The following is a 230,686-nucleotide window of genomic DNA, read 5'->3' as shown; positions in this document are numbered from 1 at the left end:
CTGATGGAGGCATTATTAAACGCGATCAAAGGGAATATCCGCCATATTATTTTCAGAGACGAACTTCTGAAAAAAATAGAAAGGCTTGGCGAGACTCAGGAAGAAGCGGAAGAACTACTTGAGATCATCATGGATACGTCTCCACTTCGTGATGCTATGCATCGATATGTGGTTCCGGATAAGATCAAAAAACAGGTCCAGAGTATTCTTCAATTAGAGGACAGGATCCGTGCTAAAAAACAGATCTTAAAAGACGAAGAGAAAGAATTCCTAACTGATATACGTTTTAAACTGAAGAAAAACAGAATGAGAATTTCTGTTAAGATCAAGATCACCAAGGACGAACTGAATTTCAGGATCCGTAACGATTCTCCGATCCATAATATGGATTTCGGCAGGATTGAAGAATCTCGTATTCGTCATAAAGAATTATTCGACCAAGGAAATTCTGCTGACTTTTTCCGCCCTGAGTTTTTGGACGAAAAAGAAAGTGCGGGATTTGGTATCGCTATGATCGACGAAGGATATTATACTATGGGTCTGAATCCTTTAGATCTTCTGACCATTACATCCGGTAGCAGAACGACTACCGTGTATATGAGATATCCTTTAACTGCACTCCGCGAAATGGCGTTTTAAGACGCTGAGTTTTTTACACAAAGCTGACTTCAGAGGATATAACGACTTAGGTCTTTATCTTCTACGATCCCTTTGAGTTTGGACTCGACTGCTTTTTGATCTATTGTTAAACTTCTTTGGTTTTCCGGTAGATCCGGGCCTTCGAAGCTAAGATCTTCTAATAGTCTTTCCATGATTGTATTTAATCTACGAGCGCCTATGTTTTCATGTTTTTCGTTCATGTCATAGGCCATCTTAGCGATCTCTTTGATACCATCCGGTGCGAACTCTATTTTGATCCCATCTGTTTCGAGTAATGCTTGGTATTGTTTTACAAGTGAAGATCTGGGAGCTGTTAAGATCTTTTCAAAATCTTCCATGGATAATTTTTCGAGTTCTACTCGGATCGGAAAACGTCCCTGTAATTCTGGGATAAGATCAGAAGGTTTAGACATATGGAATGCACCTGCTGCGATAAACAGAATATGATCTGTTACGATCGGGCCGATCTTTGTATTTACTGTTGCACCTTCTACAATCGGAAGTAAGTCTCTTTGTACTCCTTCTCTAGAGACGTCAGCCCCTGCTCTTCCTTCTCTGCTTGCGATCTTGTCGATCTCGTCTAAGAATACGATGCCCATTTCTTCTACTCGCTTTTGGGCTTCTCTTTGTAACTTGTCAGGATCTAAAAGTTTTTCAGCTTCTGCTTCTTCTAAAATTTTGAGAGCTTCTGGGATCGGTAATTTTCTCTTTTTTTGTTTTTTAGGCATTAGATCGCCCAAAACATTTTGGATATGATTGTCTAGATCTTCCATATTACCAGCACCGAATACTTGTAACATAGGAAGTCCTTGCGGACCTGCTTGTGGAATATCTATCTCTATGATTTGTTCGTTTAATTTTCCAGACTTGAGCTTCTTTCTCATAGTCTCTCTGGTTTCTAAAAATCTTTTCTCTCTTTCTTCGTCCGCTTCGTTTGTGGAGAAGCCGATAGAAGGAGGATGAGGATCTGCGATCGAAGTTTTGGCTGGAAATGGAAGTAGGATATCCAACAGAGCTTCTTCTGCTCTTTCCTTTGCTTTTGCTTCTACTTCTTTTCTGAATTCTTGTTTCACTAGGTTTAAAGAAACCATTGCAAGATCTCTGATAATACTTTCTACATCTCGTCCTACATAACCTACTTCCGTAAATTTTGTACTTTCTACTTTTAAGAAAGGTGCACCGCAAAGTTTGGAAAGTCTTCTTGCGATCTCTGTTTTCCCCACTCCAGTGGGGCCGATCATGATTATGTTTTTAGGATAAATTTCTTCTCTTAATTCCGGATCTAGTTTTCTGCGTCTAGTTCTATTTCTAAGAGCGATCGCCACTGCTTTTTTGGCGTTCTTCTGTCCTATGATATGCTCGTCTAGTTTGGAAACGATTTGTCTGGGAGTGAGTTCATCATCCCCTAATTTAGTTTCATTTGTTTGGGGAAGGAATTCGCTCATTGTCCGATTTCCTCTACAATTATATTATGATTTGTGTATATACAAATATCTGCTGCTATGTTCATGGCTTCTTTTACGATCTGAGAAGGTTCCAAGTTGGTATGATTATACAGAGCTCTTGCTGCGGAGAGTGCATAATTTCCACCAGAACCAATCGCTAAAATTCCATCATCAGGAGAGATCACGTCTCCTGTTCCGGAAACTAAAAAAGATTCGTCCTTATCAGCTACGATTAACATTGCTTCTAATCTTCTGAGAGCTCTATCAGATCTCCATTCTCTTGCAAGTTCGACCGCGGATCTGGAAAGACTTCCTCCGTATTCCTGTACTTTTTTTTCGAATAATTCGAATAATGTAAAAGCGTCGGCTGCGGAACCGGCAAAGCCGGATACAATTTTATCGGAATAAAGTTTACGAACTTTTCTTGCGGTATTCTTCATGACGGTGTTTCCGAAAGAAACTTGTCCGTCACCTGCGATTGCTACTTTTCCGCCTTTGCGAACGCAGAGTATCGTGGTTGCATGAATTTTATTTGGATTTATCGAGTCTTGCATGTGGGTGAGCCTTTCGGTAGACCTCTTTGATCTTTTCCTTACTCACGCTCAGGTAAACCTGGGTGGTGGATAGAGAGGAATGCCCCAAAAGCTCTTGGACTGCGCGGATATCTGCGCCGGCATCGAGTAAGTCCGTTGCGAACGTGTGACGGAATTTATGGGGGGTAATGGGTTTGTCCCATCCCATTCTTTTCCTTCTCTCGTTCAAAATATAACGAACCCCTCTGGTCGTCAGTTTATTTCCCTTTTGATTCAGAAAAATTTCATCAGATCTGGGACGAAATCTAGGACGCACATCTAAGTATTCATTTAGACTTTTGATGGCTTCTTTTCCTAAATATACGTATCTTTCCTTTCTTCTTTTACCAAGCACCTTTAAGATAGTATGATCCGCTGATAATTGTACTAGAGTCGCATCGACTAACTCAAAAACCCTGAGCCCCGATGAATATAAAACTTCTAAGATCGCTTTATCTCTGATATTTAGGATCTCCGACGCGTTTTCATTCTCGTATTCGTAATCTAAGATACTTTCGGTTTCTTCTATCCTGAAATTTTTAGGGACTTGTTTTCTGGTTTTAGGAAAACTAACTGAAAGTATAGGATTTCCCGGAACCAAATTATCTTTTAATAATACTTTATAGAATGTCCTAAGGCTGGAGAGTTTTCTACTTTGGGTTCTTCTATCCAAACCTTGGTTTTTAGAAAGGAACGCAAAATAAGAACGAACATCCACTGATTCTAATTGGTAGATTTCTATCTGTTCTTGTAGGCAAAATTCGAAAAATGATTTCAGGTCTAGGAGATAAGCATTGAGAGTGTTTTGGGAATAATTTTTTTCAACCCTCAGATATTCATAAAAACGAGAAGCGGCAGAATTCAGGATTTCAGAAGGAAATTGGGGAAGTTTGACCGCGTATTCGCTCACAGGTTTCTCCGGATGAAAATCCCCGGAGAAGTTACCTGTCCGGGATAGTTTATTTATCGGAGGCTTTCGAAAAAATGATCTGTCTTTCCCGGACCCAATCTTTTATTTTTTGTTTTGCCTGGTCGAATAATTCGGGTAATTTACTCATTTCTTCCTGGTTAAAATTGGATAGAACATGTCCTGCTGTGAGTGCGCTATCCCCAGGTTTTCCCACTCCGAATCTGAGCCTAAAAAAATCAGGTGAACCTAATTTTTCGGAGATGTCTTTGATCCCATTATGACCGCCATTTCCACCGCTCTGTTTGAATTTGAGTTTGGAAAATGGAAAATCTACTTCGTCATGAATGACTAAAATGTTTTCAGGAGGGATTCCGTTTTTGCGAGATAGTTCTGAGACAGCCTTGCCGGAAAGATTCATATATTCCAAAGGTTTTAGAAAATAGTAAGAAACTCCGTCCCTGTCTAGTTTTCCTTTTGCTTCTTTAGAAGACTGATTCAAGTCTATTCCCCAATCTTTGGCGATATCATCCAAGACCAGAAAGCCAATATTATGACGGTTTCTTTCATATTTTTGGCCTGGATTGCCCAGACCAACGATCATCAGTTTTAAGTTTGCCATGTAGGAAGAATTAAGTTCAGCATTTTTTCCGTAGCTAAAACCGCAGCTACTGTTTGGTCGCAGTGGATTCCCATAGTTTTGAAATTTTCTTCTTCATGATTTTCCTGTGTTTTATTCCAGGTAATCATTGTTTCCACGAGTGCATCCGTTTTTCCACCGGGAGGAATTCGGACCTCATAGTCTACGAGTCTAGGAATAGAAAGGCCGGCTTTGGAAGCTATGCTAGTCAGTGCGGACATGAATGCGTCGTAACCTCCGTCACCTTCTCCTTCTTCAGAATATTTTGTACCATGATATTCTAATTCTACAATTGCTTTCGGGCGGATCCCAATTCCTGAGTTGATCTTACATCCGGTGATCTTGATCGCTTGTACACTTGAATTTCCGGAAACGTCTGCGATGATAAATGGAAGATCTTCCGGTGTGATATTTTTATTTTGATCCCCTAGTTCGATTACCTTTTCTAAAACCTTTTTTTCGATCTCTGGAGAAAGTACAAGACCAAGTTGTTTTAGATTTTCGGAAATGCTTGCTTTTCCTGCAAGTTTACCTAGGGCATAACTTCTTTTTCTGCCGAAACGTTCCGGTAGGATTGGATTTGCGTATAAATTCCCTTTTTTATCTCCGTCTGCATGGACTCCTGCAGTTTGGGTGAATACATCTTCTCCCACTACAGGACGGTTTGCAGAGATCCTTTTTCCGCTGAATACTTCTACCAAGCGGCTTGCTTCAGAGATTGATTTTTCGTCCACATCAGTACATATTCCCACTTTATCATGGAGTGCTGTTATCACTGCTTCGAGTGGAGAGTTTCCTGCTCTTTCTCCCAGGCCATTTACACTAACGTGTAAACCTTTTGCTCCTGCTTTGACTGCGAATAAGCAGTTAGCTACGGAAAGATCGTAATCGTTATGTCCGTGGAACTCAAAATGTAGTTCCGGATGTTTTTGGGTAAGAAGTGAAATTCCTGAGAATGTTTCGTCTGGAGAAAGAACTCCCAGGGTATCAGGTAGGAAAATTTTGCCTAACGGTTCTTTAGAAAGATGAGAAACAAAATCCAAAACATATTCTTTGCTGTTTAGATAGCCATTAGACCAATCTTCTAAATAGATATTTACTTCGAGGCCGTTCTTCTTAGCGTATTGGATGGTTTCGGATACTTCTTCGAAATGTTCTTTTGGAGTTTTTTTGAGTTGTCCTTCTAAATGTTTGAGAGAACCTTTTGTGAGCAGATTTAATGTTTTAGCTCCGGAAGCAAGGATCCAGTCCACACTTTTGTGAGAATCTACGAATCCTAAGATCTCTATCCTTTTTTCCAGGCCTTCGGAAGCGGCCCAGGACATGATCCCTCTCACACTTTCTAATTCTCCCTGAGAGACTCTAGCGGATGCGATCTCTACTCTATCTACTTTCAGATTTTGTAATAGAAATTTTGCGATATTTAGTTTTTCGGAAGCGGAGAAACTTACACCTCTGGTCTGCTCCCCATCTCTGAGAGTTACATCCAGAATTTGGACTTTAGGTTTTGTGTTTCCCATTATTTTAAGTACTTTTTTAGATCTTCAGAGGATGGGCCCATGATCTCCACAAGTGTGGAACCAGGGTTATTTGCCAGGTGAAGTCCCCCATCTTCTAAAATTTTAAGAAAGGAATGCGCTCGGATATAATCGTCGGTCATTTTTTTCAAAACTCCTTCGCCTATCCCGTGTACAACTTCTACCAGGGTTTCCCCTTTCATGAATGCGGCTTGGATTTCCCGATCCAAGAGCCGATATGCCTCTTCATATCTCATTTTACGGATATAAATCGACTTGGGACCTTTCCGGTTCTGATCCGAATGTTTCCCTCTCGCCATTCTAAGACCATCCTAGGCGGACCTTTTCTCTCGAAAACAAAGAAATTGGATTTTTGCTTTCCCTTTAGAAGCCCCATGTTAGAGTTTTCCTTTCCCGAAATGTTAAAAAGGAATCCTGCAAGCTTGTGACGGAAGAAACAGAACGCAAAATTTCCAAGAATACCGAGAAACGTAGGGCCGCAATCTGCGGAGGAACTCTCGGCAGAGAAAACCGTTATTATATCCGAGGCCAGGTAGTGGATATCTCCGTCAGCGAAGAAATGACGGATCCTAAAAAATGGGACCTTCTCACCGGCTTATTCCAAGGACAAGAAAAAGAGATCACTCCATTTTTAGACTACGGACTCGAGTCAGTTCGTAAGCCTATCCTTGTCGCGGAAATTGTAGACCAGTCCGGAAAAATATTACATCGTTCTCCTGAGATCAGAGGAGATGAAAGTGGATTTTTTTTCCATGAGTTTACATTTCCTTTAAGTCCTGGAAATTATACATTTCACATTCATTTCTTAAAACCTGATTCGTACAGACAGTTTGGGAAAGACCTGGCTTATTTAAACACTCCTGGCAAACATGAGTTAGTCTCCCAAAGCCTGATCGGAATGGGGGCTTTGCGTATTTTATCCGAAGAATATACCGGGATCGTAACAACTTCTGATATTGACCAGACCTATCTCGCTACGGATATCCATTCCAATAAGGGAAAAATTTCCACATTATTCGAAACACCTGAGCAGAAATTACCTTTGCCTGGTATGCCTACATTATTCAAAGAACTAAGAGAAGCTACGACTGATTCTCCTCTTTGTTTTATTTCCGCTAGTCCCCATTTTTTCAGAAGGACCCTACTCTCCACATTCAGAACACAAGGTGTAAAAACTGAATCACTTCACTTAAAGTATTTAGAAGGTACCCTGAAAGGAATGGTGGATAAGTTTTGGGACACTCTTTCTCATCCTACTAGATTTTTGACAGAAGGCCTTTGGGGAGCAGTGGAAAGAGTTCGTAAATTTGCCGGATCTTCTTTCCAAAGTTTATTCGATCAGTTGGCGTATAAGCTTACGATCCTTCTAAGGGACAGGATATATCTTCCTACAAACTCCAAGGAAATTTTGCTTGGGGATAATACTGAAAGTGATTATCTGATCTTTATTTTGTACCAGTTCATTCTGACTGGAGCATTACAAGGTAAGGAATTGGAGGATTATCTTTATAAGCTGAACTTTTTAGGAAGAGATGCGATTACACGAGATAATGCAAAACTAATCCGAGAACTTGCAGAAGAAAATCATAGGATCCACGGACATATCAATCCCGTTCAATTGGTTCTAATCAATAAAACGGAACTCGGGCCTCCTTCCGATGAAATGAAATGGAATGTCAGAAGTGCACTTCCTACCGGTTTGGATCCTTGGAAGACGGAAGGAATTGCGCCTTATATTCCTACAGATGGCGCTTTAGGCTTTGCACTTGTAATGGTAGAAAGAGAAATTTTAGATCTTTCTTCCGTTTTAAAAATTTCGGGAGATATGGCAGGACAATGGTTCGAAGGAAAAGTGATAGATCCGAATGTTCTACTGGAGCTTGCAAAAAAATTAGAACTTCCTAAAGAAACAGAATCAATTCATAAGAAGTTTGTAAAAACCCTAAAAGAAGTTTTGGAAGCCTAGGCTTCCTTTCTTCTTTCGAAAAACTTTTTGTAGATTATAAATCCAAGAACTGCGGTCACGAAAAAGCCTGTAAAAATTTTATTATATAGAGCTAAAAATTCCAGGACCTTCTCCCAATGAGATCCTAGATAAAATCCACCGTAGATCAGTATCCCACACCAAATGGTGACTGCTAATGTGAATGCCGAGAAAAATAATAAGGGCCTCATATCCACCATTCCGGCGACTATAGAAACGAAAAATCGTATCCCTGCGGAGAATCTGGAGAAGATCACTACAACCACTCCATTTCTGGAAAACCAATCCAAGGTTTTTTGAATAGATTCTTCGTTGTACAATTCGGATTTAAATGGGAAGTTTTTATTCTTCAACCAATCCAGTAACTTATGGCCGAAAGCATACATGACCCAGGCACCTGCAAGATTTCCCACTAATGTACTTGAGACGAGTTCCCAAAAACTTAAGGCGCCTCTTGCGAGTAAAAACCCACCGAATGCGGTGACAGTATCTCCCGGCCAAGGAGGAAAAACGTTTTCAGTAAAATTGGAAAATGCGAAAAAAAACCAGACCAGGGCGCTTGGCAGACCGGATACCCAATCCAATAGAGTTTGGATATAAAAATCGAATCCGGTGAATTGCATCTAGAAAAGGATTGTCAAGGGGGAAGCGTTAGATTCAACTAAATTTCGTGGAAGGCCGTAGTTTCTCGCAAGTCCTCGGTTCGGTTCTAGTATTTTTACTGATCGGGAATGTTTCTCTTTTTTCTCAGGATACCAAATTGCCCGATTTGATGAGTCCTGATCCTGTAAAAACCAAAAAGGTCAAAGACAGACCTAAAATTTTCAGGCATAACCAACTCACTATAGTGGAAAAGCCGTATAAGGCCCCTTCTTCCATTCCTAGCAATTTTGTTCCGGATGATTCAGAGGTATTGTTTTTTACGGAATTAAAAGCGGACCGCCTCCTGGAAAATAAGGAAGCGGTTGTAGTTTTTAAAACTTCTCTTCCAAAAACTACCATGGAGAGATATTACGAATATCTGATCTCCAGTTTCGGTCATAAAATTTTACAGAGCCAAAAGTCTGAGGAGAAAAGTTTGTATTTGGTGGATGTTCTTAGGCATAAGATACTCGCAATCACCATTCATCCCGAAGAAAAAGGAAGTATCGTAAAATTATTCCAGAAAACCACGAACGGAGGATTTTGATGTCCCCCAAAGAAGGACAGGAAACCAACCGAAAACTTTTCAACTTGATCCTGGGTATATTTTGTATCGGGACAGGACTCCTGCTCTTTGTAGTTTTAAGACCTTATTTTTATTCCGCACTTGTTGCTTTGATCTTATACTTAGCCACTCGCAAACAATACAAACAGTTAAGAAGATTGGTTGGTCCTAAGTTTGAACCATTGGCACCTTGGATCATGATCGGTTCCGTTTGTATGATCGTAATTTTGCCTTCTTATTTTATGATCCGCACTCTGATCGAGGAATCTCTTTCCATTCTGTTTAAGATCAGGATCTCTCTTTCTGAAGATAAGATCATAGATACGATCATGAGCCTGAATATACTCACTGATCTATTCACGGATAATCCATTCTTCTGGGTAAAACTTCCTGAAATTTATGGAGACTTTGCTAAGAACTATATAGATATCCTGAACTTGGACAGCTTATACGCTGTTTTAAGTAATGCTTCTTCTTTTATTCTAGGTTCTATAGATCTTCCCGCCGGGATCATTATGAATCTGTTCTTCTCCCTTTTACTTTTGTTCTTCTTCTACCAAGACGGAAGAAAAATAGAAAGATTCATTTTGGACAATTTACCATTCTCCACAGAGGTAGAAGAACAAGTAGGAAGAAAGATCGCGTCTGCTGTGCAAACTGTATTTAAAGGAAATCTAATCGTTTCCATTATGCAGGGGGCTGGAGTTTATATTCTTCTTCTATTCGCAAAAATTTCCAACCCTTTCTTATATGCGAGTCTTGCAGCCTTTTTCTCTTTGATACCTGTGATTGGAACCTCAGTAGTATGGTTGCCGATCGGACTTTATTTGATGTTCATAGAGAATAATATCATCGGTGCGAGCTTATTTATGGTAATGGGCCTGACCTTGTATATCGTTTTAGAGAATGTCGTAAAACCTAAGATGTTAGATAAAAAACTTAGGATCCATCCTTTGTTGATATTTTTGTCCTTGATTGGAGGAATCCAAGAATTTGGGATCATGGGACTGGTGCTTGGACCGGTTGCTGTCACAATGGTTGTGATTCTTTGGGACTTCTGGAAATTATACAGAAAAGATTTTTTCGCCAGTTAATTTCGGATGGAAGAAACAAAAACATATTCCGTTTCGGAAATCAATTCAATCGTTAAACAACTTCTGACCGGTCCGGATATTCTTAGAAATATCTGGATCCAAGGAGAGATCTCTAATTATTCGAAGTCTCACCAAGGTCATATTTATTTTAACTTAAAAGATGCAAAGTCTCTAATCGCTTGTACTTTTTTCTCTTATAGTAATGGAAGATATAAGGGAAAACCTTTGGAAAACGGTATGGAGATCAAGGCGTTCGGTGCTATCTCTGTCTACGAACCTAGGGGCCAATACAATTTAAATATTTCTAAAATAGAAGAGCTGGGACAAGGAGACCTTCTACTACAGATAGAAGAGCTGAAAAGAAAACTTGCTGCCCAAGGTGTTTTTGATCCGGAAAGAAAAAGAAAACTTCCAACATTTCCCTGGAGGATCGGCGTTGCTACTTCTCCCACCGGAGCTGCGATCGAAGACATTATCCGTATTTCTAAACAAAGATTTCCGAATATAGATATTCTGATCTCTCCTTGTCTTGTACAAGGAGATGGGGCTCCAGATTCTATTGTTTCTGCAATCAAAGAGTTAAATGATTCTCGTTGGGATGTGGATCTGATCATTGCCGGTAGAGGTGGTGGAAGTACAGAAGACCTAATGGCATTTAACGATGAGAAAGTAGTTCTCGCATTTGCACAGAGTCGTGTTCCTATTATTTCCGCGGTCGGTCACCAGATAGATTCAGTTCTTTCTGATTTGGCGGCTGACCATTTTGCACCTACTCCTACAGCCGCGGCAGAAATGGCTGTGCCGGAAATGGAACTTATAGAATCAGGACTTGCTGAATTTGAAGTAAGGCTTAAGACTGCTTTAAAAAACCAGGCAAATAATCTGAGAGAAAAGTTTCGTATACTCACGAATAAAAAAGCATTCTTAGATCCTAGATCCATGTTGAATGATCGTATTCTACAATTGGATGAGATCAATTCCAGGATACATTTATTGGGCAAAAATTATCTAATGAGCGCCCAAAACAAATTTAGTCCTGTATCGACTGGATTGATTACTTCTTTTAAATCCCAGCTGGAAAGAAAGAAGAAGGAGTTCCAACTACTCTCCGGAAAACTGGAAGGTTTTTCTCCATTAGGGACCTTGAAAAGAGGATATTCCGTGGTAAGGAAGAAAGGAAAAAAAGTCGTTACATCTCCAGCACAATTGGAGAAAGAGGAAGAACTAGAAGTCATATTGGCGGAAGGTAGGATTCGGGTTTCTTACCAAGGTGAAATACAATGAGCAAAAAAACAGAAATCAGTTTTGAACAGGCTTTAACCGAATTGGAGCAGATCGCTGAAAATTTGGAAAGAGGACAATTGACCCTAGAAGAATCCATTAAATCTTATGAAAGAGGAATGGAACTTAGAACTCTTTGCCAATCTATCCTTGCAGAAGCGGAAGGAAAAATTGAATATCTTTCCAAATCAGGAAATGGAGAAACTCAGAAAAAAACCGCGAGTCCTAAGTCTGAAACTTCCTCCAGAGCGGCTACTCCTCCGGCAGATGATGATGAGTTGTTTTAGTAGAAATGTTTGATATAGTACCAAACAAAAATAGAGATAATTCCTAAATACGCGAATACTTCAGTAAAACGATTTTCTAAAATTTTTCTCCATACTTGTTTGCCTAGATTCCATCGGATGATAAAACCGGAAATTCCTAAAATGGAGATCGGGATTCCGAATGGATGATATTCCCAAGACTGTAAAAAATCCCCTCTAAAAAAACAGATCACTGATCTTGTTAGTCCACAACCTGGACAATCCCAGCCTGTTAAATGTTTCCACCAACAGATCGTAAACCAATGTTCCGATTCTGTGTCCAATGGTATCAGAAAGGAAATCGAAATGGTGAGGGTTAAAAAAGCGATTAAGGAAAATAAAATGGAAACCGGACCCGAACCAGGCCCGGTTTCTAATATTAGGGATTTATTAAGCTGATTTCGCAGCTGGTCCCACATATTTTGAATCAGAGAATGCTAATATTGGATATCCAATTCCGAAAATGAAAAGTACCGCATAACCTGCAGTTTTACCGAATGATTTAGCCAAATCGATAGCAACAAGAATGCTGATAATGATACCAACGCAAGGGACAAAAAATAGGATAAACCACCAACCAGGTCTTCCAACGATTTCCATTAATACATAAAGGTTATAAATCGGAATGATCCCTGCCCAACCGGGTCTGCCTGCTTTTTCGAAAATTTTCCAGAAGGAAAATAGGAATACTCCGAGGATCGCAATATAAACGATCGCGGTTATAACTAAACCGATTCCTGAACCTGAACTTTCTTCCATTCGTTTTGCTCCAAAAATAGAATCTGAGGAAGTATATTTTTAATTTCAGGAAAGCAAGAAGAAAATTTACGAAATTTTTAATTTCCTAAATAGATCGAATGGTTTAACCGAGATCACTGGACCGACAAAGTAATTGTTCCTGCGTCCGTGACGGGGATGACCAAACAACGAGTGGAACCGTTTGTAGTACTTATTCCGGAATAGGATTCGGTCCCTATATTCTCACTTCTAACTTCTACCTGACTAAAATCCGTTGGGATCAACACAGAGTTTTCTGTCCCGATCCACAAGTCGGCTTCCCCACTTGTAAAACTAACGTTAAAGGTATTTGTTGCGCCATTTCCGGTAAAAGAATAGAAATAATAGTAATAACTTGCCCCGGAGAATGTCGCGGTTCCACCTGTAACTATAGTAGGAACTGCAGAGTCTGCGCATCCTCCAGTCGGGACAGGAGTGAAACTCGCTCCATAAGCCGAGTATAATAGGCTAGCGGCAGTATCGTCCGTAGAAGTTGTATCTCCGTTATTGGAACATGCAAGTGTCAATAACAGAAATAAGGAAGGAGTGAAAGTTTTAAGGTTCAATAAAAGCCTCAAGGAAATAAGCTCTTTCTATCTTAGAACCTATTCTTCATTTTAAGTTCCAAAGACCAAACTTTTTCTTTTGAGATTTGTAGATACAAAAAGGCCCGCTTTGTAGCGGGCCTTGGTTCAATTACTGGATACTTCCGCTCCTATTTACCGCGTTCTGCCACATCGTAGTGAAGAAGTCTGCGGATCTATAGACCGGTTCCAGATCGGAACGTTTCAGTCCCTGCTGTCTCAAGTCTTCAAAGAAGTCAGGCATAAGACCTATATGGGACGCACCTTCCGTATTGAAGTCGAATGTTCTATTCCCGAATGAATATTTTCCAAGAGAAGGAGAAGCCGCAAGAGTTGCCGCTAATCTAATGGAAGAGTCAGGAGAGAATGGATATCCTACTTTGGAAGTCTCAGGCTGTGCAATGACTGAAGTTCCTCCAGGACAAGCACGAGTTCCATAACGAGGTCCAGGCATATGAGCAAATCCGTTAAAATCTGTTCCGATTGCGATCCTTCCGTCATAAGCAGGATCACCTATTAGATTTTTGAGATATTGGTAAGACTGAGCGAATGTTTGGCTAGTTCCACCGCAAGCATGTGCGATATAAGAGCTATCACTATTCTGTCTCCACTCACCTACTTCTTCCAGATTTCCTTGTCCGGTAATAAGTCCGATCATTCCACCTAAGGTGCTGATACGTTTGAGTGCGGCGCCTGTCGGGTTTGCCTCGTGACGATTTCCTTTATTCGCCATATCATACACACCAGTGTGACCGGTTACTATACCAGGATATGATTGTTGTTCAGCGAAAGTAATCGCTCCATCCAGAGATTTTGCAGACATATGGCCCACGTCGATGATCATTCCTTTTTTCATCAATTCTCTCAGGACTTTTTGTCCATAAGTGGTTAAACCTGCGGTATTACAATCCTGTCCGTAGTGTTTACAATCATACTTAGTTCCACTTCCAAGGATATTGTATAGACCTGCTCCACCGAATCCGTTGGTTTTTAAGTGGATCGGGAACACATAACGTAATCCCAGATCATACAATTCTTGTACACCTTGTGTGATCATAGAATCGTTACAGTTACTTCCTGTACAATCTACTAGATAGTCTACTTCAGCACCTAAGACTACTGCAAGTTTACCGCCGGAAATCACACTTTGTGCTTCCGCAGGAGTTTTTACGATACGGAACCAACCTTGTCCTGGACCGCCACTTTGTGAATCGATCCAAGCTTGCATATCATACACTGCTTGGGTTTGTCGACGCAAAGTGTTCATATCATTTAAGTCATAAACCGGATCGGTAGCGATCGCTATTCCTTTAATGATGTCTGGAAGTCCGTTATCTGTAGCTCCAAACATATAATCACCATTTACTGCGAGTACTACCATGGCTCTCATCCCGCCTTCATAAGCGCGTTTGATCCATTCATAATACATTGTTTGGTGAGTGTAACTATTGTTCGCAGGCCAATAAGGGAAGCCTGCATATCCTCTATTATCATGACGAGCCGTTCCTAATAAGGCTCCGATAATATCATCTTGAACGATTGCTTCTACCCTAGAGTGTCCTGCAGAATGTCCTTCGTCCGAAGTACTCGGACAGTCTGCGAGTGCAGTTGCCGCCGGTCCAAATGGAGATCCATGAAAGATTACTCCACCAAAACCTAAATTTGCCATTGGGTGAGTATGAAGATCCACATAGCCTGAAAGAGTCCCACTTCTCTTGAGAGAATCGTTAGCTCCTCGATTATAAGCTTGTGGAGCAGATTCACAACTTGAATCTGCAACATACCATTCTCCCCACATTCCTGTGGCTCCACCAGTGTTCACGCAACGATGAGGAGTTGTATATGTTTTACCTGCGATGGTAAGAGGCAATTTAGCACAGGCTTCTTCCCAACTTATTCCTACTACGTTCCATATACGGGAAGAATATTTTCTTTTGCCCGCGTAAGTACCTGAGGATTGGCAACCATCATTCTTATGAGTCCAGTTATAACCGCCACCATCATCTGTTGCAGCCCAGTTTGCTTCGCAAGAATCTTCGATTAGATCGAATTCTCCCCACATATTGAATCCGGTGTTTTTGCAACGACTTGGCTTAGTAAATACTTGGCCATTAATGGTTGCTCCCATATTGGCACAGGTCGTTTCCCAACTCTGTCCTGATGGAATCCCATAAAGGATTGCTGAATATTGACGTTTCCCAGGAAAAATTGCAGTGCAACCATCCTTCTTAAATGTTCCCCAATATGGATCGCCGAAAACGGACGTGCTCGTAGCAAAAACAGCTAGGAATACGACACCTAACGCACGACCTCGTAAAAGCCGAGTTTTCATACGTTTCTCTCCCTACTTACTGATTTATATGTTTTTTGTATTCTTCGGTTACGTTTTTCAGCTTTTGGCCGTACAGTTCTTTGCCGGCTAGGATCATTCTGCGTTTTTCGTCATCAAGGCGCTCTGGATATCTTTCTTCCATCAAGCGCAATAGTTCCAGTTGGTCTTCCTGGAGTTTTATCTGTGCTTTATAATATTCATCGATTTCTTTGCGGGTTGCTTTTCCGGAATAAATTTTTCCGTACAATGTGGCCCAACTTTCTAAAAGTTCTTCCTGTGCTTTTTTCTCTCCTGCGTCTTGGGGAGTAGCAACAGCTACCCAGTATAGATTATCAGGAGTTTCACTCTTTAATAAGGAAGCAGATACAACTGCGTTATCTTCGTTATGGGTAGAAGAAGTTCCCGAACTGATAAATCCGGAAAAGATAGAGAGCCCTTCTGAAAAAATATTTTTGGAAGAGGATTGAGCGGCTCCATCCTGGCTTCTTGTAAAAATAAAAATAAGAACAACTAGAGCAAAAGCAGAAGAAACCAGTAATGCGTTTTTCTTAGATAGCATCGGGCGAACAGTATATTACATTTCGATCCTTTATGCAAATTCTTTGTAACTATTTATTAGAAAAATATTATAAATATTCGGAAACATGCTCTAGTAATTTTTGCAAAGCAAAAGAAGAATAAAAATCGGTACTTAAGTCATAAAATTATAAACTAGAACAGGTCGTACTATGATAATTGCTTGTATTCTTGGAGATGAGTACATTCTTTTTTCTGGAATTTATGGCTTTTCTAATTCATCTTTTTGACAAAGTTTTTTCACTAGTTTTCCTAAATCGAATGATTGGACAAAAAAGGGAGTTTTTTAAAAGGGAAAGGGATAAATTTGGAAATATGCAGGCGTTACTTCGATTTCTTTTTGGGCTCAATTATCGTTTTGCACTCAGGCAGTATAGAAAGGCAAAGATACTTTCTTCCGTAAACTTTGCTCCGGTATTCACAAGGAACGCGTATCTTGAAATTCTGATCGTACTCAGGTATGTGTATCTAATCCTTCCTGTCATCATTTTACCTTTTGCATTCTATGATCTAGTCGATGCATTTTCGGATGCTAAGGACAATTCATTTGTCCTATTCGATCTGGTCTTCTATGCAGTTTTTCTTACAATGAACGTACTTTTGAATTCCGGCCGTTTGCATAGAGCGGATCTGGATCGGATCAAATTGTTTTGTAGGATCGGGGTGCTTCTTCTTTCCCTGACCGGGACTTGTATCACAGTTGTGGTATTCCCTAGACTTCCTGAGATCTCACTTTTTTCCACTGCGATGTTCAGTGTTGCGATCATGTTTAGATTTCCGGATCATACCAAGTATTTTATTTACACGATCAATTATGCAATCCTATACGGTTTTATCTATTATAGCGGGAATAGAGAGCCTGTACTTTTGCAAAACCCTCTCGTGACCTTATTTTTGATTTTAATTTTCGATCGTGTATCCTTCTTAACTTTGGCGAATACGTATCTCAAAACCCAAAGGATCATTCGTTTGAACGAAAGATTAAGGGAAGAAGATACAAATAAAAGTGATATGATCAGTATCGCGGTTCATGATCTAAAAAGTCCACTGTCTGGGATCATGAGTATTAGCACGATCCTACGAAAAAATCTGAAATCTTTTTCGGATAAGGAAAAAAAAGAGATCCTTACCGATATAGAAAGTTCTTCTAGAAAAATTTTAGGACATATCGACGATCTTGTGGGAATTGCTGCTTCCGGCTTTGAGAATATTAAAATAGATTATGATATTTTTAATATTAATTCTTATATTAAATCTACGATCCAAAACTTCGACTACCAGGCTTCTCTAAAACGTATTCAATTTCATACCCAATTCGATAAAGAAGATCTAAAGATCCGATCGGATAGAAAAGCAGTAGCTAGTATTCTAGATAATTTGGTTTCAAATGCGGTGAAATATTCTCCTCCGGGAGGTTCTATATTCATTCATTCTAAATTGATCAAAGATCAGGGTGACTTCATACAGATCCAGATCAGGGACGAAGGAAAAGGATTCACCGATGAAGATAAAAAACTTTTATTCTCCAGATTCACTAGACTCTCTGCAAAACCTACAGGCAATGAACCTTCTAGCGGTGTGGGACTTTATGCGGTTCATAGATTGGTAGAACTATTGAATGCAAAGATCAGTTTGGAAAGTAAACCTGGACAAGGAGCAACATTCACACTTCTATTTTCTAGAATGAAAATTTCAGATTGACCATTTAAGAATTTTTTATAGAACTCGCTAAGCATGGTGAGAGCTGTTCTAGTTGAGGATGATAAGCTGATGGCAAGAACCATCCAGCATTATTGTAGAGAAGCATTCGGAAAAAGCCTAGTATCTCTCAAAACATTCGATGAATTGACTCCTGCACTCTATAGTATTAAAGAAAATCCAATCGACCTTCTTCTCTTGGATATTAATCTAAAGGGGCAATCAGGTTATGAAATATTAAAACTTCCTGAAAAAGATTCATTCTATACGATCGTGATCTCTTCTGATAAACAAAATGCGGTAAGCGCATTTGATTTTGGTGTTTTGGATTTTGTGGCCAAACCATTCACTAGAGAAAGATTTATAGCAGCCATAGATCGTATGAAGTCTGCCTCCGCTTCTAAGGCGGATTCTATGCGTAAGAATAGTATTTCCTTAAAAAAAGACGGAATGATAGAAGTGATCCGTTTTCAGGATATTCTATATTTAGAGGCCTCTGGCAATTTTACTGAGATTCATCTTAAGTCAGGTCGCAAAGAACTGATACGTAAAACAATGGAATCTGTTCTAGCTGAATTGAATTCTGATTTTTTCCGTTCTCATAGATCTTTTATAATTAATCTTTCCGAAGTAAAAAAGATCCTACACGGCAAAGGAAATCATTTTAAAGTCCTTCTGGGCGATTCCGCAGAAGTTGCCTTATCTAGATCAAATTATAATACTCTAAAAGATATGTTAGGTTAAAAAAAAGCCCGCAGGGTTTGGCGGGCTTAAGAAAAATCTATTTCGTTAGATTTCTTTATTGGATGCTTGCACCTCTTGTGACCGCATTCTGCCACATAGTAGTGAAGAAGTCAGCAGAACGATAAACCGGTTCCAGATCGGAACGTTTGAGTCCTTGCTGTCTTAAATCTTCAAAGAAGTCAGGCATAAGCCCAATATGGGAAGCTCCTTCCGTATTAAAGTCGAAAGTCCTGTTCCCGAATGTATATTTTCCAAGAGAAGGAAGAGCTGAAAGAGTTGCAGCTTTTCTAATGGAAGCATCCGGAGCAAATGGATATCCTACTTTAGCAGAATCAGGTTGAGCGATTGTAGACACTCCTCCTGGACATGCACGAGTTCCATAACGAGGTCCAGGCATATGAGCGAATCCGTTAAAGTCGGTTCCGACAGAAATTCTTCCGTCATAAGCTTGGTCTCCGATCAGATTTCTAAGATACTGATAGGATTGTGCAAATGTCTGGGTGGTTCCTCCGCAAGCATGGGAGATATAAGAACCATCAGAGTTTTGTCTCCACTCTCCTACTTCATCCAGATTTCCTTGTCCTGGGATTAGTCCGATCATTCCACCGAGTGCAATGATACGTTTGAGGGCGGCACCTGTTGGGTTCGCCTCATGACGATTTCCTTTGTTCGCCATATCGTATACACCTGTGTGACCGGTAACAATACCCGGATAAGCTTGTTGTTCTGCGTAAGTCAGAGCTCCTTCCAAGGATCTTGCGGACATATGACCCACATCAATGATCATCCCTTTTTGCATTAGGGCTTTCATGATCTTAGGTCCGTAAGAAGTTAAACCTGCAACGTTACAGTCTTGTCCGTAATGTTTACAATCATACTTAGTTCCACTTCCAAGGATATTATAGAGACCTGCTCCACCGAATCCGTTGGTTTTCAAGTGAATTGGGAAGATATAACGTAAACCTGCGTCATACATTGCTTGAACACCTTGAGTGATCATAGAGTCAGTACAAGTTGTGGTTGTACAATCTACTAGGTAATCTACTTCTGCACCTAAAACCACTGCGAGTTTACCGGCAGCGATTACACTTTGTGCTTCTGAAGGAGATTTTACGATACGGAACCATCCAAGTCCCGCTCCACCACTCTTCTGATCGATCCAAGTTTGCATATCATATACAGCTTGGGTCTGACGACGTAAAGTGTTCATGTCGTTTAGATCATAAACCGGATCAGTTGCGATTGCGATACCTTTGATAATATCCGGAAGACCGTTATCAGTTGCTCCGAACATATAATCACCGTTTACAGCAAGGACAACCATAGTTCTCAAACCACCTTCGTAGGCACGTTTGATCCACTCATAATACATTGTTTGGTGAGTGTAGCTATTGTTTGCAGGCCAATAAGGGAAACTTGCGTATCCTCTATTATCATGTTTTGCTGTAGAAAGTAGAGCTCCAATAATATCGTCTTGAACGATTGCTTCTACTCTGGAGTGTCCTGCAGAGTGGCCTTCGTTAGACATACTAGGGCAATCTGCGAGTGCAGTTGCCGGTTCTCCATAAGGAGCACCGTGGAAGATCACTCCTCCGAAACCTAGGTGAGCCATTGGGTGAGTATGAAGATCCACATAACCGGAAAGAGTTCCTGTTCTTTTGAGAGAATCTTGAGCACCTCTTGCATATGCTTTTGGAGCGGACTCACAACTTGAATCTGCAACATACCATTCTCCCCACATTCCTGTGGTGCTGGTATTCACACATTTTGTTGGGGTTGTATAAGTTTTACCCGCGATAGTAATAGGCAATTGAGCACAAGCTGCTTCCCAAGTGATCCCTACTACGTTCCAAATACGGGAAGAATATTTTCTTTTGCCCGCATACGTTCCAGAGGTTTGGCAACCATCATTCTTATGAGTCCAGTTATAAGCTCCGCCATCGTCTGTAGCAGACCAGTTTGCCTCGCAAGAGTCATCGAGTACATCGAATTCTCCCCACATATTCAAACCGGTGTTCTTACAACGACTAGGCTTAGTAAATACTTGGCCGTTAATGGTTGCTCCCATATTCGCGCAGGTAGTTTCCCAGCTCTGGCCCGAAGGGATCCCGTAAAGGATTGCTGAATACTGACGTTTTCCTGGGAAAATTGACGTACAGCTATCCTTCTTGAATGTTCCCCAATAAGGATCCGCAAATACGGATGCACTTCCTGCGAAAAACATCGTACATACTACGAAGCTGAATACAGACCTTCGTACTGACCGATAATTCATAATTCTCTCCAAATCTATTTTTGGTTTATGTGTTTTTCATATTCGTCTTTTACGTTTTTTAACTTTTTAGCATATAGTTCCTTACCGGCCAGGATCATCCTTCTCGAATCGTCGTTTAAACGTTCCGGATATCGATCCTCCATGATCTTCAATAGTTCTAATTGATCTTCATGTAGTTTGATTTGAGCTGTGAAATACTCATCTATCTCTTTGCGAGTTGCTTTATTGGAGTAAATCTTTCCGTAAAGAGCTGCCCAATCTTCTCTTAGCTCATTCTGGGCTTTCATTTCCGCTGCATCTCTTGGAGTTGCTACAGCTACCCAGTATAAATTGTCAGGGGTTTCATTTCTCAAAAGAGAAGCCGGTATAAGTCCTTCTTCATCATTGGAAGAAGAGGAGTTAAGGCCCAAAAAATTAGATAAAGAAGAGAATCTTTCTGAAAAACCGCTTTTTGGCGAATGAGAATGAGCGGCCTCAGTGTCCTTGGAAGAGGATGGGATCACCAAAAGAACAAATAAGCTTAAGATAAGAATGGATATGGCAACCAGTGCTATTTTTCGCGACATACTTAGAAAGTATAAGTATTTGTACGTATGTGCAATGAGTTTGGGATGAAAGTGTATCTAGGTATGATGAATGGAAAAATTCTTATCAGACCCTTATATAAGGGAGATTTTTATATTCGACCAGTTGTTATATAAAGGGATTTTCGCAGAATGTCCTGATTTCGATTAACAATACATTTATTATGCGAAATCACCAGGAAAAAGGGCGTTTTTGGAGGAAATATCGCTCTTTTTTCAGTGGAATCTTCTATTCTTAGCGGCCTCGCGTGAAAACACATCGAACAAATCTTGGATCACGCAAAGGCGCAAAGATCGCTAAGGGATTTCGAAATAAAAGGCCGCGACAGAGATTCGTAGGGCTTTTCAGTCCGGGCTTGCCCGGATGAGCGCAGGAGCGCGAACCCGAAGAAGCGCGGTCTGAGCGTTAGCGAAGAGTCGCCCTAACCTTCATTTGCAAATAAAATACCGTTGCTTTTCACGATTAAATTTTGGATAAAATAACGGAAATTATATCAAAAAGACTAAACAAATGTAGGTCTTAGGGGTCTATTAAGAAGATCGAAAATTTACCGAAATTTGGTAAGATTGGAAGGAAAGAAAAAGATTGGCTCCCCCTGCAGGGCTCGAACCTGCGACCCAGTGATTAACAGTCACTTGCTCTACCGACTGAGCTAAAGGGGAGTGTCTGGTAGCAGAATCCAGTTTTTAGAAATGAGGCAGGCTGGCAATGAAAAATCTTCGAGACATAGGTATTTTCTGATCAGATCTAAATACAATTTTCCGGTAAAAACCGAACAGCTTTTGGAAAAAGTACTATGGGGAAATTTGAAAGCTATAGTAGCGTGACATAATCCAAAAACGCACTATATTTTGCCGGAGTTTCATAAGGAGAGCGCTATGAAGCTAAATAAACATTTCACTTCACCTGAGAAGGGATTTTCTAAGGACTTAAACTGGGTTAAGAGGAATTCTAAGATCTCTAACCCTGACGGATCCGTTGTTTTCGAAGCTAAGGACATTCTTGTTCCGGACCAATGGTCTCAAGTTGCAGTAGATATTCTTGCCCAGAAGTATTTCAGACGCAAAGGAGTGCCAAAATACTTAAAAAAAGTAGATGAAAAAGGCATTCCAGAATGGTTACAGCGCTCTGAACCAGACACTGAAAAACTTTCTTCTTTAAAAGCAGAAGATCGTTTCGGTGGAGAGGCATCTGCACAGGAAGTTTTCCATCGTTTAGCGGGTTGCTGGACGTATTGGGGATATAAATACGGTTATTTTTCAGACGAAGAAAGTGCTAAAACTTTCTACGAAGAAGTCGCTTTCATGCTGGCTTCTCAGATGTCTGCTCCCAACTCCCCTCAATGGTTCAATACTGGATTACATTGGGCGTATGGGATCGATGGTAAATCCCAAGGACATTTCTATGTGGATCCTACCAGTGCAAAATTGGTAAAATCTTCTTCCGCATACGAACATCCACAACCTCATGCATGTTTTATTCAAAGTGTAGATGATGATTTAGTAAATGAAGGTGGTATCATGGATCTTTGGGTCCGTGAGGCTCGCCTATTCAAATACGGTTCAGGAACAGGAACCAACTTCTCTAACCTGAGAGCGGAAAATGAATCCCTTTCTGGTGGAGGAAAAAGTTCCGGTTTAATGAGTTTCTTAAAGATCGGAGACCGTGCTGCTGGTGCTATTAAATCCGGTGGAACCACTCGTCGTGCAGCTAAGATGGTATGTTTGGATGTAGATCATCCGGATATCGATCGTTTCGTAGATTGGAAAGTAGAAGAAGAGAAGAAAGTAGCTTCCCTTGTAACTGGATCCATTCTGAACAACAGACATCTAAATGCGATCATGAAAGCTTGTTACGAGATGGAGGGAGAGGATCGTTTCGAACCTAAAAAGAATGCCGCTCTTAAGAAAACCATCGTAGAAGCTAAGAAAGTTTTAATTCCTGATAATTATATTAAGAGAGTAATCGATCTTGCTAGACAAGGTTATAAAGAACTCATTTTCGAAGAATTAACTACAGATTGGCAATCAGAAGCTTATAATACAGTTTCTGGACAGAATAGTAATAACTCAGTTCGTCTTCCGAATGAGTTTATGGCTGCTGTCGAACAAGATCTTCCTTGGCATTTATATAACAGAACTGAAAAGGAAAAAGCTCTCAAAGAAAAAAGAGCTGCTAAACCTGCAAAAACCATCAGAGCAAGAGATCTTTGGGATAGAATTTCTTTTGCGGCTTGGTCTTCTGCTGACCCAGGAACTCAATATCATACTACCATCAACGAATGGCATACTTGTCCTGAAGATGGAAACATCAATGCTTCCAACCCGTGTTCAGAGTATATGTTCTTGGACAATACTGCATGTAACTTGGCTTCTGCGAACTTACAGAAATTTGTCGATCCGGAAACTCTTGTTTTTGATGTAGAAAGTTTCCGTTATCTTTGCCGTCTTTGGACAATCATTCTTGAAATTTCCGTGACCATGGCTCAATTCCCTTCCAGAGAGATCGCAGAACTTTCTTATAAGTTCAGAACTCTTGGACTCGGATATGCAAACCTTGGTTCCGCATTGATGATCATGGGAATTCCTTATGATTCTAAAGAAGCAATGGCGATCACTGGTGCCATCACTTCTATCATGCATATGACTGCTTATGCTACTTCTGCAGAAATGGCGAAAGAATTAGGGCCATTCCCTGGTTATGAGAAGAACAAAAAGCATATGCTTAGAGTTCTAAGAAACCACAAGAGAGCGGCATATAATGTTCCTTCTGAAGATTACGAAGGTCTGACTATCACTCCTGTAGGAATTGATCCTGCATACTGCCCTTCTTACCTTTTGAAAGCTGCTCAAGAAGATTCTGATAATGCAGTTTCTTTGGGAGAAGCTCACGGATACAGAAACGCACAAGTTACAGTAATCGCACCAACAGGGACTATCGGTCTTGTAATGGATTGTGATACTACTGGTATTGAGCCTGATTTCGCTTTGGTGAAATTCAAAAAATTAGCGGGTGGTGGTTATTTCAAAATTATCAACCAATCCGTTCCTTTGGCTCTTCGTAAATTGGGATACTCCCCTTCTGAGATCGAATCTATCGTAAATTATTGCAAGGGACATGCTACCTTAAACGGGGCTCCTGTAATCAATACCCAAAGCCTGAAAGAAAAAGGTTTCACGAACGAGATCTTGGAAAAAGTAGAATCTTCTCTTCCTTATGCGTTCGATATCAATTTCGCATTCAATAAGTTCAATTTGGGTGAAAATTTCTTACAAAAGAACTTAGGGATCGCAAAAGAAACTTATGATTCTTTCACATTCAATTTGCTCGAACATTTAGGTTTTTCTAAAGATGAGATTAATAAAGCAAACGATTATGTTTGTGGAACGATGACCATCGAGAACGCTCCTTACTTAAAAGAGAAAGATTATCCTGTATTCGATTGCGCAAACAAATGTGGTAAATACGGAAAACGTTATCTTTCCTATGAGTCCCATATCCGCACGATGGCTGCTGCTCAGCCTTTTATCAGTGGTGCGATCTCTAAAACGATCAACCTTCCGGAAGACGCAACTATCGAAGATATCAAAAACGCATACTATATCTCTTGGAAGATGATGGTAAAAGCGAATGCACTTTATCGCGATGGATCTAAACTTTCTCAGCCTTTGAACTCTGTATTAGAACTTCTAAACGGAATAGAGTTAGAAGAACAAGAAGAGATCGTAGAAGCTGCAGTCGCTAAAGATCCTTCTCAGTTTGCGGAAAAAATCGTTTATAAGTATATCTCTCATAGACGTAAACTTCCTAATAGAAGAGCTGGTTATACTCAAAAAGCAGTAGTTGGCGGTCACAAAGTTTATTTAAGAACTGGCGAATACGAAGACGGACAACTTGGAGAGATCTTTGTGGATATGCACAAAGAGGGTGCGGCATTCAGAAGTTTGATGAATGCATTCGCGATTTCCGTATCTTTAGGCCTACAACATGGGGTTCCATTAGAAGAGTTTGTGGATGCATTCACATTCTTCAAATTCGAACCGAATGGTATCGTGACCGGAAACAAACATATCAAAATGAGTACTTCGGTAATCGATTTCATCTTCAGAGAACTTGCAATCACTTACCTGGGAAGATACGATCTTGGCCAAGTAGCTCCGGAAGATCTAAGAGGAGACGAGATCGGATCCAGAAAATCTTCTGAGTCCATCCAACCTAAGGCTCCTGTTCAACCGACAGCTTCTGCTGTAGTGGAAACTGCTCCTGCTTCCGAGCCGGAAACAATTTCTTACTCTCAGATGATGAGGACTGAAAAACCAAGTTCATCGATAGCTCTTATGGAGGAGATCAAGATAGCCAAGATCAAAGGTTATACTGGAGATTCTTGCACAGAGTGTGGATCTTTCGAGATGGTAAGAAACGGTTCTTGTTTGAAATGTATGTCCTGCGGCGCAACCACTGGATGTTCTTGATCTAAGAGCTTAAGTCGTAAGAAAGAAAAACCTCGGGTGGTGTAATGCTGTTCGAGGTTTTTTTATATCTTTATTTGAAAGCAGTTGGGATCCAAATATAAGATAACTTATTCGGAAAATTCAAATTTAGTTAAATTCGATCCTTTATAACAATAAAATTCATAACTGATCGGTTCTCTGAATCGGAAAACTTTTTCCAGAAATATTCTATCATAAGTCCGAGTCATCGATTCGTATTTTAATATCAATTGATCCGGAAGTTCTTGTGGAAAGATCGGTCTTTCAATTTCTAATCCTTCCTCCCATGAATATTCCAAAATAAAATTACTTTCCCTCCAACTGATACTTGTTTCTTGTTCTCGAATTACCCACGAAGTAGATACGGAGATATGATCCTGATCGATAATCTTATTCACCGAACTGGAAAGAAGGAATATCCCGGCTAATACCATGGACATATATCCTATCTTTTTAAAAACAAGATCACTTATATAAGGTAAAATATATTTAATTGAAAAAGAAGATATGATAGAAGCTAACGCGATTGCAATACCTATATAAATTGCCGCTTCCGAATAAAATCCTAAGGTTATATAAACTACAAGTTTGAATAAATGAAGGAATAGTTCGTTTGCCGCTCTTGTGGCGACTATCTCTTCTTTTTGAAGTCCGTAACTTAAGTAAAACCTATTGAATAATAACCCGATTGCTCCGGTGATCCCGGATACCAAGCCGGACAAAAATCCGATTACGGCTAAAATAAAATTCGGATATGGTTTCTCATTTGTTTCATGATCCGTCTTTGATTTAAAAATTTCAGGGAGATTCACTAAAAGAAAAAGAGAAACGGATAATTGTAGATATATAGGATTCAGAAATTTTATGAGCCAGGCACCTAATAAAACCGCGGGTATCGAAAAGGGAACAAACCAATAAAAGATCTTCCAATTTATATTTTTTTTAAATATTATAATCCTGGAGGCCGAATTCGAGGCTGTTCCTACCGTTAAAGCAAACGGTACAATCGAAGGGGCTAATAAACTATTTAGTATCGGAATTAGGATTAAACTAGCCCCTCCTCCACATATCGTACTAATCCAAAAAGCAAGTATCGATCCGAAGAATAGAAGGACCAGTGCAGGAGCCATTAAACGTTCAGTAAATTAAGGAGCCGGACCTGCTCCGGGTAAACCTGCTGGAGCGTTTAATCCTGGGATCTTAAATTCAGGCCTTTGGAAAGATCCTGTGATCGGGATACATTTACCACTTCCGCCTTTTTCTAAAAGATCTAATGCACCCACAATGATCTGATTTTCTGCAGCAGAAGCAAAATTTCTTTCTAACTCGAAACAGGCTCTCAGATTCAATTGAGAACTGGGGAGTGAATCTGATAGTCGAAGATTTCCATGCAGATCCAATCTTGCAACGGAGGTATCTATGATAAATTCTTCGAACTCTACCATTCCTTGGTCAATTCTGGAAGTGATGAGTATCTTATTTATGAAGAAGTTTTCTATTTTTCCTATAAAAGGAATTTCAGGAAGATTTGGAAAAGATCCGAATTTTCCTTCTGGCATTTTAAGTGAAAATGTTCCGCCGAATCTACTGGCCGGGACAGAAAGAGAATCTAACTTTAAGTGACCTTCTAATTCCCCTATATTGCCCAAAGTTTGGCCGTCATAATCGATCTCTAATTCTTGTACTTCGAAATCGCCGTTTACCTTTTTTCTTAATAAGGAAAAAAGTCCGGCCTTGATCTGAGCATCTTTGGATCTGATCTTGAATGTCTGACCCATGATTTCCATAGATTTTACGGAAACTTTTCCGAGTAGAACTGAAACTGATAACTCGTTAAAAAATACGCTGCTTGGTTGTCCGGATGATGAATTCATCAGCTGGCGGACAATGTTTTCGTAAGGGAATAATAAGATCAAAAAAAGAAGAAAGGAACTGAGCCCGCTTCCGATCAAGATGAGTTTTTGTTTGAGAGAAAATCTGGGAGTATCTTCCTCTTCTTCCTCAGGAGGTAATTCCTCCAATTCCATCGTGAGGAATTCTTCTTCCTCGTTGGAGATTAATTCTTCCTCTTCTTCTATTTCTATCTTTTTTGCGCGAGCCATCTTACTTTCCGGAAGCGACACTATAGGCCGCAATTTTCATGTTCACGTCGTAGGTATTTTTGTCTTGGTAAGGTTTATTGGTTTGGAAATATTCCACTCTTGCGTTTACCTTATTACCCTTATCTATATCATATAATACGGACATAACGTTTTCAAGAGGTACACCTCTTAAATTCACTTCGAAAACAATTACCTGGTATTTGTTTTTGTCGATTAGTTTCGCAGGAATAGGTCTCATTGTGGAAATCCTATCCTTTACTCCGTTATCCGAAAAGATCCTTTCTAATTTTGCCGCAAATGCACTTTGATCATTTTCCCCAGTATTCACATTTTCCAGAGATCTGAAAAATAAATAATCGGAGATTGTTTTATCTAACTGCGCGACTAATCCTGGAGTATTGTTTACCGTTTCAGAAAGATCCGTTCGGAGCCTATAAATTTTACGGACCACTAAGAATATAAGCAGGACCAAAATAAGTCCCGCAGCAATCACTAATAGAAGTTTTTCCCTAGGTTGTAATTTTTGCCACATAGACGATCCCTCTTAATCGTTTTCTTCGATTTTAGAGGTCACCTCCATTTTAATCACAAAGGATACTTTAAATGTTTTAAGTCCGAAATTCGGACGGTTACTATCTAATTTTACGTTTTTGAACATTGGAGAACGAGCTAATGAATCCTGTACTTTTCCGATTTCAGAGATCTCGTTTACCGCACCTTGGATAGAAACAGAACCATTATCATACGTAATACTTTGGAATAAGAATGGCTGCATTCCAGGATCAGGGAATTTTAAGGAAATCTCATGTAGAACATCCAATACACTAGGCTTGGAAAGATACTTTCTATAAAGTTCCGTTTTTCTTTCTGCACCATCTCTTAGGCTTTTCGCAAATTCTATAGGATCTCTGTTAGAAGGAACACTGGAGCCTGTGCTGGATTTCACTTTTTCAGCCAAGATTTTATTGGCGGCTGCAAGCTTTCTTTTATCAGAAATAATCCCTAAGAAAAATACTCCGATCAAAAGTACGAAAGATACTGAACTTAAAATAATATGAGGTTTAAATATGCTTATATCGAATAAGTTTTTATTAAGCCTTTTTACATAAGGAGTTTCTAAAAAATCTATTTTGGCTTTTTTAGATTGGATCAGATGATAAGCCATCCCATAGCAGGTAGCGAATCTATCAGGATCTGCACTTAAGAAATCGTATCTTCTGGCTTGGATCCCAAGGTTCTCGCCTATAAAGGATTCCAGATCTCTGACTTTACTTCCTTCTCCAGAAAGATAAATTGCTTCCGGTCTTTCAGTTTCTTCTAATGAAAGGAAACTTCTGCGAACTTCTTCGCTTAAGGATGTGAAAAATTCCTGAGAGATAACAAATGCCTTTTTAATATCCGCTATTTTGAGTTTATATTCTTTTGCGAATAAGTTTAGGCCATCTTCCGGAGAATGGAAAGGTTCGAATTGGATGCTGGTCTTTAAAGCTTCCGCTTTATCCTTAGGGATTTTTAGTGTTTTAGAAATTTCTTCAGTTAGAGTATCTCCCCCTACGGAAAGAAAACGTGTATGAGCGATCTTTCCGTCCTTGGTAACATTCAAGATGGATTTTTTGCCACCGATATCTAACTGAGCAACATTTGCGAATTGTATCTCTTTATGTAAATGTTTGGAAATAACGGAGCCCAAACATACTGAATCCACGAAGATCCCACGAAATACGAGGCTTGATTCCAGAAAAGGAGAAGCCAATGTATCAAACTCTGAATGATGAGAAGTATAAGTGATTACGTCCGATTTTTCCTGATCTATCCTCCAAACAGAACCTAGAACTTCTACAGTTTCCATAGGGAAAGGAACCCTACTTTCAATTTCGAACGGGATCACTTCCCTAACCGCTTTTTCGGTGGTTAATGGAATAGAGATCTCTCTTACAAAAAGTCTGTCTAGAGAAAGAGATAGTACGATAGCATGTTCTTCCGCAAAATAGGTATTTATAAAACGAAGTACATTTGTTTCGTACTCCTTTTCTTCCATTCTGGAGATGGGCATGGTCTCTGCTCTGAGTAGAGTCAGGTTCCCTGCCACTCTTTGGAACAGAACACCCTTTACGGAATTTGTACCGTAATCTACGGTTAAAAACTTTTCGTATAAGAACATTAATCTTCTCTATAATATAGCATCAGGTTATTGGTCAGGTCGAAAATTCCGGTGATCCTACGGACGATTTTAGGTCCTTTCATAACATCGGAACTTTTTTTACTATTATAGTTTCTTTCTACTTCCCCGACAGCGCTGATCCGAAATATTTCGCCCTTTGTTTTGATCCTTCCACCGGAAACATCAGTTCCTTCTCCTGCTAATTCTTTGTAGAGAGAAAGTCCTCCTACGGAAGGTACCTGGAATTCTGGGATGGTTTCCAGATCCTTAATTTCCTTCAGGTAGCCGCCTTTTTTGATCTTCATTTTCATAATTTGAAGAACGGACTGGCGGTTCATAAAATCGGATAGAGACATTAAAACGAAGTAAGGTGCGGCGTTCAAGTTGATTCTATCGTCGTAGTTTCTTTGGAATGGAACAAAAGCGGTCAGATTATTTGCCAGAACGAAATCGGACTCCCCGATCAGACTTTTTTCCTCGTCGGACATAAAATCTTTGGAATACTTTTGTTCGTAGTCCGGAGGTTTTTGGGAGCCGTATACTATTTTAGGATCGAAACCTTTTACGGAGGTAAGCTCGGAAAGAGAATACATGTAAGCGTTTTTGATCTTTCGTGGAGGTGTCAGTTTTTCGTAATATGAAATTTCGAAATTCCCTTGGCTATCATCGTCCAGCCAATCGATCACCGGATTAAAAAGGTCCCTCTTCATTCCCAAACGTTCCAGAAGTCTTTGGGCCATTTCCTGGTTTCTTAAATTTAATTCTTTTGTGTCCGCATTGAAGATAGAATTTAAATTAATTTTTCCATCTTCTCCTTGGATCTTATAATAGATCCATCCTCCTCCCATTGGAACTGGAGGTGGGTTCAGTCCTATCCCGGATTGGTATAATTGTTCTTCCGGGATTTTTCTGAGTGCTGCCAAGGCTCCTTGGAATCCGGCTTTGGCTAAAAGAGAAGCCTTAAAGCCTGACATTTCTCCCTGGGAAATTTTATATTCTGCCATGGATCTTTCCGCAAAGTCCAAGGTGGTAGTTAGAGCAGCTACACCGATTCCCCCGACTAGGAGCATGACGATTGCTCCTCTTCTTCTGGAGAATCTTCTACCTTTTAGACCAAGACCTGAATTCATTTCAGAAGCATCCCTGGGAACGCAAGAGTTTCAAAACGTCTTTCTTTATTTCCCATATTCGCAATGATCTCGATTCGGATAAGACGAGGGATACTTTTCCTTTGGAAGGAATCCCATTCTTCTTCCCATTCTTTTCCCGTTTTGGAAAATTTAAAGGAGAGAGATTTTACATTATCCAGTAACTCGTATTCTTGCCCGCCTACGAATGGATAACGATCTACTATTTCATCTTCTCTTCTCATTAATTTATAATAATCAGTGCCGTCTTTCTGTTTTAGATAATATTCTACTTCTCTTACTTCCGGAAGTGCGACTTCTTCCGAGTTAGGATGGACTGCTGCGAATACTATAAAATGATCCTTTGTACTTTCACCGGGATGTCTTGGTCCATCTTCCGATTTGCGTCCTTTTCTACTTACGAAGACCAGATTTTTTTCCGTTTGGAAATAGAATGCCATGGTCAATGTACTACGGATATTTTCGATAACAGAGATCGCCTTTTCTCTATCCACGCCGTCCGAACCTGAAGTTGGACGAGTGACTTTTAAGATAGTGGCGTAAGTCCCGAATACCATTCCGAGTAGAACACCGAGTAACGCTGCCACAATGGTTAATTCTATTAATGTAAATCCGGACCTTCTTCTTTTTCGAAGAAACTTGAGAGATATTGAATGTGTAGAAAATATTCCCATATCAATTCATCCTGGCCTTGTAGGTCTCGATCGTGTACTGTTCTTTTACTGGGATCCCTTGGTTATCTCTTCCGCCTGTAGGATATTCTATCGTTACATAAATATGAAATACTGCAATAAGCCCACCGGTAGCAGAACCTTGGTTATTACCTGTTCTTTTCGCGATGAGTTGGTTCATGCTGGAGTTCGCGCCGCCTAGTAGATCCTCAGGTTTTTTACCGCTATCCTTTCCTGCCATTTTCAGAAGATCTAAATTCTCTTCTTTGATGATGGTGGTAAATCTCCAGTCTTTATAACCTGGAATCTCTCCTGAACTAGTGTCCGCTTGTAGAATGGTGGCAGAATCTATCTGGGCCATTTTTATTTTTGCTAGGTGAGTTGCTTCTATTTGAAGTGCTGCGACTTTTTTAAGCCGTATCCCTTCTGAAACCACCATGAGTACGTAAAGAAGCCAACCTGCGGCAAGTGCAAACGCCAGGGTCATTTCTAAAATAGTAAAACCCTGTCTTTTTTTAAGAGGGTTTTTTCTTTTAAAACTTACTCGTGCCATATTGCTCGCTACGTTTGTATTCTTCCAATTGTTCCTTGGAAACTACAACTTCCCCGTCTTCTATTTCGGATTTTCCGCCATAACGTTTGATGATGAGAGTTCTTGTGATCTCAGGATCCGGACCTAAGTGGATATAAAAATCTTCCGCCACTGCCATGGGAGAAAATGGAATTCGGATCTTTCCGGTATTATATCTATAACCTCTTCCATCCATTACATCTACGATTGCAGAAGAGCTTGGAAGCTCCCTATCTTGGAATACTGGGACTTCTTTTAGACCGGTCTCGTCCCTTTCCATGTCTATGATCGTATAAGTTTCAGTATCCACATTCAATTGAAGATAGACTGTTCTTTGGTTGATCTTTGCCCTACGAAAGCAGAAGTTCACAACGTCATGTAATAACATCGCTTCTTCTTGGGCACCTGGTGTGAGTAAATTAACTAAAGAAGGAAGCACAAGAGCGAACATCACACCAATCAGGAATACCGCGACTCCCAATTCGATCAATGTGAAGCCGGAACGGATCCGGCCTTTCGCTCTCGGGCCCATTTGATTTATTTTTTAGCGCCGGATGCAGAAGAGAATTGAGCAGGATATTGTTCTTCTTTAGTGATATCAAAGTCCGAGTTTAAACCTTCTCCACCTTCTGCTTTATCCTGACCATAAGTAATGATCTGGATCTCACCCGCTCCATCAAATCTGAGTTTGTATGGATTTTTCCATGGATCTTTTATAGAATCTTTACTGCTTACCATCGGGATCCAAGTTTCAGGGATTTCTCCGTTAGTTGGTCTTTCAACTAATGCGTCTAAACCTTGCTCTTCGCTAGGATAACTTCCGAATTTGGAAGCATATCTTTCCAAATGTAATCTAAGTTCCTGTTTGTCTTTTTTGATCTTCATCTTTGCGGTCTCGAGGCTTACTCCACCGAAATCCACACTGACAAGAATGATAGTCATCAAAGCACCTAAAATGGCGACAACGATCGCTAATTCGATAAGAGTGAATCCTTTTCTCCGTTTTTTTCCCGTTTTCAAAGTCGGTTCTCCTATTTCTATTGTTATATACCTTGTAAATTCTGGGTCAAGCTGAACATCGGAACGATGATCGCCGCCATAATGATACCGATCGCAAAACCCATAAAAACGAGCATCAGTGGCTCGATTGCTTGGGTTGCATTTTTTAAAGCGGAATCCACTTCTTGGTCATAAATTTCCGCGAGTTTATTCAACATTTCCGGAACTCGGTCAGAAACTTCTCCGGCGGACATCATACCTATAACTAGTTGCGGCAATATCTCTGACCCAGTGAATGCAGCAGAAAGTTTCTCTCCTTCTCGAATTCTATCGCAAGCATTTCGTATTTCTTGTCCGAAAACCGAATGGTTAACGATCTGTTCTACAATTTGGAGAGAAATAATCAGCGGCACTCTGTTTGTAAGAAGGATCCCAAGGTTCCTTGCAAAATTGGAAATAAGTACTTTTTTATTGAGAGTTCGGATGATCGGGATCCTAAGAACGAACTTCTCCCATTTTTCCTTACCTTCCGGAGTGGATTTATAAAAGAAGAAGCCCACAACTCCGGCACCGATCATCGGGAAGATCAAGAACCAATATCCGGTTAGAATTCTTGAACTTCCAATCACGATCTGAGTAATTAAAGGAAGTGTAGCATTGAACTCTATGAATAGATGTTCGATCTGAGGAACAACTGTTGTAAGTAGGAATATGATTACGATCTGTAAAAGGCAAAAAATGATCCCTGGATATACAAGTGCGGTGGTGACCTTACCTTTTAACTGCAGATTTTTTTCTTCCATCTCGGCAAGACGCATGAGTGCAGTTTCATAATCACCGGTTCTTTCTCCTACTGAAACAAGAGAAGGATACTGGTTTGGAAATACGTCCGGATGTTTTTTCATCGAATCGGATAAGGAACTTCCTTCCGTAATATCCGCTTGCATTGCGATCACTACTTTGCGAAATACTTCGTGGTCTGTTTGTTCAATGATACTGGAAAGAGATTTGTCTAGAGGAATACCTGCACCTAAAAGAGTACCGAGTTGTCTGGAAAAAAGTCCGATGATCTTTTTAGGAACTCTATAAAGAAGTTTTGCTAGGAATGGAAAAAGTTCTCTGTCCTTTCTTTCAGCGTCTTCTGAAATTTGGCGAACGTAAAAACCTTTGGACTTAAGTTTCGCTCTTGCGGATTGGATATTCGGGGCATCTATAATCCCCTTCTCTTCCTTTCCTTTTTTGTTAAACGCAGTATAAGTAAAAAGTGCCATGGAAGGAAAACTTAAGTAACCCTTAGGACTTCATCCGGGGTGGTAACTCCATCCAATACTTTTCGGATACCATAATCTCTCATTGTGGCAAATCCGTTTTCTAGGGCGATATCATTGATCTTATTCGTATCCGATCCGGCTAGGATCGCATTTTTGATCGGAGTGCTAATGATCAGAAGTTCGTAAACCCCTGTCCTTCCCTTAAACCCGGTATTCATACAATGAGAACAACCTTTGCCTTTATATAAAACTCCGCCTTTTAGATCCTTTTTTGCAATTCCGATGGATTCCAATTCTTGAGGAGTCGGTTTATAAGAAATTTTACATTCTTTGCATATAGTTCTTACAAGTCGTTGGGCCATAAATCCCAATACTGTAGAAGTGATTAGATATGGTTCAATTCCCATATCCACAAGTCTCGTAGCAGCGGATGCGGCATCATTCGTGTGCAAAGTCGAGAATACTAAGTGACCTGTTAAGGAAGCTTGGATCGCGATCCTTGCAGTTTCCTCGTCTCGGATCTCCCCCACCATGATCACGTCCGGGTCTTGACGTAAAATAGCTCTCAGTCCTGTTGCAAATGTAAGTCCAATCTTCTCCTGCATTTGCATTTGGGAAACACCATCGATTTGGTATTCCACCGGGTCTTCACAGGTGATGATATTTCTTTCTTCGGTATTCAACTCCGTGAGAGCGGAGTATAATGTGGTGGATTTTCCGGATCCAGTAGGACCAGTTACTAAGATAATACCATGAGGTTCGTAAATAAGAGTACGAAGTGTTTTAACAAGATCCGGATAGAACCCCATCGTTTCGAGGGAATATTTCTGGTCAGTCTTATTCAAGAGACGCATAACGATACGTTCCCCGAACTGACAAGGAATTGTAGAAACCCGGATGTCCACATCCTTGCCCGCAAGTCTGAGTTTGATCCTACCGTCTTGGGGTAATCTGTTCTCAGCAATGTTCAGGTTGGACATGATCTTAATACGAGAAGTGATCCCCGCATGGTAAGATTTCGGAGGAGTTAGTACATTATGAAGAATACCGTCTATCCTGTAGCGGACCACTAGACTTTTTTCGTAAGGTTCTACGTGAATATCCGAAGCTCTCTCATTTACTGCCTGAGAAAGGATTACGTTCACCATCTTGATGATTGGAGCGTCGTCGGAAAGATCGATTGTCTCGTTATCGAAACCTTCTGCAAGTTCCGAGAAACTACCTTCCATTTCATTTAGAAGGTCCTTAGCTGCCGCAGAAGTAGTGTCGAACTGGGAGTGAATAAGCCTCATCACTTCCGGTTCAGGTGCGAGTATGAATTCTATTTTAAATTCTTTTAATGCAGAACGAACATCATCCATTGGGTGAAGATCCGTAGGATCAGACACCGCAATTTTAACGTTCTTCTTATTTAGTTCGAATGGAACTATTTTACTTTTTTGGATGAGTTTAAGAGGGATACGGTCGTAAACTTCTTCCATTCCCTTGAAATCCAGTTTTTCCCGGAATTCCATTTTGTATAAGCGAGCCATCGCCTTGAGAACGTCTACTTCTCCTGCGATCCCTTTTTTCTGAAGAATATGTCCTAGGGGTAAATGATTCTTTTTTTGTAGTTTGAGAGAGTCTTCTAGATCCTTGGCGGATATGACCCCGTCTTCTACGAGAATATCACCTAGAGTTTTCACTGTATTATTCTCCGCGTTCCTTGATGGTGGCTTCCTTGTTTAGAACCCTTTCCCTTTCAATTTCATATCTTTCTTGTTGTAACTTTTTCTTAACAGTCATCTTATCAGCAAGTTCACGATTATCCAAGATATGTGGAGTGATAAATACCATCAAATTGGTCTTTTTTAATTGTTCAGTAGTTCTACGGAAGATCCAACCCAGATAAGGAATATCTCCGAGTAATGGGATCTTGATCAGACGTTTTTGTTTATCGTTGGATATCAAACCCCCGATTACGATCGTCTGTCTATTATCTATAGTGATTGTGGTTTTCACTTCCCTTCTATTGAAGGTCGGGTTTCCTCCTGCAAGTGCAATGGAGGCGATGTTTTTGATCTCTTGCAAAAGATCTAAAGTGATACGATTATTCTTATTCACGTGAGGAGTGAATTTTAATTTAATACCTGTTGGACGATATTCGTAGTTATCCACCGTCACTGCGTTTGCACCACCCAAACCTGCGTTACGGCTTTGGGTTCTTACCGGAACGTCCTGTCCAACGTTGATCTCAGCTTCTTGGTTGTCCAAGGTGAGAACTTGAGGTGCGGATAATACGTTAAAATTTTCATTTCCCTGGTTTGCACTTAAGATCCCTAAGATCTGTTGTGCGCCGGCTTGGACGAAACCGAGAGAGAAACCTGATAAAGTGTTTAGGTTCGGGTTGATCCTACCGCTTGAGTTGATGATATTCCCTTCTTTAGCAAGTCCTGAGTTGAACTGGCTATAAGGTCCTTGTCCTTGGAATCTCCAGTCAATACCGAAGTCATTCGTATCAGTGGAAGAAAGTTCCACGATCAATACTTCTAATAGAACCTGCTTTCTTGCAGCATCTAAAACTCGGATAATTTTACGGATCTCATTCCATTCTGCTTCAGTCGCGGTAACGATTACAGAGTTGGACTCTTTATGAGCAACTGCTTTGATCTTTTCCACTTTAGGAGCTGGAGGAGGTGGTGCACCAGGTGCTCCACTTGGAAGAGGTTGGTCTCCTACTACCGGATTATCCAACTTGATAAGAGTAGCTGCGATCTTCTCCGCTTCATTAAATTCTAATGTATAAATATGAACATCACCCGCAGAAGCGACTGCGCCAGGTGTAGATTCATCCGGTCTTACATCTAACTCGTTTACTAAAGTAAGTAGTTTATTGATGTCAGCAGTAGATCCGGAAAGTACAATCGTATTCGTATTTCTATAAACGATAATATCTGTATTAGGAGAAGTTAATCTTTTTAAGATAGGTTCCAATTCTTCCGGTTTTACATTTTCTACCGGAATGATCTGGGTGATAATGCGGTTATCTAACGCTTCCGTTTCTGGAATCGGTTCCTTACCTACTCTAACATATGGAGATCTAGCAAGTGCGTCCTTTAATTTTACGATAGTGATCAGATCCACTTCTTCTACTATCGCGAATCCCATGGATTCCAAAACCGCCTTCATGAAAGGAAATGCGTTTTTTATAGGGATCTCTTTTTGAGAGATAATTGTGATCTTCTTACCCTTTAAACTCTCATCCAAAAGAATGTTTTTCTTTAGGATCGCGCTCATCCCTTTTAGAAAATCATTAAGTTCAGTATCTCTCCAGTTAGCATAAAAGGTTTTTTCCTTTGTATCTTCCGCAGGCGGGGTCGTATTTCTCTTAGTTCCTTTTTTGGAAGCCTGGGAGAGTAAACCTTCGTTCACCGAAAAAAGAAGTAAGAACGCGAATGCTGCGTTTCTTAAATATCTGGCTCGTAAATCTGTTTTGCGCATTTAATCTTTAATTCCGGATGATGAATTCATAGGACAATATCTTGCCCATTCTCTCTACGTCTACGGATACTTTATCGGCTGTTTTCAAGGAATTCCATATTTCCATCATTTTCACCGTATCGTTTAAGGGCATTCCGTTTACCCGTCGCACCACGTCTCCGGTCCTAGCTCCCAAAGAATAGAAAATATGATCGCTGCCTATACTGTATATTTTGTAGCCTGCGATCGTGTTATTTTCCAAATAAGGACCAAATTTTCCCTTATAAAGTTCAGCTACGTTAGCTAATTTCCTATTCACGTCCTGTCTGGACAGAATTTTACGGACCGAATCAGCGGCAGGTGGTCCTCCTGGAACATCTGCCTGAGCTCCTAATTTGGCCCTAGCCTCTCCCGGTGTTTGGCCTATTTCTACTTTGAGAGATTGGCCTCCTTTTTCCAAGACAACATGGTTGAGAAGAATGGACTTTACCTTATATCCTCCAACCGCTTCTCCCATCGCGAATTCTTCCGCGTTTTGTTTCCCTTTTTCTAAAATAGTAACTCGGGCAAAACTCCAGTGACCACTCAAGGTTCCGGTAATCCTCATTTCCTCACCTTCTCCAGTATCAGGAGGGGCGCCAGGATTTCCGTCTACTCCTGCGGGAGTTTCACCTGGAGGTGGAGCTAAACTTCCCCTAAATAAAGAACCTGTTACCATTTCCTTGGACATTTCGATCGTAATAGAATTTTCAGCGACCGGTCTTCTGGGAGCCGAAGTGGAGGAACCTGTTTGCACATTCGGGGTCAGAAAAAGTAGAAGTATCCCTCTACAAAGATATGCCAGAGAGAAGGAGAAAAATATCACGACGGGGATCAGAACATAGAATGTATGTTTTCTGAATTCGATAAAAATTGCGTTCATTGCGCCCTTCGGATATTCTCAAGAAATCAGTCTAAAAAAGCCGGACCTTAAAATATGGTCTCGGCTTTTGAAAGATGATCGGTTATTAAAGTTTTGCTACTTTGCCTGGGTCTAGGTTCGTAACAATTTTTAAGGTTTTCCTAAGTGCCACCTCAGGATTGATCCTTTTTCCGTTATAGAACACCTCGAAATGGAGATGGGAACCTGTGGCGGAGCCTGTACGACCTACGGCACCTATGACCGTGCCAGCTTTCACTTTCGTTCCCTCTTCCACTGTAATTTTAGCGCAATGCGCATACATGGTTCTATATCCGTTTGGATGATCTATGATGACTGAGTTTCCGTAACCGCCGTTAACTCCTGCAAAACTTACCACACCATCTGCGGAAGCGAGTATTGGTGCTCCTTGAGGGCCAGCCATATCTATCCCTGTATGGTAGCCTCCTCCACCTGTGTGGAATGGATCTTTTCTTTTACCGTATCTGGAAGAAAATCTAGCACCTAAAACTGGAGTGATGAATACTCTTTTATATTCTATCTTTTGGCGGGAAGCATTCCCTACTTTTACCGGAACACTTAAACTTTGTCCAACTTTTAGAACGGACCCTTTGTTTAAACCGTTTGCTTCTGAAATTTTAGCAGCAGTCGTTTTTAAGGATTTAGCGATCCTGAATAAAGTATCCTTAGGTTTTACGATATAGGATTTTATAATAAAGCCGCTTTGGCTAATAATCTTAGAAGAAACGATGGGATTGATGCTGATAAAAGAAGGAAGTTCCAGATTGGACTTATCTTTATTATAACTAAGAGAAGAATATTTGTCTTCTTCCCATTCTTCCGGGGATTGGGAGAATAATTGTTTAATCTTACGCTCTTCCTTATCAGTAAAGAAGGAAGAGTCCTTATTCGCGTAATCATTGATCGCGTTTTCGTAATTTTTAAGAGGATCGGCCGATAAAGCCGAAGCCACCATGGCGGATATAATGGGAAGGCAAAGAATCGTCCGTTTCACATATTTAATATCGGCCGCATCGGGCTGCCTTCTTGAACCTAGGGGGGAACGACGGCTACTTTTTCTTTTTATATTCCGTGAGCTCATTTGCAACGATCTTATCCAAATCCTCTATACTGATGGTCTTTTTATCTAAATCATCGTTTACCTGATAGGCAATCAACCTGCCGATAGCATGTTCCCTTTTCTGGTCTGCAGGGAAACATTTCACTTTAACCAGGGAAGGAGTCGATTCGACATAGATTCGGACCAACATTCCCTTCTTAAAAGTTTCGGTCATAGAGACTTTTGTGTCTTTTTTGAGGCTGTATATCTTATCTTGGTAATGCTCGTTGATCTCGAATAACTTCTCTTTTTTGATCAGTCTGGCACCGCACTGTATAGTAAATAGAGCCAGTAAAAAAGCGAAGAATCGCACCATTTCATGCATAACTTACTGAAGGTCCGGAAGTGATAAACTAGTTTTTAGAAAAAAAGCGCGAGGCCCGAATTTTTCCGCACCTGTCCAGGTTATGGAGACATGTAAACTGACCAAATTTCTGGGGGCTTCCCTGGAGGGAATACTTCCCTTTCCGGTATCCGTCGAAATCAATATCAAAAGAGGGATCCCAAGGTTCCTGATCACAGGACTCCCTAGTCCTTCCATCAAAGAATCTTCAGACAGGATCAGGATCGCAATAGAGAACAGCGGATTTGAATATTCTCTACAGAATATACTAGTCCATCTCGCACCTGCCGGCAGGAAAAAAGAAGGGACATACTTAGATCTTCCGATTGCAGCCGGGATTTTATATTTAACGGAACAATTACCTTCTTCTCAAAAACTAGAACGGTTTCTTTTCCTTGGAGAGTTAGGACTGGATGGTTCGGTAAAACCTCTGAAAGGAATTCTTCCAATACTTTCCGAATTACAAAATGTTGGTTTTACTGCGGCAGTGGTTCCTTTCGAAAACAGGAAAGAAGCCTCCATCCTGGAAAAATTTCCGATCTATTCCATCTCTCATCTAAAAGATTTAGTCTCCTTGGCTAAAGGAGAAATTAAGCCTGAGCCTAAGGGCGAGATAAAGATCAGATCGGAAATTCTACCCTGGAAATCCGAATCCTATAAAAGTCAATTGCCTGCAATACGAGCAGTTCAGATTGCAAGTGCCGGATTTCATCATTGTTTATTGTCTGGTCCTCCAGGCGCCGGAAAAACAATGCTCGCAAAATTAGCTCACGGATTTCTTCCTAGGATCCAAGAGAAAGAAGGAATCGAACTATTAGGGATACGTTCTTTACAGGAGAATCTTTCGAACACGGAAGTAGAAAGACCTTTTAGAAGTCCTCATCATACTACTTCCGATATCTCACTCGTCGGAGGTTCTAGCAGTTTAAGAATGGGAGAAGTTTCCCTGGCCGGAAATGGGATACTATTCTTAGATGAACTCTCTGAATTCCATTCCCGCAATTTACAAGCGTTAAGAGAACCGATGGAAGAAGGGAAAATTACGATCTCAAGGATTAGAGGTTCTATTACCTACCCCGCTTCTTTTTTGTTTATAGGGGCCACCAATCCTTGTCCTTGCGGATATTACCAAACCTTAATAAGGGAATGTAACTGCAGCGTTGCAAGTATTAGGAATTATCAATCTCCTTTTAACGGACCTTTTTTGGATCGGATCGAAATATTCTATCATATAGGTTTTTCCGGAAGTACAGATGGGGAAAAGGTTTCCATAAACTTAAAATCCATCCGAGACTCCATCCAATCAGCAGCCGACATGCAGCGCAGAAGATTATTTAGAGAAACAGGAAAACTCTACAACGGAAGATTAAGAGGAGAAGAAGTAGAAAGAATGATCCCTCTTTCCAGAGAATGTGAACAGTATTTTTGGGGAGCTGTCAACAAACAGAAGTTCAGCATTCGTAAGGTAGCTCATTTTAGAAAGGTAGCGAGAACGATTGCAGATCTGGAAGGTTCGGAGGATGTTCTTTTGAGGAATTTGGAGGAGGCCCTTGTTTTCCTGAATTCCGGATGGTCTCCGGAAAACAGGGCCGTAACCTAACTTGTTCTTTCGACGGTTTTATTTTTGTGGTTACTTTGACAGGAAATGCGAGAGTTCCATAGCGATCTTATCGATTGCGAAATCTATGTAGTTTTCGTCCTCGATCTTCTTCTTATAGTCCTCGAATTTCCGCTTCTTGATTGGAACTCCTCGTTTTCTCAGAATCACTGGGTCCGGTCCGAACGGGTCGGACCCGGCCAAGTTGCCGAGAATTTGGATGCTTTTCATAGTTACTTCCTTGTAACGATTTAAGGTCCTCATCCTTGAGAACCCGCAGACAATTCGAAAATCGACGTGTTTTTCAAATCGCTTAACGATTGTTTTAGAAGAGATGAAGATAATATTTCAGTTCCCTTTTTTCGGTAATTAGGGCCAGAGAGAAGGAGACAAAATGAGATCTAAAGGAAACGTTTCTGCTCAAATAATACTGAGCTGCCGTTTTCATTCTTCGGATCTTGACTTGCGTGAATATTTCCAAGGGGTGAATGGGAGAAGTTTTACTCCAGTACTTCACTTCCGTAAAATAAAGGACGTTTTCTTTCACACTGATTATGTCGATTTCTCCCCTTTGGATCCTAAAATTTCTTTCTAAAATCCTATGACCTTGCTCATGAAGAAGTTTTGCGGCGATATTTTCTCCTTCTTTTCCTTTTAGCACATTTCGTTTGGAGCCAGGTCCCATGAAGAGACCTGTTTTGGAAAAGAAGAATGGAGAATATTTTTTGGATCTAAAAGTATAGATCCAAAAAAAAATTAAGAGTTTGCGGTAGCTTCCTGAAGATCGAGTGCCTTTACGATAAACAGATGATTTTCTTTTACAAGATCCACTAAGACCAGATTTCTTACGAAGGTTCCATATTCATCTTTTATGATACGGATAGAAGGCCTTAAAGGTTTGTCTGCGTTTGCCGCCAGAACGATCCCAACTCTTTTATCTGAAAGTTCCACACAAGAACCCACCGGGTATAAGGAAACCTGATTCAAGAATGTGCGCACAATCTTTAAGTCAAACTTACCCACATCCATACTGATCATAGATTTGATAGCCTCGTGAGGAAGTACTCTTTGTCTATGAGGTCTGTTTGTAATTAGGGCCGAAAAATTATCCGCAATTGCGTAAATCCTAGCATTCTCTTCGATTGCGGTTGCTGCGATCTTCTGAGGATAACCTTTTCCATCAAAACGTTCATGGTGTTGTAGAGCAACGACTGCCAAACTGTTCTTAATTTTGATTCTTTGGGTCAGGACCTGATAACCTATGATCGTATGTTTTAGGATGGATTTGTATTCTTCGTCGGTGAGTTGGTCCGTTTTTTCGGAGATGGTTGCAGGAACCTTTGTCATTCCCACATCTGCCACCAAACAAGAGATTGCAAGGTCTACCATTTTAGGACGGGAGAAGTCTAAAAGTTTTCCTATGATCAAAGCATAGAATGTGGAAGTAGTGATCTGGTTATATAGATAATATCCAGGGTTATTCATCCCAAGGATTAGATAAGAAAGATTATTATGGGTCCTTACGAAGTCGGATAGCGCTTCTCCTTGTTCTCTTACCGGGCCAAAATCAAATACCTTATCGTCTGCAACTTTTCTATAAACGTCTTGGACTAATGCGAAAGTATTTTTGTATAGATTAGAAAATTGTACCTTAATGCGATTCAGGTTATCGTAGATCCCTTTCAAAGGAAGAAGGTCTTCGTCTACGATCGTGGAGATGATAAAATCCTCTAACTGGGTCTCCAATCTTTCAGGATCCACATCTATGACTAGGATATCACCATGGGTTAATACTTCGGTGATCCCGAATCTTTTCAAACGTTCCAGATCCGAATCAGTGATCGGAGTATTGGAAGTGATGAACAGATTTTCTTTGTCCAGATAAACGGGCTTTGTAAATCTCATACCCGGCTTCAATTCGGACACGTTCAATTTTTTCATTTTTTCAAATTCCCTTAATTTGCTTCCGCTTTTTGGCTGAGTACGAAAGCAAAAACACCCGCAACCGCTCTGTATAAATTTTCCGGAATTTCTTGTCCTACCGGTATCGGAGAAAGTGCCTCGGCCAAAGGAGCATCCTCCACTATAGGAACTCCGTGTCTCTTAGCCACACCCTTGATCTTTTCACCTAATAGACCTTGTCCAGTGGCTAGGATTTTTGGGCCTTTATTTTCGTTCGGTGTAAATTTTAGGGCGATTCCGAATTTCACGCAGTCCATTCCCTTCTCTGTAAAGAGGGCTTATATTGTATCCTGAGTTCCTGGAATCTAACTCCCGATTCTTCCAAGAACTGCATAAATTTTTTACGATTCCGACCTATATGCAAGTACAATTTAGAACTAGTATAAATAGCGGTTAGAACCAGGTCCGATGCATCTTCTTTTTTCCAGTGAAACCTGTAGAGACTCGGACCGTCTTCCTTGGTCTCCATAAAGAGCACAAATATACGACCCGGATCGGTTCCACCCAAATACCCTTCTGCATTTCCTCCTTCCCATTCCCACTCGAAATAAGGAGTCTCCGATTTCCATTCGAAATGAGGAAAATAGCTTTTGAGGAAGGCCAAAATGCTGTCTTCTGAAATGGGACCTTCTTCTTTATGTAGTACCTTCTCCAAAACTCCTGTGAGTCCTTTTTCCAAAGGAGAAAATATTTTGGAATCATCCGTTTCTAACGTTAGTTTCCTTTCCTGTATTTTCCATTCGGAGTTACTACCGGATAAGGTTCGGGATAAAAGTAATTGTTCTCCGGTTAGAAGACTTGTTTTAGTTTCGGCTTCTAATGTTTCACCTTTCCAGACAAGTTTTGCCTTTCCGTCTTTGGTACCTTCTTTCACCCAAACCCTAAAAAATGGAGCCTCTTTGGATTCACCTTCGAATAATTCCGGATTTTGTAATTTGGTAGAAGATCCGACTATGAATGAGATTTGATGGGATTCCGGGACTCTGTCCGTTTTTCGGACCTGAGGATTTTGGTTTTTGTCAATCGGATTGGGAGGAGGGATCGGAAACATGGAATTTTTTAGTAAAAGATCTTCTGTGGATTCTTGCCAGTCCCAGATTCCGGATTGCTTCCTCATGTCCCGCGCTTCCGTACCCTTTATGCCCCTCGAATCCATAACCTGGAAACTTGGAAGAGATCGCCTTCATAAAACGATCCCGTTTTACTTTTGCGATAATGGATGCGGCCGCGATACTTGCGATCCTGGAATCCCCTTTTTTATAATAGTAAGACTGGCGTTTTACCTCTTCCGATTCCTTGTATTTGGAAAAATTATAGTTTCCGTCTATTAAGAGCAGAAGTTTTCTTCCGGTACTTTCTATCGGAGCTTGGGAGGCCTTTCTATAACATTTCAGTATACCTTCTAATACTGCTCTGTTGATCCCGTAACGATCTATATAGGTATGAGATAAGAATGCGTGTGCAATTTTGTGGGCGGTTTCTTGGATTTCTTGGAACAAAGACTCACGTTTAGACTCTGTGAGTTTTTTAGAATCGTTTAACCCTTTTAGGATCTGACCCGCATAGATTTTTTCCAAAATATCCGGCGTGAAGGAAACCATTCCTACGGATAAAGGGCCAGCATAAGGACCTCTGCCAGCTTCATCTATTCCGCAAGGAAGAAACTCCGAAAAAAATTTCAATTCTTCGGGTTCGAAATTTGCGAGAGGCATCGGTTTTAAGGGGGAAAGTAAAAAGAAGAAGGAAGAGATTGCGGCAGAGAAGTCTGCCGCAACTAAAGATGGTTTTTATTCCGCAGCAGTGGTTTCAGCAGGAGCAGCAGCTTTTGCTTCTTCTGCTGTTTGGCGTTTTCTGTCTTCTGCAACCAGAATTTTTCCGCCTTTCAACTCGCGAATACGAGCAGATTTTCCGGAACGTTCTCTTAAGAAGAATAGTTTAGAACGACGAACCTTACCTTTACGTACTAGTTCAATTTTAGCGATACGAGGAGAATAAAGCGGGAATACTCTCTCAACACCTACATCGTAAGAGATCCTACGAACTGTGAATGATTTTCCGTTTCCGCCGTTAGAGATGGAGATCACAACTCCTTCGTAAACCTGGACCCTTTCCTTACCGGATTCTTGGATTTTATAATGGACCTTTACAGTATCCCCAACATTGAAGTTCAGGGTACGATTTGCTTCTGTAGGAAGTCCGCCTTTTAAAAGTTCTTTCATAAATTCCTCGTAATATCAGGGTCGACTTTCTTTCGATTGGCATTGCGCCAAGATTCGATCGCCGCGTGGTTTCCGCCCAAGAGAATTTCAGGAACCTTCCAGCCATTGTATTCGGAAGGTTTCGTATATTGTGGATATTCTAAAACATCCCTTTCGTTATGAGATTCTTCTTCCAGGCTCTCTCGGTCGCCTAAAAAGCCGGGCAAAAGCCTGGACACAGCATCTGTAATACAGAGGCTAGCCAAATCTCCGGCTGAAATTACATAATTTCCAAGGGACAGTTCTATGTCAACAAGATGCTCTGTTACCCTGTGATCCACTCCTTCATAATATCCTGATATAAGAGTGATTGGTTTTTGAAGCTTGGAAAGTTTCTCAGCAACGTTCTGATCGAATGGAATTCCGGAAGGAGTTGTAAGAATTACTAGTCCTCTATCTTCTCCCAAGGACTTTAAGGCCAGGTCGATCGGCTCTACTTTTAAAAGCATACCTGGACCTCCACCATATGGAGTGTCGTCTACTTTTAGATGTTTATTATTGGAGAAGTCTCTAAGATGTACTATATTAACGGAGAATACTCCCTTCTGGATTGCCTTCTCCTGTAGTCCTTCTGAAAAATACGCCTGGACTTTTGTGGGGAATAAGGTAATAAAATTAAATTTCATTCCAATCCTCAGGACTTATGACAACGATCTTTCCCTCTTCTAAGAGTACTTTTCCTACATGTTTTTCCACATAAGGAATTAAGATCTCCGAATCTTGTGTTTGAAAGACCAGGATAGAATGTGCCGGATTTTCTAGAATGTCTACCAATTCCCAACCAAGCTCTTTTCCATCTTCTGAGATAGCTTTCAGACCTTTTAGTTCGAATAGATAATATTCTTCGTTTTTGGATTTTGGAAAATGAGAACGATCTATATAGAGTTTTCCACCGGTTAAGGAAGAAGCTTCTTCCGGAGAATTGATACCTTCTAACTGTAAAAGTATCTTTCCGGATTGTATAGTGGATTTAAGGATTTTTACGGGAACAGGTTCTCTTGAGGAGAATTCTAAAATAGCTTGGAGGGGAAATTTGAGTTCCGGAACTGAACTATCCTCTGCAACCAGTCGGACTAAACCCTTCAGTCCGAAGGGTTTTCCTAAATGTCCGGTTAGGATTCGAGTCTCAGTCAATAATTTCTAAGGAGAAATTTTTTCCGGCTTTGATGGAGGCTGCGGTTAAGATCGCTCTTAAGGACTTTGCGATCCTACCATTCTTGCCGATCACTTTCCCCACATCCTTCGGGGAAACCCGGAGTTCTAGGACGGTTTGTTCGTCGCCCTCGATTTCCTTTACGGAAATCTCCTCCGGATGATCTACTAGAGAAGTAACGATATAGCGGATCAGCTCTTCCATTACTTCTTCAGAGATTGTTTATATTCCGCCCAAATCCCCTCGTGTTTAATGAGGTTCAGAACGGTTCCGGTAGGTTGAGCACCTTTGCTGAGCCAGCCTAAAATTTTGTCTTTATCCAGGACTGTTTGGCTTTTCACTTCTGCTGGGTGATAGTGTCCGAGGATATCGATAAATTTACCGTCTCTAGGGGAACGGGCATCTGCAGCCACGACCCGGTAGTGAGGGTTGTTTTTGGCTCCGGTTCTTTGTAGTCTGATCTTAACCAAAGTAAAATTCCTTCGAATAAATAAGGATGGCTCACCGCATAGGTTTGCCTAATACGCCATAATTTCCCGGAAAGCCCGGCTGTCAATATTTAATAAAAGACTTACTTTGCTAGGCCTTTTAAGCGGATCCCATTCTCGCTTGGGTCTCCCGATTTGAATAAACCGGCACCAACCACACAGATATCCACGCCGGCTTGAGAGAGTTCTTTGATATTTGTATCATTGACTCCCCCATCTACTTCCAGCTCAATCGGGTAATTGGAGATGAGTGACTTGACTTTTCTGATCTTGTCCATTCCCCCATCCACGAATTTCTGCCCGTAGAATCCAGGCTCGACGGTCATTATGAGTACTAAATCAATATAAGGTAGAAGTGTTTCTAATGCAGAAACTGGAGTCCCGGGGTTCAAAGAAACTCCCACTTTCGGTCCATTCTTCTTTATTTCCTGAGCTAAACGAATTGGGAAGCGAGTAGTTTCCGCATGGAAAGTAATGCAGTAAGGATTTAGTTCATAGTATTTCGGAACATGATCCTCGGGTTTTTCCACCATTAAGTGAACATCCAAAGGGATCTGGGTCATTGCCTTGATCTCTTTATTGACCGCTTCTCCGAAGCTGATCTGAGGCACAAAGTTTCCGTCCATCACGTCCATATGGACTAGGTCGATTCCTTCCTTTTTAAAATTAGGAACCGTATTTGCAAGTGCTGTAAGTTGGGTGGCTAAAATAGAAGCGGAGATTTTCAAAATTCGTTCTCGTAGTCTTTGGATTTTACTTTCGAACCTTTCTCGTCCAAAAGAACCAGTGTCACGTCTCCTGTTCTATAAAAGACGGTCTGGATTTTTTCTCCCTCTTGGTAAGTTGTGGGAGAGCTGATTTCCATTTGTTTTGTTTCGTCGTTTTGATCTTTTACGATTAATGAATACGTTCCGTTTTCAGGAGCCTCATATACGAAACTTTCGTATCCGCTTTCTACCCTATCTTCCGGCTCGAAATAAAATACCTTAAACTTGTATTCGTTTCCAACTTTTTGGACGGATTCGATTTTTCCGTTATCAGGACGAAATTTGGTGATCACCACTTCCGCTTTGGAGGAAATTTTTGCTCTTACCAATGCTCTTTGAGCGAACGCGTAAGAATCACCCGGTTTGAAATCTAATCCGGCTTGAGGCTCCCCTTCTTTTTTCTTGGTAGAAGGTTTAGTAACCAGTAAGAATACTTTTTCGCCAGCAGTGATATTTTTACCGGCTTCCGGGATTTGATCCACTACAGTGTCAGGTTGTTCTCCTTCTTTCACTTCAACATAGGTGATCCCACCAAGAGTTAATGAAACGTAAGTCTCTCCTGAGAGAACTTTTTCCATGGAGTTTTTAGCGGAGACTAAACTTTGCCCTTTTAGGTTAGGCATATCGATTCGGTCTAAACCGATATTGACAGTAAGAGAAACTTTGGAACCGGCTTCCACTTCTCTTCCTGGGCGAATGGATTGGTAGATAATAATTCCATCTGTTTTGTCAGGATAACGTTTGGATTCCAATCTGACTTTCAACTGGAGACGCATTAACTCGTTATGGACTTCGTTGTACGGTTTGCCTACCACATCAGGCATCACTACCATTGTGGAGCTTTTCGTACGAACGAATACAACTAAGAAGGCGGCTATGAAGAAGACTACTAAGCCGAATGCGATGAAAAAAAAGTAACCCCCGATAGGGAGATATTTAGAGCGGAGTTCTTCCTTGGTCACTCGAAACGATCCTCGTCCGAAATACGGAAACCGTTCATGAAATCTGCCACAGTCATTCTGTTTTTATTTTCCGGTTGAACGGAAAGGATTTCTAAGAAACGGCCATCTCCACACTGTAAAAGAAGGGCCTTTTTGTCCATTCGTTTCAATTTGCCTGGCTCCGTCGGTCCTTCGGAAAAATCTACAGGCCTTGTTTTCCATAAAACTAAACGTTTGCCTCTGAAACTGCAATATCCGCCCAGATCCGGACTTAAAGCACGAATTCGATTATGTACTTCGATCGCGGAAAGTTTTAGATCCAGGATTCTATCTTCTGCCTGGATTTTTGTACAATAAGTTGCTTTGGAATGATCTTGAGGACTAGCCTCGAAAGATGAAGTTCTCGGTCCTTTTAAAAGTGGGATTAGAGTTTGGATCCCTGCTTGGGTGATCTTTTCCATAAGGGATCCGGTATCATCTTCCAGATCCACATCCACTTCTTGGATACGGATAATATCTCCTTCATCCATTTTTTCTCCCAGGTATTGGATGCTGATCCCGGATCTAGTATAACCTTTCCAAAGAGAAGTTTGGACTGGAGAAGCACCTCTTAAATCGGGCAGAATAGAACCGTGCAGATTAATGGAACCGAATTTAGGATGGGAGAAAATTTCTTTTGGCAGAATAGAACCGTAAGCAAATACGACGTACAGTTCCACATCGAACTTGGATAAGTTTTGAAGAGCTTCTTCTTTTTCCTTCTTTATGGATTCATATTGGAATAAGGGAAGATTTGCTGCGAGTGCAATATCTTTCACAGGACTTGGGATTGGGGTTTTACTTCTTCCCTTAGGACGATCCGGATTCGTAACTACGAATTGTACTTGGATCTCAGGCTCTTGTAATAGCGCCTGCAGAAGTTTGGCAGAAGGTTCCGGGGTTCCAAAAAATGCGATTTTCATCAGACAAGATCCAATGGATCAAAATCCAATTCCAGGTAAACGTTTTTAGAAATTTTAAGGGGTCTGATCTCCTTTTTTAAGATCTCTCTCCATTTGTTCTGCACAGTCGTTTTGATCAGGATATGATTTCTGAAATTCGCATCTATTTTATAAAAAGGACAAGGAGCCGGACCCAAAACTACAGTGTTTGGCTCAGGCAAATATTTTTTGAGAACCTGATGAACTTCTTCGATCGTTTTGAGAGAAAGACTTTCATCTTTGGACCTGGATAGGATACGTACTAAACGAGAGAATGGTGGATAAAAAAGTTCTTCTCTCGTTTTGATCTCTGAATCATAAAATCGAATATAGTCTTGGTCTAATGCCATTCGAATAATCGGATGATCTACAGTATTTGTTTCGATCAAAACTTCTCCGGCTAGATCTGATCGCCCTGCTCTTCCTGCCACTTGAGTTAAAAGAGAAAATACTCTTTCTCCTGCTCTGAAATCGGGAAGCCCTAGGCCGATACCTGCATTCAAAACTCCGACTAGAGTGACTCGAGCTGCATCTAAACCTTTGGAAATCATCTGTGTTCCGGTGAGAATATCTATCTCTCCGTCTACCAATCTTCCGATCACATCCGTAAGAACACTTTTGTCTTGGATAGAATCTTGGTCTAAACGTTCTACTTTTGCACCTGGGAAAGTTTCCAAAAGAAATTCTTCCAGTTTTTGTGTGCCGGTTCCCATCATTATCAGTTTTTCTCCCAGTTTAGATTCTAATCTTTGGAGAGAATCCGAAAATCCGCAGAGATGACAGATAACGGTGCCTTTTTTATGATAACATAGATGAGATGTACAATTCGGGCATGGGATATAATTTTTTTCTTTTTCGGAATAGATAAGCGGGCTGTATCCTCTTCTGTTTAGAAGTAGAATGACTTGTTCCTTTTTATCCAATCTTTGCTTGATCGCAAATGTAAGTTCTGAACCGATCAGCCTTGCGTCTTTTTTGTTTTCTTCGATGCGGACCGTAGGCGGTTTAGCAGTTCCGGGTCTTTTGGTAAGTATTTGTAGTCCGATCTTTCCTGTTTTTGCTAGATGATACACCTCTAAAGAAGGAGTCGCTGATCCTAAGACTAATACTGCTTTATTCTGCCTGCATCTTTGTAATGCAACCTGTCTTGCATGGTATCTTGGTGTAGAATGTTCTTTAAAGGAACCGTCATGCTCTTCGTCTATGATGACGAGTCCTAAGTTTGTAATGGGTGCGAATACTGCAGATCTTGTTCCTACAGCAATTCTCTTTTTACCTTGTAGAAGGTCCGTATATGCTTTGAATCTTTCTGAAACTTTCAAAGCGGAATGTAATAATGCGATTTGTCCAGGAAAGACCGCTTCTAATTTGCGTATAATATGATAGGTAAGACCGATCTCGGGAACTAATAACAAAACTCCTTTATTTGAGTTTTCTAGAATATCACGGATCAAATGTAAATATACTTCCGTTTTTCCACTTCCAGTGATCCCGAATAGAAGATGGATAGAATCTTTTCCAAAATCCGATTTTATGTTTTGGTAAGCTCTTTCTTGTTCTTCGTTTAATTTAAACGGTTCGGAAGCAGTGATATTCTCGTTAAGTTTTACTTTAGAATGCCTTCTCCCGGACGGGATCATCTTATGAATACATTCTCCAAGAGAAGCAAGGTATTGTTCTTTTACCCAATACGCGAGCTCAATCTGCTCTTCGTTAATAACTGGAGTTTTGTCTATGACCCGATCCACTTGTAGAACTTCGTAGCTTGGTTCATTATGATGTAAGGATAATACGATTCCTTCTTCTTTTCTTCCTCTCAGTTTTGTTTCTACCCTCATTCCGACTTGGGTGCCTGGAGGTACCTCATAGGTGAATGTGTCTTCTAAGATAGGAAGATCGAAGGCTAGTTCTGCGTATTGGATCAAATTTTTTCTTTAATCTCCTGATGAAAGATCCCAAGTTGGGACAGGATACTTTCTTTGACTTCTATTTCTTTCTTCTTGGCTTCCTGAAATTCGGGAGAATCTGCCTTGCTGGATTTTCTTTTTTGTTCCGCCGCCAAGATCGCTTCAGGGGAACGAAGTACTACCATAGGAGTCCCAGGTTGGAACTCTAAAGTTTTTCCCATTTGTTTTAGTGCTTCTTCTTTTCCAAAATATAAAGTCGCTGCGGCACCTAGAAGTATAATTCCTTGGATCCCTTCTTCTTGGATTGTTTCTTGTACTTGGACCTTGCAGTTCTGGGATCTTCTTTTCCAATCTTCTTCGTTAGATCTGTCTTGAGAAAATAAACATCCTGGGAATTCTTGAAAATAGAACTCCTTCATCGTAAATCCGAATACTTTTTGGATCATCCTATCGAATACGTCTTCTGCTTCGTTTGTTCTGAAAATTTTCAAAGGAGAAGTTTTTACATACGATTCTTTTCCGGAGACGGTTTCACCAGTATAATGAAGTACTAATATTTTCTTTCTGCCTCTGATGATAAAATGACGAACAGCGCTGAGTCGATCGGAGCATAATTTACAGGAAAAGTTTCTATCTTCTTTTTTAGGAGGGATCCTCATTTGGACCCCTGGTACAGAAGTTTCTTTTTCCTTTTTAGATCCTATAGAAGACCAGGCCCAGGAATCTTTCCATTCCAGGTCCACATCCTGTGGATCTTTTTCTCCCTGTCTGCGTAAGATAGGGAATTCTCCGTTTTGGACTAAAAATTTAAAGTCCTGAAGAATTCCTTTTAGCTCCTGAAATATTCCAGGCTTAGTCATGGATATCCTCCGCCTGTATTCCTAAGGATTTCATTTTTCTGTATAAATGGGATCTTTCTATTCCGAGAGCCTTGGAAGTTTTGGAAACATTTCCTTCGTTTGTCTGTAATGTTTTAAGAATATATTGTTTTTCGAATTCTTCTTTTGCTTTTTTGAAGTCCCCTTTTTCCACCAGATCATTCGCTTTTACGAAACCTGTCATGGAGTCCTTCACGTCTTGGGCTCTGATAATATCACTAACAGTCATGATACAAAGTCTTTCGATCACGTTCTTAAGTTCTCTGATATTCCCCGGCCAGAAATGGTTTTCTAGAAGTGAAACTGCTTCTTTTTCTATAATTTTAGGAGTGAGATTATTTTCTGCGATTGTTTGTCTTACATAATGATCTACAAGTAATGGAATATCCGATTTGCGATCTCTTAAAGGAGGAATTACGATCGGGATCACATTCAATCTATAATAAAGATCTTCTCTGAATTTTCCCTCTTTGATTGCTTCTTCCACCGGGATATTTGTAGCGGCGATCACTCTAACATCTACGGATACTTGTTCCGTACTTCCTAATTTTTCGAATCTTTGTTCTTGTAAGATACGAAGTACTTTTGCCTGGGTGGATAAGGACATATCGCATATCTCGTCCAAAAATAAGGTGCCTCCATTGGCAGCCTCGAATTTTCCGATCCTTGTGTCAGTTGCTCCCGTAAAAGCACCTTTTACATAACCGAAAAGTTCCGATTCTATCAATTCTTCCGGAAGAGCAGCACAGTTGACCTCTACGAACGGTTGGTCTTTTCTTTTAGAATTTTTGAATATAGTTTTAGCTACTAATTCCTTTCCAGTTCCATTCTCTCCATAAATGAAAACTCTAGCGTTTGTAGCTGCCGCCTGAGCTATGGAGAATTTTACTTTTTGGATTGCGGGCGAATTTCCTAAAATTTCATCCGATTCCAGTTTGATTTCCGGAGCTTCGGATTTTTCAGAATATACGAGTGCTTCTTCTACCGCTTCTAATACTTTTGCGATGGACAACGGTTTTTCTAAAAAGTCTAATGCACCCTTTTTGGTGGCTTGTACTGCGAGTTCTATCGTCCCATGTCCCGAGATCATAACCACTGGGACTGTCGGATAAATTTTTTTGATCTCATCCAAGATGACTAATCCATCTTCTTTTCCGAGCCATACATCTAATAAAACTAAACTTGGTCTTTCTATCTTTAGATGTTTAAGGAAGTTTTTTCCGGATGAAAATTGTTCCGCTTCATAGTTCTCATCTTCCAAAATATCTTGGAGAGATTTGCGGATTTCCGGCTCATCATCTACTATGAATATTCTCATTTAAGCTACCGGAATTTCTATCCTAAATTTACATCCGCCTAATTCGGATGAGTCTACGGAGATATGACCATTATGATCGATCACAGTTTTTTGAACGATTGCAAGTCCTATCCCGGAAACATGTTCGTCCTTAGTGGAATAATAAGGTTCGAAAACCTTGGATCTGTATTCTTGGGAAATTCCGATCCCATTATCTTCTACAAGTAAAACCACTGAACGTCTCATGATCCTTTTTTCTAATACTGTAGAAATCCGGATTTTTCCTTGGGAAAATCCAGAGTCCCCTCTTTGCCTTTTCTTTTCTATGGCCTCTACTGCATTTTTGAAAAGATTGTTCATAATCCCTAAAAACAGTTTTTTGTCCAAAAAGATTTCAGGCAAATTTTTTGCGAAGTTGAGTTCTATTTGGATCCCAGGTGTGTGTTCGAAAAGTTTTGCACTTTCTAGGACCACCGGCTCCAAATGTTGGTTGATCAACCTAGGAGCTGGCATTCTAGCGAACTCCGAGAATTCATTTACCAGATGTTCTAAAATTTTTACCTGGCCGACTATGGTTTCACTTCCCTTGGTTACGATCTCTTGGAATTCTTCAGGGACTTCTGAGTTCAATTTTCTGCGTATTCTTTCGGCGGAAAGTTGGATGGGGGTCAGAGGATTTTTGATCTCGTGAGCCATTCTCTGGGCAACTTCTTTCCAGGCTGCAATCCTTTGGGTATGCATTAGTTCTTCATTTTTGGATTTTAGGTCTTTCACCATTTGGTTAAAAGATTCTACTAATGCACCAATCTCCCCTCCTTCCGTTAGTGGAAGATTGATATCCGTATCTCCTAAGGAGACCTTTTGTGTAGCGTTTGCAAGATCTATGATAGGTCTTGAAATTTTTCGTGCAAATACGAGTGAAAAGAATATGGAAAGTAAAAATGCGAATACTGTCAGTAATGTAATCGTAAGTCTGACTTCATAAGGAAGTTTTTCTTTCGTCAAATCAGCGGTGATGTAATTTTTCCTGGTATTGATAAAAGAATAAGCTTTGGATTCTTCTCCTTGAAAAACACGTTTTCCTAATATTAAAAATTTGGCAGGATCGGATGAATCTATTTTAAGCAGATAAAATCCTAAATTCTGGTTTAATGCCAATTTTTCCGAAATGTTTTCTTCTGCCCCGAGATTTGTAAATTCTTCCGGCGAGATCGTTAATTTTAAGGATCTATTTTCAAGTGTTGGTACATTATTCTCATACCATCCCACATAATAATTCGGATTAGAGATTAGATCTAATTCATTCGCACGATTCGTAAGTAAGTTCGGATTTGGATTTTGTCTTTGGACAAGGTTTCTGAATAATTTGGCCTTATCTAATAGGTTATTTTTTTCCAGATCCAATTCTTTTCTGACAAAATGATCTCCTGCTTCCAAAGCTAGGGCGATATCCAAACCGTAAAATCCTTCGAATACTCTTCCGATTACATTGGAGGTAAGCAAAAAGACTGGAAAAGAAGGAAGCATCGCTATAAACAAAAAAGAAAGAGATAGTCTATAACGAATGGAACTTTTGAGTCTTCCTGTTTCTAAATTCCTACGATTCCTATAAAAATAGGAAATGACCAGAAATAGTACGACTAAAGGAACAGTGTAATATACGTAGATCAGTATACGATCTACTATATCTATATTTTCAGAATTCCTAAAATGAATGAGCTCAGCTGCGAGAACTGATAGAAAGATCACTCCGGATAAAATTAGAAGATCTCGGAGATAATATCGATTCTCCTCCTCTATCCGGAATGGAAACCATTTCATATCGCAAAATCGCCTTCCACTAGTTTGGCCAATGCGTCCGCCGCTTCTTCTTCACCGGCACCTTCGGTTTTGATGGAAAATTCTGCACCGGGTGCTAAGGCCAACATCATGAGTCCCATGATACTTTTACCGTTCACTTCCACTCCGTCTTTGGAGACTAGAACTTCGCAGGAATATTTTGCCGCGCAATTCACAAAGACAGAGGCAGGACGCGCATGCATCCCTGCGCCGTTTTCGTTAATTTTGAGGTGGATTTCTTTCAACTTTTCCTTGCTGTAGATAAATATTTAATTTTTGGCTGAATTCCGCTGCTGCATTCTTTCCTAGCTTTTTTAATCTTTGGTTCATTGCAGCGGTTTCTACGATGATAGGAATATTTCTTCCCGGACGAACCGGAAGTTTGATCAAAGGAATATTTACTCCGAGAACTTCTTCCGTTCTGTTTTCGAGCCCTGTACGATCGAATTCTTTTTCTTCAGTCCATTCTTCCAGATGAATGATCAATTCTATCAGTTTATGATCTCGAACTGATCCAATCCCGAATATATCCTTTATATTCAAAATTCCTAATCCTCTAATCTCCATATGGTGGCGAAGAAGATCGGAACAAGTTCCTATTAGGTAACTTTCGGAAAGCCTTCGGATCTCGACCATATCGTCTGCGACTAGACGGTGTCCTCTTTCTATAAGTTCAAGAGCTGTTTCACTTTTTCCCACACCACTTTTACCGGAGAGAAGTATCCCAATCCCGAATACTTCGATTAGAACTCCGTGCCTCATGGTTCTAGGTGCGAGACTCCTATCTAAAATTTGAGAGATAAGAGTAATGAATTTATGGGTAGAAACATCCGAACCCAATAATGGAATATTCAAACGATCACAGTATTCTACAAAAATAGGAGGAGGAACATTTCCATGTGTAAATATAATACAATTTAAATGAAAATGGAAAAAGTCGGCTGCGAGTTTTTCCATATCCTCACCTTCTTTAGAAGTGATATAAGCCCATTCTCCTTTTCCAAAAATTTGGATACGATCATGGGCAAAACTTTCGTAAAAACCTGTGAGTGAAAGACCTGGTCTGTTGATCTCTGAACTATGGATCCGATTTTGGAGTCCGTTTTCTCCTGCGATCAGTTTTAAACCTAACTCAGGATGGTCTTTTAGAATATTAGATACATTGATTCCTGGAACGGACATGAGTTACCTTGCTTCCAGAGATTTTACTTTTTTTCTTTGATTAGATGGTAAAATTTTTAGTATTTTACGATACTTAGCCACAGTTCTTCTGGCGATCTCTATCCCTTTACTTTCTATTTTTTCCACTATGTCCTGATCGGAGAGAGGGTTTTCGGGATCTTCTTCTTTTACTAGATTGCGTATAATATCATGAATTGTTTTGGAGGATTCCATTCCACCTTCGGAACTTTTGGATTTTAAGCCGGAAGAGAAGAACCATTTTAATTCTAAAATTCCCCAAGAAGTTTGTACATACTTATTGGAAGTGATACGAGAAACTGTGGATTCGTGAAGATCCAATCTTTCTGCGATGTCTTTTAAAGTAAGAGGTTTTAAAAATCTCACTCCTTTGCGGAAAAATTCAGTTTGTAGTTCTATAATTGCGGAGACAACTCTATACAAGGTTTGTCTTCTTTGGTTTACGGATCGGATCAGCCATTCTGCGGAGTTCAGTTTTGTGGAGATATATTCTTTGTCAGAATCTTTAGCACCGGCTCCTTTTTTGAGCATTCCTTTGTATTCTTTATTTATTTTTAATTTAGGAAGCCACTCATCATTCAATAATATACTGAATTCGCCTTCTATCTCACGAATGATCACATCTGGAACAATATAATCCGGTTTTTGAGGAGTGTACAATGTTGCGGGAAATGGTTCCAGCTTCTTGATCTCGGCTGCCATAGCTTCGATAGATTCTACAGGGAGACCCATTTTTTTGGAAATTCCCTTATAATCTAGTTTTTCCAGATCTTTTAGATAGTTTTGGATAAGATCGTGTAGGTTTTTATCTTCCGGTTTTAGGATTTTTGCTTGGATATATAATGTTTCTTGAATGCTTCCTGCACCAATTCCAAGAGGATCTAACTGGTTTATCTGTTCTAAAACTTTTTTGATCGTTTTGGCAGAAACTCCTATTTCAGTTGCTAACTCTGTTTGGGTTTGCGAGATAAATCCTCTATCGTCCAGCATGGAGATCAGAATTTCTGCGATCTCCATTTCTTTTCCTTTTAAGGAAGAGATCCTAAGTTGCCAAAGTAAATGATCTGAAAGTGATTGTGCATTCGGAGATGATTCAATGTATTTTTGGTTTCTGTCAGAAGCATCTGTGCCTCTGTATTGAGGTTTGTCTAAACTGAAAGAATCCTGCCAACCTTGGTCGGAGTTTTTAAGAAAATCATTCTTCTCTTTTCTTTTTAGATCATCTACGGAATAGAGCTCAGGGCTTTTGCTTCTCTCTGATCCCGGTTCCTCTTCCAACATCGGATTTTCAATCAGTTCGGCGCTGATCCTATCAGCGAGTTCCAGAGTAGACAAAGGCAAAAGCTCTATCGACTGACGCAAATCCTGCGTCATGACAAGCTTTTGTGTCTGCTTCTGTACTAACTGATGGTTCAGATTCACAGCTTGAAGTCCTCTCCTAAATACATTCTCTTTGCTTCTTTATCGTTCACGAGTTCTTTAGGAGTTCCCGCGATCAAGATCCGACCACTATGCATGATATATGCTCTATCCGTAATCTTTAATGTTTCTCGAACGTTGTGGTCGGTGATTAAGATGCCTAGTCCCTTCTTCTTTAAACTATTTATAACAGTTTGAATATCTTTAACAGCTATAGGGTCAACCCCTGCGAACGGCTCGTCAAGAAGGATAAAATCCGGATTTGTGACTAAGGCTCTAGCGATTTCGCATCTTCTTCTTTCCCCGCCGGAAAGAGTAAAACCTTTTTGGTTGGCGACTCGCATAATTTGTAATTCTAACAGTAGTTCGTCTCTTCTGCGAATGATTTCCGATCTGGGAATGTTCAGAGTTTCTAAGATTGCTTCTAAGTTTTCTGCGACTGTAAGTTTTCTAAAGATAGAAGCTTCTTGTGCTAGATAACCTACTCCAAGTTTTGCTCTAGTATGCATAGGAGCTTCTGTAACGTCTTGGTCGTCTATGAATACATGACCTGAATCCGGTTTTACGAAACCGACAGACATATAGAAAGAAGTAGTTTTTCCGGCACCGTTTGGACCTAGTAGACCTACTACTTCTCCTTTGCGAACATCGAAACTGACTCCGTCTACAACCTTACGCTTATTGTATATTTTGATTAAGTTTTGGCACCGGATCCTTTGTCCCATTATGCAAGCCTAATTTCCTAAATGGACTCCTTCTGTCAGAATTGATCTTCCTTCTCTTGGATAAAAGACGATTTTTCCTGCTCTTAGGATCTTACCACTTCGATTAATCCTAGGATTTCCTTCTAAAAGTACGGATTCGTCGTTTTCAAAATAAGTGGCGTATTCACCTTGTGCCTCTGTGGACTTGGATTTGATCCAGATATTTCCTCGGATCACTGTTTCTTTTTGGTCCAAGAAACGTTCGAACTCCTGAGCGGTGATCGTGCTTGTTACCTGATCGGAATTTTTGTCTAAAAATTCCATTTTACCTTCGTCAGTCAGGTGAAGGTAGTTCTCGTTCCTGAAATAATCGAATACGTTACCCGAAAGAAGAAGATTATTTTCTCTATCATGCACTTTGATATTTTTTCTTGCTTTGATGATATGAGAATCTTTTCCTACTGATTCGATATTATCCGAAGTAATTTTCATATCCTTTCTTAGGACTGTTGCATTTCCACTGATCATAACCGTGCGGTCATTTTCTTCGTTCGGGCGGCTTTCTATTTTATCCCCTTTTAGGATGGTGAGAACAGTTTGTTTTTTCTCATTTCCTTCCGGGTCTTTTTTGGTTTCTTCGGAGGATTGGAATAATACTGTGTTTTCTTCCAAAAGTATCCTACTTTCATTTGTGTAGAAGGATAACTTTTTACCGCTCAAATATCTGTTCTTGGAAATTAGGATCGGGTTCGGATCAGTGGTGATCAGATGTTCCGATTCTTTAAAAACCGCTTCCGCGCAAAATATAGTAACTTCGGGATGATTTACGATCACTCCACCATGTAATTTAGTGATTTTCGTATTTAATTCTCTATCTATTTGTTTTGCGGAGATGATTGTCGTTTTGCCGGTTTTGTCTCGGAAACTAAGCCTTGGTCTTTCTTTGATATAGACCATTTCGGAGTATTTATCATATTCTCCTACTCCTGCTCTCATCACGGTCCCGTTTTCCTGGTCTTCTATATGTACACCGTTTTTTAAAAAAGCCTTATATGCTTCTTTTCCGAAGACCTCGATCCTGTTTGCGCCCAATTTTACTTTTTTATGCTGGATCCAAGCCCCACCTTCTAAACTGAAGATTGTGACTTTGAGGCCTTGGACTTCTCTATCCTCTTGGGTCAATGCGTTTGCTCCCCAAAAAGTTGGAAAACTTTCCTTACGTTTAGGATCTGCTTCTCCAATTCCTTGGAAACTTTTCGGATCTAATGTTTCCGCGGAAAATAAAAGAGGGGGTCTAGAATGAGATCCCAAATGAACAGGGAGAAAAAATAATAGATAGAATAGAACTAGGATACGTTTCATTTTTCTTTAGGTGAAGAAGAATTAAGTGGATTAGAACCACCCTGTGTAATGGCGCTTGGTCTTAAAATTGTGAACTTGTTCAGATCTTTGTCCGCTCTAAGACCGACTCCTCTGATATGAGTTCCATTTGCATCTATCACAACTTCCTCATTGGAGCTGAGTTCTTTTGTTTCATCGTTATAATCTAACGATTTTGCTCTAAGAGTTCTATGTTCTTCCGTTTTTAGAAGAATATTCCCTGTGAGTTTCATCAATTTAGAGATCTGATTGATCTCACCTTTTTCACCAGTGAGTTTGGACTTGAACTTTCCATTCTCATATTGGTCGAAATTAATCCCATACAGAACGTATCTTTTTTCGTCAGCGTAAAGATATGCTTCTTCCGCTTTCAGTTTCCATAATATGGTTCCGTTTCCATCATACTGATCTTTTGCAAAATTTTTGAAAGAAACAGTGGAGCCTTTTTCTTTTTCTTCTTCTACACGGGTATACTTAGCATCCGATTTTCCGCCGGAATAGAAGAAAAGAACCAGGAATAAAATTGCGAGTCCTACTCCTAGGCCCGGACCGTATTTTCTAGCGGTTTCCGGGTCTATTTTGAGTAGAGTGAGTATGCGGGAATACAAGTCTATATCGATTAGCGGTTTAGGATTTCCTGTTTTACGTAACGGTCCAAACCGACCAATTCCTTTAATAAGGATTTAATTTCAGAAAGAGGATACTGAGTAGTAGCATCTGAAAGTGCTTTTGCAGGATCAGGATGCACTTCCATAAAGATACCTTCTATTCCGAGAGCTACGGCACTTCTGGTCATACTCGGAATATATTCTCTTTGTCCTCCTGTAATATTTCCCGCTGCTCCAGGCAATTGTGCCGAATGAGTCGCATCGAATACTACTGGAATATCATAACTATGTAATATAGGAACCGTTCTTCCGTCGAACACCAAATTCCCGTAACCGAATGTGGTTCCCCTTTCGGTAACCATATACTTTTCGGAACCGGATTCTTGGATTTTAGTTTTGATATGTCTACAATCAGAAGGAGCTAAAAATTGTCCTTTTTTGACATTTACCCATTTTCCGGTTTTAGCGGATTCCGCGATCAAGTCGGTTTGTCTGCTTAAGAAAGCCGGGATCTGGTACATATCGATCACATCTGCAAGAGGACCTACTTGAGTGGTCTCGTGGATATCGGTTAGCACCGGAACATTAAATTTTTTCTTAATATGTTCTAAATGTTTGATCCCTTCCGTAAGGCCTGGACCTCTATAAGAAGTAACAGAAGAACGATTTGCTTTGTCGAAACTACTTTTGAAAACATAAGGAATGCCGAGTTCAGTGGTGATCTCTAACATCTCTGCGCAGACTTTTTCGAGTAAGTCTCGGTTTTCCATCACACAAGGACCGGCGATCAGGAAGAATGGATTCTTTCCTCCTATCTTTTTACCGCTTAAAAAGTCCCTTTCTTGGGCAGTTTTATCGCTCATTATGCCTTCCTTGCAAATTTGACCGCGGCACGGATGAATCCGGCAAATAATGGATGCGGTTTAGTAGGTTTTCCAGTGAATTCAGGATGGAACTGAACTCCTATAAACCAAGGATGTTCCGGAATTTCTACGATTTCAATCAGGTTTTCGTCTGGGGAAATGCCTGAAAGGATCATTCCTTTCTCTTCGAATCTTTGTTTGTATTTGTTAGTAAACTCGAATCTATGTCTATGTCTCTCATAGATCAGCTCTTGTTTGTATTCAGAAAAGGCCAATGTGTTCTTTTTGATCTTACATGGATAAGATCCTAAACGCATGGTTCCACCCATCTGATCAATATCCATCTGCTCTTCGATAAGAGAGATGACTGGATCCGGAGAATCAGGTCGGAACTCAGTGGAGTTTGCATCTTTTAGGCCAAGAACGTTTCTTGCATATTCAATCACCGCACATTGCATACCTAAACAAATTCCAAAAAATGGAATTCCTTTGGTTCTTGCATATTGGATCGCTGCGATCTTACCTTCTATACCTCTGTCTCCGAATCCACCTGGAACTAAAACTCCATGTGCGGATTTTAAAACATCCTTCACATTTGTTTTATCCAGTTTTTCGGGATCTACTTTGATAAATTCTACATTTGCTTCGTTTGCAATTCCACCATGAGATAAACTTTCATAAACGGAACGATATGCATCGTGAAGAGAAATATATTTTCCAACCACTGCTATTTGTACGGTTTGTTTTGCTGAGTGAAGACTTTTTATGATCTTCTCCCATTCAGTAAAATTAGATTTTCCAAGTTCTAATCCTAATGTTTTTAGAACTACTTGGTCTAATTTTTCTTCCTTATACATTTTAGGAATTTCATAGATAGAAGTACTGATATCGGAAGCGGAGATCACATTTTCTTCTTTCACGTTACAGAAGGAGGAAATTTTTCCTTTCATTTCCTTTGGCATAGGTTGGTTTACACGGCAGATCAAAATATCAGGTTGGATCCCGAGTGCCAAAAGTTCTTTTACGGAGTGTTGAGTCGGTTTTGTTTTGGCTTCCCCTGCTACTGTGATGGTAGGAACTAAAGTAACATGGATGAATAAAACTTGAGTAGGTCCGTGTTCATATCTCATCTGGCGGATTGCTTCTAAGAATGGGATGGATTCGATGTCCCCCACTGTTCCGCCGATCTCTACGATTACGAAGTCGGTTGCATTTTCTCTTGCAAGAGTATAGATCCTGTTTCGGATCTCGTTTGTGATATGAGGAACAACTTGGACTGTTCGTCCTAGATAATCCCCTTTTCTTTCTCTTTGGATAACAGTATTATAAATTTGTCCGGTAGAAACAGAATTCTTACGAGTAAACTTGGATTTGGTAAATCTTTCATAATACCCAAGATCCAGATCAGTTTCTGCGCCGTCTTCGGTTACATACACTTCGCCGTGCTGGTACGGACTCATGGTTCCCGGATCAATATTGATATAAGGATCCATTTTTTGCAGAGAAACGGAATAACCCCTACTTTCCAAAAGGCATCCAAGGGCTGCAGCGGATACACCCTTACCAAGGGAGGAACAAACACCTCCGGTCACGAAAATAAATTTAGTTTTGGACAAACCGAACTCCTACCTGCTGAACAGAGTTTTCTTCAGTCTCGGAAAATCCAACTCGGAATTTCGTAGAATTGAGAAGTAAATCTAGGGTTTTTGGCGAATACGACGGATCAGATCCGTACTGGAAAATCCGGGAACAAAGGGTAGAATTTGTACTTCTCCGCCTAATTTGCGAACAAGTGGAGTCTCAGGAAGAGCTTCCAGATCATAATCTCCCCCTTTTACGTGAATATGAGGCGCTACCTGAGAGATCAGTTCCAAAGGAGTGTCTTCCGAAAACACGCTGATATAGTCTACGAAGGAGAGACAGGAAAGAAGAAGTGCCCGATCTTCTTCCGGATTTACAGGACGTTCGGGACCTTTCAGTCTTTTGACGGAAGAATCAGAATTGATTCCAATCCAAAGAACATCTCCCAAGTCTCTTGCTTGGGAGAGATAGGTAAGATGACCCTTATGAACTAGATCGAATACTCCGTTCGTAAAAACGATCTTTTGGTTAGAACGGACCTTCTCCGAAACATTTTTAACTTCGTGAAAAGGAATAATTTTCTCTATACAAGAAGAGAAAGAAGACTTCACTGAAAACTTCCTCTTTTCTCCAGAGCTCCTAAAAGTTCTTCCAAAGAAACAGTTTCAGCACCCAGTTTTCCGACCACTACTCCTGCCGCTGCATTAGAAACGATTGCTGCTTCTAATTCTCCTAAACCTGCCGCTAAAAAAGAAGTGTAAACTGAGATCACAGTATCCCCTGCTCCGGTTACATCGAATACTTCCTTAGCCACAGTAGGGATATGATACGTTTTAGATTCGGAAGAAATATAAAGGCTCATTCCTTTTTCGCCGCGAGTGATCATCATAGAAGGAGAATTTAGATTTTCCGCGATCTTCTTGGCTGCTTCTTCTACCTCGGCGTTTGTTTCTAATTTTTTGCCGAGAGCCTTTCCTGCCTCATGATGGTTCGGGGTCATCACGGTTGCTTTTTCGTATTGGAAAAAATGTGACACCTGGGGATCTACTGTTACGATTTTTTTATGTTGGACTGCTATATCTATCGATTTGCGAATGAGACTTGCGGTCAAGGTTCCCTTATCATAATCGGAAAGGACAACTGCGTCTGCTTCTTGTATGATCTTAGAGAAACTTTCTAATAATTGTTTTTCTTCCGAATCGCTTAAAGGAAATGTTTCTTCTCTATCTATACGACAAACTTGTTGGTGACCTGCGATCACTCTTGTTTTTAGAATGGTTGGGACTTTTTCGGAACGTATAATTGTATTTTTGGAAGAGATTGTATTTTCTGTAGAAAGAAGATCATCCAGAGTTTTAGCAGCAGAGTCGTTACCCGCTCTACCAAGCACAAAGGATTGGACTCCTAAACGAGAAAGATTTTTTACAACGTTTCCCGCTCCACCCAAAGTGGTTTTTTCATTCCTCACCCAGACCACCGGAACAGGGGCTTCCGGAGAAATTCGATTCACTTCTCCGATCAGATACTCATCCAGGATGAGATCACCGATTACTATAATTTTAGTGGTTTTTAATTTAGAAGCCGCTTCCAAATATCGCTTTTTATCTAAGTAGTACAATTTTAAACCGGTCTTACAATTTGATTTGCGTTTTCACTTCAACAGGTTAGGATAAATCCTAGGTGTCAAGAACTACAATTCCGATCTTTCCTCTTCCTGAAGTCATCTTATTTCCAGGCACATTTCTTCCTCTTCATATTTTCGAGCCTAGATACAGGATGATGTTGGACTATTGTTCCGAGTCCGGCGAAGAAATGGCGATCGCTCCAATTAAGATGGAGCCAGGTAATTTAAAAAATCCTCAGCCTGAAATTGAAACTGTTTTTGGTTGGGGAGTAATCGTTCGAAAAGATCCACTTCCTGACGGAAGATCTAATATTCTACTCGAAGGCAAAGGTATCGCAAAATTAGAATCTTACGATACAATGGAACCTTTCCGGATCGGAATTGTAGAAAAATTAGAACCTGATTCCAAATATATAGAAGATAAACTATTCGTAGAGATCTTTGATCGAATCTTATATCTCACCAAACGGATTCTACTTTCGGAAGGCGCTAAAGAAGAATTGATCCTTCGAATGAATGATCTATGGTCTCATCCTTTCCCTGTCGATTTTATATCTTCTATCCTAAATTTCAATTTTAAGAAGAAGCAGGAAATCCTCTCAAGCACCGATCAGATCCTAAAAGCACAACTGCTTGTTGGCATCGTTGAGGAAATGAATCTGGGAGAATAGTCGCAGAGATTAAAAGAGGCACAGAGTTATTTTCACGCGGAGACGCAAAGCCGCGAAGTTATGGAATTTAATAAACTAAAATCTCTGAGTCTCAGCGCCTCTGCGTGCGATTATCTTGGCATCTCTGCTAAACTTTGCGCCTCAATTCACAACTTTCTTAAATACCCGCCTGGACATCACGAATCGATCGATCCACCATTTCATTCTGATCTTGTCGATCACCACTCCTCGTGTAGAAGAAGCATGAGCAAAATCCTCTCCATTTAAAACCATTCCCACATGAGTAACTTTGGATTGGTTAGGAGAAGCAGAGAAAAAGATCAGATCCCCGGATCTCATCTCATTATGAGAAACTCCTGTTCCCATTTTAGTTTGAGCACTAGAAGCACGTGATACCATTTTTTCAGGAACGCCGATACGACCATCCGTCAAAACTCTAAAAGTAAAACCGGAACAATCAGTTCCAGTTTTTGCGGCATTCGCCCATTTATAAGGAGTTCCTACCCATTCTTTCGCGACCTTTTGTAAGATTGGTGCAGATAAGGTTTCCCAACTTTCCTTTGCAGGTTTGTCCGGCTCTATGGGTTCTCCAGGTTCGGGCAAATTTGGAACTAGAGGAGGATCAGGTAAAGGTTCAATTCTTGGTCTATCGCCAATCACGATCCCACCAACCTCTTCCAAAGAAGTTTCTACAGCACGAGCGGAAGCAAATTTTTGCGGAGAGCTCTCCTTCTCGCCTTCATGCAATTTTTTTAAATTAGAAAGAAGTATATACGATGCTCCGTCCAATTTAGAATCGAGCACGGATTTAAAAACGGTTTCTGTTTTTGCAAAAGGGATACTTCTACCTTTGGCAGGAAATTGATTCAGGATTTTAGAAGCTAAACGGTTTTCAGGAAAATCAACGAGCTTACCCGCGATCAGTGCTCTTCCGCCTGCGAGTACCGAGAATCCGTCCCATTTTTTTTCCATGGCGGCTTCTACAAAGCGGTTTCGGACTTCTTCTCGGATGCCCGCTTTTTTGGTTTCTTTAAAGTATAAACCTATATAACTAAAATCCTCTTTGGAAATTTCTCTTTTGGAAACGACTGGGATTGCGTCTTCCGCCTCTTCGAATGTAAGCCCTTCTTTGACTGCGAAGTCCAGGTTTATTATAAGTTCTGCAGTTTTTTCAGGAGTCACACCTTCTAAGATCGCCCAAGGGATCACATTTTTAGTGATCTTCAGCACTTCTTTGCTTCCAGCTCTTTGTCCTAATTTTTGGAAAACGGAGTTTTTGATTAGAAGTGTTTGGGATTTGTCCCAATCGCTTTTAAGCAAATCCTCGAAAGGGTCTGCAAATATTGAAACGGAGAATAAAAGAAGAAGGTAAACTGTTAAGATCCGAACTCTCATTTTACACCATGCATCCAAGATTCTAATTTTTTACGAAAAAGGAATAAACCGATCGCAGTGATTGTAGGTAAAAAGAAGAAGATCAGGAAAAATCCTGATAAAGATTCTCTTCCTCCCATGAACCTAGTTAATTCTCCGGCAAGCACATGAGCGAAGAAGTTTGCTAAAAACCAAAATCCCATCATCATAGAAGCGACTTTTACAGGAGCCAATTTTGTAACTAAGGACAAACCTACTGGAGATAAAAACAATTCTCCGATCGTTAAAAGTAGAATAGAAAGAATGATCCAAATAGAGGAAAACTTTTCAGTAGATCCAAAAGTTACTAAGGAAAGAAGAAGGTATCCTAATCCTAAAACGATCAGTCCTAAACAGAACTTAGTCACTGTGGAAATATGCCTTCCTGATTCTTCGAATATTTTCCAGACCCAAGAAACGACTAATGCCAAACTCACTACAAAAAGTGGGTTCAAAGATTGGTAATTCGCCGCAGGAATTTCCCAACCCAAAATATTTCTGTCCACATATCTATCAATGATCAAGCTTAAAGAGGAACCGATCTGTTCATAAGAAGCCCAGAATGTGATCGTAATCGCAGAGAAAACCATAATCGCAAAAATTCTTTCTCTATTTTGTTTAGGATCTTCTATTTCCGAGTCTGACTGCCCTTGATTTCCATTCGCTAAGAATGCGTCTGGATTTACCCTTCTTCCTAAAAATCCAAAGATAATAAGACCGATTAACATTCCAACAGCTGCAATCCCGAATCCATAATGCCAACCTTTATATTCGGCAAGATTTGCACATGCCCAGGTCCCCAAGATAGCACCCAAATTGATCCCAAAATAGAATATAGTAAAACCGGAATCTTTTAGTTCAGGTTTCCCTTCTAATTCGTAAATTCTTCCTACAACAGTGGAGATACATGGTTTGAAAAAACCGTTTCCTGCGATCAAAAGTCCTAGTCCCAAATAAAAAGTCCAAAGACCATTAAACGCCAGAGAAAGATGGCCGAACATCATGAGCACTCCACCCAAAAAGATGGAACGTTTGTAACCTAAAAATCTATCTGCCAGTAAACCGCCCAAGATTGGTGTCAGATATACGAATCCATTATAAAATCCGTATATTCTACCCGCTTGCGCGTCCTGCATCAAAAGTTCTTTGGTCAAAAACAGAACAAGAAGTGCTCTCATTCCGTAAAAAGAAAATCTCTCCCACATTTCCACGAAGAAGAGAACATATAAACCTCTAGGATGGGTTATTTGCCTTTGGCTCTGGATTTCCATTCTGGTTCCGGGATTTTAGATTCAAAATTTGCGTATCTTGCAGCTACGAATAGATGATCAGAAAGTCTATTTAAGAATCTAAGATTTTCTGCAAAGATTTCATGACCTTCTTCTTTATAATGTACTAGGTCTCTTTCTAATCTTCTGGCTAAGGTTCTGGAGACATGTAAAAAAGAAGAAGCGGAAGATCCGCCAGGAAGGATAAAATTTTTCAGAGGAAGAAGTGAGTCTTGCCAAAAATCTATCTCCTTCTCCAATTCGGAAATATCTTCTTCTAGGATACAGGAAGAATCGTCTTTCTTCTTATATCCTGCAAGTTCCGATCCTAATTCAAAAAGTAAATTTTGGATCCTCTCTAATGAGTCCTTTAGTTTGGAATCCTTTGTTAGGAAAGAAATTGCGACTCCGATGCTTGAGTTTAACTCGTCTGCGGTTCCGTACAATTCTACCCTGGGATCTGATTTGGAGACCCTGGTCCCGGAAGCCAAGGATGTGGTTCCGGAATCTCCCTTTTTGGTATAAATTTTCATGATTCGGCCTGAATTTAGGGGACAGAATGCGAAAAACTTCTGAAAATTCCCGCAAGAAAAGCAGTTTTAACGGAAAAAAAGTTGCGAAATAGCTAAAGTGAATGGTAGAATGAGAGTGGATTTTCCCTCTTTTGGATTATCGTCGATTGCGACTTTAGTCTTTAGGAAAAATCGTAAAAAAAATCTCCCCACAAAAATAAGGGAGTGAAATTCGCAGTGGATATCCGGGTTGCCCGGGAGGTTCTCCCCTCCTAAAAGCCCGGCCTAATGGTTCGGACGGATCCGAACTCTAGCTACAGGGAGGTTGTTGATGATTATCAATCACAACATCAGCGCTCTTCGTGCGAATAACGTACTGAAGACGACCAATCACGAGCTGGATAAGACTACAGAAAAATTATCTACCGGTATGAGGATCAATCGTGCCGGTGATGATGCATTGGGATTTGCAGTTTCCGAAAGGATGCGCACCCAAATTCGCGGTCTTGCCCAAGCTGAAAGAAACGTAATGGATGGAGTTTCATTCATTCAGGTTACCGAAGGTAATCTGGAACAAGTGAATAATATTCTCCAAAGATTGAGAGAATTATCCATCCAAACTTCCAACGGGATTTACTCGGATGATGATCGTAAACTCGTTCAACTGGAAGTAGACCAACTCATCGAAGAAGTGGACAGGCTGGGTAAATCCGCCGAGTTCAATAAAATTCGTCCATTGAGCGGAGCCTACTCTAAGGATTCTAAAAATCCGATCCAGTTGCATGTTGGACCGAATCAAAACGAGAAGCTGGAAATTTTCGTGGATGCCATGAATGCCGGTGCTCTTCAATTGGAAACAAACGGGAAAAAGCAGACTTTGTCTACTCCCGCTTCTTCCAATGCGATGATCGGTATTTTGGATAACGCGATCCAAAAGGTGAATAAACAAAGATCCGATTTAGGAGCTTATTATAACCGTTTGGAAATTACAGCAGAAGGACTGCAGTCAAACTATATCAATATGGTTTCTGCAGAAAGCCGAGTAAGGGACGCGGATATGGCGGAACATATCGTGGACTATACCAAAAATCAGATTTTAACCAAAAGTGGTGTCGCAATGCTTGCGCAAGCAAACATGAGACCGGAACAGGTGGTAAAACTTCTGAGTGAAAGATTCGGATAAAAGGAACAGATTTTCTGAATATTCGAAGAGACCCGTCCGAGAGGACGGGTTTTTTATTAAGTGAACAGACTAATATTTAGAATTTGTCAGCTTGAGCTTTGTAAGCTACCGCTTCTTTATCTGCATGGTCCGCTAATTTTTTATACTTTTCCTTGTCTGCAGCATCTGCGGTAGCTTTTCCACCGTGAGACTGGGTAGCTAAGGATTTGTATTTATCAGCCAATTCCTTATGGTCTTTTGCTTTTTTGTTAAAATATTCTTTTGCTATCTTTTTTAGATCCGGAGTGGTTGCTTCCGCGATAAGCAGATTGTCCAGCTCGGTAAATGCAGAGATATTACCTGCCAGGATCAGGGAAAATAGAATGGTTGCTAAGGTCTTTTTCATAAAAACTCCTAATATGCGCCCGCTAATTTTGCAGGCACCAGGTCTTACAGTCAATATTAAATTGATAGAATTTATATTAACATTTAGTGAAATGCGAATTGATTTATATCGTGAAATTTAAGACTTTTTGAAAGTTCCTTTTTTTGTATCACATTCTTTTTTTGTTAAGGAGATCCAACCCTTCCCTTTGCAGGAATTCTGTCCTGAGCAGGAATTTCCGTTTGTATGGCAGTCACTTTTTCCCTTGCAGGAGTTTACCCCATGGCATTCTCCTTTCGTATTATCCGAAGCTGCATCCTGTTTTTCGGAATATACTTCTCCGGATAAAAATAGCCCGGAAAGAGCCGCTCCTATAATCAATTTTTTAGTAGTGTTGTTCATTTATTTGTTCCCTCTTGTTAAATGGATTTCGTTCTTTTTTTCTTGGTAGAAGGAAGGATCGGAAGAATATCTCCCAGTTTTCCCTCCTTCCAAAGCATGTATATAGGAGGATATACTAAAAGTTCCAGAATAAAACTGGTCACGAGTCCCCCTACCATCGGAGCCGCGATCCTTTTCATTACGTCCGAACCTGTGCTTGTGGACCACATGATAGGAAGAAGTCCCATCATCGCAGCAAGAACAGTCATAATTTTAGGTCGGATCCTATGTACAGCACCGTGGATGATCGCTTCTATCAGATCCTCCCTGTTTCTTAGCCTTCCTTTTTTCTTAGCGTCCTCGTAAGAAAGATCCAGATATAAAAGCATAAACACTCCAGTCTCTGCATCCAGTCCCATAAGTGCGATCATTCCTACCCAAACTGCGACTGAGATCTGGTAATCTAAGATGTAAAGAAGTCCAACTGCTCCAATCAAAGAGAATGGCACCGCCAGAAGTACAATGGATGTTTTGATATAAGATTTGGTATTGAAGTACAATAATAAAAATATAATGAAGATTGTCAAAGGTAGAATATACATCATTCTTTCCCGGACACGTATCATATTCTCGTATTGCCCGCTCCAAACTATTGAGTATCCAGGAGGGAGAAGAATGGACTCTGAAACCTTCTTCTTAGCCTTGTCTACAAAACCTCCGATATCCGAGGTAGAAGGATCCACATACACATAACCGGCCAAAAATCCGTTCTCATCCCGGATCATAGAAGGACCGGTTTTTGCTCCTATACTTGCAATTTCGGAAATCGGTATATGACCGAATTCTTTCGTGGGAACCAAAATGGTCTTGATCTTATCCAAAGAATCTCGTAATTCACGAGGATAGCGAACGTTTACAGAAAAACGTTCCCTTCCTTCTATCGTTTGTGTAATTGGTTCGCCACCAATTGCTGCTACTATGATCTGTTGTGCAGTCTCTACAGATATATTATATCTTGCTAATTTTTCCCTTCTTAAATTCAGATCTAGAAAATATCCACCGGCAGTTCTTTCAGCGAATACACTTCGGACGTTCTTATCTGTTTTAAGAAGGGCTTCTATTTTGATCCCGATAGATTCTATTTCTTCCAGAGAAGAACCTAAGATCTTAATTCCGATTGGGGTCCTCATTCCAGTGCTAAGCATGTCGATACGAGTTTTTATCGGCATGGTCCAAGCATTTGTGGCTCCAGGAAATTGCATTTCCTTGTTCATCTTCTCCACTAACTCATCTTTAGTCAGTCTTTCAGATACAAAAGGAAGAAATGGATATTGAAAGATCATTGGCCAATTGGAGAAGAATCTATCAGCTTTTCTCCATTCGTCTTGGGGTTTAAGAAGTATCACTGTTTCCATCATCGAGAATGGTGCCGGATCTGTAGCAGTATCGGAACGTCCTGCTTTTCCGAAAACTCGTTTCACTTCCGGAAAACTTTTCAGTCTTTTATCCATAGAGATCATTAACTTTTCCGCTTCCGCTACTGAGATCCCTGGTAATGTGGTTGGCATGTACAGAAAAGATTCCTCATAGAGTTGGGGCATAAATTCGGAACCCAAACTAAAATATACAGGAATTGTTAGGACCACCAAGGCAAATGCAGAAACTATAATCGTCTTAGGTCTATGAAGAACATAACGACAAGCAGGTTCATAAAATCTGAATAGTATCTTACTTACCGGATGTTTTTCTTCCGGATAATATTTTCCGACAAGCATTGTAGTTGCGATTTTAGAAAGAAATACATTCTTGAATTGGAAAGGTTCCATTCTGGTGAATAACATTCTGACAGCGGGATCCAAAGTGATCGCTAAGAATGCAGCTACTGCCATTGCTATATTTTTAGAATATGCTAATGGACGAAATAATCTACCCTCTTGGTCCACAAGTGTGAATATGGGAAAGAAGGCCACAGCGATCACGAGTAGTGAAAAAAATACGGAAGGCCCAACTTCTAATAGAGCTTCTAGGCGGACTGCATGATAGTCGCCGATTCTTCCTCCTGCTTCCCACTCTTCTAATTTTTTATAAGCGTTTTCTACTTCTACGATTGCCCCATCTACGAGCACTCCTATTGAGATCGCCATTCCTGCTAAAGACATGATATTCGCATTGATATCCAATAGATTCATTGGAATGAATGCTATGATCACAGAAATTGGGATCGTCAGGATCGGAATGATGGCAGAAGGAAAATGCCATAAAAAGATGAGTATCACGATCGAGACGATAATCATCTCTTCTATCAATTTGAATTTCAAATTGCTGATCGCGTGTTCGATCAGTTCGGATCTATCATAGGTGGTGATTAGTTCCGCACCAGATGGAAGATTCTTTTTTATTTCTTCCAGTTTGGTTTTTACTCTTTCGATAACGGAGAGAGCATTTTCTCCATGACGCATGACGATTGTGCCTGCGACTACGTCACCTTCTCCATCCAGATCAGCGATCCCTCGTCGAATATCCGGTCCGAATTGGACGGAAGCCACGTTTTTCAGAAGGACAGGTGTTCCGTTCGCATCCGTAGAAAGGGGGATATTTTCAATATCAGTCAAAGAAGAAAGATAACCTCTTCCTCTTACCATATATTCCGCTCCGGAAATCTCTAATAATCGTCCGCCGGTTTCCTGATTACTTTCTCGAACCTTTTGGATCACTGTTTCGAAATCCACATTATAAGATCTTAATGCGTTCGGATGAATTGTGATTTGGTACTGTTTCTTGAATCCGCCTATTCCGGCTACTTCTGAAACTCCCGGAACCGAATTTAATAAATATCGAAGATGAAAATCCTGATAAGTTCTTAAATCCACGAGAGAATTATTTCCGGTTTGGTCGATTAAAGCATATTGGTATACCCATCCAACTGCACTTGCATCTGGACCTAATTCAGTTTTTACACCCGCAGGAAGTAGAGGTTGAATCCTGGAAAGATACTCTAATACTCTGGATCTGGCCCAATAGATATCTGTTCCGTCTTGGAAGATCACATAGACATAAGAAAAACCGAAATCTGAAAATCCTCGGACTACCTTGATCTTAGGCGCACCTAAAAGAGAAGTAATGATCGGATAAGTGACCTGATCCTCCATAATATCCGGACTTCTGTCCCAGCGAGAATACACAATCACCTGAGTGTCCGAAAGATCAGGGATCGCATCCAAAGGAATAGTTTTCATGGACACATAAGATGCGACAAGTATTGCCAAGGTGACTAGCAAAACTAGAAACTTGTTTTCTGCGGAAAAACGAATGATAGATTGAATCATATTCGTTTCCTTAATGGACGTGTGAAGAGTCAGAGCCGAATCTGATCTTCGCTTCCGAATCGATCAAAAAAGTGGACTCAGTCACAACTCTTTGTTCTTCTTTCAAACCGGATAAAATTTCAACCCAAGGTTCTATATTTTTACCTGTTTGTACCGAAACCGCTTGGAATCTATCCGGGGCAGTTTGCACATACGCAATCTTTTGTTTTCCAGTGTCTAAAATCGCAGAAGTCGGAACGGATAATATTTTCGGAAGTGAAACTTCAATGATTGAATCTCCGAACATCTGAGGTTTTAAAAGTTGTCCTGGATCAGAAACCTCACTCCTCAATCTAAGTGTGCGGTTATTCTTATCCAAAATTACATCTATACTTTTGATCTTTCCGATAAATTCTTTCTCAGGATAAACATCCGTTTTGAATTTGATAGGAAGTCCAACTTTAGCCGTAGTAAAATCTGATTCATAGATCTGAGAATAGATATGCGCCCTGCCTGATTTTCCTCCTAAGATTAACTCGGACGGATCTCTTGCTCCGGAAGTCCAAACTCTAATCTGATCCGGGCTTAAACCCAATTGCCTAAGTCTTAACTGCAAATTTCGAATGATCTCTGGAGAAAGAAATTCGGAAGAACGAACTGCTTCTTTATATTCACTCAATGCAGAATACAATTCCGGATCATAAGCAACACTAGAATAAGCACTGATTTTTTTAGTCAGGTTCCTTCTGCTCACTAACTCCGTTTTGATACCGATGGATTGTTGTTTCTCAAAAGAAAGGATCAATTCCCGGGAATTTTTTTCTGAAGAAGTTTCAGATGAATGAGAAGAATGCTCTTCATTTTTTGTGAATTCTGCTGCTTGCAATGAATTGTTTTCATTCGTATGATCTTTATGCTCGGAAGGATCTTCTTTTCTAACTAAATCCATATTGCAGATAGGACAATTCCCCGGACGATCCGAAGTATAATGAGGATGCATCGGACAATAGTAGATATCCTTTTTAGAAGAACAGTCTGCTATAAAAGCTGCAACTATCAAAATGGCTAAAACTTTTCCGATCCAGCCAACGAAGGAATAAATAGAAAGATCATTTGGCTTCATGTATGATCTCTCCGCAATTTTTCATTTTGGAATCGTATGGGTTTTTGATCTCTTTGCCGGAAGCTAACCATTTTTTCTTTAGCATTGGGCAGTAAAAAACGGAAACTCCTGATTTATCATGATGACCTACAATTGATTCCAACTCTTTAGATAAACGTTCAAATAATTCTCTCTTCTTAGAAAGATCTGTAGTTTTACCTAATTCCTCTGCAATTGGGAGTGCTTTTCTAAAATTTTCAGTGTCCTTCTTGTGATCCGCGTTTTCTTTCAGATATTGGACTAACTTTTGAACATCCAAATTTCCAGATGCTTCCGAATAGATAGAAGAATGGATCTTGGCGACTTCTTTCAGAACGAATGTTTCTTTTCCTTCATGGGAGAATAGATTTACTGTAGTTAGGATGAAAATTATGAATAGATAATGGTTTTTTTTCATTGGTTTGTCCTCAATTATGTTTATCATGTTCCGGAGTTTTATTGTCCTTATAGATAAAACTCAGTAACTTTAACGTATTCAAAATAGATTCGTTTTTACGTTCTTTTAGATCTTCTAAACGAATTTTGGTGTTTAGGATCTCAGTTTGAGCAAGAAGTGTATCCTGAACGTTTACCTTTCCGGAAGTATATTGAAAGGAACCGGCTCTCGCAGATTTTTCCAGTTCAGGGATCAGTCTTTTTTCTACCAAACGGATCTGATTGGAAACACCTTTGATATAAGCGATATTTCTGTTTAGCTCGGAAAACATTTGTACTCTCGTTTTTTCAACGGAGTCCTTACCGACTTCTGCCAGATGTTCCGTTTCTCCTGTGATAGAATTCCATTTTAAAGCAGACCAAACCGGAACTCTCATATTCATTCCAAAACTGAAAAGATCTCCTCTATACTCAGTGGTGTCCATAAGCCCGTAATTCAAAGGCCCTTGGTCTAAGGCGAAAGTTTGGGATCTACGTTTCATATAAGAGAAAAAAACTTCCGTTTGAGGAGCCAGAGAATATTTGGTAAGCTTTGCCTGTTCCTTTAAACGTTTTTCTTCTTCTGCTTGCATCTTATATTCCGGAGAATCTTCGATCAATGAAGTTTGCGCGACAATCATGGCTTCTAATTCTTCATTTTTATTTTCCAGAAAAGAATCTAAATCTATGGAATATAGATCGGAGAAGCTAACCTTGTCGGAAATTTGGTAGTATTCGAGTTGAGACTTCAAGTCTTTCAACTGAGTTGTATATTCCGTTTCTTTCTCTAAAGCTTCCGTTTTTGCAACTGTAGCCTTTAATACTCCTGATAAAGTATTCTCACCATAAGAATATGAATTTTCACTAATAGACTTTTGGGCCCCAAGTAGAGTTAATATTCTCTCATTGATTGCTTTCTTTTTCTCGGAATATTTGTATTTGTTCAACCTGCTGAAAAAATCTCCTAAGATCCGATTCACCCCGGCTATATAGGCAAAGTTTGACTCTGTCTGCATTAGTTTGGAGATCCTTTTTTCAGTGCTCAATTTCCCAGGAAAGGGAAACTCTTGGGAGACAGACAATTCTATCCCGGTCATTGTGGGGGTATCCAATGCTCGATCAGAAGTGGAATACCCTCCTCGAGTAGGATAGTTTCTGAATGCCACTCCTATTTTGGGATCGGGTAATATGCCGGTTGCATCAGAATGAGATTTATGAGCCTGAGAAAGTCCAGCTAACGATTTGGATTCGGGATGTTCTTTTACCAAAACATCCAAGATATCTTCCAGGCTCTTTTTTTCCGCGTATATCGCGGATGAAAAGAATGTATAAATTAATATTAAGACAATAAGTCTCGCGTTCATATTTCCTCCTAAAGATTAAAGAAAGAAAATATGGATTAGATCAGTAATACTTGGAGAGTGCTTAAGCTAAGAGAATGTGAGGACGGAATAGGAATATAAGAATCGTCCAAAATGACGTTTTCTAATACAATCTGAGGTGAATTAAGTTCTGAGACAAATAGAAAGATCAGGACTTTATTTAATCCTAATTTTTCCCAATCCAAAAGTTTAGATAGGTCCAAAGAAGCAACACTGTTCTCTTTGGGACAACATTCATTAGAAGAGGAATCGCTCTTTTGATCTGGTTTTTCGGTTTTATGACAAGGAGGAAGTTGGGAAGTTTCCTTCTGTTTTTCGAGATAGGACATGCTTACCGGACAATTTCCGGTAAGGTTATAAACGGACACGCAAGCAATTTGGAGAAGAAACCCAATCGCTAATACGGAACCGATTGCCTTTTTAGACCCTAAGCTCATTACCTTTCTCTATCTGACTGTATTAATTAGGGAAAAGTCAAGGAAAATCTAAGGCTTCTGGAAAAATGGATTACTCAGAATGATTGCAGTCGGATAAATTATCTGCACTCTCACATATAGATCCGTCGGTTTTAATCTATAAGAGCCCTTGTTCTGATAAGAAGTATGAGAAAGAATTTCTGAATTTTGTCCAATGAAGTCTACACTGATCGGAGTATCTTCAAAATCAAAATGGATCTCATTTTCCGAATTCAGTCCTAAGGACCCTAGTTTAGGTTCTGCTAAACTTCTTTCCATCTTGCGAACACAAAGATAATTCCCTTCTTTCAAGGAGCGAAGCACTTCTCTTTCATCCAGGCTATCCGTATTTATAAGAAGGTATCTCATCAAAGATTCTCCTTCTTGTTTGTAAATTTCGGAACTTAGATCTCTCCAATTTGGAATTCCAGAGGTTCTAACTCTTAAATACTCGTCTCTTGGGAGATAATGTAGATCGTCTGATGCCATACAAAAAGAAGGATGTTTCTCACTTAATAACTTATCCCAAAATTTAGGAATATCTCCGAATGGGCTCATCACTTCTAACGCATCGTATTCTTTTAATTGAGATAAAAGTTTTATCGGAAATGATTCATTCAAAAGTGGATGATTGATCACCACAAATCCATTTTTAGATTCGATTCTATCGATCACCCATTGTAGATTTTCCGGATCAGCATAGAGAGGAAATAGATCGTAACTTGCATCTTCCAAACCTAACACACTAAAATGTCTTTTTCTGAGATTGGTTCCCCATTCAAATCCTTTGATCTGAGCAAGTTTTGGAGAATCAGGACTGGTTACCCTTTCGTAATCGGTGAAGCCTAAAATTTTATAACCATTTGCTGCATAGACTGTCTCGATCTCTTCCGGAGAATTCCTCCCGGGAGTGAACCAGGTGCGGTTCGTATGTAAATGAATTCCGGCTTTTTGGAGTTTAAGTTTGGTATTTCTTTTATATGGATTGGAATATTTTTCCCAATCCACCGAGGACCTAAAAGTATCTGCTCTGAAAATCGCCCAAGTGAACAGATTCCCGAGTAATAATGCCCCTAGAAAGATAAAAACTAAGAAAATTATCCTACTTCTTTTCATTCTATCGCTAGTACATAAAGGAGGCTTTCAACGAAAACTAGAATTCCAGGTTTGGATTATTACAACTTGTATACGATTTCGAATGTGGAATGTTTCGGATTAATCGATCTGTAACAGAGAAGGTATGAATTCTGGATGATTCTTCACTAACCCTTGGACGAACTCTATTTTAGAATGAAACCATTCCCTCTTGTATTGGTTCTTCCTGCATATAACGAAGAACTTACTATTGAAAAGACTGTCTTGGAATTTTATAAAGAGATCCCGAATGCATATTTTGTGATCGTAGATAATAATTCTAAGGATAAAACCTCAGAGATCTCCAAAAATGTTTTAGCAGAACATTCTATTTCGGGAGAAGTGCTATTCGAAGCACGACAAGGGAAAGCAAATGCAGTTCGGACTGCATTTACAAAAGTTGATGCAGAAATTTATATCATGTGTGATGCGGATACGACCTACCCTGCTTCCAAAGTTCATTCTATGATCCAAACTTTGAAGGAAAAAGATTTGGACATGCTTGTAGGAGATCGTCTGAGCGAAGGAGATTATGGAAGAGAGAATAAGAGAAGGTTTCATTCCACAGGAAATAAACTTGTTCTCACATTGATTAACTTCCTATATGGAACGAAACTTAAAGACCCAATGAGTGGTTATAGAGTATTCTCTCGTAGATTCGTAAAAAATTATCCGATCCTATCCTCCGGTTTTGAGATAGAAATAGAAATGACCTTACATGCCTTAGACAAAAGGTTTCGCCTGGAAGAGATCTCAGTTCCATATAAAGACCGACCTGCCGGAAGTTTTTCTAAATTGAATACTATCCGGGACGGATATAAGGTAGTGAAAAATATATTATGGATTTTTAAAGATTATAAGCCGATGCACTTCTTCGGATTTTTTTCGGTAGTTTCAGGCATTTTGTCTTTGGTAGCGGGAACTCCCCCAGTTATAGATTATATAGAATATAGATATGTATATCATGTTCCTTTGGCGGTGCTTGCTACCGGACTAATGTTGTTTTCCTGGATCCAAATTGCGATAGGACTCGTTTTACATACGGTTTCTAAAATCCAGAGAACCAATTTTGAATTGAGATTGATCCGATTCGGAATGGAAATGCCATCTCGAAACCAAATGATCATTCCGACTGTCCCGCAACGATCCTCAGGAAGCGAGAAAACAATCGTGAGCGGGAATATCTAAACTTTGTTGGAATTCCTACGCGGGTAAGGATCGCCCCCACCCTGAATCTTGGGTGGTGGGGAGTGGCCCGTGGGAGCGCGCACCACCTCTATATCACAAAAAAGGCAATCTCACAATCTAAATCTTACATTTAGAAAATTGGAACGGAGATTCCAGATTCCGCCAACACGTTTCCAATCAGAACTTTCATTACGTATTTACTTCGGAGAAGAATCTAAAAGTACAATTCCGTTTTCAGCGGCTACTTCTTGAAAATTTCTTTGAGGATGGGTTAATACTAACTCCAGGACGCTGTTTCGATTGCAGATAATAGAAAGTTTCTCATTGGAATCTAATAAAAATGTTTCGTCTTTAAACTTATAACTTCCCATCATATGAATTTTCTTTTCTCGATAAAACATAGGATAGAAGGAAAGGTATTTATAATATACGATCTGATTTCCGGAATTCTCCGCTTTATCATAAAGACGAAGATTTCCATCTTGCAGAAAGGAAATGATCTTAGGAGTAATCGTTGATGATAAAATTCCAACAAAGATCAACATAGAGATCCAAGTAGAAGCCAGAAAAAGATCCTTTCCTTCTTCTTTTCCATTTTTGAATTGTTGTAATCCTACAAAACCGATCAGAATTCCTAAAATAAGAGCTAATCCGGAGGAAGAATCCCAGAAATTGAAAGTAGGTAGTAATTCCTTCCCGACTCCCATAGAAGAACTGGAATATTCTGAAATCTGAGGTAGAAGTAAGAATATTAAACCCACTACTAGTCCGATCCCTAAAAATGAAAAGTTATTTGATTTTAAGATCTCTGGTTTTTCTAAAATCAAATAAGAAACAAAGAATGATAAAGGAAAATATATAGAAGAAGAATAATGAGGAAGTTTAGTCTGTACGATCGAAAAGATGAGTAGAACAATTCCTAACCAAATTAGAAAATACCGGGAGATCCTGGAAATTTTTGGATCAGTAAACATTCTCCAGTTCTTTGCTCCCGGAAATAAAAATACCGTCCAAGGGAAAAACCCTATAAACATTACGATAAAATGATAAAACCAAGGGCCTGTATGAGATTCCAAGGACTTGGTTAGCAATTTCTTCTGAAAATCGAAGAATTGAACTATAAATTCATTCCCGTATAAGAGAAAATTTGTGAGATAATAAAAACTTAATACTGCTACAGAAACGATACCAAATAAGATAAAATCAAAGATCCTGATCTTAAAATTTAGATCTAAAAGTCTGTTTGCACCAAATATGAAAAGTGGAATGGCCAAACCTAAAGGACCTTTTGTCAAAACCGCAATTCCACCAAAGAATGCGGCTGACAAGATCCAGATCGCCCTCGACCGGAAGTCCCCCTTCTCCTTTGTTTCATATAAATATAAGGAAAGAACAGAGGCTAAGATGAACGTATTAAATAAATGATCTATATAAGCAGTTCTAGAAAGTAGAAGAGGCAAAAGAGACGCTGAATATAAAAATGCCCAAACATATCCGAATTTTTTAGAATGTAAAAGTGTTCCAAATTGAACTAGGATCAAAAAAGAAAAAATCCCGCTGAAAACGGAAGGAAGTCTTGTAGAGAATTCAGAAAGTCCGAAAATTTTATAAAATAGATTAGCGAACCAAAAGAAGAATGGAGGTTTTTCACTAAACGGTTGTCCGTTGACTTGGATCCTAAAATATTCCCCAGTTTCCAGCATGGATTTGGATGCGGCACCGTAAATATTCTCATCCCAATCAATTAGAGAGAAACTTCCTAAACCAAATAGCAATAAGCATAGATATACAAGAATAATCAGGGGTAAAAACCAATTTCGCATTAACAAACGATCTTCCTTGGAAAGAATCACTTCCCCATTCCAAAAAAAGAAACAAATGCACCTCTGCATTCTAAAACTAAAGATCAGGATTGTTGTACAGTTACAAATTGGATAAAAATTCAGGCTTGGCTCGGATTTGGCGGGCCATATATAAATTTCATCTTATACAAAGAAGATAAAAAAAAGCCTAACTTTCGCTTACGAGAAGTTAGGCTTCAGAGTCGTACGGCGATTTATAATAAATATAAATCCGTGGTCCCGTCGAAAGAACCAACATTAGCTTAAAGCCAGCTCCCCTGCCGGAATACTACCTAGTCAAACCGGCAGGTTACCTATTGAATTACTTCAATAGCTGGAGCACGGTTTGCGGTTTCATGTTCGCCTGAGCGAGCATCGCAGTAGCAGCTTGAGTCAGAATTTGATATCTGGTAAAGCTGGTCATTTGCTCAGCCATATCAGTATCACGAATTCTTGATTCAGCCGCTTGGATATTCTCGTAAGCGTTCATCAAGCCCTTAGCAGCATGTTCCAGACGGTTGTAATAAGCTCCTAAGTCCGCTCTTTGTTTAGAAATTAATCTAAGAGCATCGTCAGCAAGACCAATTACGGAGTTCGCTTTTCCCGCCGTAGAAAGAGAGATGAAAGTCAGAACGGTCGGGTTTCTTAATCCCAGAGCCGCAGTGTTCATCGTTTCGATATACACTCTTTCTCTTTGGTGCATGTTAGCACCCATATGGAACCACATACTTGCGGTCGGATTCAAACGTGCGAAAGCTCCAGTAAGGAGTTTCATTTTGTTGAACTCGGCCTGAGAAGCAATCCTGTCGATCTCGTCGACCAACTGAGATACTTCTACTTGTATTTGTTGACGGTCTTCTTCGGTGTAGATACCGTTCGCAGCTTGCACAGCAAGCACGCGGATCCTTTGGACAACTTCATGGGTTTCTTGCAGATACCCTTCTGCTGTTTGGATCAAAGACATACCGTCTTCAGTGTTTTGTTCCGCCCTGCGCAAACCTCCGACCTGTGTCCTCATTTTTTCAGACACGGCCAAACCGGATGCATCATCACCTGCACGGTTGATTCTCATACCGGAAGACAACTTTTCGATGTCTTTGTTCATGCTTTCGCTATTGAACTTCAAAGTTCTGTGAGCGAAGATGGCACTGATATTGTGGTTAATAATCATTCGGTTCCTCCTTGAATCCGAATCTCTCCGAAGAGAGAATTTGATTTTCCTAGAGGTCTTCCTTGACCTCTTCCCCTTGAAAATCGGGAAGATTCTGAAATTGGAAGAGATACTTTTTTCTCCCAAAAATAGATAAAAGATCCCTTCCTTCTCAAAGTGTATATGTCGCTTTCACATCTCTGGCCTGGATTCTGAACACGAAAATGCTTGCCTCTTTCGGGAGGCGCCACAGTCTGAAAGCAGATGCTTGAAAAAATCTATCTAGCGAATCCCCGCGGTTTCTGTGCCGGAGTCAAATACGCAATTTCCTATGTGGAACAGGTCCAATCCAATTCCCAGGAACAGATCTATGTCCGCAAAGAGATCGTTCACAACCGAAGAGTTGTGGAAGATATGAAAAAAAGAGGCATCAAGTTCATTAACGAACTGGGTGAAGCACCTGACGGTTCTACAGTTGTATTCTCCGCTCATGGAGTTTCTCCGGAAGTAGTTGAAGAAGCAAAACGTAGAGGTATGAAGATCGGAGACGCTACCTGCCCTCTGGTCACTCGAGTTCACAGAAAAGCGCGTAGATATAAGGACTCTCACCAAATCATCTATATTGGCCACCAAGGACATGATGAAGCAATCGGAACCATGGGAGAAGCTCAGATGTTCCTTGTAGAATCACCTGAGGATGTCCAAAAACTGGTCGGGAAATTGGATTTAAACAAACCGATCACCTATCTTATGCAAACCACTTTATCCGTAGCGGACACCAAACTAGTGGTGGAGAAGATTGCGGAATTATTCCCAAGCGTTGAACATCCAGCCAAGGATGATATCTGCTACGCAACTACAGAAAGACAAGAAGCAGTTTCTTCCATGATGGAAGCGATAGATGCAATGATGGTAATTGGAGCAGATAATAGTTCTAATTCACTTAGGCTTCTGCAATTGGCCCAAAAATCCAAACCTTCTTCTTTCAAAGTCAGTTCCTTGGAAGAATTAAATAAAGATTATATAGCTAACTCAGAGATCAAAATTCTGGGAATCACTGCGGGTGCTTCTACTCCTCAGATACTAGTGGATGAGATCATATCTAAGCTTATACAATTCTATCCGAAAGCGGTTTTGGATCTTTTCCCTGATTCTAGGGAAGATTCAATGAGCTTCAAATTGCCTGCGAATCTTCTGATGTAGTCACTTCGACAATATAGTTATGTCTCGGATCCTATGAATTTGAGCAATTTTCCTTAGAATAAGTCATTTTTGTGGAATTTACCGCTAAAATGGTTGAATTAAGTTTATTTTCGCTTAAATTCTCTGGCCTATATGGTCGGGGAAGATCTGCGGTTCGACACAGAAATCGGACTTTTTCAAATTATCGTTTCCCAAACTTCGGACGCAATTCTCGTTACAGACGCTGTTCTAAATGAGAACGGTCCTTCTATTGTTTTCGTAAATCCGGCGTTCTGCGAGCTGACCGGATATAGAGCGGAAGAGTTAATCGGCGGCTCCCCTAAAATTTTATTCGGTAAAGAAACCGACAGAAGAATCTTACAAAATCTTAAAAATTGCCTCTTACGCGGAGACTCATACTCTTCTTCTACAATTAACTACAAAAAAGACGGAACCAAATATTATTCGGAATGGAAAGTCTCTCCAGTCAAAGACCAAGAAGGGAATATTACAAATTTATTATCTATTCAAAGAGACGTCAGCGAGAAAATAATAAGAGAAGAATTAACTGCAAAAAGACTCCGATCGGAAATGGGTCTCACCGCTGCTTCTCAAATCTTACTGAATACGACTCATGAAAGTTTTACAATAGAAAGAGCGATAGAACATTTTTTAGTTTTGGTAGAAGCAGAAAGGATCTATCTATATAAGAAGACTGCAAATCCAGATGTATTAGCATTACAAGCAGAAATCAAAAGTCCTTATTCAAGTGCTACTCTTGCAGAGACACATCCAGAAATTTCACTCTCTTCTAAATTTGCCAGATGGAAACCTTACCTACTTCGAAATGATATCATCGAGTTTCGAACCTCGGATCTTCTTGATTCTGAAAAATCTTTTTACCAAGGAAGAAGGACGGATACAATTTTTCTATTTCCGATCCGAATGTCGGGAGATTGGTTTGGATTTTTGGGAATGGAATTTTTCGAACATGAATCAGGTCCGGAGGAGCAGTTTACCTTTCGCACATTCGTAGACTTGCTTGGATTTTATTTGGAAAGAATGTCCATATTGGAAGAACTAAAGATCCATAAAGAAAATCTGGAAGAGACTGTAGTCAGAAGGACAAAGGAACTATCCGTTCAAAAAGAAAAAGCGGAAGCAGCGAGCACGGCTAAAAGTGATTTTCTTGCCAATATGAGCCATGAGCTTCGCACTCCATTGAATGCGATCATTGGACTTTCTAAATTAATCAAGATAGAAGATGAAAACTCTAACGACAAAAGATATTTGGACCTGATCCATAAATCCGGATTACATCTATTAGGTTTAATTAATGATATTTTAGAACTTTCTAAACTAAACGCAGGAAAGTCTTCCTTCTATTTTTCGGAAATGGATCTTAGGAAGGAATTAGAGCAAGTAGTCGAATTTTTAGAACCTGAGCTTATAAGAAAAAATCTACATTTAGTTTGGAATGATCCGGAAGAAATTACTTGTCTCGTCTGGGGAGATGCGAAACGAATTCGACAAATCTTTTTAAATCTGGTCAGTAACGCAGTTAAATTTACAGCGGAGCAAGGGTCCATATACCTTTCTACCAAAAAAGAAGGGAAAGATTGGGTAATCGAGATCACGGACACTGGGATCGGTATACCGGAAGCGGAACAGAAAAAAATTTTCGATGCATTCTATCAGGTTAGAAATTCCAGATCTAGAGATACGGAAGGAACAGGTCTTGGGCTTTCTATCGTTCAAAAACTTGTAGAGGCGCATGGAGGAAGTATCCGCGTCAAAAGCCAACAAGGTATCGGAACTACTTTTTATCTGAACCTTCCCAGGTTAGAACAAAGTCCCAAACAATCCAAACCTAGGAAAAATTTCGCAGGGGCTTATCCTGATAAATTGAAAAATTTCTGCTTTATACAATTAGAATTATCAAACCAGAAAAACGCAGAACTTCTTACTCATTTTTTTAAAAAACAAAACCAACCACTGCTATTTAAAGAACTCAGAAAAGATAAGAGAATTGTTCTGTTCCAAGATTCAAATTCTCCTTCAAAGACTAGGATATCAGAAATTTGGAAAACAGTATTGATCCTTCCGGAAGAGACTCAAGATTTTGAAAAAAAATATTCCAAAGAGAATTTTGACTTCGTTCTTTCTCAACCCATATCCTTGGATGAGCTCAAATTAGTATTAGAAGAATTGGCGGATCAAATCAATGACTAACTCTACAAGTTCAGTAATCAAAAATAAACAAGAGAGAAAGAGTGTTGTCAGAGATCCAATACTTATAGTCGAGGATAAGTTAGAAAATACGCTAATGCTCGAAGCTCTCTGTGATGAGTTCGGCATCCAATACCAATCCGCTTCCAATGGAGAAGAAGCATTGGAAATGGCCAAAACGAATAAATATTCGTTCTATATTGTGGATCTTATGATGCCTGTGATGGATGGCCCTACTTTTATCCAGAGATTGAAAGAATTCCAACCGGACGCAACCGTTCTTGTTCAAACTGCATTAGATTCCACGGATACCGTGATCGAGGTGATGAAACTAGGCGTATTCGATTATATAATTAAACCAATCCTACCTGACCAATTCCATAAGGCTCTAAACAAGGCTGTAGATTATCGTTTCTTAAAGGCAAGTGAGACGGCGATCATAGAAGCGGAAAGTCTTAAACTTAGGAACCAGTTGGAATGGCTGACATATAAGGAAACCAGAAGAAAAGCTGGAGACGAATCCTGGGAAAAATCCTCCATACATTCTTTGCAGACTTCATTATCTCAGGGATCAGGGATTGGGGCGATTATCAGTCTTTTGGATATGATCAAGACTGAAATGAAAGAAGATGGGGATAATTATCTAATTAATAAAAGTATGATGAACTTGGTAATTGAGAACCAGGAGATTACAAAAAACTTACTCAAAGGCCTTACCCAATTATTAGAGATCATCAATCGAAATCTTGAAAAAAAGAAGATCAAGGCTTCGGAGCTTGTTGAAAAGATTAAACACTCTACTGAATTCATTCTACCTTATTTAGAGAAGAAAAATCTTAGGCTTTCTCTTCCGGTCTTAAAAAAGGAAGTAGAGCTGGATATCGAGGTGGATCTCTTCCTTCTTGCATTAGAGGAAGTGATCTTGAACGCATACAAATACTGCGCATCCAAAACTTCTTTAGAAATATTTACTAGCATCAATCAAGGCTATTTCTGCGTCGTTGTGAAAAATATAGTAGATGAAAGGCCTTACGGAGGTGTGGACGAAAAACATGAAAGCCTTGTTCTGCAACCCTTCTTTCGTATCCATCCGCCGGTCGAAAGTGTCTCTCATTTAGAAAGATTTGGCCTTGGTTTAGGGCTTACTGCGGTGGATCAAATCTTAAGAAAACATAACGGTCTATTCTTTATTCATAATGCAAAGGATCATACGGGAGAACAGGTCCGTCTTTGTGTTATGAACGAATTATTATTACCCATTCAATGAGAATGAAAAGAAGGAGAATATGAAAAAAATCTTAATCGTGGATGATTCAGCCGTGTTCCGAAAGATACTTACCCTCCATCTTTCTCGGGCTTCTTTTTCCGTAATAGAAGCAGAAGATGGACTTCAAGGTTTGGAGAAATTGAAAGAAGGGAAAGTGGATCTGGTGGTAAGTGATATGAATATGCCGAACATGAACGGCATATCTTTTGTAAAGGCGATCAAAGAAGACTCAAACAATAAATTCGTTCCGATCATCATGCTTACAACTGAGTCGCAAGACGATCTAAAAAACGAAGGTTTAAAAGCGGGAGCTAAGGCTTGGCTAACGAAACCTTTTTCTCCGGAAGAACTTTTAAAAACGATCCAGGTTTTACTCGTGTAATCAGGAAACTTTATGTCTTTGGAAATTAAAGTATCTGAACTAGGCGAAAAGAATTCCAGACCGATCTTTCATTTGGATCTTTCCGGAGAGGCTTCTATATATTATGCCTCCGATTGGAAGTCAAAGTTACAATCACTTTTAGATAGGAATCCGATCCGGATAGAGATAGATACCTCTGCTTTGGAAAAAGTGGATTCTAGTTTCGTTCAGTCCCTGATTTTACTCAAAAAAGATTCCTTATATAAATCCTGGGATCTTGCTATTTTAAATCATCCAAATTGTTTATTAGAATTTTATGATTTGTATGGTTTGATAGGATTCTTCCAGGATCGTATCCGAATTTCTAAAAAAGATTCCTCTTCCTTTAAGTTTGCATACGGATTGGAGAAGTTGTAATGGATCTTTCAGAGATTAAAGAAGCATTTATACAGGAATCTCTGGAATTATTATCCGGAGCGGAATTGCATCTTTTGCAAATGGAAAAAGGAGAATTCAATGAAGAAGCTATTCATTCTATGTTCCGTTCCGTTCACACAGTAAAAGGGACAGCGGGCATGTTCGGCTATGAATCCATAGAGGAATGCTCCCATGAACTGGAAACACTATTAGACCTGGCCAGATCCGGAAAAACCGAATTGGATCCAGCTAAAATAGACTTTCTATTAAGAGCTATAGATCATTTAAAACGAATTGTAGAAGATCCTGTTCCTGGCCGGGATTTGGCTCCTGAATTAGAGGCTGAACAAACAAAAATTATAAAGGAGGCTCAAGGATTTACCGGTAAAGTTTCCGAAAAAAAAGAAATTAAAAATCCTGCAAGTGATCTAGTCTCAAATAAGGCGGAAAAAAAGGGAACAGTTAACTCAAATTGGCAGATCACATTTTTCCCGGGAGAAAATATATTTAAAGATGGAATGGACCCATTCTCCTTTTTGAAATATCTAAGAACGGTCGGAGAGATTCAATATTTATACGTATACAAAACTAAACTACCGGATTGGAATAATTGGGATTCAGAAAATTGTTATTTAGGTTATGAGGTACAACTTAAGTCAAGTTCGGAGAAGAAGGATCTAGAATCTGTTTTTTCTTTCGTAAAGGATTCTTCCTTTTTAAGACTTATTCCTCCAAATTCTTCGGAAGAAATATTTCATACGATCTCAAATGAAATCCCTTGTGAAAAAGAAGAATATTTTAAGGCACTGGAATTACAAGGACTTCGGTTCCAAACCCCAACTCCAGCCTATTCATCCGGAATTTCTAAAGAACAAACTTCTCCCAAGAAATCCGAAGCTGAAAAAGTACAAACGACTCAAATTGTTCCAAAACTTATCCGAATAGATTCCGCAAAGGTGGATCAACTTGTAAACCTTGTGGGAGAGTTGATCATTTCGGAAGCAAGCCTAGGTCGCTTACTTGTAGATAAGGAAGATTCAGACTTAAACGAATCTGCTGAAGTATTATCCAGACTTGTTGGAGAGATCAGAGAGACTGCAATGGCACTTAGAATGGTGCCTATAGGAGAACTTTTCGAAAAGTATAGAAGAACAGTAAGAGATATTTCCTTAGAACTTGGAAAGGAAGTGGACTTCGAAATATTGGGCGGGGAAACAGAATTAGATCGTTCAGTGATCGAAAAAATAAACGATCCTATCGTTCATATCTTAAGAAATGCGCTAGATCATGGAATAGAGCCCAGCCAAGAAAGAACAAATCTCGGAAAATCGCAAAGAGGTAAATTAAAAATACAAGCCTCTCATTCCACCGGCAGTATTTCGATTGAGATCTCTGATGATGGAAAAGGCATCAATCATGAAAAGATCAGGCAGAAGGCGATCGAAAAAGGTCTGATAGATCCTGCCCAAGTATTAAACGAACAAGAAATTTTTAATCTAATTTTCCAACCGGGATTTTCAACTGCGGAGTCAGTTACAAGCCTTTCAGGTAGAGGTGTTGGAATGGATGTCGTACTTCGCAATATAGAATCTCTTAGAGGTTCAGTGAATGTACAATCTGAATTTGGGAAAGGTTCCGTATTCTCTATCCGACTTCCTCTTACACTCGCGATCATAGATGGATTCTTAGTTAGATCCTGTGATTCTTACTTCGTAGTGCCTATGGATTGGGTAAGAGAGACAATGGAGTCGGAACTACAACTTCTACCCGAAGAAATAGCAGGTTCTATAAATCTAAGAGGAGAAGTTTTACCAATTCTGCACTTAGGAAGATTTTTAGGTCTGCCCGATCCGGATGAAGGAAGGAAGAATGTCCTCGTCTTAGAACATGACGGTAGAAATTTCGGGATTTTGGTAAATGATCTATTAGGAGAGATCCAATCGGTAATCAAACCTTTGAATGAAATTTTCAAAGGGATACAATGTATCAGCGGGACCTCCGTTTTAGGTACAGGAAAGATCGCGTTCATTCTGGACGTGCCTGGTCTTCATTCCCTATTAAAGATCCAAAGAACTAATTTAAGAGATAGGACACTCGCACGTTGAGTGACTCGATAATAAAGGAAATAATTAATTTATAGTATAGGTAAATCGTATGGGACAGGGTAAATTAAAATTAAGCGTAATTGTTTGGTCGTTATTGTTAGGAATAGTTCTGACATTCGGCTCAGCCGGCTGGAGTTATTTGTATGATCACGGATTCGAGACCGGATCTTCGGATAAAAATTTAGTCTCTTCCGATACAATATATTCGGAATTAAAGGATTATGAATCCGGGCTGTATTCTTTATTTCTACCCGGCCAAAGTAAAGAATCCATTTCTTCTAAATTAGAAGATCTGAAAACGATCCAAAACGAGATTTCATCAAATCTGAAAGAATTTTCTTCCGGTTTAAAAAATCCGGAAGATATACAACAATTCCAAAAAGATCTGGATTCTCTCCAAGAAAGTATCCTAGCCGCAAAAGGTATTTTGGGGATCCAGGCCAAGGATACGAGAGAGAATTTTCTAAATCAAGTTTCCGAGAACTCTCTACCTAAATTAGAAAAATTAAAATCCGACTGGAATAGATCCAGATCTTCACTTTCTATTCCTGTCCAGAAAGAAGTCCCAGTATATTATCATTTTCTGTTCGCTATATTTGGGACCCTTCTCTTACCTGCTCTTGTTATTTATCTAAAACCTTTCTCTTCCGGAAGTATTGTAAATACCGGTAGTTCTGATTCGGAAGAATTTATTCGGATCAAAACCGCTTTGGACAATGTGACTACGAATATCATGATGGCTGACCAAAATTTAAAGGTCACGTACATGAACAAGTCCATCCGTAAGATGTTTGGGAACGCGGAAGAGGATATTAAAAAACAACTTAGTCAATTCAGAATGGAATCTTTGATGGGCTCTAATATTGATAGTTATCATAAAAATCCTGCTCACCAAAGAGGTATCCTAAAAGAACTGAACCAAACATTCCGCTCTAATATTGAAATTGGCGGCAGAAGTTTTGATCTGATTGCTAATCCGATTTTAACGGAATCGGGTGACAGACTCGGAGCTGTAGTAGAATGGGCAGACGTAACCGAGCAAAAGAAAATGTTGGAGGTCCGACGCCAAGAGAACGAGGAGCTTACTCGTATCAAAGTTGCTTTGGATAATACCAGTACAAATATCATGATCGCTGATACTCATTTGAATATCAAATATATGAACAAAGCGATCGTGAAGATGTTTGAAATAGGTGAATCCGATATTAGAAAACAACTCACTAATTTCCATTTAAATAAATTGCTTGGGTCGAATATTGATTCTTATCACAAAAATCCTGCCCACCAAAGAGGAATACTCGGTTCTTTTACGAACACTTTTAAATCTAGTATTGAAATCGGAGGAAGAACATTCGATTTGATCGCAAATCCAATCCTTACAGACAACGGGGACAGATTGGGCGCGGTTGTAGAATGGTCCGATGTGACAGAGCAGAAAAAAGTCGCGGAAGCTCGCAAACTAGAGAATGACGAGCTCACACGTATCAAGGTGGCATTAGACAATACTTCAACTAACGTAATGATTGCTGATAACGATTTTAACATTAAGTATATGAATAAAGCCGTATATAAGATGTTCCAAAACAGCGAAGGAGATATTAGGAAACAATTGGCTTCTTTCAATCTACAAAGTTTGCTTGGAACCAATATTGATACCTTCCATAAAAATCCCGCCCACCAAAGAAATTTGGTAGGTAATCTGAATTCAACCTACGAGTCTTCGATCGTGATCAGTGGAAGAACATTTAATCTGATCGCGAACCCTATCTTGAGTTCTGACGGACAAAGGTTAGGAGCGGTTGTGGAATGGTCCGATGTAACTGCTGAACTTGCGGTTCAAAAAGAGATCGAAGAGATTGTAGGTGCCGCAGCAAAAGGAGATTTCAAAACTCGCGTAAGATTGGAAGGAAAAGACGGCTTCTTTAGAAGTTTAGGAGAAGGTATTAACTCATTCTTACAAGTCAGTGAAACCGGATTAAACGAAGTAGTAGACGCCCTAGAAAGGTTAGCGAACGGGGATCTTACTTCTAAAATTGAGAATGAATACTTCGGGACATTCGGAAAACTGAAAGAGTATGGAAATACAACGGTAGATAAACTGAACGAGATCATGGGTGATATAGTAATGAAAGCAGGAAGCCTCGTCGGCTCTGCTGGAGAAGTTTCTTCCACCGCTAATTCGCTTAGTCAGGGTGCCTCAGAACAAGCTGCTTCCGTAGAACAAACTACTTCTTCATTGGAAGAAATGACTGCTTCCATTGATCAAAACGCTAGTAATTCCAAGCAGACGGAACAAATAGCAAGTCAATCTTCTAAGGATGCGGAAGATGGTGGTAAGTCTGTGACCGAGACTGTGTCAGCGATGAAACAAATCGCAGAAAAAATTTCAATCATAGAAGATATTGCGTACCAAACGAATCTACTCGCCTTAAACGCCGCGATCGAAGCCGCAAGAGCGGGAGAACATGGAAGAGGATTCGCAGTAGTAGCTTCTGAGGTTAGAAAGTTAGCAGAAAGAAGCCAAAAATCCGCTAATGAGATCTCGGGTCTTGCCGTATCCTCCGTTGCAATCGCAGAAAAAGCAGGAAAACTCATTAATGAGATTGTTCCGAATATTAGAAAAACTGCAGATTTGGTGCAGGAAATTACGGCTTCCAGTGAAGAACAGGCATCCGGTGTAGTTGAGATCAATAAAGCAATGGGACAGTTAGATCAGGTTTCTCAACAAAATGCTTCTGCTTCCGAAGAGTTAGCTGCGATCGCTGAAGAGATGAATAGCCAAGCCGAATCTCTAAGAGAATCAGTGCTATTCTTCAGATTGAGCAAAGAATCTCAGGGAAGAGAAACTACCGGGAACGGATCCAAAAGTTTAGCGGCTGTACGGACTGTAAGTATTCCAGACAAACCTAAGTTTGAAAAATACTGAGGTTTATACATGAGCACTTTCGAAGACAACCAGTATTTGACCTTTAAGATCGGAGAGGAGACTTTCGGAATAGGACTTCTGAATGTAAAAGAGATCTTAGAATACACTCATGTAACTACTGTCCCAATGATGCCTTCTTTTATTCCGGGGGTAATCAATCTAAGAGGGAATGTGGTCCCGGTCTTGGATGTATGCGATAAGTTTTTCAGAAAGAAACATTCTCCTGATAAAAGAACATGTATCGTGATAGTAGAAGTTCCCGAATCAGTAAACGGTGCCAGGATGGATATCGGTCTCATCGTAGAATCCGTATACGAAGTATTAGGTATACCTTCTTCTGAAATTGAACCTCCTCCTACATTCGGCTCCAGGATACGTGTGGATTTTTTGGCAGGTATGGCAAGGCAAGCGAGCGGATTTATTCTTTTGCTCAATCTTCTTCGTTTATTGACTGTAGAAGAATTGACCGCTTTAGAAGAAACCAAAGAAGAAGCGGTTAATGCAGTCTCCGCCGGTTAAGAATGGAACCCGAAATCGTTAAGGATATTTTTCTCCAACCTGGAGGTTTCTATTGGGGTGAAAATGGTACAAGGATCCGCACATTATTAGGCTCTTGTGTTGCATTATGTTTTTGGCATCCTTATTCCAAGGTAGGAGGAATGGCTCATATCATGCTGCCTAAACGGCCTTCTCATATTCCGGAACCTCATCCGAAGTATGCAGATGATGCATTGGAATCTTTTCTAAAACACTTCCAAAAATTGGGAGAAAGACCTGGCAGATTCGTATGCAAAATTTTCGGCGGTGCGTCCATGTTTTCTCCGGAAGAAGATAAACTGGAAGAAGTGAAAAAGATCGTAGAGATAGGTGAAAAAAACGTCGAATCCGTTCTTGATCTAGTTCGTAAGGCGAATATAGACCTAACAGCTTCCAATACCGGAGGTAAATCCCATCGAAAAATATATTTCTCTCTTTGGGACGGGGAAGTGTATATGGAAAACCCTAAAAATTAGTATAACATGATATACGTATATATTATAGACGATTCTGCAGTAGTCAGATCCGTACTAAAACAAGTTCTGGAAATGAATTCCGATATCAAGGTGATCGGATCATCTCCTGATCCAGTTTTTGCATTAGAAAAATTAGGAAAGTCTGAACGATGGCCTGATGTAATCGTTCTGGATATAGAAATGCCAAGAATGGACGGGATCAGCTTTTTGAAAAAGATCATGCATACTCACCCTACTCCGGTTTTAATTTGTTCCTCTCTCGCGGAAGAATCTTCTGAAACGGCTTGGGTGGCATTAAAAGAAGGAGCAGTAGGAATTGTAACTAAGCCGAAGATAGGCTTGAAAGATTTTTTAGAAGATTCGGCGGTTTATTTAGGAGAATGTATTCGTTCTGCATCCATTTCTAAATTGAAACATCAAATTTCTGCTCCTTCTCCCAAAACAAACGGACTTGATTTTACAAAAATTGCAACTACTGATCGGATCATAGCCATCGGGACCTCTACCGGCGGAACGATTGCATTGGAAGACATACTTACATCCCTTCCCGCAAATAGCCCTGGTATTGTGATCGTACAACATATGCCTGAAAAATTTACGGAAGCATTTGCAAATCGTTTAGATAAGATATGTAAGATCACCGTAAAGGAAGCAAAAGACGGGGATCGGATCCAAGAAGGGATCGCGCTCATCGCTCCCGGTAATAAACATATGGAAGTGGTAGGGAGTGGAGCTCAATTTATAGTAAGGATCACCGACGGACCACTCGTAAATCGTCATAGACCTTCCGTGGATGTATTATTTCATTCCGTTGCAAAACATGTGGGACGGAATGCAAAAGCCTTTTTACTTACAGGAATGGGATCCGATGGAGCAGCAGGACTTTTAGAGATCCGACAAGCAGGCGGAAGAACAATCGCTCAAGATGAGGCAAGTTCTGTCGTATTTGGAATGCCGAGAGAAGCGATAGAGAGAGGGGCTGCGGAAAAAATACTTTCCTTAGTAGATGTTCCTTCCGAGATTCTCGCCGGTTAAATCACCAACGAGAATCTTTGAAGTTTAACTTAAAGTAGAGAGAAAGTTACCTTATTCTTTCTATCCTGTATCTCTTCCGGAGTTTCGATCTTAACGACCTCGTCCGGAACGATCTTGAAGATAGTTTGTCCTTTTTGAATGATCTTTCCATCACTGTCTTGTAATACTACATTCTTGATAGTTCCGGAGAATGGAGCAGTGATCTTATTGAACATCTTCATTACTTCTACGATGAATAAAGGTTGGCCAGCTTTGAAATGTTCCCCTTCTTGCACCATTGGAGGAAGATCAGGAGCTTCTTTGGAATAGAACATTCCACCCATTGGAGAAACAATCTCGTCTGAACTTGCTTTAGGAGCAGGTGCCAAAAATTTGATGAACGCGTCTCTTGTATCCGCCTTCTTAAATTCTTCAGGGATTACCGGCTCTAAGTTTTCATCCACGCCTAATTTATAGAAACCGGATTTATTCCCAAGGTTTGGAATAATTTTAAGTAATTCTAATCCGATTTGGAATCCTTTGTGAGAGGAAATCGCATTTGTCCAAACCGAAGTTTCTACACCAGCAGGAGCCTTACCTGCAAATACTGAGTCCCAGTCTGCAGAATCCGCTTTTTTGCCGGTTAGTTTTTCTAGTTCTTTATAAAATGCTAATGCAGATTGTAAAACTTGTTGGTCATGGTCCCAGATCTGTTCGGAAGGAGATTGGTGTAATTCACCTTCCATATGCAGATAATAGTAAAGATCGGAAAGAATATGGATTGGATTTCGGACCCAAACCACCTGATCCTTTTCGATTTTCCAGGAAACATTCTCATGATAACCTAAAAATCCCGCTAAAACGTGAGCATCTGCAAGTAATTCACCAAGAGGTCTTGTGATAAGAGTTAATTTGCGAGAAAGAATCTTCTTCCCTTCTGCAGGAGCGTTAGAAAGAGTTTTTGTCCAAGCAACTTCCAGATCTATATCCTTGCCTAAACTTTCCAAAGCACCCACTGCTGCTAGGTAAGAGATCATAAATGCTGTAGAAGGTTTGAATAAAGGATCTTTTCCTAAAATCCAATGGATCAGACCGTAATGAACAAGCAAATTGGTCTGTAGATCCTGACCTCTAAGCTCAGTCTTTCTGAGTATGTTTCCTAATTTACGAAGATTATCTTCTCTGCTAGTTCCATAAGTAATCAAAAGAGCAATGTTAGAGTCGTAAGCACCAGCTACTTTATAATGTACGAATAAACCAGTATCAGGGTTTCTAACTGAAATTCCTTGATCATCTCTGATCTCTTCCGGTAAAGGTTTGGACCAGCCTAAAATGACCCCGCCTGCGTGAGGTTGGATCGCTTTATTTGTAGCATTGATACGAACTTCTGCGCCGGAAATATTTCTGACTACACGTTCTGGTTTAGGCAGTCTTTTTCCATGAAGGGCAAGAAGTGCCATTGCCTCGATCAAGCTATCCACGATAAAAAATTCGGATTTGTTCTCAGGATTGATGAACTTCAAAGAGTATACCATCTCTGTAACTCTATGTTCCACCTGGATCCTTGTGTTCATCTCCATAAAGAAGTGGTTGGTCCCTTCTACAATTAACTCGAAAGTGGAAACACTATTGAGTGCGACTGCTTCTCCGAATCTTTCGGATTGCTCTTCCATTTCTTTCAGGACCTGAAGATCCGCTTTCATGATCTCCGCTTTTTTAGGAGATGTTTTTTCCAGAACAGCAATCTCGTTTTGTAGAAGCTCTTGAGTAAGAGAGATTTCCAGAAGTTTTTGTTCGTGCATCTGAACGGAACAGTCCCTTCCGCCTAAAGCCAAACACCATTCTCCGTTACCGATCAACTGGATCTCATTGTGTCTGGTTTTTTCGATGTTTAATTCTATCAAAAAGTTTCTGTTAGAACCTGGAGCTGTTACTTTAGATTCTGATAATATTTCTTGAACTGCAGTTTTTACTTCTTCCGGTTTGGAAACTACCCTTTGGCCTTTTCCACCACCACCGCCCACGTATTTGAAACGAATACGATTGCTTGGGTATTTTTTCCAGATCTCTGCAGTTTCAATTTCTGCCTGAGCTTGTAATTCAGGAATAGTTACTAATTCTACGATCTTTTCGTAACCGGCATATAATAATGCCTCTGCGTTTTCTTCTATAGAGATGGAAGAATTATAAGTGTAGTTTAATCCTTTCTCTTTAGCCAGAGCAACTAACGCTTTTTCGTCTTTTGCTTTTTTAAGAAGACAAGTTGCAGATATCGTATCTACACCCGGGGTTACGGAAACGTTCAGTTTACGAGCAAGCTTTTTTGCCTCGTCTTTAGAACCCGCTTGGTGAGCCACATGAGAAGAAGGTCCCATGAATGTAATTCCGCTCTCTTCGATTGCCTCGATGAATTCGGAATCTTCTGCCATAAATCCGTAACCGGCAAAGATATGAGTGTATCCATTATCTTTTGCGATTTGGATGATTTGTTTGATCCTTGCAGCTTTTTCTTCCGCACCTGCTCCCATATAATCTGGAACTCTGTGGATATTAGAAGGAAACCTAAAATCTCTAAGCTCCGGAGCGAGTGCCATTGGATAAACGACCGAATCTTTTTCTGAAAGTAAGATACCGTATTCTCTGATCCCGATCTCGTCGAAAATTTCCATTGCCTCTTTTCGAACTGGTCCCCGGCAAACGATCAGACATTTGATCGTCTCTAAGGAGAAAGAATGGATCCAAGGAGAAGTAGATTCACGAAATGTAATGCGCCGATTTTGGTAGTCGATCATCTGTGTTTACTCGAATTCCCTTTGAGGTCCGGACATCGGTCCAGGTTTGTAGTGTCGGATTAAATAATCTAAATTTTTGAATAGGATGTTTCTGGTGGTTCCCGGAAGAACAATCCTGGAAACAGATCCTAAAGATAATGCTTCTTTAGGGTTCATCAGTTCTTTCTCGTATTTTTGAGAGAGAAGTTGAAGTTTTTTATCCCTGGTCGCAGCGGCATCTTTTTCAGATGCACCATTTTTTAGATTTTCCTTATATTCTTTTTGGATGGCAGTGATCTCGTCTTTGTAAACGTAATCCTTACCTGCAGGTCCCATTACTGCAATCCTTGCAGTAGGAAGTGCAAATACCATGTCCGCGCCCGTATGGTAAGAGTTAAAACTTGCGTAAGCTCCACCGAATGCGTTTCTGATGATAAGAGTTAATCTTGGAGTGCGGATATCGATGATCGAATCTAAAAGTTTTCTTCCTTCTAAAACGATACCGTTTTGTTCCTGCTCTTTTCCTGGTAAAAATCCTGTGGTATCTTCTAAGAATACTAAAGGAATATTATACACGTTACAGAAGCGGATAAATCTTGTACCTTTTCTTGCCGCACCGATATCTATCTGACCGGAAGAAACTGCTGAGTTATTCGCTACGAAACCAACCACATGTCCACCCAATCTACCGAATGCGGTGACTAAGTTTCTAGATCTTTGAGGTTGGATCTCGAAATACTGTCCATGATCACAAATATTCTGAATATATAATGTGATATCGAATGGAGTATTCATCCCTGTTGGAGAATTGAATGTCTTTTTGAATAAGATCTCTTCTTCATAAATAAATCTGTCAGTAGGATCAGAAGTCGGATGGAAAGGTGCAGCACTTGAACTATTATCAGGAAGATAAGATAGAAGTCTGAGTGCCGTTCTTAAAGCTCCTAACTCGTCATTAGTGACTAAATCAACTACTCCGCTTTGTCCGTGGACTTTTGGTCCTCCCAGATCATCAGCGCTGATGTCTTCACCTAAAACCGATTTAACAACTCCAGGTCCCGTCAGACCAAAGAATGTATTCTCCGGTTGGATCATGAAGGAACCTTGTCTTGGAAGATAAGCTCCACCACCCGCGTTAAATCCAAACATTAACATTAAGCTTGGAACAACACCGCTGATCTTTCTGAGCGCAGTGAATGCTTCGGAATATCCGTCCAGACCACCCACTCCAGCAGGAACATATGCACCTGCTGAGTCGTTCATTCCGATTAGAGGAATACCATGTTCACCCGCCATGTATATGAGTCTTGCGAGTTTGTTTCCGTTAGTAGCGTCCATGGACCCAGCTCTGAGAGTGAAGTCATGTCCGTAGATTGCTACGTCCCTTCCGTTGATATTTAAAATACCTGTGATTAAGGAAGCCCCATCTAAATTTTTTCCCCAGTTTTGGTAGAGAATATTGGGTTCTGAATTGGTAAGGACTTTGATCCTTTCCCAAACAGTCATTCTTCCTTTAGAATGTTGTACTAGGATCCGATCCGTTCCACCTCCTTGCAGAGGTTTCTCCAATAACTCTTTGCCCATTGCATTGGCATCGTCGTAAATACTGGAAACGGGTTGGGATTCCGATGGATCAGAAGATTGAAACGGATTATTTATAGAGTACGCTTGTTCCGACATACGGTACACAGTTTTTAAAGAAAGGCCAGGGAGGAAAGCCAAAAACCGCGGTTCGGTAGAAGGATTTATTGGAGGCTAGAATCTACCGTATCGTAAATTTTAAAAAGTGAATCCATATCAATGATCTCGAAAACCTTACGAACTGCCGGTCTTAAAGCCGCAAGTTTGAGTTGGATCTCTCTTTCCTTACAAACTCTTAAGGAACCAACGATGACTCTTAAACCTGCGGAAGAAACGAACTCCACATTGGACATATCTAAGACGATATTGGGCTCTGTGGCTTTACGGATATGATCCATGAACGCCTGTTCGATCCTATGGGTATTATGAACGTCCATATTCCCGATAAGGTGGATCACTCTAGAGTTCCCTTTTATTTCTACCGTCAGTTCCATTTTGCCCTCATAGTTCAGCGGAAAAATTTCTGGAGGGTGAGTATGTTTCTTCCCTCTTCCATTTTATAATCCACCACATCCATTAATGTCTCTATCAGATACACACCGAATCCGCCTTTTCTTTTTCCGGTGAGGTTTTCCTCTATGGACGGGTCTTTCACATTCGTTCTGTCGAATCCTTTTCCGGAATCAGTCAGGACGATCGTGATAGAATCTTCAGTGAACCTAATTTTACAATCGAATTTCGGATTTCTGAGCAGAGTATCCTTATAACCGTGCATTACGATATTCGTAGCCGCCTCATCCCCCGCCAAAAGAATATCGTCTCTTAAAAAATCAGGCAAATTCCTAACTTTGATCGCATCATAAATAAATTCTCGGAAGATAGGGATTTGACCGGTATTCGCGTCGAAAGTCCTGAAAAATTGGAAATCATTATTGTACTTCAATAGAAGCACAGTGAAATCGTCGAAAGGTTCTTTTCCGGAGGAGAAGGAACGAATTGTGGCGTATAATTCTTCTACAATTTTTTGGGCGGGAAGATGTCTTCTGGATTGGATCTCTTCGATCATTCTTTCCAGACCGAATTCGTTTCCTTGGGCGTCTTTTTCTTCTACCGCTCCGTCCGTATAGAGAACAAAAATATCTCCCGGCTTGACCGTAAAATTTCCACCCTTGTATTTTGCAGTCGGGATCACACCTAAAGGAGGTCCTTGTCCTTTTAATAATTCGTAAGAACCATCTTCTTTGATCCAGACCTGATCATTATGACCTGCGGATGCATATTCTATCGTAAACATAGAAGGATTATAATGAATGAAAAATGCAGTAACGAACATTCCGAAATGAGAATCTTCGAAAATTAACTCATTTCCTTGTCTTAAAATTTCTTCCGGACTTAGATCATGATTTCTAGCAAGAGTTCTTATGATAGAAGAGCTCATCGCCATAAAAAGAGCCGCAGGCAAACTTTTTCCGGAAACATCTGCGATTAGAAATGAATACTGACCATCACTGTATTGGTAATAATCATAAAAATCTCCGGACACATCTTTTGCCGGAACAGAAAGGATACCTAGATCAAAATTGGAATGAAATACTTTTTCGGAAGGAAGAATATTCTGTTGGATCTTCCGGGTAATTTCCATTTCTTGTTGGATCGCTTTTTTCTCCAACATCTCATTTCTCAAACGGAAAGCTTCAAATCCCTTTGTAAACTGGGAAGCCATGGTCTGTAATAATCGGAAATCCGAATCCTGATAAGAAAGTTTATCCTTTCTATCTGCAACAGTCAAGGCCCCGTAAGGTTCTCCACTGGACAAGAATAACGGAACAATAATATAAGAACCTTTTAGGTATCTTCTGTCCAACTCATGAGGGAACGGTTGGTCCAAAATATCCCTTTTTAAGACAGGAAGACCTTCTTTTATACTAGATAAGACCTGAGTCCCGGAAATTTCCTCTTCTAAAACCCTATCTATCTTTTCCGATTTTCCGTCATAATAGGCGCAGTTGATAAAATTTTCTTTAGAAAGACTGTATAAGAAAATGCCTGCAACACTCGCATCCAACTCTCTGATAATCAATCGGATGGATTTTCGGACCAAACCTAACCTGTTTGTAGAAAGACTAACCGCTTGGGATAGATCGAATAAGGACTCTAACTCTGAGACTTTTTTACGAAGATCCTTGTTTGCGTTCTCTAAGTTTTGAAGAAGCCCTGTCTTTTGGATGGCTAACGCAGAAGTTCCTGAAAAGCTTAGGAAAAGTTCAAGATCTTCTCCTGTAAACTTTTCTCTATCTACAGTATTGATCGCTTCAATTACACCGATAACTTCGTCGTTTGCAACTAAAGGAGCAGCCATAATATTTCGAGTAGTGAATTGAGAGGCCTTATCCACTTCTTTATAAACCCGATCATCATTTTGGGCATCATTGATGATCATAGGTTTACGTTCTCGGACAACTAATCCTGCCACACCTTTTCCGACAGGAACCTGCATCTTAGTAACAGCTTCACTTTTTTCGCCAAGAACCGTATGGAAGTATAGATATTCCTTGGATTCATCCAAAAGAAGAACACTACATGCTTCCGTTCTAAATACGGTCTTAGAAGAAAGCATGATTGCTTCTAATAACTGAGAAAGATCTAAAGAAGAATTAATAAGTCCGGAAACACGGATCACTTCAGTAAGCAAAAAGTCGAAACGTTCCGATTGTCTTTTTGCCTGCGCAGCTTCTAATACTAACTGAGTGGTAGCGAGTAAAGAAAGAGTTACTAAGGAAGCATCCCCGGATACATGAGATTCTTTTAATAATCTCCCGACTGTTTTGCAGGTGGTACGAAGAAGTTCAAAATCAGTTTTAGAAAAACGATCTGCAGTCGTCTTACCTTGCAAAACTAAAACCGCATAACTTGCTCGATTTGCTTTTAAACTAGAATCCAGATCATCCACTTTTAATCGAACTACTAAAAGTGGATAACTGCTAGGTGATTTTGCCCAAGGAGGTGTTTTACCTCTTTCTAAAAGTAGATCTTTTCCGGATTGTGAGAATGCCCAGTGAGCAGCTTCGATCAGTTCTTTTTCATTACGACCCGAGATTTGTCGTATATTTGCGGACTCTGTTGTGGAAAATATGCCGCCTAGATCTGCATGAGTGAGTGCAATCGCCTCTCTCAGAAAACTATCAAAGATAGAGGAGACCCCTAAACCTTCTTCTAGAAAGAAGGAACCGTCACTTCGACTTCTAAGTAGGGTCTCCTGTTTTTTTATCTGGGTCAAGGTCGGAAAATTAGGATTGGAATTTAAGGGATTCTTCCCTTAATCTTTTATTAGCGTGTTCAAGTTCTTTGATACGATTCATTGCGGAAATTAATTCGTCTCTGGATAAGTTAGTTACGATTGAAGTTGCGTCGAAAGCTTCTTTAACATCTTTTAATTCTTGTCCGGAGTATTGAATGATTGTTTCGTACATACGAATGATCTCATCCGCATTTTCCAACTCCTGCTCGTTCAATCTCAAAACTTTTTCATAACCTTTGATGATATCGTTTTGGATTTTTATTTTTTTCTGTAGTTCCTCGACGGAATCGCTCATCCGATTGCTCCTAATAATATCTATTGACAGCATGCCCAAGGAGACCAATTTGGAATCGAAGGGGATGTAGCTCAGTTGGGAGAGCATTTGAATGGCATTCAAAAGGTCGGGGGTTCGATTCCCCTCGTCTCCACCACTCTCAGCCGAACCTAATAGATAGTTTCCTTTCCTAATCACTGTCAAGACTAATGCGAGAGAATCATTGGACTTTTACCAGCCGGGGAAATCCCAAAAAAGACGAGGTGCTTTGGCTCCGGGACCCCTTACATTCTTTCGACCGATCCTTTAGCCCGGAACTTTCTTCCGAATATTATCTAACCGTGGCAGAAGGTCCTGAAAAATTCTCAGGATTTTCAAATATCGAAATCCTGGATTTTCTTCAGAAAAGAAAGAAGAAACAAATTCTAATTGCGGAAGGATTTTCAGCGAGACTGATCTGGCCACTTCTGACCCAACCTAACGACAAAATACTTTCTGCATTTCTGATTTTCCCTAACCCTTTGCCTGTGTCCGGATATTCTGCTTCACTTTTGGAAAAAACGGATTGGTTTTTACGGAATTTAACCCAAATCCCTAAGTTCTTTTTTGACCCATTCGGTTTAGAAAAGCTTTGGAACGGATTGGAAAAGGAAGATCTATACTCCCAACAGGCGAAATGTGCTGTTGGTATCCTTCTTCCTAGAACAGTTGGACCCTTGGAAACCCAAGCGGAAATATTACAAAACATTTCCGTCGGAACTTCGGTATTTAGATGGGAAGCTCAAAATCCAAGATTTTCAGAACCGACCACTGGAATGCTGTCTAAAATCCTAGAACCATTCTTAAAATCTGGTGGGCAAAAACCGGTGAAGGATAGCTCTAGGACAAGGTTCTGAAAAATGTCAGTACGTAAAATTCTCAAAATCGGCGATCCACTTCTAAGAAAGACCAGCGACGATGTTCATCCGGACGAGCTGGGGACCAAAGAGTTCAAAAAGTTGATCCGGGACATGTTCGATACAATGAGACATGCAGATGGAGTTGGCCTTGCGGCTCCTCAGATCGGTATCATGAAGAAGATCGTGGTAGTAGGTTCCGATCCCGAAGATGACAGTCCCTCCAGAGTTCCGGAAAGGATACTGATCAATCCAGTTATCAAACCAATTACTGAATCAGTAGACGGTAACTGGGAAGGTTGTCTTTCCGTTCCCGGCATGAGAGGTTATGTAGAAAGACCTAATAAGATCCAAATGAGTTGGATGGATGAAAAAGGAAGTACCCACGACGAAACCATCGAGGGATATTCCGCAATCGTATACCAACATGAATGCGATCACCTACACGGAGTTTTGTACGTAGATAGATTAAAGAGTACAAAAATGTTCGGGTTCAATGACTCCATGGAACTAAGCGGTCCTATCCTGGACTAAAAAACTTCTCCCCTAACCTTTAAGCAGAATACACCTATGAAAAGTATCATCGAATATTTCCTCTCGAAAAGTATCTTCGTAAATTTACTCACTGTTCTAATCATTCTTGCAGGAAGTTTTCTTGCAGTTAAGATGAACAGAGAAGCCTTCCCGAATATCAACTTCGATATAGTTTCTATCTCCACTTTATATCTGGGTGCTTCTCCCCAAGAGGTAGAAAAGTTAGTCACTAACCCACTTGAAAAAGCGATCAAAGAAGTAGATGGGATCAAAGAATATAGATCCGCTTCTATCGAAGGTAGATCCGGAATAGTAATCACTTTAGATCCTGACACGAAGGATACCCAAAAGGTGGTGGATGATATTAAATCCGCCATAGACAGGGTAGAAGATCTTCCAGAAGAAGTCGAAGATCCAATTGTAACAGAGATCACAACCGCAAGGACTCCGGTGATCGAGGTTTCTATCACATTAAAGGATGATGATGGATCAGTAGAGGCAGAGAAAAAGTTACGTGCTCAGGCAAAAATAGTAGAGCAAGCACTTTTGGATATTTCAGGAGTTGCTAAGGTTTCTCGTAGAGGTTGGAGAGAGACCGAGATGCAAGTGGATATTCTTCCGAATAGTTTATTCGGTTTTTATCTCACAGGCCAAGATGTAATAGGTGCATTAAGGAATCGTAACGTAAACGTTCCCGGTGGAAATATCACCGGTCTGGATAAGGAGATTATCCTTAGGACCATCGGAGAATTTGATACCCCTGAAGAGATCTCCAAAGTACATGTTAGAGGAAATGAGATCGGAAATGCGATCCGTATCCAGGATATTGCAAGAGTTACAGAAGGTTTAAGAGAAGCCGATTATATTGAAAATGTAAACGGAACTAAAACCGTTGCTCTTACCGTTCTAAAAAGACAAAGTGCAGATGCCATCAAGGTAGTGGACAATGTAAAGTCCACTGTAGAAAAATTCCGTAAGGGATCTCCTGAATTCCAATACGCATTCGTAAATGATCTTTCTAAGTATATCCGACGTAGGTTAAACGTATTAATCTCAAACGCAGCATTCGGGATGATCTTAGTTACCGGATCTCTATTCTTCTTTTTAGGATGGAGAGTAGCCCTTATGACGGCACTCGGAATACCGGTTTCTTTCGGGGCTACATTCTTCATTATGGATCAATTTGGTCTGACCTTAAATTTGATCTCAATGTTTGGACTAGTCTTGGTCGTAGGTATCCTGGTGGATGATGCGATCATTATATGCGAGAACGTATATAGATATATAGAAGAAGGACTTCCACCTTACGAGGCTACTCTAAAAGGAACCTTAGAAGTGGTTTCTCCAGTGACTGCGACTGTTACTACAACAATTGCTGCATTCGCTCCCCTACTATTCATGCCGGGAATTTTCGGTAAGTTCGTATTTAGTATTCCACTTGTTGTGATCATAGCACTTTGCGCCTCGCTCGCGGAAGCATTCTTTATTCTTCCAAACCACTTATACGATATCAATAAGGGTGGAGTAAAAGCAGGCGAGATCAAAGAAGAATCAGGATGGTTCTCTAAATTCAGAAATACCAAATATGTTCCTGCACTTCGATTTGCATTGAACAATCCTTGGAAAATGACAATCGGGATTGTTGCCTTATTAATCGCGAGTTTTATCATACAGTTTCTATTCTCCAAATTTAAATTATTCCCAGGTTCTGTAGATCAATTCTACGTAAAGGTTACTGCGAAAACCGGTGCCAGCTTAAATGAAACCTATCGTTATTTAGAGGTGATCGAAAAAGAGATCGCAAAAGTTCCTCAAGAAGATCTGGAGAATTATGCGACTCGAGTGGGGATCATCCAAGCCAATCCGAATGATCCTTTCACCAAAAGAGGAAAACATTACGGAATGGTAATGGCTTATTTAACTGCGGAAGAGAATCGTAAAAAATGCCACAAAACGGACGATATCATACAAAAACTCAGGAGAAAAACTCTTTGGTTACTCAATGAAACTTCTCGCAAAATTGAAGAAGAGAAGATCCAGAAAGAGGCGGAAGTAACCAAAAATCCTTGTGATATTCCTGAGCCTACGGTGATCCCGGAAGAATTCGAATCTCTTAGAGGAAAACTAATCGCTTTAGAATATGAAAAAGTATCCGGAGGACCTCCAGTAGGAAAACCGGTAGCGATCGAGATAAGAGGAGATAATTACGATACTCTTCTTAAAATTGCGGCAGAATACAAAGGTGTATTAGAAAGAGTAAGAGGAGTCACTGATATCGCAGATGACTTCAACGAAGGAAAAGATGAGGTTCGGATCCGAGTAAGCGAATCACTTGCATCCACTGCCGGGGTTTCCGTATTCAGAGTTGCCCAAGCAATCAATACCGCTTTCCAAGGAACTGTTGCTACAAAGATCAAAAGAACGGACGAAGAAGTAGAAGTAAAAGTACGCTTTCCGGAATCCTATAGAAAGTCTGTGGATAGTTTGAATCATGTATATGTTTCAAATTCTATCGGAAAAATGATCCCAGTTTCCCGCTTGGTAACTATGCAAAGACTTCCGGGTGTTTCCAATATCAATCACTTGGATGGAAAAAGACTGATCACCGTCACTGCAAACTTAGCCGGCGGAAAACAAGCAAACTCAAGTGAAGCAAATGCGTTCGCGAAAAAAATAGCCGAAGAAGAAAAGATCATAGATAAATATCCGGGTTATATTGTCCGTTTCGGTGGAGAGAACAAGGATACGGAAGAATCTATGGGATCTTTAGGGTTTCTATTCTTAATGGCCCTACTCATCATGTACATCATCATCGCTTCCCAATTCGGATCCTTGATGCAACCTCTCGTGATAGGAAGTGCCATCCCCTTCTCCTTTATTGGAGTGATCTTAGCATTCGTAAGTCATGGAGAATCTTTCGGATTTTTAGCAATGCTTGGAATTGTAGGTCTTGCGGGAGTTGTAGTAAACGACTCTATCGTACTTGTGGACTTTGCGAATACCTTGCGTAGAGAAAATCCGAATAAGAATATTAAGGATATCCTGATAGATACAGGAAATTTAAGACTTAGAGCCGTGACCTTGACAACTGTAACCACGGTTTTAGGACTCTTGCCTACAGCATACGGTATCGGAGGTTATGATCCATTCTTAGTTCCGATGGCATTGGCATTCGGTTGGGGACTTGCATTTGCAAGTATCATCACACTTCTCATGGTGCCGGTCTTCTATCTTCACCTTTATAATTTCCAGAATTGGTTCTCATCGAAAAGGAAACAGTTTCAGGCATGGTTAGATCGGATTTTTGATAAGAAAAAAGGATCACATAGAGGAGCTGTCTACTTTCCAAGCCGAGAATTTTCCAGTGAGCCTGAACAGATTTCAACGAATAATAAAGGGAAAAAGAAGAAGTAAGATAAATACGAAGAGCGGGATTCGTCAATCCTGCTTTTCGTTCAATACTTCCGGAACAGTTGTAAATTTATAACCTTTGTTTAACATCGCCTGGATAAAATCAGGAAGAATATAGATCAATTTTTCGGATTGTCTAGGCGAACCTAAGTGCATCAAAATAATTGCACCGTTCATTCCATTTTTGTCGGCAGCTTCCCAGCGATACAAAAAGTCCAACATTTCTTCTTTGGTTTTATAATGAGGATTTTGTACTAGTTTTGTTTTTCCGGTCCCAGGATCTTTTTTGGTAATGTACTTTTTATATACGAAGTCAGGTACATCCAAAGAACCTACCGTATTATTACTCCAGAAAATATGATTTTCATAACCCTGGGTAGCATATACATCCAAAATGATCTGGTCTACTGCACCATAAGGTAATCTATAATATTTAGTAAGAGTAAGTCCTGTGATGGTCTTAAATTTATCCTCAACGGAAGTTAGCTCTTCCAGAAGAAGATTAAAATCCGGGATCTCATCAGCAACATAGCTAAGTAATGCTCTTTTTCTGAGAGAAGGTTCTTTTAAACTTCTAGGTAAATTGAAATGGCTCCAGGTATGATTTCCAAAAACTACTCTTCCATCTAATGCAGCTAATTTTTTGAGATAGACCAGGTTGGTTTTGGAGAATAAAGATCCTCCTTTTTTAGCTGGATTCTCATTGGAAACGAATAGGGTAACCTTAATCGGGAACCGCATCATAAATTCATAAAGTATTTGTAGATCTTCCCCGGTTCCTAAATCAAAAGTGAGAGAGATTTCCTTAAAATTAGGATTTCCCCTGCTTATATTTTTACCTGTTCCCGGTTTAGGAATGATTGCTTGTAGAGAACCTAAGTTCTTATTAACTTCTTCACTTAGATCGCCGTCAGGAACATCATCCAAAATCGATGACTTGAAACGAAGGACTTCCTCTTCTCTTTGTTGTTCTTCTAATCTTAAACTTGTAATGTCTTCGGAAAGAACGGAGATGACTTCATTTTGTTTTTGGACAGTGTTTTGGAGAGAATCCAATCTTCTTGCCAAAGCAAAAACAGTGGTGATGCTCAAAATCAGGAAAAAGAAAACGGAGGAACCGATCCGGATCTGACGAAATTTTTTTTCCAGGACTTCGGATTCTACTTCGTTGTCCTGGATTTCTTTGATCGTCTTGGAAAGTACTGTGGATTCTTCTTCGCTGAGCATGTTCTGATTTCGGTCAACTGACCAGACGGATGAATTTTCCTTTTTTGCCTTGGCGAATCAAGTATTCTGCGTTTTTATTCACAGTAAATTTTTCATCCGAAAGTTTCTCTTCGTCGACATAAATCCCCCCGGACTTGATTAACCTTCTCGCTTCGGAGGTAGAAGGAACGAATCCCAGTTTGGCGAGCACCCAGATCAGTTGAGGAGTTTCGGATTCTTGGAAAAATTCGGGACCTAATTTTGTTTCCGGAATATTCTCCGGGATAGCCCTTGCTTTCGGATTATGGACCTTATTCCATTCTTCAATCGCCTCCGAATTCGCATCGGAAGAAGAGAACTGGTCCATTATTAATTTCGCAAGTTCTGTTTTAACTTCTTTAGGATGTAATTCTCCGGATTGGATCCCTTTTTTGCGTTCTCCGACTGATTCCATAGGAAGATCCGTAAGCAATTCGAAATAATTCCACATCAGATCGTCTGAAATGGACATTAATTTTCCGAACATGTCTATCGGCTCTTCCGTAATTCCTACATAATTTCCGAGAGACTTGGACATTTTTTTGACCCCGTCCAGACCGACGAGAAGAGGAAGAGTGATCACACATTGTGCTTCTTTTCCGTATTCTCTTTGTAATTCTCTTCCTACTAGAAGATTGAATTTTTGGTCAGTTCCACCAAGTTCTACGTCCGCCTCCATTTCTACGGAGTCGTAACCTTGCACAAGTGGATAGAGAAACTCGATAAGAGAGATTGGTTGTCCGCCTTTATATCTTTTGCTGAAATCATCTCTCTCCAAGATCTGCGCTACGCTGTATTTGGAAGTGAGAACCAAAACATCCTCGAAATTCATCCCGGAACACCAACGGGAATTATAAACAATCTTGGTCTTTTCCTTATCCAAAACCTTGAAAACTTGGCTTTGGTAGGTTTCCGAGTTTTTCAGAACTTCTTCTTTAGAGAGTCTTTTTCTGGTTTCTGATTTTCCTGTAGGATCTCCGATCATAGCCGTAAAATCCCCTAAAAGGAAATTCACCTCATGCCCCAGATCCTGGAAATGCCTCAATTTTCTAAGTAAAACGAAATGCCCCAGATGAAGATCCGGAGCTGTAGGGTCGAAACCAGCTTTGATTTTTAAGGACTTTTTTTTGGTAAGTTTGGAGGTAAGTTCCTCTTCGCTGATGAGATCGACTGTCCCGCGTCGTATCAATTCGATTTGTTTTTTAGGTTCCATTTGGCTCTTTTATTGCAATTTCACCCACCGAAATCAGCCTGTAAAGCAGGAAGACCTTGTACATGCAAAAACACGATCGCAAAAGCCGGTTTGAAAAATTAAAAGAAGAACAATTCGACCTATTGATTTTGGGGGGTGGAGCCACCGGAGCCGGAGCAGCCCTGGACGCGAGCCTTCGAGGACTCAAAGTTGCACTTTTAGAAAAATCAGATTTTGCTTCCGGAACTTCTTCTCGTTCCACAAAACTAATACACGGTGGGGTTCGCTACCTCGCTCAATTCCATTTCAAACTGATACACGAGGCGCTCACCGAAAGACAAAGACTTTTGGAAAACGCGCCTCACCTGGTCAAACCACTTCCATTCATTCTTCCCACATACAAATTGTATGAAAAACCGTATTACAGTATTGGAATGACTATGTACGATATCCTGGCTTGGAAAGGAAATCTTCCTTCTCACAAAAGAGTTTCCAAGGAAGAAGTAGAAAAAGATTTTCCAGCTCTCCAAACCAAGGGCCTAACGGGCGGGATCTTATATTACGATTCTCAGTTCAATGACGCAAGACTGAATGTAAACCTGGCACGTGCTGCATCCAAAGAAGGCGCTTTGGTACTAAATCAAACCGAACTTCTATCTTTCCAGAAGAAGGACGGCAAAATTGTAGGTGGAAAAGTAAAAGATCTCCTAAGTGGAGAAACCTATAACGTAAAAGCAAAAACCGTAGTGAACGCGACCGGACCTTGGGTGGACGATATTCGACTAAAAGACGATCCAAGAACCTATCGTGTACTTTCTCCTAGCCAAGGGATTCACTTAGTTTTCAAAAAGGAAACCATTTCTTGTAATACTGCACTCATCATTCCTAAAACAAAAGACGGACGTGTAGTATTTATTATCCCTTGGGAAGATCATGTAATCCTAGGAACGACTGACACACCTATCCATGAAGTCAGCCAAGATCCACTCCCGTTAGAATCGGAGGTGGAATTCCTACTACAAACGGGTTCCGACTATTTAGCTAAACCTCTACAAAGAAAAGATATCATTTCAGTCTTCTCCGGGATCAGACCTCTTATCTCGCCGGAAGGAAACCAAGATACAAAAAGTATCTCTAGGGAAGAAGTGATCCTAGTTTCCCCTTCAGGGCTTATCACCATGGGTGGAGGAAAATGGTCTACTTACAGAAAAATGTCCGAGGACCTGATCGATAGAGTTTTAAAAGAAGCTTCCCTAGAAGAATTCGGATCTAGCAGAACTGCAAAATATGCTTTCCCTGGAAAAGTGGGATATTCCGAAAACTTATACAAAGAAATCCAGAAAATGTATAAGGTCAGCGAGACTTCCGCAAAACGTCTTCAAAACTTTTATGGTGGAGAAGTTTTCATCATCCTTGGTAAAAAACCGACTCCTCTCTTAAAGGGTGTGGAATATTTCCAAGAAGAAGTGGAATGGTTCGCAAAAGAGGAATTTGCACTCACAGTCACGGACGTTCTTGCCAGAAGATTCAGGATCCAATTCTTAGATCTGAAACTTTCGACAAAACTCGCAACACCTGTTTCACGGATTTTAGCTAAACAACTCGGTTGGAAAGAAGCGCAAAGAAAGGAAAAAGAATCCGAAGCAATCGAACTGATCGAGTCACTTCGATCCACCTACGACGGTAAATAAGGCGCAGAGTTTAGAGAGAACGCTGAGATTTTGCACGCGGAGCCGCAAAGTCGCAGAGAAGTTAATTAAAGTTACCCCTCTGTGTCTCCGCGCCTCTGCGTGGGACAATTCTTTGCGACTCTTTATACCTCAGCGTCTCTTAATCGATATAGTCTCTCAGTTTTTTAGAACGAGATGGGTGTCTTAGTCTTCGAAGTGCCTTTGCTTCGATCTGACGGATCCTTTCTCTGGTTACCTTGAACTGATAACCGACCTCTTCCAAGGTTTGAGGATAACCATCATCCAAACCGAAACGCATACGGATCACTTTCTGTTCCCTTGCAGGAAGAGTATGAAGGACCTGTCTGATCTGTTCTGCCAAGATACTGGAAGCAGCAGAGTTCACCGGAGATTCCACATCCTTGTCCTCGATAAAGTCTCCGAGTTCAGAATCTTCTTCGGAACCGACTGGGATCTCTAGAGAGATTGGCTCTCTAGCAACGTTCTTAACTGCTTTTACTTTTTGAACAGGCCAGCCTAAACGTTCTGCAATTTCTTCATTGGAAGGATCTCGACCAAATTCTTGAACAAACAAACGAGTTTCACGAATTACCTTATTCACTTGTTCAATCATGTGAACCGGAACACGGATCGTTCTTGCTTGGTCTGAAATAGCACGGGTAATCGCCTGGCGGATCCACCAAGTAGCATAAGTGGAGAATTTATATCCCTTCTTATACTCGAATTTATCTACTGCTTTGATTAGACCGATATTTCCTTCTTGGATCAAATCGAAGAAATGCATTCCTCGGTTTGCATAACGTTTCGCGATGGAAACCACAAGTCTTAGGTTTGCTTTTACAAGTTCCTTTTTGGCCTGAGCGATCTCTCTTTCACCTTTGATGATCTTTTCGCCCCAGTCTTTGATTTCTTGGACAGAAGAACCGGCTTCTTGTTCCATGCGGCGAAGTTTACGCTCGTTGTTACGGATATCCTTGATAACTTCGCGAACCTCGTCGATAGAGACTCCCATCATCTTTTCGATATCTTCTAACTTTTCATTCTTCTCGATGAAACGGTTAAACGCTTTGATATCTTTTACGTCGTAACCGTATTGAGCTTTGATCTTTAAGAAATGACGATCGATCTCCTTGATCCTGAAGACCATGGATTTGATCTTTTGGGAAATTTTCTGGATCTCTTTCTGAGAAACTCCAAGTTCCCTTACAGCTGTATCAATGATACCTTTCGAAATATCGATTTTCTCTTTGAACTCTTTGTATTTTTTAGAGTTCTCGGAATATTTGCGGATCCTGGATTGAGCTTCTTGTAAAACTTTTTCTTGTTCTTGGATAACGGAGATGTTTTTGAAGAAAAGTTCTTCTAACTTCTTCGCTTCTTCCGCGTTCATCGCGTACATCTTGTCTACTCGAACAAGATCATACACCTTAGTCTTTTTACTACGGATCTTAGGAAGAAGTTTGATGAAGTTCGCTCTAAGGATAGAAGAACCTAAGATTGTCTCTTCTATGATCTTCTCACCCTTCTCTATCTTTTTAGCGAGAAATACTTCCGTTTCTCCGGAGATCAAATTTACTTTTCCGATCTCTTTTAAATACAAACGGATCGGGTCTTCGGAACCGCCTGCAGAAGATGCTGTTTCCTTCTTTTTGCGAGCAGGTTTTACCGGAAGAGCCGGATCATCTTTAGGCAGGATAGAAGTAGCCGGCTCTAAAGATTTTCTAGTATATTCTTCTACGATCTCTATTCCCATCTCATGAAGAAGTGTGAATACATCGTCAATCTTCTCTGAGTTTAAGATCTTATCCGGAAGTATCTCGTTGATCTCGTCATAGGAAATTTCGCTATTTGCTTTTCCTATCGCGATGATCTTCTGCACTTCCGGCATGCTTTGTAGATTTTCCATTCTGCGGTCCCCTATCTATCTTACGCCCGAGTTTTCATTACGGATAAATTCCAATAATTTTGCTTTCTCGGTCTTATAATATGCCAGTTTAGTAAAATGTTCGGGATCATCCATAGGTGAACCCGAATCCAACTCTTCCATTCTCTTATCGATCACGAAAAGTTTCTGTTGATTTAGTAATCCTTTGAACACCTTCACGGAATCCTCGGGACTCATATCCGCTTCTGAGATCAGAAAAGGAGCTATAAATTCCTTAAATTCGTTTGGGATCTCCGATGAAATAACGGAAGCAGGAGAAACTTCTTCTTCGCTTGCGTATCTCGTATATATAAAGTCCCATAAAAACGCACTTTTAGAGTCCAAGAATTCCAACCCGGATAATTCTTCGGAAAAACGGAATAAATGATTAGCCTTCACGAGTAAGGCAATGATCTCTCTTTCACATTTTTCGGCAGGATTCGGGCCTGATACACGTTTGGCGGATTTATCCTTATTATTATCGGATTTAGGGTTGGCAAACTTGGCTCCTCCACCCTTATAATCTCGCAAAACTGCATCCATACTGATCCCGAGCCTTCTTGCTCCAAGACCCAGAAAAAACTCCTTATCTGAGTCCCGATTGAACCCTTTCAGGAATTGATACAGATTGTCCAATGCCCTTCTTTTCTTTTCCGGAAGAGCGCGAGAATCCGCTTTATCCAGAAGTTCTTCAACCACAAAGGAAGAAGCTGGGATTTGGTTTTCCAAAAGTTTATGCAATTCTTGGCGGTTCAATTCCTTAGAAAGATCGAAAGGATCCTTTCCTTCCGGTAATAGTATAACAAAACAATCCAGTCCTTCTTTCAGGCAAAGTTCCGCAGCATGCAACGCACCTTTTCTACCTGCAGAATCCCCGTCCAAAACCAGGAGGAATTTGTCGGAAAATTTCTTCATGGTCCGGATATGATTTTCAGTCACAGCGGTTCCCATACACGCAACAGTGTTTTCTAAGCCCTTATCTACGAGACCGATCACATCCAAATATCCCTCCACTAAAATTGAGGTTCTGGATTTTTGGATGGATTCTTTTGCCTGGTGAAGATGATAAAACGTTCTTCCTTTATCAAATATGGAAGAAGCAGGACTGTTCACATATTTAGACTCTTTTCCCGGGCCTAAAATTCTTCCTGAAAATGCGATTACTCTGCCAGAAAGATCGAAAACAGGGAACATGATCCGATCCCTGAAAAAATCATAAGGTTCTTTACCTTTTTCGGATTCACGGATTAGGCCTACTTCCAAAGCAGCCCTGATCTCTTCTTTTGTATTAAAAACTTTTCCGGCTAAATGATTAAATCCACCTGGGGCATATCCAAGTTGGAATGATTTTTGGATCTCTTCTCCAAGATCTCGAGAATTCAAATATTCCCTTGCTGCCAAACCTTGCGGTCCTCGCAAATTTTCTTGGAAGAATAGAAGTGCCTTCTTATTTACTTTATAAAGAAGTTCAGTTCTTTCTACTTCTTCTTTTGCTTTTTCCTGGATTGGAATGCCGGAATACTCGGAAAGGATTTCTTTAGCTCTTTGGAAATCCACTCTTTCGTAACTCATTACGAATTGGAATAGATCTCCCGATGCCTTACATCCGAAACAATGATAGAATTGTTTATCTACGGAGACATTAAAAGAAGGAGATTTTTCTTGGTGGAATGGACATAGGCCCACCATGTTTCTCCCTCTTTTTTGTAAGGGTACAAATCGACTGATAAAACTTTCGATGGGAACTTCCCTACGAATACGGTCGATAAATTCCCTTTGGAACTGCAAGGTTAGCCTGCTTAGGAAAGTTTAGATTTTACGATCGCAGAAACCTTTGATCCGTCTATGTTCGCGCCTTTAAACTCAGCCATAACTTTTCCCATAACCTTTCCTATGTCTTTGGGTCCGGAAGCTCCGAGTTCTATGACGAATTTTTCTACAGCGGCGATGATTTGATCTTCAGGCACATCAGGTGGAAGATATGATTTTAAGACTTCAGCCTCACCCTTTTCTTTTTCCGCGAGATCATTACGATTTGCTTTTTCGTACATCTGGATTGCATCAGTACGTTTTACATACCCACGTTTAATCAATACGATGACTTGTTCATCGCTCAATTCCTGGGCTCCGTTTTTCGTAAGCTCGTATTGGATATCAGCCTTGAGTAGGCGTAAGGTGGAGAGAAGAGGCTCCTGTTTTGCTTTCATGGCCTCTTTCAGGTCGGTATTAATTTTTAATTGCAGGGACATGCCCGTTCCCCTATCTCTTAGGAACCTAAGACCGGGGATTAACCGCGGTCTTTACGGGAGAAGAGACGTTTTTTCTTTTCTAATTTGCGTTTTGCGGATTCTAGAGCCTTTTTCTTTTTGATACTAGGCTTTTCGTAGAATTCACGTCTTTTGATCTCGCTCATGATTCCGGCGTTAGCGCAATCTCTCTTAAAACGTTTGAGAGCGGATTCGATGGACTCGCCTTCCTTTACAATGATTCCTACCATTCGGTGGAGTTCTCCTGTTTGGATTGTTTTAGGACCGGATAAACAATATCGCAAAAAAACGATACCGACCACTGAAAAGAACAGAGGTCCGGAGTCTGGGGACAAAGTACCCCGTATTTACTAATTTCTGTTGACCGGGTTGGAAGTCAAGGTCATTTGGCCGATTTTCAGGCTCAAAACCTAGAAAACCCCAAAATGACCTTACATGGTCAAAATGGAGGTCCAGTTATACCCGTATAAACCAAGTATGACTCCGATTCCCACTCCGTAAATCAAATGCCCGAAAACGTGAGCAGCTGCTACGCTGATCCCTGCTTCTCTAAATTGTTCCATTGGGTGATTTCTCGCTACCAATACAACCAGAAGGAAACCTACCAAATATCCATGGAAGAATCCTACCGCCCCTCCTGTCACAATAGAAGCGATCAAAATATGGGGAGCCAGGCTGATCAGGAAAGCATATGGAAATGCAAAAATAAGCCCAACGATAATATGAGTGATTATCCCTGGAACCAGGGCCCTACTCATATCCTTTGTGAAAAAACTCCCTACGGCACGGATCATATCTGCATTTACAGATCCTGCATAGTGAATGGACCACATGGAAAGAGACATACAAATGGTTCCGACAAAACCGGCCACGAAGACCAATCCTATTGCTTCCATAATTCCTCCCGCTCGCGGAGAAGAATTGTAATCTAGAAAATTAGGTCGGACAAGAACTAAAGATCGGTTTAAGCTGCAAAAAAATCCGCTTTTTGGATGGAAGAAATTTCAATTTCCGCTTCTATTCCGAAATCACCGTTTTTAATCACCACGTCGCCGTTCATTTTTCTATTTTTATCCAGCTCGATCACGGTTCCATCTTTTAGGGTTAGGATGATATCTATTCCACGGTAATTAATATAACGTTCCAAGGTTGCCTTAAATTGTTTCGCCCTGTCTTTCATCTTCTCCCCCAATACGTTTCAATTTACGGTACAACCGTTCATTTTCAAGAGAGAGTTTTTTTTTTAGAAATGGGCTTTCAGAAGTTTTTCGTAAACAGGCTGGAATGAATCTAAAGGTTCAGTGAATTCGAGAAATTTAATCTCATAGTCGATGATGAGATGGTTCACCTGGAAAATGACTTCATCGAATCTACTTTTTACGATATCTAATCTACAATCAGGACAGAATGTTAAGAAGGACCTGGAATTTAAAACGTACAATTTATCGTAAGGGCGAAGATGGGCTTGGATGACCGATTTTAATTCTTCTAAAATTTCCCCTGACTTTTGTTCTCCCAATAATTTGAAATACTGGGAAAGATCCTGGAAATAAAAATGGGTCAAAACCATTTCAGTGCTAAGTGAATTTTTAACATCACGTAAGAACTGGTTCGTAAATTCTTCGAACACATCCGGGATAGGCTGCTTCTGATTCGCTGTTTCCATCTCTTATAGAGATATCGACCGGATACCCATCTAAAAACCAACTTTTTCAGGCTTGTCAACCTGCCCAGGAGCGATTTTATATCCGGTAGAGCTAAAAAGCAAAAAGGAGAAACCGCCGTGAGCGCCCACCCTACCCAATTAATGAGTCTTTCCCAATATTTGATCGAGGAACAACTCAAACTTCCCCAAGCAACAGGGGATTTTACTGCACTCATGAGCCATCTCGTATACGCTGCCAAAGTTGTTTCTAGAGAAGTACGAAAAGCGGGTCTTTTAGAAAATATCTTAGGGGCAACGGACCAAACGAATGTCCAGGGCGAAACAGTCATGAAACTGGACGAATACGCGGACAAAATTTTTACTCATACTCTCACCCGTTGCGGACACTTATGTGTGATGGGAAGCGAAGAACAGGAAGATATCATCACAATCCCAACAGGATACAAGATTGGTAAATATACTATCGCTATAGATCCTTTGGATGGTTCTTCCAATATTGATGCTAACGTTTCCATCGGTACTATTTTTTCAGTTCATTTGAGAATTTCTCCTCAAGGAACTCCTGGAACCAAAGAAGATCTTTTGCAAAAAGGATCTAAACAAAGAGCAGCTGGATATATCGTTTACGGATCTTCTACTATGCTTGTTCTTTGTGTTGGAAAAGGAGTCTCGGGTTTTACATTAGATCCTTCTTGCGGAGAATTTATACTTTCACATCCGGAAATGAAAATGCCCGAGTCAGGTGGGATCTATTCCATTAACGAAGGTAACTATGACTATTGGTCGGATGAAGTGAAAAATTATATCCGAAACATTAAGTCAATCGAAGGCGGACGTAAACCTCAATCCTTACGTTATATCGGTTCTCTTGTAGCGGACTTCCACAGAAACCTTTTGAAAGGCGGGATCTTCCTATATCCGAACGATACAAAATCCTCTAAATATCCGAAAGGAAAATTGAGACTTTTATATGAAGTAGCTCCTATGGCTCTGATCGCAGAACAAGCGGGTGGAATGGCAGTTACTGTAGAAGGAAAAAGGATCCTGGACTTAGAACCGGAAGAACTACACGAAAGAACAACCTTCGTTGTAGGTTCCAAAAAAGAAGTGGAACATTTCCTTACCTTTATAAAAAAATAATATACTTTTGCAAGTAGAAGGTCCTTAACCAGCCGACCTTCTACTTTTCTTATTCCTCTCCTCTCTCGAATTCTCACTGAAAAACCTTACAAAAATAAGCGCTTAAATCCTACTTATATTTTCAGCCATCTCTTACTTTATATCAAGAAGACTTACATCTCGTTTTTCATTCTTCTTATATATTATGTTTTAATAATAAATAAAAATATCATAATTTCATTTTAGCGCTTGCTACAATAATTTGGGCAGATAAATCTGTAGGCACTGAAATAGAAACAGGGTATTTTGAAAGATGAATATAGTGAAAAATTGGATCAAACCGTCTGTCGCTGTGGTTTTAACCGCAGGATATTTAGCGAGTTGTTCCCCAAATCAATCCAACTTAAGCGGTTTATTAGGCTTTTTAGCAGGCTCAGGCACTTCTAAACAAATAGAAGAAACAGGTCCTGGAGCTCTTAAAATTGCAGGCTCAGGCGATTTATATACAGAACCTTCGTTTGGTAAGGCTCTTTCCTCCTCCAGCAAAGAAGCGATTACACCTTTTCCTGCGGGTATCCCGGTTCCGGATTCTAAGACCGGTCATTATGCTTGTACCACTACTAAGTGGGGAGCTTCCGAGATAAGAAGTCTTGTTGACAGAGCAATTCTGAACCAAGGCTCCGAGGTAATTTATCCGGGCGCAGTATTACAAGGTAAGTTTTTGGAAGCGGGAGGTTATACTCCAGTTACCATTCCAAGAGCAGGCGGTAAAATTTTCCTAACCGGTTTAAAACTTTCTCCGAATGCGGTTTACTCCAAGGAATTACCTCAGGTAAGCGCATCCAATATCCAACAAGGGATCCACGATATTCTATCCACAGATGTGGTAGGAACTGCAGCGGACGCTTCTTTTAGCGTTGAGCAAGTTTATAACGAAAATCATCTATTATTCAATCTTGGATTGGATGCTCGTTTCTCCGATGTTGGCCTGAAAGTAAGCTTAGGAATCGACAATCTGGGTAAAAAGAACTATATCTTGATGAAGTTCACTCAGAAGTTTTATGACGTAAACTTCGAAGATCCTACACTTTCCACATCGGTTTTCAGAGACGGAGCTAATTTCCAAGATCCTGAAGGACAGATCGAGGCAAATAATCCTCCATTATATGTTTCTAAAGTATCTTACGGAAGAGCGGTTTATTTCCTTTTGGAATCAGAATATACTGCACTCCAAGTTAAAACAGCATTAGAAGTTGCTTGGGATCCTGGAATTCTTTCCGCAGTTTCTCCAGTTCCTCCGATCGGCGGAGAAGTTTCAGTAACTCACGAGCAGATCTTAGACAGGACCAGAATTTCTTACTTCGTAAGAGGTGGAAATGCAGGTCTGGCTCTGGCTCCAATTAGCGCTGCCGACTCGGCTAGTCCAGGAAGTATGTACCAAGCGATCCGAAATTTCTTAGCAAATCCTGAAGCTGCAAATTATTCGGCTGCTAACCCTGGAGTTCCAATCGCTTATACTTTAAATTATCTGAAAGACAGATCTGTTGCTAAGATGAGTTATACTACAGTGTATGACCAAAGAGATTGTGAGGCGACTTATTCTGAAAATCCTCAGGTATTCACTGCAAAACTAGGGAAAGTGGATGATAAAGTCCGTTTCCTAATGGACGGACAAGAGTTCTTCTCAACAAATCCGGAAGCGGATGTTTATACTGGACCTGAGATCAATCTGAACAATGCAATGAGCGTTGGTTCGGAGCATGAATTCACCGTGGAGTTATATAACACGAATTGTTTCGGAACCGCTTTGGATCTAGAACTAAAGTTGAACGGAACAGTATTAAGGACCCGTAATCTAAGCAGAAGTATAAGTACCTGTGGAAAGCAGCTAACTTATAAATACAAATTGAATAAGATTACCGGCGCTTGGTCCATTATAGAAGAGAACGAAACAGCAGAAATGTAATCACTATTAACCGATCTTTCAGGCTTCTTCTCTATCAGGGAAGAAGCCTTTTCTTTTTAATGAGAATGGTTTTTGTGAAATTCCCACGCGCTAGTTACTATATCTTCTATCTTTGCAAATTTAGGATCCCAGCCTAAAATCTTTTTGGCTTTAGTATTATCTGCGATCAATTTAGCAGGATCCCCTTCTCTTCTAGGGCCGATCTTGTAAGGAATTTGAACTCCGGAGACCTTCTCCACAGTTTTAATAATTTCTAAAATAGAAAATCCCTGTCCTGTCCCTAAATTAAAGAAGTCCGAAACTCCACCTTTTTTCAGATATTCTAATCCGAGATGATGAGCCTGAGCTAGATCCATCACATGGATATAATCTCTAACTGCCGTACCGTCCGGGGTAGCATAATCATTTCCATTTACTGTAAGTGAATTTCTTCTTCCTAATGCTTTTTCGATCACTATAGGAAGTAGATGGGTTTCAGGATCATGTTCTTCCCCTATGTCCAGATCGGAACCGGAAGCATTAAAATAACGAAGTGCTACAAATTTTAGATCGTATGCGTGAGAATAGTCCGTTAAAATTTTTTCGATCATCAGTTTGGATTGGCCATACGGATTGATCGGATCTTGGGGAGTCGTTTCCAGAATCGGGACTTCAGTAACGGCACCATAAGTAGCGCAAGTAGAAGAGAATATGAAGTAGTTGATCCCGTGATTTTTCATCGCTTCCAAAAGTTGGAGAGTTCCCATCACATTATTTATATAATATTTTTGGGGGTCCGTAACTGATTCTCCCACATATGCGAGTGCTGCAAAATGAATGACTGCTTCGAATTCGTGTTCTGAAAATACACGATCCAGATCCGCTTTATTTAATAGATCTCCTTTGAAAAACTTCCCCCATTTAACTGCTTTCTCGTGACCGTTAGAAAGATTATCGAATACAACAGTTTCCACACCTAATTTATGGAGATATTTATTCATATGGGAGCCGATATATCCGGCTCCACCGGTGATCAGGATTTTTTTCATAAAGCTTTTACATGTATTTCAGGAGGATCGAAATTGTAAAAGGGAATTTGAGGATTTATTAAGTATCATCCCCCTTCTTATAGGAAGAGCTAGTTAAAGATTCTTTTAGACTTATAAAGTCAGAGAGAATGAAGATGATCGTAATAAAGGATAAAATCGCTTCGAAAATTACTAAGATCTCAGCTTCAGTACTTTCCGGGACAATTTTGATAATCCCAATATTCGTGAAGATCATTAAGCTAAAATATAAAAATTTAAAAAATAGAGAAGAATCCCCTAAATTTTGAGGAATTCCTGAAAAAGAACTCATATCCGTTTTATAAATACAAAGATAATCGAAACCGAAGGATAAAACGATTACGCTGATATTGAATGCTATAAACACCAGAAATTCATAGTATTTCAAATCTAATCCCGAAAATTCAGAGATCCTTCGGAAACCTTTTATAAAGAAGTAACAAGATTTAAAACCTGCAAGAATCAATATAAGATATTTAATCTCCAAGCCTGAAAATTCGATCTCATCCAAATAGATCAGAAGTATTCCTAAAGATAGAATGAGTATATATTCTATCGATGTTTTGAATATAGTTTTAATAATATAACGATCAATTTTCATGCTAACTTCAACTTCCGAGATTACTGATATTTATCATTACGTTAGAACGGAACAACGCCTGTCCAATCATTGACAAAGACTTAAAATAGAAGAATATTTTTAACAGAGATACAGTCAATAGGTGTTCGTTATGAAATTTATAAATTCAAATTTTGGGGACAGAGCGATCAGGGTAATACTCGGGACTTCTTTGATTACCTGGGCATTTTATATAGAAGATTTATATAAGCTGGCAATATTTGCGGTCGGCTTCGTGATACTTGCAACTGGGATCGTAGGTTGGTGCCCGATTTATACTTTATTTGGCTGGAATACGCGTACTCATTCTAAAAAATCTTAAACGGATTGGGTATTAGAAAGATATTGCCAGGTAGATCGGCTCTATACTAATTATATCCCATGCCCCCCGCCAAGGAGATTGTTTATAAAGGTTTAAGTTTTCAAGAAGCCTCAGAACTTCTCCATAAGTTTGGGCCAAACGAATCCAAACTTAAGAAAACATCTTTTTGGAAGACTACCCTCTCCATTCTTTCAGAGCCAATGCTCTCTTTATTATTGGCCTGCGGATTTATCTATGCGTTATTAGGAGATTTAGAGGAAGCGATCACTCTTTCCATTGCGGTGATCGCAGTTATTTCTCTCACAATCTTTCAAAAGAATAAGTCTGAAAAAGCTTTAGAATCTCTTAGAAAACTTTCTCCCTTAAGAGCAAAGGTGATCCGAGCTGGAAAAAAGATTGAGATAGATTCTGCGTTCATCGTGCCTGGAGATCTAGTTTTTTTATCAGAAGGAGATAAGGTCCCCGCTGATGGATACCTAATAGATGGATTAAATTTGCATTCAGACGAGTCTCTATTAACTGGAGAATCCATCCCTGTTCTGAAAGAAGAGACAGATCCAAACAATTTAGGACCTTATTCAGAATTTCAAAAAATCTATTCCGGAACAAAGATAGTCTCAGGAGAAGGTATTTTCAAAGTACTATTCACCGGGGACTCCACTTCTATTGGGTCGATCGGAAAAGAAATGGGAGAAATTTCGGAGTCCGAAAGTCCTCTCCAAAAAGAAGCCAAAAAATTCACTATGTTCTTCTTTTTAGGAGCCTTAGTCGTTTCCGTTTTTCTAATCTATGGCCTTGGGATACGAAATGGAAATTGGATGCAGTCCGTTTTGGCAGCGCTTACATTCTTAATGGCAGTATTGCCGGAAGAAATACCTGTCGTTCTAAGTATTTTCTTTTCTTTAGGAGCTTGGAGAATTTCAAAAAGTGGAGTTTTAACAAGAAAACTGAACTCCATCGAATCGTTAGGAGCGGCAACAGTATTATGCGTGGATAAAACAGGAACCTTAACTGAAAACCAAATGAAAGTGAAAGGTTTAGTTTCTTCCGAAAAGAATAGTTTATTTGAATTTAAAACTCAGGATATTGCAGAAGAATTCCATTTACTCTTAGAATTCTCTATCCTTGCTTCTAAAAAAGATCCTTTCGATCCAATGGAAAAAGCAATCCGTGAATTAGGCATCAATCTTCTATATGATACGGAACATCTTCATGCAGACTGGACATTAGAAAAAGAGTATCCGCTTTCTCCCAAATTACTCGCGCTCAGTTACGCATGGAATTCAGAAGAATCTGGAACATTTGTAATCGGCACCAAAGGTGCGCCGGAAGCTATTTTTGACTTATGCCATTTTTCAGAAGAAAGAACCATTGAATGGGAAAAGATAACCGAAACCTATTCTTTACAAGGATACAGGGCAATCGGAGTAGCAAGGTCCAAGATCGTAAATTCTTCTCTTCCTGAAAACCAACACGATCTAGAATTTGAATTTTTAGGGCTGATCTTATTAGAAGACCCAATCAGAGAATCTGTGCCTTCTTCCGTTTCGGAATGTATACAAGCAGGGATCAGGGTTATTATCATCACGGGGGACCATGCAGGGACTGCAAAAGCGGTAGCTTCTAAGATTGGATTAGAAGGTTATCAAGAAAGTATAACCGGAGATGAGTTGGAAAAACTCACGAGTGATGAATTGGATTCTAAATTAGATACGGTAGGTATTTTTTCCAGGATCAAACCGGCACAGAAATTAAAGATAGTAAGAGCATTCCAAAAAAAAGGAGAAATAGTCGCAATGACAGGAGATGGAGTGAATGACGCTCTCGCACTGCAAGCGGCTCATATTGGGATCTCCATGGGAAAAAGAGGAACGGATGTAGCAAGAGAAGCATCCGATCTTGTACTACTCGATGATAATTTTTCCTCTATTGTGAAGTCTGTATTTTTAGGAAGAAGGATCTATGAGAATATACAAAAGAGTGTTTCTTATATTTTATCCGTTCATATCCCGATTATAGGAATGTCCTTGCTTCCCGCTTTTACCGGTGATCCTATTTTTTTCTTTCCTGCGCATATCCTACTCTTGGAATTGATTATAGATCCGACCTGCTCCATTGTTTTTGAATCATTGGATTTAGAAAAAGGAGATCGTTATTCCAGTCCAAGGCGAAAAAATTCTAGTCTAATCAGTCTTTCCCGATTTATTTTATCTTTTTCTCAAGGTGCAGGAGTTCTAGCATTATTACTAGTCTCTTATTTCTGGTTAAAACAAGAAGGTCATAACGAAAACCAAATCAGATCCTTTGGCTTTATCTTTCTAGTCGTATCCAATTTTAGTTTAATGCTGACGAATTTGACTCATCAAGGTGGATTTATATCCATTCTTAGATCCTTGCATTCCAATGTTTTCTGGATCTTCTTTTTGGCGGCTTCGGCGCTGATCTTAAGTTTCCAATTCGAATTCAGTCTTAGGTTATTCGGATTCGAAAAAATACCTTCGGATTGGATATTCTTTTCTATTGGATTAGGGTTGATCTCCGGTCTTATTTGGGAAATCAGAAAGATACGTTTTTTTGCTTGAGAATTCACAAAAGAATATAGAATCTACTGTAAGAATCCTCTCATGAACGTTGAGACATTTTTACCAAGTAAAAATTTGCAACCGTATGTTCGCCAATTCTTGATCATTGAAAGCGAAGACGGAATGCAGAACAAAATTCTGCCTGGATCTTCTCTGGTCATTTCATTTAGGATCTCCGGGAAAATTGCTCATAAGGAGAAAGACCAAGAGAATATTCTTCCTATGTCCGGGATCACTGGACTTAGACGTATTCCTAGATTGATCGAATATTCTAAAAATGCATCTACTTTATTAGTAATCTTTGAAGAAGGTGGAGCTGCAAATTTTATTAAGGAACCACTTCATAATTTATTCGAATTGAATCTGTCCTTGGACAATTTGATCTCATCCAAAAAAATCTCGGAAACAGAAGAGAAACTTTTCTTAACAAAAACGAATCTTGAAAAAATTTCCATAGTGGAGAAATTCCTGATCTCGGAATGGGTCGGATCTAAAAACGACAATTTAATCTTAGATTCGATACGAAAGATCAGAAAATCCAAAGGAAATCTAAAAATAGCGGATTTACTGAAAGGAATGCCTATTAGTAGGGATTCTTATGAAAAAAGATTTAGAGAAATAATCGGAACAAGCCCCAAACAATTTTCCGTCCTAGTTAGAATGAGAAACTTTATAGATTCGTATTCTTCTCAGATCAGTTTAACGGAATCGGCTCAGAATGCCGGATACTTTGACCAGGCTCATTTTATCAGAGACTTCAAAACTTTCACAGACGCAACGCCGAAACAGTTTTTTAAACTTTCCACACCTTACTGGTAAAATCCTGAATTTTTACAATTTTTGATCTTTCGGATAGAGTATTCTATTTCTAAGAGGAGAGCAAAAATGCAAAAAGTACTGATCGATACATTCATCGTTCCTAAAAAATCCGAGTTAGAATTTTTCAATCGTGTCAAGGTGAATCGGAACTTCATTAAAAACCTTCCAGGCTTTATACAAGACTCATCGTATATCCGTGAGAAAAGTTCAAACGAGATCCAATTTGTAACTGTAGCAAGTTGGGAAAATGAAGAAGCAATTTCTAATGCAAAAAAGGAAGTACAAGCATCCTATCAAAAAGAAGGTTTTGATATGCCGGGAATGTTAGAAAGACTTGGGATATCTATTGAACGAGGGATTTTTGACGTATCGAAAAGTTAAGAGGGATGATTTCGAAGAAGGGAGAATTCCTCCCTTCTTCTTAACCAACTTAGTTAGTAATTTTATTTTTAATAGCCGGTACAGTTTGCAAATAAGCAAATATAGCAGCTAAATCTTCCTCAGTCATTCCTGCATACATAGTCCAAGGCATAATCGTTTGGAATTCACCCTCTTTTATGGAATGAGGTTTGTATTTAGGAAGTTCCATTTCCTTAAATCTTTTAACAAACTGAGCCTCAGTCCAATTACCAAGTCCTGTTTCTTTATCCGGGGTAAGATTTGCGGAAATAATTTTAGTTCCGTTTCCTAGAGGGAATTCAAATCCTCCGGCAAGTTCCATTCCAGCAATAGGTTTTCCTTTATCCTGTTTTGTATGACATTCAGTACAAGCGGCAGCAACGAATAGATATTTTCCGTAAGAAACCTTATCATTCTTATCCGGAAGTTTCCCGAATTTTGCAGGACTAGGTATTGTTCTTAAGATCAGGTTAAACGGAAAATCAGGTTTAGAAATAGGATTTTTCTTTTCAATCGGCTCTAAACTTCTTAAGTAAGAAATGATAGAAATTAGATCTTCTTTGTCCATTTGCCCATACGCAGGGTGAGGCATAACCGGAAATAACGCATTTCCTTCCTTATTGATCCCGCTAGAAATCGCTCTTAAAATTTCTCCATCAGTCCATTTACCCAAGGCACTTGGAGTAATATTCGGTGCAACGAAAGAGCCAGGAAATCCAAGCTTTTGATCAAAAACTTCTCCACCTTCTCCCAATGTCTTAGGGATTAACGGTCCGGAATATTTAGACCATTCACGAATGGAATGGCAATCCATACATGCAGATACATGGTTGGCGAGATATTTTCCTCTTTGTATACGTTCTGGATTGTTTCCTACAGAAATTTCCGGAGCAGGTTCTGCATTTGGAAATTTAAAATATAAAAATCCAATCACCGATACCGGTAAAAGGATGATTAACACTCCAATAAGCTTCAAAATTCTTTTCATTCACAGTTCCTTTTTATTTTTCAATCAATCAGACAGATTTATGATACTGTTATGATTACTTTACCAGCTGCGTGGCCTTGTTCAACGTATTGGATAGCTTGCGGGACTTCTTCCAATTTGTATCGTTTATCAATTACCGATTTGATCTTACCTGATTCCATGAGTTGGGATAAAAAAATAAGATCTTTTTGATTCGGCTCGGAAGAAGCAGCAATAATCTTTTGAGTACCTCTTAGAGAGATGAAAGGCCCCAAAAGTAAAGCTTGGAATAATTGAGCAGTGCCTCCTCCAGCCATGACATATCTTCCTTTCGGATTTAAAGCACTCTTATATTCTGAAAGAGAACGGTATCCATTCACGCCAACTATTAGGTCGTATTTTTTTCCGTTTTGGATAAAGTCTTCCTTGGTATAGTCGATTACCTGATCGGCTCCGAGTGATTTTGACTGTTCCATTTTAGAAGTGCTACAGACCGCTGTAACGTCTGCCCCGAAATACTTTGCAAGCTGTATCGCGAATGTTCCAACACCTCCGGATGCTCCGTTTATCAGAACTTTTTGCCCCGCTTCTATCTTACCGAAATCTCTTAAAGAATGTAAAGCGGTCATTCCAGCCAGAGGTAAAGCAACTATATCATCGAAAGATATATTAGAAGGTTTTAAAACGAATTCATCTTCTTTGCCACATTTGTATTCAGCGAACGCGCCAAACCCGCTTGCAAAAACATCTCCGAACACTTCGACACCAGGACGGAACTTAGTTACATTCTGTCCGACCGCTTCTACAATTCCGGCAACATCTGCGCCTAATATCGAAAATTTTTTAGGTTTGAAAAGACCGGCGTAAAAGCGAACCAAGAAAGGATCCGCCTTCATCATACGCCAATCGGCAGCATTCACGGAAGCAGTTTTGACTCTTACGAGGACTTCATTTTCCTTAGGTGTAGGTTTTTGAACTTCTTTATATTGAAGTACATCAGAAGATCCATACTTCTCGTATATTATTGCTTTCATTTGTATATCTATACCGGGAATCTACTGATTCGGACACAATCTATAGAAAGAAATTGATAAGGTAGTCTACCTCTTCTTGACTTCGCCTTTAAGTTCTTCTTTTACAGTATCTCTAGTCGTATTGGATTTATTTTCCAATTTAATAGTATAATGGATCTGATACTTTGTAACCACCGGCTTCTCTTCGGAATGTTCCATGGACCAACGGGTCACATCATTCTGGATAATTTTTGCCAGGTTATTAATCCTCGGAACTCTGGTGTTAAAACGAATCGTTTCAACGGCTCCGGTATTTCCATTCAGGATCACTAAGATGATCCCATCATCATTAAAATTGATCCTATTATATTTTACTAATTCTTCGCTGATCAGTGCGTCTCCGCCCTTATCCACTTTTCTGCGAATATACTTAGAACCTCTGATCTGTCGGACCTGATAAGACTCACTTGTAATATGTACCCTGAAATATTCAGAACTGTCTTTAGACTGACTTTGGAAAGAGATAGGATCAGTAGTACTGATCTTCACTTCTCTACCTTCTTCGTCTATGATATCCTCGCTGTCTCCTGCCGGATTAGGAAGGACTTCTCCTTTAGGAGTTTCCGGGGTATGGGAAGTCGGTCCTCCGGAGCTGATACAAGAAATGAATGATAAACAATATAAAACCGCAAAACCGGCTAAAAAAGTTCGGAAAACCGAAACGCGAAACATTGGCCTCTCCTATCCAAGGAAATTTATTATTTTATGCGAAATATTCCAACTATACCAAATATTGCAAGAATAGTGTGGCAAGCCCCAAGAAACAGAAGAAGCCAAAGGTATCCGTTGTCATCGTAACAAAAATGGAAGATGCGATCGCTGGATCTATTTTTAAAAGTTTTAGACCCATAGGAACGCAGGCACCCACCAAAGCAGCAACGATCAAATTCGCAAGCATAGCTAAAAATATAACAAATCCGAGAACAGGTTTACCGAAGAAAAAATAAACCGCGAGCCCGGTAATTGAGCCGATCGTGATCCCGTTTATTAATCCGATCAGACTTTCCTTTCGGAAAGCAGTCGTCCAGTTGGAAACACTTAGGTCCCCTGTGGCTATATTTCGGACTACCACAGTAATAGATTGTGTTCCTGCATTTCCACCCATACCGGCTACTATAGGCATCAGAGCCGCCAGGAAAACCAAGGACTGGATCGTATCTTCGAAAAAGGATACCATGGTGGAAGCAAGGGTTGCAGTTCCCAAATTAAATACCAGCCATACCAGCCTTCTTCGGATCGAGTCCCAGATAGAAGTGTTTAATCTCTCTTCTTCCGAAACCCCTGCCATCCTCAAAATGTCTTCGGAAGCTTCTTCCTGAACGATATCCAAAATATCGTCTACGGTGATCCTGCCGATGATCCGGTCCAGATCGTCTACCACCGCAGCGGAAACTAAGTCGTATTTTCGGAATATACGGGCCACTTCTTCCTGGTCCGTATCATAATGAATGGAGAATGCTTCTTCCTTTACGAGCCTACTTGCCTTTTGGTTGAGAGGTGCGAGGAATAGGTCCTTTAGTCTGATAAATCCTTTTAGATGATTCTCAGCGTCAGTTACATAGAGAAGATAGATATCTTCCGTCTCTTTAGCGACCCTTCTTAATTTGATAATCGCTTTTCTGACTGTGTCTGTTTCGTAAGCGGAAGCGAACTCAGTCGTCATCAAACGACCTGCAGTATATTCCCTAAAATTCAGTTGTTTTCGGATCTGAGAAGAATCTTCCCGATCCAAGGAATTCAGAATTTCCTCCGCCTTATCCTTTGGGATCTCGGAGATCAGATTTGTAACATCATCCGGCTCCAGATTTTCGACGATAGGAGAGATCTCCTTCATATTCAGACGGGAGATCAAATCCGCCTGTAAATCCTCATCGAACTCGACTAAGATCTCAGACTGCTGTTCAGAATCACAAAGTTTAAATACGTAAAATGCGTCGTCTATATCCAGTTTTTCCAGGACTTCGGCGATATCGGCTGGGTGATTGGAAGAAGTAAAACTGAGTAGGAACTTATTGTCCTTTTGTTCTACCTTTTCTAGGAAGGAATCCATCCAATCCGCAGAATGTGGATTTGCCTTCAGGGAAGAAGTTTCCTTAGTGCTATTTGTTTCGTCCATGCGGCGTCCCTCCCCCTATGACAGAATCCTGATGGAATTTATCGGTTCAATGAATTTACTGATTTTTGGTACAAGAGTTTTTCATTTGACTGGGGGCTTGCAGCCTTAGAATAGAACCTAGTTTTCCCTATCTGACTATGAAACCTTTTTTTTTCCGACTTACTCCCGTTCTTCTAATCCTATTTTCTTTGCCGATATTTTCGGACGCTTTTTATTTCCCTTGGGAATACAATAAACTCTATAATGAGAATGCGACTCTCAGAATTGAGTTAGACTCTCTCAGACTCCGTTACAGGAACGAGACTGAAAACGCTAAAAAAGAAAAACTCAGCCTCGATGCCAGGATCCAAAATTTAGAAGAACAACTCTCAGGCGAAAAATCCTTCCGGGAAAAGGACAGGGAACTTGCCGCAGAACTGATCCGTGCACTTGAAAATCAGATCGCACTTCTAAAAGCAAAAAGTGGAAATAAAGAAAAAGAACTGATCGAAGAAAACGAAAAGCAGTCCAAAAAATACCAGGACCTGATCTCGGAATTAAAGTCCGAGTTAGAAAAAGAAAGACTAGGCTGTATCCGCAGAATGGATGAACTCAAAAGAGAATATGAGTCCAAAATTGCAAGTTTGGAAGCAAGGATCAAAGAATTAGAAGATAGTCTTTCCAAACTCAAAAATCTAAACGAGGACCAAAAAAGGGAATTAAATCGTTTAGCAGAACAGGCAAACGAACTGGAATCTAAACTTTCCGGTGAGATCGCTAAAGGGCAGATCCGAGTAAAACGTTTTCATAATAGACTAGTCATCAATATAGATGATCAAATCTCTTTCGATTCCGGCTCCGCGGATTTGAAAAAACAGATCTTCCCAGCTTTAGACAAGATCAAAGAAATTTTGGTAAAATATCCTGGCAACCTGATCATTGTAGAAGGCCATACGGATAATATTCCGATACGTACTAAAAAGTTTAACGATAACTGGCAATTGTCTACCGAGAGAGCTCTTTCCGTAGTTCGTTTCTTGTTAGAGAGTAAAAACTTAGATGCGAGAAACTTCTCCGTAGCAGGTTATGGGGAACATCAGCCAATCGTTTCTAACGATACTCCTGAAAATCGTTCCTTGAACAGAAGAGTAGATATCGTTCTGGAACCACAAAGTGGTAAGGGTCACTAAGGCTCCCCTCAACTTTGAAAAAAGATACTAATTCATCCTCTAATTTAGAACCTTTTGCGAGACAGGCAATTCTTCGTCCCAAAAGAAAGGATACATTACGCAGTTTACTTTTTGCATTCTTTCTTTCCATAGGGATCTTTTCCTGGGAGATATTCGGTTCCACTCAAAGTAAAAGTTTGGCACTTCTTGCAGACGCAGGACATGTAATCTCGGATTCATTTGCGTTTTTATTAAGTATATTTGCAGTTTTGGTCTCTGACAAAAAACCGAATACAAAAATGAATTTCGGCTTCTTCAGGGTAGAAGTTTTTGCAGCATTTTTAAATTCGATCCTGATATCCGGAATTTCGATTTTTATTATATACGAAGCGGTCCAAAGATTCCGCCACCAGGAAGAAATTGTTACTGAATCCATGTTGGTTTTCAGTTTGGGAACTATCGGATTAAATCTGATCTCTGTTTGGCTTTTAAAAAGAATTTCATCAGACAATATCAATCTAAGAACTGCCTACCTTCATGTATTGAATGACCTATTCGGCACAATAGCGGTTTTAGTAGGCGCAATTCTAATTCGTTTATTTGCTTGGACATGGATTGATCCACTTCTCAGTTTGGTTCTTTCTATTTTTATTTTAAGAGCTGCAGCCGTAATCTTAAAAGAAAGTTTGATGATCCTGTTAGAATCTTCTCCAACTTTTGACGAATGGGATCATTTAAAAAAGGACCTTTTACATATCAAAGGAGTGGATTCACTTCTTTCCGCTCATACCTGGACCTTAACGAAAGGGATCCATGCTTGTGCGTTTAGGGTCCAAATCACTAAAGAATCTGATTCTAAAAAGATCTTAAAAGAAGCTTACGAACTTTTGAGAGGAGAATGGAAATTCGAACAGATCTATCTGCAATTAGAAGACCCTTCTATCACTCATACGATTGATGGGATTATCGCTAAAACTCTACACGATATCGATTCTGAAGAATGGGGACATCATCACCATACTCACGATCATCCTGCTCACCATCATCATTAGAGGTTTCCGAATTTTCTCCAGCTTTTGGACTGTTTAAGCCTGTTCTTAATATAAACAGGACTTCTGGCAGGATGGATTGTGCAGAATAATCCTAGATCAGGATATTCCTTTTTATAATCGAAGTTCGGAATAGATTCTAAAATAGAGATACATTCATCCAGGATTGCCTCGTATCCGTAAGGATGGTCTTCTTCTATTTTATAAGTTGGATCCTTGTCTTTTTTGTCGGAAATCTCTAAACATTTTCCATATAGAAGTCCACTTAAGTCCCAAAGTTTTCCTAAAACGGAAAATCTTTCTCTGGATTCACTTCCTTGGCTTAAGTCGGATACAATTTTACGAATGGCTCCACAGAATAGAACCGCAGCTGATAACATTTCAGAAAGATGGATATCGGCGCCTAATTTTGTATAATCTTCTATAAAATGATAATGAGACGGTATTTTGAAATTTTCACCGGTGATCTTACAATGAGTCGCTTCTCTGGCAACATCCAGATAGACTTCCTCGATCTTTAAACCAGGGAAATCTCGTGGAATAAAAAAGACTCCGAAACGATTCTGCTCCTCTTCCTTGGCAACGACCAGATAACCTTCCGCGTCGGCTCCGTTGGTCACGAATCCTTTATGAAAATTTAATTCTATTTCTCCGCTGGAAAGAACTTTTGCGGTAGATTTTAGATTGGTGAGTTTTCCCATCCAGCCCGGCTCACTCACTCCCAGTCCTAAGATCCCAAGACCACTTACTAATCTATCTTGTAGTTCGGATGCCAATTTCTTGGATTCCGGGTTGGTAGAAGCTCCTGCTTCGGAGCCAATTACTAATTTTAGGATCTTTCCGGCGACATTTGTCTGCGCCATCAATCCTACCCCTACTCCAATACCATGAGGGAAAGAAGGAATTAATATTAACTTTTCGTGAAATGCTCGGAAACCACCATCCTTTAGAGCATTCAGTAAGCCTGCCTTTGCAATATCAGGCAAGGAAGACTTATAAACGGATCTAAATTCTCCCGGAGGAAAGGAAGAAAGTTTTTCTCTTAATTCTTTCATCATTGGAGGATGTTAACCCGCCTTCTTCCCTGGATTTCCTAAAACTTTTTTCAGATATTGACCTGTAAAAGATTCTTTGACCTTTGCAATCTCTGTTGGAGTTCCTTCAGCGATAATTTTTCCGCCTCCTTCTCCTCCTTCCGGTCCTAAATCTATGATCCAATCCGCTTGTTTGATTACATCCAGATTATGCTCGATGACTATCATAGAATTTCCACGGTCCACAAGCATATGCAAAACAGTCATCAAATGTCTAACGTCCTCAAAATGAAGTCCTGTGGTAGGTTCATCCAGGATGTATAATGTTTTTCCTGTAGGTCTTTTGGATAATTCAGTGGCAAGTTTGATCCTTTGGGCTTCTCCACCTGAGAATGTTGTGGCGGGTTGTCCCAATTTGATATAACCAAGCCCTACTTCGCCTAAGGTTTCCAGTTTTCTCTTTAATGCAGGAATATTCTCGAAAAATGGAACTGAATCTTCTACGGTCATTTCCAGGATCTCGTAGATATTCTTACCTTTATAACGAACTTCTAATGTTTCTTGGTTATAACGTTTTCCTTTACAAACATCGCAGGTTACATACACATCAGGAAGGAAGTGCATCTCTATTTTTAAGATACCGTCTCCCTCGCAGGTTTCGCATCTTCCTCCGCTTACATTAAAACTAAATCTTCCGGGAGAATAACCTCTGAGTTTAGATTCTTCTAACTGAGCGAACATATCACGTACTACAGTGAAAAGTCCTGTATAAGTTGCAGGATTGGATCTAGGAGTCCTACCGATCGGGGATTGATCTATATTGATGATCTTATCAATTTCTTCGAGGCCTGTGATCTTCTCATGTTTTCCCCATACGGTTCTCATTTTCATTACTTTATGAGCCGCCGCATTGTATAAGATATCGTTGATGAGAGTAGATTTTCCCGAACCGGAAACACCTGTCACTACGATCAGTTTTCCAAGAGGGATCTCTACACTTACGTTTTTAAGATTATTCTCTTTGGCGTTTACGATCTTAAGTTTTTTTCCGTTTCCTGGTCGTACATTTTTAGGAACCGGAATAAATTCTTTTCCGGATAAAAACTTACCTGTAAGTGAGTTTTTGTTTTTAGAAACTTCTTCAGGAGTTCCGGAACAAACAATCGTTCCACCATGAACACCTGCTCCCGGTCCCATATCGATCAACCAGTCAGCTTCTTCCATGGTTTCCTGGTCATGTTCTACTACCAAAACAGTATTTCCTAGGTCTCTCAGCTCTTTAAGAGTATTGACGAGCTTAGTATTATCTCTTTGGTGAAGACCAATAGAAGGTTCATCTAATATATATAATACACCTTGAAGCCTAGATCCGATCTGAGTAGCAAGTCTGATCCTTTGAGCTTCTCCACCGGAAAGAGTTCCGGCAGCACGCTCTAAACTTAAGTATCCAACACCAACATCATTCAAGAATGTAAGTCTTTGTTGGATTTCTTTTAAGATAGGTCTCGCGATTACTTCTTCACTTCCCTTAGGTTTCATTGATTTTACGAAATCTAAACCTTTCTCGACGCTAAAAGCGGAGAATTTATCAATTGTTAAACCGTTTACTTCCACATGAAGGCTTACAGGTCTCAGTCGTTTTCCTTCGCAGGCAGGACAATGGTGGTTGGTCATATATCCTTCCAGTTGCTGACGTCTTGCCTCGGAACCTTCTTTATATCTTCTTTTTAAATTAGGGATCACACCTTCGAATTCCCTACTGAATTCATAATGTGATTTTTCATTTCTGAAATCGTAATCTATTTTGAGATTTTTATCTCCATAAAGGATGGTATCCCTTACTTTTTTAGGAAGATCCTTCCAAGGAATATTATAATCGAACTTAAGCTTTTTAGCCAAAGAGTGAACGGTTGTTAAAAACCAATAACTATTACTCTTCGCGCCCGCCCATGCTTCTATACAACCTTCGACCAGAGAAAGTTCTGAATCCGTAATTAAAAGATCCTCATCGAATTCTAAAAGGCTTCCTAGTCCATCGCAGGTTTCGCAGGCTCCGAACGGAGAGTTAAATGAAAATAACCTAGGAGAAAGTTCAGGTAAAGATTCTTCCGGGTGATTAGGGCAGGAAAGTTTTTGGGAGAATGTATGGTCCTTCTTCCCATCGTCCATGAGAAGAATTCCCTCCGATTGTTTAAGAGCAGTCTCGACAGAGTCGGTCAAACGAGAACGGATCCCGTCTTTAATCACAAGACGATCCACCACTATCTCGATCGTTGCCTTAAAACTTTTTTTAAGGACAATCTCTTCGTCTAAAGTTTTGATCTCACCGTTCAGACGAATTCTATTAAATCCGTCTTTTCTGATCTTCTCCAGAACATCTTTATGCTCTCCCTTCTTACCGGAAACGATCGGCGCTAAAATTTGGATCTTGGTTCCATCCGGAAAATTTAGGATCCTTTCTGTGATTTGATCGATGGAGAGAGATTGGATCGGAGTTCCACAAATAGGACAATGAGGTTTCCCCACCCTCGCGTAAAGAAGACGAAGATAATCATAGATCTCAGTCACAGTTCCTACAGTGGATCTTGGGTTACGATGTGTGGTTTTCTGTTCTATAGAAATTGCGGGAGAAAGTCCTTCGATCAGATCCAGATCAGGTTTTTCCATCTGGCCCAAAAATTGTCTAGCATAAGCGGAAAGACTTTCTACATATCTTCTCTGTCCTTCTGCATAGATCGTATCGAAAGCAAGAGAAGATTTACCTGAACCGGAAAGTCCAGTGATCACCACGAGTTTATCCCGTGGAATATCCACATTGATATTTTTAAGATTATGCTCCCGAGCTCCTCGGATGCGGATATGATCCAAACGAATAACCCTCTCTTAGGTTTCAGATAAATTCTGGAAAGCCAGGCTGAAAAGCGGTTTTCCTTCCGTAATTTTACGTTTTCCGGAATAAATGTCCGTTTTACTTTGGTCGCCAAAAGGAATTTCCAATGTTTAGAATTCTGTTCTCTCTTGTATTTTTACCGATCCGGATTTTGTTCCAAGGATTTAGGATCTTGTCCTGGATCATCCGCAAAGGAGATCATTTCTATTTGGAAATTCCTTCTTCCTTCTCCTTTGATAAAAAATCTTTTTTCGTCAAACTATTGGTTCCTAAAGAAGAAGCTCCCTTCTTGGTAGATTTTTTATTGGGATTAAAGGCCTTAACTAAAGTCCCAGGTTTGAAAAAAGTTTCTTTCCATATTTCCAATCCTGAATACGGATTTGGAGAAGTTTGGAATATTTGCGAAGCAATCCAAACATTGAATGAAAAAGGAATTGAAACTTCCGGTTTTTGTTTAGGTGGAGGAACCAAAGCATTACTATTACTTTCTCAGTGCAACTACAGATACTCCTCTTCTGCATCTGAATTTTTCCCTATACTTCCTTCTGCGGAGCCTTACTTTTTTGGAGGCGCTGCTAAAAAGTTCGGTGTGGGTGTAGAAGCGTATGCAAGTGGTGCATTCAAATCATTCGGAGAAACTTTCCAAAGAACATCCTTCTCCGCTCCAGCTCGAAAAAATTTAGAAGCTTTACTCACAGATTATAAAGAGTTACTTTCTAAAGGTTTTAAAAAGTCTTCAAACTTAGATCTGAAAGTTTTAGAAGAACCGATTATCAGTTCTGAAAAATTAAAAAAGATCGGATTTATCACTGACTTTGTGGAAGAAGACGAGTTTGAAGAAAACTATCTATTCGAAAATTATAAAAAAGAAACGGAAACGGATAAACCTAAATATAGAAAACTAAGCCCTAAAGGTTTCAGATTATATCATAAAAAATCCAATTTTTCATTTATCTCCAAATCCGTTCCAATCGTTGCAGTTCTCCCTGTCCAAGGAAATATTCTTCCAGATTTAGGAAGAGAAGAAGATTTCAGATCCAGACAGGTTTCCTTTAGATATTACCAAGAAATTTTTAAAGATTTAAAAGAAGATCCAAAAGTCGCAGCGGTTGTTTTAGAAATGAATTCTCCAGGTGGAAGCGCACTTGTTTCGGAACTTCTATACAGAGAGATCAAAAAACTTGCGAAAGAAAAACCTGTTATCACATACGTATTGAATGTAGCCGCTTCAGGAGGTTATTATCTCTCCTGCGCCACCCAAAAAATCCATGGAACACCGTATTCAATCGTTGGTTCCATCGGTGCAGTGATGATGAGATTCGAATTGAAGAAGCTCTATGATAAATTCGGGGTCCAAAAAGAAAGGATCGGATTTTATCCAAATAGGGATATTCTTTCCGAATACGGAAAACTTTCACCTAAGTCGGAGCAGTTCTTAAGAAAAGAAGTATTAAGATCCAGGGACTTATTCTATAACCGCGTAATTGAATCTAGGAAAACCAGTTTCCAAGAATTAGAAAAACATTACGGAGAAGGTCGTATCTTCTCCGGAGAAACATTCCGTAAATCAGGATTTTTAGATTCCTGTGATTCATTCTTGGATATATTACAGGATTTGAAACAAGAACTAAAATCCAAAAAAATAGATGTACGTTATCTTCCGGGAACTTATAGCTGGAAGGATCTAGTCCAGGACTTAAAACCCGGAATGCAGTTATCCAAGTTTTCTTTCTTTTCTAAGTTAAATGCAGAGAAGAAGCAAAATCCAATGGAGATACTACATCTCTCCGAAATTGCTCAGGAACTATCTAATATATAATGCTATTCTTGAGCCTTTAATATTCTGTTCAAGAGTGCTTCTTTACCGAGTGAGTTTGCAGGTGGGAAACAGTAAATTTTAGAAATCCCTAATCGATCACAATCTCTAAAGAAGGAGTATAAATTTTTCATATACTCGGAGTTATTACGAAGATCCAGAGCAAATTTCCAGCCTCTCGTTAGGCTTATTCCTATGGCAGCCGATTCTCTGTCTGGAGTTTGGTTTTCTGTGAAGACCACCTTTGCCTTAGGTGAATAATGTTTATATTTTACTCCAGGACTCGAAGGAGTTTCTCCTTCTTTTAAGTCACTATAGTTTTCTAGATCAGGAACATGTTTTTGTAATTCTTCCCAACCAAAATAACCGGGGCGAAGAAGTTTAGGTGGAGAAATTGAAAAATCAACAACGGTAGATTCTAAACCTATTTCAGGTTCAGGACCTTTTAAGATCAGATCCACGTATCCATCAAACTCAGAAATAGCATCATCTAATCTTGTGATAGATGGTTGTCCTGAAAGATTTGCAGAAGGAGCAGAAACCGGACCTCCGAAATAAGAAAGCATTTCTAAAGTTTTCGGATTAGAAGGGACTCTTACTGCAATCGTAGTCAGCCCGGTAGAAAAAACGGATTTATCAACCTTCTTCAATACCAAACTTAAAGGACCTGGCATACATTGCCTGATCAGGATCCTTGCACCTTCAGGAACCTCTCCAATATCCGGAATAAGAGCCGGATTCCCTAAATGTACAATTAAAGGATTATCTGCGGGACGGTTTTTAATTTTATAAATTTCTAAACAAGAGGAAAGATTCCGAGCGTCCGCACCAAGACCATAAACAGTCTCGGTAGGAAATAGAACAATCCCTCCCTCTTTCAGAACTTTTGCTGCGAGAGAAGGATCTTCTGTGATGATTGTAACTTTATTTTTTGACAAGATCCTGTGTATTCTTGGCTTCTTCCTGACCTTCTTCCGGAGGAGCCTGTTTTACATCAGGATTCGGACTCTCAGGCAGTTTTTTAGCCTTTGGAACAGGTGGAAGTTTATTAGTCACAAGTAATTCCAAATAATCATTGATACCTGGATCATTATCGGATAATAACTGCCAGAAAGAGAATCCACCAATATCATAAGATCTTAATAGAGTCATTTTCTCTTCGAAAGCTTTTCTGTTCATGAAAAAAGCAACACGATCACAACCTTCCGACTTATACCAGATACTTGGATCCTCATAAGTTTTACCTTGGTGAACCCAGCTAAACTTGGAAAGATTTGTCCACGAATCCGAGTTCTTATTATCCGCTAAAACTTGGGTGATATTAGTAGGTTGTTTGGTCACACCTAATTGTTGGCGTTTTAATGCGTCCGACCAATATACAGCCTTGATCTTCGCATTACAATTTAGCGCCCAATCATATCCGTAAGTTGGGATTGCCATATACAATTTTTTAGCAGGAACTCTTTCTTTTGCGTAAGTGATAATATTTCTGATCCAAACGTTTGGAGCCTGAGGTCCAGGTCCTGGGTTTCTATACTTACGAGGATGAAGTTCGTAAGCCATCACCTTCACACGGTCTGCATGTTTTGCTAAGAATGCGTAATCGTGGGTCATTGGACCTCTCCAATTCTCAGCAAAATCCATATTAATTTTTTCTTTTAAACCCTTACATGCTTTTAGGCCGGTTTTTTTAGCGGCAGTTTTAGGGTGAACGGCTACAGAAAGAAGTTTGCCACGTTTGTGGATTTCTTTCGAAAGAATAACGATGAATTCTTCGAACTTCTCTTTTTTCTCGCAGCTCATTCCTTCATAATCAATATCAATACCGTCGAAACCGTAAGTATCTACTTCGTATAGAATATTCTGGATATGTTTGTCTCTGATATCATTACGTCCGTTCAGACCGATATTCTCTGAGATCTTCTCATTCTTATTTTCCCAGCGGAAAATGGTAGGAATGATCTTTACTCTTGGATTTAAAGACCTAAGTTCTGCAACACGTGCGTGTTTTTGAGCAGATCCCCAAAGAGAATAAAGATCTCCGTTATTAGTCTCTCTTCCTTTAAATCCATAGATAAATGGATGAATCTCATTATATAGATGAACTGTACGTTTCATCGCCTCATAATCTGAGAACCAAGTAGAAGCTCTAAAAGCAGGATCTTCTTCTATTTCAGACTGGAAAGAACTTACAGTATTGGAAGTTCCATCTGACTCGGAAGAAGTATTGTTGGAATTCCACCATTTCTTCCAAGATTCCCAGGCCCCCTCTGTAGGAGCCAGATCTGATTTGAGAGTAGTATTTTGGAATGCTACTTGTTCTGTTCCGGTTTGGGTAGAAGCAGTTTTAGGATCTGCCTTTAGGGCTTGGAGTCCTAGATAAAAAGAAATTCCGGAAAGCAAAAACCAAGTCAGGCTCACTAGGCTTGTTTGCCAGAGAGGCTGCTTTTTAGCTTGGTATGGGACGGGGCGGATCAAGTCCTCTGGGGTGTAAGGTTCATCGTTTGGATTCATTTGAGCTCTATATATTTATCGAATCGCGGGGGCCAAAAGTAAAGCACCGACTGTCTTCCAGTGATTTATAGTTGGTCTGTCTGTCAAACGTTTGTGGGAATCCTATCTGTTCTTTGATTGACAGAGACTTAATTCGCAAGATTTTTCCTCAGATGCAGTTTCACCGGCCATTCAAACTATTTTTCGTTTTAGGTTCCATCTTCATAACCTTCTTATTAATGGCAGAGGTGACTGGCTCTAAATGGTTCCAAGTAACGATCGGAAGTAAGGCCTTAACCATGACCTTAGGTGTAATTCCATTTCCGATCACATTTATCGTAACGGACCTTTTGAATGAGTATTATGGAAGAAGAGGTGTTAGATACCTAACCCTAGTTGGGATGGTAATGATCGTTTTGGCATTCTTCCTTCTTCAATTGGATATGGCTATTCCTGCGGCAGGAAATTCGCCTGTAGATGATCATTCCTTTCAGGTGGTATTCTTTAATACAGGGCAAGTGATCACAGGCTCTATCGTGGCTTACCTAATCGGACAGCTTGTGGACATCCAAGTCTTCCATTTGATCCGGAAGAAGACCAAAAACAAACTTCTTTGGCTTAGAGCCACCGGTTCGACAATTTTCTCACAACTGCTGGATTCTTATGTCGTTATCTTTGTTGCCTATTGGGGAACTTACGATTTCCAAACACTGAACTCAATCTCGTACACGAACTTCTTCTATAAGATCTTTATTGCGATCGGGATCACTCCTTTGATCTACCTCGCCCATTACTGGATCGAAAAGTATCTAGGAGAAGATGCTCATAAAATGGCAGAGGCAGCTCTCAAAGAAGGAAAAGAAGAGGTCCAACCTTATCCGGGTTGAAGTTTCGCACAAAGATCACTGAGAAATATAAAGAATTTAAGGTAAAAAGCCCAAGACCTTCTACCCTTAGCGGCTTCGCGTGAAAATAACAATAAGGAAAGATTTGGGAATCACGCAAAGGCGCAAAGACCGCTAAGGATTTCGCTACCAATGCAGCCAGATCCGGTTTTTCCAAGGATCTAAATACGAAGAATATTTATCTGTCTCAGATTCTTTCTGAAAACCGAAGCTTAACAGTCGAGTTTCGAAAGCTGGGACCTTCTCCTTTCGGATCTTCCAGACTAGGGTTCCGGGAGTTACGGGACATTCCTCTGTTTCTTTACTAAAGATCACTCTTTGGTTTTCGGAAAAGAGAAGTTCTGCATGGCCAAGGCTTGCGACCAGAACTTCTCCGCTGAAAAGATCCGAGTAAAGCCTTGCTGCTTCCGAGCAATCTTCTGATTTTAAGCTAGCGCCAAAGAAACTAAGAGAGTCCCTGTCCATAATCCGGTCTAATCTCCGAAAGGCCAAAACCGCTTATTTATTAGGTTTACGGCCCGATTCAGACTATAATTTTGGAGTTAGGGAAGTTTTCCAAGCATATGAACTCAAATTTGGATTTTGTTCGGATTTTCGATACCACTCTCCGAGACGGAGAACAATGCCCAGGCGCGGCAATGAGCGAGAATGAGAAGATAGAGATCGCACTCCAACTCGCTAAAATGAATGTGGATGTGATCGAAGCAGGTTTCCCGGTTTCTTCCCCAGTACAATTCCAGGCAGTCCAAAGAATTTCCAGAGAGGTCGAAGGTCCAATCATTGCGGCACTTGCAAGAGCGGTTCGTCCAGACTTAGAAGCAGCTGCAAAAGCAATCATTCCCGCTAAAAAAAGAAGAATTCATACTTTTATCGCATCCTCTCCCATTCATATGAAATTCAAACTAGGTAAGGATCCTGCAGAGGTTTTAAAAATGGCTGTGGAAGCAGTCAAGATCTGTAGAGACCATGTGGATGATGTCGAATTTTCTCCGGAAGACGCAACTCGTTCCGAACCAGAATTTTTAAGAGAACTTTGTGAAGCAGTAATCGAAGCCGGTGCAACCACAATCAATATCCCAGACACTGTAGGATATACAACACCATACGAATATGGTGAATTATTTAAATTCCTGATCCAAAATGTAAAAGGAAGTGAGAAGGCAATCTTCTCCGCGCATTGCCATAATGATCTAGGGCTTGCTACTTCTAATAGCCTTGCTGCTATTTTAAACGGAGCAAGACAAGTAGAATGTACTGTAAACGGTATCGGAGAAAGAGCCGGTAACACAGCGATGGAAGAAGTGGTAATGGCACTTCGTACACGTAAGGATAAATTCGGAATACAAACCAAGATCCAAACGGAAGAAATTGCAAAAGCTTCTTATCTAGTAAAAACAATCACCGGAATGGTGGTACAGCCGAACAAAGCAGTTGTAGGTGCTAACGCATTTGCTCATGAGTCCGGGATCCACCAAGATGGTGTTTTGAAAAATAGGGAAACCTACGAGATCATGACTCCAGAAAGTGTCGGGATCCAATCCAATAGAATGGTACTTGGAAGACATAGCGGAAGAGCAGGATTTAAAGACAGGATTGTTCGTTTAGGATTCAGCCCTCATCCGGAAGAATTAGAAGCCGCTTACCAAAGATTTTTAGAGATCGCGGATCGTAAAAAGGAAATTTTCGACGAAGATATTCGTGCATTATTCGCCGATGAATCCAGAAAATCTTCCAACGATAAATATGTATTAGAAAGTTTTCATGTAACTACAGGTACTAAAAGTACCCCTACCGCAAGTATTCGACTTTCTATCGAAGGAAATACCAAAGAAGAATCCGCAACCGGGGATGGTCCAGTAGATTCTATCTTCAAAGCGATCCAGAAGGCTACTATAAGCGGTGATGTGGAACTCATTAAGCTTGTAATCTCTCCAGTAACAGAAGGACAGGATGCTTTGGCAGAAGCTTCCGTTACTTTAGAAAAACATGGAGAAAGAGTCGTAGGAAAAGCAAGCTCCACTGATATTATTGAGGCTTGTTCTCAAGCGTATATCTCCGCTTTAAATCGTTTCTCTATGAATTAAAATTTTTGCCGAATCATGTTCGGTATCTATTTTCAAAATTCCCAGAAAAACCGTTGCCTTTTCTAAAATCAGGTAAAATCCTTTCTTAGTAGAACGAGTGTTCTACTCAAATAAAAAGAAAGGTGAACTGTGTGTCTTCTTTAGATATTTCCCCAATCTTTCGCCCGATAGAAATCGGAGCCGAAACTATTCCTAATCGTATTATCATGGGATCCATGCACTTGGGTTTGGAAGGAATGCCCGAAACTGCAGATAGAATGGCCGCATTCTATGGTAAAAGATTTGAAGGAGGAGTTGGTCTCATTACCACCGGAGGAATTTCGGTTAACGCGGAAGGAAAAGGTTCCAATATATTTTTCGATTTCCAGAAAGAAGAAGATTGTGTAGAACTCGAAAAAGTTGCCTCAGTTCTTAAACCGATGGGAATTTTCTGCGCACAATTATTCCATGCGGGAAGATATGCCTACCACAGAGAACTTGTAGGACCTTCTGCGCTACGCGCACCTATCAATCGATTTATACCAAAAGAACTTTCTACTGAAGATGCTTGGAGAACCATTCGTGAATTTGGATCTTCCGCATTACGTGCGAAACAAGTAGGTTTCAGAGCGGTAGAAGTTATGGCTTCGGAAGGATATTTGGTGAACCAATTCTTTTCGGAAGTGACTAACAAAAGATCCGATGAATTCGGAGGTTCTCCTGAAAATCGCAGAAGATTTGCGATAGAAACAATGAAAGAAGTCCGCAAACAAGTAGGGCCAGGTTTTCCAGTCATTGTAAGAATGTCTGGGATCGATTTGATCCCGGGTAATCCAACCTTCGAGGAAGTAATCTCACTTGCAACTGAATTGAAAGAAGCAGGAGCGGATGCACTCAATATTGGGATTGGTTGGCACGAGTCTCGAATTCCTACAATCTCTCAGTTGGTTCCAAGAGGAGCTTGGGCAAAGATTGCAGGAAAAATAAAGTCCTCTGTTCCAGGAATTCCGATCATCGCTTCCAATAGGATCAATATGCCGGAGACAATCATCCAAGTATTGAATGCTGGAGAAGCTGATATAGTGAGCATGGCAAGACCATTCTTAGCGGATGCGGAAATCGTTAATAAGATCAAAGAAAACCAGACAGAAAGAGTGAATACTTGTGTAGCCTGTAACCAAGCTTGTTTGGACCATACTTTCAAAGAAGAAATGGTTTCTTGTTTGGTAAATCCTTCTGCAAATAGAGAGTTGGATTGGAAATCTCTTCCTCAAGCCAAAAAACAAAGAGTGGTAGTTGTCGGTTCCGGGCCAGGCGGAATGGAATCTGCAAGAGTTGCCGCTTTACGTGGACATGAAGTAATACTATTAGAAGCTTCCGGAAAATTAGGTGGCCAATTGAATCTTGCCGCCGCCATCCCGGGTAAATTCGAATTTTTTGAAACAATCCGTTATTTCAAAAACGAACTTCCTCGTTTAAAAGTGGATATTCGTCTGAATACAAAAGCGGATCTGAAACTATTGGATGATCTAAAACCGGATGCTGTAATTTTTGCAACTGGTGTTCTTCCTAGAAACCTGAACCTCCCTGGTTTAGACAAAAAACCACATGCAAGTTATGTTGAGTTCCTAAATGGAACATTCAAACCAGGTTCCAAAGTTGCTATCATTGGAGGCGGAGGGATCGGTGTGGATGTGGCACATAAACTTACTGAAGAGAAGGACCCGGATATTCCTACCTACTTCGAAAAGTACAATGTGAATTCTTATACACAGGCAGTAATCCAACCGGAAACCGCTCCTAGAAAAGTTTCCATCCTCAGAAGAAATGGAAAAGTAGGAGCAGGTCTTGGAGCTACAACCTCTTGGGCGCTTCTGCAAGAGTTACAATCCAAAGGTGTGGATTTCCTTTCTTCTCTTACCTATAAAGAAGTAACCGATAAAGGTCTTGTGATTGAGACCAAAAAAGAAGGAGCAAAGACATTAGAATGCGATTCTATTATTCTTTGCGCGGGACAAACAAGTGATACTTCTTTGTATGAGGTTTTTAGCAAGGAAAGAACTGGTATTCCTTCCTATCTGATCGGTGGGGCAAAAGATGCTTCCGGAATAGACGCTAAACGCGCTATGTTGGAAGGTTATCTGGCTGCTTCGAAGATCGGAACAGAACAAAACTAAAAAAGTACAAGCAATCTAATAGATTTCATACCCGTTTCTCCGGAGGCAGGTATGAAATCAAAATTAGGAATCTGCATATTTTCCATTCTACTCAGTATTGGAACGAATACATTTTTTCATTCTTTGGAATACAGAGAATGGATTTATTCAAATTTATTTTCTTCCAGTAAACAAAAGGATCCATGTAAATCATTTGTCTTCCTGGAACAAGATTGGGAAGTTTCCGAACTTTCCGGCAAGAAGATCGGAACCTTTTCATTACCTAGGAACTTTTCGGACTTAGATCATTCTGGTCTTCTGATTTCTAAATCGATCCATTTCTCTGAACTTCCGGATTGTGAACTTTCGCTTTTCCTAGGAAAAACATCAGAAGGCGCAAAATTATTTTGGAATGGTGTTCTTCTTTCGGAAAGATCAGAAGCAAACAAACAATTTAAATTTAGCTACGATAAGAAGAAGATTTCTAATTCTATTCCGATAGAGTATGATCATAAGATCGAAATTTTAGTTTCAGAATATTTCGAAAATGAATTAGGGATCTTAGAAGGTATCCCGAGTATAGGAAATTCGAAATATATTTTACAAAAACATTATAAATTCCAGATCTATTATCTGATCCTGATCTCTACATTCCTATTATTAGGGATCTATTTAGTCTTTCTTTCCCTACAAGAAAGACAATTAGAATCTCATTTTTATTTTGGGACATTTCTTATATTATTCTTTCTGTTTTCATTTTTCGGCTCGGAATGGAAATATGAATTGGATTTGGATTTTCTATTTTGTAAGAAGGCGGAGTATATTTCGCTTAGCTTTCTATTTCCATTTTTCACATTCTTCTTTTCAAAATTTTGTAGAGATAAACATCATCCTTTTGAATTTCCCCTATTCTTATGGGCCGGATTTGTGTCCTTCCTGTTTATCCAATCTTCCAGTCCTTTAGAATTGGATACATTAAATCGAACTCTTCTGCAACCTTCTTGGATTGTATATCTTTGGGTATTATTCAAATGCCTTAAGGCCAGATCATCCGAACATGATGGTGCTGGATTTTTAGGATCGATCTGTTTTTTAGTATTTTCTATCCTTTTGGATATTATATCCGCTCGCGCATGGATTGTATTTCCAAGAAGTTCTGAATATTCCGTTTTAGGATTTATACTATTCTGCTCTTTTAGGATCTCAGGCAGATTTGTAGAAATGAAAAATCGGCTCAAAAGTTGGAATGAAAAACTACAAGAAGAAGTAACTCTAAAAACGAAAGAACTTACAGAAAGTTTCACAAATGTCCGCAGCCTAAAGGAAAAGCAGGACGGGGATTATTTCTTAATGAGCGTTCTACAGTCTTGTTTTCAAAATAAGATCCGGAGTGTAGGAGATTTCAAAATCGAGACCTTGGTTTCCCAATTCAAAAAATTCGAATTTAATTCCAAACCGGGAGAGATTGGAGGAGATATTATATGTATAGAAGAGATCCGGATCGGGGGAAGAAAATTCCTAGCCATTCTAAACGTGGATGCAATGGGGAAATCTCTACAAGGGGCGACAGGTGCACTACTCTCCTCTTCCATGTTTAAGTCTCATATCGATTCTTCCGCTTCCGGATTTTATACTCCAGAGACATGGATTGTTTCCTTATACAGAAAGATCCATGGGTTATTCCAGAGTTTTGATGGAAATCTGTTTGCAACCGGTATCTTAGCGGTTTTGGATCCGGAAAATTCTTGTATCTTCTTTTTGAATGCAGGGCATCCCACTTCTATTCTTCTGAGAAACAATATTTCGGGATTTATAGAGAATGAAATTTCTTACAAGATGGGAATTCCAATCTTAAAAGAAATCCCAAAAGTACAATGCATTTCTCTAAAGGAAAATGATTCGATTATTTTCGGTTCGGATGGAAGAGAAGATCTTAGATCCAGAACAAAAACCGGAGAGATCCATTCATTCTCGGAACTATTCTTATTAGAAGTTTCGAATACGAAAGCAGATCTTGTTCTACTAAAGAATAGAATGTCCGAATATGGAGATTATATAGACGATCTAAGTTTAGTAAGCATCTTCAGAAAAGTAAATCCTCAAAAGAAATCCAGGGATCTATGGAGAGAAACTTCTAAAAGAAAAAATCTACAAAAAGGTATTCTTATATGGAAGAAGGGAGATAAAAAAATTGCATGTTCCTTTTTCTCCAAACTAAGTGCAGATGATCCTAAAGACAAGGATTTGGCTTATATCACAGCTTGGGCATTTTGGAAAACTGGAGAGTTGGAGAAGGCCAAAACATATTCCGAAAAACTGTTGTATAGAGATCCTAAAAATCATCAAAATCTTATATTATTAGCAAAAATTTATTTTCAACTAGGAATATCGGATGTTATACTTTTAGGCTTATTAGAGGATACCAGGTCCGACGTGCAAAGAATGTTCCGTCCAACAGATTATTTTAAAAAGGTTTCATAAAACATTCTGTAAACATCGCTAAACTAAGGTCCGTTTTGTGACTCAGAAATGCCAAAACTATTCTTTCCCGTTGACTTTTTGCGGGTATGTTTCTTAATGGAAACCACATTTTCCTCTGGTTTCTAGAGGAGTTATCCAAAATGAAAGTATACTCAGCCGACAGAGTGCCGAACTCAGCAGATTATAATTTATATGTAACCGAAGGAAGTGCCAAAACCAGGCTCAGTTTATTCGAGCCTAGTCTTCCTGGGTATTCCGAATTAGCTGAAAATGATAAAGTTCTAAAGTCTTTGGCATATACAGTTCTTCTAAACTACACCCAAGATAGAGAATTCGCTCTTAGGAATACAAATCGATTCCTGAATTTTCTAAGTGATATTGTTCATAGGGATTCATGGTTCTTCCTAGCCAATCGAGTTGAACAGTTTATTAAAGATGTAGAGAATTTCGGAGTCGAAATTTCCTACGACTTTTGACTTAGCCTCAAAAATCTGATTGTCCTAGGATCTTCCAAGAATATACTAACTTAAATCACGTGCCGGAACTTCCCTCCCTTACCCGTCAAGGGGCCTTTACCCGGTTGGAGCAATAAATGAACCCAAGAGTAGTGACTTTTCACTATAAATTAACAGATAAAGAAGGAAACGAAATCGATTCTTCTCAAGGAAGCCATCCTCTTTCTTATCTGGAAGGAACCGGACAGATCATTGCCGGTCTAGAAGACGAAATCAAAGGTATGAATGCAGGGGATAAAAAAGTAATCTCCGTTAATGCTGATAAAGCTTATGGCCAAAAAAACCCTGAATTAGTTTTCGATGTGCCTAAAAGCCAATTCCCGGAAGGGGAAGAATTGAGTGTCGGAATGATGTTCCAAACCGACGAGCCGGATACCGTTTATACGATTACTGATATCAAGGGAGAATCTGTGATCGTGGACGGAAACCATCCTTTAGCCGGGGTGGATCTGATTTTCGATGTTCAAATCGTAAATATCAGAACGGCGACCGACGAGGAAGTGAGTCATGGACATGTTCACGGTGAGGGGGGACATCACCACCACTAATCTCAATAATGGCGTCCTTAGAGTCACTTAACGAAAAACAAAAGGAAGCTATCGAGACCCTAAACGGCCCGGTTTTAGTGATCGCCGGTGCCGGTACGGGAAAAACAAAAACAATCGTCCACAGACTTTCCAAATTAGTCGAATCCGGCATCCCCGCCGAAAACATCCTACTTCTAACATTTACACGCAAAGCTTCCAAAGAAATGCTCTCCAGAGCAGTATCACTCTTGGACAAACGATGCGCTCGAGTTCATGGAGGAACATTCCATTCTTTCGGAAGTCATATTCTCAGAAAATACGCTCCCGTTCTAGGGTTCTCCTCTCAGTTCTCCATTTTAGACGAATCAGATACTTCCGATATATTCCAACTTTTAAGAACGGAAGGAGAATATGTAAAACAGAAGTCCAGGTTCCCTTCTAACGATACATTGATCTCACTCCATTCTTCTATTATCAATCGTGGAAAATCTTTAGAAGAATTATTAGAAGCGGAATATCCCAAGTTTTTGGACCAAGAATCCGCTATTCGTAAAATTTTCCAAGAGTACACCGATTATAAAAAACAAAGATCTCTATTAGATTATGATGATCTATTGACCTATACAAGAGATCTTCTCAACAAAAATGAAACAGTCCGAAAAAAGGTCTCGGAACAATATAAATATATCATGGTGGATGAATTCCAGGATACGAACCAAATCCAAGCTCATATAGCATGCCTACTCGCGTTAGATCATGAAAACATTTTAGTCGTGGGAGATGATGCCCAAAGTGTGTATTCCTTCCGAGGAGCGGATGTAAATGGAATATTCAATTTTCCGAAATTATTTCCAAAAACAAAAACGATCTATCTGGAAAGAAATTACAGAAGTACTCCATCTATCCTAAATCTTGCGAATGTGGTGCTGGCTAATTTTAGGGAAAAATACGAAAAGTACCTATATACTAAAAACGAAGATTTCCAAAAGCCAGCACTCGTCGGTTATGCAGACGAATTAGAAGAAGCAGAAGGGATTGCCGATCTAATCTTAGAAAGAAGAGAAGATGGTGTTCCTCTAAAGGATATTGCCGTTCTATTTAGATCCGGATGGAATTCGAACCAATTGGAATTAGTTCTTTCCCAGAGAAATATACCATTCTTAAAATTCGGCGGAAAAAAATTCGTAGAAAGTGCACATGCAAAGGATTATCTTTCTCTTCTGAAAATTAAGGAGAATAAGACGGATTCCGTTTCTTGGCTGAGAGTTTTGTTACTTCTTCCCGGGATTGGAGCCGCAAAAGCAAGGTCCATTTTGACTGATTTGGAAAAATCCGGCGGAAATTTAGAAAGGATCGTTTCTGAGTCCAAAGGTGCCACTGCTTCTCATTTAAAAGAATTAAATCATCTAATCAACGATCCGGAAAAGGATTTAAAAAAACTTTTAGGAAACTTCATAGACTACTACTCTCCTCTACTGGAAAAAAGATATGATGATTTCAAAAGAAGATTAGAAGATCTGAATGCATTCTTGACACTTTCCCAAAAGTACGAAACCTTACATGAGTTTTTAGTGGATATGAGTTTAGAAGGGCCTAACCGCAGTTTGGACAAAATTTCTCCGGACGAAGAAGATGAGAGATTGGTTTTGTCCACAGTTCATTCTTCCAAAGGTTTAGAATTTGATACCGTTATTTTATTGAATGTATCAGAAGGTTCTTTTCCTTCCGGAAGAGGAGAAAAAAACTTAGAGGAAGAAAGAAGGCTTTTTTATGTAGGGATCACAAGAGCCAAAAAAAAATTGGTCCTCACTTATCCTCAAATCTCCCAACAAAAAAATTCACAATACTTCAATCGAGTTTCTAGATTTATAGAAGAAATCAGAGAACCGGAAAAAGTATTGGATAAAAGTTTTATCGATAAAAAAGAAGATATTACAGGTCCTCCTTCTTCTTCCCAAAATCCTCAAAATCAGAACGATTCAGATGCTAGAAAAAGAATTAGAGAGTTTTTCGGTTCCTGATCCTATTCCAGCTAGGAACTGGGAAGAATATCTGATTTCCATTTGGGATTCATTGAAAATCAGGTCCAGGCGTTTTAAAGAAAGCCAGGTACGTTCCGTTGAACTGAAATTTTATCCTTATAGGAACGGAAACCATTCCATCTCCTTTCATAACGGGATCCTATCCGCAAAATTTCACACATCCTTAATGGGTGCGAGAGAAGAAATTATCTTCTCCTTTATTTCATTACTCATTTCTAAATTATTGGGACTCAAACCTAAACAGGCTTGGAAAGAAGAAGTTGCCGAATTCCTAAACTCTATTCCCGAGTCAGGATCCGCAAATTTTAAAAAGTTAAAAGAAAACGGAGTCACTTACGATCTAAAGGTAATTTTGGAAGAAATTTCATCTTCCTATTTTTCTAAAATGGATGCAAAACTTCTATCCATCGGCTGGGCTGATCGCCTTGGAAAAAGAAGATTGGGTAGTTACGAAAAACGGAATATGAATATACGTATCAGTCCCATCCTGGACCATAAAGAGGTTCCACTTTACGTCCTGGAACATGTGGTACATCACGAAATTTTACATCATATTTTACCTAGCAGGGTCAAAAACGGCCATAACTCCATCCATAGTCCTGAATTTAAACGTAAGGAAAAAGAATACGTTAGATACAGAGAAGCCATAAATTGGTTGAAAATGGAATATCCTAAGTTTCTAATAAAACACCAAAAAGAAATCGGCCTTAGGCTTAGATCAGAATTTTACGGATAAACTTCATGCATCCGAACCATTTCGAAACAGTATACATTCGCAAAAATATAATCGAAGAAGAACTTTCTAAACTTCTAAAAGAATTTTCCGGTTTAAACTATAAATCTTTAAACGACTATGATAAGGGTGTTTATGACGGATACACCCAAGCAGTTACTGAAGTACTTAGAAAATTACAAAGCAAAAGATAAGATAGATACGCAGTCTCAAAATCCGAGATCATTTCGCTTTAGTTCCGGGCCTTCCGTTTATTCCGCATTTTCTATCACTCATTGCTTTTTGTCATTCTCTACAAATAATGATTTTCTTTTTTGAAATTTGTCTTATGACTCGGATATGGTTTCCGGAAGGAAAATATTCTTCTCTATTGGTTTTCTCTTTTTCACGAGTACGATGTTGTATTCTTCTCCGTACGTTTATAACGATTTTTCCGGATGGTCGCAGACTAATCCTTTAACTCCGGACTATTCTAACTATTCCCCCAGATTTTATAGTCAGGAGACTTCTACTTTAAATACTGCCGAACCGAAAGATCTGCAAAAAGAAAAGGAACGTGTAGAATTGCGTCGTTCTATGTTAGATTGGCATCAGGGTTTAGGTCTTTTAACTTGGGGATTTTGGTTGGCGACCAATTTAGTTGGAGAACAGGCTCTCTCTAATCTAAAAAGGGAATATGAACCTTATGCGAATTTTTTGCTCATCTCCGATCCGCAAAAAAATTTACTTTTATATACCGCACTCATGAAATCTTCTCCATGGGATTCAGAATCTTCCGGGAGTATGCATTCTGCTTTGGCTGGGACAACTTTTACTTTGTATGCAATCACTGCAGGCCTCGCATTCTTCTCCCCTTCTAAAAGTTTAGAAAGAGAACCCGGGCTTAACACAATATTCACTCATAAGGCAATGATCTGGATCCATTTACCTGCAATGCTCGCACTCCCATTTATAGGAGAAAGGATTTCCAAGGAAGGTCCGAGTGCTGCGAATGAAATGAGAGCAGTCGGCTGGGCAGGTTTCGGAGCATTTAGTGTTTCTATCGCAGTTTTTTATTTTTAAGGAGTAATTAAGTGTCTTACCTTTTACGTTTTTTGATTTTGTTCTTATTCAGTGTTTCTTCCGTCTTTTCGGAAGAATTAAAACTACAAGAATCTAATATCAATTTTATAGCAATCCACCCATTCAAAACAGTGAATGGAAAATGTTTCGGAACTACCGTTAGTCCTATGACATTAACTCAAGGTGCAAACGGTTTGCAAATCCCTAAACTTATAAAAATTGAGATCCCTATTTCACAGATCAAATCCGGGGATGAGAATAGAGACGAACATATCATCGAATCTTTAGGATATCCAACGATTTCAAATATCAGTTTTATAAGTACATCCGTCATAGCAAAAGAAAATGAATGGACGATCACCGGAAACCTGACAGTTAAAGGAAAAACGAAAACTATTAAATCTGTGGCGACCATTCAGAAAGAAGGACAAGAAACCGTTCTTTCCGGAAAATTCCAAGTTCTAATGAGTGATTTTGATGTAGAAAGACCTAGTTTACTATTTGCTACCGCAAAGGACGAGGTCACTATAGAATATAAGTTTGTTTTAAAACCCTAGTTATCTCTTTCCCAGAAGTTCTCGGATTCCGTTTTCTAATCCATCTACACTTAAAAAAAACATTGGAAATACTTTTTTGAGTTCGTAGATGGTAGGAGCATCCCAATATCTTTTCGGTTCTGGATTCATCCAAATTGTATCCGCAAAATGGGACTTGATCCTTTTAAAACTGTCCAATCCTGATTCAGGATGTTCAGGCAGTTTAGATTCCTGTCTAAACCTGGAATGATAAAAACCGTAAGCAGGGTCCAAAAGTTCATATGGAGCCATGTATGCATCTCCCACTATGATTAGTTTGGTATCATCCTTATGTTTTCTAAATAAATTTTTTAGAGGAATAGGATATCTTAAATCACCTTTAGGATACACAGAATCATAAACGGAATTATGAAAATAATAATGTCCGAATTCTTTAAAATGATTCATCTGGTGGGCGGCAGAAAAAAGTTTACTCACTCTTTCCGCATAAGGAGTCATACTTCCGCCGGTATCCATTAAAAGTAATACTTTGATCCCATTTTTTCTAGTACGATCAAATATTAACTCAGGATCTCCCGCATTCCTACAAGTTGCATCCACAGTTTTAGGAAGATGAAATTCAGGGATCCCTTCCTTTCTTAGGTTCCTAAGTTTTTTAAGCGCAATCTTGATCTGTCGAACATCCAATTGTTCGTCAGTTCTATAGTCCTTATACTTTCTTTCCATTGCCTGGAAAATAGCGGACTTTCCGCCTCCTTCTCCGCCTATGCGGACTCCGCCCGGATTTACTCCAGAATGCCCGAAAGGAGAACTTCCTCCAGTTCCGATCCACTTATTCCCGCCATGATGTTCCCCTTTTTGGTTTTGGAGCCTGTCCAAAAACTCTTTCCAGAGTTCTTCCGGAGGGATCATTCCAGGTGGAAGTTTATTGGGATTTTCGAATATATTAGAAAGCCAATCCATCATTTCCTTACGGAAAGATTCTTTAAGAACTCCTCTTTCTCCGAATAGTTCGGTGAATACAAGATCGAATGCATCGTAATATTTTACGTCTTTAACTAGACAGAGTCTCGAAACTCTATAAAATTCGTTTAAAGAAAGAAATGTTTTGTCTTTAGTCAGGGCATCGGTTGCTTTTAGAAAATCCAGCAACTCCACTGTAGAGATTGGAACTCCGGATGATTTCAGTCTGTAGAAAAAAGGAAAAAACAAGTTCCTTATCTGAACAATTTCAGATCCTCTTCATTCTTTACAAGGGCACCTATATAAGGAATTCTTCCATCTTCCGGAAGTTTTGCTCCCATATGGATTAGAATTTGGATCCAATCCAGTAGTTCGCTAGTGCCCGGCTTTTTTTTCATATCATCCATGGTACGGATCACATAGAAGGACTCGAGCGCCCTTTTCAAAAGAGAAGATTCAATCTTAGGAAAATGAGAAGATACTATATCCGCCATAAAAGCAGGTTCAGGAAAATCAATATAATGAAAAATACATCTTCTTAAAAATGCTGCGGGAAGTTCTTTTTCGTTATTGGAAGTGATCAAAGTTAAAGGTCTATTGATCGCTTTTATCTTACGACCGGTTTCCTGGATCACAAATTCCATTCTGTCCAATTCTAAAAGTAAATCGTTTGGGAATTCAATATCAGCCTTATCAATTTCATCAATCAATACTACGGAAGGTTCTGTAGCCGAGAATGCTTCTCCAAGGGCGCCCAATCGGATATAATTTTCGATATTACGGACCTTCTCCTTATCTTCCGTAAATCTGGAATCGTTTAGCCTGGAAACTGCATCATAAAAATATAATCCTTCTTTTGCAAGAGAGGTGGATTTTACATGCCATGAATAAAGCTTTTTTTTGGTTTTGAACGATAGATAATCCGCTAAAAGTGATTTTCCAGTGCCTGGCTCTCCCTTTAATAATAAGGGTCTTGCAGTGATCTCGGCGACTTGGACAGCTTCCTCTAATTCTTTAGAAAGTAAGTATGTTTCGGGCTTGTTTCTTTCTTCCGACATGATCAACCTGCTACGTGAATTTCCGAGATCAAAATATCAGGGACCTTGATCGAAGAATAACTGTCGGAATATTCATTGGAAATCCCTTGGATTTTATGAAGTAGATCGAAATAATTTGTGTTCATTGTGATACGATCCACAGCATGTTCCGGTTTTCCATTTTTATAATAGATCCCTTGGACCCCTATAGAAATTTCTCCGGAAACAGCGCTACAACCTGCCCCACCTTCCAATTTGGTTACCAAAATACAATGTGAATCGGATGCTAATAGTTCATCTCTGGTCTTATCTCCCAGTGGGACGATCATATTAGAAAAGGAAGTACCTGCTCTTCCCGAATAGGAACGAACACCGTGACCAGTCGGTAGTACATTGTCCTTTTTGGCAGATTCTAAATTGTACAGATACGACTTGAGAATTCCATTCTCCAAAACCTTGGTCCGTGCCGATGTAGGAATTCCTTCCGCATCTACCAAACGAGATCCAGGATAATCCGGAGTATGAGCTTCACAATAAATACTTAATTTAGGTGATGCTACTTCATTTCCAAGTTTCCCGACTAAACGAGAAGATCCTTTTTGGACTGCATCCGCAAAATAGGGAGAAGAGAACATTCCGAAAATCTGAGGACTGATACGATTTCCTAAAACGATCGTATATACCCCACTCGGAAGTGGTTTCGCTCCTAATAGCTCCGTTCCTCTATAAGCAGCTTCCTTTGCGATATAAGATGGGTCGAATTGGGAAATATCTCTACCGGAGCGGTAATAACTTCCCATCTTCTTTATATCACCTTCTGCGACGACAAGACCTGTTCCTAAATAAGCGACATTGGATTCTTTTTTAACAAATACACCTTTCGAGTTTGCGATCAAACTTTGGGTGGAACTTTTTCCCACACCTACATGCGGAACGTTCTCCACTCTTTTATCCGATTCCCAAGAAGCATGGTCTAGTGCTAAACCTTGCTCTCTCATCCATGCAAAATTTAATTTTTCTAATGCAGGATTATAATGTTTTAGATCCACCTCCGCCAATGGTTTTGGTCCGGGAAGTTCCATATCCAGAGGATCTGTGATCTCAGTCTGGTCCATTGCATCTCTTACCATTTGGGAAAGAGCTTCTTTACTAAAACGTTCGCTATAAGAATATCCTGGGCGGGAATTATTCAAAACACGGATACCAACTCCTCTGGAGCGGGAGGTTTCCGTAGAAACAATTCGTCCTTTAAAAACTTCTATCCCGATATCTTCCGAGTCAGTAGCGATCAGATCGAAGGAATCAATTCCATAACGTTTTCCTTCTTCTAGTACGAATCCGGCTGCTTGTTCCAAATCCATTATCTTCCCCCTACTAGGATCTCATCCACTTTGAGCGAAGGTTGTCCTACGGTTACAGGGATTGAACCGGAAGAAGCACCGCAGGTTCCAGCGGCCAATTCTAGATCTTTTCCTACCATTGAAATTTTAGGAAGAATTTCGTGGCCCTTGCCTATCAGAGTGGCTCCTCTTACAGGCTCTGATATCTTTCCATTTCGGATCACGTAACCTTCTTCAACTGCGAAATTGAATTCTCCTGTGGCTGGGTTTACTGAACCGCCACCCATTCTTTTTGCATAAAGTCCGAAATCTACGGACGCAAACATCTCGTCCAAGGAATCTTTTCCTGCTTCAATATAAGTATTTCTCATTCTGGAAACTGGAGCGTATTGGTAAGATTCTCTTCTTCCACTTCCGGTTCTTGGGGATCCTGTTTCCATGGATCCTATCCTATCAGCAAGATAGGCTTTTAAAATTCCGTTTTCTATCAGAAGTGTTTTTTGTGTAGGCATTCCCTCATCGTCTATTTTCAAGGAACCGTATTGTTCTTCTATTGTTCCATCATCATAAGCTGTAAGGCATGATTGTGCGATTGGCTCTCCTAGTTTTCCTACAAAAGGAGAAGATTTTTTGCGGATAGCCTCAGTCTCCAAAGGATGACCACATGCTTCATGGAAAATTACTCCACCAAAACCGTTGCCCATTACCACAGGCATTTTTTTACCTTCTATATAACCTGCATCCAACATGAAAAGAGCTCTTTCGCCTGCTTTTCTTGCGATATCTTCTACAGCTAATCCTTCGAAAAATTCGAATCCCTTTAGAGCGCCAGGAGATTCACTTGCTACGAACCTTTCGCCCTTATTTTCTGCGGTTACAGAAAGGAAAAATCTACTTCTAACTCTTAGATCTTCTACCCAAAGTCCTTCCGAGTTTGCGATCAGAACATTCGTAACTATATCGGAAGCGCTGACTCCCACTTGTATAATCTTAGAAGAAACTTTTCTAGCGACCGTATCCGCAGTTTGTAGGAGTTCCAACCTTCTGAACGGAGGAACTTTTCTAGGGTCATGTATATTTTTAGAAAAAGAATATTTGGAAACATCTCCGGGAAGAGTAAATGTTCCTGAGCCATTACCTGCCTCTCCTCGAGAATCAGCGAGTAAATGAATTAAAGAAAGTAAATGTTGTTGGTCATCATTACTTGTATAAGCATACAAAACATCCGTCCCATATACCAATCTGATCCCGATCCCATAATCAGTTGCCGCAAGTGATTGTTCTATCTTTTGGTCTCTGAGTGAAATGGAAGAATTTCTGGATTCTTCTTCATAAATTTCCACAAAGTCCGCTTTTCTTTTTTTACCTGCATCGATCAGGGTTTCTATATTGGATTGATTCATAACCTTTTACTTTAGACAGAAAATTTTTGATAATAACGGACAGGAAAAAGGATCACTCAAATTTAGGGAATGGAATACCGACCGGTGCTGAGGCTAAACCCTCCAACGCTAGTCGAATATACTCAGGTCCTTTGATATCCTCATATCTAGGAACAAGGTGAAAATGCATATGAGCTACTTTTTCTGCGACCAATACCGTATAAATTTTAGGAGGAGAAAACTTATTATGGATCCAATCGGTTGCGAATTGGAGCGTCTCTCCTAAATCCTTGAATTCTTTAGTGTCCCAGTCCGAATATTTTTCTCTATGGGAAATTGGTTCTATATATAGATAACCTGGGATTTTTTTATCTTCAGGCGCATGACGGATGATAAAAGAAGAATTTTGGTGAATTAGTCCTGGGATCTTTGCCCCGCGCAGTACCGAACAAATTGGGCAATCTGGAGAAACGACTAAGGTTTTATGGGCCATTACACCCCGCTGCCCTGGGAAAGATAGGATTTGTATTTTTCATACACTCTAAAGATATAATCCTTATCCGAACAAAAACGAATGATACATCTATAGAAATGATATCTTTCCAGATCCTTTCTTTCTCCGTTCTCATCCACCTTATGTTCTTTTAAAAGAGACTTTAACATTCCTAAAAATAAGGACCTTTCCTTTTGGTTATATCCTTCCTGGGAATAACGCACACCCTCTAGAATATTTACAAACTTTTCGGCGGATGTTTGGAATGAATCCGGAGAAGATAGGAATTCCGACTTCTCCTCAGGCGAAAAAGTAGAGAGATAATCATGGAATAATGTGAGTTGTATCGCCTCTACCAAGGACTGGGTTCTGGCCTTCGTTTCGGTATAAAAAGGAGTTTGGATGCTATATTCCACAAAGTCTTGCCAGGAAGATTTGGTGGTTTGTATTTTATGTAGTTCTAACAGGCTCATATATTTTTAAAGCTTTTCAGTTTGGGGTTTTCGATTATGGTTTGAGTATTACAGGATAAAAGCCGCCTATGTCAAAGGTTTTCCGATTCTTCTTTTTGCTTTTCTTTCTCTCCTATCCCTTAAGCCTTACTGCTTCCGAAAAGTCCCCGGAGGAGTTATTAAATTCGTTTTTAGAATGGTCCGGACATCCGATTTTAGCGGAAGAAAGGATAGTTCGTAATATATCTGCTGAATATATTATTGAGTTAAAAAAAGACTCTGAACAAAGTTTGGAATTATTTCTAAAAAGCGATCTAAAACCTGACAGAAGACAAAACCAAAAGCAGGGTCTAGATAAACTTAGAAAAGATCTAGAAAGCCTGGAAAGATTCGAAGGAGTACAGATCAAATTTTCAGGAAAAGAATGGGAGACCCTATTTTATAATAAGGGAGATTTCCCGGATTCTTATTACGAATTCGAGGCCGGTCCGGTTTCCATCAGATACATATTTCGTAATCTAATATACCGCCCTTTACCTAAATGGGGAGAATTAAAACTACAAGGAAGCTTTCTACTCTTCTCCGAATCAGGAGCGTTGTTATTGTACAAAACAACCCCAGATTTTCCAATCAAGGATCTGGACATTAGAGAAGTCCGTACATTCTTCGAAGAAAATAAAAAGCATACCGGAAATGTGAAAAACTTCTCCGAAAACAAAACGGAACTATTTTATTTTCCTAATCATAATCTGGCTCCCTTCTATATATTACTTCTCTCTAAAATACTTTTGGTGTTTTCCTCTTTCATTATATTTATATTATATGCGGGAAGGTTCTGGAGATTCCTTATAGAACAAACTCGCAGAAGCCATAAGGCGGAAGTCTCGTTTTTAGCGGATAAGACTAAGACGGATAAGGGATTTTTGTCCGATTAGGCCTTGTTTTTCCGGGCTCATTTTACTACAATCATATTTACTATACAAATATTTGCACTTTTTTCACCCCTCTCCTAATTTTTTGGGTGACATAAGAGTGATTTCGTCAGAAACTTTTCCCAGGGAATCCGAAGGTTTTTTAGATCCGACCTGGAATTTGTCCGGGACTAAGAGTATCCTTCGTATTAGAAAAGATTGGATTCCCATTAAAAAAGTACACGCAGTTTTATCTGAGGGGGACCGGGTCTTGGCAAGAGAAGGAGCTAAAGAGTCCATGAAAAAGCAAAAAGAAGAAGCACAGGGTTTGGACGATTCCAAGCGCCAGGCAATTGATCAGGCAATGACCCAAATCGAAAAACAATTCGGTAAGGGCTCCATTATGCGTTTAGGAGCTGCATCTGCAAGTGTAGTTGCACCAGTAATCCCAACTGGATCCTTAGATTTGGATATCGCCCTCGGTATCGGTGGTTATCCATTGGGAAGGATCGTAGAGATCTATGGCCCAGAGTCCTCTGGTAAAACCACCCTAACCCTTTCTGCAATTGCTGAGTGCCAAAAGAAAGGTGGAGTAGCTGCATTTATCGATGCAGAGCACGCCCTAGACCCTGCCTATGCAAAAAAGTTAGGAGTCAATCTTGAGGAACTATTAGTTTCTCAGCCGGACAACGGAGAAGAAGCATTAGAAATTTGTGAATCTTTAGTCCGAAGTAATGCAATCGATATCGTGGTTGTGGATTCAGTTGCAGCCTTAGTTCCTAAGGCAGAGATCGAAGGAGATATGGGAGATTCTCATATGGGTCTGCAAGCAAGACTTATGTCCCAAGCACTTCGTAAACTGACTGGAACCATTTCTAAATCCAAAACGGTTGTTGTATTCATCAACCAGATCCGTATGAAGATCGGTGTGATGTTCGGATCTCCTGAAACGACTACTGGTGGAAACGCATTAAAGTTTTATAGTACAGTTCGTTTGGACATTCGCAAGATAGAAACCTTAAAAGAAAAGGAAGAAGCCACTGGGAACAGGGTACGTGTAAAAGTTGTAAAAAACAAAATGGCACCACCTTTCCGTCAGGCGGAATTCGACATAATCTTTAACACAGGAATTAGTCGAGAAAGTTCTCTCGTTGACTTGGCTGTAAAACACGACATTATTAGCAAATCCGGGGCCTGGTATTCCTATAATACGGAAAAGATAGGCCAAGGAAAAGAAGCCGCTAAAGAATACCTGAAATCAAATCCAGAGATCGCATTCCAAATAGAAAATATGGTAAGAGATCTAAACGGATTACCTCCTTTAGCACCACCTGACGGCAAACTACCACCTGCTCAGCCGTCAGAAGAAGTCCAAAAAGCAGCAGGCTAATATTACTACTGGCTTTCTTTTTAGAAACCATTGACCGCCGGATGAGAACTCATCCGGCGTTTTTTTATTCCAAGCCGAGTCCCGATTTTTAGGATTGTTTCAAACGCTAGTCAAAAGGAAGACCAATGTCAGAGATCAGCATCATCGGAGCAGGCGGATTTACAGGGAAAGAGTTATTAGGACTACTCGCCCGCCATCCAAAATATAAAGCGGTGCATGTTACTAGCGATAAACTTGCAGGCAAATCTCTTTCCGAAGTTTTTCCTGATTTGGTCTCTCCTAAAGATCTTGTTTTTAAAAAACACGAGGACGAAGTTCCAAAAGGTTCACTCGTAGTTCTTGCAGTTCCGAACGATGCCGCTTTAGAGTTAGCTCCTAAGTTCTTGGATAAAGGTCATAAAGTGATCGATCTTTCCGGAGTATATCGTCTTCATAACCAAGAAAAATTTGAAACTAATTATAAATTAAAACATACTAGCTTTTCTCTAACGGCAAAAGCGGTATTCGGTATTCCGGAAATTTTCAGAGAGAAACTGAAAGGTGCCGACTTTGTTTCTAATCCAGGCTGCTTCTCCACTTCAGTGATCCTGGCCTTATACTATTTAGGAAATCTCAGAAAAGAAATCAAACCAAGAATAGTAGCCGATTGTAAATCAGGGATTAGTGGTGCCGGTGGAAGAGTAGAAGACGGTGGATTTTCCTTCAATGGTGTGTATGAAAATTTCAGAGCCTATAAAATTTTAAGCCACCAGCATGAGCCTGAGATCCAAGAGTATTGTTTTGCAGGATCCGGGTTATCCGAACCTGAAGTTTTATTTGTACCTCATTTACTTCCAGTATATAGAGGGATCTTATCCACGATCTATCTGGAAGCAAATTCTGAAAATTTACCTTTTTTCGAAACTCTAACTGAAAATTCTAAATCGGAACCATTCATTCGGATCAGAAAAACTCCGGAAGAGATTGATTTGGCAAAAGTGCAACATACAAACTTCTTAGATATTAGCCTGAGACAAAGAGGAAAGAATATCACAATTGTTTCCGCTCTGGATAATCTAATGAAGGGAGCTGCAAGTCAGGCATTACAAAACATAAATTTAATGTTGAACGAGCCGGAAACCCTGGGCTTACTTTCCTAATTCCTATGGAAAAAAGAAGTATCTATCATCTTGTCAGGGACTCTTGTATCCATTACAAGGATAGACCTTTCCAATGGATCTGGGATGAAAAATTAAAATCATTCTCCGGGATCTCCTATTCCGAATGGTTTTTGAATCTGGAAAATCTTTCCGGGTTTTTCAGACAGAAAAATCTCGTAAAAGGTGATAAGGTAGGCTTATTCTGTGATAATAGGACAGAATGGGCATTATGCTCCTTCTCCGTAATGTGTTCAGGCGGGGCGGATGTCCCAAGAGGATGTGATGCAAGTGAAGATGAGATATTTTATATCTTAGATCACACAGAATCCAAGATCACATTTATAGAAAAAGAACAAGTCCTGGTTAAACTGGGAAATATCCTAAACAGATTAAAACATCTAGAAACCGTAATACTTATAGAGTCTGAAGAAAACTTTGCCTCTTTGGCAAAATTAAAAGCGGCTTATCCTAAAATCGAATTTATAGATCTGGAAACCGCAGTCGCTCAAGGAAGAGCCTGGGTTGAAAAGAAGGGAAAATCACTTCTTCATTCGATCGGCGAATCTTTAACCGAAAATGATATTGCAACGATCATTTATACTTCAGGGACCACTGGAGTTCCAAAAGGTGTAGTATTAAAACATAGATCCTTTACCTGGACGATCGACCAGTTGCAACAATTTGTACCTGCAAATTATTCTGATAGAGTCGTGGTGTTCCTTCCTCCTTGGCATATTGCAGAAAGGATTTTAGAAACGGCGCTTCTTTCTTGGGGTGCCTCACTCGCCTGCTCCAATGTTTCTCAGCTGACTCGCGATTTCGAGATCATCAAACCTACGGTTCTTGTTTCTGTCCCAAGAGTTTGGGAAGCATTGTATCGTAGGATTTGGGACAAGGTTTCTAAATCTTCTCCCGCTAAACTTGTTATTTTTAAAACTGCAGTCCGGATCGCAGAAACTTATAATTCTCTTTTAGATACTGTCACTGGAAATTATTCGGAAACAGAAGAATCGAATAAAGAGGAGAAGTTAACCGACACAGTAGTTTCTACCCTACTTCTTCCCATATTTTATTCTTTGAATATTTTGGCTCAGAAGGTGCTTTCACCTGTGAGGGCTCTATTCGGTGGGCAACTTAGATATGCATTCTGTGGTGCAGGAGCGATGCCTCCTAAGATCCAATTTTTTTTCCGTTCCATGGGAGTTCCCATTATAGAAACTTATGGAATGACTGAGACTACAGGAATGGGAGCCTTAGGGAGTTTTCCAATTCCAAAAACCGGATCAATAGGTCCCGTGTTTCCCGGGGCACATATCAAGTTAGTAAATGAGCAGAATGTTGTAGTTTCCAAACCTGGAGACAAAGGGATCGCTTGGCATAAGGGTCCTCATGTAACCGCAGGTTATTATAAAAATGCGGAACTCACCCAATCCAATTTTTCGGATGGATGGTTTAATTCGGGAGACTTATTCGTTTGGACCAAAACGGGTGAATTAAAATTTGCAGGTAGAGCAAAGGATACGATCGTTCTTTCTTCCGGAGAGAATGTGGAGCCTGAACCTATAGAAGGGAAAATTTTAGAAACCGGTTGGGTGCTGACAGCGGTGGTGATAGGCCAGGACCAAAAGTTTTTGGCGGTTTTAATCGTTCCGGATTTTGCAAAAATCAGAGATCATTTTTCTTCCCAAGGAATTCGTCTTTCTAATGATAATTCCGCCCTTGCCCAAGATCAAAAAGTACTGAAATTTTACAAAGATCTGCTCAAGACTACTATCTCGGAAAAGAACGGTTTTAAAAATTTCGAAAAAATCGGCGAGTTTCGCCTTTTAGACAAAGAGTTCGAAAAAGGAAAAGAACTCACCGAAACCATGAAAGTGAAAAGAAATAAGGTTGCAGAACTCCATGCGCATCTGATAAAAACGATCTTTCTTTAATCAGATGAGCGACCTTAAAATCCAGGACATCCTTTTCTGCGCGGCTTTCGCGGGAGAAATCGACAAACTCAAATCGGATCCTCGGATCCATACCTTCGAAGCAGGCATCGGAGAATTAGAAGCCGCAATCAATCTCCAAAAATATCTTTCAGATCCTTCTAACTGGAAACCTAAGGCGATTTTTGGGATAGGTTCCGCAGGAGTTTATAACTGGATCCCCAGAAAGGATTGGGAAGGCAAATTCGGAATTTCCAAAGTATTCGCAAACTACCAAATCGCATTTTTGGACAAAAAGATCAGACTTCCGGAAAGTATGACTTTCAGATATGAATTCCCCGACTTACAATTCCCATTCGATGGAAACGATTTTATTGAGTCGGCTACCAACGGAACAGGCTCGGTTACCTTGGAAGACCTAAGTCCTCGTGCTTTAGAAAGGATTAAGGGAGAAAGTTTGGGCTTCGAAAATATGGAAGCATTCGGTCTTGCAAAAGTATGCAATCTATTTAATATTCCTTTCGGGACAATATTTGCACTTACGAACAAAGTAGGACCGAAAGGAAGTGAAGAATGGAAACTTTCCTGGAGAAAACATTCAGACAGGCTCCAGGAAAAAATCTTAAGTTATCTTTGACTATTTTTCTGCAGGGAAAAATAGTTTTCGGATATCGCCAATTGCAGCTTCCGTTTCCAATTCCCCTTTCTTAATGATTTCCTTATATTTTCCGAAATCGGTAAATGCAAATTCTTCAATATGCAAATTGATAAAAAGATCCATTTTTTCTTTTCTCAATTTTGTGATCTCTCTTCCTTCTAACGTAATCGCTCTCGCCATAATTTTTAGAATTGGAGGGTAAGTAATATCTTCCCAAAGATTTTTGAAAAATGATTTTCCTGTTACCTTTCTGTCTTCTAAAAGTCTAACGATCCCCTCGTCTCTCAATGGAGAAACGTTTACAGATAAGATCACATCTGCACCTTTTCTTCTGATCAAGTTTTCCGGGACATTATTGATCACTCCACCATCTATCAAAAGATGATCTCCTTTAAATACTGGAGGGAACATACCAGGCAAACTCATCGCAGCAGCAAGAGCTTCCCAAACGGGGCCTTGGTCCATTACATATTCTTGTCCGCTATGAAGATCCACTGCAGAAGTCGCAAATGGGATTTTTAAATCTTCTATCAATTGAGTACCGAATGCATCCTTTAACATTCGGAGCATTCTTTTTCCTTTGAAGAAGGAAATAAGTGGAATGGTTGGATCGAATGGTTTTTCTATCCCCCCGAAAAACTTACCGATCATTTTGAAGATCGAATCAGTGCTCTCTCCTCTTGCATAAAGCGCTCCGATAACAGCTCCAAAGGAAGAACCGCTTACAAAATCAAAACGGATCCCTTCCCTTTCTAAAACTTTCAAAAGTCCTACGTGAGCAAGAGCTCTTGCTCCTCCTCCACCAAGCGCAAGTCCTCTGGTCCTCGACACCAAATATCTTGCAAAAGTTTCTCCTTTATAAAATACTTTTTGGTTTGCGGACTCTTCATGTTTTCTTAATCCGTTTTCGGATACAATGATCCGTGAAGTCCTTCCGGAAAAATTTCTGATCCTTGGTTCCCAATAACCTAAGATCTCATTTTTCTGCTTTAGATTTCTTTCCGGCTTTTCTTCCCAGAAAACGATCTGATCACATTGTTGAACAAGTTTATCCAACTCAGGTTGGATCTCCGGATTTTTAAAATATAGATGTAGTATAGAGGATTTCTTTCTCAATTGAGCGATTGTTCTTATCATCTCAGATACTGATTTCCCTTTGAAAGTATCCATTCTTAAAAGAGAAACATGACCCTCGTGTGACTTCCTACCATTGTCCACAATCGATTCCAAATGTACTTTAAAATCTTCTACTTCTTCTATAGGGATATGGCATACAAGTCTTCTGGGAGAATGTATTTGGCTGGAAGAATCTTCCATCACCTCTCTCATTCTCATGCCCATGAGCCTCATCAAATTTTGAGAAAGTACTCTTTCTTTAGCGGCTAATTTTAGGAAATATTCTCCGTCCAAAACATATAACTGTGTATCCAGGATTGCGGTTGCAGAACCGGTATGAGCTGTTCTTGTAAGAACGCTATTCTCCGCGAATACGTCACCTTCTCCCAAGTAACGAACAGTTTTGCCCGCTTCTCCCAAGGTCATCATTACTTCTCCGTGTCGGATTATGTAAAGTTCCTTGGAGATCTCTCCCTTATAATAAATGACCGTGTGATTATGAACGTGTCGTTCTTCTATATGACCATAAAGTAAGACTAGTAATTTTCTCGGGAGACCCTTGAACAAGGGGATAGACGCTAAAAATTGCAACGCTTCCGGAGGTACTATTTTTTTCATGCGGGCAAAATCCTAACCTGGGAAATTTATTTTGTAAAGCGGAACTAGATCGTAACTCTGGTATTAGCCGACGGACCGACAATAGGAAATCCTCTTGATTTTTGGTCTATCGCGTAAATTCTAGCTCCGATGAAGTTAGAATCGGCCAAAGTGGTTGAGATATTCAAAAATTCCGTCACGGACTGGCATAAAGAGGAAGTACTTTCTCCCAATCCATTCCCTCAATCTTCCCTCGAGTTCCTATTTTACCAAAAAAACCAGATAGATACTATCCAATGGCATGTGGAAGACGAAATCAGAAGGCCGGATCTACCAGATAAGGATCTGGTCCAGTTCAAAAGAAAAATAGACGCTTTGAACCAGGAAAGGACTGACCTAGTAGAACAGATAGACGATCAGATCTCAGCAATGTACAAGTCCGTAGAAAGAAAGCCGAATGCCAGAATGAACTCTGAAACCCCGGCTTGGCTGATTGACAGGATGAGTATCCTGGAACTCAAAATTTATCATATGAAAGAACAAACGGAAAGAAAGGATGTAAGCCCCGATCATATCATTACCTGCCAAAACAAGCTGAATGTTTTGTTGGAGCAAAGGACCGATCTTTCCAAATGTCTGGATGAACTTCTGGACGATTTATCTAAAGGAGATAAATTCTATAAGGTGTATAGGCAGATGAAAATGTATAACGACAAAAATCTGAACCCATCCTTATATACAAAACAAGCATGAATCTTTTGGTGCTAAGATTCTCAGCGATGGGAGATGTTGCCTTGATGGCTCCGGCTTTGATTGCCGTAGCCGCCAAGTATACGAATATACAACTAACCGTCGTAACCAGAGGGAACTATGCTCCCTTCTTTTATAATATCCCGAACGTTCATGTGATCGGGATCAATCTCAAAAAGTATAAAGGCCTCTCCGGATTATATCGTTTATTCAAAGAATTGAATAAATTAGGCCCTTATGAAAAGATCGTGGACCTTCACTCCAGCGTTAGATCCCGTTTTATCAGTTTTTTCTTTTGGATCAGAGGAGTTTCCGTTTTTAGGATTATTAAAGGAAGACGGGAAAAAATGCGCCAGATACGCAAGACGCGAAAAGTTTTGCGTAAACTTCCTCACACTGTAGATAGATATCTTAAAGTTTTTGAAAAAGCGGGATTTCCTGCAACTGTACGCAAAGGTCCTTGGATCAATGTGGATCCCGAATCCAAAATTTACGCTAAAGACTTCCTTCTTGCCAGAAAGATAGATAAGAAGGAAGGGCTCTGGGTGGGTTATGCACCTTTTGCTGGCCATAAGCTAAAAGAATGGCCTATGGAAAAAAGCCTAGAATTACTCAAACTATTAAAAGAAGAATTTCCAAATATTAGAATATTCTTATTCGGTTCCTCCCAGGAAGCAGTCCAGATGGAAGAATGGAGAAATGGGGACCAGTCCATGACAATCGTTTCCGGTGGTAAACTTGGAATACGAGGTGAATTAGGTATCATGGAAAGAATGGATGTAATCATCGGAATGGATTCTTCCAATATTCATATTGCAGCACTTCTGAAACGTCCCGTGATCGCTCTATTCGGAACCACTCACCCACTTTCCGGATTTGCACCTTTTGGTCAGGAAGATACTGGAGTTTTGCAGATAGACGATCTGCCTTGCAGGCCATGTAGTATTTACGGAAATACTACATGTTATCGAAAAGACTTTGCCTGTATGGAAAGAATTACTCCGGAAGACGTGATCAAACGGATCAACGTCATCAAGAATATTAATACACTTTTTTGATCAGCCCATGATCCCGAAAGGATCCAAAGAGAAGATCGTATTCAATATAGATCTTTTCTTTTTCTTATTCTTTTGGTCAGCGACCGATTTATAAACTTCTTCCATTCTATCCACACATGCTTTCATTTCATGGCTTTGTGAAATTTTTAAGGATTCCTTGGAGAAGGAAGCATACATAGTAGGATCTTCTAAAATTCGAACCGTTTTCTCCGCAATATCCCTTACATCGAATGGTTTCGCGATAAATCCATTCACTCCGTCATGAATCAATTCCGGGATCGCAAATGAATCCACACCCACTGCAGGAAGACCGCAGGCCACGGATTCTAAAATTACAAGTCCTTGGGTTTCCATGGTAGAAGCAGTCAAGAATAGATCGTAATTCGGATAGTGATTTGGTAGTTCCGCTCTATCTATAAAGCCTGTAAATGTAATTGCTTGGTCTATACCTAATTTTTGGGCTTGGACCTTCAGAGAGGCCAAAGCGGGTCCATCTCCTATGATTGTTAGAGTGGCAGATGGGATCTTCTCTATAATCAGTTTGAAAGAGTTTATGATCACATCACAATTTTTCTCGTAGGAGATCCTACCAACATGCAGAAGTTTAGGACTCTCTGAAAGAGTTTTAGGACTCCCTTTAAATTGAGAAAGATCCAATCCGTTAGAGATAACTGCCACAGGCTTTTTTAATCCGAACTCTTCTAATTGTTTTTTGATCAGGTGAGAAGGAGAAATAATCAGGTCGCATCGGTCGTATAAATTATTCGTAATTTTCAGAATGATCTTTTTACGAATATTGAACTTATCGAATTTTTCGAACTTCACCAAGTCCTTTATCTTGATCTTCTTATTCAACTTTCCAATTCTCATGAAAAGTTTATCCAGCTTAAGAAGGCGATAAAAGGAAAGATACATGTCCTGCTCGGACATCAATGTATGATAAGTTCCTATACTTGGAATCCCGTATTTTTCAGTAGCATTGATCCCATAGACTCCCATAAGCCCCGGAGTGTGGATATGCACCAGATCGGGCTGGAATTCCTTGATCGCTCTTTTGATCTTAGAAGGAGAAGGTAAAACAACTTTGATATCAGGGTAACTAGGCAGGTATCCGCTTCTGAATCTTTCCAAACGGATATGATCTCCCATCGTATCGAAATCACCTTCTCCATAACGTGGACAACAAATCAAAAATTCATGTCCTCTTTCGGCGAGTGCTTCCGCAAAATTTCTCATTGAAATAGCGACCCCGTCTATTTTGGGTAAAAAGGTGTCCGAAAAATAAAGAATCTTCATCTAGGTTCCTAATGCGGAACCAATCTCCTCCATAATATGGATTTTACCACTCCATTACAGAAATCTATGTGAAAAATAATCGAATTTACAAAGAATAGATCGGTGAGATTATTTCCAGAATCCAGATGAAAGAGTTTTTGAAAAAGGCGCATCTATTCTGTTTACTCGCAACCATTCCTTCGATCGGAATTTCGGTCAGTCTCAGCCAGGGATTTCTGGTGCTTTCCTTTTTTTTCGGAATAGCAGACCAATTAAAATCAGGAAATTGGAAGGAGATCCTACCGAATCATCCTGTTTCTAAAATTGCTATTTCTCTTTTCCTATGGTACGGGATCGTTTTTTTGATCCATCTCGTTTTCGATAATTCCAGTGGATACGCAAAGGCAGCTTGGAATGGAGAATTAAAAGACTTCTTCCTATTTTTTGGATTACTCTCTGTAGGATTTACTAGAAAGGAAGATTTGCCTAAAATATATAAAGCACTCTTCTGGCTTTTTTTACTCCTGGTATTTACAGGAGTTGCAGGAGGTTTCACTCCTGTCCGGCTTTCCAGACTTATTAGTGATCTTTACAAAACGTCCAGTAGTTATAGATTTACACATCCGTTAGGTTCTATTTCTTCCATACCTCTTTATATCTCCATAGGTCTGATGAATACCCATTTGACCTTCGGAGGATTACTACAATTTTTCTCCGCTTTTGCAGTATTCGGATTTCTTAGAACTCTAATCCAAGGGGATAAAAAGAAGATACTATTCGCGGGAATTCTTCTATTTTTATACTGCTTAGTATTCTTATTAAACCAAGCAAGATCCAGTATGATCGGAGCTGGCGTGAGTATCTTTTTTGCAGGTGTTCATTTATTCTTTATCAGAAAAGAATTTTCAAAATCCTTTTTGATCAAAGGAGCCTCCCTCTTCTTAGGACTCTTATTCTTGATCGGGATAGTGCTTACATTTAGTCCTGCAGGAAAGAAGGTGATCGGGCCACTTTTCGGAAAAGAAAAACATACGGACTCAGGAAGAACATTCATCTGGGATTCAAGTTTTCCACTCATCCAAGAGCATCCGATCATTGGAGCGGGCCCTGGAAATTATAATAAAGAGATCGAAAAGATAAGAATCGAACATTCAGAAACATATTCCGAACTCTCCTATTTTTACGAAGTCACACAAAGAGGACATGCTCATAACGATTATTTCCATTTGGCTTCCGTATTCGGTATCCCTGCTGCATTGATCTATTTGGCATTAGGAGGAATTCTAATCGCTTATCTGTTCCAATCCAAACAGGATTTTCAAAAACTAGTATTCTTTTACGGACTGATCGGGTTTTTTGTATCCGGATTATTCCAGTGTTATTTCCAGGATGATGAAGTGGTCATTCTTTTCTGGATTTTATTAGGACTTTTCGTAAAAGGAGAAATACTAATCTCAGAGAGAGATAACGCATAAGTTTTTCCTTCTTTGGTTAGGAAGTCCTTGCTCCGAAAAAAAAGCAGAATCTGATTTAGAATATTGATACGAAAGACCCAAACCTTCCTTATAATTATAAACTGAAAATAATATCTGCTCCGGCCAGCTCAGATTATAATTAATAGCTTTATAACAGAAATATAAACCGAAATCCTCATATTCAACTAAGACAACACCGGAATTCGAACTTACACTTTCCGAAAGATAATATACACCATCTTCTAATAAAACTCCTAGTTTCCGAGGAAGTTTTCCTCTTTCTAAGATCCATACATGTTGTGGTAATTTTTCAGAGATAAGTTCGAAAAGCTCAGATTCATTCGGAAAAATCCAAACTCCTGCTGATCCTAAAAAATAATCCGGTCTCAAAAACCGAGAAGGTTTTAAAATCGAAGAATAAAATTCTTCCATCAAATCCGATTTAGGAAGAAAAAATCCGGTCTTTCCATTTATGAGGAATGACTGAATTCCTAAATTTTCCGTTCCATCTTTTGGAAATTCATTTTTACCTCCAAAATTGCGAGAGCTAATGGAGATATAATCGGTTATAGATTTACAAGATTCATCTTTCCACCTGTATAAATTATTCCAACGAAACCAAAGAAATCCGATCTCTAAATACAAATCTGCTGGTTGTGTTCCAGATCTGCAAATCTGATCAGTCACTGGGTCCAATATATAATTAGAATCAATCGATAATTCTGCGGCCGCTGTTTCTACACGTTTGGATTTACTTCGTATATTCTCCCATTCTTGCTTAAATTCTTTTGCGATCCGAGTATCTTTCATGGCGATCAGAATTTCCCTGTTAGAATCCCTTGCGCTTAAAGAATAATTATAAGATCCGGTTAAAACTTCCAAATCATCTAAGATCATAGTTTTGTGATGTAGAAGTCCCCCTTTTCCGATCGTAGGATCATCTAAGATATCCTCATTCCCATCCTCCATGATCTCAATTCCTGGAATTCCCGATAAAATTTTCCCTTCCGGATCCACAGGTCGATTATAGATCCCGCTAATCGATCCGTGATTGGTCCGAGTAAATGCTGAACTTAAAATCGGATCATAATGATCGAAGATCAAATATCGAATGGAATGACGAGAAGAAAGAATAGAATCAAAAAGTCTAGTTTGGATTAAAGATCCCTCCTGAGGAGAATTCCAAAATTCTAATCCGGCAATTTTTAGAACAGGGAATGGATAATCTTCCTTTAGAAAAGAATAAAAATTTTCCCATTCCTTTCTATTCAGTTTAAATTCTAAATACCCATTATGATCCTGCTCCAAACCGTAATAAGTAAAATTTCCTGTTCCAATAAATACCAATGACTGATCAGAAACCAAAACCTTGGTATGCTGTAGGCCTGTCCCTTTCCAATATTTCAAAAAAGGTAGAATAGAAATTGGATATGATTTCCCCCATTCTCCCATCAGCTCCAAACGAACTCCTCTTCTATCTGCTTGGATGAGTTCTGATTCTATTTCAGGATCGGAGAAGGAATAGATATGCATATAGATGGATTCTTTAGTTTCTCGGATGATTCGTAAGATTTCATCCCTTACAATTCTCTTTTTGCCGATCGGAACGAATCTACCTGGATAAGAAAAAAACACCTTGGGATATAATTCATCTTCCCAGAAAACGGAAACTTCTTCTTCGGTTCTTTCGCAATTGCAAAAACAAAGGAGTGCAAATAAGAATGAAAACTTCTTCATTTCCAAACTCCTACTATACGGAAAAGCATGTACCATTGTTTAAGTCCGGTTGTATCGTCCGACTCAAAACCTCCTAAATCCAATTCGATCTTGGAAGAATCATCATCCAAAGGAGACCAGGAAATGTTTACACCCGCCTCTCTCAGGAATTTGTTTTGTATATTCTTGGAAGAAATTGTCCAAAGACCGGAGGAAGAATTTTCCTCCCTCAAAAATCCTATATATGTAAAATGTATTCCTGGTGAAATTCCAAAGAACTTTCCTTCCGCTTTCCAGCCGAATAAGTTTGCAGGTCTTTTGCCTGGAAAATTAGTCTCTTCTCTTTCTAATCCTTTGTCTGTGATCCAAGTAGAAGGATAAAATCCCCAGACCTGTTGTAAGATAGGATTTGAAATGGGAGAAGCGCCCATTCCTACAAAACCAAGTTCTAAAATTTCACCCTGAGAAGATCTTTTCTCTCGATCAGGCAGAAAACCAAAGATGGAAATTTTTCCGAATGTATTATAAAATCCTAAATCAAATCGGAGAGCTTCTCCACTAATCGGAATAGATCTTTCAGCACGAGAGGGATGATATCCTGTTATATCAATCCCTCTAGAAAGGAAAAAATCCCCGGAAACATAAAAATACTTCCAGAGAAATCCAAGTCCGACTCTCCATTCAACTAGATAGTCTCTATCTCCATCTATCGTTTCCGATTTAGATTCTTTTGTATCAGAACCGAATCTTCCCCAATTTCCCAAAGAAAGATAACGCACTCTAAATCTATATACAAAACGATCTTCTTTATTTCCTGTTAAGCTGATCCCGGCTCTATATCTGGATCGGGAAGAAAATACCGTATCCTCTTTAGAGACCAATTCTTCTCTTGCTTGTTTCGGAAGAAATGATTCTCTTCCCTGCAATTTCAACCATTGGTTTTCTATTAAGGGAAATCCTCTGTATAGATCCAAAAAATCGAATCTGATCTTGATACGATCCAATTCGGTTTCTGCAAATAATCCTTCTACTCCGTCTTTCCAAGAAGACCAGGCAGGAAATTCTTCAAAATCTGATTTTCTTCCTGCTCCCCATAAAATTCCTTTATAAAGAATTCCGAAGTATGAATTCTTTCCGGGCAAAAATACCACTCCTGAAGTTGGAGTGGTGATCAATATCCATTCTAAGTTTGTTTGGAATTTATCTTTATACTTTTCAAATTTAAAACCAAGGATCGCAGGAGAAGATAAGGCTGCGATACGAGAATTTTGATTTTCTTCTGCGATCCTTCCTTGGGTCCTAAATAAGATCCATTGAAAATAGATCTCCAAAGAAGGATTTGGAATTTCTTCTGAAGATATGAGTTGGGCATACAAAAATAAAAATAAGAAGAAGATTCTTTTCATGATCCACCTTCTTATTCCGAAATTCCAGGATGAGCATCGGTCAAAGGACAGCTTGGATCACGATAAGGTTTACCTAGATAAGAACTTGCAGACCAAATCCTCCCGGCGGATTCCAGTTTAGAATATGCCGATTTTCGAATCTTGTTTCGAGTATCGTTTACTCCTGGACCTGAAGAACTGTATGCGAATTCATCCCAAAGCTCTCCAGTATAAGGATCATAAATTTTAAGAATATTTGATCCGGAAGAAGGTAAGCTGAAACTTGTATCCTTCCAAAACTCTGTTTGAGGAAAACAGGTCGACTTTCCGGAAGAAAGCAAACTTAAACCTTCTTTCTCTAAAGGTAGCAGAATAGAAACTATAGTTCCATTCCCTTGGATGATCTCTAAAAATATAGATTCTGGAGAGTTTTCAGTAATAGATATAAATTCCAAAAATCTATCTTTTGAGATTGGATCCGCGCTTTGGTAAGAACCCATCCAAGAAACTTCCGAAAACCCCGCCTTGCTTACTAGTTGTGATCTTTGACAAAATTTTCGAGCAGCTGAAGTCCTTGGATTTTCCCTTGCTATAGTTGATTGTGAGAAAACGAACTGTGATTCGTTGTTTAAGTATGGATCGGCTGAATAGGGGTGAAGAAAGGCCTGTCCATTTTGAAAACAAACACTCACAGTTTCTCCATTCGTTTTTTGGAGAATTATACGAGTTGGAATTCCTTTAGAAGTCCTGAAGATCCCATCCCAGAGAACCTTCTCCTTTCCTTTCGAATTCGATATGGAAACAAGATCGTTCGTAGTAACTGACTTAAAAACCGAAAAGGAATAGGAAGGTTTTCCCAGCAGAAAAGGAAGATTTCCAATGCTGAGTATTTCTCCTTCCGAAATTTTCTGATTGATCCGGAGGGGAAATAGATTTTTTCCCCAGCTAATTTTTAAGGAAGAAGGATCACAAATTGACCTTCCTTTATAGATCAGATCTAAATATTTCCAATCTTCTTTTAGAATACCCTTATGTAATAACCCGCTCGGATTTAATTCTTCTAATTCAAAATCATTTGGATCGCAGTCAGTCTTATTCTCGGCGCCAGAGATTTGATTCTCTCCGGGATCCATACAGAACTTTGAAATCGTTTCGCAAATAGAAAATGAATTTCCTTTCCAGGAATAATATGTTTCTCCGAATAGATATCCCGTTCCTGGAAGATTGAACTCAAAAGACCGATCTCCCTTGCGAAGCAAAATTTTTCCGACCTTCTTTAAATCTCCCCATTTGATTCCGGAAAGAGATATATTTTCTAGAGAGGCGGAATCTTCCGCATAAATTCGAGTCTCCCGGCCGGAAATAAAACCTGTTGTTTGAGGAAGTAATACATTGTTTCCGAATAGGCTAAATTCCAATCCTTCTTCACAAATTGGAAAAGTGTTTGGATTATAGATCTCAATCCATCTTCCTAAATTGGAATTTGTTTCTCCGAAAATTTCAGTAATGATCGGAACGGAAGAAATGCAGTTTTCTAATCCAATTCGATTCTTAACTCGGATCGAATTTTGGATCTCTTGTTCTAAACTTGATGATTTAAATGAAAATCCAAGATAAACCTCAGATTCTCCCAAAGGAGAAAGAACCAAAACTGAAGTTCCATTCGAAAATGTGAATATACTAAAATTTTTAAAATGATTTTTAAGATTAAAATTGGTTCTATCCCAAACCTCGGTTCCGGCATTTAAGGATTTTAGCTTTCTATCTCCTATGAGTGAAAATTTAGGACCTTCTACTTTTTTTCTTATCCCGGAAAATGGATAGGTCCCTATTTTATACTCGGAGTCATCCGAAAGTGTAGAAGTAAATTCGGGAATTATCGAACCTTCTCTCCAGGCGGAAAGAGCCTGCGCAAATTCGGAAATTCCGGTACTATCAATACAGATCCGGATCCTAAAATTGGGATCTTCTCCAGAGATAAAACAAGTATGACCATTCTCTTGGACCAGGTCTGAAATGAGTCTAGGATCTCCCGCACGAATTGGATCGTATTGGAATTGAACAGATCTTTCCGTATCTTCCCAAACTAACTCGGGTGTAGTGTCCTGCTTACAGGAAGCCGAAATGAAAAAGATGATTAAGACGAAAGCAAGTAGTATTGTTTGCATTTTTCCCTCTAGAGCTACCTGTCTGGGGAAAAACTTCTTACTTGCGATTTTTAGGAATTAGAGTTGGAATTTTCCGGAATTATGATTCCGCCGGTCTCACTGCTTTGGTTTGCAGAAGTATGAAAATAATTATAAATTTTTTCTGCGAGCGCTTCTCCAATGCCTGGGACTTTCATTAGTTCTGCAATATTTGCATCTTCTATTTTTTTTTGGCCTGAGAACGATTGTAGCAATAGTTTACTTCTTTTTAAACCGATATCAGGAACTTCTCGGATCAAACCGGTTAAAGCTTCGCGATTTCTTCTGGAACGATGGTGTTCTACTCCGAATCTATGCGCCTCATCTCTAAGATGCCGAAGTAATCTCATCCCGGGAGAGTTCATATCAAAACTATAAGGAGAACTTTCTCCGGGGAAATAGATCTCTTCTCTTTTTTTAGCAAGTCCTACCATAGGCAGATTTGCCGCGCCTGCTTCTACCGCGGCCTCGCAAGCTCTTCCAAGCTGTGTAGGACCTCCGTCGATCACGATTAGATCAGGCATTACACCGTCTTCATTGATAATCCTTTGTAATCTTCTGGAAATCACCTCATGCATCATTCCAGGATCATTAATCCCTTCATAACCTCTGATATTATACTTTCTATAACCTTGTTTGAATGGTTTTCCTTCTACGAACATCACACCGCTCGCCACCGGAAAAGATCCTTGGAAATGAGAAATATCGTAACATTCCATGATATGAGGAGGTTCCTTAAGTTGGAACATATCTTGGATCTCTTTTAAAGCGACTGTTTGGTCTTTATAATGAGTAGCGAGAAGCCTTTCCGTAAGTCCAAGTTCCGCGTTTTTTTCCGCAATCTTCAGGAGAGACTTCTTTTCTCCTGCTTTGGGAAATCTTAATTTAGGTCGAAACCCAGTTTTTTCCTGTAGGAAGTCCAACACCGTCTCCCCTTCTTCTTTTAAACCGAAGGGAACTACTATACTAGCAGGGATCATACCCGCTCCCATATAATAATCCCGGAAGAAGGAGGATAATATTTCCTCTTCTGTAGAATTCTGCACACCTTGTAGAGGGAAAGATTTTTTATTATCGAGAAGCCCGCCCCGAACTTCCATAAGAACCACTTGTCCCTCATCTTCCTTACGAGCAAATGCGATCACATCTTCGTCACCGCCATCCATACTCACCACAGTTTGTTTCTGTCGGAAGATCTGAAGTCTTCCTAACATATCTCTGTATCTGGCGGCGATCTCAAATTCCATTTTACCGGAATACTCGTCCATACGTTTGGTGAGTTCGTTTGCCAGGACTTCTTTTTTGCCTTCTAAAAACTGAATGATCTGATTTACGATAACCGCATATTCATCTTCTGGAACTGTTCCTTGGCAAGGACCCAGACATCTTCCCATTTGGAAATTCAAACAAGGACGTTTAGGTTTAGGAAGTGGAAGTTTCTGTCTAACTTTTCGAATTGGGAAAATTCGGAGTATCACATCTAAAATTTCACGAGTGGTCCTAACATCTGTAAAAGGACCGAAATATCTGTCCCCATTATCCTTTATTTTACGCGTGATAAACACCATCGGATAAGGTTCCGAAAGGGAAACACAGATATATGGATATTTTTTATCGTCCTTTAAACGTACATTATATCTAGGATTATGTTTTTTGATCAGAGTTGCTTCTAAAATTAAAGCTTCTTTTTCATTGGAAGTTGCAAACCAATCCAGATCAAAAATTTCTCTCTGAAGATATCTAGTCTTAAGGTCCGTTTGTTTTTCTTTTAAATAGTTACGGATCCGTTTATCTAAATTTTTCGCCTTGCCGACATAGATCACCTCTCCTTCTGAATTCTTCCAGAGATAACATCCAGGAGAACCGGTCAGGTTTTTGAGTTTTTCTACAATCAGAGTATGATTGATCACTTCAGGCATGGTTTAATATTCTTCGCTCCAATCTTCAGACGAGGTTTTTCTTTTTAGACCTGCCAAAGTTTTGGAAGCGGCCTTCCTTTTGGCTTTTCTGGCCTTATCCGCCTTGGCCTTTCTGATCTTTGCAAGTTTAGGATCTTCTATCTTAGAAGCTTCAAAAATTTCGGCCTCTATTTTATCACATAGAAGAATTCTCGCCTTATATCTGTTTAAACCTTGGGTGCGATGAATGGAACATTTAATTTCGAGGCCAGTCTTTTTATAAAACAATCGGACAGCAGTCGAAACCTTGTTTACGTTTTGACCGCCCTTGCCTCCACTTCTTACAAAAGTTTCTTCCAAATCGGATTCTTTGATCCCAAGCTTTCGCATTCTGGAAAGAAGAAGGTTCGCTTTTTCCGGAGAGACCGGGAATAGAACGGCCATTTTATCTTTTTAAAAATTCTTCCGGATCAAATTGATTGAAATAAGGGAATGGTTTTCCGGAATCATCCAAACATACATAGGTTACCCTACAATCTATGATCTCCCTAATTTCTTTTTTCTTCTGATTTTTTGCAATGGCGGCACTTCGGATGGTGATAGAACTTTTTCCTACTTTCTCTATTTTAGAAAAAATTTGAATGATCTCACCAAGTAATCCTGGGCTTTTGAAGATAACATTATCCATTGTCACTGTAACAAGATTAGAATATCCAATTTTTTCAATGACGAACATTGCACAACCTTCGTCAATCCATGCAAGCATTTGTCCTCCAAATAGGAAACCATGTTGGTTTAAGTCTCTAGACATGACTATATGTTGAGTGCTTAATTCCATTCCTTGGATTTTTTCATCTAAAAATACTTCTGAGTTCATTTTGACCTCTTTAATCTTTTGGTGAAGTGGAAGAAGGACATTCTTTTCTGAGAATACATGTTTCGCAGAATGTTTTATGCGCCTTACAATATTTTCTTCCTAAAAATATAAAATACAAGGACAGATCCATCCAGTATTCAGGTTGAATATTTTGCATCAGATCCCTTTCCACTTTTACAGGATCTGTTTGTTTAGTAAGACCTAATTTTTTAGAGATTCTTTTAACATGAGTATCTACCACGAATCCTTCGGATATATGATGGATCTCATTTAATACAACGTTTGCCGTTTTTCTTCCTATACCCGGAAGTTTGATCAGCTCTTTGATACTCTTTGGCAATTTGCCATCGTATTCATTTAGAAGAAGGTTCGCAAAACCGGAAACTGACTTTGCTTTATTCTTATAAAAACCTGTAGAATAAATTAACTTTTCTATCTTCTTTAAAGGTGCAGAAGCAAGAGATTCCAATGTTGGAAGCTCTTTGAAAAGAATAGGAGTAACCTGGTTGACTCTTTCGTCAGTACACTGAGCGGAAAGAATTACCGAGATCGCAAATTCGTAGTCTTTGGAATATTGGAGAGGAGAATTTACGTCCCCGAATTCCTTCCTGAGAAGGAAGTAAATTCGAGAAACATATACCTGGGACGGGGAAAAAGAAGGACTAGATTGCCTTTTTTTGGATTCCGACGTGCTTTTTGGGCGCAAGTGCTTTTAGTGATTCGCCGTTATCTTTGATCGCAGCTTTGATCCCTTTCTTTTTAAGGGTTCTTAAAGCACGAGTAGAGATACGAACGGTTACCCAACGATTCTCATCTTCTAAGAAGATACGTTTTTTGATTAGGTTGATTTTCCAGGTTCTACGGGTTTTAAGGTGCGAGTGGGAAACATTGTTTCCTGAAATCGTTCCTTTCCCTGTCACAACACATTTTCTGGCCATACTGCGACCATAGTTTTCGCACTGGTAGTTATGTCAAGGAATCCAAAAAGATTCGGGAAAAATCCTAAAATTTCTCCCTTTTTAAAGCTTAATCCGAATCTAATGGGACCTTCTTCTTTAATGTTTCTAGGACATCTTCAGGAGTATCACAATACGTGATCAGGTCCAAATCCTCAGGATCGATAAGTCCGTATTCTTTCATATTTTCTAAATGGAATATATCATTCCAGAACTTTGTCCCATACAAGATCACAGGGATTTTGCGGTTGTTTCTGCCTGTTTGGATCAGGGTCAAGGTCTCGAATAACTCATCCACAGTTCCGAACCCACCAGGGAAAGCTACTACCCCCATAGACAATCTCAAAAACCAAAGTTTTCTCATGAAAAAATAATGAAATTCAACACTCACTTCCGGATCCACATAAGGATTCACGAATTGTTCAAAAGGAAGTCTGATATTCAGACCGAGGCTTGGACCACCTGCTTCTTTGGCTCCTCGGTTGGCGGCCTCCATAATACCAGGTCCACCGCCCGTGCAGACGGCCATTCTTCTCGTATCTTTTGAAATTTCTTTTCCCCAAGAAGTGATGAGACTTGCGGTTTTTCTGGCGGCCTCATAATAAACGGACATCTCTTTTTGTTTTTGGAATAATTTCTTTTCTGATTCGGAGAGATCTTTGGTTTCTTTCTCTCTACATTCTTCCGGACTTAAAATCCGAGCGGATCCGAATAAACAAATAGTATCCTGGATCTTTCCTTCTCTAAAAAGGGATTGAGGATAATCAATCTCCGCAAGGACCCTTAGATGGAACGCATCTATGGATTTTAAAAACTCTTCATGTTCTAAGGACGTTCTTCCCATATTTCTTTCCTTTTTTTAGGGGAAGTTAGGCTTGCCTTTCCCAACTCTATCTACTAACCTATCTCCAAGAATGATCGGACTAAGAAGTTTAAAAGAAAAAATTTTCTCCTGGTTTCGGTCTTTATTTTTCCACCTTACCATCAAATGGGAAGCGGGAAAGATCAGACTCCAAAAAAGACTGGATCCTTACGTTACATCAGAGTCTCATTCTAATAATTTTCGCAATTTAAACGGAAAGGAATCCGCCACGACCGAAGACTGGTCCCAGAACCTGCCTCCCTTCTCCTTTACCGAAACGGAAACCGAGGAAATTTTTCCAAACGCAAAAAGAAAATTCCACAGGATCCGAAAACATAAGGTTTCTCTTTGGTCCTTATTCTTTTTTCTTCCTTGGAAAACCAAAATCCAAGAATCAGAACCTTCTTTCAGAGCATTTCATCCTGGAGAAAATTTATTCCAAAAAGAGCCAAAGAAGAAGGTCCGCAAAAACGAAAATTTCCATCTACGGAACAAACCATATTTTTGGGAAGTTTGGTTTCCTCAAACAAGCACTCTTACACTTTCTCCATTCGTAATTTGGGAGACCTCGGTTCCTTCTGATCTGTTCCAAGATTGTTTGCCTGAATCCGTTCTTCCAGTGGGAGAACCTGGAAAATGGAAAGTACGTATCCAATCCATGAGAGTTCTTTCCCACCAAATAGGAAATTTATACGAGGATACTTATCCAAGTCCAAATAGAGTATATAGAACGGAAGTCTGGGTTTATGGACATACGAAAGAACAAGAGATAGATCCGGAACGACCTATGCTATTTCCTCTTGGAGTTTGGATCTCGCCTGACCTATTAAAAGAAGAAGATCCCAGACTCAGACAGGGATTATCTTTCCGAACCGGCGAGACTTATTGGAAAATCCAAGGAGAAAACTTAAAAATCGGGATCAGAGGTTTAGAATGGACTTGGAAACCTGCCAAAGAAAATTCCAATTTCGAAAGTATATTAGAAAGCCCTCATGTATTTTTAGGAAAATCCTATTTTACATTGGAGTCTGAAACTTTTATTAGGGATAGACAAATCGCTTATTTATTCAAAAGAGCGATTAGTTCCGATCCTAAATTGCTCCAACGTGCAAGGCCTAAACGAAATCTTTCTTCTGTTTCTCCGAATCCTAACCGGATATAACCTTCCGTTTCAAAATCAGCGGAAGGTAAAACAAATACCCCTGCTTTTTCATATAGAAAATCTGCGAATTTTTTAGAATCCAAACCTGATTGCAATTTTGCGAAACCGACCACCCCACCTCTCGGTTCTTTAAAACTTGTAATACCTGGGAGTTCGCCTTCGACTGCATGGGCGAAGGTTTGTATATTTCCGCGCAATGTTTCCATTATCTTACTTTGCAGTGTTTTACGATTCTGCAAAAGTTTTAAGGTTAGAAATTCAGAAATGGGAGAAACAGTATGAGTCAGATAATCCTTCATGGATCTTGCTTGTCCGATCCATTCCTTAGGACCGATCAACCAACCGATTCTAAGTCCCATCACGCCGAAACATTTTGTGATAGAACCGGTAGAGACTGAATTTTCACAAAGTCCAAAACCGCTCCAACCTAAGTCCTCTTCTTCTGAAAGAAATCTATAATGTTCATCGAATAAGATCCAGTTCGGAAAATTTGCAGAAAGTTTTTGGAGTTCTTTTTTATCTTCTTCTTCGGCGATGATTCCGGTTGGATTATGAGGATGATTGAATACGATTAGCTGAGGAGAATTTTGAAATAGTTTGTTTAGATTCTCTTTTCCAAATCCTAATTCTTTACCTTCTAATCTTGGCAGAAGGTCTACTTTTTGTAAATTGGCACCTAGAGATCTCGGAACTTCATACAATGCTTGGAATGCCGGCCAGAATAAGGAGGTAATATCTCCTTTTTGCAAAAGTAAATGAAATGCGATGAATAGAGCTTCTCCCGTTCCGGTAGTTACCAGGACCTGATCGGGAGAAACATTCGTATAAAGTTTTGAAATTTCTTCCCTTAGGTCTTTTCTTCCTGAGTTGGGAGAATCCGCCAAGGAAAGTTTTCCGAGCTCCCTTAAATCTAAATTTAGATATTCTGCAAGCTGGTCCAGGTCCAGATTCCTGATTCCACTTTCTCCCAGATTGCAGGGAGCTTCCGTCCTAAATTTTTCCAGACGATCTTCTATGAAAAATTCTCTTAAACCCATGCCCGGATCATGGTTTAATCATTCAGGAAAGAAGCAATGCAAAAGCTCCGAAAAAGGAGAGTAAAAATAGACCGAGTAATATCCAACCAAGACCGCTTAGGAAAAATTTCAGGTCCTTAAGAGCAAATAAGATCTGCTCCGGGTCCTTCTCTTCTAAGACCAAGGATTTACGGAAAGAAAGTGAAGCCCCATAACCCAAAATCCCCAAGATAAAAAATAAAACCGCAGACACAGCTTGGATTACAATCTTCCCAGGGGTCTCTTTCAAAAAGGCACCGAAGGTTAAAATTCCGGAAAGTAAAAATAGAAGGAAGGAAATATTCCTCAATACCGCTCTAAGTGAGTCCAGTTCCCTATGTTGTTCTCGGGAAATTTCATTAGATTCCATACTTATAGAATCGGCGAAAAAACGTCTTGAACCAGGAAGAACTAGATTTTTTATTCCAAGTATAGGGTGAACTAGAGAAATATATGAGCACAGAATCCCACATAGAATCCTGGACCAAATCCCCGTTTTCCCCCCAGGTACAAAAAGAAGCGAAAGACATCCTGGAAAGATACAAAAAGGGAGAAACCGGCCTAGAGATCGAAGCTTTTACAGTACCCTTAGAATTCGGGACCGGAGGAATGAGGGGAAGAATAGGAAACGGCATCGGTAGAATGAATGAATTCACCGTCGGAAAAGCTGCCCTAGGTTTTTCCAGATACCTGGTCCAAAAATCCAAAAAACCGATCTTGGTAATCGCTTACGATTCCAGAAGAAGGTCCAGAGAATTTGCAGAGGTCACCGCAGGTGTGGCCGCATCATTCGGTATCAAGGTAATCTTGTTTTCTGAAGTAGCTCCTACTCCTTTACTCTCTTATGCAGTTCGTTATTATAAGGCAACTGGTGGTGTTGTCCTAACCGCATCTCATAACCCACCTGAGTACAATGGATTCAAGGCTTATCTTTCTAAAGGAGAACAACTCGCTCCCCCTGATGATAAAAAGATCATCTCCTTGATCGACAAGGTGCAAGATTGGAATGAGATCCCATTTCTTTCTTCTAAGGATACAAAATATAAGAAGTTGGTGCAGAAGGCAGGAGAAGATTGTTTCTCTTCTTATCTAAAAGCACTTAAAAAATCCGGGATCGTATCTTCTAAGGTTACTCCTAAAGAAAGATCCCAAACCAAATTAGTATATTCTCCACTCCATGGAACCGGCGGAAAATATATGAAGAAGCTACTACAAGACTTCGGATATAAAAACGTTACTCTGGTTCCCGAACAAAAAGATCCTGATGGAGAATTTCCTACAGTCAAATTCCCGAATCCGGAAGAGCCCGAAGCTCTGGAAATGAGTAGGAAACTTTCCGAAAAAATAGGAGCTCATGCATTTATTGCAACTGACCCTGATGCGGACAGACTTGGAATTGGGGTCAAAAATCCGAAAGGTGGATACGCACTTCTAAACGGAAATCAGATCGGTTCCATTTTAGCTGCGTACTTAGCGGAGAAGGTTGGATCTAAACCTAAAAAAGGTAAAAAACCTGTTCTTGTAAAAACTGTAGTAACCACTGATTTGCAAGCGGAGATCGCAAAGAAAAACAAGATCGCCCTTAAGAATGTTCTAACAGGTTTCAAGTTTATCGCAGAAGTAATGGGAAAATTGGATAAAAGTAAAACCCAGTATTTCCTATTCGGAGGGGAAGAATCCTACGGGTATCTTCCAGTAGATTTTGTAAGAGATAAGGACAGTTTATCTTCCGCACTTTTACTCATGGAAGTCCTTTCCGAAAAAAAAGACCTTCTATCTTATATGGATGATGTCTATCTAAAGTATGGATTGTATCAGGAAAGTCTAAAGTCTTTGACCTTAGAGGGACTTGCGGGTAAAAAGAAAATCCAGGATTCACTCCAGTCTTTGAGAGATAACGATCTGATCGGAAAATCCATTGGCAAAAGAAAGGTTACCGGCTTTTTAGATTTTAAGAACAAGATCGCAAAAGGAAGCGCTTCTAAATCCGCGTTTTCTGGTCTTCCTTCTTCCGATGTGATCCAGTTAGAGTTAGAAGATCAGGCAAAGCTGACCATCCGTCCCTCTGGGACTGAACCTAAGATCAAAATATATTCTTCTTTCAAAAGTAGGACTTCTCCTAAGACCAAAACTGAGATCCCAAAACTCACTGAAAGTTTATTAGAAGAATTGAAAGAAACAGAGTCCTTATTTTTACAATTGGCGGGTTTATCATGAACGAAACTGCATCAGATTTTCAAACTACAAAAGAACTTACAGACAAGTATCTTCTAGACTTATTCAATCGTTACCCTGTAGCATTCCGTTACGGAGTGAACGAATTATTATTCGATCAAAACAATAAACAGTACATAGACTTTTTGGCGGGTGTTGCTGTTACAAATCTGGGTCATAGCGATCCTGATATTATTGAAGCCATCCGTAACCAAATAGACAAACTGATGCATACTTCCAATTGGTTCTATTCGGAAGAAGCGTCTCGTTTGGCAGAACTTCTTATCCTGAATACCTTTCCTGGAAAAGTATTCTTATGTAATTCCGGAACCGAAGCGATTGAGGCTGCGTTTAAACTTGCGAGAGCATACGCAGAACAAAAGCAGATCCATGATCCGATTATCATTTCTCTCCAAAAAAGTTTTCATGGAAGGTCCGTTTCCGGAATCAGCTTAACCGGTCAGAAAAAACTTCATACAGGTTTCGGAAAACTTCTGGATGGGATCGAATTCGTTACTCCAAACAACGAAGAAGAACTTGTAGAAGCTTTCGAAAGATTTGCAGGAAGAGTCGTAGCATTCATTGCGGAACCGATCTTAGGAGAAAGCGGGATCATTCCACTATCTCATGGATACATGAACCTAGTCAGAGAATTGACCTTGGAAAACGAGGCACTTCTTATCTTAGATGAGATCCAAACCGGTTTCGGAAGAACAGGGACCATGTTTGCATTCGAAACTTACGGATTTTCTCCTGATGTAATGGCTCTAGCAAAAGGACTTGGCTCTGGATTTCCAATCGGAGCATTAGTAGTTGCTGAAAAATACGAAAAAGTTTTAGCAAAAGGAACTCATGGAACAACTTACGGTGGAAATCATTTGGCTGCTGCAATTGCGTATGAAACGATACGGATCATTCAAACTAGAGACGTTCTTGCAAACGTTAACTCTTGCGCAGAGATCGCATTCAGTCGTTTGAATCAAATGAAACAAAAGAATAAGATCATAAAAGAGATCAGAGGAAAGGGTCTTCATATCGGAGTGGAATTGACCGTTCCATCAAGACCTATCGCAGAACTCTGTTTGGAAAAAGGACTGATCGTAAATGCAACAGGAGACACTGTAATTCGTATCATGCCTCCACTTACTATCTCAACACAATATTTGAATGAAGGATTGGATATTCTTGAATCCGTCCTAGACGCACAGAAATAAAAAGGAAAACAACAGCTCTATGAAAAAAGTAGCCGTATTAGCAGGGGACGGAATCGGCCCCGAGGTCATGAAAGTGGCCCTCTCCGTTCTTAAAAAAGCGCTCGGCTCCAAAGCCTCTGACTTCCAATTTACGGAAGCTCTTGTAGGAGGAATTGCCATCGATAAAACCGGAGGACCTCTTCCTCCGGAAACATTAAAACTTTGTGAAGAATCAGATGCTATCCTATTCGGATCTGTTGGAGGTCCCAAGTGGGAATCTCTTCCTCCAGAAAAACAACCGGAAAGAGGTGCACTTCTTCCTTTGCGTAAACATTTTGATCTATTCGCAAATTTACGACCTGCGATCATCTATCCTGAACTTAGAAATGCTTCTCCTATCAAACCTGAAATTATCGGAGAAGGTTTGGATATACTGATTCTAAGAGAATTAACCTCCGGGATCTATTTTGGTCAGCCAAAAGGTAGAGAAGGAAACGGAGCGGAAGAATTCGCTTATGACACAATGAGATATTCTCGCAGAGAGATCGAAAGAGCAGCAAGAGTTGCCTTCGAAGCGGCGAGAAAAAGAAATAATAAGGTCACAAGCATCGATAAGGCGAACGTATTAACCACTTCCGTTTTCTGGAAAGAAGTGGTGATAGATCTGCACAAAAGAGAATTTTCCGACGTCCAATTATCCCATCTTTACGTGGACAATGCGGCGATGCAGTTGATCGTAAATCCGAAACAATTCGACGTGATCCTTTGCGAGAATATGTTCGGGGATATTCTTTCCGACGAGGCCTCTATCATTACAGGTTCCATCGGGATGCTTCCTTCTGCTTCCCTTTCAGAATCCGGTTTCGGTTTATATGAACCTTCCGGCGGATCCGCTCCGGATATCGCAGGCAAAGGAATTGCAAACCCGATCGCCCAAATTTTGAGTGCCGCACTACTTTTACGTTATTCTTTCTCTATGGAAGAAGAAGCACAAAAGATAGAAACTGCGGTCCGTAAAGTGATTTCCGCAGGAAAACGTACCAGAGATATCGCCGAGAAAGGCGCCGAAATTTTGGGAACGGAAGAAATCGGAATAGAAATTGAGAAGGTTTTATAAAGCCTGGAATTGATTCGATGCTTGGAAATTTCATATTTTTACGTATATAAATACTGAAAGTATGAAACTTTCTGGAAATTTCTTGAATTAACGGGGACGGTGACTGGATGAAAGGCGGAGTAGCTCCATCAGGAAGACCTTATCAGGTAATCATTGCGGAAAATTCTAAATTCCAAGCCAAACAATTGGCTCAGATCCTGGAATCCGAAGGTTACGAAGTGGTCGGTTTTGCGGAATCGGGCAAAGAGCTCCTAAACATGTACAAGGACAACCGAAAGGTGGATCTGATTACATTAGACCTTCACCTCCCTGTGATAGACGGTTTTGCTGCCTTTCACGAAATGAAAGAAATGGGAGTTCTTCCTAGAGTTATCGTGATCACCGACGAAAACACTCCTGCAGTCATCAAGTCTCTCACGGACGACGGCATCATGGACTATCTAGTAAAACCTATCAAAAGAGAGAAGGTTTTAGAAAAAGCAAACGCTACCGTTCGCAAAACGATCAAGATCTGATCTTAAATTTTCTAATTTAGTATCTTATTCCAACCAGATACAATTTAAGTTCCTACCTGTATCTCCCCTTCTATGACTGAAAAATTTAGAATTGGGAGACATGGTACAAACACCTGCAGTTTCCAAAAAAGGTTGGATCCCTAGACTTTTAATCCTGTGAACTAAGAAGGTTTTTTGTTCCAACAGAAACTTTCCTGGCTCTTCTAATGTTTTGAGAGAGTTCGGAACTTCTTTTCTAAAAAGAGAAGCTACATCTTCCCCAACTTCGTAATGTTTGCCGGTCGCATAAGGTCCTAAATAAAAATGAACTAGTTCTGGATCTACTCCGTATCTTTTTTGCACATGTGCTAATGTCTTTTCTGTAATACCTGCAAGAGTTCCCTTCCACCCTGAGTGGATCACACCCACAAGAGCAGGTCTTCCTGTCCAAAAGAAAATCGGCATACAATCCGCGGTTTTTACGACTAGGATCTTTTTAGGTTCAGTAGTGAATAAAGCATCCCCTATCGGAATTTCGGAGCCAGGAGATCCGTTTGCTTCCAGGATAGTAGTTCCATGTTCCTGGCTCATAAAAAATACTTCGGCGCCAGCAACTCCGGAGGCTTGCAGAACCCTTTCTCGGATAAAATTAGGATCGTTCGGATCTCCGGAAGCTTCTTTGTTTCCCAGTATCAAAAGCCTGAGGCTTCTTTTGTCTTCTAGAAAAAATCTATGATCGATCATACTTGACTTGGGGAAGTCCTGGTCTTGTATAGAAAAGAGAGGAAATATTTCGAGCCAGAAACGGAATCGAAAAACAGTCCCGGTAAAAAAATCCCATGTCCCAAACCCCTAAAGTAAAAATCTGCGGAATACGAAAAGTAGACGATCTGAAAGTCTGCGTGGAAGAAGGAGCCGACCTGATCGGGATCAATTTTGTTTCTTCCAGCCCAAGACTTGTTTCACCAAAAGAAGCCGAAATCCTTATCACCTACTTGTATACTTCTGTTCCTTCTTTTTTACGCCCGAAAATCGTATTCCTTTTTTATAAATCTTCAACCCAATATATAGAAACACTTCTAAAAAATTTGCAACACGACTATGTCCAATACGTTAGCGACGACTCTTTGGCTCCGGGGGAAACTTCTCCACTCTATCAAACCAAGGATTCTAGGATAATTTCCTACCGTGTTAAAGGAAATGTGAATGATGACTCCTTACATTTCCTAACTTCAGATTTATTGATATTAGATAGTTATAAATCGGACGCGGGAGGAGGAACTGGGGAAAGTTTTCCTTGGGACCAAGTCTCCGAAGTTCGTAGACCTTATCTACTCGCAGGCGGCTTAACTCCGGAGAATGTTGCAAAGGCACTTTCTCAAACGAAGGCCTACGGAGTGGATGTGGCAAGCGGTGTGGAATCTTCTCCAGGAAATAAAGACCAGGAACTCATTCGGAATTTTATCAGAAATGCAAAACAATTCTCTTACAATGGAAACTAATTCTCCTGATCTGACGGAAGCTTTGGATACTCCTATGATGAGGCAGTATCTAGAGATCAAGGCCAAGTTCCCCGATTCCATTCTATTCTTTAGAATGGGAGATTTTTATGAGATGTTTTTGGAAGATGCAAAAATTGCCTCGGCAATCTTAGACATCGCACTTACTAAAAGACAAAACTCAGTTCCAATGTGTGGGATCCCATTTCATAGTAAGGACGGATATATTTCCAGACTACTAACTGCCGGAAAAAAAATCGCAGTTTGCGAACAGTCCAGACCGGAAGACGGAAATACAAAATTGATGACCAGGGATGTGGTGAGGATCATCACTCCCGGAACGGTAATCGAAGAACATTTACTTTCCGGTTTCCAAAACAATTATCTATGTGTATTGGTTCCTAAAGCCGCTTTAATCTTCGTAGGAATGGCAGATGTTTCTACTGGAGAAGTTTTACATTTTGCAGTTCCTATCTCCAGGACCCATGTATTAGAATCAGAATTTGTAAAATTTAAACCGAGCGAGATTTGTGTATTCTCCCAAGATTTAGAAAGGATCAGGACCTGGCAGAATTTCGGAGAAAGAGAATTAACCGTTTTGGATGCGACTAAAATCGGATCAGAAAATTCTAATGATCCATTCCAAACGGTAACAAGAACATTAGAATATTATATTAGAGAAAATTACAGGGACGGGACTCTTACCTTAAGAGAACCTCGTATCTTACAAACTGGTTCTTATTTGGAGATGGATAGAGAAACCATCTTAAACCTGGAACTGATCGAAAATGAAAAAGAGGACAAGGGTCATACCCTATTTTCAGTCCTGAATTTTTGTAGCACTGCCAAAGGAAAAAGAGTTCTAAAACAAAGGATCTTATTTCCGGAAACAGATCCTGCCATCCTAAAATCCAGATGGGAAAAACAGGATATCATCAAAAAGATCCCACTTGCCCATTTAACTCAGGCTCTCAAAGACCTGGGAGATCTGGAAAGGATCCTGGGCAGATTTAGAGGAAACAAAGCCTATCCTAGAGATTTTAAAACCATTCTTTCTTCCATCCAAACCTTGGATTCTCTTATTGCTCTACTTTCTCCACTTGGATATCCTATTTCTAAACCGGACAAATTGGATCAGCTTAAGGATTATATTGAAGGAAGGATCCATACGGAAGAACTTCCCGTTATATTAGGAAACGGTAAATTTCTGAAAGACGGTTTTGATAAAAACCTGGATCGAGCCAGAGAAGCCGGATCCAAAGGTGCAGATTGGATCTTAGAATTAGAAACGGAAGAAAAAAAGAAAACTGGTCTTTCTACTCTCAAGATCAAATACAATAAGATCGTTGGTTATTTTATAGAGATTTCCAGAGCACAAGCAGAGCAGGCTCCTAAAGAATATCTTAAAAAACAAACTCTGGTTACTTCCGAAAGATTTACCACTGCAAGACTAGAAGAAATAGAAAGAACTATTTTAGAAGCGGATGAGATCATCCAAAAAGTGGAGAAGGCAGAATTCGAAAAGATGGTCCAAGCAGTTTTGGAATACTCTTCCGAACTTCTACTTGTCTCTGAAGAATTCGGAGATTTGGACTTCCAAATCTCTCTCTTAAAAGCAGAGGAAAAATTCGGCTGGATACGCCCTGAACTAAGTGAAGATTCCAATTTGGAAATGAAATCTTCCAGGCACCCTGTTGTAGAAGCAAGTCTTCCAGTAGGAGCGAAATTCACTCCGAATGATGTAGGTTTGGATGGGAAAGAAAATTCGATCGCTATCCTAACTGGTCCGAATATGGCCGGTAAGTCCACATTCATGAGGCAGATCGCGATCAACCAGATCCTTTTCCAGATCGGTGGAAGTGTAGCCGCTGAAGCTGCAAAACTTCCTATCTTAGATAAACTATTCACTCGAATCGGAGCAGGAGATAATCTGAATGCAGGAGAGTCCACATTCTACGTGGAAATGAAAGAGACTGCGAATATTCTAAAAAACTGCACTTCTCAATCTCTACTACTTTTTGACGAAGTAGGAAGAGGAACTTCTACTTACGACGGGATGAGTATTGCTTGGGCAATCTTGGAATCTCTTTCCGAAATGTATCCAAGACCAAAAACAGTCTTTGCCACCCACTACCATGAACTCACTGAACTTTCTAGGCTGCCCGGAGTTTGGAATCTTCATATGGAAACAGTGGAGAAGGATGATAAGGTAATTTTCCTAAGGAAAGTGAAACCCGGTAAGGCTAAAAAATCCTTCGGTATCTATGTGGCTCAACTCGCAGGAGTTCCTGATTCAGTTGTAAAACGTGCTGCAGAAATTCTCACAGATATGGAATCCAGGAAAAAAGAGATACGTATCCAAACCAGGGAACCTTCTCTATTCCAAGATATGAGCGCACCTAATGGAGACAGTCAATTCTGGCAAGATTTCAAAAAAGAGATCAATGATCTTCCTATCGATTCTATGACTCCTATAGAGGCTTTAAAACTTTTGGATGATTGGAAAAAAAGAGTTAGTTCAAGAGGTTAAGAGTTTTCGTCTTAGAGCTGAAATGTTGGAGTTCCTACAACTTATTCCGCAAACAAATACAGTAAAACATCCATAGAAGCAAAATCGATCCAATTGGAAATATTAACCTTCAGACCTTCTTTCGCGTGGAAACCTATGCCGATCCCGGAAGCTTCTAACATGAGTTGATCGTTTGCTCCGTCACCCACTGCTACAATATTCTCTCTTCCTATTTTGAAACGGGACTGGAGCTCCAAAAGAGAATCTCTTTTGATATTTTTATCTACAACGGTTCCGGAAACTGTTCCTAAAAGTTTATCTTCTGCTCTATCCAGATAATTTGCACGGATCTCATCAATAGAATATTCTTGTTTAAATCTTTCTAAGATATCAGTGAATCCACCGCTGAAAACCGCGGTTTTTACATTCTTATTCTTTAATCCCTGGAATAATTCAGGAACACCATGATTCGGATGTAATTTAAAGTATAATTCATCAAATACTGAAACAGGAAGATCTTTCAAATAAGAGCATCTTTTTTGTAGAGCTTCTTGGAAGTTCAGGTTTCCTTCCATTGCTTCTTTGGTGACATGCGCTACTTCTTCATATACGCCTGCGTATCTTGCAAGTTCGTCTATAACTTCTTCTTGGATCAAAGTAGAATCCATATCGAAACAAAATAATGCACCATTATTCAAAAAGGAAGAGATCTGGATCAAATCGATCTTTCGGAATCTTTGCAACTCTTGTCTCAAATAGACCAATTCTTCTCTTGGAAGTGAATGATCAGTTTCCCAAACATCACATACAAAGTTTTTGGAAACTTCGGATCTTCTTTCTATAAAGACTGGTTGTTTGAATCTCGCTGAAAGTGCTTCGGATAATCTTTGGGGATCCGAATCGTTTTTAGGACTAAAAAATAAGATCACTTAGGTTATTTAAGGAGAGATTTAATTTTACGAAGCCAGATGATATAGGCATCTCTATTGATATGGATCGGATCTTTTTTTCCTTCAAAAGAAAGTGCCAATTCTTCTCGAATAAAAGGGGTCCCTTTCTGTCTAAACTCAGGCCAGATATCCAAAAATTGAACGTTTTGGTTTTCATTAGCGATCCGTAAAAGCCAAGCGTTTACGATAGGAGATACGGAATTCACATTTTTGCTCAAAACCGGGGGAATCCCTAGTATAAGCACCTTAGTATTTGGAAGGCTCGTCCTGATCTTTTGGATCAGAAGTCTATGGATCCCTTCTATATAATCCAAACATTTCCCGTCTCTGATATCATTTCCCCCAATTTCGAGGATAATGGTAGAAGGTTTTAAACTCAGAACTGTGGCGTCCAAACGCCCTAGGAGAAGTTCCGTCATATCCCCTGCGATCCCTCGGTTCACAGATCCAGGAAAATCTGCTTGGACCAGATCCGGTGGAATAGCCGCAATCAGGCTGTTACCTACAAAAACGATATTCGCTTTTTTTAATTTTTCGTTCTCATTGGTGTAAAGTAAAACTGCATCTTGATATAATTTTTGGTAGGATTCCCAGTTGTCAGAATCCCGGATACCAAGCTTGTCCACACATTTGAAATCAGGATTATAATAATCGTAAATTATCCTGGGTTGGAAGACGGAACAAGAGATTAGGGAAATAAGAAAAAAGCAAATCCCTAATACTTTCATTTAACAAGTCCCTCTAAAACTCTCAGTTCTCGGAATCTTTCATATGAAATCGTTTATGCCAGTCGGCAATCTGAGCCTGCAGATATTCTTCAGTATCACAAATACGAAATTCAATTGGGTTGTTGGAAACTGTATCGATCAATTTGGCTTCAATATAGCCGTTTTTTAGTTTATTGATCTCTATTTTATATTTCATCCGACAATCTCCGTTATATCCAGGATTTTCACCCCTACCAGAGTTTCAATCTATTCCGAAATTAATCTTGGAAAACCACCGAGCCTGGGAATCTTCCCATAGTCGGTCGGAAAATGCTATACGATTTTCGTTCTCAATTCAAAAAAACTATTTCAAGGATTTCCGATATTTGTAAAGTTCCGGGAAATTTTCAGGAGCGTACGGATGGTCTTTTCCTAGAGCAGATTCCCAATCTATTTCTTCTCCCATACCGGAAGAAAACTCAGGATAAAATCCAGAGTCCAAGATCATTCGAATGGTATCTGCTGCATCTGAACCTTTAACGTTCAAATACCCGCTTGCAAATAAGGAATTCGCGGCATATAAAGCCATTCCTTGTAATCCTCTCAAATGCCCTTCTCTTCCTGCTGCAATACGAACTTCTGAGTCAGGGTTCACCAAACGAAATGCAATCAGAGTTCTGAGGCAAAATTCAGGGGTTAAACTTTGAGGATTTTTAATCGCGTGCCCTGCAACTGGGATGAAAAAATTCACTGGGATAGAGATCACTTTTAGATTTTTGATCTCGTATATAACATCCGTTAGATCCCAAAGAGATTCTCCCATTCCAACGATCACACCGGAACACATTCCTACTCCTGCCTTCATCAGGTGAGTAATTGTTTCTACCCTTTGTTCGTAGGTATGTGTGTCACAGATTTCTGGATAGTGTGCCTTAGAAGTATTCAGGTTATGATTGTATCTGTCTAAACCGGCAGCTTTTAAACGTTCTGCTTTTTCTCTATCCAGCAGACCGGCGGACAAACATACTTTTAGTCCCAATTCTTTACTGATCTTTTCGATGGTGAATGCCAGCTTTTCAGTGGCTAAGGAATTAGGGCCTGTTCCAGCAGTAACCATACAGAAACGATAGGCTCCATTCTCTTTGGCTTGGACTGCGTCCTGGAAGATCTCCTCTGGAGATTTCATAGAATATTCTTGGACTCCGGAGCCTGCGTTCTTTCTTTGAGCGCAGTAACCACAATCTTCCGGGCAATGTCCGTTCTTAATATTGTCTAGAACGTGAATACGAACTGTTTTACCGAAGTATTTTTCACGGACCTTGAATGCCTTGTCCAAGGCCTCGGTCAATGGGATCTGACCGCTTAGAATTGCATGTGTTTCCTCTCGATCGATTATACTTGGCACCTCTGAAAATACTTTTTCTTCGGTGACTGGAGGAGTTTCTAGACTAAGTTTCATTCTGCCGATAGCTTCCGAGGCAGTGTTTTTCTTGGCAATCTATATTCGGTCTTAAAAACAGGCGTTCGCTAGTCTTGGATTTTGTAAGCAGCAAGACCTTCTCGGATTGCTTGGAATACCTTATCCAAAGAAGATTTAGAAATATTATATGGAGGAGTGATATATATCACATTCCCGAGTGGTCTGAGTATAACTCCTTTCTCTTGGCAGATCCTGCGAAATTCTCTTGAGAATGGATTTACATAACCCGGTTGAACCTTTCCTGTAAAAAGTTCTCCTACACCTACCGAACCTAATACTCTTGTGTTCTTGATCTTATCCGGAAATTCAGCTCTTAGTTTGGCCCAACCTTCTTCCAGATAAGATTCTAACTGTTTTACGTCAGCGAGCCTATTCTCTTCTTTATAAATTCGTAATGATGCAAGTGCAGCAGCGCAACCGGGAGGATATCCAGTCATGGTATGTCCATGATAGAACGCCTTCATAGGTTCAGAGGATAAAAACTCTTTGTAAATTTCTTCCCGAACTAAGGTCACTGCCAAGGGTAGAATTCCCGCAGTTAGTCCTTTTGCGAGAGCCACCATGTCGGGACGAATACCTGCCTTTTGGTAGGCAAAGTTTGCACCTGTTCTTCCAAAACCAGTAAATACCTCGTCCAAAAGCAGGAGCACATCATGACGTTCAGTAATCTCTCTCAGCTTAGTAAGAACGCTTGGTTTATGGAATAACATTCCACCCGCACCCGCAATCAACGGTTCCATTACCACTCCCACTACTTCTTCGGAGTGAGCGGATAAATAGGCTTCTAATTCATCCAAACAATCTTCCGCACAGGAATGTGGGGATTTAGAAACAGGACAATCATGGCAGGCAGGAGAAGGGAAATTTTTGGTCTGGAATAAAAGGCTCTGAAATACTCGATTGAATACTGAGTCTCCTCCTACACTCATTGCACCGATTGTGTCTCCATGATATGAATAGGAGAAGTTGATAAATACCTTTTTCTTTTCTCTACCTTGGTTCCTAAAATACTGAAGAGCTATCTTCAACATGATCTCTAACGCAGTGGAACCGTTGTCCGAATAGACAACTTTACGAAAATTCCAATCGGTGAATTCTAAAAGTTCATGAGCAAGTTCTAAGGCAGGAGGATGTGTAAAACCTGCAAGAAGTACATGGTCCAAAGAATCTAACTGCTTTTTGACTGCTTCTACAAGTTTTGGATGATTATGACCGTGGATACTTACCCACCAGGAGGAAATCGCATCTATATATTCTTTTCCATTTTCATCATATAAAAATTCACCCTTTGCAGATACTATCTTCAAAGGAGGATCTGAATCTAATTGGATTGTGTATGGATGCCAGATCAAGGGAAAAGTAAGTCCGGAAGGATCCTATCCGGATCGAATTCATTTACAACCTTATCTAAGAATTCCTTTCTAGACAACTTTCTTTCAGGAAGAAGAAATGTTCCCAAAAGTCCGATTTCAGCAGCTTCTATGATGGTCCTGATATTATCAGAGCGAAGCGGGTTTTCTGGACCTATAAAATAGACGCCTAAAACCTTGATTTCTCTTTTTCGAAGAGCCTCAATAGACAATAACGTATGATTGATTGTTCCAAGTTCAGTAGAAGCAACCAACACTAATGGAATTTTTGCCTGCTCTACTAGGTCTACAGTAAAATAATAACGGTTAAGAGGAACATATACACCCCCTGCACCTTCTACCAATATTTTAGCATCCTTAATACTGAATAAATGCCTGGAAAGTTCGTCAGTGTCTACAGCTGTATTTTCCATCTCAGAAGCTAAATGTGGAGAAGCAGGAAGTTCGAATGTATAATAATTTTTTAAAAAATAAGATTCATTTAATCCGGTAAGATTCATGATCTTTACTCTATCCGAATCCGTTCCTGTTTGGATTGGTTTTAAATATTTCAGCCCAAGCTCTTCTGCATACTTAGCCATCACAAGAGAGCAAAAAAATGTTTTACCAATATCGGTCCCGGTTCCGGTTACAAAGATGGACAAACTTAATTCTCCCGAACCAATTGTATGAACTTTTCCAACTCTTCTCTTTTGATCTTAGAATTGAGAGAAACTCTGATCCGAGAAATATCGACAGTTGGAGGACGGATCGCTTTGGCTTGGAATCCGTTTCGTTCTAAACGAGATGAAAGTTGCAGTGCTTCTTCTTCTGAACCCAAAAGTATCGGCACAATTTGAGTATTAGAATTTCCTGTATCTCTTCCAATCTGATGGAGAGATATTCGGAAAAATTCTGAATTATCCGCTAATCTTCTTCTTTCCTGATCCATCTGTCTTGCAAGACGGATCGCAATCCTACCCGCATGTGCGATCGCTGGAAGAGGACCAGTAGAGAACACGAAAGTTCTAGCAGAATGTAGCAAATATTTTCTGGCATCCTTAGTTGTAGAAATAACTGCACCTTCTAAGCCTAATGCCTTGCCTAAGGTAGACATTCTAAAATCTATTTCAGAAACCCTGGAGACGTTTTCTTCTAAAGAGACTCCAGCTCCTTCTTTCCCGAAAAGCCCGATTGCATGAGCCTCGTCTATATATAGAAGTGCTCCATATTTTTCTTTCAGATCTATTAATGCACCGATATCGGTTTTGTCTCCGTCCATACTAAATACGGATTCGGTGACGATCATCTTATGTTTAGTGCCTTGGTGTTTTTTTAATACATTTTCCAAGTCGTTTAGATCGGAATGTTTATAATATACTTTTTTAGCGCCGGAGAGACGGACCCCGTCCATTAGAGAAGCATGATTTTTACGATCACAAAAGATTGTATAAGAAGGATCGGCAACACAAGAAATTGTTCCTAAATTAGCGGCATATCCATTTGCGAAGAAGAGAGAATCTTCGGATTGGACCCAGTCCGAAAAATCATTCTCTAATTCTTCGAATACCGTTCTATGACCTCGAACTAAACGGCTAGCGGTAGAACCCGCGCCATAGATATCGATTCCTTCTTTTAGAGCTTGGATGATTTCAGGATGAGTAGAAAGCCCCAGATAATCATTGGAGCAGAGGTCCAGGCCGGAAGGAGGATCCAAGACTCGGATCCTCTTTTGAGATTCTAACCTGGAAAAGAAGGCAGGAAGCTCCGAAAAGAAAGGAAGTTTCGTGGATGGAGTTTCCTGCACAGGATTTCCGTAGGGATTATAACATCCCTTTTACTTCGTCTCTTTCGGATTTGAGTTCGTCATGAGTGATATTGAATTTCTCTTTTGCAAAGTCATTCAATTCCAATCCTTTAATGATCTCAACCTTAGTTCCGTCGGACTTAACAGGGTATCCGAAGATCAGTCCCTTATCCGCACCGTAAGATCCGTCAGAAGTTACAGCAACGCTGAACCAATCTCCTGCCGGTGTAGGAGTGATGATCTGGCGAACAGTATCCACAACTCCGTTAGCAGCAGATGCAGCAGAAGAAGCTCCTCTTGCTTTAATGATCTCTGCTCCACGTTGTTGAACGTTCTTAATGAAATCACCTTTTAACCAATCATGATCCTTGATCACATCAGTTGCGACTTTTCCGCCGATCTTAGCATTATAAAAGTCAGGGTATTGAGTAGAAGAGTGATTTCCCCAGATCGCAACATTGGTTACATCTTTCACTAAATTTCCAGACTTGATAGCAAGTTGGGATTTAGCACGGTTCTCATCCAGCTTGGTCATTGCAAACCAACGATCTGTAGGAACTCCTTTCGCATTGTTCATAGCGATAAGACAATTCGTATTGCAAGGGTTCCCAACTACTAGAACTCTTACATCAGAAGAAGCGTTCTTCTCGATCGCTTTTCCTTGGTTTACAAAAATCCCACCGTTAATTTTAAGAAGGTCGCTTCTTTCCATTCCTGCTTTTCTTGGAACGGAACCTACAAGTAGCGCCCAGTTGATGTCTTTAAAAGCGACATCTATATCCGCGGAAACACTTACTTTTTGCAAAAGAGGAAAGGCGCAGTCTTCCAATTCCATGATCACACCTTTAGCAGCAGGAAGAGCCGCCTCCAGTTCCAACATTTGGATCTCTACAGGAGTGTCCGCTCCGAACATTTGACCGGATGCGATCCTAAATAATAAAGAATATCCGATCTGCCCAGCGGCACCCGTAACTGCTACCTTAACTGTTTTTGCCATTTGAAACTCCTAACTTTTTATATACTAGAGCTTAGTTATTTTTCAGCTCTTCGTCGATGATCTTCGTGAAATTTTGGATCGGCATATTGCCTTCCACTAAAATACCGTTAATGAAGAAAGCAGGGGTTCCGTTTACTCCGTAACTTTGTCCTGCTTGCATATCTGCTTCGATCTCGCCTTTAATTTTGTCTTCGTCAGCGATACAACGATTGAATGCTCCCATATCTAAACCAACTTGCTGAGCCAGTTTGATTACATTCCCTTTTTCTAATTTTCTTCCGTTTTCAAAAAGAAGGCTATTGTACTGCCAGTATTTTCCCTGAGGGATCGCGCAATTTGCAGCAACGTGAGCAAACATCGCGTTTCTATGGAAGTCCATAGGAAAATCCCTAAAGACCCATTTGATCTTATCTTTATATTGTTCTCTAAGAGCCTTAGTAGTGGTTTGGCTCATCGCGCAATAAGGGCATTCAAAATCGGAAAATTCTACGATAGTAACTTTTGCATCAGCTGGTCCAAGAGTAGGATTCTCGCTAGTTTCGATAGCAACTCTTGTAGGAGGAGGAAGTTCCGGTCCGATAATCTCGGTATTATACTCTTCTCTCATTCTTCCGAAGAATGATTGTCTTTCTCTATCAGCTTGTACTGCTTTTAAATATTTTACGATCTCACCTTGGACTGCAGCTAAAGGTTTTCCTTTTAAGCCAGGCTCGTCTTTGAATTGATTGTAAGCTGCCACGACCTCGTCTTGAACAGGTTCATATCCTCTTCCAAACTTAGTAAGCTCTTCTACAGGAACTCCTTTAGCAGCCGCTTCTTTTTTCAAGATCTCTTGAGAAGCAAGTTGGGAGAACATTCTGTACATCTGCTGATTGTTTTCCTGAAGGTATTTACGGTAAGCGGACGGGTTATCTTTTTTTATATCAGAGATAGTATAGAATCCGAAAGTCCCGACTCTCATATAATGTTCAGGGATCGAAAGTTTTACGATAATAGCGATAGATATTAGAACGTAGCCTAAAAAGATCCAAGGAAGTACCTCCTTGAATTTCGGACCGAAAACACGGTCTAACAGAGTGGAAGAAGTTTCTTCAGACATAATATCCTTACCAAAGGGAGAAAAGCTCCCCTACCAGCCAATTTAGAAAGCTGAGTATGGGAGGCAAACGAATAATTCGGAGGGTTAAAAAGGAGGAAATCGATCCAAATCCACGGGAAAAAAACCGTTCAAATTCTGGCTTATATAGGAATTATTTCGAAAAAAAATTAAGCAAGCGATTGGATTTCCGATAGGAATTAATAGGAACCTGAAAACGGAGGTTTAGGTTTATGAACGTAAATGGTATACATTCGGGACAGTATCCGGTGACCTGGTCTCCGGTGCAGAGAGAAACTAAACCCGAACTAGAATCAGTCGGAGACGTATTGGATATCCAAGCTCCCGATTGGAAGGGAATCAAACTGAAAAACGAACCCAAAGGGGATGAATTGGTAATGAAACCTACCCCGGTAAGTGCAGAAGAAAGATTGAGCCAAGTGATCAGTCCGGAACAGATGAAGGATCTTTTATCAATGATCGTAAGTTCCAGATTCAGTTCTGTCTCAGAAACGAAAACCGGTCGCGGTAAAATTGATTTAAAAGGTTAATTTTGGCTTTCGAGTTAGGTCTTGTATTTTCTCCCAAGTTAGATTTAGCCTTAGGCGTCCTGACACTCATTGCAGTTTCAGGGATGGGATTCTTTTTTTATTGGGAAGTACTACGCCCATATGCGGCCAAAACACGCCCTGGCCAAATGGACCCGCCGGAAGAAGGAGACACCTTCGAAATCGTAGTTCCGGAAAGCACACGTATTTATAAATTTTCGGTAGGTCAAGTCTACGGAGACATACCTACCCTTTGCAAATCCATACAAGACGATCACTTAGTATTCATATTAAAAAAAGGGAAAGATACGGAAGATTATGATATTCTAATCAACCGTTCCGGTCCTGCAATTATGAAACCACCTCGTATGCAGCACTTTGCAAAAATGGAATCCCAAGAAAAATTAGAAAGCCATGAGATCATTGGACAAACTGCATCATTTAGGATCTCGGATAAGATCATTAAAGATCGTATGACCCAATATTTCGAGATCGGTGTTACCTCTAACTTCTTTGTGAATAAGCTTGGAAAAGAAAGGATGAGATTCGTATTCTCAGTCCAAAAGATCCATCCAGGACTTGCTACCAGATCCAGAGATAAAAAAGGACTCTACTCTTTCGGAAAAGAAAGATCTTCGGAAGAAGATTAAGAAATCTTTTTAAAAGAGATCTTTGCCCCACTCGTATCTGGAGAAAGATGAACTAGTCTGCAAGTAATTCCTGATTTTTCAGAGAATTGTTTTGTAAGTTCCGAAAATTTTTTCTCCAATCTTTTAGAGTCCTTTCTTCTCGTATAAACAAGAACAGCAGGACCACTTCCGGAAAGAGAAACACCAATGGCAGATTTTTCTATCTCTTGAACCAAAGGTAAAAGTGGAAATTCGGAATTCATTCTATATGGAGTATGGATCTTATCTTCCAAAGCTCTTTTTAGAAGTCCAGGTTCTCCTGATTCTAAAAATTCCCACCAAGTAGACATTCTACTCAAATTAAAAATAATATCAGAAACTGGATAGGTATCCGGAAGGCATTTCCTGGAATGATTTGTCGAGATCTCTAATTCGGGAATTAAAAAGAAACAATGTACATTCTTAGGGAATTTTCTTTTAAAATAATAGAGTTTATCTTCCGCAAAATAAGAGAAAACAAATCCGCCTAAATAAGCAGGAGTTGTATTATCAGGATGACCTTCCAATAAAGCGAGTTGGTACAAAAACTCCGCTTCACTCGGCAGTTTTGTCTCCGGAAAATATACACTTTGCGCGAATCTCGCAGCAGAAAATCCCGCGACCACAGCACTCGCACTAGAACCCAAACCGCCCTTTAAAGGAAGCCCCAGTTCCATGGTTACAGAATAGGGAATGGGAGAAGAAGATGATTTTGTTTGTGAAGATACAAATACTGAAAAATATGTTTTATAAGATTGTAAAACTAGATCTTCATCGTCGGTAAAAACCGGAGCAGAAGATCCTTTGATCTTCCGAGTAAACTCAGAGGATTTTCCGAATTCAAAACTGAACTCGTTATAAATTTGGAATGCCAACCCCAATAGATCGAAACCGGGACCTAAATTAGCGGAAGTTCCTGGGACCTTAATTTGGAATTTATATTTTGGAGTGCTCATGTAAGCGAGTATCCGGATTTTCTGCCATCTTTTGGGAAATTCTCCGATCGTCATTTGCTTTTCTAAAATAGAAAGAATTCTGATTTGCGCTTAGCTTCGCGAAAGAAAGAATGCTCGCGTATGCATTTTGCTTGGTCCGACGCTCTTGTTTTATTTTTCTATTTTGGGATCGTTCTTTATTCCGGTTATAAATCCGGACGTAATAGTTCAGAATCCAAGGAATTCTTCTTAGCGAACAGATCTCTTTCTTGGGTTCCACTTTCACTTTCCATTGTAGCGACGGAAACCTCTGCATTGACCTTTCTTTCCGTTCCTGGAATTGCCTACTCAGGAAATTTTACATTCTTACAGGTTGTGTTCGGATATATTTTAGGAAGAACAGTAGTTGCATTCGTTCTTATCCCACTCACCTACCACCATAATTTTCTTTCGGTTTATGAATGGGTTGGAACCAGATTCGGAAGAAAATCCCAAAAAACAATGTCTGGTCTATTTTCAGTAACTCGTGTTTTAGGAGATGGTGTCAGGCTCTATGCATCCACTCTTCCGGTTGCAATGTTATTAGAGTTGGGGCTTCCTAAAATTATACCCTATTCGTTTAGTCAATACTCGATTGGAGTTTGGACCTTAGCGATCGTCACCTTGATTACAGTTTTATATACAATGCAAGGTGGATTCAGATCGGTCGTATGGGTGGATACATTACAATATTTTGTATATGTATTCGGAGGAGTATTCGCACTCTTTCTACTCTACCAAGCAAGTCCGGAACCTTTAGCAGTCATCTCTTCTGCATGGCAAGGAAACAAACTGAAATTTCTAGAATGGGAAAATACTTCTGCGACTTATTTTATGCCTTGGGCCGTACTCGGAGGCGCATTACTTAGTTTAGGAACCCACGGCGCGGACCAAATGTTTATCCAAAGATCTCTTGCTGCCAAAAATGTAAAAGATGCACAAAAAGCTATGATCGGTTCCGGGATTGCGGTTTTCTTTCAAATGATATTATTCTTAGCGATCGGAACTTTCTTATTCTATAAGTTTAATGGGCAGACAATCGCTCAAGACAAGGTATTTTCTAAATTCTTAATTGAAGAAGTTCCAACCCCATTTTTAGGGCTTTTACTTTCCGGAATATTAGCATCTACAATGTCTACATTATCCAGTTCTATAAATTCTTTATCCTTAACTGCAAAAGCGGATTTCGGTTGGAATTTAGGAGGACAGAAACTTTCTTCCGTATTCTTCGGAATCTTACTTTTTTTCAGTTCCTTCTTCTTTTTCTCCCTTCCTGAAAATTATACAAAAGGTCTCTTGGAGTTAGGACTAAAAATCTCTTCTTTTACAGTGGGTTCTATGGTTGCTGTGTTCTTAACGGAAGTAATCCCATTCCTGAGAAAAAGAATTATTGTTTCCGATCTGGGTTTGGCCTTAGCGCTTGCAAGTTCAATCTTAGTGACTGGGATTTTCGGAACTGTGAAGAACTATAATTTTACGGTGCTTGTTCCACTTGGAATGATCTTGTTCTGGAGTTTCGCGTTAATCGCAGGGTTTATTTTCCCGAACCGGAAACGATAGAATCCATAAAAGTGGTAAGTATCTTACGAAATTCTTCCGCTTTGGTAAAATGGATATAATGATCCCCGCCTGGGATTGTTTCAAATTTCGCGTTCGGGAAATATTCTAAACATACAATCTTATCGCTTGTATGAAAATATTCGGAATCTCCACCTAGGATAAATATTACTTTTCCTAAATATTGTTTGTCCGCTCCGGAAAACTCCGCTTGGAACATATTTTTAGAACGAGAGATCGCATCCACATTCAGTTTCCAACGATATTGTCCGGATTCTGTTCTATCCAGGTTCATGAGTAAAAAATTTCGGATAAACGGATTATCGACAAACTTAGAAGTAGCAGAATCTATCTCTTGCCTATTCTTAAAAGCAGAAAGATCCGTTCTTAAAACTGCAAGTTCTCCTTCGTATTTGAATTCGTAGTCTCTTGGAGCGATATCTTGGATGATCAGATCTTCTACTTTTTCAGGATGTCTAAGGGCGAATGTCATTGCGACCAGCCCACCCATGGAATGACCGAGTATAATTACTTTTTCAAGTTTATGATCATCTATAAATTCTTTTACATCTTCTGCCATTAAACTCAGAGAATGTTCTGTAGAATGTGGAGAATCACCATGGTTTCTGAGATCAAGGCTGTACACTTTAGAATATTGGCTTAAAAAATCGGAAACGCTAACCCAGTTTTTGGAAGAGCCGAATAGTCCGTGTAAAATTAAGATAGGAGTGGTTAACTTTGCAGTTTCTTTAGGCGGATATTCTTTAAAGAAAAGTTTCACTTCTTTAAACATTCCTCTTCTATCACTCTTAGTTTAGAATAAAACTTCTTTCCATATCTTGCAGGTAGTTCCTGGACCTTAGTTCTGAAACTTTTGAGTCCTGATTCTTTAGGAAGTTTTGTATCACAGACCAAGGTTTCTCTGTCCTTGGAAAAATGAAGCAATCGTTTTTCTAAATGAGAAGAAAAGATAGGAGCATAATTCCCATTCGGTTGCAGAAGCAAATATTTTAGCCTGCGATTTTCTTCGTCTTGCAAAACACAGATCGGATCTCTTCCACATCTGATCTCTGGTGTGTATTTTACCGCTAAGTAAGCGGCAAAGTCCCCGGGTTTAGAGTTGGGATAAGCTTCTGCTACTTTCCAAAAAGTTTCGGGTCTGACTTTTAGTTTAGAACCTTCCGGTGCATTGGATAATGTATCCGACCAGTTTCCTGTTTTGGAATATACTCCAAGCTCAGTTGGATTATTCTTTAAAAGATCTTCTAACTTTTGTCTGGATTTGGACCTGTATTCAGGAGATTGTAAAACCTCCGCGTATCTTTGTAGGACCACTAACCTACGGATCTTTAGGAGCAAATACTCATTTCCTTGGAAGATAGGACCTTCTTCTATTTTTGTTAAATAGGTAAAAACGGATTCCAACTCATTCGGTCCCGAATCTTGGTATAGAAGTTTTTCGATAGCCTTTGTGATGACTGGATAACTTCCCTTACTTCCCATTTTAAATAAGGCACGGGAATCTACCCAACCGGTAAGTCCATCCTTGTCCGTGAGTAATTGGAATTTGGAGTCTGCTTCTTTTTGGTTTTCTGCGGAGAGAATTTCTCCAAAGGGAAGTTTACGTAATACTTCGGATTTTTTTTCCGGGAACAGATAGAGTTCCGTTCCCGGATCCAAAATGATATACTGCTTTTTTTCTTGAGCAGAAATGGAGAATGTACAGGTCGCGATCAGTATTAGATATACTAACCGGCGTAAATACATTCTTTTAACGGGAGAAATCCTTTACCATTTCGGAAATTCTTGCGACACCTTTTTTGATATCTTCTTCTCCCATCGCATAAGATAGACGAAGTGCATTATCATCTCCGAATGCGATTCCTGGAACTGCAGCTACTTTATACTTATCCAAAAGATGAGCGCAGAATAATTTACTCTTGCTTGTCTCCGAACTCGCAGCCTGCATTTTTTTGAAACCATCAGTCTCATAAGCTCCAGTCAGGTAAGGGAATACGTAGAATGCACCTTGAGGAACATTCACTTCCACACCTGGGATCTCATTTAAAAGTCCTACAATCAGATCCCTTCTTTTTTGGAATGCTTTAGCCATTTCAGCCACACAAGCCTGGTCTCCAGTCAGTGCAGCTTCTGCGGCAGCTTGGGAGATAGAAGAAGGATTGGAGGTAGACTGACTTTGGATCGTATCCATGTTCTGGATTATATGCAAAGGGCCAGCACCATAACCGATTCTCCAACCTGTCATGGAGTATGCTTTGGATACACCATTTGCAACGAATGTAAGTTCTTTCAGCTCGGGAGAAAGCATTGCAAGATTTGAGAATTGGAATCCGTCAAAAACGATACTCTCATAGATATCATCGCTTAAAACCATGACCCTATGTTTTAAGATCACTTCTCCAATCGCTTCTAATTCTTTTCTGGAATATGCGGACCCTGTAGGGTTAGATGGAGAGTTCAAAACCACTACCTTCGTTTTAGGTGTGATCGCTTTCTCTAATTGTGCAGGAGAAATACGGAAATTATCAGCTTTGGTTGTAGGAACAATGACCGGCTTACCTTCTGCCAGACGTACTATATCCGCATAACTTACCCAATAAGGAGCCGGGATCACAACCTCGTCTCCAGGATTTAGGGTAGCTAAGAAGAAATTATAGATAACCTGCTTTCCGCCTGTTCCTACAATGATCTGGTTTCTGGAATATTCCAGTCCATTATCTCTTTTGAATTTAGTGATGATTGCATCTCGGAGTTCCACCGTACCGGAAACGGCAGTATAACGGGTCATTCCCTTATCGATCGCTTTTTTAGCAGCCTCTTTAATATGGGCCGGTGTCTCGAAGTCAGGTTCTCCCGCTCCGAAACTTACGATGTCTTCGCCTTTCTTTTTTAGTTCTGCCGCCTTAGCGCTGATTGCTAGGGTGGGTGAAGGCTCGACTACCTCCAGCCTTCTTGCGTTCCATTCCATTTAGACCTCTTTTTTATTGTGCTCCGACTTTTTCTTCGAGGGATTCTCTGAATTGGTCTAGAGTGTATATTTCGTATTCGTAACCTTGTTCCGTAAGGAAAAGTTGTCTGTTCTGACCGAATCTTTCTTCGTTCGTATCTCTCGAGATCAAAGAATAGAAAACCGCAGTATTATCCTCACCTTTTGGTCTCAGAATTCGGCCTAAACGTTGTGCCTCTTCCTGACGTGAACCGAAAGTTCCGGAAACCTGGATTGCGATATTCGCATCCGGTAAGTCAATAGAGAAGTTTGCAACCTTACTCACTACCAGAGACTTAATCCTACCCGATCTGAACGCATCGTACAATTCCTGTCTTTCTCCCAAAGGAGTTTTTCCTGTAATTAAAGGAATTTTGAAAGTTTTAGAGATCTCTTCTAACTGATTGATGTACTGCCCGATCACAAGTAGATGAGATTCGGAGTGTTTTTTCATGATCATTCCGATCGCTTTCAGTTTCTCCGGATTTTCGGAGGCTAAACGGAACTTCTCCCTATCATCTGCGATAGAATATCTCATTCTAAGATCGTCTTCCATAGAAACACGGATCTCTTTACATTTTGCTTCCGCGATCCAGGATTTGCTTTCCAGCTCTTTCCAAGGCACATCGTACTTTTTAGGCCCGATGAGGCTGAATACATCCTCTTCCAATCCGTCTTCTCGGACTAGAGTTGCGGTCAGTCCTAATCTTCTTTTTGCCTGCAATTCGGAAGTCATTCTGAATACAGGAGCCGGAAGTAAGTGAACCTCGTCGTAAACGATAAGTCCCCAGTTATTCGCACTGAATAAATGGAAGTGAGTGAAATCTCCTCCCTTCTTCTTTCTGTGCGTGAGAATATTATAAGTAGCGATTGTGATCGGTTTGATCTCTTTCACTTCACCGGAGTATTCCCCGATATCAGATTCAGGAATATCTGTTTTGTCTAAAATTTCGTTTTTCCACTGGCGGATAGAAAGTGTGTTTGTTACAAGGATGAGAGTTTCTGCTCCCACGATCTGCATCACACCGATACCTACGATCGTTTTACCGGCACCGCAGGGAAGAACCACCACTCCGGATCCACCTTCGTTCCCACCACCAGCATGAAATACTTCCACGGAAGCTCTTTGGTAGTCTCTCATTCCGAACTTTCTACCTGATTTGGTAGTAGGTCTTAGGTTGAATCCGTATTTGTTTCCTTCGTCGTAACCAGCAAGGTCCTCGACAGGGAAACCGATCTTGATCAGAGCCTGTTTGATATGGCCTCTGAATTCTTTTTTGATATAGATCTTATCGTTCTCAGTCTTTTCTATATAAGGCTGGACCGCTCTATGATTTGAGATCTCTTGTAAAAATCCTTTTTCATTGGAGATGATACAAAGATCTCCATTCTCTTCCTTGACTAGTTTTACTTTTCCGTATCTTCCGATCTGTTCTTTGATCTCGTTGACTACGTTTTTTGGAACCGAGTATCTAGAATATTTTTCCAAACATTCTACAATCTCATCCGCACTCATTTTGATAGATGCAGCGTTCCACAAGGAAAGAGGAGAAATTCTATAAGTGTGTAGGTATTCCGGACTTTTTTCTAATTCCGCGAATTTAGCTACGACTAGCTGGCAGGCTTCGAATTCAGGATTGTCCACCTCTAAAAGCATAGTCTTATCACTTTGTACGATTAACGGTTTACTCACGGCGTGGAATCTCCCCTAAAACTTAGACTGAAAATGACCCCCTCCTTGTCAAGAAGAAAGCGATTATAAGGCCGAATCATATCGATCTCACCAAAATTCTGAATTCTCCGAAGGTTTCCGAATGACCTTTTAGCTCTTTTAAATCCAGTCCGGACAAAAGTGCGTTGCCTGGAGAACTACAAGGTTCGACTGCAATCGCAGAACGATCCGGTTTTGTATATATTTGATAATAATTTAATGGAATTTGTCCTTCTTCCGGTGGAGGACTTAAGACCGTGATAGAGTATTTTTTGGTTCCATTCTCCAAAACAACTCTAGGTTCTTTTCCAAAGAACAAATGATCTAGACTTGGGATCTTCTCCCCTTCCAAAACGGAAGAAACCGGGTTAGAAATAAAAGGTTGGATCGGAACTAAGTTCTCTCCTAATTCCAAATTTTTGTCCAACTGAAGACGAAGTTTCCAATCTCCATCATTTTTTCCTAAATTTAAATACGGATGATAACCGTAAGCAAATCTGATAGAATCAGATCTTAAATTATTAAATCTAGTCTTCACACTTAGTAGAGTCCCGGAAGAAGTCTCTTCGATTGAATATTCTTCACGGATTGCAATTCCAGAAAGTGGAGAATCCTTCCATTCTTCCGGAAAGTTTATTCTAAACTCAGCGCCCTTTTGGTTATTTTTCAATTTTAAAAGTTTTCTCTCTAGAGAATGGACGACCCCATGAACAGGAAACTGATTGGAATCTCGGATCATTTCCTTAATATTCCATTCTCTTCCGTTTAGAATGAATTCTGTAGAAGCATATCGATTCACCCAAGGGAACATTAGAAAATTACCTGATTCAAATATACTTAAGGTTTTATCATAAGGTAGGATAATCGGAAAAGTTTCCTTTGTAATTGGATGGGTCCAGTCCCAAGAAAACCATTGGGTACCGTCGGTCAAAAAACTAGAGTTCTCCGTCCGAAATTCATACATTGCGGGAAGGAGGTTGGGAAAACTAGCTGAGAGGGAAAGTAAAAAACGGATCTGAGACTTTTTTTTGGACGCCAAACAGAAAGGAAAGGAATTGAAGCGATACCCGGCCCTCTCAGAATGGGCCGGAGGCTTTATGATGAAATTCCTTTTCCACAAATCACTTCTATTTGTATTAGGGATCTTATTCTTAAGCCAATGTTTATTCCTTTCTTTTCCGAACCAAACTTCTCCTATCCCTAAGGAAAAATTAGTCACCGGTTCTTCTACAGAAAGCCCTGATAAAATATTACTCATCCCTATCGAAGGAGAGATCTCCGGACAAAAATCCTCAGGAGGACTTTTAGGCGGAGAAAAGGACAGCCTAGTCAGCAGGGTCAAAACCTATTTGTCTATGGCGGCGAGAGATCCGGAGATCAAAGGAGTAATCTTAAAAATAGATTCTCCCGGCGGATCGGTAACTGCGAGTGATCTAATCCATCATGAAATTTTAGAATTCAAAAAGAAGAAGAATGTGCCTGTCCTTTCTCTATTCATGGATACTGCAGCATCAGGTGCATATTATTTGAGTATGGCAACTGACCATATCCAAGCTCACCCTACAACAATTACAGGTTCCATTGGAGTTCTTAGATTCGGGATCAATGCGAAAGAAGCATTGGACAAACTCGGGATCAAGAGTAGCACAATTCGTTCCGGCCCAAACAAGGCCACAGGAAACCCTGTAGAAGAATTCACTCCGGAACAAAAGAAAGTTTTCCAAGATATCATCATGGAGAACTACGAAAGGTTTTTAAGTATTATCAAAAAAGGAAGACCTAAGTTAAAGGAATCCGAACTTAGAAAACTTGCCGACGGAAGAATTTATTCAGCCAATCAAGCATTGGAAACTGGACTCATTGATTCTATTGGTTATTTCGAAGATGCAGTCGTTCAAATAACGAAACTTCCCGGATATAAAGGTTCTTCTACGCTTAGTCCAAGAATTGTATTCTATTCTTATAAGGGACCTCAGCCTGAAAACTTCTACCAGATAGATAGTGATACCGGAACCGGTCCTACATTATTAGAATCTTTGCTACCGTTCCGGATCTCTCCGGATCATAAATTGCATTATCTATTCTCACCCGAATAAGGTTTTATAAAATAATTCTAAAATGCTTTTTAACTCCCTTCCCTACCTAGCTTTATTTTCGCTTACATTCCTACTGTATTGGAGCCTTCCTCAAAAAGGAAGGAAGCCTTTACTTTTAGTTTCTTCTCTTCTTTTCTATTTTTACTCTGGTGCGGCATTTTCGATCCACTTCCTACTCGTGATCGCAGTGAACTTCTATTTTTCTCTTAAACTTTGGGAGAATAAAAGAAAAGGTAAATCCACATCTAAACTTCTAACCTGGATCATAGTTCTTAATTTTGTTAACCTAGCATTCTTCAAATATTTCTATTTCTTTCTGGATTCACTGGACTTCTTTACGGGATCCTTACAATTTTCTGAATTTGGAAAAGGGATCCATATTCCTCTACCTCTCGCGATCAGCTTTTATACATTCCAATTGATCGCGTTACAAGTGGATATCCATAGAGACCATGTTCCGGAAAGGATCTCCGCATTAGATTATTTCTTATTCATTCTTTTCTTCCCTCAATTGATCGCAGGACCGATCATGAGAACCACTGACTTTCTTCCAAAACTGGACAAACCAGCGATCGATTTCAATCGAGTACAATGGGGAGTTTTTCTAATTCTTTCCGGTTTATTTAAGAAGGTAGTGATCGCGGATAATATATCTGGGATCATCTCGGGGATATACCAGCATCCGGGAGAATATAATTTTTTCAGTTTATATCTAGTAACGTTCGGGTTTGCCTGCCAGGTATATTGTGATTTCAGCGGATACACCGATATGGCAAGAGGTTCCGCATATTTACTTGGTTATGAGATCCCTGAAAACTTCAGAGGGCCTTTCCTCTCCCCAAGTTTCAGAGAATTCTGGGGACGTTGGCATGTTACCTTATCCACCTGGCTTAGAGACTATCTCTATATCCCATTAGGTGGAAGCAGAGGCGGATTCTGGAGAACCCAAGCGAATTCAATGATCACAATGACCTTGGGTGGTTTATGGCATGGAGCAAATTTCGGATATGTGCTTTGGGGTGCATATTTAGGACTGATCCTAGCAGTAGAAAGATTCTTCTCGCCGGGCGATCCTAAAAAAGAAGAAGAACCTAGAGGCTGGAAACGTTTCTGGAAAGTGGCACTGATCATACATTTATTTGCGATCTCGGGAATCTTCTTCCGAACCGCTGCTGCAGGTAAAAATTCTCTCAATTTAGCTTGGGACTATTTTACAGGTTTCTTAAATATAATAGGCGGAAAAGCACTCGTACGCTGGGAGGAATTAGCTGCATTCATTCTATTCACTTTCCTTTGGAATGCAGTTCAATATTATCCAAGTATTAGAGAAAAAATACAGATCAGATTCCGCTGGTTATTACCTTCATTCTCCATCATTATACTTTTATTAATGGGTATATTCGGGGACGGAGGCGGAGAATTTATTTACTTCCAGTTTTAATCGAATCGCCTAGGTTGCGAGCCGGACTATTACCATATTTCCGGTTTGCCTTTCTCCGGCCTTAAGCGGATTTTGGAAGTGTAGCGAGACGAAACTCGCAAATAATGTGTTTCTTTTCCGCCGATTTCCTATGAAAGGTATACTTACAGTTCTAAGAATATTCGTATTTCTTTTCGTTCTCACTGGATGTTTCCCCCCTTCTTGGATCAGAGAGCTTCCGGAAAGACCGGAGTCTTCCAGCGATATTACCTTAAAGGGAATCTATAGCAAAAAACTTCCTCCCTTCTCTCCCTTAACTTCTACATCTTATAAGGAAAACCAATCCGAAAAATTGGAATTTTCTAATTCTGAAAAATCTTTCCAAAAGTACTACTTGAGGGAGATCGAAGAAAAAGGAGAAATTCGTCGAATCCAAATAGAAGGATCCGGAAAATATGAGTCTCGTGGGAACTGGCTTCTACTCAATACACAAAAGATTAAAAAAGAAGAATCCGTTTGGAAAGACGGAAAACAAATCTCAGGTCCCGAAATAAATTTCCTGGAAACTTCTCACAAACTATTGTATCATTACGATCCTTCTAGCGACACATTAATTCCTATGATCTATGAATCCGGTTATAGAGAAAAACCTTTCGGCGTAGTGGAAGGAACAAACATACCTTATGCAGAAGATGAGTTATTTAGAATTGCTCGTAGGAATTATTCCAAGAAGGAATACCAAGGCCATGCCTATTTTAAGGTAAGATGAGAAGTTCCACTACGATCAAACAGTACATGAAAGACGCCTGGCCGGTTTTGATCGTGCTGAATCTTTCCATTTTAGGTACTTTGGGAATCGGACTTAAATTTTATACCCCTCCGGTTCGAGTTCCGATCGTTTTACTTTTAGTATGTTGTTTTACTTTATTCATTAATTTTTCTGCATTCGTTTTGTTTTTAACCGAGAAGATCTTACCAAGAGAGCAAGAATTCGGAAAAATAATCAAACGTTTCCGTAGAGGAGACAGTAGGATGCAAAACTACGTTCTTCCTCTGGATTACGTGGATGAAAATTACGAGATCCGCGGAAGATGTATGACTTATAATCCTATTGGCGGGGATTTTTATAATTTTTTAAAAGACAAAGATGGAAATTATTGGATGGGGATTGGAGATACTTCCGGTCATGGGTATGTGGCCGGACTATTCAGTCTAATGATTATGAACCAAATGAGCCATTTGGTCCATAAATTCGAAACTCCTCATGAAATCATAGACCAGATGTTGGAACATTTGGAAGAAAGGACGAATACGTTCCCGCATATACACCGTAGTCTTTATGCTACTTTTCTTTTAATGAAGGCGGATAATAAGGGAAATTTTTTACACTCGGGAATTCATCCAAGCCTAGTCTTATATAAGAGTAAGGAAGATAAAACTTACGTCGTAAGCACCGACGGAAAATTCCTTTCCACGGTAATGAATTCTCCCCTCAAAAAACCGAAACCTTCTCAAAGTTTCAAAATGGACAAAGATGATATCCTATTCTGTTTCACTGATGGACTTTTTGAACAAAAGAACAGAAGTATTGGCGGATACTATGGAGAGAATTTATACAAATTTTTAGAAACTGCTCCCAAGAAGAATATTCGCAAATTAATAGATGATCTATTTTCCGACGTTGTGAAACATACAGGCGGAAGAATACAAGACGATATGAGTCTTTTAGTGGTCAGAAAATTTTAAGAACTTAATTTACTCTTGAACAAAGAGAAATAATCGACGAATCTGTAAGAATGGACAATGAATATTGGGTTGTAAGACTTTCAGGAATCCTAGTCTGGAATGAAAGAGATATTCGTAAAATCCTAAGGGTGGTTTCAGATAGTAGCCTTGTCACAGGACTCACTGAAGAAGAGACATTGGACTTTTTACAATACGGCTTCGAAGAAGAATTAGATTCCTTAAAACAAACCTACGATTGGACCCTATTCAAAAAACAACTAGTCTCTAAACTTTCCAAAAGAGAGACAAAGGCACCGGGTCTATCCGTTTTACATCCGGATCTATTAGAAGAAGATTAATTTTTACAAGTTCCCATGATCTATTTCGAGGGAGAAAATTATCATTTTCTATTCTGTAATCCTGACTCTGTTGCAAGGGTACATTCTAAGATTTCTCCCTTTTATGATTTTCCTCTAACGGAAATTGAAGAACTTCCTTATCTATATTCCCAGGCCGCACTTATTCCTAAGTTTCTTTATGAATTAGAATATGATCGCAAGACTAGTCCAAGTTCCGCGATTAAAACCCCTCCTTATTTAAAATATACGGAAGGTTTACTGTATTCGGAGGATTCGAAATTTCCTAAGGAATCTGAGGAAGTTTTCGATGGTGTTCATTATCCAATCCGTTCGAATCCTTACCGAGTTATAGGAACTCCAATATCGAAATCCACTGCTCCCATTCTGATTACTCGAGAAAATTTACAAACACAATTGGGTAGTATCCAAACAGGAAACTTCACTCTATATAGAATGTTCCGAAAAAGGATGTTCTCCACCAAATATCTTTCCCTCAGAGATATAGTGAATCCGGAATTAAATGAAGAAGAAGTGATCAAAAAAATCGAGGAATTGTATTTTGATCCGGAAAGTAAAACCTATCTATTTCGTTTGGTAAAGATCTTATATGCTGGAACTCCTACGGAAGAACAAGGATTAGTTTCTAATCTATTCACTTACGAGATAGAATTTGCGAAATTCCTAAGAGATCGTATCTTCTCTATTGAGATACTTCCTCTAATACATGGACCATTCTTAAATTCTATTTTGAATAAATTAGATGAAAGGATCTTAAAATTTTCGATCCCAAAACTATCTCCTCCTGTTCGTAGAATGGTAGAGAAGAATGTTTCCAAAAACAAATGGAAACAGATCTTGGATGGTCCTAGTAAAAAACCGGAACCGGGGGAATCATTTCCTGAAATTGTGGAGAAAGAGATCTTCAGAAGATTCTCCAGAAGGATCTATTATGAAGAAGGAAATTTTCCAATCTATATAGATACTGCAGAAGAAGACACTTCTAAAACGGAAATCGAATTCGAAGGAATTTCAGGTGAAAAGTTCAATCTGAACAGATCGTCCAATGAGATTGAACTTTATGCTGTTACAAAGGATAAAATACTTCTTCGTATCTTGAAGTATATGGAAGTTTTAAGAATAGATATTTATCTTTCTAAAAAAGAAAGAGATCAGTATGAATTTTTTAAAATTTCCGCGGGTTATATTTTAGAAATTCCTAAGTACGATCAGGCAAAGCTGATTATTGGAGCAGGCATCAATTCCGAAAGAAAACCTTTGGAATTTAGCCTGCTTTCCTTTTCTTACTAATTAAGATTCAGAAGTCAAAATTCTTTTTACTGAATTTTTCCAGACTCGGATCTCTTTTTCTTTCAAACTGGAGCTTAGTTTAGGAGAGAATTCCTTACTAGTTTTTTGGTTCTTCTTCAGATCGTTTACGGAAGAATAAAAGCCTCTTTCTAATCCTGCAAGATATGCCGCTCCCAAAACAGTTGTGTCTAGGTTCGAAGGCCTCACTATCTTCTTCCCTAAAATATCAGCTTGGTATTGCATAAGCCAATTATTAGCGGTAGCTCCCCCATCCACTTTTAGGACTTTCAGCTTGGAACCAGTATCATTCTCCATAGCTTCCACTAGTTCATAAGATTGTAATGCGATTGATTTTAATGCGGCTCTTGTGATCTGTTCCTGGGTGGTATCTCTGGTCAAACCAAGAATTGCACCTCTTGCATTCATATCCCAATAAGGAGCGCCTAAACCGGAGAATGCAGGCACAAAAACCACCTCGTCATCCTTGGTAACGGAAGAAGCCATCTTCTCGGAAAGTTTCGATTCCTTAAAAAATCTTAGATTATCTCTTAGATACTGGATTACTGCACCACCTATAAAGATAGAACCTTCTAAACAATAGACAGTTTTTCCTTCCGGTCCGCATGCAAGAGTTGTGATCAGATTGTTTTTAGAAATTTGTAATTTGTTTCCCGTATTAAACAATAAGAAACATCCGGTTCCGTAGGTATTCTTTGCCTCTCCAGGCTCGGTACATAATTGTCCGAATAATGCGCCCTGTTGGTCTCCTACTAAAGAAGAGATTGGAATTCCGTCAGGCAATCCTTTCACTCCTTCTGTTCTTCCGAATAAACTGCTGGAATTATGAGTTTCAGGAAGAATTGCTTCCGGTATCTGTAATATTTTTAAGAGTTCCTTATCCCATTCTTTCTTTTCGATATTGAAGATAAGGGTTCTGCTCGCGTTTGTATGATCCGTTTTATGGGATTTTCCCGCAGTCAAACGATATAGAAGATAAGTGTCTATGGTTCCGAATAGAACCTTTCCTTTTTCTGCCTTTGCTCTTACACCTTTAACATTATCCAAGATCCATCTGATCTTGGTTCCGCTAAAATATGCATCCACAACTAGGCCGGTTTTTCTTCTGAATATCGGCTCTAAACCTTCTCTTTTTAATCCGGAACAAAAGTCGGAGGTCCTACGACATTGCCATACGATCGCATTATAAACAGGAGCACCAGTATCCTTATCGAATAATACTGTGGTTTCTCTTTGGTTAGTGATCCCGATTGCTACCGCTTTTTCCGGTTTCAATTTTCCATTGCGGATCGCTTTTAAAATAAGTTTTTCGGTTTTTGCCCAGATCTCTTCAGGATCATGTTCCACCCAACCCGGTTTAGGAAAATATTGTTTAAATTCGGAATATGCGCTTGAGATCACAGTCCCGGATTTATTAAAACAAAAAGTACGTATACCTGTGGTACCGGCATCTATTCCGATGATATATTCACTCATTCGATTACTCCCTGATCGATTGAATTAAAGTTTAAATTTGGATTTCCAGACCTTCTCTTGCCATGATGATCTCTAATTGGTTGTCCGGATCAAACATTTCTTTGTATTTAATCGCGCGCAGATACACTGCATCCAATTTTTCATCATCATAAGAAGGATCATGGTGAAACATTACTAATTTTTTAACATTCGCTCTTAAAGCGATGTCTGTCGCCATGGAAGCAGTGCTATGCCCCCAATCGATTTTCTGTAAGGACTCTTCGAAAGTATATTGAGTGTCGAATACTAGAACATCAGCCCCTCTGAAATAGTTCAGATAATCTTCTATATTCTCCATCTCGTCCAAATTGAATTCCGCATCCGAAGCAAAGATAAGAGCCTTGCCATCTTCTTCGAATCTATAGGAAAAACTTCCACCTGGATGGCGGACCGCTTTTGAAATAGAAGTGATAGAATCCGTTACTCTGAATGCCCTACCTTCCGGAACATGACGGAATATTTTCTCCGCTTGAAAACCGTCGAAAGGAACCGGGAAATGAGTGAATGTATGTTGGTATCTTAATCTTTCTTCTAGATTTTCTACAGAACTTACAAATTCGAATTTATTGCCTGGAGTATACAAAGGAACGAAGAATGGGATCCCTTGGATATGATCCCAATGAGTATGGGTGAAGATCCAAACCGCCTTCCCTTTTCCGGAAGCGTAGCCTTCGTGTAAGATGGAGTTTCCCAGTTCTCTTAGTCCTGTACCACCGTCTATGATAACGAGCTTATCTTCTTTGTCTCGGATCTCTATACATGTAGTATTTCCGCCGTACGTGCTCCAGTTGGAAAGCGCCAAGGAGTCTAAAAAATCCTCGATTGCCTCCGGACTTTGGAGGTCGGACGGAGATGCCAAGCTTAGTATCCTAAGAATTTTAGAACGAATCAGGTCGCCCTGAACGGGGGAAGAAATGGAGCCCCGCACTCCCCAGAATTTGATCCGCATACAGTTTTAAATATCGTCCGAAACCTTTAGTTTCGGTACAAAATCGAGCACTCAGTTTTACTGAATCAGTAGTTTTTGCGAGCGATTTCTTATTTTATTTGAAATAGATTTAGATCCCTTTTTGTTCTAAAAAAGAGTTTACCTCTTCTTTGCCACAAATTAGTCTATTGGATCGGGTTCCCTCCCGGTTTAGAAATTAATTCCGAGATTTCTTTTGGAGATCCGTTGTTTTCTTAACCCGAGGATAGTCAGAGAAATAGAGATCGGAGCCACTCATTGGAAGGTTTTCAAACAGACGTATCCCTAGAACAAGGATCTTGTGTAGTTAAGATCCAGGGCAATGTTAGCCTAAAGAACGCATTCGCGTTAAAAGAGCTCATCATTCGCCAGTTTGACGAGGGTCATAAAGATATCATCCTGGACTTCGAAGGGGATGTATACTTGGACTCTTCGGGGATCGGTGCCATCTTTAATACCCAAAAGTACGTCACAGAAAGACATGGTCATCTGAAGCTCAGAAACCTAAGTAGAGACGTAATGACTATTTTGAGGATCGCAAATCTAGACAAACATCTGGACATTATCCAATAACGAACCTTCTTCTCCCATTTTTCTAAAACCTATGTTAGAAGTCCTTAGGATCTACACGGACAGTCCTCTCCGAAATTTCACCTACCTAGTCAGAGAACCGAATTCTAAAAAAACACTTTCTATAGATCCGTATGATCCGGATCAAATCTCTCAGGTTTTGGAGAATAAGTCCTGGAACCTGGATTATATTCTAAACACTCACGAGCATAATGATCATACCTGTGGAAATGATGGACTCGTTTCTAAATATAAAGCCAAGGTTTTAGCTCATCCTGCTGGGCTCGGAAAAATCCCTCATGCTTCTCATTCTTTAGAAGAAGGAGAAAAAATTTTAGAAAGTCCTGACGGAAATTCTTATCTAAAAGTCATTTATACTCCTGGTCATACATTTGCTCATGTTTGTCTTTTGCAGATAGAAAACGGATCTCCTTTTGCAGTATTTACCGGAGATACTATCTTTAATTCAGGTGTGGGAAATTGTACCCGAGGGGGAGATCCTAAAACCCTGTATGGAACCGTTCTGAAAGAATTCAAAAATCTTCCGGGAAACGTTAGATTATACCCTGGACATGATTATCTCAAAAATAATCTAAAATTCAGCCTTTCTATTGATCCTAAAAATGAAGAAGCTGCCAAAGCATTATCCAAAGCGGAAGGTATGAAAGAAGACCAAGAATTTTGGACTACAAACTTTTCGGAAGAAAGGACATTCAATCCATTCTTCCGAATATTCGACCCAAAAGAAAATCTGGTGTCCGGAATTCGAAACAAAATGCAAAATCAGTCCTTGGCTTCGGATCCTCAAACTTTGTTTATTGCTTTAAGATCTCTCCGGGATAAATGGTAGAAGATACTAAAACATCCTCTTTTTATTTTCCCGAAATCAGTACAAACAATATCTAATATTTTGTGAATCAGAGAGAATACTCTGGTAAATTTTTGAGATTTATCTGAGCCTCTCTCTAAAAGAATTCTTTTCGTTTAGAAGTATCCCATTCTCCATTGAATTAACCGCATGAAAAAGTATGATATTTTAGTAATAGGCTCTGGAGGAGGAACAAAGCTAGTCACACCTCCTTCTAAACTTGGTTATAAGGTAGCAATTTTAGAAAAAGATCGTTTAGGAGGGACCTGTTTAAATAGAGGTTGTATTCCTTCTAAGATGCTCATCCATCCTGCGGAAATATTAGCACAAGCAAAGGATGCCTCCAAATTTCAGTTGGGAATCCCAGGTCCATTCTCCGTAGATTTTAAAACTTTGGTGGAAAGAGTTTCTGCCACAGTAGATGCGGACTCAGACAGTATTATCCCTGCTTACAAAAAAAATCCAAACATAGACTTTTATCCTCATGAAGGAAGATTCGTGGAGAATAAGGTAGTAAAAGTAAACGGAGAACTGATCACCGCAGATCGTATTTTTATAGCCGCTGGATGTAGACCTTCTATCCCGGATATCCCTGGTCTTGCAGGAACTCCTTATATGACTAGTAGAGAAGCTCTCAGAAGAACTGAACTTCCTAAAAAACTTTTGGTCATCGGTGGAGGTTATATTGGTTTAGAACTTGGATTTGCTTATTCTGCGTTCGGTTCTAAAACTACTTTTATCGTTCGAAACAGAATGCTTTCTCATGAAGACAAAGATATTATAGACGGTTTCGAAAAAGCATTTTCTAAAAGAGAAGATGTTCGTCTAGGAACAGAAGTGAAGAAGGTAGACTATAAAGACGGAATCTTCCGCTTAGAGTGCAAAAATTCTTCAGAAACATATATATTGGAAGGAGACGCATTACTTGTCGCCACAGGGATCAAACCGAATACGGATTGGTTGGACCTCCAACGGACTGGTATCCAAACGGATGAAAAAGGTTATATAAAAACAAACGAATACTTCGAAACAACTGCGGACGGAGTATATGCCCTGGGAGATATTATTGGAAAATATTTCTTCCGACATTCAGTAAACTTTGAGGGAGAGTTTCTATTTAATTCCTTATATGTGGACAAAAAAAGAACTCCGGTCGAATATCCACCGGTCCCCCATTCCGTATTCACCCATCCCCAAGTAGCAGCTGTGGGTAAAACGGAACAACAATTACAGGAAGAAGGGATCGAATATATCTCAGCAATCAATCCTTATTCCAGTAGTGCCACAGGAATGGCTAGACTATCCGAAGACCAATTCGTCAAAATATTAGTAAGTCCAAAAACCAGAAAAGTCCTAGGGGCACATATTTTGGGAGATGAGGCTTCCAACCTGATCCATCTTTTTATACTCCTGATGACCATGGGTGGGACTCTAGATGACTTGCTAAAGATGATTTATGTTCACCCCGCTTTGCCTGAAATCGCAAGAAATGCTGCCAGGAAAGCAAGAGAAATCTTAAGCTCTTCCTAAAGCCAAAAGATTGTCTAAACAGGGCTTGTTCAAAATCATAGAATTGGAGCGATTTTTCGGGAATGAACAAAGCCTTAGAGATAAAAAATTTGGTGAAGACCTATGCCGGAGGGGTGCAGGCCTTAAAAGGAATTGATCTGACTGTGGACGAAGGGGACTTTTTTGCTCTCCTAGGTCCTAACGGTGCGGGGAAGTCCACTACGATCGGCATCTTAAGTTCCCTAGTAAATAAAACTTCCGGAGAAGTGAAAATTTACGGAGCGGATATAGATACGGAACTTACATTAGCAAAATCTTATATTGGTGTAGTTCCACAAGAATTCAATTTTAATATTTTCGAACGAGTAGAACAGATAGTCGCCAACCAGGGAGGGTATTACGGTCTTTCCAGAAAGGTGGCTGTGGAAAGGACTCATAATTATTTAAGCCAACTAGGTCTCTACGAAAAAAGAAAAGAAGGTGCAGGTAGACTTTCCGGCGGAATGAAAAGAAGGCTCATGATCGCGAGAGCCCTAGTCCATAACCCGAAAGTTTTGATCTTGGATGAGCCGACCGCTGGAGTGGATATAGAGTTCAGAAGATCTCTTTGGGATTTTTTAGTTAAACTAAACGAATCAGGGATCACGATCATTCTCACCACTCATTATTTGGAAGAAGCCGAAAATCTCTGTAAGAAAATAGCAATCATAGACCAGGGAAAGATCGTAGAGAATACTTCCATGAAGGAACTTTTGGTCAAACTAGATAGCCAGACATTCGTTCTAGATCTAAAACAACCGGTATCTTCCCCGATCGATCTAAATGGATTTCATTTAAATAAATTGGATGACCTAACATTAGAAGTGGATATAGGTAAAAATAATTCGTTAAACGAATTATTCCGACTATTAGATAAGAGCGGGATCCAAATTTCCAGTATGAGAAACAAGTCCAATCGATTGGAGGAATTATTTTTGAAACTAGTGGAGAAAAAACTATGAACTTCCAAGAAAAATTAAACGCATTCTCCACAATCGTTCGAAAAGAAACGGTTCGTATCCTAAGGATTTGGATCCAAACACTGATCCCTCCAGGCATTACAATTTCATTATACTTTCTGATCTTCGGAAAATTAGTAGGATCTCAGATCGGAGATGTAGGAGGACATACCTATATCCAATTTATAGTCCCTGGACTCGTGATGATGTCCGTGATTCTGAACGCTTATAATAATGTGGTATCTTCCTTTTTTGGAGCAAAATTCGGAAAGAATATAGAAGAATTGTTAGTTTCCCCTACTCCTGCTTATCTTATCGTGCTTGGATATTCCATCGGCGGAGTGATCCGAGGAGTTTTAGTAGGTTTTATAGTTACGCTGGTGTCCCTATTCTTCACTGAAATAAAATTATATGATACAGGGATCGTAATCATCACTGTAGCGCTTTCGGCTTTGATGTTCTCTATGGGAGGATTTTTGAATGCACTTTACGCTAAAAAATTCGACGATGTTACAATCATTCCTACATTCATACTAACACCTCTTACTTACTTGGGTGGAATATTCTATTCTATCAAAATGCTTCCGGATGCGTGGCAAATCGTGTCCAAGTTTAATCCTATTTTATATATGGTGAACGCTTTCCGTTACGGGTTTTTGGGAGTAAGTGATATTGATCCTTTAGAGGCGATCGGACTTTTAGTGGTGGGGACAATTTTTCTATATTCATTATCCGTATTTTTACTCAGCCGTGGTTATGGAACAAGGACCTAAAATGCAAGATATGTTTATAGAAATGGAAAGACTCCTGAGAAATGGACTTTCTCCATCGGAGTTGAAGATCGAGGATTTTTCGGAACAACATGCAGGACATTCCGGAAACCCCAGCCGAAAAAAAAGAGGGACCCATATCCGAATCTTTATCACAAGCCCTGAATTCCAGGGGAAATCACTTTTAGAACAACACCGTTCCGTTTACCAGATTATGGATCCATTCCTAAAAGAATGGGGTGTCCATGCACTGGAATTAAAGACATCTATCCCTTAGAAAAAAGATTGTCCGGGAAGAGATTCTAAAAAGTGCTGATACTATAAAGAAGAGTCTAAGATATAACAGATGACTGTCCAAGAAATTCAGGAAAAAATCCAAGCAGGACTTCCAGGCTCGGAAGTAGAGATCCAAGATCCGTACAACGACGGAGTACATATCAAAGCGATCGTAAAATTTTCCGGATTTGCCGGAAAGTCCATTGTGGAACAACACAGAATGGTGTACGCAACATTAAAGGATGAACTTAAGGCTGAAGTCCATGCTTTAGGACTGGAAACCAAGGTATAATTAACAGATAGGAATAAATATCATGGATAAAGAATTACAAGATAAGATACAAGGATTGATCGGTTCTAAAAAAATATTTCTGTTTATGAAGGGAACCCCTGACGCTCCAATGTGCGGTTTTTCTGCAGGAGTGACCAATGTTCTCAGAAGTTTAGGTGCAGATTATAACTCTTTTAATGTTCTTTCCGACATGAATGTCAGAGAAGGGATTAAGGAATTTGCTAACTGGCCAACCATTCCTCAGTTATACATCGACGGAGAATTCGTTGGTGGTCATGACATCGTTGTAGAAATGGCAAGAAGCGGAGAACTTCAAAAAAAGATCGGTGCTTAATATGATGAAACTCTTCCAATACGATACTTGTCCTTATTGCGCTTTTGTTCGTGGTCATTTTTCTGAAATGGGCCTGAAAGAAGGTAAGGATTACCAATTGGTAGAGGCCAGCAGAGGAACCCCAGGTAGAGAGGAGGTCCTACGTTTAGGAGGACTCTCTCAAGTTCCTTTTCTGGTAGATGGCGATATCAAAATGTATGAGTCCAGAGATATCGTGGACTATGTAAAAAGTAAGATCCAAAAATTAGGAACTGTAACCTAATACATCCAAAATTTTCTCCCCTACCTTTCTATTCTTTCCCGAATAGGGATAATTATGAATATATAATACAGGATTGAAGTTTAACTCTAAGATCCTGTAATCTCCAGCGGATTCCAAATCTTTTACTATAATATCTACACCACAAATTTTCGCTTCTACAGCTTTTGCAGCTTGGACTGCTAACTTTTTATAAGAAGGATCTGCAATATCTGTTACATCAACAGAATCACCACCCGTACTGATATTTGAGTTTTTACGAACAAAAACTTTTTCGCCAGCGCCAGGGATGAATTCTGGAGATTTTCGAGATTCTTTTAAAACACTTAATTCAGTATCATCTAATCTGATCTTTTCCAGAGGAGTCACATGACCAACGCCCCTTCTTGGATCTGAATTCTTTTCTTCTATTAGTTCTCTGATGGTCTTTTTGCCATCGCCAATTACATTCGCAGGAATACGATTACATACAGCGACACATTCGTCGCCGATAACCAAAAATCTATATTCGTTTCCTTCTGCGAATTCCTCAACAATTGCTGTTTCTGAAAATCCAAGTGCAATTTCTAGAGCCTTCTTTTTTTCTTCATTGGAAGAAGAAGTTGGAAGTATACTAATTCCAATCCCGAAATTAGTAGTAACAGGTTTTACCACCATCTTTCTGTCCGAGTTTTTATTTAGGAATTCAAGTCCAGAATTTAGATCGGAAACTGCAGTTCCTCTCGGAACCAATATATTCGATTCCTCTAAAATACGTTTGGTAATGGTTTTGTTTTCCATCACGAGGAAAGTCATATAAGAATCCAATTCCGTTTTGGAGGCTTCTTTTACGAGTCGAGTGATCCCTTTACCTGAAAGTCGGATAAAATGGCTCGGACGATCTAAAACTTCTACTTCTAAACCTCGATTAAGCGCGTCTCGAATCACAATTTGAGTAGAAATTTCCAGGTCCTCGAATCCTTTTAAGATGAATTCGATAGGATCTAATTTTTGCCCAGCTTCCAGTTTATATTTCAATGGTTGCAGATCCTTGCGGTTGCGTTCTTTTTCACTTTTTCGGATTCTTCTATTTTAACTTTTTCTGCAAGGGACTTTTGGACTTCTTTGACAAACATAGCAAATTTACCTGGTGTAAGTTCCATCTGGGATTGGTTTCTATAATTTTCTTTAGCCAAATGAATTCCCAAATCTCTGAATTCCCAGCCTTCGTTGACGATACGATCCATTAGTTTCCCAGAAGGAGTACATTTTGGATCTTCCCAACGTTTATTCATTATATTTAATATTTCTTGGTAAAATCTTTTTCCAGTATGACGATCCAATTCTTCTGCAATAGGTAAAAGGCTTTGAGTGAATTCTTTTCCTCTCGTTAAAAAATCTTGCTCTTCTCCGTCATCGGCTAAAACTTTCAAGCCTGGCTTTCTTCCTTCCCAGATAATTCGTTTAGTATTTTCCCTAATTCTAAGTTTTTCCTTTTGCTCTATAGATTTACTCTCTTTTAAGAGACCATCCAAAAGAACCATTTGTATATAACCCAGACTCGGCTTATGAATTCCAGTAGGAGATTCAGGTTGAAGATCCAAACAACGTATTTCGATGTATTGGATTCCCCTACTTTGGAGAGCATCCAAAGGTCTTTCATCATTTTTAGGGATTTGTTTAGGTCGGATCGGAGAATAGAATTCGTTTTCTATCTGCAGATAGTGATCATTTAGCTGGTTTGGAATTCCACCATATGGTTGGTATTTTGCATAAGGAGTGCTAACTGCATAACACATTCCCTCTATATATTCCTTTAAGGAATTATAATTGATAGGAAGCTCATCTTGCACTTTGCTCGTATACCCTATCTCACTCATTCTTAAAGAAGTTGCATAAGGAGCGTAGTAAGTATGATTCTTATGTTTAACAAAAGGGAAATCACTAGGAACAGGCAAGAAAGTCTCGTCAAAAACTGGAGTCGCTCCAGTTAAGTAGAGAATTTCAGGGACCCTTCTCATAAAATTACGAGTAACGGATAGATATAATTCCGAAATTTCTTCTTTGGTGAATGAATGTATTTCTTTTCCCAAAAATTGTTTTAAGAATAAATTCGAAAAAGAGAAGTTATAATGCACACCTGAAATGGTCTGCATCCTTCTTCCATAACGAAGACCAAGTCCATTACGATAGACTGTTTTCCATTCACCAGAAAATGAATCACCGTACTGTCCAAGAGGAATATCTTTATCTTCTTTGGGAAGAATAGGAGGCATACTAAAAGGCCAGATCCATTCTTCTTTCAAATGCCTGGAAGTGAATATATGAAGATCTTGTAATTCTCTAACGATTGCTTCAATTCTAGGTCTTGGATTTGTAGCAAATTCAAGTTGAGGTTCCGAAAAATCAGTCTTGATAAAATGATTTGTAAGACTGGAACCTAAGGATTCCGGATGAGGAGTAGTAGCAATTTTTCCATCGAAAAATATACGCATACTTTCCTTTTCCAAACCGTGTTTTGCTTTTACAGCGTGACGTAGATTTGGAAATACCGGAGTTTTGGCGGATCGATTCATTTTATATTCCTAATTCTTTTTTTAATATTATTCCCCCAAAGGGATCCCGTCTCCCCGTGGGTCAGCCGCACCATACAATGTACCATTCTCTCTTTTAACACAGAATAATTTTGCCATATTATTACCTAGTCTTACTTCGTGTTTTTTCGCCTTTAATTGATTGAAAGTGGCCGTATCAGTCGCTGGACCTTCAATAGAAAGTGCATCAGGAAAAAATTGATGATGGATCCTTCCCCTCGCTACAGATTCATATAAAGTAAGATTTAAGTCTAGGGTAAACAGTATAGATTGTAAAACTGCATTTACTATATAAGAGCCGCCTGGGGCACCTGTGACCAAAAATGTTTCCCCATTTTTTAGAACGATTGTAGGAGACATGGAACTCAAAGGAGTTTTTCCGGGCTGGATGGAATTTGCTTCAGCCCCGATAAGACCGTATACGTTAGGCTCACCTGGAGAACGACTGAAATCATCCATCGTATCATTCAGAACGAAACCGTATCCTTCCAAAACGACAGCCGCACCGAATCTATAATTGATAGAATGTGTGGTAGAAACCGCATTTCCTTCCGCATCCACAACTGAAATATGAGTGGTCTGAGGAGATTCAGCTCTTAAATTCAATCTACTTAAGTAAGTTGAGCTAGGTGTCGCCTTTCCAGCATTGAAATCGGAAATTTTTTCTTTTGCATAGTCGGAAGATATCAAAGTTTCCACAGGAATTTTAGTAAATCCAGGATCCCCGCCAAGGACCGCACGATCAGAATATCCTCTTCTCATAACTTCTGCCAAGAAATGATAATAATCACTTTGGGAAAAATCGAACATAGAATGAAGTTCTTTTGTTTCTAACATCTTTAACATTGTAAAAAGATGAACCCCGGAAGAAGGAGGAAACATAGTTCTAATATTATAATTTCTGTAATTGATCTCTAAAGGTTTTTCTTCTCTTACCCTATAGTTTTTCAGATCGCTAAAATGAATTTGCCCGCCATTTGTAGAAACTTCTTCTGCGAGAACCTTAGCAATTACTCCTGTATAAAAATCCTTATCTCCCGTTTCGGAGATGATCTTAAGAGTTTTTGCCAGATCTTTTTGGACAAATATCTCACCAGACTCAGGGATTTTTCCTCCTGGCACAAAAATCTTTTTCATCCCAGGGCTCATATCCTGTTCTGATTCTTGGATTGCTTCTGAAAGATCCGGGTATACTACAAATCCTTCTTCTGCCAATCGGATCGCAGGAGCCAAAACCTCTTTTAAAGGAAGTTTTCCGAATTTTTTATGGATTTGTACAAGACCCGCCACCATTCCAGGAACTCCTACGGATTTATATCCGAGCAAGGATTCTTCCTTGGGACGTCCCTTATACATATTACGGCTTGCTAATAAAGGTGCTCTTTCCCTGAAATCGAAAGCATACGACTTTCCCGACTT

Annotated in this window: 215 protein-coding genes and 2 tRNA genes (2 of these 217 cut by a window edge); 81 read left to right on the top strand and 136 right to left on the bottom strand. The window is 39.9% G+C overall.

The genetic code is table 11. The annotated features are described in order from the left end of the window. Positions 1–639, top strand: the 3' portion of a protein-coding gene (locus EHO58_RS17805; protein WP_086448665.1) for a hypothetical protein. The gene continues 195 nt to the left of window position 1, outside the view; 639 of the gene's 834 nt are visible here — the last part of the coding sequence; its start codon lies off the left edge, out of view; the stop codon is at positions 637–639. A 29-nt stretch (positions 640–668) separates the two neighbouring features. Here EHO58_RS17805 and hslU read toward each other — a convergent pair whose 3' ends face one another. From hslU to EHO58_RS17775, 6 genes are read right to left on the bottom strand one after another with little or no spacing between them, the layout of a single operon-like run. Further along, positions 669–2,105, bottom strand: coding sequence for an ATP-dependent protease ATPase subunit HslU (gene hslU / locus EHO58_RS17800; RefSeq protein WP_135680807.1), 1,437 nt, complete (start codon positions 2,103–2,105; stop codon positions 669–671). Further along, a complete protein-coding gene (gene hslV, locus EHO58_RS17795) occupies positions 2,102–2,659 on the bottom strand; it encodes an ATP-dependent protease subunit HslV (RefSeq protein ID WP_423789952.1) in 558 nt (185 codons plus the stop codon). The genes hslU and hslV overlap by 4 nt, the downstream gene beginning before the upstream one ends. Continuing rightward, entirely contained in the window at positions 2,634–3,587 is a 954-nt protein-coding gene (locus EHO58_RS17790; RefSeq protein WP_100724028.1) for a tyrosine recombinase XerC, read from the bottom strand. The genes hslV and EHO58_RS17790 overlap by 26 nt, the downstream gene beginning before the upstream one ends. A gap of 49 nt (positions 3,588–3,636) precedes the next feature. Further along, a complete protein-coding gene (pth, locus tag EHO58_RS17785) occupies positions 3,637–4,206 on the bottom strand; it encodes an aminoacyl-tRNA hydrolase (protein ID WP_135680806.1) in 570 nt (189 codons plus the stop codon). Beyond that, entirely contained in the window at positions 4,194–5,744 is a 1,551-nt protein-coding gene (gene cimA, locus EHO58_RS17780) for a (R)-citramalate synthase CimA (protein WP_135680805.1), read from the bottom strand. Before cimA ends, pth begins: the two co-directional genes overlap by 13 nt. Beyond that, positions 5,744–6,061, bottom strand: coding sequence for a Smr/MutS family protein (locus EHO58_RS17775; protein WP_135680804.1), 318 nt, complete (start codon positions 6,059–6,061; stop codon positions 5,744–5,746). Before EHO58_RS17775 ends, cimA begins: the two co-directional genes overlap by 1 nt. Before the next feature lie 125 nt (positions 6,062–6,186). On the opposite strand from EHO58_RS17775, the gene EHO58_RS17770 reads away from it, so the two are divergent. Further along, on the top strand, positions 6,187–7,728 hold the full coding sequence (locus tag EHO58_RS17770) for a phosphatase domain-containing protein (protein WP_135680803.1): 1,542 nt from the start codon (positions 6,187–6,189) through the stop codon (positions 7,726–7,728). Here EHO58_RS17770 and EHO58_RS17765 read toward each other — a convergent pair. Next, entirely contained in the window at positions 7,725–8,369 is a 645-nt protein-coding gene (locus EHO58_RS17765; protein WP_135680802.1) for a DedA family protein, read from the bottom strand. The two genes, EHO58_RS17770 and EHO58_RS17765, sit on opposite strands and share 4 nt — an antisense overlap. A 137-nt stretch (positions 8,370–8,506) precedes the next feature. Here EHO58_RS17765 and EHO58_RS17760 point away from each other — a divergent pair, with 137 nt between their 5' ends. The 4 genes from EHO58_RS17760 to EHO58_RS17745 are packed head-to-tail and all read left to right on the top strand — an operon-like array spanning position 8,507 to position 11,615. Continuing rightward, a complete protein-coding gene (locus EHO58_RS17760; RefSeq protein WP_244241218.1) occupies positions 8,507–8,935 on the top strand; it encodes a hypothetical protein in 429 nt (142 codons plus the stop codon). Further along, positions 8,935–10,047, top strand: coding sequence for an AI-2E family transporter (locus EHO58_RS17755; RefSeq protein WP_135627504.1), 1,113 nt, complete (start codon positions 8,935–8,937; stop codon positions 10,045–10,047). The genes EHO58_RS17760 and EHO58_RS17755 overlap by 1 nt, the downstream gene beginning before the upstream one ends. 6 nt (positions 10,048–10,053) lie before the next feature. Next, complete coding sequence (gene xseA, locus EHO58_RS17750) at positions 10,054–11,331, top strand: exodeoxyribonuclease VII large subunit (protein WP_135680801.1); 1,278 nt, start codon at positions 10,054–10,056, stop codon at positions 11,329–11,331. After that, positions 11,328–11,615, top strand: coding sequence for an exodeoxyribonuclease VII small subunit (locus EHO58_RS17745; protein WP_135680800.1), 288 nt, complete (start codon positions 11,328–11,330; stop codon positions 11,613–11,615). Before xseA ends, EHO58_RS17745 begins: the two co-directional genes overlap by 4 nt. On the opposite strand, the gene EHO58_RS17740 is transcribed toward EHO58_RS17745, so the two are convergent. From EHO58_RS17740 to EHO58_RS17720, 5 genes are all read right to left on the bottom strand, one after another. Next, the gene (locus EHO58_RS17740) at positions 11,612–12,052 is read right to left on the bottom strand and encodes a DUF2752 domain-containing protein (RefSeq protein ID WP_135680799.1); all 441 of its coding nucleotides are present in this window, start codon (positions 12,050–12,052) and stop codon (positions 11,612–11,614) included. The genes EHO58_RS17745 and EHO58_RS17740 overlap by 4 nt on opposite strands. Further along, positions 12,024–12,392 (bottom strand): DUF5684 domain-containing protein, encoded by a 369-nt coding sequence (locus tag EHO58_RS17735; RefSeq protein WP_100724017.1) that lies wholly within the window; start codon positions 12,390–12,392, stop codon positions 12,024–12,026. Before EHO58_RS17735 ends, EHO58_RS17740 begins: the two co-directional genes overlap by 29 nt. Before the next feature lie 113 nt (positions 12,393–12,505). Beyond that, positions 12,506–12,976, bottom strand: a complete 471-nt coding sequence (locus EHO58_RS17730) for a hypothetical protein (RefSeq protein ID WP_244241217.1) — start codon at positions 12,974–12,976, stop codon at positions 12,506–12,508. 130 nt (positions 12,977–13,106) lie between these two features. Next, positions 13,107–15,326: a membrane dipeptidase gene (locus EHO58_RS17725; RefSeq protein ID WP_135680798.1), complete on the bottom strand. Its 2,220-nt coding sequence runs from the start codon at positions 15,324–15,326 to the stop codon at positions 13,107–13,109. A gap of 16 nt (positions 15,327–15,342) precedes the next feature. Continuing rightward, positions 15,343–15,885: a hypothetical protein gene (locus EHO58_RS17720; protein WP_135680797.1), complete on the bottom strand. Its 543-nt coding sequence runs from the start codon at positions 15,883–15,885 to the stop codon at positions 15,343–15,345. A gap of 332 nt (positions 15,886–16,217) precedes the next feature. Here EHO58_RS17720 and EHO58_RS17715 point away from each other — a divergent pair, with 332 nt between their 5' ends. Next, positions 16,218–17,603, top strand: coding sequence for a sensor histidine kinase (locus EHO58_RS17715; RefSeq protein ID WP_244241216.1), 1,386 nt, complete (start codon positions 16,218–16,220; stop codon positions 17,601–17,603). Between the two features lie 33 nt (positions 17,604–17,636). Next, positions 17,637–18,344 carry a LytR/AlgR family response regulator transcription factor gene (locus tag EHO58_RS17710; protein ID WP_100711685.1) on the top strand — a complete coding sequence of 236 codons (708 nt, stop codon included), beginning with the start codon at positions 17,637–17,639 and terminating at the stop codon, positions 18,342–18,344. A 55-nt stretch (positions 18,345–18,399) separates the two neighbouring features. Here EHO58_RS17710 and EHO58_RS17705 read toward each other — a convergent pair whose 3' ends face one another. From EHO58_RS17705 to EHO58_RS17695, 3 genes are all read right to left on the bottom strand, one after another. Further along, complete coding sequence (locus tag EHO58_RS17705; RefSeq protein ID WP_135680795.1) at positions 18,400–20,619, bottom strand: membrane dipeptidase; 2,220 nt, start codon at positions 20,617–20,619, stop codon at positions 18,400–18,402. A gap of 14 nt (positions 20,620–20,633) precedes the next feature. Continuing rightward, the gene (locus EHO58_RS17700) at positions 20,634–21,185 is read right to left on the bottom strand and encodes a hypothetical protein (RefSeq protein WP_135627495.1); all 552 of its coding nucleotides are present in this window, start codon (positions 21,183–21,185) and stop codon (positions 20,634–20,636) included. A gap of 605 nt (positions 21,186–21,790) precedes the next feature. After that, positions 21,791–21,866: transfer RNA gene (locus tag EHO58_RS17695), tRNA-Asn, on the bottom strand. A 216-nt stretch (positions 21,867–22,082) separates the two neighbouring features. Between EHO58_RS17695 and EHO58_RS17690 the strand changes: the two genes are divergently transcribed. Then, positions 22,083–25,676, top strand: coding sequence for a vitamin B12-dependent ribonucleotide reductase (locus tag EHO58_RS17690; RefSeq protein ID WP_135680794.1), 3,594 nt, complete (start codon positions 22,083–22,085; stop codon positions 25,674–25,676). 107 nt (positions 25,677–25,783) lie between these two features. On the opposite strand, the gene EHO58_RS17685 is transcribed toward EHO58_RS17690, so the two are convergent. The 15 genes from EHO58_RS17685 to EHO58_RS17615 form a co-directional block, all read right to left on the bottom strand. Further along, entirely contained in the window at positions 25,784–26,824 is a 1,041-nt protein-coding gene (locus EHO58_RS17685; protein WP_135680793.1) for a sulfite exporter TauE/SafE family protein, read from the bottom strand. A 15-nt stretch (positions 26,825–26,839) separates the two neighbouring features. After that, positions 26,840–27,796: a type II secretion system protein GspN gene (gene gspN, locus EHO58_RS17680; protein WP_135626702.1), complete on the bottom strand. Its 957-nt coding sequence runs from the start codon at positions 27,794–27,796 to the stop codon at positions 26,840–26,842. 1 nt (position 27,797) lies between these two features. Continuing rightward, entirely contained in the window at positions 27,798–28,328 is a 531-nt protein-coding gene (locus EHO58_RS17675) for a hypothetical protein (protein WP_135626701.1), read from the bottom strand. 12 nt (positions 28,329–28,340) lie between these two features. Beyond that, the gene (pilM, locus tag EHO58_RS17670) at positions 28,341–29,957 is read right to left on the bottom strand and encodes a pilus assembly protein PilM (protein WP_135626700.1); all 1,617 of its coding nucleotides are present in this window, start codon (positions 29,955–29,957) and stop codon (positions 28,341–28,343) included. Further along, positions 29,957–31,087, bottom strand: a complete 1,131-nt coding sequence (locus tag EHO58_RS17665) for a type II secretion system minor pseudopilin (RefSeq protein ID WP_100711677.1) — start codon at positions 31,085–31,087, stop codon at positions 29,957–29,959. Before EHO58_RS17665 ends, pilM begins: the two co-directional genes overlap by 1 nt. Further along, positions 31,084–31,779: a type II secretion system protein GspJ gene (locus tag EHO58_RS17660; RefSeq protein ID WP_135680792.1), complete on the bottom strand. Its 696-nt coding sequence runs from the start codon at positions 31,777–31,779 to the stop codon at positions 31,084–31,086. Before EHO58_RS17660 ends, EHO58_RS17665 begins: the two co-directional genes overlap by 4 nt. A gap of 1 nt (position 31,780) precedes the next feature. Next, entirely contained in the window at positions 31,781–32,329 is a 549-nt protein-coding gene (locus EHO58_RS17655) for a prepilin-type cleavage/methylation domain-containing protein (protein WP_135680791.1), read from the bottom strand. Continuing rightward, positions 32,310–32,879, bottom strand: coding sequence for a type II secretion system protein (locus EHO58_RS17650; RefSeq protein ID WP_135626696.1), 570 nt, complete (start codon positions 32,877–32,879; stop codon positions 32,310–32,312). The genes EHO58_RS17655 and EHO58_RS17650 overlap by 20 nt, the downstream gene beginning before the upstream one ends. A 5-nt stretch (positions 32,880–32,884) precedes the next feature. After that, complete coding sequence (locus EHO58_RS17645; protein WP_135680790.1) at positions 32,885–33,367, bottom strand: type II secretion system protein GspG; 483 nt, start codon at positions 33,365–33,367, stop codon at positions 32,885–32,887. A 23-nt stretch (positions 33,368–33,390) separates the two neighbouring features. After that, complete coding sequence (locus EHO58_RS17640) at positions 33,391–34,617, bottom strand: type II secretion system F family protein (protein WP_135626694.1); 1,227 nt, start codon at positions 34,615–34,617, stop codon at positions 33,391–33,393. 11 nt (positions 34,618–34,628) lie between these two features. Further along, entirely contained in the window at positions 34,629–36,302 is a 1,674-nt protein-coding gene (gene gspE, locus EHO58_RS17635) for a type II secretion system ATPase GspE (RefSeq protein WP_100723997.1), read from the bottom strand. A 4-nt stretch (positions 36,303–36,306) separates the two neighbouring features. Beyond that, positions 36,307–38,097 carry a type II secretion system secretin GspD gene (gene gspD, locus EHO58_RS17630; protein ID WP_135680789.1) on the bottom strand — a complete coding sequence of 597 codons (1,791 nt, stop codon included), beginning with the start codon at positions 38,095–38,097 and terminating at the stop codon, positions 36,307–36,309. Between the two features lie 7 nt (positions 38,098–38,104). Further along, positions 38,105–38,998: a general secretion pathway protein GspC gene (locus tag EHO58_RS17625; RefSeq protein ID WP_135626692.1), complete on the bottom strand. Its 894-nt coding sequence runs from the start codon at positions 38,996–38,998 to the stop codon at positions 38,105–38,107. 85 nt (positions 38,999–39,083) lie between these two features. Then, positions 39,084–40,097: a M23 family metallopeptidase gene (locus EHO58_RS17620; protein WP_423789948.1), complete on the bottom strand. Its 1,014-nt coding sequence runs from the start codon at positions 40,095–40,097 to the stop codon at positions 39,084–39,086. Further along, the gene (locus EHO58_RS17615) at positions 40,066–40,440 is read right to left on the bottom strand and encodes a type II secretion system-associated lipoprotein (RefSeq protein ID WP_135626691.1); all 375 of its coding nucleotides are present in this window, start codon (positions 40,438–40,440) and stop codon (positions 40,066–40,068) included. Before EHO58_RS17615 ends, EHO58_RS17620 begins: the two co-directional genes overlap by 32 nt. Positions 40,441–40,522: 82 nt before the next feature. On the opposite strand from EHO58_RS17615, the gene EHO58_RS17610 reads away from it, so the two are divergent. Next, on the top strand, positions 40,523–42,058 hold the full coding sequence (locus EHO58_RS17610) for a YifB family Mg chelatase-like AAA ATPase (RefSeq protein ID WP_135680788.1): 1,536 nt from the start codon (positions 40,523–40,525) through the stop codon (positions 42,056–42,058). A gap of 30 nt (positions 42,059–42,088) precedes the next feature. Here the strand turns inward: EHO58_RS17610 and EHO58_RS17605 are convergent, their stop codons facing one another. The 28 genes from EHO58_RS17605 to rfaE1 all read right to left on the bottom strand — a co-directional run bounded on the left by EHO58_RS17605 (position 42,089) and on the right by rfaE1 (position 65,898). Then, entirely contained in the window at positions 42,089–42,286 is a 198-nt protein-coding gene (locus EHO58_RS17605) for a hypothetical protein (protein ID WP_008590301.1), read from the bottom strand. 94 nt (positions 42,287–42,380) lie between these two features. After that, on the bottom strand, positions 42,381–42,740 hold the full coding sequence (locus EHO58_RS17600) for a YraN family protein (protein ID WP_135680787.1): 360 nt from the start codon (positions 42,738–42,740) through the stop codon (positions 42,381–42,383). Positions 42,741–42,811: 71 nt separating this feature from the next. Further along, a complete protein-coding gene (locus tag EHO58_RS17595) occupies positions 42,812–43,996 on the bottom strand; it encodes an HD-GYP domain-containing protein (protein ID WP_135626688.1) in 1,185 nt (394 codons plus the stop codon). A 14-nt stretch (positions 43,997–44,010) separates the two neighbouring features. Continuing rightward, positions 44,011–44,274 (bottom strand): EscU/YscU/HrcU family type III secretion system export apparatus switch protein, encoded by a 264-nt coding sequence (locus tag EHO58_RS17590; RefSeq protein ID WP_208728843.1) that lies wholly within the window; start codon positions 44,272–44,274, stop codon positions 44,011–44,013. Beyond that, the gene (locus tag EHO58_RS17585; protein ID WP_135626687.1) at positions 44,262–45,068 is read right to left on the bottom strand and encodes a hypothetical protein; all 807 of its coding nucleotides are present in this window, start codon (positions 45,066–45,068) and stop codon (positions 44,262–44,264) included. Before EHO58_RS17585 ends, EHO58_RS17590 begins: the two co-directional genes overlap by 13 nt. Beyond that, on the bottom strand, positions 45,037–45,729 hold the full coding sequence (locus tag EHO58_RS17580) for a ribonuclease HII (protein WP_135626686.1): 693 nt from the start codon (positions 45,727–45,729) through the stop codon (positions 45,037–45,039). The genes EHO58_RS17585 and EHO58_RS17580 overlap by 32 nt, the downstream gene beginning before the upstream one ends. 75 nt (positions 45,730–45,804) lie before the next feature. After that, complete coding sequence (gene rplS, locus EHO58_RS17575; RefSeq protein ID WP_135680786.1) at positions 45,805–46,236, bottom strand: 50S ribosomal protein L19; 432 nt, start codon at positions 46,234–46,236, stop codon at positions 45,805–45,807. After that, positions 46,233–46,901: a tRNA (guanosine(37)-N1)-methyltransferase TrmD gene (gene trmD, locus EHO58_RS17570; protein ID WP_135626685.1), complete on the bottom strand. Its 669-nt coding sequence runs from the start codon at positions 46,899–46,901 to the stop codon at positions 46,233–46,235. Before trmD ends, rplS begins: the two co-directional genes overlap by 4 nt. Continuing rightward, entirely contained in the window at positions 46,891–47,409 is a 519-nt protein-coding gene (gene rimM / locus EHO58_RS17565; RefSeq protein WP_135626684.1) for a ribosome maturation factor RimM, read from the bottom strand. Before rimM ends, trmD begins: the two co-directional genes overlap by 11 nt. Then, entirely contained in the window at positions 47,402–47,632 is a 231-nt protein-coding gene (locus EHO58_RS17560) for a KH domain-containing protein (protein WP_008591501.1), read from the bottom strand. Before EHO58_RS17560 ends, rimM begins: the two co-directional genes overlap by 8 nt. Next, complete coding sequence (rpsP, locus tag EHO58_RS17555; protein ID WP_135626683.1) at positions 47,632–47,898, bottom strand: 30S ribosomal protein S16; 267 nt, start codon at positions 47,896–47,898, stop codon at positions 47,632–47,634. Before rpsP ends, EHO58_RS17560 begins: the two co-directional genes overlap by 1 nt. Before the next feature lie 101 nt (positions 47,899–47,999). Next, a complete protein-coding gene (gene rpe / locus EHO58_RS17550) occupies positions 48,000–48,644 on the bottom strand; it encodes a ribulose-phosphate 3-epimerase (RefSeq protein ID WP_135680785.1) in 645 nt (214 codons plus the stop codon). Continuing rightward, positions 48,641–49,645, bottom strand: a complete 1,005-nt coding sequence (locus EHO58_RS17545; RefSeq protein WP_135626682.1) for a PASTA domain-containing protein — start codon at positions 49,643–49,645, stop codon at positions 48,641–48,643. Before EHO58_RS17545 ends, rpe begins: the two co-directional genes overlap by 4 nt. Continuing rightward, positions 49,642–50,586 carry a methionyl-tRNA formyltransferase gene (fmt, locus tag EHO58_RS17540; protein ID WP_135680784.1) on the bottom strand — a complete coding sequence of 315 codons (945 nt, stop codon included), beginning with the start codon at positions 50,584–50,586 and terminating at the stop codon, positions 49,642–49,644. Before fmt ends, EHO58_RS17545 begins: the two co-directional genes overlap by 4 nt. Next, positions 50,586–52,529: a replication restart helicase PriA gene (priA, locus tag EHO58_RS17535; protein ID WP_135680783.1), complete on the bottom strand. Its 1,944-nt coding sequence runs from the start codon at positions 52,527–52,529 to the stop codon at positions 50,586–50,588. The genes fmt and priA overlap by 1 nt, the downstream gene beginning before the upstream one ends. Continuing rightward, the gene (locus EHO58_RS17530; RefSeq protein ID WP_135680782.1) at positions 52,526–53,371 is read right to left on the bottom strand and encodes a hypothetical protein; all 846 of its coding nucleotides are present in this window, start codon (positions 53,369–53,371) and stop codon (positions 52,526–52,528) included. The genes priA and EHO58_RS17530 overlap by 4 nt, the downstream gene beginning before the upstream one ends. Beyond that, positions 53,364–54,707, bottom strand: a complete 1,344-nt coding sequence (locus EHO58_RS17525) for a sigma-54-dependent transcriptional regulator (protein ID WP_135626678.1) — start codon at positions 54,705–54,707, stop codon at positions 53,364–53,366. Before EHO58_RS17525 ends, EHO58_RS17530 begins: the two co-directional genes overlap by 8 nt. Further along, positions 54,708–56,486: an LIC_11548 family sensor histidine kinase gene (locus EHO58_RS17520; RefSeq protein WP_208728855.1), complete on the bottom strand. Its 1,779-nt coding sequence runs from the start codon at positions 56,484–56,486 to the stop codon at positions 54,708–54,710. Positions 56,487–56,503: 17 nt separating this feature from the next. After that, positions 56,504–56,770 carry an HPr family phosphocarrier protein gene (locus EHO58_RS17515; RefSeq protein WP_208728842.1) on the bottom strand — a complete coding sequence of 89 codons (267 nt, stop codon included), beginning with the start codon at positions 56,768–56,770 and terminating at the stop codon, positions 56,504–56,506. Further along, entirely contained in the window at positions 56,745–57,707 is a 963-nt protein-coding gene (hprK, locus tag EHO58_RS17510; protein ID WP_086448715.1) for an HPr(Ser) kinase/phosphatase, read from the bottom strand. Before hprK ends, EHO58_RS17515 begins: the two co-directional genes overlap by 26 nt. 3 nt (positions 57,708–57,710) lie before the next feature. After that, on the bottom strand, positions 57,711–59,147 hold the full coding sequence (gene rpoN / locus EHO58_RS17505) for an RNA polymerase factor sigma-54 (protein WP_135626676.1): 1,437 nt from the start codon (positions 59,145–59,147) through the stop codon (positions 57,711–57,713). Continuing rightward, entirely contained in the window at positions 59,144–59,869 is a 726-nt protein-coding gene (gene lptB, locus EHO58_RS17500; RefSeq protein ID WP_100723976.1) for an LPS export ABC transporter ATP-binding protein, read from the bottom strand. The genes rpoN and lptB overlap by 4 nt, the downstream gene beginning before the upstream one ends. Positions 59,870–59,878: 9 nt before the next feature. Then, positions 59,879–61,210 (bottom strand): LptA/OstA family protein, encoded by a 1,332-nt coding sequence (locus tag EHO58_RS17495; RefSeq protein ID WP_135680780.1) that lies wholly within the window; start codon positions 61,208–61,210, stop codon positions 59,879–59,881. Further along, positions 61,207–61,806: an LPS export ABC transporter periplasmic protein LptC gene (gene lptC / locus EHO58_RS17490; RefSeq protein WP_425269045.1), complete on the bottom strand. Its 600-nt coding sequence runs from the start codon at positions 61,804–61,806 to the stop codon at positions 61,207–61,209. The genes EHO58_RS17495 and lptC overlap by 4 nt, the downstream gene beginning before the upstream one ends. Before the next feature lie 41 nt (positions 61,807–61,847). Beyond that, entirely contained in the window at positions 61,848–62,699 is an 852-nt protein-coding gene (kdsA, locus tag EHO58_RS17485; protein WP_135626673.1) for a 3-deoxy-8-phosphooctulonate synthase, read from the bottom strand. Then, positions 62,699–64,315, bottom strand: a complete 1,617-nt coding sequence (locus EHO58_RS17480; protein ID WP_135626672.1) for a CTP synthase — start codon at positions 64,313–64,315, stop codon at positions 62,699–62,701. The genes kdsA and EHO58_RS17480 overlap by 1 nt, the downstream gene beginning before the upstream one ends. Before the next feature lie 81 nt (positions 64,316–64,396). After that, a complete protein-coding gene (gene rfaE2 / locus EHO58_RS17475; RefSeq protein WP_135680779.1) occupies positions 64,397–64,891 on the bottom strand; it encodes a D-glycero-beta-D-manno-heptose 1-phosphate adenylyltransferase in 495 nt (164 codons plus the stop codon). Further along, positions 64,888–65,898 carry a D-glycero-beta-D-manno-heptose-7-phosphate kinase gene (gene rfaE1, locus EHO58_RS17470; RefSeq protein ID WP_167483231.1) on the bottom strand — a complete coding sequence of 337 codons (1,011 nt, stop codon included), beginning with the start codon at positions 65,896–65,898 and terminating at the stop codon, positions 64,888–64,890. The genes rfaE2 and rfaE1 overlap by 4 nt, the downstream gene beginning before the upstream one ends. A gap of 62 nt (positions 65,899–65,960) precedes the next feature. On the opposite strand from rfaE1, the gene EHO58_RS17465 reads away from it, so the two are divergent. After that, positions 65,961–66,575 (top strand): LON peptidase substrate-binding domain-containing protein, encoded by a 615-nt coding sequence (locus EHO58_RS17465; protein ID WP_135680778.1) that lies wholly within the window; start codon positions 65,961–65,963, stop codon positions 66,573–66,575. Between the two features lie 141 nt (positions 66,576–66,716). Here EHO58_RS17465 and EHO58_RS17460 read toward each other — a convergent pair whose 3' ends face one another. Genes EHO58_RS17460 through EHO58_RS17450 form a run of 3 tightly spaced genes read right to left on the bottom strand, consistent with a single transcriptional unit; the run spans position 66,717 to position 69,789 of the window. Beyond that, a complete protein-coding gene (locus EHO58_RS17460; RefSeq protein WP_135680777.1) occupies positions 66,717–67,970 on the bottom strand; it encodes a C40 family peptidase in 1,254 nt (417 codons plus the stop codon). Further along, positions 67,967–69,259, bottom strand: a complete 1,293-nt coding sequence (locus EHO58_RS17455; RefSeq protein ID WP_135680776.1) for a peptide MFS transporter — start codon at positions 69,257–69,259, stop codon at positions 67,967–67,969. The genes EHO58_RS17460 and EHO58_RS17455 overlap by 4 nt, the downstream gene beginning before the upstream one ends. Continuing rightward, a complete protein-coding gene (locus EHO58_RS17450) occupies positions 69,232–69,789 on the bottom strand; it encodes a cob(I)yrinic acid a,c-diamide adenosyltransferase (RefSeq protein ID WP_135680775.1) in 558 nt (185 codons plus the stop codon). Before EHO58_RS17450 ends, EHO58_RS17455 begins: the two co-directional genes overlap by 28 nt. A gap of 310 nt (positions 69,790–70,099) precedes the next feature. On the opposite strand from EHO58_RS17450, the gene EHO58_RS17445 reads away from it, so the two are divergent. After that, a complete protein-coding gene (locus tag EHO58_RS17445; protein ID WP_135626666.1) occupies positions 70,100–70,951 on the top strand; it encodes a flagellin N-terminal helical domain-containing protein in 852 nt (283 codons plus the stop codon). 76 nt (positions 70,952–71,027) lie between these two features. Here the strand turns inward: EHO58_RS17445 and EHO58_RS17440 are convergent, their stop codons facing one another. The 8 genes from EHO58_RS17440 to EHO58_RS17405 form a co-directional block, all read right to left on the bottom strand. Beyond that, positions 71,028–71,336 (bottom strand): hypothetical protein, encoded by a 309-nt coding sequence (locus EHO58_RS17440; protein WP_135626665.1) that lies wholly within the window; start codon positions 71,334–71,336, stop codon positions 71,028–71,030. A gap of 117 nt (positions 71,337–71,453) precedes the next feature. Next, positions 71,454–71,717, bottom strand: a complete 264-nt coding sequence (gene bufA2 / locus EHO58_RS17435; protein WP_135626664.1) for a BufA2 family periplasmic bufferin-type metallophore — start codon at positions 71,715–71,717, stop codon at positions 71,454–71,456. 17 nt (positions 71,718–71,734) lie between these two features. After that, positions 71,735–75,022 carry an efflux RND transporter permease subunit gene (locus tag EHO58_RS17430; RefSeq protein WP_135680774.1) on the bottom strand — a complete coding sequence of 1,096 codons (3,288 nt, stop codon included), beginning with the start codon at positions 75,020–75,022 and terminating at the stop codon, positions 71,735–71,737. A gap of 10 nt (positions 75,023–75,032) precedes the next feature. After that, positions 75,033–76,124, bottom strand: coding sequence for a heavy metal-binding domain-containing protein (locus tag EHO58_RS17425; RefSeq protein WP_135680773.1), 1,092 nt, complete (start codon positions 76,122–76,124; stop codon positions 75,033–75,035). Next, positions 76,111–76,560 carry an LIC13259/LIC11441 family protein gene (locus tag EHO58_RS17420; RefSeq protein WP_135680772.1) on the bottom strand — a complete coding sequence of 150 codons (450 nt, stop codon included), beginning with the start codon at positions 76,558–76,560 and terminating at the stop codon, positions 76,111–76,113. The genes EHO58_RS17425 and EHO58_RS17420 overlap by 14 nt, the downstream gene beginning before the upstream one ends. A gap of 10 nt (positions 76,561–76,570) precedes the next feature. After that, a complete protein-coding gene (locus EHO58_RS17415) occupies positions 76,571–77,941 on the bottom strand; it encodes a TolC family protein (protein ID WP_135680771.1) in 1,371 nt (456 codons plus the stop codon). A gap of 35 nt (positions 77,942–77,976) precedes the next feature. Then, positions 77,977–78,396: a hypothetical protein gene (locus EHO58_RS17410; protein WP_135680770.1), complete on the bottom strand. Its 420-nt coding sequence runs from the start codon at positions 78,394–78,396 to the stop codon at positions 77,977–77,979. A 48-nt stretch (positions 78,397–78,444) separates the two neighbouring features. Next, positions 78,445–79,530, bottom strand: a complete 1,086-nt coding sequence (locus tag EHO58_RS17405) for a PHP domain-containing protein (RefSeq protein ID WP_135680769.1) — start codon at positions 79,528–79,530, stop codon at positions 78,445–78,447. A gap of 174 nt (positions 79,531–79,704) precedes the next feature. On the opposite strand from EHO58_RS17405, the gene EHO58_RS17400 reads away from it, so the two are divergent. After that, entirely contained in the window at positions 79,705–80,736 is a 1,032-nt protein-coding gene (locus tag EHO58_RS17400; RefSeq protein WP_135680768.1) for a glycosyltransferase family 2 protein, read from the top strand. Positions 80,737–80,933: 197 nt separating this feature from the next. Here the strand turns inward: EHO58_RS17400 and EHO58_RS17395 are convergent, their stop codons facing one another. After that, positions 80,934–82,559, bottom strand: coding sequence for an ArnT family glycosyltransferase (locus EHO58_RS17395; protein ID WP_135680767.1), 1,626 nt, complete (start codon positions 82,557–82,559; stop codon positions 80,934–80,936). A gap of 340 nt (positions 82,560–82,899) precedes the next feature. Continuing rightward, positions 82,900–83,748, bottom strand: coding sequence for a flagellin N-terminal helical domain-containing protein (locus EHO58_RS17390; RefSeq protein ID WP_010515586.1), 849 nt, complete (start codon positions 83,746–83,748; stop codon positions 82,900–82,902). A gap of 243 nt (positions 83,749–83,991) precedes the next feature. On the opposite strand from EHO58_RS17390, the gene ispH reads away from it, so the two are divergent. The 10 genes from ispH to EHO58_RS17340 all read left to right on the top strand — a co-directional run bounded on the left by ispH (position 83,992) and on the right by EHO58_RS17340 (position 96,262). Continuing rightward, positions 83,992–84,930 (top strand): 4-hydroxy-3-methylbut-2-enyl diphosphate reductase, encoded by a 939-nt coding sequence (gene ispH / locus EHO58_RS17385; protein WP_135626656.1) that lies wholly within the window; start codon positions 83,992–83,994, stop codon positions 84,928–84,930. Between the two features lie 132 nt (positions 84,931–85,062). After that, positions 85,063–87,141 carry a PAS domain-containing sensor histidine kinase gene (locus EHO58_RS17380; protein ID WP_135680766.1) on the top strand — a complete coding sequence of 693 codons (2,079 nt, stop codon included), beginning with the start codon at positions 85,063–85,065 and terminating at the stop codon, positions 87,139–87,141. Then, entirely contained in the window at positions 87,134–88,405 is a 1,272-nt protein-coding gene (locus EHO58_RS17375) for an ATP-binding response regulator (RefSeq protein ID WP_135680765.1), read from the top strand. The genes EHO58_RS17380 and EHO58_RS17375 overlap by 8 nt, the downstream gene beginning before the upstream one ends. A gap of 19 nt (positions 88,406–88,424) precedes the next feature. Then, positions 88,425–88,787, top strand: coding sequence for a response regulator (locus tag EHO58_RS17370; RefSeq protein WP_135680764.1), 363 nt, complete (start codon positions 88,425–88,427; stop codon positions 88,785–88,787). A 12-nt stretch (positions 88,788–88,799) separates the two neighbouring features. Next, entirely contained in the window at positions 88,800–89,183 is a 384-nt protein-coding gene (locus EHO58_RS17365) for an STAS domain-containing protein (protein ID WP_135680763.1), read from the top strand. Further along, complete coding sequence (locus EHO58_RS17360) at positions 89,183–91,288, top strand: chemotaxis protein CheA (RefSeq protein WP_135680762.1); 2,106 nt, start codon at positions 89,183–89,185, stop codon at positions 91,286–91,288. Before EHO58_RS17365 ends, EHO58_RS17360 begins: the two co-directional genes overlap by 1 nt. 49 nt (positions 91,289–91,337) lie before the next feature. Then, positions 91,338–94,214 (top strand): methyl-accepting chemotaxis protein, encoded by a 2,877-nt coding sequence (locus EHO58_RS17355; RefSeq protein WP_244241213.1) that lies wholly within the window; start codon positions 91,338–91,340, stop codon positions 94,212–94,214. Positions 94,215–94,223: 9 nt separating this feature from the next. Further along, positions 94,224–94,733: a chemotaxis protein CheW gene (locus EHO58_RS17350; RefSeq protein WP_135626650.1), complete on the top strand. Its 510-nt coding sequence runs from the start codon at positions 94,224–94,226 to the stop codon at positions 94,731–94,733. A 2-nt stretch (positions 94,734–94,735) separates the two neighbouring features. Continuing rightward, positions 94,736–95,227 carry a chemotaxis protein CheD gene (locus EHO58_RS17345; protein ID WP_135626649.1) on the top strand — a complete coding sequence of 164 codons (492 nt, stop codon included), beginning with the start codon at positions 94,736–94,738 and terminating at the stop codon, positions 95,225–95,227. 6 nt (positions 95,228–95,233) lie between these two features. After that, positions 95,234–96,262 (top strand): protein-glutamate methylesterase/protein-glutamine glutaminase, encoded by a 1,029-nt coding sequence (locus tag EHO58_RS17340; protein ID WP_135680761.1) that lies wholly within the window; start codon positions 95,234–95,236, stop codon positions 96,260–96,262. A 29-nt stretch (positions 96,263–96,291) separates the two neighbouring features. Here the strand turns inward: EHO58_RS17340 and EHO58_RS17335 are convergent, their stop codons facing one another. The 5 genes from EHO58_RS17335 to EHO58_RS17315 form a co-directional block, all read right to left on the bottom strand. Beyond that, the gene (locus tag EHO58_RS17335) at positions 96,292–99,033 is read right to left on the bottom strand and encodes an ATP-binding protein (RefSeq protein WP_135626645.1); all 2,742 of its coding nucleotides are present in this window, start codon (positions 99,031–99,033) and stop codon (positions 96,292–96,294) included. Between the two features lie 6 nt (positions 99,034–99,039). Beyond that, positions 99,040–100,692 (bottom strand): acyl-CoA carboxylase subunit beta, encoded by a 1,653-nt coding sequence (locus EHO58_RS17330; RefSeq protein WP_135626644.1) that lies wholly within the window; start codon positions 100,690–100,692, stop codon positions 99,040–99,042. Between the two features lie 65 nt (positions 100,693–100,757). Beyond that, complete coding sequence (locus EHO58_RS17325; RefSeq protein ID WP_086448750.1) at positions 100,758–101,087, bottom strand: STAS domain-containing protein; 330 nt, start codon at positions 101,085–101,087, stop codon at positions 100,758–100,760. A gap of 14 nt (positions 101,088–101,101) precedes the next feature. Continuing rightward, positions 101,102–103,783 (bottom strand): SpoIIE family protein phosphatase, encoded by a 2,682-nt coding sequence (locus EHO58_RS17320; RefSeq protein ID WP_425269463.1) that lies wholly within the window; start codon positions 103,781–103,783, stop codon positions 101,102–101,104. 97 nt (positions 103,784–103,880) lie between these two features. Beyond that, on the bottom strand, positions 103,881–104,186 hold the full coding sequence (locus EHO58_RS17315; protein ID WP_086448752.1) for a hypothetical protein: 306 nt from the start codon (positions 104,184–104,186) through the stop codon (positions 103,881–103,883). A gap of 60 nt (positions 104,187–104,246) precedes the next feature. On the opposite strand from EHO58_RS17315, the gene EHO58_RS17310 reads away from it, so the two are divergent. From EHO58_RS17310 to EHO58_RS17295, 4 genes are all read left to right on the top strand, one after another. Further along, positions 104,247–104,322, top strand: a tRNA-Ala gene (locus EHO58_RS17310). A gap of 52 nt (positions 104,323–104,374) precedes the next feature. Further along, complete coding sequence (locus EHO58_RS17305; RefSeq protein ID WP_135680759.1) at positions 104,375–105,061, top strand: hypothetical protein; 687 nt, start codon at positions 104,375–104,377, stop codon at positions 105,059–105,061. 3 nt (positions 105,062–105,064) lie between these two features. Then, entirely contained in the window at positions 105,065–105,595 is a 531-nt protein-coding gene (gene def, locus EHO58_RS17300) for a peptide deformylase (protein WP_135680758.1), read from the top strand. A 36-nt stretch (positions 105,596–105,631) separates the two neighbouring features. After that, positions 105,632–109,009, top strand: coding sequence for an efflux RND transporter permease subunit (locus EHO58_RS17295; RefSeq protein WP_135680757.1), 3,378 nt, complete (start codon positions 105,632–105,634; stop codon positions 109,007–109,009). 24 nt (positions 109,010–109,033) lie between these two features. Here the strand turns inward: EHO58_RS17295 and EHO58_RS17290 are convergent, their stop codons facing one another. Together EHO58_RS17290 and tyrS are read right to left on the bottom strand one after the other, a co-directional pair. Then, positions 109,034–110,233 carry a polysaccharide deacetylase family protein gene (locus EHO58_RS17290; RefSeq protein WP_135680756.1) on the bottom strand — a complete coding sequence of 400 codons (1,200 nt, stop codon included), beginning with the start codon at positions 110,231–110,233 and terminating at the stop codon, positions 109,034–109,036. A gap of 13 nt (positions 110,234–110,246) precedes the next feature. Further along, entirely contained in the window at positions 110,247–111,464 is a 1,218-nt protein-coding gene (gene tyrS, locus EHO58_RS17285) for a tyrosine--tRNA ligase (protein ID WP_135680755.1), read from the bottom strand. Between the two features lie 62 nt (positions 111,465–111,526). Here tyrS and EHO58_RS17280 point away from each other — a divergent pair, with 62 nt between their 5' ends. Continuing rightward, positions 111,527–113,134: a glycerol-3-phosphate dehydrogenase/oxidase gene (locus tag EHO58_RS17280; RefSeq protein WP_135680754.1), complete on the top strand. Its 1,608-nt coding sequence runs from the start codon at positions 111,527–111,529 to the stop codon at positions 113,132–113,134. Positions 113,135–113,273: 139 nt separating this feature from the next. Here EHO58_RS17280 and rpoD read toward each other — a convergent pair whose 3' ends face one another. The 7 genes from rpoD to EHO58_RS17245 all read right to left on the bottom strand — a co-directional run bounded on the left by rpoD (position 113,274) and on the right by EHO58_RS17245 (position 118,991). Further along, entirely contained in the window at positions 113,274–115,040 is a 1,767-nt protein-coding gene (gene rpoD, locus EHO58_RS17275) for an RNA polymerase sigma factor RpoD (protein WP_008589554.1), read from the bottom strand. 15 nt (positions 115,041–115,055) lie between these two features. Continuing rightward, complete coding sequence (dnaG, locus tag EHO58_RS17270; RefSeq protein WP_135680753.1) at positions 115,056–116,846, bottom strand: DNA primase; 1,791 nt, start codon at positions 116,844–116,846, stop codon at positions 115,056–115,058. An 11-nt stretch (positions 116,847–116,857) separates the two neighbouring features. Beyond that, positions 116,858–117,307, bottom strand: a complete 450-nt coding sequence (locus EHO58_RS17265) for a GatB/YqeY domain-containing protein (RefSeq protein ID WP_100723936.1) — start codon at positions 117,305–117,307, stop codon at positions 116,858–116,860. 38 nt (positions 117,308–117,345) lie between these two features. After that, the gene (gene rpsU, locus EHO58_RS17260) at positions 117,346–117,555 is read right to left on the bottom strand and encodes a 30S ribosomal protein S21 (protein ID WP_008591132.1); all 210 of its coding nucleotides are present in this window, start codon (positions 117,553–117,555) and stop codon (positions 117,346–117,348) included. 201 nt (positions 117,556–117,756) lie between these two features. Further along, entirely contained in the window at positions 117,757–118,221 is a 465-nt protein-coding gene (locus tag EHO58_RS17255) for a hypothetical protein (RefSeq protein ID WP_135626635.1), read from the bottom strand. Between the two features lie 68 nt (positions 118,222–118,289). After that, positions 118,290–118,505 (bottom strand): hypothetical protein, encoded by a 216-nt coding sequence (locus tag EHO58_RS17250; RefSeq protein WP_086449339.1) that lies wholly within the window; start codon positions 118,503–118,505, stop codon positions 118,290–118,292. 63 nt (positions 118,506–118,568) lie between these two features. After that, the gene (locus tag EHO58_RS17245; RefSeq protein WP_100705895.1) at positions 118,569–118,991 is read right to left on the bottom strand and encodes a hypothetical protein; all 423 of its coding nucleotides are present in this window, start codon (positions 118,989–118,991) and stop codon (positions 118,569–118,571) included. A 117-nt stretch (positions 118,992–119,108) separates the two neighbouring features. On the opposite strand from EHO58_RS17245, the gene fbp reads away from it, so the two are divergent. Both fbp and EHO58_RS17235 read left to right on the top strand, forming a co-directional pair. Beyond that, entirely contained in the window at positions 119,109–120,131 is a 1,023-nt protein-coding gene (gene fbp / locus EHO58_RS17240) for a class 1 fructose-bisphosphatase (protein ID WP_135626634.1), read from the top strand. Between the two features lie 292 nt (positions 120,132–120,423). After that, entirely contained in the window at positions 120,424–122,076 is a 1,653-nt protein-coding gene (locus tag EHO58_RS17235; RefSeq protein WP_135680752.1) for a thiol-activated cytolysin family protein, read from the top strand. A gap of 56 nt (positions 122,077–122,132) precedes the next feature. Here the strand turns inward: EHO58_RS17235 and galE are convergent, their stop codons facing one another. Then, positions 122,133–123,104, bottom strand: a complete 972-nt coding sequence (gene galE / locus EHO58_RS17230) for a UDP-glucose 4-epimerase GalE (protein WP_135680751.1) — start codon at positions 123,102–123,104, stop codon at positions 122,133–122,135. A 58-nt stretch (positions 123,105–123,162) separates the two neighbouring features. Further along, complete coding sequence (locus tag EHO58_RS17225; RefSeq protein ID WP_135680750.1) at positions 123,163–123,723, bottom strand: ion transporter; 561 nt, start codon at positions 123,721–123,723, stop codon at positions 123,163–123,165. A gap of 130 nt (positions 123,724–123,853) precedes the next feature. On the opposite strand from EHO58_RS17225, the gene EHO58_RS17220 reads away from it, so the two are divergent. The 4 genes from EHO58_RS17220 to EHO58_RS17205 all read left to right on the top strand — a co-directional run bounded on the left by EHO58_RS17220 (position 123,854) and on the right by EHO58_RS17205 (position 127,845). Next, complete coding sequence (locus EHO58_RS17220) at positions 123,854–124,063, top strand: YgaP family membrane protein (protein WP_135680749.1); 210 nt, start codon at positions 123,854–123,856, stop codon at positions 124,061–124,063. Positions 124,064–124,122: 59 nt separating this feature from the next. Next, positions 124,123–126,645: a cation-translocating P-type ATPase gene (locus tag EHO58_RS17215; RefSeq protein ID WP_135680748.1), complete on the top strand. Its 2,523-nt coding sequence runs from the start codon at positions 124,123–124,125 to the stop codon at positions 126,643–126,645. Between the two features lie 42 nt (positions 126,646–126,687). After that, positions 126,688–127,464 (top strand): helix-turn-helix domain-containing protein, encoded by a 777-nt coding sequence (locus tag EHO58_RS17210; protein WP_135680747.1) that lies wholly within the window; start codon positions 126,688–126,690, stop codon positions 127,462–127,464. Positions 127,465–127,530: 66 nt separating this feature from the next. Further along, on the top strand, positions 127,531–127,845 hold the full coding sequence (locus EHO58_RS17205) for an antibiotic biosynthesis monooxygenase (protein ID WP_135680746.1): 315 nt from the start codon (positions 127,531–127,533) through the stop codon (positions 127,843–127,845). A 49-nt stretch (positions 127,846–127,894) separates the two neighbouring features. Here EHO58_RS17205 and EHO58_RS17200 read toward each other — a convergent pair whose 3' ends face one another. The 4 genes from EHO58_RS17200 to mgtE all read right to left on the bottom strand — a co-directional run bounded on the left by EHO58_RS17200 (position 127,895) and on the right by mgtE (position 132,019). Further along, positions 127,895–128,851, bottom strand: a complete 957-nt coding sequence (locus tag EHO58_RS17200) for a cytochrome c (protein WP_135680745.1) — start codon at positions 128,849–128,851, stop codon at positions 127,895–127,897. Positions 128,852–128,889: 38 nt separating this feature from the next. After that, on the bottom strand, positions 128,890–129,864 hold the full coding sequence (locus EHO58_RS17195) for an NAD(P)-dependent alcohol dehydrogenase (protein ID WP_135680744.1): 975 nt from the start codon (positions 129,862–129,864) through the stop codon (positions 128,890–128,892). 66 nt (positions 129,865–129,930) lie between these two features. Further along, positions 129,931–130,575: an LA_2219 family laminin/E-cadherin/plasminogen-binding protein gene (locus EHO58_RS17190; protein WP_135680743.1), complete on the bottom strand. Its 645-nt coding sequence runs from the start codon at positions 130,573–130,575 to the stop codon at positions 129,931–129,933. A gap of 49 nt (positions 130,576–130,624) precedes the next feature. After that, positions 130,625–132,019: a magnesium transporter gene (gene mgtE, locus EHO58_RS17185; RefSeq protein WP_135626623.1), complete on the bottom strand. Its 1,395-nt coding sequence runs from the start codon at positions 132,017–132,019 to the stop codon at positions 130,625–130,627. A gap of 137 nt (positions 132,020–132,156) precedes the next feature. Between mgtE and EHO58_RS17180 the strand changes: the two genes are divergently transcribed. Continuing rightward, positions 132,157–133,188, top strand: a complete 1,032-nt coding sequence (locus tag EHO58_RS17180) for an OmpA/MotB family protein (RefSeq protein ID WP_135626622.1) — start codon at positions 132,157–132,159, stop codon at positions 133,186–133,188. A gap of 14 nt (positions 133,189–133,202) precedes the next feature. Further along, on the top strand, positions 133,203–134,219 hold the full coding sequence (locus tag EHO58_RS17175) for a cation diffusion facilitator family transporter (RefSeq protein WP_135680742.1): 1,017 nt from the start codon (positions 133,203–133,205) through the stop codon (positions 134,217–134,219). On the opposite strand, the gene EHO58_RS17170 is transcribed toward EHO58_RS17175, so the two are convergent. After that, the gene (locus EHO58_RS17170) at positions 134,216–135,274 is read right to left on the bottom strand and encodes an acyl-CoA dehydrogenase family protein (RefSeq protein WP_135680741.1); all 1,059 of its coding nucleotides are present in this window, start codon (positions 135,272–135,274) and stop codon (positions 134,216–134,218) included. The genes EHO58_RS17175 and EHO58_RS17170 overlap by 4 nt on opposite strands. Before the next feature lie 9 nt (positions 135,275–135,283). Continuing rightward, positions 135,284–138,118 (bottom strand): excinuclease ABC subunit UvrA, encoded by a 2,835-nt coding sequence (gene uvrA / locus EHO58_RS17165; protein ID WP_135680740.1) that lies wholly within the window; start codon positions 138,116–138,118, stop codon positions 135,284–135,286. 128 nt (positions 138,119–138,246) lie between these two features. Here uvrA and EHO58_RS17160 point away from each other — a divergent pair, with 128 nt between their 5' ends. Beyond that, on the top strand, positions 138,247–139,959 hold the full coding sequence (locus EHO58_RS17160; RefSeq protein WP_135680739.1) for a S49 family peptidase: 1,713 nt from the start codon (positions 138,247–138,249) through the stop codon (positions 139,957–139,959). A gap of 2 nt (positions 139,960–139,961) precedes the next feature. On the opposite strand, the gene EHO58_RS17155 is transcribed toward EHO58_RS17160, so the two are convergent. Both EHO58_RS17155 and EHO58_RS17150 read right to left on the bottom strand, forming a co-directional pair. Beyond that, positions 139,962–140,894 carry an L-threonylcarbamoyladenylate synthase gene (locus EHO58_RS17155; RefSeq protein ID WP_135680738.1) on the bottom strand — a complete coding sequence of 311 codons (933 nt, stop codon included), beginning with the start codon at positions 140,892–140,894 and terminating at the stop codon, positions 139,962–139,964. Next, the gene (locus tag EHO58_RS17150; protein WP_135680737.1) at positions 140,881–142,470 is read right to left on the bottom strand and encodes a glycosyl hydrolase family 18 protein; all 1,590 of its coding nucleotides are present in this window, start codon (positions 142,468–142,470) and stop codon (positions 140,881–140,883) included. Before EHO58_RS17150 ends, EHO58_RS17155 begins: the two co-directional genes overlap by 14 nt. Before the next feature lie 152 nt (positions 142,471–142,622). On the opposite strand from EHO58_RS17150, the gene EHO58_RS17145 reads away from it, so the two are divergent. Next, positions 142,623–143,336, top strand: coding sequence for a queuosine precursor transporter (locus EHO58_RS17145; protein WP_135626615.1), 714 nt, complete (start codon positions 142,623–142,625; stop codon positions 143,334–143,336). A gap of 144 nt (positions 143,337–143,480) precedes the next feature. On the opposite strand, the gene EHO58_RS17140 is transcribed toward EHO58_RS17145, so the two are convergent. Then, positions 143,481–143,819: a hypothetical protein gene (locus EHO58_RS17140; RefSeq protein WP_135680736.1), complete on the bottom strand. Its 339-nt coding sequence runs from the start codon at positions 143,817–143,819 to the stop codon at positions 143,481–143,483. 98 nt (positions 143,820–143,917) lie between these two features. On the opposite strand from EHO58_RS17140, the gene EHO58_RS17135 reads away from it, so the two are divergent. From EHO58_RS17135 to EHO58_RS17090, 10 genes are all read left to right on the top strand, one after another. Further along, positions 143,918–145,438, top strand: coding sequence for a 2-isopropylmalate synthase (locus EHO58_RS17135; protein ID WP_135680735.1), 1,521 nt, complete (start codon positions 143,918–143,920; stop codon positions 145,436–145,438). A gap of 131 nt (positions 145,439–145,569) precedes the next feature. Further along, positions 145,570–147,594 carry an oxidoreductase gene (locus EHO58_RS17130; RefSeq protein WP_135680734.1) on the top strand — a complete coding sequence of 675 codons (2,025 nt, stop codon included), beginning with the start codon at positions 145,570–145,572 and terminating at the stop codon, positions 147,592–147,594. A gap of 51 nt (positions 147,595–147,645) precedes the next feature. Beyond that, positions 147,646–150,054, top strand: a complete 2,409-nt coding sequence (locus tag EHO58_RS17125; protein ID WP_135680733.1) for a PP2C family protein-serine/threonine phosphatase — start codon at positions 147,646–147,648, stop codon at positions 150,052–150,054. 140 nt (positions 150,055–150,194) lie between these two features. Further along, entirely contained in the window at positions 150,195–150,530 is a 336-nt protein-coding gene (locus EHO58_RS17120; RefSeq protein ID WP_135680732.1) for an LIC14007 family protein, read from the top strand. A 116-nt stretch (positions 150,531–150,646) separates the two neighbouring features. Then, positions 150,647–151,117 (top strand): FKBP-type peptidyl-prolyl cis-trans isomerase, encoded by a 471-nt coding sequence (locus EHO58_RS17115; protein ID WP_100723911.1) that lies wholly within the window; start codon positions 150,647–150,649, stop codon positions 151,115–151,117. 8 nt (positions 151,118–151,125) lie between these two features. Continuing rightward, a complete protein-coding gene (locus EHO58_RS17110; protein ID WP_135680731.1) occupies positions 151,126–153,117 on the top strand; it encodes an ATP-dependent helicase in 1,992 nt (663 codons plus the stop codon). Further along, complete coding sequence (locus tag EHO58_RS17105) at positions 153,080–153,874, top strand: SprT-like domain-containing protein (RefSeq protein ID WP_135680730.1); 795 nt, start codon at positions 153,080–153,082, stop codon at positions 153,872–153,874. The genes EHO58_RS17110 and EHO58_RS17105 overlap by 38 nt, the downstream gene beginning before the upstream one ends. A 5-nt stretch (positions 153,875–153,879) precedes the next feature. Further along, a complete protein-coding gene (locus EHO58_RS17100; RefSeq protein WP_135626608.1) occupies positions 153,880–154,065 on the top strand; it encodes a hypothetical protein in 186 nt (61 codons plus the stop codon). A gap of 202 nt (positions 154,066–154,267) precedes the next feature. Next, positions 154,268–154,933, top strand: a complete 666-nt coding sequence (locus EHO58_RS17095; RefSeq protein ID WP_244241212.1) for a hypothetical protein — start codon at positions 154,268–154,270, stop codon at positions 154,931–154,933. An 11-nt stretch (positions 154,934–154,944) separates the two neighbouring features. Further along, positions 154,945–155,490: a YceI family protein gene (locus tag EHO58_RS17090; protein WP_135680728.1), complete on the top strand. Its 546-nt coding sequence runs from the start codon at positions 154,945–154,947 to the stop codon at positions 155,488–155,490. Here the strand turns inward: EHO58_RS17090 and EHO58_RS17085 are convergent, their stop codons facing one another. From EHO58_RS17085 to EHO58_RS17060, 6 genes are read right to left on the bottom strand one after another with little or no spacing between them, the layout of a single operon-like run. After that, entirely contained in the window at positions 155,491–156,681 is a 1,191-nt protein-coding gene (locus EHO58_RS17085; RefSeq protein ID WP_135626605.1) for a VWA containing CoxE family protein, read from the bottom strand. 5 nt (positions 156,682–156,686) lie between these two features. Further along, positions 156,687–157,490, bottom strand: coding sequence for an AAA family ATPase (locus EHO58_RS17080; RefSeq protein ID WP_135626604.1), 804 nt, complete (start codon positions 157,488–157,490; stop codon positions 156,687–156,689). Positions 157,491–157,492: 2 nt separating this feature from the next. Beyond that, positions 157,493–158,830, bottom strand: coding sequence for a TldD/PmbA family protein (locus EHO58_RS17075; RefSeq protein WP_135680727.1), 1,338 nt, complete (start codon positions 158,828–158,830; stop codon positions 157,493–157,495). Beyond that, positions 158,830–160,212 (bottom strand): TldD/PmbA family protein, encoded by a 1,383-nt coding sequence (locus EHO58_RS17070; RefSeq protein WP_135680726.1) that lies wholly within the window; start codon positions 160,210–160,212, stop codon positions 158,830–158,832. The genes EHO58_RS17075 and EHO58_RS17070 overlap by 1 nt, the downstream gene beginning before the upstream one ends. A 52-nt stretch (positions 160,213–160,264) precedes the next feature. Then, on the bottom strand, positions 160,265–160,684 hold the full coding sequence (locus tag EHO58_RS17065) for an HIT family protein (RefSeq protein ID WP_135680725.1): 420 nt from the start codon (positions 160,682–160,684) through the stop codon (positions 160,265–160,267). Continuing rightward, the gene (locus EHO58_RS17060; RefSeq protein WP_135680724.1) at positions 160,684–161,157 is read right to left on the bottom strand and encodes a hypothetical protein; all 474 of its coding nucleotides are present in this window, start codon (positions 161,155–161,157) and stop codon (positions 160,684–160,686) included. The genes EHO58_RS17065 and EHO58_RS17060 overlap by 1 nt, the downstream gene beginning before the upstream one ends. 68 nt (positions 161,158–161,225) lie before the next feature. Between EHO58_RS17060 and EHO58_RS17055 the strand changes: the two genes are divergently transcribed. The 5 genes from EHO58_RS17055 (at position 161,226) to EHO58_RS17035 (ending at position 167,144) form a co-directional block, all read left to right on the top strand. Next, positions 161,226–162,071 (top strand): hypothetical protein, encoded by an 846-nt coding sequence (locus tag EHO58_RS17055; RefSeq protein ID WP_135680723.1) that lies wholly within the window; start codon positions 161,226–161,228, stop codon positions 162,069–162,071. Between the two features lie 274 nt (positions 162,072–162,345). Beyond that, complete coding sequence (gene recA, locus EHO58_RS17050) at positions 162,346–163,437, top strand: recombinase RecA (RefSeq protein WP_208728841.1); 1,092 nt, start codon at positions 162,346–162,348, stop codon at positions 163,435–163,437. 125 nt (positions 163,438–163,562) lie between these two features. Next, on the top strand, positions 163,563–164,576 hold the full coding sequence (gene argC, locus EHO58_RS17045) for an N-acetyl-gamma-glutamyl-phosphate reductase (protein WP_135680721.1): 1,014 nt from the start codon (positions 163,563–163,565) through the stop codon (positions 164,574–164,576). A 5-nt stretch (positions 164,577–164,581) separates the two neighbouring features. Further along, entirely contained in the window at positions 164,582–166,510 is a 1,929-nt protein-coding gene (locus EHO58_RS17040) for an AMP-binding protein (protein WP_135680720.1), read from the top strand. A 4-nt stretch (positions 166,511–166,514) separates the two neighbouring features. Continuing rightward, positions 166,515–167,144, top strand: a complete 630-nt coding sequence (locus EHO58_RS17035) for a phosphorylase (RefSeq protein WP_135680719.1) — start codon at positions 166,515–166,517, stop codon at positions 167,142–167,144. Here EHO58_RS17035 and EHO58_RS17030 read toward each other — a convergent pair whose 3' ends face one another. Then, entirely contained in the window at positions 167,145–168,899 is a 1,755-nt protein-coding gene (locus EHO58_RS17030; protein ID WP_135626595.1) for a patatin-like phospholipase family protein, read from the bottom strand. 129 nt (positions 168,900–169,028) lie between these two features. Here EHO58_RS17030 and EHO58_RS17025 point away from each other — a divergent pair, with 129 nt between their 5' ends. Together EHO58_RS17025 and EHO58_RS17020 are read left to right on the top strand one after the other, a co-directional pair. Next, positions 169,029–169,631 (top strand): DUF4254 domain-containing protein, encoded by a 603-nt coding sequence (locus EHO58_RS17025; RefSeq protein ID WP_135680718.1) that lies wholly within the window; start codon positions 169,029–169,031, stop codon positions 169,629–169,631. Further along, complete coding sequence (locus EHO58_RS17020; protein WP_135626593.1) at positions 169,628–170,686, top strand: glycosyltransferase family 9 protein; 1,059 nt, start codon at positions 169,628–169,630, stop codon at positions 170,684–170,686. Before EHO58_RS17025 ends, EHO58_RS17020 begins: the two co-directional genes overlap by 4 nt. Here the strand turns inward: EHO58_RS17020 and EHO58_RS17015 are convergent, their stop codons facing one another. Beyond that, a complete protein-coding gene (locus EHO58_RS17015) occupies positions 170,687–171,982 on the bottom strand; it encodes a glycosyltransferase (protein ID WP_135680717.1) in 1,296 nt (431 codons plus the stop codon). A gap of 125 nt (positions 171,983–172,107) precedes the next feature. On the opposite strand from EHO58_RS17015, the gene EHO58_RS17010 reads away from it, so the two are divergent. Further along, the gene (locus tag EHO58_RS17010; protein ID WP_135680716.1) at positions 172,108–173,436 is read left to right on the top strand and encodes an O-antigen ligase family protein; all 1,329 of its coding nucleotides are present in this window, start codon (positions 172,108–172,110) and stop codon (positions 173,434–173,436) included. Here the strand turns inward: EHO58_RS17010 and EHO58_RS17005 are convergent. The 9 genes from EHO58_RS17005 to EHO58_RS16965 form a co-directional block, all read right to left on the bottom strand. Then, positions 173,416–175,173: a phospholipase D-like domain-containing protein gene (locus EHO58_RS17005; protein WP_135680715.1), complete on the bottom strand. Its 1,758-nt coding sequence runs from the start codon at positions 175,171–175,173 to the stop codon at positions 173,416–173,418. The genes EHO58_RS17010 and EHO58_RS17005 overlap by 21 nt on opposite strands. Next, positions 175,170–176,558, bottom strand: a complete 1,389-nt coding sequence (locus tag EHO58_RS17000; protein WP_135680714.1) for an LA_2168 family protein — start codon at positions 176,556–176,558, stop codon at positions 175,170–175,172. The genes EHO58_RS17005 and EHO58_RS17000 overlap by 4 nt, the downstream gene beginning before the upstream one ends. Before the next feature lie 11 nt (positions 176,559–176,569). Next, positions 176,570–178,705: an LIC11755 family lipoprotein gene (locus EHO58_RS16995; protein ID WP_135680713.1), complete on the bottom strand. Its 2,136-nt coding sequence runs from the start codon at positions 178,703–178,705 to the stop codon at positions 176,570–176,572. A gap of 50 nt (positions 178,706–178,755) precedes the next feature. After that, entirely contained in the window at positions 178,756–180,642 is a 1,887-nt protein-coding gene (gene uvrC, locus EHO58_RS16990; protein ID WP_135626587.1) for an excinuclease ABC subunit UvrC, read from the bottom strand. Positions 180,643–180,645: 3 nt separating this feature from the next. After that, positions 180,646–181,065, bottom strand: coding sequence for a peptide chain release factor family protein (locus tag EHO58_RS16985; RefSeq protein WP_135680712.1), 420 nt, complete (start codon positions 181,063–181,065; stop codon positions 180,646–180,648). A gap of 1 nt (position 181,066) precedes the next feature. Beyond that, entirely contained in the window at positions 181,067–181,498 is a 432-nt protein-coding gene (locus tag EHO58_RS16980; protein ID WP_135680711.1) for an acyl-CoA thioesterase, read from the bottom strand. Between the two features lie 10 nt (positions 181,499–181,508). After that, on the bottom strand, positions 181,509–182,204 hold the full coding sequence (locus tag EHO58_RS16975; RefSeq protein WP_135680710.1) for an endonuclease III domain-containing protein: 696 nt from the start codon (positions 182,202–182,204) through the stop codon (positions 181,509–181,511). Next, a complete protein-coding gene (gene rpmB / locus EHO58_RS16970) occupies positions 182,161–182,436 on the bottom strand; it encodes a 50S ribosomal protein L28 (protein WP_135626584.1) in 276 nt (91 codons plus the stop codon). The genes EHO58_RS16975 and rpmB overlap by 44 nt, the downstream gene beginning before the upstream one ends. Positions 182,437–182,524: 88 nt before the next feature. Next, on the bottom strand, positions 182,525–183,298 hold the full coding sequence (locus EHO58_RS16965) for an LOG family protein (RefSeq protein ID WP_135680709.1): 774 nt from the start codon (positions 183,296–183,298) through the stop codon (positions 182,525–182,527). A 31-nt stretch (positions 183,299–183,329) separates the two neighbouring features. On the opposite strand from EHO58_RS16965, the gene EHO58_RS16960 reads away from it, so the two are divergent. Continuing rightward, positions 183,330–184,478 (top strand): hypothetical protein, encoded by a 1,149-nt coding sequence (locus EHO58_RS16960; protein ID WP_135680708.1) that lies wholly within the window; start codon positions 183,330–183,332, stop codon positions 184,476–184,478. On the opposite strand, the gene EHO58_RS16955 is transcribed toward EHO58_RS16960, so the two are convergent. Further along, a complete protein-coding gene (locus EHO58_RS16955) occupies positions 184,376–185,515 on the bottom strand; it encodes an aminotransferase class I/II-fold pyridoxal phosphate-dependent enzyme (protein WP_135680707.1) in 1,140 nt (379 codons plus the stop codon). The genes EHO58_RS16960 and EHO58_RS16955 overlap by 103 nt on opposite strands. Before the next feature lie 22 nt (positions 185,516–185,537). After that, a complete protein-coding gene (locus tag EHO58_RS16950; protein ID WP_135626580.1) occupies positions 185,538–185,903 on the bottom strand; it encodes a hypothetical protein in 366 nt (121 codons plus the stop codon). 83 nt (positions 185,904–185,986) lie between these two features. Here EHO58_RS16950 and EHO58_RS16945 point away from each other — a divergent pair, with 83 nt between their 5' ends. The 4 genes from EHO58_RS16945 to EHO58_RS16930 all read left to right on the top strand — a co-directional run bounded on the left by EHO58_RS16945 (position 185,987) and on the right by EHO58_RS16930 (position 190,572). Next, positions 185,987–187,750, top strand: coding sequence for a phospho-sugar mutase (locus EHO58_RS16945; protein ID WP_135626579.1), 1,764 nt, complete (start codon positions 185,987–185,989; stop codon positions 187,748–187,750). After that, the gene (locus tag EHO58_RS16940) at positions 187,747–188,961 is read left to right on the top strand and encodes an aspartate aminotransferase family protein (RefSeq protein ID WP_135680706.1); all 1,215 of its coding nucleotides are present in this window, start codon (positions 187,747–187,749) and stop codon (positions 188,959–188,961) included. Before EHO58_RS16945 ends, EHO58_RS16940 begins: the two co-directional genes overlap by 4 nt. Before the next feature lie 19 nt (positions 188,962–188,980). Beyond that, a complete protein-coding gene (leuB, locus tag EHO58_RS16935) occupies positions 188,981–190,057 on the top strand; it encodes a 3-isopropylmalate dehydrogenase (RefSeq protein WP_135626577.1) in 1,077 nt (358 codons plus the stop codon). A 107-nt stretch (positions 190,058–190,164) separates the two neighbouring features. Further along, entirely contained in the window at positions 190,165–190,572 is a 408-nt protein-coding gene (locus tag EHO58_RS16930; protein ID WP_100710094.1) for a response regulator, read from the top strand. Positions 190,573–190,596: 24 nt separating this feature from the next. Here the strand turns inward: EHO58_RS16930 and EHO58_RS16925 are convergent, their stop codons facing one another. Next, complete coding sequence (locus EHO58_RS16925) at positions 190,597–191,295, bottom strand: purine nucleoside phosphorylase YfiH/LACC1 family protein (RefSeq protein WP_135680705.1); 699 nt, start codon at positions 191,293–191,295, stop codon at positions 190,597–190,599. Between the two features lie 95 nt (positions 191,296–191,390). On the opposite strand from EHO58_RS16925, the gene EHO58_RS16920 reads away from it, so the two are divergent. Then, positions 191,391–192,053, top strand: a complete 663-nt coding sequence (locus tag EHO58_RS16920; RefSeq protein ID WP_135680704.1) for a phosphoribosylanthranilate isomerase — start codon at positions 191,391–191,393, stop codon at positions 192,051–192,053. Beyond that, complete coding sequence (gene mutS / locus EHO58_RS16915; RefSeq protein WP_135680703.1) at positions 192,022–194,580, top strand: DNA mismatch repair protein MutS; 2,559 nt, start codon at positions 192,022–192,024, stop codon at positions 194,578–194,580. The genes EHO58_RS16920 and mutS overlap by 32 nt, the downstream gene beginning before the upstream one ends. Positions 194,581–194,621: 41 nt before the next feature. Here the strand turns inward: mutS and serB are convergent, their stop codons facing one another. The 9 genes from serB to EHO58_RS16875 all read right to left on the bottom strand — a co-directional run bounded on the left by serB (position 194,622) and on the right by EHO58_RS16875 (position 202,948). Beyond that, positions 194,622–195,488, bottom strand: a complete 867-nt coding sequence (gene serB, locus EHO58_RS16910) for a phosphoserine phosphatase SerB (RefSeq protein WP_135680702.1) — start codon at positions 195,486–195,488, stop codon at positions 194,622–194,624. A gap of 5 nt (positions 195,489–195,493) precedes the next feature. Further along, complete coding sequence (locus tag EHO58_RS16905) at positions 195,494–196,237, bottom strand: GDSL-type esterase/lipase family protein (RefSeq protein WP_135680701.1); 744 nt, start codon at positions 196,235–196,237, stop codon at positions 195,494–195,496. A 22-nt stretch (positions 196,238–196,259) separates the two neighbouring features. Beyond that, positions 196,260–196,433: a hypothetical protein gene (locus EHO58_RS19595; protein WP_165780245.1), complete on the bottom strand. Its 174-nt coding sequence runs from the start codon at positions 196,431–196,433 to the stop codon at positions 196,260–196,262. A 147-nt stretch (positions 196,434–196,580) separates the two neighbouring features. Next, a complete protein-coding gene (gene bioB / locus EHO58_RS16900) occupies positions 196,581–197,675 on the bottom strand; it encodes a biotin synthase BioB (protein ID WP_135626571.1) in 1,095 nt (364 codons plus the stop codon). A 68-nt stretch (positions 197,676–197,743) separates the two neighbouring features. Continuing rightward, a complete protein-coding gene (gene bioA, locus EHO58_RS16895; protein ID WP_135680700.1) occupies positions 197,744–199,048 on the bottom strand; it encodes an adenosylmethionine--8-amino-7-oxononanoate transaminase in 1,305 nt (434 codons plus the stop codon). Continuing rightward, complete coding sequence (bioD, locus tag EHO58_RS16890) at positions 199,045–199,710, bottom strand: dethiobiotin synthase (protein WP_135680699.1); 666 nt, start codon at positions 199,708–199,710, stop codon at positions 199,045–199,047. Before bioD ends, bioA begins: the two co-directional genes overlap by 4 nt. 2 nt (positions 199,711–199,712) lie before the next feature. Then, positions 199,713–200,852, bottom strand: coding sequence for an aminotransferase class I/II-fold pyridoxal phosphate-dependent enzyme (locus EHO58_RS16885; protein WP_135680698.1), 1,140 nt, complete (start codon positions 200,850–200,852; stop codon positions 199,713–199,715). A gap of 16 nt (positions 200,853–200,868) precedes the next feature. Then, entirely contained in the window at positions 200,869–201,849 is a 981-nt protein-coding gene (locus EHO58_RS16880; protein WP_135680697.1) for a malate dehydrogenase, read from the bottom strand. Between the two features lie 31 nt (positions 201,850–201,880). After that, positions 201,881–202,948 carry a DsbA family protein gene (locus tag EHO58_RS16875; RefSeq protein ID WP_135680696.1) on the bottom strand — a complete coding sequence of 356 codons (1,068 nt, stop codon included), beginning with the start codon at positions 202,946–202,948 and terminating at the stop codon, positions 201,881–201,883. A gap of 230 nt (positions 202,949–203,178) precedes the next feature. Here EHO58_RS16875 and EHO58_RS16870 point away from each other — a divergent pair, with 230 nt between their 5' ends. Both EHO58_RS16870 and EHO58_RS16865 read left to right on the top strand, forming a co-directional pair. Further along, entirely contained in the window at positions 203,179–203,496 is a 318-nt protein-coding gene (locus EHO58_RS16870; protein ID WP_135680695.1) for a hypothetical protein, read from the top strand. A 2-nt stretch (positions 203,497–203,498) separates the two neighbouring features. Further along, positions 203,499–204,143, top strand: coding sequence for a hypothetical protein (locus EHO58_RS16865; protein ID WP_135680694.1), 645 nt, complete (start codon positions 203,499–203,501; stop codon positions 204,141–204,143). Here EHO58_RS16865 and thrB read toward each other — a convergent pair. After that, the gene (gene thrB / locus EHO58_RS16860) at positions 204,140–205,117 is read right to left on the bottom strand and encodes a homoserine kinase (RefSeq protein WP_135680693.1); all 978 of its coding nucleotides are present in this window, start codon (positions 205,115–205,117) and stop codon (positions 204,140–204,142) included. The genes EHO58_RS16865 and thrB overlap by 4 nt on opposite strands. Before the next feature lie 120 nt (positions 205,118–205,237). Here thrB and EHO58_RS16855 point away from each other — a divergent pair, with 120 nt between their 5' ends. Then, positions 205,238–206,695 (top strand): sodium:solute symporter family transporter, encoded by a 1,458-nt coding sequence (locus EHO58_RS16855; RefSeq protein ID WP_135680692.1) that lies wholly within the window; start codon positions 205,238–205,240, stop codon positions 206,693–206,695. On the opposite strand, the gene EHO58_RS16850 is transcribed toward EHO58_RS16855, so the two are convergent. From EHO58_RS16850 to EHO58_RS16830, 5 genes are all read right to left on the bottom strand, one after another. Further along, positions 206,670–207,485, bottom strand: a complete 816-nt coding sequence (locus tag EHO58_RS16850; RefSeq protein WP_135680691.1) for an alpha/beta fold hydrolase — start codon at positions 207,483–207,485, stop codon at positions 206,670–206,672. The two genes, EHO58_RS16855 and EHO58_RS16850, sit on opposite strands and share 26 nt — an antisense overlap. Further along, the gene (locus tag EHO58_RS16845; protein ID WP_135680690.1) at positions 207,470–208,459 is read right to left on the bottom strand and encodes an SH3 domain-containing protein; all 990 of its coding nucleotides are present in this window, start codon (positions 208,457–208,459) and stop codon (positions 207,470–207,472) included. Before EHO58_RS16845 ends, EHO58_RS16850 begins: the two co-directional genes overlap by 16 nt. 4 nt (positions 208,460–208,463) lie before the next feature. After that, positions 208,464–209,681 carry a pyridoxal phosphate-dependent aminotransferase gene (locus tag EHO58_RS16840; protein WP_135680689.1) on the bottom strand — a complete coding sequence of 406 codons (1,218 nt, stop codon included), beginning with the start codon at positions 209,679–209,681 and terminating at the stop codon, positions 208,464–208,466. A 13-nt stretch (positions 209,682–209,694) separates the two neighbouring features. Beyond that, positions 209,695–211,392 (bottom strand): DNA repair helicase XPB, encoded by a 1,698-nt coding sequence (locus EHO58_RS16835; protein WP_135626559.1) that lies wholly within the window; start codon positions 211,390–211,392, stop codon positions 209,695–209,697. 76 nt (positions 211,393–211,468) lie between these two features. Beyond that, positions 211,469–212,341: an aldose epimerase family protein gene (locus tag EHO58_RS16830; RefSeq protein ID WP_135626558.1), complete on the bottom strand. Its 873-nt coding sequence runs from the start codon at positions 212,339–212,341 to the stop codon at positions 211,469–211,471. 166 nt (positions 212,342–212,507) lie between these two features. Here EHO58_RS16830 and sppA point away from each other — a divergent pair, with 166 nt between their 5' ends. The 6 genes from sppA (at position 212,508) to EHO58_RS16800 (ending at position 218,318) form a co-directional block, all read left to right on the top strand. Further along, complete coding sequence (gene sppA, locus EHO58_RS16825) at positions 212,508–213,506, top strand: signal peptide peptidase SppA (RefSeq protein WP_244241211.1); 999 nt, start codon at positions 212,508–212,510, stop codon at positions 213,504–213,506. 22 nt (positions 213,507–213,528) lie between these two features. Continuing rightward, complete coding sequence (locus tag EHO58_RS16820; RefSeq protein ID WP_135680688.1) at positions 213,529–214,947, top strand: MBOAT family O-acyltransferase; 1,419 nt, start codon at positions 213,529–213,531, stop codon at positions 214,945–214,947. Positions 214,948–215,077: 130 nt separating this feature from the next. Continuing rightward, positions 215,078–215,695, top strand: a complete 618-nt coding sequence (locus EHO58_RS16815; RefSeq protein WP_135680687.1) for a hypothetical protein — start codon at positions 215,078–215,080, stop codon at positions 215,693–215,695. Next, positions 215,692–216,672, top strand: coding sequence for a PP2C family protein-serine/threonine phosphatase (locus tag EHO58_RS16810; RefSeq protein WP_135680686.1), 981 nt, complete (start codon positions 215,692–215,694; stop codon positions 216,670–216,672). Before EHO58_RS16815 ends, EHO58_RS16810 begins: the two co-directional genes overlap by 4 nt. A gap of 50 nt (positions 216,673–216,722) precedes the next feature. Next, positions 216,723–217,010, top strand: coding sequence for a hypothetical protein (locus tag EHO58_RS16805; protein ID WP_135680685.1), 288 nt, complete (start codon positions 216,723–216,725; stop codon positions 217,008–217,010). Positions 217,011–217,025: 15 nt separating this feature from the next. Then, positions 217,026–218,318, top strand: coding sequence for a hypothetical protein (locus EHO58_RS16800; protein ID WP_135680684.1), 1,293 nt, complete (start codon positions 217,026–217,028; stop codon positions 218,316–218,318). On the opposite strand, the gene glpK is transcribed toward EHO58_RS16800, so the two are convergent. Further along, complete coding sequence (gene glpK, locus EHO58_RS16795; protein WP_135680683.1) at positions 218,319–219,812, bottom strand: glycerol kinase GlpK; 1,494 nt, start codon at positions 219,810–219,812, stop codon at positions 218,319–218,321. It abuts the gene before it with no gap. 31 nt (positions 219,813–219,843) lie between these two features. Further along, positions 219,844–220,800 (bottom strand): MBL fold metallo-hydrolase, encoded by a 957-nt coding sequence (locus EHO58_RS16790; protein WP_086448855.1) that lies wholly within the window; start codon positions 220,798–220,800, stop codon positions 219,844–219,846. Positions 220,801–221,076: 276 nt separating this feature from the next. Between EHO58_RS16790 and EHO58_RS16785 the strand changes: the two genes are divergently transcribed. The 9 genes from EHO58_RS16785 to EHO58_RS16745 all read left to right on the top strand — a co-directional run bounded on the left by EHO58_RS16785 (position 221,077) and on the right by EHO58_RS16745 (position 226,697). Further along, positions 221,077–221,391, top strand: a complete 315-nt coding sequence (locus tag EHO58_RS16785) for an STAS domain-containing protein (protein ID WP_020768055.1) — start codon at positions 221,077–221,079, stop codon at positions 221,389–221,391. Between the two features lie 31 nt (positions 221,392–221,422). Continuing rightward, positions 221,423–222,238 (top strand): hydroxyacylglutathione hydrolase, encoded by an 816-nt coding sequence (locus EHO58_RS16780; RefSeq protein ID WP_135680682.1) that lies wholly within the window; start codon positions 221,423–221,425, stop codon positions 222,236–222,238. Positions 222,239–222,406: 168 nt separating this feature from the next. Beyond that, on the top strand, positions 222,407–223,786 hold the full coding sequence (locus EHO58_RS16775) for a dihydrolipoyl dehydrogenase (RefSeq protein WP_135680681.1): 1,380 nt from the start codon (positions 222,407–222,409) through the stop codon (positions 223,784–223,786). Positions 223,787–223,848: 62 nt separating this feature from the next. Continuing rightward, positions 223,849–224,766, top strand: coding sequence for an ABC transporter ATP-binding protein (locus EHO58_RS16770; RefSeq protein WP_135626549.1), 918 nt, complete (start codon positions 223,849–223,851; stop codon positions 224,764–224,766). Then, on the top strand, positions 224,763–225,536 hold the full coding sequence (locus EHO58_RS16765; RefSeq protein WP_135680680.1) for an ABC transporter permease: 774 nt from the start codon (positions 224,763–224,765) through the stop codon (positions 225,534–225,536). Before EHO58_RS16770 ends, EHO58_RS16765 begins: the two co-directional genes overlap by 4 nt. A gap of 1 nt (position 225,537) precedes the next feature. Next, positions 225,538–225,810 (top strand): BolA family protein, encoded by a 273-nt coding sequence (locus EHO58_RS16760; protein ID WP_135626547.1) that lies wholly within the window; start codon positions 225,538–225,540, stop codon positions 225,808–225,810. 69 nt (positions 225,811–225,879) lie between these two features. Further along, positions 225,880–226,101: a BolA/IbaG family iron-sulfur metabolism protein gene (locus EHO58_RS16755; RefSeq protein WP_135626546.1), complete on the top strand. Its 222-nt coding sequence runs from the start codon at positions 225,880–225,882 to the stop codon at positions 226,099–226,101. Between the two features lie 22 nt (positions 226,102–226,123). Next, a complete protein-coding gene (grxD, locus tag EHO58_RS16750; protein WP_135680679.1) occupies positions 226,124–226,435 on the top strand; it encodes a Grx4 family monothiol glutaredoxin in 312 nt (103 codons plus the stop codon). A gap of 1 nt (position 226,436) precedes the next feature. Next, positions 226,437–226,697 (top strand): glutathione S-transferase N-terminal domain-containing protein, encoded by a 261-nt coding sequence (locus EHO58_RS16745; protein WP_135680678.1) that lies wholly within the window; start codon positions 226,437–226,439, stop codon positions 226,695–226,697. Here the strand turns inward: EHO58_RS16745 and gshAB are convergent. The 3 genes in view from gshAB to ggt are tightly spaced (at most 27 nt apart) and all read right to left on the bottom strand, a layout consistent with a single transcriptional unit that may run on beyond the window. Next, positions 226,680–227,720 carry a bifunctional glutamate--cysteine ligase GshA/glutathione synthetase GshB gene (gene gshAB, locus EHO58_RS16740; protein WP_167483235.1) on the bottom strand — a complete coding sequence of 347 codons (1,041 nt, stop codon included), beginning with the start codon at positions 227,718–227,720 and terminating at the stop codon, positions 226,680–226,682. The genes EHO58_RS16745 and gshAB overlap by 18 nt on opposite strands. Continuing rightward, the gene (gene gshA, locus EHO58_RS16735) at positions 227,708–229,249 is read right to left on the bottom strand and encodes a glutamate--cysteine ligase (RefSeq protein ID WP_135680676.1); all 1,542 of its coding nucleotides are present in this window, start codon (positions 229,247–229,249) and stop codon (positions 227,708–227,710) included. Before gshA ends, gshAB begins: the two co-directional genes overlap by 13 nt. A 27-nt stretch (positions 229,250–229,276) precedes the next feature. After that, on the bottom strand, positions 229,277–230,686 hold the 3' portion of the coding sequence (gene ggt / locus EHO58_RS16730; protein ID WP_135680675.1) for a gamma-glutamyltransferase. 354 nt of this gene lie beyond the right edge of the window; 1,410 of the gene's 1,764 nt are visible here — the last part of the coding sequence; its start codon lies beyond the right edge, outside the window — the gene reads right to left on this strand; its stop codon occupies positions 229,277–229,279.

Origin of the sequence: Leptospira selangorensis (assembly GCF_004769405.1) — a bacterium.
Classification (GTDB): Bacteria; Spirochaetota; Leptospiria; order Leptospirales; family Leptospiraceae; genus Leptospira_B; species Leptospira_B selangorensis.
This window is presented reverse-complemented; position numbering and strand designations above follow the sequence as displayed.

Coding starts and splice junctions, on each gene's coding strand:
- EHO58_RS17410 (WP_135680770.1), bottom strand. CDS start 78,396: ATGAGCTTAGGGTCTAAAAAGGCAATCGGTTCCGTATTAGCGATTGGG.
- EHO58_RS16840 (WP_135680689.1), bottom strand. CDS start 209,681: ATGGAATGGAACGCAAGAAGGCTGGAGGTAGTCGAGCCTTCACCCACC.
- EHO58_RS16790 (WP_086448855.1), bottom strand. CDS start 220,800: ATGCGGATCAAATTCTGGGGAGTGCGGGGCTCCATTTCTTCCCCCGTT.
- EHO58_RS16820 (WP_135680688.1), top strand. CDS start 213,529: ATGCTTTTTAACTCCCTTCCCTACCTAGCTTTATTTTCGCTTACATTC.
- glpK (WP_135680683.1), bottom strand. CDS start 219,812: ATGAGTGAATATATCATCGGAATAGATGCCGGTACCACAGGTATACGT.
- EHO58_RS17705 (WP_135680795.1), bottom strand. CDS start 20,619: ATGAATTATCGGTCAGTACGAAGGTCTGTATTCAGCTTCGTAGTATGT.
- EHO58_RS17400 (WP_135680768.1), top strand. CDS start 79,705: ATGAAACCATTCCCTCTTGTATTGGTTCTTCCTGCATATAACGAAGAA.
- EHO58_RS17395 (WP_135680767.1), bottom strand. CDS start 82,559: ATGCGAAATTGGTTTTTACCCCTGATTATTCTTGTATATCTATGCTTA.
- EHO58_RS17190 (WP_135680743.1), bottom strand. CDS start 130,575: ATGTTTCGCGTTTCGGTTTTCCGAACTTTTTTAGCCGGTTTTGCGGTT.
- EHO58_RS16870 (WP_135680695.1), top strand. CDS start 203,179: ATGAACGTAAATGGTATACATTCGGGACAGTATCCGGTGACCTGGTCT.
- EHO58_RS16955 (WP_135680707.1), bottom strand. CDS start 185,515: ATGGGTTTAAGAGAATTTTTCATAGAAGATCGTCTGGAAAAATTTAGG.
- EHO58_RS17200 (WP_135680745.1), bottom strand. CDS start 128,851: ATGAAAAGAATTTTGAAGCTTATTGGAGTGTTAATCATCCTTTTACCG.
- EHO58_RS16855 (WP_135680692.1), top strand. CDS start 205,238: ATGCATTTTGCTTGGTCCGACGCTCTTGTTTTATTTTTCTATTTTGGG.
- EHO58_RS17735 (WP_100724017.1), bottom strand. CDS start 12,392: ATGGAAGAAAGTTCAGGTTCAGGAATCGGTTTAGTTATAACCGCGATC.
- bioB (WP_135626571.1), bottom strand. CDS start 197,675: ATGAAACTTAGTCTAGAAACTCCTCCAGTCACCGAAGAAAAAGTATTT.
- rpmB (WP_135626584.1), bottom strand. CDS start 182,436: ATGGCCAGAAAATGTGTTGTGACAGGGAAAGGAACGATTTCAGGAAAC.
- EHO58_RS17615 (WP_135626691.1), bottom strand. CDS start 40,440: ATGCATGAAATGGTGCGATTCTTCGCTTTTTTACTGGCTCTATTTACT.
- tyrS (WP_135680755.1), bottom strand. CDS start 111,464: ATGGAACCTAAAAAACAAATCGAATTGATACGACGCGGGACAGTCGAT.
- rpoD (WP_008589554.1), bottom strand. CDS start 115,040: ATGGAAAATCTACAAAGCATGCCGGAAGTGCAGAAGATCATCGCGATA.
- EHO58_RS17160 (WP_135680739.1), top strand. CDS start 138,247: ATGTTTAGAATTCTGTTCTCTCTTGTATTTTTACCGATCCGGATTTTG.
- EHO58_RS17000 (WP_135680714.1), bottom strand. CDS start 176,558: ATGAAAAGAATCTTCTTCTTATTTTTATTTTTGTATGCCCAACTCATA.
- EHO58_RS17370 (WP_135680764.1), top strand. CDS start 88,425: ATGAAAAAAATCTTAATCGTGGATGATTCAGCCGTGTTCCGAAAGATA.
- EHO58_RS17425 (WP_135680773.1), bottom strand. CDS start 76,124: ATGAAGCCAAATGATCTTTCTATTTATTCCTTCGTTGGCTGGATCGGA.
- EHO58_RS17740 (WP_135680799.1), bottom strand. CDS start 12,052: ATGTGGGACCAGCTGCGAAATCAGCTTAATAAATCCCTAATATTAGAA.
- hprK (WP_086448715.1), bottom strand. CDS start 57,707: ATGTCCGTTCCAGGAATCAATGTATCTAATATTCTAAAAGACCATCCT.
- EHO58_RS17675 (WP_135626701.1), bottom strand. CDS start 28,328: ATGTGGCAAAAATTACAACCTAGGGAAAAACTTCTATTAGTGATTGCT.
- EHO58_RS17430 (WP_135680774.1), bottom strand. CDS start 75,022: ATGATTCAATCTATCATTCGTTTTTCCGCAGAAAACAAGTTTCTAGTT.
- EHO58_RS17280 (WP_135680754.1), top strand. CDS start 111,527: ATGCAAAAACACGATCGCAAAAGCCGGTTTGAAAAATTAAAAGAAGAA.
- EHO58_RS16965 (WP_135680709.1), bottom strand. CDS start 183,298: ATGGGAAGAACGTCCTTAGAACATGAAGAGTTTTTAAAATCCATAGAT.
- EHO58_RS17080 (WP_135626604.1), bottom strand. CDS start 157,490: ATGTCGGAAGAAAGAAACAAGCCCGAAACATACTTACTTTCTAAAGAA.
- EHO58_RS17360 (WP_135680762.1), top strand. CDS start 89,183: ATGGATCTTTCAGAGATTAAAGAAGCATTTATACAGGAATCTCTGGAA.
- EHO58_RS16985 (WP_135680712.1), bottom strand. CDS start 181,065: ATGGCCGTTCTATTCCCGGTCTCTCCGGAAAAAGCGAACCTTCTTCTT.
- EHO58_RS17420 (WP_135680772.1), bottom strand. CDS start 76,560: ATGAAAAAAAACCATTATCTATTCATAATTTTCATCCTAACTACAGTA.
- EHO58_RS16815 (WP_135680687.1), top strand. CDS start 215,078: ATGAAAGGTATACTTACAGTTCTAAGAATATTCGTATTTCTTTTCGTT.
- EHO58_RS16810 (WP_135680686.1), top strand. CDS start 215,692: ATGAGAAGTTCCACTACGATCAAACAGTACATGAAAGACGCCTGGCCG.
- EHO58_RS17375 (WP_135680765.1), top strand. CDS start 87,134: ATGACTAACTCTACAAGTTCAGTAATCAAAAATAAACAAGAGAGAAAG.
- EHO58_RS17220 (WP_135680749.1), top strand. CDS start 123,854: ATGAAATTTATAAATTCAAATTTTGGGGACAGAGCGATCAGGGTAATA.
- rplS (WP_135680786.1), bottom strand. CDS start 46,236: ATGAAAGAACTTTTAAAAGGCGGACTTCCTACAGAAGCAAATCGTACC.
- EHO58_RS16775 (WP_135680681.1), top strand. CDS start 222,407: ATGAAAAAGTATGATATTTTAGTAATAGGCTCTGGAGGAGGAACAAAG.
- EHO58_RS16925 (WP_135680705.1), bottom strand. CDS start 191,295: ATGATCGATCATAGATTTTTTCTAGAAGACAAAAGAAGCCTCAGGCTT.
- EHO58_RS17195 (WP_135680744.1), bottom strand. CDS start 129,864: ATGAAAGCAATAATATACGAGAAGTATGGATCTTCTGATGTACTTCAA.
- EHO58_RS17690 (WP_135680794.1), top strand. CDS start 22,083: ATGAAGCTAAATAAACATTTCACTTCACCTGAGAAGGGATTTTCTAAG.
- EHO58_RS17095 (WP_244241212.1), top strand. CDS start 154,268: ATGTTGTATTCTTCTCCGTACGTTTATAACGATTTTTCCGGATGGTCG.
- hslV (WP_423789952.1), bottom strand. CDS start 2,659: ATGCAAGACTCGATAAATCCAAATAAAATTCATGCAACCACGATACTC.
- EHO58_RS17580 (WP_135626686.1), bottom strand. CDS start 45,729: ATGCCTCTCGCAAATTTCGAACCCGAAGAATTGAAATTTTTTTCGGAG.
- EHO58_RS17005 (WP_135680715.1), bottom strand. CDS start 175,173: ATGAAGAAGTTTTCATTCTTATTTGCACTCCTTTGTTTTTGCAATTGC.
- EHO58_RS17065 (WP_135680725.1), bottom strand. CDS start 160,684: ATGGCCCATAAAACCTTAGTCGTTTCTCCAGATTGCCCAATTTGTTCG.
- EHO58_RS17665 (WP_100711677.1), bottom strand. CDS start 31,087: ATGAATTCAGGTCTTGGTCTAAAAGGTAGAAGATTCTCCAGAAGAAGA.
- EHO58_RS17120 (WP_135680732.1), top strand. CDS start 150,195: ATGAAAGTATACTCAGCCGACAGAGTGCCGAACTCAGCAGATTATAAT.
- EHO58_RS17015 (WP_135680717.1), bottom strand. CDS start 171,982: ATGAAGATTCTTTATTTTTCGGACACCTTTTTACCCAAAATAGACGGG.
- mutS (WP_135680703.1), top strand. CDS start 192,022: ATGCAAAACAATTCTCTTACAATGGAAACTAATTCTCCTGATCTGACG.
- EHO58_RS16905 (WP_135680701.1), bottom strand. CDS start 196,237: ATGAAAGTATTAGGGATTTGCTTTTTTCTTATTTCCCTAATCTCTTGT.
- EHO58_RS17380 (WP_135680766.1), top strand. CDS start 85,063: ATGGTCGGGGAAGATCTGCGGTTCGACACAGAAATCGGACTTTTTCAA.
- EHO58_RS17725 (WP_135680798.1), bottom strand. CDS start 15,326: ATGAAAACTCGGCTTTTACGAGGTCGTGCGTTAGGTGTCGTATTCCTA.
- EHO58_RS17600 (WP_135680787.1), bottom strand. CDS start 42,740: ATGGGACCTGGCTCCAAACGAAATGTGCTAAAAGGAAAAGAAGGAGAA.
- uvrC (WP_135626587.1), bottom strand. CDS start 180,642: ATGCCTGAAGTGATCAATCATACTCTGATTGTAGAAAAACTCAAAAAC.
- EHO58_RS17495 (WP_135680780.1), bottom strand. CDS start 61,210: ATGAAACGTATCCTAGTTCTATTCTATCTATTATTTTTTCTCCCTGTT.
- EHO58_RS17325 (WP_086448750.1), bottom strand. CDS start 101,087: ATGGAACTGACGGTAGAAATAAAAGGGAACTCTAGAGTGATCCACCTT.
- EHO58_RS17150 (WP_135680737.1), bottom strand. CDS start 142,470: ATGAATCCAAACGATGAACCTTACACCCCAGAGGACTTGATCCGCCCC.
- pilM (WP_135626700.1), bottom strand. CDS start 29,957: ATGTTCTTATACGAAAAGTTTTTAACCGTAGATTACGGTACAAATTCC.
- EHO58_RS17710 (WP_100711685.1), top strand. CDS start 17,637: ATGGTGAGAGCTGTTCTAGTTGAGGATGATAAGCTGATGGCAAGAACC.
- EHO58_RS17255 (WP_135626635.1), bottom strand. CDS start 118,221: ATGGAAGCAATAGGATTGGTCTTCGTGGCCGGTTTTGTCGGAACCATT.
- EHO58_RS17025 (WP_135680718.1), top strand. CDS start 169,029: ATGAAGTTAGAATCGGCCAAAGTGGTTGAGATATTCAAAAATTCCGTC.
- fmt (WP_135680784.1), bottom strand. CDS start 50,586: ATGAAAATCGCATTTTTTGGAACCCCGGAACCTTCTGCCAAACTTCTG.
- EHO58_RS17225 (WP_135680750.1), bottom strand. CDS start 123,723: ATGAAAATTGATCGTTATATTATTAAAACTATATTCAAAACATCGATA.
- EHO58_RS17070 (WP_135680726.1), bottom strand. CDS start 160,212: ATGAATCAATCCAATATAGAAACCCTGATCGATGCAGGTAAAAAAAGA.
- EHO58_RS17350 (WP_135626650.1), top strand. CDS start 94,224: ATGAGCACTTTCGAAGACAACCAGTATTTGACCTTTAAGATCGGAGAG.
- EHO58_RS17245 (WP_100705895.1), bottom strand. CDS start 118,991: ATGGAAACAGCGAATCAGAAGCAGCCTATCCCGGATGTGTTCGAAGAA.
- EHO58_RS16745 (WP_135680678.1), top strand. CDS start 226,437: ATGATGAAACTCTTCCAATACGATACTTGTCCTTATTGCGCTTTTGTT.
- EHO58_RS17620 (WP_423789948.1), bottom strand. CDS start 40,097: ATGAGCTCACGGAATATAAAAAGAAAAAGTAGCCGTCGTTCCCCCCTA.
- EHO58_RS16805 (WP_135680685.1), top strand. CDS start 216,723: ATGGACAATGAATATTGGGTTGTAAGACTTTCAGGAATCCTAGTCTGG.
- EHO58_RS17330 (WP_135626644.1), bottom strand. CDS start 100,692: ATGTCGGAACAAGCGTACTCTATAAATAATCCGTTTCAATCTTCTGAT.
- EHO58_RS17035 (WP_135680719.1), top strand. CDS start 166,515: ATGAGCGACCTTAAAATCCAGGACATCCTTTTCTGCGCGGCTTTCGCG.
- EHO58_RS17655 (WP_135680791.1), bottom strand. CDS start 32,329: ATGGCACGAGTAAGTTTTAAAAGAAAAAACCCTCTTAAAAAAAGACAG.
- galE (WP_135680751.1), bottom strand. CDS start 123,104: ATGAAAAAAATCCTGATCACCGGTGGAGCCGGATATATCGGCTCCCAT.
- argC (WP_135680721.1), top strand. CDS start 163,563: ATGTCAGAGATCAGCATCATCGGAGCAGGCGGATTTACAGGGAAAGAG.
- EHO58_RS17125 (WP_135680733.1), top strand. CDS start 147,646: ATGAAATCAAAATTAGGAATCTGCATATTTTCCATTCTACTCAGTATT.
- kdsA (WP_135626673.1), bottom strand. CDS start 62,699: ATGAGCGATAAAACTGCCCAAGAAAGGGACTTTTTAAGCGGTAAAAAG.
- EHO58_RS17530 (WP_135680782.1), bottom strand. CDS start 53,371: ATGACTAAGCCTGGAATATTTCAGGAGCTAAAAGGAATTCTTCAGGAC.
- EHO58_RS17765 (WP_135680802.1), bottom strand. CDS start 8,369: ATGCAATTCACCGGATTCGATTTTTATATCCAAACTCTATTGGATTGG.
- EHO58_RS17450 (WP_135680775.1), bottom strand. CDS start 69,789: ATGAAAATTTATACCAAAAAGGGAGATTCCGGAACCACATCCTTGGCT.
- EHO58_RS17685 (WP_135680793.1), bottom strand. CDS start 26,824: ATGGCTCCTGCACTGGTCCTTCTATTCTTCGGATCGATACTTGCTTTT.
- recA (WP_208728841.1), top strand. CDS start 162,346: ATGAAAAAGCAAAAAGAAGAAGCACAGGGTTTGGACGATTCCAAGCGC.
- EHO58_RS16950 (WP_135626580.1), bottom strand. CDS start 185,903: ATGGAATCTAATGAAATTTCCCGAGAACAACATAGGGAACTGGACTCA.
- EHO58_RS17650 (WP_135626696.1), bottom strand. CDS start 32,879: ATGGGCCCGAGAGCGAAAGGCCGGATCCGTTCCGGCTTCACATTGATC.
- EHO58_RS16930 (WP_100710094.1), top strand. CDS start 190,165: ATGAAAGGCGGAGTAGCTCCATCAGGAAGACCTTATCAGGTAATCATT.
- mgtE (WP_135626623.1), bottom strand. CDS start 132,019: ATGGACGAAACAAATAGCACTAAGGAAACTTCTTCCCTGAAGGCAAAT.
- EHO58_RS17755 (WP_135627504.1), top strand. CDS start 8,935: ATGTCCCCCAAAGAAGGACAGGAAACCAACCGAAAACTTTTCAACTTG.
- EHO58_RS17660 (WP_135680792.1), bottom strand. CDS start 31,779: ATGGGAATATTTTCTACACATTCAATATCTCTCAAGTTTCTTCGAAAA.
- leuB (WP_135626577.1), top strand. CDS start 188,981: ATGAAAAAAGTAGCCGTATTAGCAGGGGACGGAATCGGCCCCGAGGTC.
- EHO58_RS17440 (WP_135626665.1), bottom strand. CDS start 71,336: ATGAAAAAGACCTTAGCAACCATTCTATTTTCCCTGATCCTGGCAGGT.
- EHO58_RS17340 (WP_135680761.1), top strand. CDS start 95,234: ATGATATACGTATATATTATAGACGATTCTGCAGTAGTCAGATCCGTA.
- EHO58_RS16765 (WP_135680680.1), top strand. CDS start 224,763: ATGAACTTCCAAGAAAAATTAAACGCATTCTCCACAATCGTTCGAAAA.
- lptB (WP_100723976.1), bottom strand. CDS start 59,869: ATGGGACAAAGGATCCGGTGCCAAAACTTAATCAAAATATACAATAAG.
- EHO58_RS17625 (WP_135626692.1), bottom strand. CDS start 38,998: ATGAACGCAATTTTTATCGAATTCAGAAAACATACATTCTATGTTCTG.
- EHO58_RS17040 (WP_135680720.1), top strand. CDS start 164,582: ATGGAAAAAAGAAGTATCTATCATCTTGTCAGGGACTCTTGTATCCAT.
- thrB (WP_135680693.1), bottom strand. CDS start 205,117: ATGAGCACTCCAAAATATAAATTCCAAATTAAGGTCCCAGGAACTTCC.
- EHO58_RS17525 (WP_135626678.1), bottom strand. CDS start 54,707: ATGAGAATATTCATAGTAGATGATGAGCCGGAAATCCGCAAATCTCTC.
- EHO58_RS16755 (WP_135626546.1), top strand. CDS start 225,880: ATGACTGTCCAAGAAATTCAGGAAAAAATCCAAGCAGGACTTCCAGGC.
- EHO58_RS17060 (WP_135680724.1), bottom strand. CDS start 161,157: ATGAGCCTGTTAGAACTACATAAAATACAAACCACCAAATCTTCCTGG.
- EHO58_RS17345 (WP_135626649.1), top strand. CDS start 94,736: ATGGAACCCGAAATCGTTAAGGATATTTTTCTCCAACCTGGAGGTTTC.
- EHO58_RS17170 (WP_135680741.1), bottom strand. CDS start 135,274: ATGATGAAAGAATTAAGAGAAAAACTTTCTTCCTTTCCTCCGGGAGAA.
- EHO58_RS17180 (WP_135626622.1), top strand. CDS start 132,157: ATGAAACCTTTTTTTTTCCGACTTACTCCCGTTCTTCTAATCCTATTT.
- EHO58_RS17335 (WP_135626645.1), bottom strand. CDS start 99,033: ATGATCGACTACCAAAATCGGCGCATTACATTTCGTGAATCTACTTCT.
- EHO58_RS17105 (WP_135680730.1), top strand. CDS start 153,080: ATGCTAGAAAAAGAATTAGAGAGTTTTTCGGTTCCTGATCCTATTCCA.
- trmD (WP_135626685.1), bottom strand. CDS start 46,901: ATGAAATTTAATTTTATTACCTTATTCCCCACAAAAGTCCAGGCGTAT.
- EHO58_RS16945 (WP_135626579.1), top strand. CDS start 185,987: ATGAGCACAGAATCCCACATAGAATCCTGGACCAAATCCCCGTTTTCC.
- rpsU (WP_008591132.1), bottom strand. CDS start 117,555: ATGGTAGGAATCATTGTAAAGGAAGGCGAGTCCATCGAATCCGCTCTC.
- EHO58_RS16980 (WP_135680711.1), bottom strand. CDS start 181,498: ATGAACTCAGAAGTATTTTTAGATGAAAAAATCCAAGGAATGGAATTA.
- grxD (WP_135680679.1), top strand. CDS start 226,124: ATGGATAAAGAATTACAAGATAAGATACAAGGATTGATCGGTTCTAAA.
- EHO58_RS17355 (WP_244241213.1), top strand. CDS start 91,338: ATGGGACAGGGTAAATTAAAATTAAGCGTAATTGTTTGGTCGTTATTG.
- EHO58_RS17700 (WP_135627495.1), bottom strand. CDS start 21,185: ATGTCGCGAAAAATAGCACTGGTTGCCATATCCATTCTTATCTTAAGC.
- EHO58_RS17215 (WP_135680748.1), top strand. CDS start 124,123: ATGCCCCCCGCCAAGGAGATTGTTTATAAAGGTTTAAGTTTTCAAGAA.
- EHO58_RS17610 (WP_135680788.1), top strand. CDS start 40,523: ATGGAGACATGTAAACTGACCAAATTTCTGGGGGCTTCCCTGGAGGGA.
- EHO58_RS17365 (WP_135680763.1), top strand. CDS start 88,800: ATGTCTTTGGAAATTAAAGTATCTGAACTAGGCGAAAAGAATTCCAGA.
- bufA2 (WP_135626664.1), bottom strand. CDS start 71,717: ATGAACAACACTACTAAAAAATTGATTATAGGAGCGGCTCTTTCCGGG.
- EHO58_RS16770 (WP_135626549.1), top strand. CDS start 223,849: ATGAACAAAGCCTTAGAGATAAAAAATTTGGTGAAGACCTATGCCGGA.
- gspD (WP_135680789.1), bottom strand. CDS start 38,097: ATGCGCAAAACAGATTTACGAGCCAGATATTTAAGAAACGCAGCATTC.
- EHO58_RS17100 (WP_135626608.1), top strand. CDS start 153,880: ATGCATCCGAACCATTTCGAAACAGTATACATTCGCAAAAATATAATC.
- EHO58_RS17305 (WP_135680759.1), top strand. CDS start 104,375: ATGCGAGAGAATCATTGGACTTTTACCAGCCGGGGAAATCCCAAAAAA.
- EHO58_RS16875 (WP_135680696.1), bottom strand. CDS start 202,948: ATGTCTGAAGAAACTTCTTCCACTCTGTTAGACCGTGTTTTCGGTCCG.
- EHO58_RS17390 (WP_010515586.1), bottom strand. CDS start 83,748: ATGATTATTAACCACAATATCAGTGCCATCTTCGCTCACAGAACTTTG.
- EHO58_RS17720 (WP_135680797.1), bottom strand. CDS start 15,885: ATGCTATCTAAGAAAAACGCATTACTGGTTTCTTCTGCTTTTGCTCTA.
- EHO58_RS17455 (WP_135680776.1), bottom strand. CDS start 69,259: ATGGAAATCCAGAGCCAAAGGCAAATAACCCATCCTAGAGGTTTATAT.
- EHO58_RS17560 (WP_008591501.1), bottom strand. CDS start 47,632: ATGGAAGAGCTGATCCGCTATATCGTTACTTCTCTAGTAGATCATCCG.
- EHO58_RS17445 (WP_135626666.1), top strand. CDS start 70,100: ATGATTATCAATCACAACATCAGCGCTCTTCGTGCGAATAACGTACTG.
- sppA (WP_244241211.1), top strand. CDS start 212,508: ATGATGAAATTCCTTTTCCACAAATCACTTCTATTTGTATTAGGGATC.
- EHO58_RS17595 (WP_135626688.1), bottom strand. CDS start 43,996: ATGAAAAAATTGAACGTGTCCGAATTGAAGCCGGGTATGAGATTTACA.
- cimA (WP_135680805.1), bottom strand. CDS start 5,744: ATGGGAAACACAAAACCTAAAGTCCAAATTCTGGATGTAACTCTCAGA.
- EHO58_RS16760 (WP_135626547.1), top strand. CDS start 225,538: ATGCAAGATATGTTTATAGAAATGGAAAGACTCCTGAGAAATGGACTT.
- EHO58_RS17250 (WP_086449339.1), bottom strand. CDS start 118,505: ATGAAAGACAGGGCGAAACAATTTAAGGCAACCTTGGAACGTTATATT.
- EHO58_RS17115 (WP_100723911.1), top strand. CDS start 150,647: ATGAACCCAAGAGTAGTGACTTTTCACTATAAATTAACAGATAAAGAA.
- EHO58_RS17210 (WP_135680747.1), top strand. CDS start 126,688: ATGAACGTTGAGACATTTTTACCAAGTAAAAATTTGCAACCGTATGTT.
- EHO58_RS16780 (WP_135680682.1), top strand. CDS start 221,423: ATGTTAGAAGTCCTTAGGATCTACACGGACAGTCCTCTCCGAAATTTC.
- EHO58_RS16850 (WP_135680691.1), bottom strand. CDS start 207,485: ATGTTTAAAGAAGTGAAACTTTTCTTTAAAGAATATCCGCCTAAAGAA.
- EHO58_RS16845 (WP_135680690.1), bottom strand. CDS start 208,459: ATGTATTTACGCCGGTTAGTATATCTAATACTGATCGCGACCTGTACA.
- EHO58_RS17405 (WP_135680769.1), bottom strand. CDS start 79,530: ATGAAAAGAAGTAGGATAATTTTCTTAGTTTTTATCTTTCTAGGGGCA.
- ispH (WP_135626656.1), top strand. CDS start 83,992: ATGCTTGAAAAAATCTATCTAGCGAATCCCCGCGGTTTCTGTGCCGGA.
- EHO58_RS17075 (WP_135680727.1), bottom strand. CDS start 158,830: ATGGATTTGGAACAAGCAGCCGGATTCGTACTAGAAGAAGGAAAACGT.
- EHO58_RS17715 (WP_244241216.1), top strand. CDS start 16,218: ATGCAGGCGTTACTTCGATTTCTTTTTGGGCTCAATTATCGTTTTGCA.
- EHO58_RS16995 (WP_135680713.1), bottom strand. CDS start 178,705: ATGCAAACAATACTACTTGCTTTCGTCTTAATCATCTTTTTCATTTCG.
- hslU (WP_135680807.1), bottom strand. CDS start 2,105: ATGAGCGAATTCCTTCCCCAAACAAATGAAACTAAATTAGGGGATGAT.
- EHO58_RS17585 (WP_135626687.1), bottom strand. CDS start 45,068: ATGTTTCCGATCCCTCCTCCCAATCCGATTGACAAAAACCAAAATCCT.
- EHO58_RS17295 (WP_135680757.1), top strand. CDS start 105,632: ATGAAAAGTATCATCGAATATTTCCTCTCGAAAAGTATCTTCGTAAAT.
- EHO58_RS17235 (WP_135680752.1), top strand. CDS start 120,424: ATGAATATAGTGAAAAATTGGATCAAACCGTCTGTCGCTGTGGTTTTA.
- EHO58_RS17145 (WP_135626615.1), top strand. CDS start 142,623: ATGCAGTTTCACCGGCCATTCAAACTATTTTTCGTTTTAGGTTCCATC.
- EHO58_RS17030 (WP_135626595.1), bottom strand. CDS start 168,899: ATGAAAAAAATAGTACCTCCGGAAGCGTTGCAATTTTTAGCGTCTATC.
- pth (WP_135680806.1), bottom strand. CDS start 4,206: ATGGCAAACTTAAAACTGATGATCGTTGGTCTGGGCAATCCAGGCCAA.
- EHO58_RS17315 (WP_086448752.1), bottom strand. CDS start 104,186: ATGAGCGATTCCGTCGAGGAACTACAGAAAAAAATAAAAATCCAAAAC.
- EHO58_RS16920 (WP_135680704.1), top strand. CDS start 191,391: ATGTCCCAAACCCCTAAAGTAAAAATCTGCGGAATACGAAAAGTAGAC.
- EHO58_RS17205 (WP_135680746.1), top strand. CDS start 127,531: ATGCAAAAAGTACTGATCGATACATTCATCGTTCCTAAAAAATCCGAG.
- EHO58_RS17110 (WP_135680731.1), top strand. CDS start 151,126: ATGGCGTCCTTAGAGTCACTTAACGAAAAACAAAAGGAAGCTATCGAG.
- EHO58_RS17010 (WP_135680716.1), top strand. CDS start 172,108: ATGAAAGAGTTTTTGAAAAAGGCGCATCTATTCTGTTTACTCGCAACC.
- EHO58_RS16880 (WP_135680697.1), bottom strand. CDS start 201,849: ATGGCAAAAACAGTTAAGGTAGCAGTTACGGGTGCCGCTGGGCAGATC.
- xseA (WP_135680801.1), top strand. CDS start 10,054: ATGGAAGAAACAAAAACATATTCCGTTTCGGAAATCAATTCAATCGTT.
- EHO58_RS17055 (WP_135680723.1), top strand. CDS start 161,226: ATGTCAAAGGTTTTCCGATTCTTCTTTTTGCTTTTCTTTCTCTCCTAT.
- def (WP_135680758.1), top strand. CDS start 105,065: ATGTCAGTACGTAAAATTCTCAAAATCGGCGATCCACTTCTAAGAAAG.
- EHO58_RS17415 (WP_135680771.1), bottom strand. CDS start 77,941: ATGAACGCGAGACTTATTGTCTTAATATTAATTTATACATTCTTTTCA.
- EHO58_RS17135 (WP_135680735.1), top strand. CDS start 143,918: ATGAACTCAAATTTGGATTTTGTTCGGATTTTCGATACCACTCTCCGA.
- gspN (WP_135626702.1), bottom strand. CDS start 27,796: ATGGCTCGCGCAAAAAAGATAGAAATAGAAGAAGAGGAAGAATTAATC.
- EHO58_RS17745 (WP_135680800.1), top strand. CDS start 11,328: ATGAGCAAAAAAACAGAAATCAGTTTTGAACAGGCTTTAACCGAATTG.
- EHO58_RS19595 (WP_165780245.1), bottom strand. CDS start 196,433: ATGAAATATAAAATAGAGATCAATAAACTAAAAAACGGCTATATTGAA.
- EHO58_RS17140 (WP_135680736.1), bottom strand. CDS start 143,819: ATGGACAGGGACTCTCTTAGTTTCTTTGGCGCTAGCTTAAAATCAGAA.
- EHO58_RS16940 (WP_135680706.1), top strand. CDS start 187,747: ATGAACGAAACTGCATCAGATTTTCAAACTACAAAAGAACTTACAGAC.
- EHO58_RS16800 (WP_135680684.1), top strand. CDS start 217,026: ATGATCTATTTCGAGGGAGAAAATTATCATTTTCTATTCTGTAATCCT.
- EHO58_RS17265 (WP_100723936.1), bottom strand. CDS start 117,307: ATGTCCCTGCAATTAAAAATTAATACCGACCTGAAAGAGGCCATGAAA.
- EHO58_RS17590 (WP_208728843.1), bottom strand. CDS start 44,274: ATGGACTGCGTGAAATTCGGAATCGCCCTAAAATTTACACCGAACGAA.
- gshA (WP_135680676.1), bottom strand. CDS start 229,249: ATGAATCGATCCGCCAAAACTCCGGTATTTCCAAATCTACGTCACGCT.
- EHO58_RS17640 (WP_135626694.1), bottom strand. CDS start 34,617: ATGGCACTTTTTACTTATACTGCGTTTAACAAAAAAGGAAAGGAAGAG.
- EHO58_RS17020 (WP_135626593.1), top strand. CDS start 169,628: ATGAATCTTTTGGTGCTAAGATTCTCAGCGATGGGAGATGTTGCCTTG.
- EHO58_RS17775 (WP_135680804.1), bottom strand. CDS start 6,061: ATGGCGAGAGGGAAACATTCGGATCAGAACCGGAAAGGTCCCAAGTCG.
- EHO58_RS17460 (WP_135680777.1), bottom strand. CDS start 67,970: ATGAGAGTTCGGATCTTAACAGTTTACCTTCTTCTTTTATTCTCCGTT.
- EHO58_RS17605 (WP_008590301.1), bottom strand. CDS start 42,286: ATGAAAAGCATCCAAATTCTCGGCAACTTGGCCGGGTCCGACCCGTTC.
- EHO58_RS17290 (WP_135680756.1), bottom strand. CDS start 110,233: ATGCTCAGCGAAGAAGAATCCACAGTACTTTCCAAGACGATCAAAGAA.